The following is a 228304-nucleotide window of genomic DNA, read 5'->3' on the forward strand; positions in this document are numbered from 1 at the left end:
CCGCCATTGGGGCTATGCCCACGGGCAATCGGCTCAAGCGTGGTGCTGGTCAAGGAATGATGATAGGTATGCCCGCGCAGGTTGCCTTCCGGCAGATCCACCGATTGCAGCGCGAGGGCCGCCAAGCGTTTTTGCATCTGCGCATCGCCGCTCAACATACCCACCAGTTCGGCGCGCGTGCCGTCGACGTCGGTGAGTGAATCAAGCAGATATAGCATGCCGCCGCATTCGGCGAGCAAGGGTTTATCGGATGCATGGTGGGCGCGGATCGCCGCCAGCATGGGCGCGTTTTGCGCCAGGGCAACGTGGTGCAGCTCGGGATATCCACCGGGTAGATAGAGGCTGTCCGCCTCGGGTAATTGGGTGTCGTGGATCGGCGAAAAGAAACTCAACTGCGCGCCCATGGCTTGCAGCAGATCGAGGCTGGCGCCATAAGTAAAGGCAAATGCCTCATCACGGGCCACGGCGATGCGGACGCCGTCGAGCCACCGCTCAACGGCCGTCAGTTCCGGCGCCGCGAACTCCACCGAAGGCGGCAATGCCACTTCACAACTGCCCGCCAGCGCCTCGGCGGCGGCATCGAGACGCACGTCCAGGTCATTCAATTCGCTGGCCTGCACCAGGCCAAGATGGCGGCTCGGCAGCTCGATGCCGGTTTCCCGCGAAAGCGCGCCGTACCAGCGCAAGCCTTCAGTCAGGCTCCCTTCGAGCAATTGCGCGTGGCGCAAGGTGCCGACCCGATTGGCCAAGACCCCGGCGAAGGGCAAATCCGGCTGATACCGTGCCAGGCCCAAGGCCAAGGCACCGAATGTCTGGGCCATGGCCGTGCCATCGATAACCGCCAGCACCGGCACGCCGAAATGCCGGGCCAGGTCGGCGCTAGACGGTGTGCCGTCGAACAGCCCCATCACGCCTTCAATCAAAATCAGGTCCGCTTCTGCGGCGGCTTCCCACAACAACCGGCGACTTTCCTGCTCTCCGACCATCCACATGTCCAACTGATAGACCGGCGCGCCACTGGCTCGCTCAAGGATCATTGGATCGAGGAAGTCGGGACCACACTTGAACACGCGCACCTTGCGCCCCTGGTTGCGGTGCAACCGGGCCAGAGCCGCGGTGACGGTGGTCTTGCCCTGGCCTGAAGCCGGGGCGGCAATCAAGACCGCCGGGCAATGGCGGCTGGCGGTCGACACTCGGCTCACAGTTCGACGCCTTTCTGCGCCTTTATCCCGGCCTGGAAAGCGTGCTTGATCATGCCCATTTCGGTCACGGTGTCGGCCAGCTCGATCATCTCGGGCTTGGCGCCGCGGCCTGTCACGATCACATGTTGCATGGGCGGACGAGCCTGCAGATCACTCAAGACCTGATCCAGGTCGAGGTAACCGTGCTTGAGGGCGATGTTCAGTTCGTCGAGCACCACCAGCCCAATGGACGGGTCGCTGAGCAACTCACGGGACACCGCCCACGCGGCTTCGGCGGCGGCAATGTCGCGCTGGCGATCCTGGGTTTCCCAGGTAAAGCCCTCTCCCATGACATGGAAGCGCACCTGCTCCGGGAAGCGGCGGAAAAACAGCTCCTCGCCGGTGCTGTTGCGACCCTTGATGAATTGCACCACGCCACATTGCATGCCGTGCCCCATGGCCCGGGCCAGCATGCCGAACGCAGAACTGCTCTTGCCCTTGCCGTTGCCGGTCAGCACCAGCAGAAGGCCGCACTCGTTGGGCGAATTGGCGATGCGCTCGTCAATCACGGCTTTCTTGCGCAGCATGCGCGCCAGGTGGCGTTCGTCGCGATCGGGCGTGTCGGTCATGGGGGAGCTCTCCGTTGGGACTGGATAACGGCGGGCGGGCATAAAAAAGGACGGCAACGAGCCTGGCATCGCCCACCGTGATGCCGTTGGATGAATCAGGCCGGTCTCCGGGCTCATGAGCGGCGTAACGCCTGGCTGTGCGCCTTCCCATGTCATGCGACACAGTGGCCTATACGCAGCCTTGACTCATTTACCGTTGCGGGGGCAGCGCCGGGTTTGTGTGCACGCACCGGCTTCCCTGTTTCACCCTATCGGCCATTGCCATAGAGCACCTGAAACAAGCCGCGAAGGTTAGAGGGTTGGGGGTTGAGCGTCAATTAAAGCCGCGATGGGCAGCGCAATGGATATTGGCCGGAATCAATAAGCTGACGTCAATCTTGTGTGATCCTGCGGCAAGTGATATCAAAGAGATACTACGACCCGATATCACAAGAACAAGAGGGCAAATGCGATGCAAGGCATGATCATCAGCAATCCGAAACTGGAATTCCTGCGCCCGGTGCTGGAACGCTGGTTCGATTGTATCGACCGCTACAACGCCGTGCGCGGCGATAACGACACACCCTATTGGCACAATGAAAAAGCCAATCTCGGTCTGCTGTCGGCCGCAGCCTGGATGGCGGAGATGGTCACGCTGCAGGACGCAGCGACTCGCAAGCAGAATGAAGAAGGCGAACGTAATGTCAGCGCCGATCTGTTGATTGCCAGCAGCGATGAACGCGCCTACATCCAGAGCACGCAGCGCTGGCCGAAGGTCAACAACCTGAACCTGACCCAACCGTTGCTGGAAGCCACCAGCGACGCCAAGCGGATCAGCTACGCCAGCGACCTGAAACTGGGTTGCCTGTTCATCGCCCCGCAAAAAGCCCAGCAAAGCGCGACGCCAGAAGAGTTGCAGGACATGATCGATGACCTGCAAAAGGAAAACACCTGCGCCGTGGCCTGGTACTTCCCTTATGCCTACCGCAAGTTGCGCAACGAGGCCGGACACTATCACCCAGGGGTCGCGGTGCTGTTCAAGCAGGCTCATGGTTGATTGTGGCAGCGAGCCTGCTCGCTAGACGGGGGAACAATCCGCATCTCACTGCCAGGTTGACCTGCTTTCGCGAGCAGGCTCGCTCCCACAGGAAAATCGTTTGCCAGGCGGGCGGCCCCACCGTTGAACCATCCCACGTCTACGCTTCTCTATGAGTAATCACATGCACTCATAGGGAAGTCCGCATGCTCAAGCCAAATCACCTGTTGATCGCCGCCCTTGCTACAGGGCTTGTCGCTTGCGGCGAGTCGTCGACATTGCAGGTTTCCGACGGCATCGGCCCGTCACCGAAACTGCCCGAGCCGAACAAGACCCTGATGCCCACGGTGAACATCGCTGAAGCCATCGGATGGCCGGACGGCGCCAAGCCAACCCCGGCCCCAGGCCTGAAGGTGGTTGCCTTTGCCGAAGGCCTGGATCATCCGCGCTGGCTTTACGTGCTACCCAACGGCGATGTATTGGTGGCCGAAACCAACGCTCCCCCCAAGCCCGACGATACCCAAGGCATTCGTGGCTGGGTCATGAAGAAAGTCATGGACCGCGCCGGCGCTGGCGTCCCCAGCCCCAATCGCATCACCCTGCTGCGGGACGCCAATCACGACGGCGTCGCCGAAACCCGGACGATTTTCCTGGAAAACCTCAACTCCCCGTTCGGCATGACGCTGGTGGGCAATGACCTCTATGTGGCCGACACCGACCGGTTGATCCGTTTCCCTTACAAGGAAGGCGATACGCAAATAAAGGCGCAACCCACCAAGGTTGTCGATTTGCCCGGCGGCCCCCTCAACCACCACTGGACCAAGAACGTCATTGCCAGCCGGGACGGTAGCAAGTTGTACGTCACGACCGGCTCCAACAGCAACGTCGCGGAAAATGGCATGGACGCGGAAGAAGGCCGCGCGGCCATCTGGGAGGTGGATCGGGCCACCGGCAGTCACCGCATCTTCGCCTCAGGGCTGCGCAACCCCAACGGCCTGGCCTGGGAGCCTCGCAGCGGCGCCCTGTGGACGGCGGTCAACGAACGGGATGAGATCGGCAGCGACTTGGTGCCGGACTACATCACCTCGGTGAAGGACGGCGGCTTTTATGGCTGGCCGTACAGCTACTACGGGCAGAACATCGACGTGCGCGTCGAGCCGCAAAATCCCGAACTTGTGGCCAAGGCCATTGCTCCCGACTATGCCGTCGGCCCTCATACGGCTTCATTGGGCCTGACCTTCGCCGAAGGCGGCACATTGCCCGCGCCGTTTACAGAAGGCGCCTTCATCGGGCAACACGGCTCCTGGAACCGCAAGCCCCACAGTGGCTACAAAGTAATCTTCGTCCCGTTCAATGCCGGCAAACCCGTGGGCCAGCCCGTGGACGTGCTGACCGGTTTCCTCAACGCAGACGAAAAAGCCCAGGGGCGGCCGGTGGGCGTGGTGATCGATAAACAAGGTGGGTTGTTGGTGGCTGATGACGTAGGGAACAAGATCTGGCGGGTATCGAAAAATTAACGCTCAAACCGATCCCCGTGGCGAGGGAGCAAGCTCCTCGCCACAAGAGCGATCCAGCGTCGCAAAAAATCAATCGTCAGGGTCAGGGATTACGCGCCAGATGTTCCGGTTGCAACACCCGCTTGGCACCGAGGTAGGCCTTCTGCCAATAGGCCTTGGACAGACTGTCGAGCTTTACCGTGCCGCCAGTGGCCGGTGCGTGGACGAAACGTCCCTCCCCTACATAAATCCCGGCATGGCTGACCTGGGATCCACCATTGGTGGCGAAGAACACCAGGTCGCCCGTCTGCAACGCATCTTTGCCGACCTCTGGCGCGCGCATGCTGATCATTTCGCGGGTGGAACGCGGCAAAGAGATCCCGGCAGCGTCACGGTACACATAGCCGATCAAACCGCTGCAATCGAAACCTGAGTCCGGCGTGTTGCCACCCCAACGATAGGGCGTCCCCACCAAGCCCAGCGCACGGAAAAGCACGTCTTCAGCGGCGGGAGAAAAAGTCTGGGAGGGCGCGAATACCACTGGAGCCCGCACTGGCGCGGGCGGTGGGGTGCGACTGGCGCAGGCGCTGAGCAGCGCGGCAAGAACAATCAGAACGAGGCGGGCCGACGTCGACATATGCGGAACAATCCTGATCTGGATGCGGCTTTTCTGCCGTGGAGATGGAAACAAATCCGCCCGCGTAGTACGCAGGCGGATTGCCATCAATCAATGATCTAGGATTCTAGCGGCTATGGGACAAACTTCAAGTAAGACTTTAAGTTTGCCCTACAAACTGTGCGCTTACTTGCGAGCCGTGACCACGGTCGGTGCCATGGCAAGGGCACGCTTGGCTTCGATGAAGGTCTTGCTCCAGTAGCTGTCGCCCAGGCTGTCGATTCGCACCCCACCGCTGCGGCGGCTGCTGGAGTGGATGAACTGGTTGTCGCCCAGGTAGATACCGGCGTGACTGACCCGACCGCGACGACCATTGGTGCTGAAAAACAGCAGGTCGCCGGGCTCAAGCTGGTTGCGAGCAACCAGCGGGGCATTCACGTTGATCATTTCGCGGGTGGAACGGGGCAGGTTCATGCCCGCCTCTTCACGAAACAGGTAACCGATGAAGCCACTGCAATCGAAGCCGGCCTCGGAGGTACCGCCAAAACGGTAACGAGTGCCAATCAAGGACATGCCGCGTTCCAGGATGCTGTCCGCCAGCACCGGAAGCTGATAAGGCTTGCTGCCGGCGAAGTCTGCCAGCTCTTTATCGGAGGCCACTTCTTCCTGGAACGCAACGGAGGAAGATTGGGCAGTTACAGAACTCTTGACTTGGGGTTGCTGCGCTTGCTGGGACACTGGAGAGTGGGCAGCGCAACCGAACAACAGGGTAACGAGTGCGAGAGGCACGAGGGGTGCGAAGCGACTGAGCATGGGCACGACCGTGGCTGAAGTAGTAAAGATGGCGAGACTATGCCTTCTATCAACCTCATTTGCAAATTCAATCGATGCAAATGTGACTTCTCGGTTTTTCGTTTACATCTAAGCGCTTAAGCCCATTTTGAACGGTGCCGAGGGAGCTTGCTCCCGCTGGGCCGGTCCGACGCCTCGGGCGCAGCGGCCCCTTTTGTGAGCGCTTCGCTCAAGCGGAAGCAAGCTCCCTCGCCACAAAAGATCTCGTCCAAGAAATTTTCACCACCCCAAGGTTTCTTTCAAAAAAGGAATCGTCAGCTTGCGCTGGGCCTGGAGCGATGCCTGGTCGAGGCGTTCGAGCAATTCGAACAATGCGCTCATGCTGCGCGTGCCGCGGGTGAGGATGAAATGACCAACCTCGTCGGTCAGGTGCAGGCCACGTCGCGAAGCACGCAGTTGTAATGCCCGTAGCTTGTCCTCATCGGAAAGCGCACGCATCTGGAAAATCAGCGCCAGGGTCAGGCGCGATTTCAGGTCCGCCAGCTTCACCGGCAATTCCCGTGGCGAGGTCGATGCGGCGATCAACAGGCGTCGGCCGCTGTCGCGCAGTCGGTTGAACAAATGAAACAGCGCCTCTTCCCAGTCCGCCTTGCCGGCCACGGCCTGCAGGTCATCCAGGCAGACCAGTTCGTACTGCTCGAGGTTGTCGAGGATTTCAACGCCGCGATCCATCAGTTCCGCCAACGGCAGGTAGACAGCCGGCTCGCCCAACTGCTCGAACCGCAAGCAGGCGGCCTGCAAAAGGTGCGTGCGCCCTACTCCGTCCTTGCCCCACAGGTAGATCAGGCTTTCGGTCCAGCCAGCGTCGGCTTCGCAAAGCCGCTCGACATAGCCGAGTGCAGCGGCATTGGCGCCTGGGTAGTAGTTGATAAAGGTGGCGTCATCACGCAGACGCACACCAAGGGGCAGCTGAATCGGTTTCATGCTGACTGAACGGCTCCAAAGGAACCATTAGTGGCCTCTGTGTAAAGTTTGCAAAGTTTATACCCGTGACGCAGACCGCACAATGCGCCGGACCACGAGCAAAATCAAAGGTTTGCAGCGACAAGGGAGCGAAGCGTCAGTTTCCCTGACGTCCCGCCCTGGATTAAACCTACAGTTCGGGGTCTTCAACGCCGCTGTAGATGTCCGAATCCTTGTACAGATCGTGCATATGCCGCACCAGCACCATGATCACCGCCGCCACCGGCAGCGCCAGCAGGATCCCGGTAAAGCCGAACAGCTCGCCCCCCGCCAGGATCGCAAAGATCACCGCCACTGGATGCAAGCCAATGCGATCACCCACCAGCAACGGCGTCAGCACCATGCCTTCCAGGGCCTGCCCGACCATGAACACCGCCACGATACCAACCATGGGATACAGGTCCCCGCCAAACTGGAAGAGTCCGGCGATCAACGCCGCGCCAATTCCAATGACGAAGCCCATGTAGGGCACGATGGCCGCCAATCCGGCGATCATGCCAATCAGCAACCCCAGTTCCAGCCCTACCAGCATCAACCCCGCCGCATAAATAAAGCCCAGCGCGACCATGACCAGCAGTTGCCCGCGCACGAACGCCCCCAACACTTCATGGCATTCGCCGGTGAGCGTCATGATGCGTTCTTCACGGTGACGCGGCAGCAGGCTGCGGATCTTGGCCATCATCAGGTCCCAGTCGCGCAGCAGATAGAACGCTACCACCGGAATGAGCACCAGATTCGCCAGCCAGCCGATCAACGCCAGGCTCGAAGCCGTGGCCTGGCTCAACACCACACCGACAATATCGGTGGTCTGTCCCATATGTTCGCTGATGGCCGCCTTGACCTTGTCGAACTTCCAGAAGCCATCGGCCAGCCCCAATTTCGACTGCACCCAAGGCACCGCGGTGTGTTGCAGCCAATCAAGCATCTGCGGCGCCAGCTCATACAGGCGCAACAGTTGCTTGGCGAGCATGGGGATCAATATCAGCAACAGGGCACTGACGATCAAGGTGAACAGCGCGAACACCGCCACCACGCCCCACGTCCTGGACAAGCCGAGTTTTTCCAGGCGATCCACCACCGGATCGAACAGATAGGCCAACAGCAGCGCAACCAGGAACGGCGTGAGAATCGGGTGCAGCAAGTAGATAAACGCAATCAGCAGGGCGACCCCACCCAACCAGAACCAACGCCGCGTATCGCCCATGAACCACTCCTGACTCTATAAAGGAAGAAATCCTACCAGCGAAACCGCAGGTTCGGGGTCGGCGCCGGTGTTGGCTGCGCGGGCGAGATTGTTCCATCGGCAGCAGGCTGAGCCACGGGCGGCGGCGCGACAACCTCACCGGCGGGTACTTCCTGGAGTTTCGCCAAGGCCAGTTGTGCCTTCAACTGCTCGGCGCTGCCATTGACCTTGTAGACGATCACGTCGCCTTCGACCCGCTGCAACTGCCCACCGAACGGTTCGAGCAACCGCCCTAGCGCCGCGTAACGTTCGAGGTTCATGCCCTGCACTTCGAGCAATTGTTCCGTCGCCACCCCCGGCTTGGCCACGAAGCGCGGCGCCAAGCGCTGGCTCACCGCCAACATCACGGCGTCGGCCAGTGCGGCAGAATCGCCGCCCTGGGCACTGCCCTGCTCGCGCTGGTCGCCCAGCCACAGGCGCCACGTCGCTTGCCACTGCCCACCCTCTTCCTTGGCGTGGACCGCCAGCAACGCGTCGGAACCATAACGCTCCGACACCTCGCGCAACGGCGCCGGGTCGTTGCCTTCAAGGTTCGGCGCAGTGGCGACAATCTGCTCGCTCAAGTCCGCCAGCGGCAGGTGCAGCGGCAAGCCCCGGTACTGGGCAGCGCGGCGCAACGGCGTGGCGCTGGCCTGTCCATCCCCCACCAGGCTGGAACCTTCTACCGAGTCGTTGAGCCACCAGCCCAGGATCGAGGGGCGATTCGCGCCCCACAGCGACAACCCCGCCGAACGCAACGCCCGGTCGGTGCTGGCGGGATCGAAATCCACCTGCAGACTTTCCGGCGGGCCGGCGTCGTAGCCATATTGAAGAATGATTTGTTGCGGGTCCTTGCGGATCGCCGCCAGGCCAGGGTTCTGCGCGGCCTTGGTGTCGCCGGTCAGGCGCAGCACCAGGGTATCCAGCGCTCGCAAGGTTGCCTGGTTACGCTCGTCCGGTGCCTGGCTGCTGACCGGTTCACGTACCTGATAAAGGTTGTTGAGGGTTTCGGCATGGCTCGCCAGGCTGATCAGCGACAGGCAGCCAACAGACAAGAGTTTGAACAAACGCATGGAAAATTCCCGGACAAAACGGCTGGCACCGGCCGTGTGGAGAAGACTGAGCATGGCTGTGACACGGCGCCCGGCAAAACATTCAGCCGCCCGAGGCAAGTTTCGACACCGTCACAACCACAGTCGCTTACCGCTACACCTTATACAGACGCGCCGTGCAGTACCAACAGAAGAAATATCGGTTTTTTTGGCGGATATGACCCTGCCCGTCGGCGCGAGGATGGCCGCTGCCCCACAAGCCTGATAAAATCGCGCGCCTTCGCAGACCGGCAATGGCTGGGCATCCGGAATTATCGTACATCGGTTATCCAAGGGCCCCGGCGATCGGTCGTTACCCAGAATTCCCCCCTTTAAAGGCCTGGATCATGAGCAAGCAACCTTCCCTGAGCTACAAGGACGCCGGTGTGGACATCGACGCCGGTGAAGCATTGGTCGAACGCATCAAGAGCGTCGCCAAGCGCACTGCGCGCCCGGAAGTCATGGGCGGCCTGGGCGGTTTCGGCGCCCTCTGCGAGATCCCGGCCGGCTACAAGCAACCGGTACTGGTCTCGGGCACCGACGGCGTCGGCACCAAGCTGCGCCTGGCCCTGAACCTGAACAAGCACGACAGCATCGGCATCGACCTGGTGGCCATGTGCGTGAACGACCTGGTGGTCTGCGGCGCCGAGCCGCTGTTTTTCCTCGATTACTACGCCACCGGCAAACTGAACGTCGACACCGCTGCCCAGGTCGTGACCGGCATCGGCGCCGGCTGTGAGCTGTCCGGCTGCTCCCTGGTGGGCGGCGAAACCGCTGAAATGCCTGGCATGTATGAAGGCGAAGACTACGACCTGGCCGGTTTCTGCGTAGGCGTCGTGGAAAAAGCCGAAATCATCGACGGCTCGAAAGTTGCCGCCGGCGATGCCCTGCTTGCCTTGCCTTCCTCCGGCCCGCACTCCAACGGCTACTCGCTGATCCGCAAGATCATCGAAGTCTCGGGCGCGGACATCGAGAACACCCAGCTCGACGGCAAGCCGCTGGCCGACCTGCTGATGGCCCCGACCCGCATCTACGTCAAGCCGCTGCTCAAGCTGATCAAGGACACCGGCGCCGTCAAGGCCATGGCCCACATCACCGGTGGTGGCCTGTTGGACAACATCCCGCGCGTGCTGCCAAAAGGCGCCCAGGCCGTGGTCGACGTGGCGAGCTGGACCCGCCCGGCGGTATTCGACTGGCTGCAGGAAAAAGGCAACGTCGACGAAACCGAAATGCACCGCGTGTTGAACTGCGGCGTGGGCATGGTCATCTGCGTGGCCCAGGAGCACGTCGAGACTGCCCTGAACGTGCTGCGTGACGCAGGCGAACAGCCTTGGGTCATCGGCCAGATCGCCACCGCGGCCGAAGGCGCTGCGCAAGTCGAGCTGCAAAACCTTAAGGCACACTGATGTCCGCAACCTGTGACGTGGTGGTGCTGCTGTCCGGCACCGGCAGTAACTTGCAGGCCCTGATCGACAGCACGCGGACCGGCGACAGCCCGGTCCGTATCCGCGCGGTGATTTCCAACCGCGCTGATGCCTACGGCCTGCAACGTGCCACGGACGCAGGGATCGATACCCGCGTCCTGGATCACAAGGCATACGAAGGCCGCGAAGCCTTCGATGCCGCGTTGATCGAACAGATCGACGCCTTCAATCCGCAACTGGTGGTATTGGCCGGTTTCATGCGCATCCTCAGCGCCGGCTTCGTGCGTCATTACCAAGGCCGCCTGTTCAATATCCATCCTTCGCTGCTGCCCAAATACAAAGGGTTACACACTCACCAGCGGGCGCTGGAGGCCGGAGACACGGAGCATGGCTGCTCGGTGCACTTCGTCACCGAGGAACTCGATGGCGGACCACTGGTCGTACAGGCAGTAATACCGGTAGAGTTGCACGACACGCCGCAAAGCCTGGCGCAACGGGTCCATGCCCGCGAGCACCAGATCTACCCGATGGCTGTGCGTTGGTTTGCCGAAGGCCGGCTGGCCCTCGATGATCGGGGAGCCTCACTGGACGGCCAGTTGCTCGCCGCCAGCGGCCATTTGATTCGATACTAGGAGATTTTATGCGTCGCGCCCTGCTCTTCGCTTGCGCTCTGCTTGCCCTGCCCCTGGCACAAGCGGCAGACCTTCAACCGTTCTCCGCCAGCTACACCGCCGACTGGAAGCAGTTGCCCATGAGCGGCACCGCCGAACGCAGCCTGACCAAAGAGGCCAACGGCATCTGGAAGCTGAGCTTCAAGGCTTCGATGATGATCGCCAGCCTGACCGAAGAAAGCACCCTGACCCTGGACAAGGACACTCTCCTGCCACAGTCCTACCACTTCGAGCGCGGTGGTCTGGGCAAGGCAAAGAAGGCTGATCTGGACTTCGACTGGAACACCAAGATGGTCACCGGCACCGATCGCGGTGACGCGGTCAAGATCCCGCTGAACCGGGGCATGGTCGACAAATCCACTTATCAGCTCGCCCTTCAGCATGACGTCGCGGCCGGCAAGAAAAGCATGAGCTACCAGGTCGTTGATGATGGCGAAGTCGATACCTATGACTTCCGCGTGCTGGGCTCGGAGAAAGTCGACACCAAGGCCGGCCAGATCGACGCGATCAAGGTCGAGCGCGTGCGCGACCCGACACAGAGCAAGCGCATCACCGTGCTTTGGTTCGCCAAGGATTGGGACTATCTGCTGGTACGCCTGCAACAGGTCGAGACCGACGGCAAGGAGTACAACATCATGCTCCAGGACGGCACGGTCAACGGCAAGGCTGTGAAAGGCAGCTGATCCACATCAACAACACGAAGCCCCGCATACGCGGGGCTTTTTTTTGTTCGCTATTCCAAGCCCACCACCTGCCCCTGTGGGAGCGAGCCTGCTTGACGACATGAAAACTTCTTCATGAAAAACCACCTGCGACCGAATGCCGCGCACCGCCTGGCCTCCAGGATCGTTGCACTTTCCATGAAAACTTCTTAACGAACCGAGGGATTTACCTAGCACGCTATCAAAATCTATAACAAAACCCTGCACACGCCTTGCTGCAGATAACAGAGATTGGAGCTTGCAAGATGACTGTGAAAGTGACTGAACGCGACGACGCCCACATGTCCCACGAAGGCATTGCCGCCGGCATCCGGATCTGGGATGTGCATCAACAGGATTTGCTGGTGGGGATGTTCCACTCCGAAACGGACGCACACAGCTATAAGGCCGAGCTGGAGCGAGAGGAACTGCAGCGCTTGCGTGAGACCGCGCAATCCTGAAAAACAACATATACCCTAATGTGGGAGCGAGCCTGCTCGCGAAAGCAGTGTGTCAGCCAATACTGTTTGACTGATGTACCGCTTTCGCGAGCAGGCTCGCTCCCACAGGTCGTCCACAGGTCTTGCGATCAGTTCATTCTCACCACATCAAATCATCAGGAATCTGATAAGCCGCGTACGGATCATCGGCATCGACTTCTTCAGTCTGGGTGTTGAGCTGGACGATGCGCTTGGGATCGCGCTCCTGGATTTTAAGCGCCGCTTCACGCGGGATCACTTCATAGCCGCCGGCGTGGTGGACGATCGCCAGGGAGCCGCTGCTCAGCTTGTTGCGCATCAGCGCGTTGACCGAAATGCGCTTGACCTTCTTGTCATCGACAAAGTTGTAGTAGTCGTCAGTGGTCAGCTTTGGCAGGCGCGAGACTTCAATCAATTGCTTGATCTGCGCCGCACGGGCTTTCTGCTCGGCCTTTTCCTGCTGCTGACGGTTGAGCTCCTGGTCGCGCTTGACCTTTTCGGCCATGGCTTCCTGAGCCGCCCGCTGCTGGGAATCATCCAGTTCGACCTGGCCTTTGTGGGCCAGGCGCTGCTGTTTCTGTTTCTCTTTGCCGACCTGCTTGGCCTGCTTTTGGTTGACCAGCCCTGCTTTGAGTAACTGGTCGCGAAGGGAAAGGCTCATGGTGCTTACTCACTTAGGCAACGGCCTCAGCCGCAGCTGGGCAAATTCTTTTCCTGACGTTTGGCTTCGCCCCACAAGGCGTCCAACTCTTCGAGGGTGCAATCTTCCATGGGACGACGGGTGTCGCGCAATGCCTGTTCGATAAATCGGAACCGTCGCTCGAACTTTGCGTTGGCGCCACGCAGGGCAGTCTCGGGATCGACCTTGAGGTGTCGCGCCAGGTTGACCACGCTGAACAACAGGTCACCCACCTCGTCATTGATGGCAGCCGGATCATTGTCCGCCATGGCTTCGAGCACTTCGTCCAGCTCCTCGCGAACCTTGTCCAGTACCGGCAACGGCCCCGGCCAGTCGAACCCCACCTGTGCGGCACGCTTCTGCAACTTTGCCGAACGGGACAAGGCCGGCAGCGCCGCTGGCACATCGTCGAGCAGCGACAATTGCTCGGGCGCCGACGTCTTTTCAGCTCGCTCCTGTGCCTTGATTTCCTCCCAGCGCTGCTTCACCTGCTCTTCGCTCAGGCGCGGAATATCCACGGGCGCATACAACTCACCGGTGGGAAACACGTGGGGATGGCGACGGATCAGCTTGCGGGTGATGCTGTCGACCACGCCGGCGAATTCGAAACGGTTCTCCTCCCGGGCCAACTGGCTGTAATACACCACTTGGAACAGCAGGTCGCCCAACTCACCCTGCAAATGATCAAGATCGCCACGCTCGATCGCGTCAGCCACTTCATACGCTTCTTCCAGGGTATGGGGAACGATGGTGGCGTATGTTTGCTTGATGTCCCAGGGGCAACCGTACTGCGGGTCCCGCAGGCGGTTCATCAGGTGGAGCAGGTCTTCGAGGCTGTACATCAATCCGTCCCGTCACAAAAAAACATGTGGGAGCGAGCTCCCACATCAACCAAGACAACCAGCGATCAGCCCGGCGTCCGATTACGCCGGGTCTCGATGATGTTCGGCAACTGAGAAATCCGCCCCAGCAACCGCCCCAACGCGTCCAACCCCGGAATCTCGATGGTCAGGGACATCAGCGCGGTGTTGTCTTCCTTGTTCGAGCGGGTATTCACCGCGAGCACGTTGATGCGCTCGTTGAGCAATACCTGGGACACGTCACGCAGCAAGCCGGAACGGTCGTAGGCGCGGATGACGATGTCCACCGGATAAGTGAGCACCGGCACCGGGCCCCAGCTGACCTGGATGATCCGTTCCGGTTCGCGACCCGCCAATTGCAGCACTGACGCACAGTCCTGGCGGTGGATACTCACGCCGCGACCCTGGGTGATGTAGCCGACGATCGCATCCCCCGGCAGCGGCTGGCAGCAACCGGCCATCTGGGTCATCAGGTTGCCGACGCCCTGGATCTGGATGTCGCCGCGTTTGCCCGGCTTGTAGCCGGTGGCCTTGCGCGGAATCAGCTCCAGTTGCTCGTTGCCCCGCTCCGGCTCCACCAGCTGCTGGGCCAGGTTGACCAGTTGCGCAAGGCGCAGGTCGCCGGCACCAAGGGCGGCGAACATGTCCTCGGCGGTCTTCATGTTGGCCTTTTCGGCCAGCTTGTCGAAGTCCACCTGCGGCAGGCCCAGGCGACTCAGCTCGCGCTCGAGCAAGGTCTTGCCGGCGGCGACGTTCTGGTCGCGGGCTTGCAACTTGAACCAATGGACGATTTTCGCCCGTGCCCGCGAGGTGGTGATGTAGCCCAGGTTCGGGTTCAACCAGTCGCGGCTCGGCGTGCCGTGCTTGCTGGTAATGATCTCGACCTGCTCACCGGTTTGCAGGCTGTAGTTGAGCGGCACGATCCGCCCGTTGATCTTGGCGCCACGGCAGTTGTGGCCGATCTCGGTGTGCACCCGGTAGGCGAAATCCAGCGGCGTCGCGCCTTTGGGCAAGTCGATGGCATGGCCGTCAGGCGTGAAGATGTAGACCCGGTCCGGTTCGATATCGACCCGCAATTGCTCGGCGAGGCCGCCGATGTCGCCCAGTTCCTCGTGCCATTCCAGCACTTGGCGCAGCCAGGAGATTTTTTCTTCGTAATGGTTGGAGCCGGACTTGACGTCGGTGCCCTTGTATTTCCAGTGGGCACAGACCCCCAGCTCTGCTTCCTCGTGCATGGCGTGGGTGCGGATCTGCACTTCCAGCACCTTGCCCTCCGGGCCGATCACGGCGGTGTGCAACGAGCGGTAGCCGTTTTCCTTGGGGTTGGCGATGTAGTCGTCGAATTCCTTCGGGATGTGCCGCCACAACGTGTGGACGATACCCAGCGCGGTGTAGCAGTCGCGCATTTCAGGGACCAGCACGCGAACGGCGCGAACGTCGTAGATCTGGCTGAATTCCAGGCCCTTGCGCTGCATCTTTCGCCAAATGGAATAGATATGCTTGGCCCGGCCGCTGATATCGGCTTCCACGCCGGTGGCCTGCAGCTCTTCGCGCAACTGGGTCATGACGTCGGTGATGAAGCGTTCGCGATCCAGGCGTCGCTCGTGCAGCAACTTGGCGATCTGCTTGTACTGGTCGGGCTCCAGGTAGCGGAAGGACAAATCCTCCAGCTCCCACTTGATGTGACCGATACCCAGGCGATGAGCCAGCGGCGCGTAGATGTCGAATACTTCCCGGGCAACGCGATTGCGCTTCTCGTCGTCGGCGGATTTCACGGCGCGGATCGCGCAGGTACGCTCGGCGAGCTTGATCAGCGCGACACGCACGTCGTCGACCATGGCAACGAGCATCTTGCGCAGGTTTTCCACCTGGCCCTGGGTGCCCAGCACCATGGACTGCCGCGGGCTGAGGCTGGCGCTGATTGCCGCCATGCGCAGCACACCGTCGATCAGCTTGGCGACCACGGTGCCGAAGCGCTGGCTGACGACCGGCAGTTGGATCTGCCCTTCGCGCACGCCGCGGTACAGCACCGCGGCGACCAGCGAATCCTGGTCCAGCTTGAGGTCGGCGAGGATCTCGGCGATCTCCAGGCCCGTCTGGAAACTCGAGGTGCCTTCGGACCACAGGTTCTTCGCCGCATTGTGTTGCTGCTCCGCCTCGCGAGCGAACTCGCAAGCGGCCTTCAAGGCTTCGCGATCCAGTGCCGTGTCGATACTGACCGCGTGATCGAGCCAAGCCTCGAGATTGATACTGCCGTCAGTGTTGATCGGCTGGTGTGCTCTCACCTGTACCATCTTTACTTACCTTCCCTACGACGCAGATTCAATGCGTCAACATCGCTGACCTTCGTTGCCCGTGTTTCCGCCCAGGGCCGTGGCGGAGTGCACGAACGGGTCAGTCGGACAAGCCATCCTGGCTCGCTTCAAATAACGCCATGGCCTCGACATGCGCCGTCTGAGGAAACATATCGAGAATCCCGGCACGTTTTAACCGGTAGCCCTGCTTGATCAATTCGACCGTGTCCCGCGCCAAAGTTGCCGGGTTGCACGATACATAAACCAACCGTCTGGCACCCAGGGATGCCAGCTTGCGCACCACCTCGAAAGCACCGTCACGGGGTGGGTCCAAGAGTACCGCAGAAAAGCCTTCGCCGATCCATTCGGCACCCGCCAACGGCTGGGATAAATCGGCCTGAAAAAAAGCAGTGTTATGCAAATTGTTGCTGACGGCGTTGGCCGCGGCACGGTCGACCATGGTTTGCACGCCTTCCACCGCCACCACCTCGCGCACGCTTTTGGCCAGTGGCAAGGCAAAGTTGCCCAGGCCGCAGAACAGGTCCAGCACCCGCTCTTCGGAGCGAGGCGCTAGCCATTGCAAGGCCTGGGCGACCATCGCTTCGTTGACGGCGGCGTTTACCTGGATGAAATCCCCTGGCCGGTAAGCCAGGTCCAGGTCCCAGGTTTCCAGGCAATAGCCCAGGGAGCGTCCCGGATCGACCGGTTGCGGCTCGCCTTCGCCATGCAGCCACAGTTGGGCTTCGTGGAACGCACAAAAATCCTTGAGGATCGTCAGGTCGGCTTCCGACAGTGGCGCCATATGCCGCAACAGCAGCGCGAGGGACGAGCCGGCGAACAATTCCACATGGCCCAGCGCCTGGGGCTTGCCCAGGCGACGAAGCATCTGGGGCAAGCGGCTCATGATCGGTTGCAAGGGCTGTACCAGCACCGGACATTGGTCGATGGCGACAATGTCCTGGCTGCCGACGGCACGCAAACCCACTTCGAGCTTCTTCGCTTTCTGATCCCAACGCACTGCCACGCGGGCTCGACGCCGGTAGCCAAACTCCGGCCCGCTCAAGGGCTCGGCCCATTCTTGCGGCTCAACGCCCGCCACCCGTGACAGCTGCTCGGCGAGCATGCGCTGTTTAAGGGCGAGTTGTTCGTTGTGGGGCAGATGCTGCACGCTGCATCCACCGCAGCGACCGGCATGGACACACGGCGCGGCACGACGCAGCTCGCTGGGCGAAAACACCCGTTCAGTGCGGGCCTCGACCACCTTGCCGTGGGCACCGAGCACCCGCGCCTCGACTTCTTCACCGGCCAGGGCGCCGATGACAAACCAGGTGCGCCCGTCGACAAACGCAATGCCCCGGCCATCGTTGGCCAGGCGTTCGATGGTCAAGCGCTGCTTTTTACCGGTGGGCACTTGCGGGGCCCGGCTTCCGCCGCTGGGCTGGAAGCGCAAGCCTCTTTCTTGCTTGGCCATCAGTTGGGCGCGTCGAAAATGCCGGTCGACAGGTAACGGTCGCCACGGTCGCAGATGATCGCGACGATCACCGCATTCTCAACTTCCCGGGACAGGCGCAGCATGCCCGCCACGGCACCGCCCGAAGACACGCCGCAGAAGATGCCTTCTTCTCGCGCCAGGCGCCGGGTCACGTCCTCGGCTTCGCTCTGGGCCATGTCGATGATGCGGTCCACGCGGTCGGCCTGGTAGATCTTCGGCAGATACTCTTCGGGCCAGCGGCGGATGCCGGGGATGGCCGAGCCTTCCATTGGTTGCAGGCCAACGATCTGTACGTTCGGGTTCTGTTCTTTCAAATAGCGCGACGTGCCCATGATGGTGCCGGTGGTGCCCATCGAGCTGACGAAATGGGTGATCGTGCCGTCGGTCTGGCGCCAGATCTCAGGGCCGGTGGTGGTGTAGTGGGCTTCTGGATTGTCGCCGTTGGCGAACTGATCCAACACTTTGCCACGCCCCTCGGCCTGCATGCGTTCGGCCAAGTCCCGGGCGCCCTCCATGCCTTCTTCCTGGGTTACCAGGATCAATTCGGCGCCATAGGCTGTCATCGCGGCCTTACGCTCGGCGCTGGAATTGTCGGGCATGATCAGGATCATCTTGTAGCCCTTGATCGCCGCCGCCATCGCCAGGGCGATGCCGGTATTGCCGGACGTCGCCTCGATCAGCGTATCGCCGGGCTGGATCTGGCCCCGCAATTCGCCGCGGGTGATCATCGACAGCGCCGGTCGGTCCTTGACCGAACCCGCCGGGTTATTCCCTTCGAGCTTGAGCAAAAGCGTATTGCTGGTCGCGCCAGGCAGGCGCTGCAGGCGAACCAGCGGAGTGTTGCCGACGCAATCGGCGATGGTTGGGTACTGCAAAGTCATGGCGTATTCGCAATCCGGGCTGCGGGGGCGCCTATCATACCGGCAAACCGGGCGAGGCCATATCACGCAAAGTGAGGGGGTTATGGCTTATGGGAATAAGCCTTTAGGAATCGGTGCAGTCCCGTGGCGAGGGAGCTTGCTCCCGCTGAGTGGCAAAGCCGCCCCAATCGGGACTTCGCGGTATTTCAGACCGTTTGTAAGGGGCCACTTCGCGCCCCAGCGGGAACAAGCTCTCTCGCCACGTCGGCGGTGTGCGGCTCAACGGCCAGCAGCCGCAGATTCAAGCGCAACCCTTTCACGCCATTGTGCGCCCACACCCGCCCGCCTTGGCGCTCCACCGCGTTGCGAGCGATGCTCAACCCCAATCCAAACCCGCCGTTCCCTGGCCGGGAGCCATCCAGGCGGATGAACGGATCAAAGATGCGGTTGAGATCCTGCTCGGCCACGCCGCCGCCTTCATCTTCCAGCCACAGCAGCCAGAACCCATCCTCACGCCGACCATCCAGGCGCACAATGCCGCCGGGCGGTGAATGGCGAATAGCGTTACGCAGGATGTTTTCCAAGGCCTGAGCCAAAGTATTGAGGTTGCCTTGCACCCAGCAGCTGGCGTCGACGGCGCATTGCAACTGGCTCGCCGGCCAGCCGGTTTCGTAGCAGGCGTTTTCGGTGAGCATTTCCCACAGCGCCTGGACCTGGATCGCCTCGGCGGGCAACGGCGCCCGGTCGGTATCGAGCCAGGCCAGTTGCAAGGTGTCTTCGACCAGCCCCTGCATGCAGTCGACTTCCCGGGCGACGCGCTCGCGCAGGCGAATCAGGTCCTGCTCACTGTCGCCCGCCACCTGCAAGCGACTCAAGGGCGTGCGCAATTCATGGGACAGGTCTCGCAGCAGTTGCTGTTGCAGGGCGACGGTGGATTGGAGGCGTTCGGACATTTGATCGAAAGCGCGGCCCAGTTCGCCCAGTTCGTCGGCGCGATCGGTGGTACGGGCAGGCAGGCGCACGTTCAACTGATCGGCGCGCCAGGCATTGGCCTGTTCGCGCAGCTGATTGAGCGGCACCACCAGCAAGCGATACAGCCCGACACACAGCAGCAGGGTAAACAGCCCAGGAATGACACCGTTGGTGATCACGCGCCAGAACACTCGATAACGTCCCGGCAGGAAACGCTCGGGCAGTTCGATCACCAGGCTGCCGATGGATGGATTCTCTGGGAAAGGCACCCGCAACCACGGCCGTCCCTTTTTGTGGATGGGCCAATCGAGGCCGCGCAGAAAGGTGAGGCGCTCGATTTCCCTGTCCGTGAGCGGGTGTTCGCTCAGTGACTGCAAGTCACCGCCAATGACCCCTACCCAGCTCGCTTCACGATATTGCATAGCGTAGACCCATTGATCGACGCCCGCGCTTCCATCGGTCAGCCACGCCTGCTCAGCTTCGGCGGCGTAACGCGTGAGGGTGCCGCGGGCTTCGTCCGACAGGAACTGATTGCGCACTTCCATGTAGCGCCCCCAGGACCAGCTCAGCCAGATCATCAGCAAGCAGAACGCTACCAGCAGGCATGCCAGCTTCCAGAACAGCGAGTGCCTGCCGGGCAGGTCAGACCATTTCATCGACAACACTCAAGACATAGCCTTTGCCCCACACCGTGCGCAATTCGCGCTGGGTATAGCCGATGGCCTTGAGCTTGCGGCGTATCTGGCTGACATGCATGTCCAGGCTGCGATCGTGGGGGGCGTAACCGCGCTGTAACACGTGCTGGTACAGGAAGGCCTTGCTCAACACTTCTTCGCCGCTGCGGTGCAGCACGTCCAGCAAGCGATATTCGCTGCGCGTCAACCCCGCCCATTGTCCCTGGACCTGCACATCGCTGCGCTCTTCGTCGAAACCCAGATCCTGGCTCTGGCGCAGGATCGCCACCTGGGCCGGACGTCGGTCCAGCGCGACTCGCCGCAGGATGGCCTCGATGCGCACCCGTAGCTCCACCATGCTGAAGGGCTTGGGCAAGTAGTCGTCAGCACCAAGGCGAAAGCCACTGATGCGATCCGCTTCGGCGCCCAGCGCGGACATCAGCAACACCGGCGTCGCCTGGCGCTTGCGCAAATGCGTCAACACCGCGAGACCGTCCAGGCCGGGCAGCAGGATGTCCATCAACACGACGTCAAAAGCCTGCCGGCAGGCGATATCCAGGCCTTCCTGGCCGTTCTGGCACCAAGTGACGTCGAACCCGCTGCGGCCCAGATGCTCATGAACATAAGCACCCAGTACGGGGTCGTCTTCTATGGAAAGGATACGGGGCGGCACGGCGGCGTGGGGGCTCATCAGTTTCTGCAAATAATTCTCAGTTGAGCAATTATTCAAGATCGCTTCCCTACAGGCAACCGCCGCGTATCGCCCCGCTCAATCCTGGCAGCGACGCGGATGCACGGCGACATGAATTTTACGGAGAAGGCTCGCCTGCAAATCGCTACACTGCGCAGGTGTTGCGTGCCGGATGCGCGCAAAGCTCAATCAGACCGCTGGATGCAGGAGACAAGGTGTGCTCAAGAAACTGGGAATCAAAGGCCGTGTGCTGTTGCTGACCCTGTTGCCAACCAGCCTGATGGCGCTGGTTCTGGGCGGCTATTTCACCTGGATGCAGCAATCGGACCTGCATGCCCAACTGCTGCAAAGGGGCGAAATGATCGCCGAACAGCTGGCGCCGCTGGTCGCCCCCGCCCTTAGCCGCCAAGACACCGAACTGCTGGAGCGCATCGCCACCCAGTCCCTCGAGCAAGCCGATGTCCGGGCCGTGACCTTCCTGGCCCCCGACCGCGCTCCGCTGGCCCACGCCGGCCCGACCATGCTCAACCGGGCACCGGAAGGCAACAGCAGTCAACTGCTGCAACGCACCGGCAACGACGCCACCCGCTACCTGCTGCCGGTGTTCGGCAAGCACCGCAACCTGGCCGGCGAACTGATCCCCGAAGAGGCCGACCGCCTGCTGGGCTGGGTCGAGCTGGAGTTGTCCCACAGCGGCATGTTGCTGCGCGGTTACCGCAGCCTGTTCGCCAGCCTGCTTCTGATCGCCGCCGGGCTGGGATGCACCGGGCTATTGGCCTTGCGCATGGGCCGCACCATCAACCGTCCGCTGAGCCAGATCAAGCAGGCCGTGGCGCAGCTCAAGGATGGGCACCTGGAAACCCGCCTGCCACCGCTGGGCAGTCAAGAGCTGGATGAATTGGCGTCGGGCATCAATCGCATGGCCGGGACCTTGCAGAACGCCCAGGAGGAATTGCAACACAGCATCGACCAGGCCACCGAAGACGTGCGCCAGAACCTGGAAACCATCGAGATCCAGAACATCGAGCTGGACCTGGCCCGCAAGGAAGCCCTGGAAGCGAGCCGGATCAAATCCGAGTTCCTGGCGAACATGAGCCATGAGATTCGCACGCCGCTCAACGGCATCCTGGGTTTCACCCATCTATTGCAGAAAAGCGAACTGACCCCGCGCCAGCTCGACTACCTGGGCACCATCGAAAAATCCGCCGACAGCCTGCTGGGCATCATCAACGAAATCCTCGACTTCTCGAAGATCGAGGCCGGCAAGCTGGTGCTCGACAGCATCCCGTTCAACTTGCGGGACCTGTTGCAGGACACCCTGACCATCCTCGCCCCCGCCGCCCATGCCAAGCAATTGGAATTGGTGAGCCTGGTCTACCGGGACACGCCGCTGTCGCTGGTGGGCGACCCGCTGCGTCTCAAGCAGATCCTCACCAACCTGGTGAGCAACGCCATCAAGTTCACCCGGGAAGGCACCATCGTCGCCCGCGCGATGCTCGAAGACGAGCACGAAGACAGCGTGCAGCTGCGCATCAGCATCCAGGACACCGGTATCGGCCTGTCCAGCCAGGACGTTCGCGCGTTGTTCCAGGCGTTCAGCCAGGCCGACAACTCCTTGTCCCGGCAACCCGGCGGCACCGGGCTGGGCCTGGTGATTTCCAAGCGGCTGGTGGAACAGATGGGCGGCGAGATCGGCGTGGACAGCACGCCAGGCGAAGGCTCGGAGTTCTGGATCAGCCTGCGCCTGCCCAAGACCCGCGATGACGCCGAGGATCTCCCCGGCCCGCCGTTGCTGGGCCGGCGGGTGGCCGTCCTGGAAAATCACGAGTTGGCGCGCCAGGCTTTGCAGCACCAGCTCGAAGACTGTGGCCTGCAAGTCACGCCGTTCAACACGCTGGAGAACCTGACCAACGGAGTCACGGTTGCTCACCAGACCGAACAGGCCATCGACCTGGCGGTGCTCGGCATCACCAGCAACGACATGCCACCCGAGCGCTTGAACCAGCACATCTGGGACTTGGAACACCTGGGCTGCAAAGTCCTCGTGCTGTGCCCTACCACCGAACAAACGCTGTACCACCTCTCCGTCCCGAACCCCCACAGCCAATTGCAGGCCAAGCCGGCCTGCACGCGTAAGTTGCGGCGGTCGCTTTCCGACCTGGTCAACCCCCGCCCAACGCGCAACGAACCCAATGAACCGGTGGCCAGCCGAGCGCCAAAAGTGCTGTGCGTGGACGACAACCCGGCGAACCTGCTGTTGGTGCAAACCCTGCTGGAGGACCTGGGCGCCCGGGTGCTGGCGGTGGAAAGCGGGTACGCCGCGGTCGAGGCGGTGCAACAGGAAACCTTCGACCTGGTCCTGATGGATGTGCAGATGCCCGGCATGGACGGTCGCCAGAGCACCGAGGCGATCCGCCAATGGGAAAGTGAGCGGCATTGCACACCGCTGCCGATCGTTGCCCTCACTGCCCACGCCATGGCCAACGAAAAACGCGCCCTGCTGCAAAGCGGCATGGATGACTACCTGACCAAGCCCATCAGCGAGCGGCAGCTGGCCCAGGTCGTGCTCAAATGGACCGGCCTGGCCTTGCGCAACCAGGTGCCGGACCGGGGCGCGGACGCCCATCGCAGCGGTGAGCTGCTGGTGCTCGATCATGAAGAAGGCCTGCGCCTGGCCGCCGGCAAGGCCGACTTGGCGGCGGATATGCTGGCGATGCTGCTGGCATCCCTCGAAGCCGACCGGGAGGCGATTCGCCAGGCCAGCGAAGCCAACGATCACAATGCCCTGATCGAGCGGGTCCACCGCCTGCACGGTGCCACGCGCTACTGCGGCGTACCGCAACTGCGCGCGGCCTGCCAGCGCAGCGAAACCCTGCTCAAGCAGAAGGATCCGAAGGCCGCGGCGGCCCTGGAAGACCTGGAGCTGGCCATCAATCGCCTGGCCAGCGAGGCTCGCATCAGTGCCTGACCCACGAAGCGTTGGCCGCCATCGCCACGACCACACTGGATAACATCGCAGCCTGGGCCGCCGGCGCGCCGCAAAACCTGATAGATAGCTGACTCGCTCCCAGAGTGAATGGAGTTTCGTCGGCCAACCTTTCATCGAGTCCATGCCCCAGCCATGCCCCGTGCTAGCATGTCGCGCCTATTTGGAGGACCCATGGCCGAACACGATTTTCGCTACACCCTGATGAACCCGCAGCACACCTTGACCGAGGTCCGCGCCCTGGCGCCAGGCCGTTACCAGGTCACTGGCAATGGCGGTTCGATCCAGGCCAACGACGTATTGCTCGTGACCCTCAAGGGCAGCAAGGACCTGTCCATGCGCCTGACCGTGGACACCGTTCGCCATCTGCTCAAGCCAATGGGCCAGTGGACCGCCATGACTACCGGCCCGGTATTCGGCGAACTGGCGATCCACACCTGGCAGGTCAATTGCGACCGCTGCACCAAGGAACTGAGCTTCGAATTCGCCGTCGATGCCAAGCTCGGCACCAAGGCCCAGAAACCGGCCGCCACCGCGCGCATTGCCGAGTTGGGCTGGCAGACGGTCGGCGAGAAGCATCTGTGCCCCCAATGCCAGGAAGCCGCTTGATGAAACGCCTGTTCCTGGCCACGCTGGTCGGCGCTGGCCTGATGGGTTGCGCCGCCGATCCGGTGCAGCTGCAGCAAAACCGCAGCTATATTCTTGAATGGATCGGTGAGCGGCCATTGATGGACTACAGCCACCTGACCATCACCCTCGGCGATGATGGCCGGGCCTATGGCAATGCCGGCTGCAACCATTGGTTTGCGCCCTACACCCTGGAAGGCGACCGGCTGAGTTTCGGCAAGATCGGCAGCACCCGCAAACTCTGCCCCCCGGCAGTGATGGAGCAGGAGACGCGATTCTTGCAGGCGCTACAGAAAGTCGAACGCTGGGATGTTTCCCCCATCGAACAGATGCGTTTCTGGCCCGCCCAGGGCAAGCCGCTGCGCTGGTGGTTGGAGGAAGGCTGAGGCCTTGCCTGACCAGGCACTGGCGAGGGACTTGCTCCCTCGCCACTGAACCCCGCTATTTCAGCGCCTGCAACGCCTCCAGCTTCGCCATCACCGCCGCCGCCGTCTGCTCCCCAAGCAATTGCTCACGCACCTTGCCCTGGTTATCGATGATGTAGGTCACCGGCAATCCTTCGCTGCGAGGGATATCGAAGAATTCGGCCGGGTCCTGGGCCAATACGCTGAAGCGAATCCCCATTTTTTCGCTGGCGCTCCTGAGCTCTTCACCCTGTACCTGATCGAAGTTGACACCGAACACGCCCACGTTTCGACCCTTGAGCTGCTCGGCGAGCGCGTTGAATTCCGGAATTTCAGTGCGGCAGGGTGCGCACCATTCGGCCCAGTAATTGAGCACCACCCATTGTTTGTCCAACCGCTTCGAAGCGATCGGCTGGCCGTTCTGGTCCACCCCATAATCGTTTCCACAGCCGGCGAGCAATAGAATGCCGAAAAAAGCCAGTGCCGCCGCCAATCGCCTTGTCATGTGCCAATCCTTGTCTGAAATGTGAACGCTGGCCGCCCATCACGTGCTAGGCGCCGCGCTGCACAGTAGAATAGCCGCCACCTTACGCAAGATGCGACCTGCTCATGACTGATCTGACGCTTTATCACAACCCGCGCTGCTCCAAATCCCGCGGTGCGCTGGAACTGTTGGAGGCCCGCGGCCTGACGCCCACCGTCATCCGTTATCTGGAAACCCCGCTCGACGCCGCGCAGCTCAAGGGCTTGCTGGGCAAGCTTGGCATCAGCGCGCGGCAATTGCTGCGCACCGGCGAGGACGAGTACAAGGCGCTGGACCTGGCCAACGAGAACCTGCGCGAGAACGATCTGATCGCTGCCATCGTCGCCCATCCAAAGCTCATGGAACGGCCGATCCTCGAAGCCGGCGACAAAGCCGTGATCGGCCGTCCGCCGGAAAAGATTCTGGAGATCCTGCCGTGAGCGCGCCGTACATCCTGGTGTTGTATTACAGCCGCAGCGGCTCTACCAACGAAATGGCCCGGCAGATTGCCCGGGGCGTCGAGCAGGCCGGCCTGGAAGCGAGGTTGCGTACGGTGCCGGCGATCTCCGCCGAGTGCGAGGCGGTGTCGCCGGACATTCCGGAACAAGGCCCGCTGTACGCCACGCTCGATGACCTGAAAAATTGCGCCGGCCTGGCCCTCGGCAGCCCGACCCGTTTCGGCAACATGGCCGCGCCGCTGAAATACTTCCTCGACGGCACCAGCAACCTTTGGCTCACCGGAGCCCTCGTCGGCAAGCCGGCCGGCGTGTTTACCTCCACCGCGAGCCTGCATGGCGGCCAGGAAACCACCTTGTTATCGATGATGCTGCCACTGCTGCATCACGGCATGCTGATCACCGGCCTGCCTTACAGCGAGTCGGCCTTGATCGATACCCAGGGCGGCGGTACGCCCTACGGGCCGAGCCACCATGCTGGCGCCGATGGCAAAAGCGGCTTGAACGAACACGAAGTTGCCTTGTGCCGCGCCTTGGGGTTGCGCCTGGCGAAAACCGCCCTGTTGCTGGAGAACGGCCGTGGCTAAGAAGCCGAAAATCCTGCCGCCCATCCAATGGCTGGAGCCACGCGTACGCATCGCCCGCGCCGTCAGCCTGCTGTGCTTTTTCGGCTTGGTGGGGTTGCTCAGCGCGTATTACTTGCTCATTGCCGACCTGCACGGCGCGCGCCCGTGGGTGATCTTGCTGATCGAATTGGTGCCCCTGCTGATCCTCGCGCCGGGCATGCTCAGCGGCAGCGCCCGCGGGCATTCCTGGATGTGTTTCGTGGTCAATCTGTATTTCATCAAGGGCGCCCTGGCCGCCTACGATCCGAACCGGCATGTGTTCGGCTTGCTGGAAATGGCAGCGAGCGTGGCGGTGTTCTGCTCGGCGTTGCTGTACGTACGCTGGCGGTTTCAGTTGAACCGGCGGTTGGCTGGCGAAGGCGATATCGCCGTCGCCTGATACGCCGCCTTCGCGAGCAGGGCTCGCTCCCACAGTGGACTTGTAAACGCTGAAAATCCCCTGTGAAAGCGAGCTTGCTCCGGGCGGCGATCCGACGATGGCCGCAACCCGGTCTCAATGATTCACGGTATAAGCCAGCATCATCGAAATCTGCGACATCGGCCGCCCGCCACTCTCTTCATGCCACTGATTGAAAGCTGCCTGCACCGTCGCAAGATCCCGCAGGCTCGTGGGGGCTTTGTCGATGATGTCTTGGGCATTGAGCGCCGCTACCACGTCATAACTGGGCACGAATGTGTCCTTGCCCATCATCCGCAGGAAACGCGGTGCCGACAGGCCGCCCAGTTGATGGCCGTGTTTCTTCAGATAAGTCCACAGGCCCACGACATCAGTCACAGGCCAGTCGGCGACCAGCGCCCCAAAGCTGCCCTTTTCGTGGGCCACGTCCAGGATCAACTGCGCGTTGCGCGGCACGCTCTTGAGCTTGCCCAGGTGGCGAATGATCCGCGCGTCCTGCATCAGCCGCTCCAGGTGCTCGGCGCCCATCAGCACGACTTTCTCCGGATCAAATTTGAAGAACACCTCTTCAAACGCCGGCCACTTGGCGTCCACCAGGCTGTGCTTGAGCCCGGCGCGAAACACCCGCAGGGCCATGGTCGAGAGGTAGCGGTCGTCGCTGATCTTGCGCAGTTGCGCCGGGGTCTTGGGTACAGGCAGGTGGGCTTCCAGTTCAGCCGCCGAACCGAAGCGGTTCAGACAATACTCGTGCAGCCACTTGTAATCGCGCATGCCCTCTCCTGGTATTGAAAAAGAAACGGCGCTCGCAAGCGCCGTGGATAAAACCGGTTGGCAACCTTACAGGTTCACCACATTGACGAACCGCGGCGTGGCGTTTTCGTCGATGCGCAGGTTGGTGAAGTCGAACAGGTTGCGGTCCGCCAGTTGCGACGGGATGACGTTCTGCAAGCCGCGGAAAATGCTCTCGGTACGGCCCGGAGTCTTGCGCTCCCATTCCTGGAGCATTTCCTTGACCACCTGGCGCTGCAGGTTTTCCTGGGAGCCGCACAGGTTGCACGGGATGATCGGGAATTGCTTGAAATCCGAATAGGCCTGGATGTCCTTCTCGTTGCAATACGCCAACGGGCGAATCACCACGTTGCGCCCATCGTCGGCCCGCAGCTTGGGTGGCATGGCCTTGAGCGAGCCGTTGTAGAACATGTTGAGGAAAAAGGTCTCGACGATGTCGTCGCGGTGGTGACCCAGGGCCATTTTGGTCGCGCCAATCTCGTCGGCGAAGGTGTAGAGCGTTCCGCGGCGCAAGCGTGAGCACAGCGAACAAGTGGTCTTGCCTTCGGGAATCAGTTCCTTGACCACCGAATAGGTGTCTTTCTCGACGATGTGGTACTCGACGCCCAGCGACTCGAGGTAGGCCGGCAGCACATGTTCCGGGAACCCAGGCTGCTTCTGGTCCATGTTGACCGCGACGATGTCGAACTTGATCGGTGCAACCTTCTGTAAATGCATCAGCACGTCGAGCAAGGTGTAGCTGTCCTTGCCGCCGGACAGGCAGACCATGACCTTGTCGCCGTCCTCGATCATGTTGTAGTCGGCGACCGCCTCACCGGCCAGGCGGCGCAGGCGCTTTTGCAGTTTGTTCTGGTTGACCGTAAGAGTGCCCATGACGCGAAATCCGTGAGGTGTGACGAAAGGCCGGCATTTTACGCAAAAAACTGGCTGTCGGCGAAGGCTGACGACAGGTGCCTTTATGGCGAGGGGATTTATCCCCGTCGGGTTGCGCAACCCTGCGCACAGACCTAACGGCGATTAGCGTTCCCGGCTACAGCGCGATTTGCTCTAAGCGCCCCATCCCCTTGAGGGCCACTCCTTCCTATACTGCGGCATAAGGTCGCACACACTTACAGACCTTTACTTACCTGGCCAATTGGCCCGTAGGCGCTCCGTTGGGGGGCGATGGCAATAACAAAGGAGTGACTGACTATGATCCATCATGTCGTGGGGCTCTTTACCCACCCTGATCAAGAATGGAAGGAAATCCGTGGCGATCAGGAGGAAAGCATCAGCCACATGTACCTCACCCACACGCTGATCCTGGCGGCCATCCCGGCGGTATCGGCGTTCATCGGTACCACGCAGGTAGGATGGGTCATCGGCAATCGTCCACCGGTCATGCTCACCCAGGAAAGCGCCCTGTGGATGACCATCATGTCTTACCTGGCCATGTTGGGCGGCGTGGCGGTGATGGGAGCGTTCATCCACTGGATGGCTCGCACCTATGACGCCAACCCGAGCCTGGCTCGCTGCGTCGCGTTCGCCACCTATACCGCGACACCGCTGTTCATCGGCGGCCTGGCGGCGCTCTATCCCCACATGTGGCTGGGGATGATCGTCGGGACCGCGGCGATCTGCTACACGGTCTACCTGTTGTACGTAGGGCTGCCGACCTTCATGAACATCCCTCAGGACGAAGGTTTCCTGTTTTCCAGTTCGGTGCTGGCCGTGGGTTTGGTGGTGCTGGTGGCAATCATGGCGTTCACGGTGATTGTCTGGGGGCTGGGCGTGGGCCCGGTCTATACCAATTGAAGGATTATTGAAGGATTAAGGCTCTCCAACCAAAATCGATCTGCCACCACAGGCCGCCGCAAGGCGGCCTTCCTCTGTGCGTGGTTCTGCCTGGGGACGACCGCTGGGCGCCTCAACGATTCGCAACGGCCAACGCTTGCGGCATACTCGGCTTTCTGGAGACCCGTAAAGCATGCTCGAGCAACTCAATACCCGCGTCGAAGAGTGTTATCAACAAGCTGAATCCTTTTTCAAACGTCCTTTCAAACGTCCGGTGGTCAGCCTCAAGTTGCGCGGCCAAAAGGCCGGTGTCGCGCACCTTCATGAAAATCTGCTGCGCTTCAATCCACAGCTGTACCAGGAGAACGCCGAGGATTTCCTCAAGCAGACGGTGGCCCATGAGGTCGCGCACCTGATCGCCCACCAACTGTTTGGCGACCGTATCCAGGCCCATGGAGAGGAATGGCAACTGATCATGCGTGGGGTCTACGAACTGCCACCCAACCGTTGCCACACCTACGAGATCAAACGCCGTACCGCAACCCGGTACATCTACAAATGCCCTTGCGACGGCAGCGACTTCCCATTCACAGCGCAACGCCACCGCCTGGTGCGCCAGGGGCGGCGGTACTTGTGCCGTAGCTGCCGCAATACTTTGGTGTTCAGTGGGGAGACGCGGGTCGAGTAGCTGTTTTTTGTAGTGTCCAGGCTGACGCCTTCGCGAGCAGGCTCGCTCCCACGCTGGATTTTCGGCGTCCACAAGTGGGAGCGAGCCTGCTCGCGATGAGGCCAGAAAGGACGCTACACAACGACCCTGTCATCACGCAGCCGGGCAATCCGCTCCTCACTGAACCCCAACTCCCCCAACACCTGGTCCGTGTGCGCTCCCAGCCTCGCGCCGATATGCCGAGGCTCGGGCAGTCCTTCGGAAAACTTCAACGGACAGGCCATCTGCGCCTGAGTCGAACCATCCTCTCGGGGCACCTGCTTGACCAATTCCCGAGCCTGCAATTGCGCATGCCCCACGGCCTCCTCCAGGCTCAGCACCGGCTCGACGCAGGCGTCGACCCTCGCGAACAAGCGGCACAGCTCGTCGAAGTCGTGTTTCTCGAACTCGGCTTGCAGTGCCAGTTTGAGGGCCTGTTGCTGTTCAAGCTTGGGCGATAGCCCCTGGACCGCCAGTTCCGGCCGCCCCAGCGTCTCGCAAAGGGCCTGCATGAAGACCGGCTCCAGGCTGCCCACCGACATCCATCGCCCGTCGCGTGTACGGTAATAGTCATAGAAGCTGCCGCCGTTGAGCACATGATTCTCCCACCCAGGCGTCACATCGCAGGCCAGGTAACCGGCGCCAGCCAGTGCGTTCAGGCTGAAGACGCAATCGGTCATGCTCACGTCCAAGTGTTGCCCCTGCCCGGTCTGCTGACGTGCAATCACCGCGGCCAACAGCCCGATCACCCCGTGCAAAGAGCCGCCGGCGATGTCGGCCACTTGCATCCCCATCGGCAACGGCCCGCTGCCGACACGCCCGGTGTGGCTCGCCAGACCCGCCAATGCCAGGTAGTTGATGTCATGACCGGCACGCGCCTGATAGGGGCCGGTCTGGCCGTAGCCGGTAATCGACACATAGATCAGCCGCGGATTGATCGCCTTCAGGGCTTCATACCCCAACCCCAATCGCTCCATCACGCCGGGACGGAACTGCTCGATCAGGATGTCATGGTCGTCCAACAGTCGCTTGATGATTTCCAGCGCCGCCGGTTGCTTGAGGTCCAGGGCCAGGCTGCGCTTGTTGCGGTTGAGGTAGGCATGGCTGGCCGAGACGTCCTGGTCATGGGGCGGCAGAATCCGCAACAGATCCGGACGGTCCGGCGACTCGATCCGCAGCACCTCGGCGCCCATGTCTGCCAGCAACAGCGAGGCGAACGGCCCCGGCAGCAGGGTCGAGAAATCCAGTACCTTGAGCGATGCCAGTGGGCCTTGCATGGAAAATCTCCGCTTCGGATGTGCATCCAAGACTAGGCAGGGGCTTGCGTTGAGGCAATTACCAAGCGTGTCGTTTAGGCTGACAAATCCGCTCAATCCAGAGGGCCGTCGTGGCGAGGGAGCTTGCTCCCGCTGGGCTGCGCAGCAGCCCCTTGCGTATTACACGAAGCCCCTCAGTGGCAGGTACATCCTGGGGTCGCTCCGCAACCCAGCGGGAGCAAGCTCCCTCGCCACAAAAAGCACTTCACCCGGAAAGCACGGCCCAACAAAAAACCCGCCGAAGCGGGTTTCTTGTTACGGGCTGAAGCTTACTTGGTTGGCAGCGCGGTTTCGGCCGTTGCAACCGCGTCGTCGTCTTCACGCACGTCGGAGATACCGCGACCACCGGAGGCCAGTTCGGTCTGCAACTGGTCTTCGTCCAGCTCCTTGACCCACTTGGCGACCACGATCGTGGCAACGGCGTTGCCCACCAGGTTGGTCAGGGCACGGGCTTCGGACATGAAGCGGTCGATACCCAGGATCAGCGCCAGGCCAGCCACAGGCAGATGGCCCACGGCCGACAGGGTTGCCGCCAGCACGATGAAACCACTACCGGTCACGCCGGCAGCGCCTTTGGACGACAGCAGCAGGACCAGCAACAGAGTGATCTGATGCGTGATGTCCATTGGAGTGTCGGTGGCCTGGGCGATGAACACCGCGGCCATGGTCAGGTAGATCGAAGTACCGTCGAGGTTGAACGAGTAGCCAGTCGGGATCACCAGACCCACCACGGATTTCTTGGCACCCAGGCGCTCCATCTTGATCAGCATGCGCGGCAGGGCCGATTCCGAGGAGGAGGTACCCAGCACGATCAGCAGTTCTTCACGGATGTAGCGAATCAGCTTGACCACGCTGAAGCCGTGGGCGCGGCAGATGGCGCCCAGCACCACCAGCACGAAGACCACGCAGGTGATGTAGAAGCAGATCATCAGCTGGCCCAGTTGCACCAGCGAACCGACACCGTAGGCGCCGATGGTGAAGGCCATGGCGCCGAACGCACCGATCGGGGCCAGCTTCATGATCATGTTGATGATGATGAACATCACGTGGGCGAAACGGTCGATGAAGTCCAGCACCGGCTTGCCATAAGAACCCAGGCGATGCAGGGCGAAACCGAAGAGCACCGAGAACATCAGCACTTGCAGGATGTCACCGTTGGCGAACGCGCCGACGATAGTGTTAGGGATCACGTTGAGAATGAAGGCAACGATGCTCTGGTCTTTACCGGCATTGATGAAGCCGGCGATCTTGCTGGTGTCCAGGGTCGTTACGTCGATGTGCATGCCGTTGCCCGGTTGCACGACGTTGACCACGACCAGGCCGATCAGCAGGGCAATGGTAGAGACGATTTCAAAATACAGCAGCGCGTAGCCGCCGGTCTTGCCGACCGACTTCATGTTCTGCATGCCGCCGATACCACTGACGACGGTACAGAAGATGATCGGGGCGATGACCATCTTGATCAACTTGATGAACCCGTCACCGAACGGCTTGAGGGCAACGCCCGTCTGCGGATAGAAGTGGCCGAGCAAAATGCCGATGGCAATGGCTACGATCACCTGGAAATACAGGGATTTGTACAAGGGCTGACGAGTCGTCATGGCAAACCTTCCTCAAGAGTCCCGTATGACAACATCCACCTGTTGTCCACGACACCTCAATTGCGAACCCTCCTGCACTGGAGGGATTTGTTTTGTCGGCTGCACGGGGCAGACCTGCACAGGACATCGCAAGGCCCGTGCCATTTTTAAGAAATGCCCTACAACCCGCGTCCCATAACGTTTTTGTTTATTCATCGTCGATTAAACAGGTGGTGAAGGATGGCGGATTCCCGCCAAGACTCGATTTCTCACTCCTGGATTTGGCGGATATCCGCCTTGTCCAGCGCAGACGCCCTGCTACCATCGCTCGCCTAACGGACGGATCTATGCCTCATGCGCCAACGCACAATTGCCAGCCATTTCGCCCGCGCAGCCCTGGGTGGCGCGCGCCGGCAAGGCTTTGACTATTCGTCGCTGCTGCAACAGCTGGGCATCAGCCCGGAGTTGCTCGACGAGCCGCGGGCACGCATCGCGCCCGAGCAGTTCGCCCGCCTGTTGCAGGCGCTGTGGGTGGCGTTGGGGGACGAATACCTGGGATTCGGCAGCGCCCCGAGTAAACCGGGGACGTTTGCCATGATGTGTCACACGTTGATCCACTGTCGGACCCTGGGCAAAGCCCTGCAACGCGGCCTGTTGTTCTACAGCCTGTTTCCCGATGCGCCGAGCCTGATCCTGGAGAGCGAAGGCGACCGGGTACGGTTGACCCTGGACGAGTCGACGCTACGCGACCCTGATCACTTCCTGGCGGAAAGCCTGCTGGTCATCTGGCATCGCCTCGGCAGTTGGCTGATCGGCCAACGGATCGGCCTGGAACAGGCCACCTTCAGCTACGCCAAGCCCAGCCACGGCGCAGAATACGACCTGCTGTTCCCTTGCCCGCTGGTCTTCGAGGCCCGACGCAGCAGCTTGTTGTTCCATGGTCGCTACCTGGAAATGCCCTTGCTGCAGGACGAGCGAACCCTCAAGCATTTTCTCGAACGCTCCCCCGCCGACCTGCTGTCGCGCCCAGACGACGGCCACAGCCTGACCAGCCAACTGCGCCGCCTCCTCAGCCGCGACACGGCGCGCTGGCCCGACCTGGACACCGTCGCCGCACACCTGCACATCAGCGCCCAGACGCTGCGCCGGCACCTTCGCGAAGAAGGCACCAGCTTTCAGGAGCTCAAGGATCAGTTGCGGCGGGATATCGCCATCTACCATTTGGGCCGGGCGGATCTGTCGTTGCAGCAGATTGCCGAACAGTTGGGATTCTCCGAGCCGTCGGCGTTTCATCGGGCGTTCAAGAAGTGGACCGGGGTGACGCCGGGGGCTTATCGGGAGTTGGAAAACTGATGGGGGATATCCCACTTCTGTGGTGTGCTGCCCTGTGGCGAGGGGATTTATCCCCGCTGGGCTGCGAAGCGGCCCCCTGCATTCTGTCTGACACACCACCGCCACCCATTTGGGGCTACTGCGTAGCCCAGCGGGGATAAATCCCCTCGCCACAGGGGCTCGCGACACACTGAAACGCCACTCAAACCACCGGAAAAAGAATCCGAAACGCCGCGCCGCCTAACTCCGAATCCCCCAGGGTCAATCGCGCGCCGTAGCTTTCGATGATGTCCTTGACCACCGCCAACCCGATTCCCTGCCCCGGATGCTGGCGATCCAATCGCTCGCCCCGTTGGAGAATCCGCGCACGCTGGTCCGGTGGCACACCCGGGCCGTCGTCCTCGACGCTCAACTCCGTACCGCCGAGGGTCTGGTGCATGCTGACCCGAACCTCCCCCAGGCATAGCCGATAAGCGTTCTCCAAAAGGTTGCCGAGCATCTCCAGGAGGGCGCCCTGTTCGATCGGCACCTGGCCCTGCTCAGGCAGATCGAAATCGACCCGAACGCGCTTGTCGCGATAGACCTTGTCGAGGGTGTCGCACAGGCTTTGCAGCACTGGACGCAAGGGCACCTGGTGCCGCACCAGACCGCTTTTACGCAGGCTGGCGCGCTGCAACTGATAGCCGATCTGCTGGCTCATGCGTTCGATCTGGGTTTGCAGCACCCACGCCTGTCCACGGTCCTGGGGGCGCCGGGCCATGTCTTCGCTGACACCTTGCAACACCGCCAGCGGGGTCTTCAGGCTGTGAGCCAGGTCATCGAGGGAGTCCCGATAACGGCTGCGCTGCTCGCGCTCGCTGTGCAACAGGCGGTTGAGGGAGCCGGTCAGGCGCAACAGTTCGCGGGGGTGGGCGGAGCTGAGGCTTTCGCGGGTGCCTGCTTCGATTTCATCCAGCTCCTGGCTCAGGCGCCGCAAGGCGCGCAACCCCCAGGTCAGGCCGATCCACAACAGCGCCAGCAATACCGCCAGGGCAGCGCCAAACCCCAGATAAAGATTGTCCCGCAGTCCTTGCAAGGTGACCTCATAGTCGCGCACCGGCTGCAGGGTAACGATACTGAACGCCGCGCTCTGGCCGCCCAACAACTTGACCTCGACGTCATAGACGAAGAACTCCTGGCCGTTATCCTCGCGGATACGCGCGAACTGGTTGCCCTGCCCGTCGTAGCGCGGCACGTAATTGATGCGCTCTTCCTGGGTCGCCTTCGAACGCCAGACCAGGCGTCCGTCGCGATCATAGATGTAGCCCAACAGCCGGGCATCGGCGAGGTTGTAGCGTTCGTCGGGCAATTGCGCCGGCATCTTCAGTCGATTGTTTTCCACCCGGGCGGCGGAAATCAGCGTGGTCACATCCGACGCCAGGCGTTGCTCGATGGATTCCTGCAACGCCAGACTGAACGCGCCTTGCATCGCCAGCAGCAACGCCAGCATGAACAACACCGCCAGGGTCATGGCGGCCAGCATCAAGCGCAGCCGCAGAGAACGAATCACTGGCAGCGCTCGTTGAACAGGTAACCCAGGCCCCGCACGGTGTCGATCGGCTTGAAGCCGGCCGGGGCTTCCAGTTTGCGGCGCAAGCGGCCCACCAACACTTCGATGACATTGGGATCGCGCTCGTCGTCATCCGGGTACAGCTGCTCCATCAAGCGGTCCTTGGCGACGACCTGCTGGTGATGGCGCATCAGGTATTCGAGGATGCGGTATTCGTAGGCCGTCAGCGCCAGCGGTTCTTCATCGAGGGACGCCTGCTTGCGGTTGAGGTCGAGCAGCAATGGCCCGGCGACGATGGTCGACTGGGTGAAACCGCTGGAGCGGCGCAGCAGGGCGTTGAGCCGGGCCTCCAGCTCTTCGAACTGGAACGGCTTGACCACATAGTCGTCGGCCCCGGCGGCGAGGCCTTCGACCTTGTCCTGCCAGTTGCCGCGGGCGGTCAGGATCAGGATCGGGAAGGACTTGTCCTGGGAACGCAGGCGGCGAATCAGTTCCAGGCCGCTGATACCCGGCAGGCCCAGGTCGATCACCGCCAGGTCATGATTGAACTCGCGGACCTGATACAAGGCCTCTTCGGCATTGGCCACGGCCTGCACCACATGGCCGCTGTCGGTGAGACGGGTTTGCAGGTGATGACGCAACAGCGCTTCGTCTTCGACAACCAATAGTTTCATGGGCCTCTCCCAGGCGATTCAAGACAGCAGGTATCGAACAAGGCGCCGGGTCGTCTTGGGCCGACCCGGCTGCACGTCTCCATTGCCTGCCGCCTAGAACGTGTAGTTCGCGGACAGGTAAGTCTGGGCGCTGCTGGTCAGGTCCAGGGAGCCGACCTTCGCGCCCCCGTGCGGGCTCATCTCAGTGCTGGCATTGCTGCGCAGGTAACGGTACCCCAGTTCCACCGAGGTGTTTTGCGAAATTTGTTGCAGGACGCCGCCCTGCAAGCCAACGGCGTAGCCGATGTCGGTGTCGCGGCTGAAGCCCGGGGAGTCCTGGGTCAACTTGGTCAGCCCCGCCGTGCCACCGCCGAACAATTTGGTGCTGCTGGTCACTGGATAAAACACATCGTAGCTACCCAGCAGGTTTTCCTGGCGCAGCTTGATGCCGTTGTGGCTGCCCGACACGTTGTCATAGGTGGCGTAGTAGCGGCCTTGATCGTTCTGCCGGCCCAGGCGCAGGCCGTAGGTGGTGTCCTTGCCAATGACGCCATCGGCGTTCGGATTGCCCAGGTTCCGGTCCAGCGCGTTGGATTTCTTGACCTTGTCACTGGTCTGGCCGAGGGTCAGGCTGGCGAAATTGTCATCGGCAGGGGCCATGGCGGTGGCACCCAATACAGTGAATGCAAGCAGCAGTTTTTTCATATGAGTCATGATCAGTTCCTTTTGAAGCAAGGGTTGTGTGAAGTCGCCGCCACGATAGCCATTGCTCCCTGAACCCTCCTTGAACGTTCTCTGAACCTGGGCTGAATGAATCGGCTAGTCTGTGTGCACCCACTTTTTTAAGGAGATCGATCATGCGCAGATTGCTTGCCGTTGTACTTCTGGCCTTGAGCAGCGCCAGCCACGCCGCCATCCAGACCCAGGAGATTCCCTACACCAGTGCCGACGGCACGAAGCTGATCGGCTATTACGCCTACGACGACGCGGTCAAGGGCCCGCGCCCGGGCGTGGTGGTGGTGCATGAATGGTGGGGACTGAATGATTACGCCAAGCGCCGCGCCCGCGACCTTGCCGGCCTGGGCTACAGCGCCCTGGCGATCGACATGTACGGTGACGGCAAGAATACCGAGCACCCCAAGGACGCCCTGGCCTTCATGCAGGCCGCGCTCAAGGACGGCAAGGCGGCCAGCGCGCGGTTCCAGGCCGGGCTCGACCTGCTGAAGAAACAACCTCAGACCGATCCGGACAAACTTGCCGCCATCGGCTATTGCTTCGGTGGCAAGGTGGTGCTGGACGCCGCTCGCCAGGGCGTCCCATTGGCTGGCGTGGTGAGTTTCCATGGCGCCCTCGTCACCCAAACCCCGGCCACCCCAGGCAGTGTCAAAGCCAAGATCCTGGTGGAGCACGGCGCGCTGGACAGCATGGTCACCGAAGACAACGTGACCGCGTTCAAGAGCGAGATGGACAAGGCCGGCGCCGACTATAAGTTCGTCAGCCTCGACGGCGCCAAGCACGGCTTCAGCAACCCCGACGCCGACCGTCTGAGCCACGGCGAACATGGCGGGCCGGACATCGGCTACAACAAGGAAGCCGATGAGAAGTCATGGGCGGACATGCAGAAGTTCTTCAAGAAGATTTTCTGACACATACCGTTCTTGTGGCGAGGGAGCTTGCTCCCGCTCGACTGCGTAGCGGTCGCCTACAATCTTGGGGCCGCTTCGCAGCCCAGCGGGAGCAAGCTCCCTCGCCACAAGAGCATCCGGCTCTCAGCCTCTCCCACTACCCAGCCTCAAGCCAACCCGGCAAAATGCCGGGCATGAACCCACTCCCCGCCCTGCCCGCCTGCTGCTCGCCTCTGGATGAACAGTGGCTGCTGCCCGATGCCCTGGCCGATACGGTGCTGCTCAGTACGCGTTTCGATCCGCTGCTGCTCGTCGCCGCCGATTTCCCCAACAGCGCTATCGAGCCGCCAGCGAGCATCCAGCGCTCGGTGGCCAAGCGCCAGGCGGAGTTCCTCGCCGGGCGAGTCTGCGCCCGGGCGGCCTTGCATCGGCTTGATGGAATCGCCTGTATTCCCGCCATCGGCGAAGACCGCGCGCCGGTGTGGCCCGCCCATGTCAGCGGTTCGATCACCCACAGTACCGGCCGGGCGGCCGCCATTGTCGCGCAGAAGCAGCGTTGGCACGGGCTGGGCATGGACCTGGAAAACCTGCTCGACCCCGAACGCGCCGAGCGCCTGGCGGGCGAGATCCTCACGCCTGCGGAACTGCTGCGCATGGCGACCGTCTCGCGCGATGATCGTGCGCTGCTGGTTACGCTGACCTTCTCGGTCAAGGAAAGCCTGTTCAAGGCGCTGTACCCGATCGTTGGGCAACGTTTCTATTTCGAACATGCCGAGGTGCTGGAGTGGTCCCATGATGGGCAGGTGCGGCTGCGACTACTGACCGATCTTTCGCCCGAGTGGCGCCATGGCAGTGAGTTGCAAGGGCAGTTCGGGGTGAAGGATGGGCAGTTGTTGAGCCTGGTGGGGATCGAGGCCTGAGACCTCCAGTGCCTGCTCGCGAAGGGGCGGCATAGGCGCCGCACCTTTCAGGACCGATCCTGATGCCTCGGCCAACTCAAGCTGAAACACGCCCCGCCCAGGCTTTTGCTCTTGTTGATCAAGGCCCGGCCGTCATGCCAATGAATGATCCGGCGCACGATCGACAGCCCCAATCCATGGCCACCCGAGGCGCGGGCCCGGCTGTCGTCCAGGCGCAGGAACGGCTTGAATACCCGTTCCCACGCGGCCTCCGGCACCCCCGGCCCGTCATCCTCGACGTCGACCCGGCAGCGCAACTGGCCCACCTGGTAACTCACTGTCACCCGTGATCGGGCATGGCGCATGGCGTTGCCCACCAGATTCTGCAGGGCGCGATGCAGGAAGCGCGGCTCAGCCTCGACCCAGGCGTCGTCGCAATCGGCGGCCGACAGGCACAGGCCACGCTCCACCGTGATCCCGGCGCGTAAAGGTCCCAGTTCTTCTATGACCTGATTGACCAGCGCATCCAGATCCACCCGCTGGAAGTTCAACGCCGGCGACCCCTGCTCCAGGCGCGCATACGTCAGCATTTCATCCACCAACCGATCCAGGTCTTCGATGTCGTGGTCCATGCCCGCCAGGTATTTGTCCCGGGCCTCGGGCGTGCTGGCGCTGCCGAGCATTTCCAGGCCGAAGCGCAGGCGCGCCACAGGCGTGCGCAATTCGTGGGACACCGCGCGCACCAGCTCCCGCTGGATCGCCAACAACTGCTGCAAGTGCTCGGCCATTGCATTGAACGCAGCGGCCAGACGCCCCACCGAGTCAGCGTCCCTGGCCGGCACGCGGGTCTCCAGGCTGCCCTGGGCAATCTGGGTGGCGGCCGATTCCAGGCCGCGCAGCCGTCGCTCCAACTGGCGTACCAGCAGGTAGACGATCAAACCGATCAGGCTCAAGCCCAGCGCCGCGATCAGCACCAGCCATTCGGGCGGGTACGGATTCATCTGGTACAAGGGGCCGATTTCCAGGACCCACGGCGTGCCAACCATCCCGGCGAATACCCGGATCGAGTCGCCGCCCTTGCCCAGGGCCATCACCGTATCGCCCTCGGACACCCGACGACGCTGGTCTTCGTCCATGTCCGCCTGGTCGACGGTCATCAGGCGCAGGTCGAAACCGAAGCCCTTTTCCTGTTTGAGTTGTGCAAGCCGCTCGGGCTGCTCGGCCACCGGGTAACGCACCAGTTCGTCGGCCAGTAAATAGATTGTCGCCCGGGCCAATTGCTCACTGATCTGGCGAACCTCCCCTACCAATGTCAACTGCTCGCCGTCGCTGACCAGCCGATAGACCTTCGCCGCGTGGGGGCCGGTCTGTTCCACCAGGACCTGCCCGCGCAGCACGCGGGTGCGCTGGCCCAGGTCGAGGTCGGCCTGGCTGAGCGCCTGCAGTTCCAGCGGGATGCCCAGCAGGCGCGCCCACACCGCCAGGGCACGACGGCGCTCCGTGCCGTTCATCGGCCGCAGATTATCGGCCATCAAGGAAAACGTGCCATGGGCCAGGCGCTCGCGGTACTGCTCGGCACGCGTCTGGTTGAGCTGATGCAGCGCCAGTACGCCAAGTACCGCGACCAACACCAGGGCCGCGCACATGCCGCCATAGATGCGCAGGAAGATCGAGTTCACGGAGCGGCGTCTACGCAAGCTTCGGGAACGAACAGGTAGCCTTTGCTGCGAATGGTCTTGATCAACCGTGGATGGTCGGGGTCGTCACCGATCTTGGGGCGGATGCGCGAGATGCGCACGTCGATGGAGCGGTCCTGGCCGTCATAGCCGATCCCGCGCAGGGCAGTGAAGATTTCCTCGCGAGACAGGATGCGCCCGGCATTGGACACCAGCAGCCACAGCAGGTCGAATTCGGCGCTGGTCAGCTCGATCCCCTTGTCCTGCAACCAGGCCTCGCGCAAGGCGTCGTCGACCACCAGCGGCCCGAACTCCAGGCGGCGCGGTTTCTGCGGCACGGACGGCTCCGGCTCGCTGCGCCGCAACAGGGCCTGGATGCGCGCCAGCAACAGGCGTGGCCGCACTGGCTTGCAGACATAGTCATCAGCCCCAAGGTCCAGGCCCTGGATCTGGTCGGTGTCGTCGGTACGCGCCGTCAGCATGAGGATCGGGCCGTCGTAGTGCTCGCGCACTTTGCGGCAGATGCTCAGGCCGTCTTCGCCGGGCAGCATCAGGTCGAGGATCACCAGGTCCGGCTGCTCGTCGATGATCCGCTGCGCCGCGACGGCGCCGTTGCCCTCGATGGCGACGCGAAGGCCATTGCTTTCCAGGTATTCGCGGGTCAGCTCGGCCAGACGCTGGTCATCCTCGACGATCAATATCTGCCAGGCTTCTTGTTCCACTGGGGGGCCTCTTATTGTTGTGGGGGCACATGGAACTCTGTGGGAGCGAGCTTGCTCGCGATGGCGGTGGGTCAGCCAGCATCACCGTTACCGGTCCGACGCTATCGCGAGCAAGCTCGCTCCCACAATGCCCACCGCCCCTCCATCGTTTGTCATGTTAAAGGAGGATAAACACGCCCATGCACCGGCCGATTGTATAAACGCGGCTTGCGCAGAAAACAAGCGGACAAATGCGTTCGGTCGGGCTGGATTTGTGTGGTAACGTCCGCGCCCGCAAAAAACTCCGGCCGGTTTTCGAGTCGTCAGAATCGTTGAAAAAAGGCTCGCTCCAGCTAGGTCGCGGCCTACAGAGGAGTTCCTCGTTTCGCACACAAATTACGCACAGGCTTATCCACAGGCAGCACGTTGATTCATGTCCGAAAACGCATTATCTTGTAGCCCGCCGCGTAAAAAACCCTACATGTAGGGTTTTCGGCCAAAAACCAAACACAAGTCGGATAGAGAATTCAAGCGCTTTTCTCGCCTCTGTCCTTCTGCAACACCGCTGTTTCACAAGTCCAGACCGCCCCTGCGGATGGCAACCGTTTCCAAGGTCGAAAACGACCGGAACGGTACGGGTGTTGCAGTCCTTTGCTGCCACCTTGATAAACCAGGTTCCGAGCCCAGGCTCGCGATCCAAGAACTTCGGATGGACGCGACGCCGCAGGCCCGCGCCCTACTGTCCCGAAGTTGTTATACCCGGCGCCAGTCGGTTGTAGTGCTTCAGGACGGAACGGTGGGCACCGTGATGGTGCCCAAATAAACATAGAGAACGTGGAGACACCCATGCACACCGACACAACTCGCGAGAACCCGCAGGGCACCGCGCCGCTGGCCGCCGATTCGAGCCCGGATCTGTCCGCCACCGCGCCGGGCCAACTGCGCGTGATCAAGCGTAACGGCACTGTCGTTCCCTACACCGATGACAAGATCACCGTCGCCATCACCAAAGCGTTCCTCGCAGTTGAGGGCGGCACCGCTGCCGCCTCGTCGCGAATCCACGACACCGTCGCCCGCCTGACCGAACAGGTCACCGCGACCTTCAAGCGTCGCATGCCTTCGGGCGGCACCATCCACATCGAAGAAATCCAGGACCAGGTCGAACTGGCACTGATGCGTGCCGGCGAGCAGAAAGTGGCTCGCGACTACGTGATCTACCGTGACTCCCGCGCCAAGGAGCGCGCCACCCGCGCGCCGGCCGACGCGCCGGTCCAGGCTCACCCTTCGATCCGCATCGCACGCGCCGACGGCAGCCTCGCGCCGCTGGACATGGGCCGCCTGAACACCATCGTCACCGAGGCCTGCGAAGGTCTGGAAGAAGTCGATGGCGACCTGATCCAGCGCGAAACCCTGAAGAACCTCTATGACGGCGTCGCCCTCAAGGACGTCAACACCGCCCTGGTGATGACCGCGCGGACCCTGGTGGAACGCGAGCCGAACTACTCGTTCGTGACCGCGCGCCTGCTGATGGACACCCTGCGCGCCGAAGGCCTGAGCTTCCTGGAAGTCGCCGAGAGCGCGACCCACCACGAAATGGCCGACCTGTACGCCAAGGCCCTGCCGGCCTATGTCGCCAAGGGTATCGAGTACGAGTTGCTGAACCCTGTCCTGGCCGAATTCGACCTGGAAAAACTCGGCAAGGCGATCAACCACGAGCGTGACCAGCAATTCACCTACCTGGGCCTGCAAACCCTTTACGACCGTTACTTCATCCACAAGGATGGCGTGCGCTTCGAACTGCCGCAGGTCTTCTTCATGCGTGTGGCCATGGGCCTGGCGATCGAAGAGAAGCAGCGTGAAGACCGTGCGATCGAGTTCTACAACCTGTTGTCGTCCTTCGACTACATGGCCTCGACCCCGACCCTGTTCAACGCCGGCACCCTGCGTCCACAGCTGTCGAGTTGCTACCTGACCACCGTGCCGGACGACCTGTCGGGCATCTACGGCGCAATCCACGACAACGCCATGCTGTCCAAATTCGCCGGTGGCCTGGGCAACGACTGGACCCCCGTCCGCGCATTGGGCTCGTACATCAAGGGCACCAACGGCAAATCCCAGGGCGTCGTGCCGTTTCTCAAAGTGGTCAACGACACCGCCGTTGCGGTCAACCAGGGCGGCAAGCGCAAGGGCGCGGTCTGTGCCTACCTGGAAACCTGGCACATGGACATCGAAGAGTTCATCGAGCTGCGCAAGAACACAGGTGATGATCGTCGTCGTACCCACGACATGAACACCGCCAACTGGATCCCTGACCTGTTCATGAAGCGCGTCTTCGATGACGGCAAGTGGACCCTGTTCTCGCCGTCCGAAGTGCCGGACCTGCATGACCTGACCGGCAAGGCCTTCGAAGAGCGCTACGAGTACTACGAAGCCCTGACCGAGTACAACAAGATCAAGCTGTTCAAAGTCGTCCAGGCCAAAGACCTGTGGCGCAAGATGCTCTCGATGCTGTTCGAAACCGGCCACCCATGGCTGACCTTCAAGGACCCGTGCAACCTGCGCAGCCCGCAGCAGCACGTGGGCGTGGTCCACAGCTCGAACCTGTGCACCGAGATCACCCTGAACACCAACAAGGACGAGATCGCGGTCTGCAACCTGGGCTCGATCAACCTGCCGAACCACATCGTCGACGGCAAGCTGGACACCGCCAAGCTGCAACGCACCGTGAACACCGCCGTGCGCATGCTCGACAACGTGATCGACATCAACTACTACTCGGTGCCGCAAGCGAAGAACTCCAACTTCAAGCACCGTCCGGTCGGCCTGGGCATCATGGGCTTCCAGGACGCGCTGTACCTGCAGCACATCCCGTACGGTTCGGACGCTGCGGTCGAGTTCGCCGACAAGTCCATGGAAGCGGTCAGCTACTACGCGATCCAGGCTTCCTGCGACCTGGCCGACGAGCGCGGTTCGTACGAGACGTTCCAGGGTTCGCTGTGGTCCCAGGGCATCCTGCCGCTGGACTCGCAACAGATCCTGATCGCCCAGCGCGGCGAGAAGTACATCGACGTGGATCTGAAGGAAACCCTGGACTGGGCACCGGTTCGCGCCCGTGTGCAGAAAGGCATCCGTAACTCCAACATCATGGCCATCGCACCGACCGCCACCATCGCCAACATCACTGGCGTGTCGCAGTCGATCGAACCGACCTACCAGAACCTGTACGTGAAATCGAACCTGTCGGGCGAATTCACCGTGATCAACCCGTACCTGGTTCGCGACCTCAAGGCCCGCGGCCTGTGGGACTCGGTCATGATCAACGACTTGAAGTACTACGACGGTTCGGTGCAGCAGATCGAGCGCATCCCGCAAGAGCTCAAAGCGCTCTATGCGACCGCGTTCGAAGTGGACACCAAGTGGATCGTAGACGCCGCCAGCCGTCGCCAGAAGTGGATCGACCAGGCTCAGTCGCTGAACCTGTACATCGCCGGCGCCTCGGGCAAGAAGCTGGACGTGACCTACCGCATGGCTTGGTACCGTGGCCTGAAAACGACTTACTACCTCCGTGCCTTGGCCGCCACCAGCACCGAGAAGTCGACCATCAACACCGGCAAGCTGAACGCGGTTTCCGCTGGCGGCAACCACGGTGATGACTCAGTCCTGGCTGCTCCAGCAGGACCTGCGCCAGTGCCAAAAGCCTGCGCGATCGACGAGCCGGATTGCGAAGCTTGCCAATAAGCTGAGCGGGTGGGCGCGTAAAGGCGCCCGCTGAAAGAAGCCCCCGATAGACCGCTGGTTTATCGGGGGTTTTCTTTTGCCTGGCGAAAAGTAGGCGCCTGGGCCTGCCTCTTCGCGAGCCTGCTCGCGAAGAGGCAGGCCCAAACAATACAAAACTGAAGCTCATGAAAAAGCCCCTCTTTCGAGGGGCTCCTTGTGCAGCTTTCAAGCGACCTTCGGCATCAAGCCATCTGAATGATGGTCTGCATGATGGTGCTCTGGGTAGAGATGGTCTTGGCGTTCGCCTGGTAGTTGCTCTGCGCCTTGATCAGCTCGACCAGTTCGTTGGTCAGGTTGACGTTGGACTCCTCCAGGGAGTTGGAGACGATCGACCCCAGGGTGCCGGTCTGTGGAGCATCGTAGCCCGGGATACCCGAGGCGAACGTTTCCTTCCAGCTGGTGCCGCCTACTGGCTGCAGGCCTTGCTCGTTGGTGAAGCTGGCAAGGGCGATCTGGCCGATCGGCTTGGTCTGGTTGTTGCTGAAGTTGGCGAGCATCACACCGCTGCCATCGATGGTCAGGTTGGTGATCTGGCCGGTGGCGTAGCCGTTCTGGGCAGGAATCGAACGAGCGGTGTCGGCGTTGAACTGAGTGGTGTTGCCCATCGAAATCGTGATGGTCGGTGCGCTGGCGGCGCCGTTGGCGGTCCAGGTTCCGTTGGTCACGGTGCCCGGAACCCAGCCGGTCAACACCAGATCGCTGTTAACGGTCGCTGGCGGAGTGGTGACCGTGGTCAACTTGCCGCTCGAATCGAAGTTCATGGTCGAAGGAACAGGCGCGGTCGCACCGGTCGTGGTCGGCAAGCTGCCATCGAGGTTACGACCATCGATCAAGGTATAGACGTTCCAGGTATTGGAGCCTGTCTTGACCATGTATTGGTCCATCGAGTGCTGGTTACCCTGGGTGTCGTAGATCGGGGTGGTGAACTGCTTGGTAAAGGTCGCCGTGTCAGCCGGGTTGAACGCGGCAGTGATCGGCGTCGCCGTCGAGTTCAGGTTGATGGTCGACGAAACCAGGCTGGTGGCTTGCGGCGGCAGGTTCGAGGTGTCGATGCGCAGGTCGGTCAGGATACCGTTGAGGATCTTGCCGTTGGCATCCACGCCATAGCCCTGCAAACGAGCCGTGCCATCGCTGTTGGTGACGTAGCCTTCCTTGTCGGTCTTGAAAGTACCGGCACGGGTGTAGCTCAGGGAGCCGTCGTTGCTCAGGACAAAGAAGCCCTGGCCCTGGATCCCCATGTCCAGCACGTTGCCGGTGTTGTTCACGTCACCCTGGCCGAACTGCTGAGAAACGTTGGCCAGGCGCACGCCGTTGCCGACGGTCTTGCTGCCCGAACCCAGCTTGGTGGCCGAGTAGACGTCTTCGAATTCCGCGCGGGACGATTTGAAACCGGTGGTCGCCACGTTGGCGATGTTGTTGCCGGTCACGTCCAGCTGTTTGTTGGCTGCATAGAGACCGCTAAGGCCGATGTTGAAAGACATGTTGACTCCTTTTGCCGGTTAGTCGGCTCTACATACCAATAGTTTGTACTTTGGACAGGGCGATGCTGCCCAGCCCGGCCAGGTTGAGCATCAGCTCACCGCCCGTCTGGCTGATCGTCACGCTGCTGACCGTGGCCGGCAGGTTGGTGATCAGCGACGTGGCCTTGCCATCGATGGTGGTCGAGGCCGCGAAGGTGTACGTGCCCGACTCTACCGTCGTGCCCGCGTCGTTCTTGCCGTCCCAGATGAAGGCAGAGTTGCCCGACTTCTGGCTGCCCAAATCGATGGTGCGGACGGTCTTGCCATCCTTGTCCATGATCTTGACGGTGAGGGAGGACACCGCCGCCGGAACCACCACGGTGCCGTTGAGGCTCTTGGAGGTGTCGACCACGGCCTTGTCACCCGGAGCGATCACCGAGCGGCCGACCAGGGACGAAGCCTGCAACGCTTGTGACGAGTTGTAGTTGCCGGCAATGCCGCTCACGGTTTCGTTGAGCGTGGTGATGCCTTCCAGGCTGCTGAATTGCGCCAGTTGGGCCACGAACTCACCGTTGTCCTGGGGTTCCAGCGGGTTCTGGTTTTTCAGCTGGGTCACGAGCAGTTGCAGGAACGCATCCTTGCCCAATTCCTGGTTGCCACTCGCCGCATTGGTCGCCGCACCCAGGCCATCGGCCTTGGTATTGGTCTTGACCGAGGAGTTGGCCAGAATCTCGTTGAGGCTCAAACCGCCTGTTGTATTGGTGACGCTCATATGAATCGCCCCTTATCACTGACCGAGGGTCAGGACCTTCTGCATCATGGTTTTGGCGGTGTTCATCATTTCGACGTTGGTCTGGAACGAACGACTGGCGGAAATCATGTCGGCCATTTCTTCGACGACGTTGACGTTCGGGTAATAGACATAACCCTTGGCGTCCGCGGCCGGATGGTTTGGCTCGTAACGTGCTTCGAGGTTGCTCTGGTCTTCAACGACGCCCAGCACCTGTACGCCCTGCCCCGCCGCGTCCTGGTCCTGGAACAGCGAATCGCTGCCGCCGGATTGGCCACCCTGGAACATGGTGGCGAACACCGGGTGACGGGCGCGGTAGGTCTGGTCGATGCTTGACGAAACGGTCTCGGCGTTGGCGATGTTACTGGCGACGGTGTTCAGGCGAGTGGTCTGGGCACTCATGGCACTGCCGGCGATGTTGAAAACGCTCGCGATCGACATGACTTACTCTCCACGCAGGGCCGATACCAGCCCTTTGAATTTACTGTTGAGCAGGGTGAAGCTGGCCTGGAAGTTCACGGAGTTTTCCGCGTAGTTGGACTGTTCCAGTTGAGCGTCCACGGTGTTCTGGTCGACCGAGGGCTGCATCGGCGTGCGATACATCAACGATTCGTCGCCGCTGCCTACGCCTTCGGCTTCGATATGACGGCTGTTGGTCATGTTCAAGGCGAAGTGGCCGTTCTTGGTCTTCTCGTTCTGCTCGGCGAGTACCTTGGAAAAGTCCAGGTCACGGGCCTTGTAGTTCGGCGTGTCGGCGTTGGCGATGTTGTTGGCCAGGACTTCGGCACGCTGGGCGCGGAAGCTCAGGGCCTGTTCGTGGATACCGAGCGCTTTATCGAAGCTGATGCTCATGTCGGAAACCTTTGGGTGACCAGAATGTACGTACGAAGGCTTTAGCAAGCGCCGTGCCACTTTCCGAAACCCCGTAAACCGGGGCTTTGCGGGCAACGGCAAAGCGGCAATGCCAGAAAAGCGGCAATCGGTTTCCGCCGCATGCCGCTTTTCTGCCGCTTTCGCAAGATGAATGCATTCCATTGTGGGAGCGAGCCTGCTCGCGAAAGCGGTGTGTCAGTCCGCATCGACATCGCCTGGAATATTGCTTTCGCGAGCAGGCTCGCTCCCACAGGGGCAGCAGCGACCGATAAAAAAAGGGAGCCCCGTGGGGCTCCCTTTTTTTTAACCCAAACCAATCACTTCGCCTGGTAAATGATCCCCGGGCTGCACTGGACCATCTGGTAATGGTCCGGCAAGCCGTTCAACGCCTCGGACGCACCCAGGAACAGATAACCACCCGGTTTCAGGGTGCTGTGGATGCGCGTCAGGATGTCCTTCTTCACCTCAGCGGAGAAGTAGATCAACACGTTGCGGCAGAACACGATGTCGAACTTGCCCAGGCTGGCGTAACTGTCCAGCAAGTTGAACGAGCGAAACTCCACGCGGCTCTTGATGGGCGCCTTGACCACCCATTTGCCCGGTCCCTTGGCGTCGAAATAACGTTGCAGGCGATCGGGCGACAGGCCGCGGCCGATGGCCAGGCTGTCGTACTCGCCGGTCTTGCAGTTGTTGAGCATGGTCCCGGACAGGTCGGTGGCGACGATCTGCACGCCGCCTTTCAACTGGCCAATGTTGGTGCGCTCGAACTCATCAATGGACATCGACAAGGAATACGGTTCCTGCCCCGACGAACAGGCCGCCGACCAGATCCGCAGGCGCTGGCCCGGGCTGGCCTTGATGGCCGCCGGCAATACCTTGTTCTTCAATACCTCAAAGGGATAGGTGTCACGAAACCACAGGGTTTCGTTGGTGGTCATGGCGTCCACGACCATCTCGCGCAAGCCACTGCGCGGCTGGGTCTGGATACGCTGAACCAACTCGCCCAATGACTTGATGCCCTGTTGTTCCATCAACTTATTGAGACGGCTCGACACCAGGTACTGCTTGTTTTCACCAAGCAAGATGCCACAGGCTTTTTCCAGGAAGACCCGGAACTGTTCGAAATCCAAATTACCCGTAGACAAAATACCGCCTCTTTTCACTGTATTGACTTGCCGGGCGCACAACGCGCCCGACCTTTAGCCTGCTGACTTGATTCGCTCGACGACTCGGGAAGCGAGGTCATCGGGCCGGAACTTGGCCAGGAAGTCATCGGCGCCGACCTTCTTGACCATTGCCTGGTTGAACACCCCAGACAACGAAGTATGCAAGATGATGTGCAGCTTTTGCATGCGCGGGTCGCTGCGGATTTCCGATGTCAGCGTGTAGCCGTCCATCTCCGGCATCTCGATGTCGGAGATCATCATCAGGAACTCCTCTTCCGGCTTCTTGCCTTCGTCGACCAGATTGCGCAGGTAATCCAGCGCTTGCCGCCCATCGTTCAGCGCAATCACTTCGACGCCGACCGTTTGCAGGCAACGCGTGACCTGCTTACGGGCCACCGAGGAATCGTCGACGGTCAGCACCCGCAGGGAAACCGCCTTGTGCTGGGTCTCGGCATCTATCACGCCAACGGAAATCGTTTCCGGGGTCGGCGCCACTTCGGCGAGGATTTTCTCGACGTCGATGATTTCCACCAACTGGTTATCGACCCGGGTCACCGCCGTGAGGTAGTGGTCGCGGCCTGTCCCTTTGGGTGGTGGATGGATCTCTTCCCAGTTCATGTTGACGATGCGCTCCACCGATCGCACCAGGAACCCTTGGGTCTTGGTGTTGTACTCGGTGATGATCACAAACGGATTGCTCTGGTCCAGCAGTCGGCCGGAACCGGTCGCCATCGCCAGGTCGAGAATCGGGATGGTCGCTCCCCGGATATTCGCCACACCGCACACGACGGGACTGGATTTCGGCATCAGGGTCAGCTTGGGGCATTGCAGCACCTCGCGAACCTTGAACACGTTGATCCCATACAATTGTCGGCCGTCGAGACGGAACAACAACAGCTCCAGGCGATTCTGACCCACCAGCTGTGTGCGCTGGTTTACCGAATCCATCACTCCCGCCATGCCCTGACTCCTACCTAACGCTAATGTGTCCGACGCGCATTCATCACTAAACGGCACGGGGCTTGCTATTGAACCGGCATGAACGCACAAACGACATTTTCTCGACGCCTGACCACTCACTGCCGCCACTGGCTCGGTGCACTGCTGGCTGCCTGCCTGCTCGCTTCGGGCGGTCCTGCCCTTGGTGCCGCTGCGGTAACCTTGCCTGATCTCCTTATCGGCGTCACTCAGGGCTTTCTTGAGTTCACCGTAGAAGACTATCTGGCAACCAGTCAAACCGAAGGTCGCTACGAGATTGAAGTCAACCAGCTCGACCCGCGCCTGCGGATGCCGATGTGCGACAAGGAATTGACTGCCTCGCTGGAGAGCCCGGCCAGGCCCCTGGGCCGCGTCACGGTGAAGGTTCGTTGCGATAGCGCCGCGCCCTGGACGGTGTTCGTGCCCGCTCAAGTGCGCCTGTACCGGGAAATTGTCACCACCACTCGCCCACTCAAGCGGGCCGGGATCGTCGAGCCGCAGGACGTGGTCCTGCGTGAGCGCGACGTCAGCCAGATCAGCCAGGGTTTCCTGACCTCCGTCGATGAGGCCATTGGGCAGAAACTTGTCCGACCAATGGTCGCCGACCAGGTAGTGACCCAGGTGCATCTGGAACAGGCCGAGGTGGTTCGCAAGGGCGATCAGGTGGTCATCACCGCTCGCAGCGGCACCCTGGCCGTGCGGATGCCCGGCGAGGCCCTGGCCAACGGTGGCATGCGCGAACAGATTCGGGTGAAAAACCTCAATTCCCAACGGGTCATCAAGGCACAGGTGATAGCGCCTGGCCAGGTGGAAGTGGCTATGTAAGAGGCTGTAAGGAGGGTAGACAGGCTGGCGCTTGACCTTGGTGTTCCCTAGACTGTGCCTTGTACGAAGGCAAGCGCGGACGTGCGCTCGTTCATTTGAAAAATGAGCCTAAAGTTTTTTTGGGGATGGCCGAAAACATGGCAAGCGTCCAAATACCCAGAGGTTTTTTACCATGGTCATCGATTTCAATCGTTTAAACAGCTCCTCGCCCCTGACAGGCACTGCGCGCACCAGCGCCAGCAAGGAAACCGTCGAAACCGACAAATCCAAGCCAGCCGACCAGGCCGCCACTGTCAGCAACGGGGAATCGGTACACCTCAGCAATGAGGCTCAACAGTTGCAGAAGGTCACTGACAAGCTGCGCGATCAACCTGTCGTCGACAACGCCCGCGTGGCCGCGTTGAAAGCAGCAATCGCCGATGGCAGCTATCAAGTCGACAGCAACCGTGTAGCCAGCAAGCTGCTCAACTTCGAAGCCCAGCGCTAGGCCCCCGCCTGCGCCAGGCTTTTGGACGCTTAAGACCCAAGGCCAGCCATGCACGACACTCATTTATTGCAACTGATCATCGACGACTTTGCTCCAGCGCAACAATTGTTGGAGCTGTTGCAGACCGAAGCCCTGGCATTGCACGGGCGGGACATGCCCCTGCTGGAAAATATTCTGGCGCAAAAGCAGGCATTGATCATTTTGCTCGACCAGCATGGCCGCAAGCGCAGCGAAATCCTCGCCAGCCTCAACCTGCCCGCCAATAACAGTGGCCTTGAGCAATTGGCCAGCCAATCGTCGATCGGCGATCAGCTGTTGTCGCAAAGCGCCGTGCTCAACGACCTGCTCAACCAGTGTCAGGCCGCCAATGCTCGAAACGGCCAGTCTATCCTGATGCAACAGGCCGCCACCGCCAATCAGTTGCGTATTCTCAATGGCGGCGAAATCCCGACGCTCTATGACGCTCGCGGCTCGACCGCGAAAATGGTCAAGCACCGCCCGCTTAGCCAGGCATGAAGCGAACGATGCCGGAGCACTATCAACGCGCGATACATGCTGGCAAAATGCTGGCTCTTTGTAGTCGTATTTTGCCTGGAGATTGACCCACCGTGTTCAATGCCTCAAACGCGGATGATGCTCCGCAGCCGCCCAAGGTCCTCGCCACCCCTCTGGAAATCTCCGGCAATCTGCGGATGCTGCAAGACAGTCACGACCCGCTGATCATCACCTTCCACGAGCGCAGCCAGCGGTTCCAGAGTTACCTGGTGGATGTCGATCGCGAAACCAACACCATCGCCCTGGACGAAATGATTCCTCGGGACGGTGAACGTTTCCTACTGGCCGGCGAGCCGTTTCGCGTCGAGGGTTTCCATGACGGCGTGCGCATCGCGTGGGAGGGCAACGGCCCATTGACCATTCAGGAATCGAGCGATGGCCGCTGCTATCGCGGCGCCTTGCCTGAAGAAGTGGTTTATCACCAGCGCCGCAACGCCTTCCGGGCCGCATTGAAACTGGCGCAACTGGTGAACGTGGAGTTGGGTGGCGACAAGCTCAAATCACCGGTGAATGGCAAGCTGCTGGATATTTCCGCAACCGGCTGCAAGCTGCGCTTCGATGGCGATATCACTGAACGGCTGCAGCTGGGCCAGGTTTACGAGCGCTTCATCGCCGCCCTACCGTTTGGCAGCATGACCGCGCCGGTGGAACTACGGTACCTGCATTTCGAAGAGCGGATCAACACCACGTTCGCAGGCGTGCGCTTCCATAACATCAGCGGCCTGGTACAACGCCAGGTGGAACGCTTCGTGTATCAATTGCAGCGTGAAGCCCGTCGGTTCGATAAAGACGACTTCTGATTTCCGGCGCGCTATAAAAAAACGGGCAATCCCTTTGCAAGGATTGCCCGTTTTTTTTATGCCGGTCTCAGGGCCTGGCCTGAGTGAAATCGGACGGTGGCAGTTCGTCGTCGGCGCCTTCGGTGACCGGCTCCAATTCAGGTTGAGGCTCGGGCTCGACGTCCGGATTGGGCGAGGCCTGCATCTGCTCCTGCACCACTTGCTCGTCGACCCGCGGATCGAGGCACGCCACCAAGGGTGAACTGGTCATGTTGTCCGGCATGGCCACGTGATGCAGCGGCGCGTCGTCGACCTGGTGCAGGTTGGTGACCGCTTTCGGCCGGATCCGCCATACCAGCAGCAACGCAAACAGGGCGAAAAAGCCATAGAGCATCTGGCTGCCGTACAGCTTCATCAGCACCCCGGCCACCAACGGGCCGATGCTGGCGCCCACGCCGTAGGTCACTAACAGCATCGCGGTGAGCGACACCCGGCGATCACCCTCGACGTGGTCATTGGAAAACGCGACCGCCAGCGGGTACAGGCAAAACTGCACCAACGAACAGCAGAAACCAGCGATGAACAATACTTCCAGCGGCGCCTTCGACAGGATGGCCAGCGGCAAGGCACACACCACCAGGGCCAGTGCGAAGCAGCGGATCAACAGGGCCCGATCGTAACGATCCGACAGCCAACCCAGCGGCCATTGCACCAGCAGGCCGGCAAAGATGCAGCAGCCCATGAACAAGCCGACCTGCTCGGTACTCAGGCCCTGCTGGGAGGCGTACAGCGGTGCCAGCCCGTAGAAGGAGCCGACGATCAGCCCGGAGCCCAACACCGTGGTCAACGATTGCGGTACGCGCTTGATAAAGAAGCGCGGCTCCATCGGCGCCGGATGCAACGGCGCCGGGTGAATCCGCCGGGTCAATGCCACTGGCACCAGGCACAGGGCGAAACACAACGCCACCAACATCAGCAATTCAAGGCCCAGGGCCGGATGCATGACCAGGATCAGTTGGCCCAGCACCAGCCCCAGGTAGGAAGCAATCATATAGCCGCTGAACACTACCCCGCGTTGCTTGGCATCGGCCTGCTCGTTGAGCCAGCTTTCGATAACCATGTACTGGCACATCATGCCCAGGCCGACAATCATCCGCAGCACGATCCAGGCCGGCAGCCAGTTCACCAGGCCATGGCCCAATACCGCCGCACCGACGATCCCGGCGCAAGCCGAATAGGCGCGAATATGCCCGACGCGGCCAATCAGCCGGTGGCCGATCTTGCCGCCCAGCACCAGGCCGAAATAGTTCGCCGCCATCAGCGCACCGACCCACAGGCTGTCCACGTTGTCGGCGGCCAGGCGCAGGGCCAGGTAAGTACTCAGAAGGCCTGAGCCGATGAGCATCATCAGCGAGGCGAAATAAAGCGCTCGAAAAGGTTTCCAGATTTGGCGCATCGGCGTTCCGAGCGGCTCCTTGAGGTAAGTAAGGGCTATCTTTGGAAGATAGCCCGAATGCGACGGTTCGTTATGCCTGGGCCGCCAAAACGCGCCGCTCCCAGGGCGTGATTTCGTCAAAGAAACTGGTCAGTTCCAGGGTTTTGGAGGCAACGTAACCTTCGATGAACTCGCTACCGAACAGTTCCTTCGCCAAGTGGCTACGCTTGAGACGTTCAAGCGCTGCATGCAAGGTACATGGCAAAGACAGATTCTCCGGCACCTCGAACTCGCCCTGGATCGCGGCAGCCGGTTCCAGGCGATTCTCGATGCCATGGAGCCCCGCCGCCAGACTGGCGGCAATCGCCAGGTAAGGGTTGGCATCGGCTCCCGGCAAGCGGTTCTCGACCCGCCGGGCTACCGGCGCACTCGCAGGAATGCGCAGCCCGGCCGAACGATTGTCATGGGACCAACAGGCATTGTTTGGCGACGCGAATGGATGGCAGAGGCGGTGGTAGGAATTCACGTTTGGCGCGAACAGCGCGGTGAAATCCGCCATGCCGGCCTGCTGCCCGCCAATGAAGTGCCGGAACGTCGCGGTCGGCTCGCCCGCATCGTCGCTGAATACATTGCGACCGCTGCCCAACTCGACGATGCTCTGGTGAATGTGCATCGAACTGCCCGGCGTTCGCGCCAGCGGCTTGGCCATGCAGACCACCGTCAGGCCATGCTTGAGGGCCACCTCCTTGAGCAAATGCTTGAACAGGAACGTCTGGTCGGCCAACAGCAGAGCATCGCCGTGGAGCAGATTGATTTCAAACTGGCTGACGCCCATTTCATGCATGAACGTGTCGCGCGGCAGGCCTAGCGCCGCCATGCATTCATAGACTTCGGTGAAGAACGGTCGCAGGCCGTTGTTGGAACTGATACTGAACGCCGATTGGCCATCTTCGCGACGACCATCCAGGCCCATCGGCGGCAGGAATGGCTGGGAAGGATCCGGGTTGGGCGCGAACACAAAAAACTCCAGCTCCGTCGCCACTACCGGCGCTAGCCCGAGCGCCGCATATCGAGCGATCACGGCCTTGAGCTGACCACGCGTCGACAGAGGTGAGCTTTCGCCGCTGAGCTCATCGGCGTCGCAGATCGCCAAGGCGCGCGGCGGATGGCTCCACGGCAGCCGGTGGATCTGCTGTGGATCGGCCACCAACGCCAGGTCGCCGTCGTCACTGCCGTAAAAGCGCGCTGGCGGATATCCGCCCATGATGCATTGCAGCAGCACACCGCGCGCCATCTGCAACCGCCGGCCTTCAAGGAAGCCCTCGGCGCTCATTACCTTGCCCCTGGGTACGCCATTCAAATCCGGCGTGACACATTCAATCTCATCAATGCCCGTCAATCGCTGTGCGAGTGAACACTGGCCATCGGTCGTCATGACGCAATCCTTGTTATGTGCGAGCCGCGAACGGCAACCCGTACAAAATAGGCTCCGGCTGTTCGGAATATCAAGCATCCCGAGACAATAAACATCTGACGGGGATATGGACAGCTCAGGGCAGGTAAAGCCTGAACACCCCACCGCCCAGCACACCGCCATTGGCAATCTCGGTATGCCCGCTCAAGCCGCCACGCTGATGCAACCCGGCGATCCTGGCGGCGAAATACAGGCCAAGGCCGGTGCTGCCGCTGCTGTGGTTGATGCCCTGCACATACTCGGCCTGGCGCTCAATCATTTCGGCCGGGTAGCCTTCGCCGTCGTCATTGATGGTCAGCACCAATTGCCCAGCCTCGTCGCTCACGCTGATCAACAACGCCTGGCGCGCGTGGCGAATGGCATTGTTGATCATGTTGTCGAGCACCGACGCGATCAGCTCACGGTCGAAGAAACCCAGCGGGCTCAGCGGATCGACCTCATAGGTGGCCATGATCCCGCGACTGCGGAACACGTCCTGATGGCCGGCCAACTGCGCTTCGATGAAGTCATCCAGTTCGTGGTAGGCCGGATGCAGCGGCAATTGATTCACGCCCAGCTTGTACAACCCGAGCAACTGCACCAGCAGCCCATTGAGATGGGCAAACTCGAACTCCATCACGCCCTGCTCCGAGGTCTGCCGCGCAGGTCCCGGCAGGCGCTCGAGCCATTGCGTATGAGCCTGCATGAGCAGGGTCAGGGAGTTTTTCATGTCATGCACGGTAGACGCGATCACCGTGGAGAAATCGAGAGCTTGTTCGCTGTCATTCATCGCCAAATGCCTTGCTTCGCAGTTTCTGATAACGCGCAAAACGCGCATCGGTGTCGGGCATCATGCCCACCAGTTTCAGGCAGGCACGGCATTCCTGCAGCAGCTGCGATTCAACACTGGTATCGGTGCCGTGCAGCAGGGATTGCGCCATGTTCAGGGCAATACTGATGTTCTTCGGCTGCAGCTTCAGTGCACGCCGGAACAATTCCCGCGCCTCAGGCAACGCGCCGGTCTTGTAGACACGCACGCCTTCGCGATTCAGCTCGGCGGCGGCGTTGCCCTGGTTAAGGATATTCGGGTCGTCGGTGAGCTTGGCAATGCCCTGCATCACGGTCGGATCATCGCCATAGATCTCCGCGCAGTTCTTGAGCATCGATTCGCCGGCGCTGGTCTGGCCGAGCATCTGTAGCTGCTTGGCCACCAGCAGCGCGGCTTCGGCACTCATGAACTGTTCCATGCCGTCGAGACGCTGCAAGGCTTGCTCGGTGAGCTTTTCGGCGGTTTCGGCATCATTGAGCAACAGGCTCGTTGCTTTCATCAGCCGCGCCCGGACCTGCAGGCCCGGATCGCTGGGGTTATCTTTCGCCACCGCGCTAAGCGTGGTGTTGATTTCCAGCCTCGTCCGGGTGTCCAGGCCCTTCTCGCTGCCCTTGCTGATCAAGGCATGGGCCAGGCCAAGGTTGCTCTCCGGATCCTTGAATCGCGATTGCGCCCCCTGCCCGACCGCCTGGCGATAGGCTTTTGACGCGGTCTCGTAATCCTCGTTGGTCATCGCCAGCTTGCCCAGCAGCGACTGCCGACGCACCGCCAACGGCGACAACCGCACCGCTTCCTCCAATACGTTCTGGGCCTGCTTCGTGTCGCCTTCAGCCACCAACACGTCGGCCATGCCGTCGTACAGGGCCGGCATCATCGGAAAGACTTTCAGGGCTTTTTCATAGACAGCCTTGGCTTCGCCTATCTGCCCGCGCTTGAACAACAACTTTCCCAACCCCGCGTACGCCCACGGCAACGGGCGATCCGCGATGATGGAGTTGTACAACCGCTCAAGGGCCTCGTTCTGATTCAGGTCGCGCAGCGCATCGGCCCGATAACGCAGGCACAGTGGGCCGTAGCGCGGGTCCTGCTTGCACAGGGCGATGCAAGCATTGAGCACTTCCATCGGCTTGCCACGATCGAGCGCCTGCAGGATCGGTTTGAGCAACGTTTTGCGCTGCTCCAGGCGCTCCAACCGCTGGGCCAGGCCGGAGCGATTGAATGGTTTGGTCAGGTACGCATCCGGCTCATGTTCCAGGGCGCTGAGCACCATGGCCTGGCTGGTCTCGGCGGTCACCATGAGAAACACGCTCTCATGGCTGATCAACTTCTCGACCATCAGGTCTTCCAGCACCTGCTGGCCGTTCTTGCGCCCGTCGCCCAGGTGATAATCCTGCAAGATGAAGTCATAACGCTTCTGCGAACACATGCGCAGCGCCACTTCACCGGTATCGGCGGTGTCCACGTCCTTGACGCCCAACTCCCGCAACATCGACCGGACGGAGCTGCGGAAATCCGAGAAATCATCGACGATCAGAAAACTTTTTTGGTGGTACGCCAGCATCGAGGATGTCCAGGCAAATAAGAAAATGAACTCAATGGCAAAACAAACGAAACACCGCCTCACGGCCGGCAAAGCGCGCAGATGATAGACAGCCGCGACGCATACCGCGAGCCGTTCCAGGACGCCGGGACGTCAGGAAAGGAGACTCATCGGGTTATCGGCCGCAAACGGGGTTCCGTTAGAAGATCGTGGGGACTTGCAGGGCTGCGGGATAATAATGGTGTCCCAGGGCAGGTTCGAACTGCCAACCTTCCCCTTAGGAGGGGGATGCTCTATCCAATTGAGCTACTGAGACACGGGTCGACCACGAGAAACGCGGTGCGTTGGACGGCGAGCATGTTAACGGCCACTCTCGCGTTTGTCATGTCGTCGCTGCCTATTAAGTGTAGGCAAATAGTACGACCCTTACGCCACGCCAAGGGAAGGCCGCCCAAATATGGCGCCATTCATCTATCCACAGCCCCCGGGCCTAGTAAATCGGCCTTTTGCCACTATCCTATACGTAACTAGAAAGGCAGACGTTTAGTTGCGTATCGGTTATCCGCCCAACGGTATGGCACAACGACACGATGCAGTGGTCACAAAATGCGGAACCTGTGTGTTTTTCAAACCAGTCCGCATTTTTTGAGAAGAGTACTGGCATAACGCCTTTACCCGGATCAGAATTTGTCACAGAATTGGCGCCAATGATCTGGCAATTTTGAGGCATGATGCGGCCTCTTAACATTCAGGTTGAACATTTGGCAACGGGCCTTGTCCTATCGACATCCTGCGGCCAATCCCCAGAACCGCTCCCCTGAACTAACCGGTTAAATAAATATGCGCCCATTGAAACAGGCAATTTATTCCAGCCGTACGGCTGACAAGTTCGTCGTGCGTCTGCCAGACGGAATGCGGGAACGCATTGCCGAGGTGGCTCGTAATCATCACCGCAGCATGAACTCTGAAATCATCGCGCGCCTTGAGCAAAGCCTGATTCAGGAAGGTGCGTTGGGTGAAGAATTGAGCATGCGCCTGGACAGCCCGGAGCTGTCGCTGCATGAGCGCGAGTTGCTTCAACGCTTCCGACAACTCTCCCATCGCCAGCAGAACGCCCTCGTTTCGCTGATTGCTCATGATGCCGAAATGGCCGCTGACGCGTCCTGATCGTGTCCAGGGTAATAAAGCCAGCTTAACGCTGGCTTTTTTTTCGCCCGGCGTTTGGCGACCAGGGGAGGCGGGGAAACCATCGCCCAGAAAAAAACCCGCCAGCCAGGCGGGCTTCTTGATAAGCCACTCAGAGCAGGAAAATCGTCGCCAAGCCCAGGAAGATGAAAAACCCGCCGCTGTCCGTCATGGCGGTGATCATCACGCTCGCACCCATTGCTGGGTCGCGCCCCAGGCGCGCCAGGGTCATGGGGATCAAGACGCCCATCAGCGCGGCCAACAGCAGATTGAGCGTCATCGCCGCAGTCATGACCACGCCCAGCGACCAGCTGCCATACAGCAAGTACGCCACGACCCCGATCACCCCTCCCCAGATGACGCCATTGATCAACGCAACGGCCAGTTCCTTGCGCATCAAACGCGATGTATTGCCGGTACTGACCTGGTCCAATGCCATGGCGCGGACAATCATGGTGATGGTCTGGTTGCCGGAGTTACCTCCGATACCGGCAACGATGGGCATCAACGCCGCCAGTGCGACCAGCTTTTCGATGGAGCCTTCGAACAGGCCGATGACGCGGGACGCGACAAAAGCCGTGATCAGATTGATCGCCAGCCAGGCCCAACGGTTACGCAAGGACTTCCAGACCGAGGCGAAAATGTCCTCCTCTTCCCGCAGACCCGCCATGCTGAGGACTTCGCTTTCGCTTTCCTCACGGATCAAGTCCACCATTTCGTCGATGGTGAGACGGCCGATCAGCTTGCCGTTCTTGTCCACCACCGGCGCAGAAATCAGGTCGTAACGTTCGAATGCCTGGGCCGCATCGTAGGCGTTTTCGTCAGGATGGAAGCTCACAGGGTCGCTGGCCATCACCTCGGCCACTTGCTTCTCCGGATCGTTGACCAAAAGACGCTTGATAGGCAGAACGCCTTTGAGCACGCCGTCATAATCGACCACGAAGAGTTTGTCGGTATGGCCCGGCAATTCCTTGAGTCGCCGCAGATAGCGCAAAACCACTTCAAGGCTGACGTCCTCGCGGATCGTCACCATCTCGAAGTCCATCAGCGCACCGACCTGCTCCTCGTCATAGGACAATGCCGAACGCACACGCTCGCGCTGTTGACCATCAAGAGCTTCCATCAGCTCATGGACAACGTCGCGTGGCAATTCGGGAGCAAGGTCGGCGAGCTCGTCGGCGTCCATCTCCTTGGCCGCTGCGAGAAGCTCATGGTCATCCATGTCTGCGATCAGGGTTTCACGAACCGAGTCGGACACTTCGAGCAGGATGTCGCCGTCGCGATCGGCCTGGACCAATTGCCAGACGGTCAGACGCTCTTCCAGCGGCAAGGCTTCAAGGATGTAGGCAACGTCGGCCGAGTGCAGATCATCGAGCTTACGTTGCAACTCGACGAGATTCTGCCGATGTACCAGGTTCTCGACCCGATCGGAATGCGGACCTTCCTGGCGATGCGTGAGGTCTTCCACGACGCGCTGGCGATGCAACAGCTCAACGACTTGAGCGAGGCGATCCTGAAGACTTTCCTGCGTTTTTTTTACTTCTATTTCAGTCATAGGCGAACTCCACTCCCAGCAGTGGAGCACGCCGGAAGGATCAATCAGTTAATTCATGATTGGCAAAAAGAGATATTGAGTAACTACTGGGTAAGTCCATGAAGATATTCCAAAGCCCCGGCGGGGCTGACGGGCGCAATCATACACCGCTTGGCGCCGTAACACGTTAAAAAATCATGGCAAGAACAAGTGCTTGCGAGACAAACCTGAACACAGGCTGAACGTCTGTTTCTACGACGACTTATCCTGAAAAGAAAACACAGCCCCAGGGAGAAATGTCACAGCTATCCTTTTTTATTTACCGTCAAGGAGGACGGCAGCATGCCCGTAAGCCGCTATCTGTTTCTGCTCGCCACCCTGCCCTGCCTGCCTCTCTGGGCTGCCGATCACGTTGTGCACCGCTGCGAAAACAGTGCTGGGAAAATCACGTTCACAACCCTCAGTTGCGAGCCGGGAGAAACCCTGACAATGCAGCAGGTTCATACATACAGCCCGCCCCCTATCGAGCCGATGCTGCCCGAAGCCGAAGGTCGGCAAACATCCAGCAACAAAACCAGACGCAAGGAACCGACCATTGTTGGCCAACTCGAGGACAGCTGTGGAAACCAGATCAACACCAACCAGCGCCGCGAAGCCATCCTGAAGCGACGAATCGTTGTAGGCATGAGCGAACAAGACGTCGTCAGCGCGCTTGGCAAACCGGATACGATCAAGGTTCGAAATTCGAGCACTCGGTACACCTACAAGACACAGAAAGGTCGGAGCGCAGAGGTCGTGTTCGACGAGAAGGGATGCGTGAAAGGCAAATCGTAGACAGCAAAAAGCCCGCGTTAAACGCGGGCTTCTTGGTGTATGGTGCACTCGACAGGATTCGAACCTGTGACCGCTCGGTTCGTAGCCGAGTACTCTATCCAGCTGAGCTACGAGTGCAAGTTGTGGTTTTATACCAGATCACAACTGGTTGAAGCCAAGTTATTTGCATTGCTGCAAGCAACTCTTAAATGGTGCACTCGACAGGATTCGAACCTGTGACCGCTCGGTTCGTAGCCGAGTACTCTATCCAGCTGAGCTACGAGTGCATTTGTTGCCGCGCATTATAGGTCGCCGAATCTTTTTGTAAAGCGCTTTTTTCAGTAATTTCAATCACTTACCGATCAAGCAAGATAACAGCGCACTAAACGAATAATGGCGGAGAACGGGGGATTCGAACCCCCGACACCCTTTTGAGGTGTACTCCCTTAGCAGGGGAGCGCCTTCGGCCACTCGGCCAGCTCTCCGCAACACGGGGCGTATATTAACCACCTTCATCCCCGTTTGCAAACATAAAAATCGATAAAAATTAATGGCTTGGTTCGTCGTCCTTCTCTTTCTTGATACGCAGGTAGATTTCCTCCCGGTGCACAGCGACCTCCTTCGGCGCATTGACGCCGATACGCACTTGGTTTCCTTTGACGCCGAGCACGGTCACGGTGATTTCGCCATCGCCAATAATCAGGCTCTCTGCGCACCGACGGGTCAGAATCAGCATACGTTTCTCCTCACGCGATTCAGTTCAGGAACAACAGTCTGCAAAAAAAGGGCATGGGTCCTACAACCGAAACGCTCGCGGCCCACAGGCCTAGTATTGACCAGCGGGTGCAAAAGAACAGTTTTGGAACATGCCATTCAGAAAAACAAAGGGCGCGGTCGAAGCCGCGCCCTCAGGCAACGCCTTACTCGCCCTGTCGGGCTGCGGCGTCGAGTTCAAAAGCCGTGTGCAGGGCGCGCACGGCGAGTTCCAGGTACTTCTCCTCGATCACCACGGAAACCTTGATTTCCGAGGTGGAGATCATCTGGATATTGATGCTTTCCTTGGCCAGGGACTCGAACATGCGACTCGCCACGCCCGCGTGGGAGCGCATGCCAACACCAACGATCGAGACCTTGGCAATCTTGGTATCGCCCACCACTTCCCGGGCGCCAATCTCGTCGGCCGTCTTCTTCAGCACGGCTTCGGCGGACTGGTAGTCGTTGCGGTGCACGGTAAAGGTGAAGTCGGTGGTGTTATCGTGCGCAACGTTCTGCACGATCATGTCGACTTCAATGTTGGCGGCACTGATCGGCCCCAGAATCTTGAAGGCCACGCCGGGAGTGTCTGGCACGCCACGGATGGTCAGCTTGGCTTCATCGCGGTTGAAAGCGATGCCGGAAATGATCGGCTGTTCCATGGATTCCTCTTCATCAATAGTAATGAGGGTGCCCGGACCCTCCTTGAAGCTGTGCAGGACGCGCAGCGGAACGTTGTACTTGCCGGCGAATTCAACCGCGCGGATCTGCAATACCTTGGAACCGAGGCTGGCCATTTCCAGCATCTCTTCGAAGGTAATCTTGTCCAGGCGCTGAGCCACGGGCACAACCCGTGGGTCGGTGGTATAGACGCCATCCACATCGGTGTAGATCTGGCACTCGTCAGCCTTGAGGGCTGCTGCCAGCGCGACACCAGTGGTATCGGAACCGCCACGACCAAGGGTGGTGATGTTGCCGTGCTCATCCACGCCCTGGAAACCGGCGACAACCACGACACGACCGGCCTTCAGGTCACCACGAATTTTCTGATCGTCGATCTGCAGGATACGCGCTTTGTTATGCGCGCTGTCCGTCAGGATACGGACTTGGTTACCGGTGTAGGACACCGCCGGCACGCCACGCTTGATCAGCGCCATGGCCAGCAAGGCGATGGTCACCTGCTCACCAGTGGAAACGATCACATCCAGCTCGCGGGGGACCGGTTGCTGGTCGCCGCTGATTTGCTTGGCCAGATCGATCAGACGGTTGGTCTCGCCGCTCATTGCCGACAGCACGACCACCAGGTCATCGCCAGCGTCACGGAATTTCTTAACCTTGTCGGCGACTTGTTCGATTCTCTCGACGGTGCCGACCGAGGTGCCTCCAAATTTCTGTACGATCAAAGCCATTTCAAAGCCGCCTCTGCCCGTGAAGGGCGCCCAAATAATCACTCAACAGCGGCCGGGTCCGCCTTGGCGAACCCGGGGCGCCGCCTTAAATACCCTGCTCTACAAATGCAACGGTCTGGGCCAATGCCGCGTCCAGGGCGCCGGCATCGGTACCGCCGCCTTGCGCCATGTCTGGACGACCTCCGCCCTTCCCGCCCACTGCCGCAGCGGCCTGCTTCATCAAATCACCGGCTTTGAGTTGGCCAGTCAGGTCTTTGGTCACGCCTGCGACGAGAACCACCTTTTCCTCATGGACACCGCCGAGCAGGATCACTGCGCGGCCGAGTTTGTTTTTCAGTTGATCGACCAGCGCCAACAAGGCCTTGCCGTCTTGGCCGTCGAGACGCGCGGCCAGCACTTTCACGCCCTTGACGTCCACGGCCTGGGCCGACAGATCGTCGCCCGCGGCGCTGGCGGCCTTGGCCTGCAACTGCTCGAGTTGCTTTTCCAGCGCGCGGTTGCGCTCCAGCACGGCCGACAGCTTGTCGATCAGGTTGTCGCGGCTGCCCTTGATCAGGCTGGCCGCTTCCTTGAGTTGTTCTTCCGCCGCGTTGAGGTACGCCAGCGCCGCTGCGCCAGTGACGGCCTCGATACGTCGCACGCCGGAGGCCACGCCGCCTTCGCTGATGATCTTCAGCAGGCCGATGTCGCCGGTGCGATTGGCATGGATGCCACCGCACAGCTCAACGGAGAAGTCGCCCATGCTCAGTACACGGACACTGTCGCCATACTTCTCGCCGAACAGCGCCATCGCGCCCTTGCGCTTGGCGGTCTCGATATCGGTTTCTTCGGTTTCTACCGGTGAGTTCTTGCGGATCTGCGCGTTGACAATGTCTTCCAGCGCCTTGATCTGCTCAGGCTTGATGGCTTCGAAGTGGCTGAAGTCGAAGCGCAGGCGCTGGCTGTCCACCAAGGAGCCTTTCTGCTGGACATGCTCGCCCAGCACCTGGCGCAACGCTGCGTGCAGCAAGTGCGTGGCGGAGTGGTTCAGGGAAGTCGCGTGGCGAACCTCGGCATCGACATGAGCGGCCACTGGGGCGGCGATCATCAGGCTGCCGGAAGCCAGCACGCCGTGGTGCAGGAAGGCACCGCCGGTCTTGGTGGTATCGCGTACATCGAAGCGCGAGTTGCCCGCCTGCAGGTAACCGCTGTCGCCGATCTGGCCGCCGGATTCGGCGTAGAACGGTGTCTTGTCCAGCACGATCACGCCTTCCTGGCCTTCGCTCAGGATGTCGACCGACTGCCCATCCTTATAGATGGCGACGATCTTGGCCGAACCGGTGGTCGCGGCGTAGCCGGTGAACTCCGTCGCCACGTCAACCTTGACCACGCTGTTGTAGTCCATGCCGAAGGAGCTCGCGGAGCGCGCACGCACACGCTGGGCTTCCATCTCGCGCTCGAAACCTTCCTCGTCGAGGGTAAGGTTGCGTTCGCGGGCGATGTCGCCAGTCAGGTCCATCGGGAAGCCGTAGGTGTCGTACAGTTTGAACACCACATCGCCCGGGACCACGTTGCCCTTGAGTTCGGCCAGGTCCTGCTCGAGGATCTTCAGGCCTTGCTCCAGGGTCTTGGCGAACTGCTCTTCTTCGCCCTTTAGCACGCGCTCGATATGCGCCTGTTGGGTCTTGAGTTCCGGGAAGGCTTCGCCCATCTCGGCCACCAGCGCCCCGACGATCTGATAGAAAAAACTGCCCTTGGCGCCCAGCTTGTTGCCGTGGCGGCAGGCGCGGCGGATGATCCGGCGCAGCACATAACCGCGGCCTTCGTTGGAAGGCAGTACACCGTCGGCAATCAGGAAGCCGCAGGAACGGATGTGGTCAGCGACTACTTTCAGCGAAGCCTGGTTGTCGTTGGTGCAGCCGATGGCCTTGGCCGACGCGCTCAGCAGGCTCTGGAACAGGTCGATTTCGTAGTTGGAGTGAACGTGCTGCAGCACCGCGCTGATCCGCTCCAGGCCCATGCCGGTGTCCACCGACGGTGCTGGCAGCGGATGCAACACGCCATCGGCGGTGCGGTTGAACTGCATGAAGACGTTGTTCCAGATTTCGATATAGCGGTCACCGTCTTCTTCCGGCGAGCCCGGTGGGCCACCCCAGATGTCGGCGCCGTGATCGTAGAAGATCTCGGTGCAAGGGCCGCATGGGCCGGTGTCACCCATGGTCCAGAAGTTATCCGACGCGTAGGGCGCACCCTTGTTGTCGCCGATGCGCACCATGCGCTCAGCCGGGACACCGACGTCCTTGGTCCAGATGTCATAGGCTTCGTCGTCGGTGGCATAGACCGTTACCCAAAGTTTTTCCTTGGGCAGGTTCAGCCATTTGTCAGACGTGAGGAACGTCCAGGCAAAAGTAATGGCGTCACGCTTGAAATAATCACCGAAGCTGAAGTTGCCCAGCATCTCGAAGAACGTGTGGTGACGAGCGGTATAGCCGACGTTTTCCAGGTCGTTGTGCTTGCCGCCGGCGCGCACGCACTTCTGGCTGCTCACCGCACGGGTGTAGGCACGTTTTTCCTGGCCCAGGAAGCAGTCCTTGAACTGGTTCATCCCCGCGTTGGTGAACAGCAGGGTCGGGTCGTTGCCCGGAATCAAAGAGCTGGAGGCTACTCGGGTGTGGCCTTGCTCTTCGAAGAAGCGAAGGAAGGCTTCACGGATTTCTGCGCTTTTCATTAGGTTCTTCCACGGAGGCTGCGGCCAAAGGCCTGTGCAAAACGTCAACAGACGGAGCAACGGCAAAGGGCCGCATTATATCGGCCCTTCGCGTGGGGTACAGCGTGTTTATGCGATAGAAACTATCAATTACCCCGGTTCCCGGGTCATTGGCGGGAAAATTCGACGAAAGTGGTGATCACGTGATCGATTTGCGCCGCACTCACGTCCATGTGCGTCACCATTCGCAGCCGTGAAGCCGCGCTGAGCTTGACGCCCCGCTCATCGGCAAACGCCTTGATCGCCTCGGCCCGCTCACCCATTTGCACGTAGACCATGTTGGTATGCACCGGCTCGACCTCGTAGCCCGCCGCGCGTATGCCTTCGGCGAGCCTCTGAGCATTGGCGTGGTCATCAGCCAGGCGCTGGACGTTATGGTCCAGGGCATACAGCCCCGCCGCAGCGAGGATTCCGGCCTGGCGCATCCCCCCGCCAACCATTTTGCGCAGCCGGCGGGCCTTGCCGATCAACTCGACCGTGCCACACAGGACCGAGCCCACCGGAGCACCCAGCCCCTTGGACAGGCACACCGACACCGAATCGAAATGTTGGGTGATTTCCCGGGCATCGACATTCAGCTTGACGGCGGCGTTGTACAACCGTGCCCCGTCCAGATGAAGGGCAAGCCCATGCTCCTGGGTAAAGCGCCGGGCTCGGGCCAGGTAATCCAGCGGCAGCACCTTGCCCTGCATGGTGTTTTCCAGGGCTAGCAGTCGTGTGCGGGCAAAGTGGAAATCGTCGGGCTTGATCGCCGCCGCGACGTGCGCCAGGTCTAACGAGCCATCCGCCTGCACTTCGAGAGGTTGCGGCTGGATCGAACCAAGCACCGCCGCGCCGCCGCCCTCGTATTTGTAGGTGTGGGCTTGCTGGCCGACGATATATTCGTCGCCGCGCTCGCAATGGGCCATCAACCCCAGCAGATTGCTCATGGTGCCTGAGGGCACGAACAGTGCCGCGGCAAAACCCAAGCGCTCGGCGAGCTCGGCTTCGAGACGGTTGACAGTCGGGTCTTCGCCATACACATCGTCGCCGGTCGGCGCGCTGGCCATGGCATCCAGCATGCCGGCGGAGGGTTGGGTGACCGTGTCGCTGCGAAGATCGATAACACTCATGAATCTGGCCTCGGGTTCTGGTGGGGAAAATTCCCTTTCTAAGGGCAATTACTGCGGGCATGGCGCGGAATAATCAAGCCCAGGACCACACGAACCATCCAAATCACCTGTGGTAGCGAGCTTGCTCGCGATGGCGGCAGTACGTCCACATCGATGCAAGCTGAACCACCGCTATCGCGAGCAAGCTCGCTCCCACAGGGGCTTATGTGTTAAAAATCCTCCGCCATCACAAAATGTGTCGGCAAAACGTTCTCAGGGCGGGGTGCAATTCCCCACCGGCGGTAATTGCGCGCAATGCGCATAGCCCGCGAGCGCTTGGCACTACACGGCTTTCGCGGTGCAGCGGCAAGGTCAGCAGACCCGGTGTGATCCCGGGGCCGACGGTTATAGTCCGGATGAAGAGAGAACGGGATCGACACCCAAGGGCCGACTGCGACTCTGCGCGCGGCGTACCCTCGAATCCCCTTCGATTCATGACGCCCTGTTTTTTACACAAACAGGAACCAGAACATGCAACCCACCGCAATCGACAGCAAGACCAAAACCCATCCGGGCGAGCGCGTCGCGTTCATCCAGGCCTGCTGGCACAAGGAAATCGTCGACCAGAGCCGCAAAGGCTTCGTCGCCGAAATGATCAGCCAGGGCTACCAGGAAAGCGACATCGACTTCTTCGAAGTCGGCGGTGCCTTTGAAATCCCACTCCACGCCAAGTTGCTGGCCAAATCCGGCCGTTACGCCGGTATCGTCGCTGCCGGCCTGGTGGTGGATGGCGGGATCTACCGCCACGAGTTTGTCGCCCAATCGGTCATCAGCGGCCTGATGCAGGTCCAGCTGGAAACCGAGGTACCGGTGTTCTCGGTCGTGTTGACGCCGCATCACTTCCATGCAGGCGAAGAACACCAGAAGTTTTTCTTCGAGCACTTCGTACACAAGGGTCAGGAAGCGGCGAAGACGTGTGCCGATACGCTGCATAAGACTCGGGCGTTGCGTCGCAGTGAGCAGCGGGCGGTAGCGGTTTAAAAGCCGCTAAAAAACCTGTGGGAGCGAGCTTGCTCGCGATAGCGGTGCTCCAGCCGACATCCTTGTGGCTGACACTCAGCTATCGCGAGCAAGCTCGCTCCCACAGGGGTTCAGCGGCGTGCGTGAGATTTGGGTCAGACCAAACCTTCATCCGTCGCTGGCACGATCAGGATGCCGGCCCGCAAACCATTCTTCACCTTGGGGTTCGGGAAGATGATCCGGGCGCCCTCTTCTTCGATCACCCAGCGGGTCTGGGCGATGTCTTCGGCCAGCACATAGCCTTTATCCAGCTCCGAGAAATTCTCGATGTCCGCGGGCAGATTCAGGCGGAAGCTGTCGCTGTGCTTGATGATTTCCCGCGCCACGCTGAACAGTTGCAGGCCGTCCAGGCTGTCCTCCAGCTCGGGCTCATTGCCTTCGATGATCTGCTGCAGACGGGTTTCCAGCAAGTTGACGTTGACGCCGTCGTTTTGCCCGAACGGCCGGGCCTTGCCCAGTTCCAGGGTGAAGGACTCGGCACCGAGCTGGTCGTAGGTGTAGGCGCTGAATACGATGGAGGGCTTGTTCTGCAGCAACACCGCTTCCATGCCCGCCGCGCGCAGGCGCGCCAGCTCACGGCGTGAGTGCTGGCGGCCTTCTTTCCAGGGGTACAGGGCGAACTGCTCGATCTTCGAGCCGCGAATGGCGGTGTGCAGGTCGTAGTGCAGACGGCTGCGGTCCGGCACGCTGAAAAAACTTGCGGCCAGGCGCTCCAGCTCACAGGCGCGCAACGCCTCGGGCCCGCCACTCAACTCATGGCGACCATTGAACAGCCGGTTGACGTCCTGCTCGACAAAGCGCTCGCCGCGACGGATTGCCTCGGGATTTCCGAACAGGAACAGAATGCGCGCCCGGGGCTTCAGGTCGCCACGGGCAATGTCATGCAACAGCCGGTCAAGCAATTCGATCGGCGCGGTTTCGTTGCCGTGGATACCCGCCGACAGCAGCAGGTCCAGGCCATTATCCCGGGCTTCGGGCGGCTTGACCTCCAGCGCGCCCTCGCTCAGCCAGCGCATCCGTACGCCTTCGACAGTCAGTTGAGTCTTCTCCGCCGGTTCACGGCCGGCGAGGGTCAGTTCAAGCAGTTTGCCGAGGGCGAGCATAATGCGGTTTCCTTAATGGTCGTGGCCGCAATCCGGGCCATGGACATGGTCATCGTCGCCGACGTCCGCCGGTTCCATTTCCAGTTGCAGGCTGACCAGGTTGGTCGCCAACGGACGCAACAGCAGGTTGGCGTATTCCTCGTCTCCTTCCTCCACGTCGACGCCGATCAGCAACTGACCACGGCCGTCCTGCTGGATCCACAGTTCCTTGCCCTGCCACATCACCGCGACGCGGGTGCAGGAGGTTTCCAGTTGCGTGCCGTCGGTGTCTTCAAGAATCAGCTGCAGGGTATCGCTCATGTTTTTACATTCTCGTCTGGGGATAAGGCAACGCGCCCTGCTTTGACTGTAGTCAGGTCGCGCGCGCTTTCAATTGATCTGGAAAGGATAGACCGAGCCAAGTTTAAGGATTTGTGTCAGCTCATCCAGGGCCGACCGGCATTCAAGCAGCAACTGCGGGTCCGCCAGGTCGTTTTCGGCCATGCGGTCGCGGTAGTGGCGCTCGACCCACTGGGTCAGCGAATCGTACAGCGGCGCGGTCATGATAACCCCTGGGTTGACGGCGGCCAGCTCGGTTTCGTTCAACGCCACGCGCAACCGCAGGCACGCCGGGCCGCCACCGTTCTGCATGCTTTGCTTGAGGTCGAAGACCTTCACTTCCCGGATGACCCCGCCAGAACCCGTCAGGCCTTGCAGGTACTGCCAGACGCGTTCGTTGCTGCGGCACTCTTCCGGCACGATCAACAGCATCGAGCCATCGGGACGCGAAAGCAATTGGCTGTTGAATAAGTAGGAACGCACCGCGTCATCCACGGTGACCGCCGAACGCGGTACACACACCGACTGAAATTTCCCACCAACCTTGGCGAGTTTGTTGCTCAGCTCGGCCAGCATCTTGTCGGTCTCGAGGAACGCATCCTCGTGATAGAACAACACCTCGCCATTGCCCACTGCGATCACGTCGTTGTGGAAAACCCCCTGGTCGATCACCGCCGGGTTCTGCTGGGCGTAGACCACGCCCTCTTCGCTCAAGCCGTGCAGGCGGGCGACGGCGCGGGACGCTTCGAGGGTCTGGCGCGCCGGGTATTTCTGTGGCGAAGGGAAACGGCTGTCGAATGCACTGCGACCGAACACGAAGAACTCGACACCGGCTTCGCCATAGGCGCGACAGAAACGCGTGTGGTTGGCCGCGCCTTCGTCGCCGAACTGTGCCACCGCCGGCAATGCGGCGTGGTGGGCGAAGTGTTGCGCGTTGGCAAACATCGCCCCCAGCACACGACTGGTGGTCGGGTGTTCGATGCTGCGGTGGTATTTGCAGTTGAGGTTGGCGGCGGTGAAATGCACGCGACCGTCAGCCGTGTCGGCGCTCGGGCTGACGGTGGCGGCATTGGCTACCCACATGCTCGAGGCCGAGCAACTGGCAACGAGCAGCGGCATGGCTTCTTTGGCTGCCTGCTGGATGACCTGGGCATCGCTGCCGGCAAAGCCCAGCCGGCGCAAAGCCGCTACGTCCGGGCGCTCCTGCGGCGCCAGCACCCCTTGCTGGAACCCCATGTCCATCAGCGCTTTCATTTTCGCCAGGCCTTGCAATGCCGCTTCCTTGGGGTTGGAAGATTGCTGGCTGTTGCTCTGGGAGGCGACGTTGCCGTAGGAAAGCCCGCCGTAGTTATGGGTCGGCCCCACCAGACCGTCAAAGTTGACTTCATAGGATTTCATCAGCGAGGCTCCACGAGAATCTGTTTTTATAGGCATCAGTAAAGACCGCAGTGCGGGCTTCGTCGGATCGCCGCCCGGAGCAGGCTCGCTCCCACAATGGATTGTGCAAATCCCTGTGAGAGCGAGCCTGCTCGCGAAACGGACTACACCATTTTTACGCCAGGCGTCAGGCTCGCCGGCATGACCAGGCTCGGCGTTTCCAGGGAAGCCACCGGATACGCGCAATAATCCGCCGCGTAATAAGCGCTGGCGCGGTGGTTGCCCGAGGCACCAACGCCGCCGAACGGCGCGCTGCTGGCGGCGCCGGTCAGTTGTTTGTTCCAGTTGACGATACCGGCGCGGCTTTGCAGCCAGAACTGCTCGTAGCGTTCCTGGGAATCCGAAAGCAAGCCGGCGGCCAGGCCATATTGAGTATTGTTGGCTTCGCTGATCGCGCCCGCGAAATCCTTGTAGCGAATGACCTGCAGCAACGGCCCGAACAATTCCTCGTCGGGGCGCTCGGCCACGGCAGTGACATCGAGGATCCCTGGCGTCAACAACGCAGCCTGGGGTTGCGGCTGGGTCATGGCCAACAGCGGCACGGCGCCCTTGCCCAGTAAATGGTTTTGCGCATCCATCAGAGCCTTCGCGGCGGCAAGGGAAACCACCGAGCCCATGAACGGCGCCGGTTGCTGGTCGAAGGCCCCGACGTCGAGGGTCGAGCTGACCTGCACCAGGCGCGCCAGCAAGGCATCGCCCCAGGCGCCTTCCGGCACCAGCAAGCGGCGCGCGCAGGTGCAGCGCTGGCCGGCGGAAATGAATGCGGACTGGATGATGGTGTACACCGCCGCATCGACGTCGGCCACCTCATCGACCACCAACGGATTGTTGCCACCCATTTCCAGGGCGAGGATCTTGTCCGGGCGACCGGAGAATTGTTGGTGCAGAAGATTGCCGGTACGGCTGGACCCGGTGAAGAACAGCCCGTCGATCCCTGGTTCCGCCGCCAGGGCAATACCGGTTTCCCGCGCGCCTTGCAGCAGGTTCAACACGCCTGCTGGCAGGCCCGCCTCCTCCCAGCACTTGACCGTCAGCTCGGCGACTTTCGGCGTCAGCTCACTGGGCTTGAACAACACGCAATTGCCCGCCAACAGCGCAGGCACAATGTGCCCGTTGGGCAAGTGACCAGGGAAGTTGTAAGGACCGAACACCGCCACCACACCGTGGGGCTTGTGGCGCAGCACGGCGGTAGCGTCGCCCAGAGGGCCGCTTTTCTCGCCGGTGCGCTCGCGGTAGCTCTGCACTGAGATGGCGACTTTGTTGATCATGCTGGTGACTTCGGTGGCGGCTTCCCACAAGGGCTTGCCGGTTTCCTCACCAATGCAACGGGCCAATTCGTCAGCGTGCGTCTTCAGGGTGTCGGCGAACGCTTCCAACACCTGGATGCGCTCATCCAGCGAGCGTCGCGCCCAGTCCGGGAATGCCTGGCGCGCCGCCTGCACGGCGGACTCCACCTGCGCCGCCGTCGCGCCTTTTCCAGACCACAGCACTTGCTGGGTCACCGGGTTCAACGACTCAAAGACGTCGCCCTGGCCTTCCAGCCAACTTCCAGCGATGTACAACGATTTCATTATTTCGACTCCCGAGCGGCAGACAACGCCACGGCACGCACCTGGTCGCCAGCGTTGAGTTGAAGACGTTTGGCGGTCAGTGGATCGACCACCAGGGTGCCCGCGGCGAAACGCGCCGGCGCCGCCGTGATGCGGCAGTCCTGGCATTTGCGGTTATGAATGAGAAATGGCGTGGCGTCATCGCCGGGCGTGCCAACGGCCAGAACCAGCGCCTGGCTGTCGCGGATCGCGCGGATCTTGCCGGTCTCGCACTCGATGGCCGGGCCAGCGTCGAAGATGTCGACGTAGCCCTGGTAACTGAATCCTTCGCTCTTGAGCATCGACAGCGCCGGCTCGGTGTCGGGATGGACCTGGCCGATCACGGCCCGGGCGTCCTCGGACAAGAAGCAGGTGTACAGCGGGAACTTGGGCATCAGCTCGGCGATGAACGCTTTGTTACCGACCCCGGTCAGGTAGTCGGCCTGGCTGAACTCCATCTTGAAGAAGTGCCGGCCCAGGCTTTCCCAGAACGGCGAGCGCCCGTTGTCGTCGGACATGCCGCGCATCTCGGCAATGATCTTGTTGCCGAACAGCTGTGGGAATTCGGCGATGAACAGCAGCCGCGCCTTCGCCAGCATCCGGCCATTGAGGCCATTGCGGTAGTCCGCGTGGAGGAACAGCGAGCACAGCTCGGAATTGCCTGTCAGGTCGTTGGCCAGGAACAACGTCGGGATCTCCCGATAGATGTTCAGCTCTTGGGAAGCACTGACTGTCAGGCCAACCCGGAAGTTGTACCAAGGCTCACGCAACCCCACGGCGCCTGCGATGGCGGAAATACCCACCACGCGACCGTCATCGTCTTCGAGCACGAACAGGTAGTCCGCGTCGCCACGCCCAGCTTCGCCGCGAAAGGTCTTTTCGGCCCAGCCAACCCGATGGGCCAGACGCTCTTCATTGGCCGGCAAGGTGGTCAGGCCGGTGCCGGTACTGCGGGCCAGGGCGATCAGAGCGGGTAAATCGCTGCTGCGTACGGGACGAACGATCATGCTATCTCCTCGAACGGGCCGCTCATGCCACCCGCGAAAACTGCTGTTTAAACCGCTACCAGGCGCACGCTGGCGCCTTCGCCAACACCCAGGGCTTCGGCTGCTTCCATGTCCAGCGTCACAGGTTTGCCTGGCGCGTAGTCGAGGTCGAGCAACACGGCGCGGTAATCCTGGAGTTGGGCATTGGCCACCAGGTACTGCCGACCGGCGCCCTTGACGGTTTCGCCGATCTTCACCGGCACCACGCGGCTCTGGGCGATCGAGCGGATCCCCGAGACGCGAGCGTGCAGGGTCGGGCCGCCGTCAAAAATGTCGATGTAGTGATCGGTCTCGAAACCCTCGCGCATCAGGATGTCGAAGGTGATCTGCGCGCGCGGGTGGACCTGGCCCATGGCTTCCTGGGCGGCATCCGGCAACAGCGGCACGTAGATCGGGTAATGCGGCATCAGCTCGGCGAGGAAGGTCCGGCTTTTCAACCCGCACAGGCGCTCGGCTGCGGCATAGTTGAGGTCGAAGAAGTTGCGACCGATGGCGTCCCAGAATGGCGAGTCGCCGTTTTCGTCGCTATAGCCGACGATCTCGGTCACCACCGAATCGGCGAAACGCTCCGGGTGGCTGGCGACAAACAGCAGACGCCCGCGCGAGTTCAGCTCCGACCACGGCGAACCCACCAGTTCCGGGACCACGTAGAAGCTGGTCAGCAAGCTATTGCCGGTCAGGTCGTGGCACTGGGAGAGTACGTGGATCTTGTTGTGGATCTTCAGCTCACGGGAAGCGTGGACGAAGGTCTCGTTGCGGAAGCTGTAGAACGGTTCGGAATAACCCGCCGAAGCGACAATGGCCGAACAGCCGGCCAATCTGCCGGTGGCAGTGTCTTCGAGAACGAAGAAATAACTTTCTTCACCATTGAAGCTGACTTCGGCGGCAAACGAGGCCTCGCTTGCGGCGATCTTGTCGCTCAAGCGTTCCACGTCATCCGGCAAGGAAGTGACACCGATCGGGCTGTCCGCAGCCAGACGCTGTACCTCGCCCAGATCAGCCATTTGCGCGGGGCGCATCACCAGCATGGTGTCACTCCTTAACTTGAAATAAAGGGTTCGACCGTAAGATCGATACACAGAAAAAAACTAAACGAATACCCTGGCCCATGACTACATTTGCGGCGGTCTTCGATTTTTCAGCCACTGCAAGACTCCTGTGGGAGCGAGCTTGCTCGCGATAGCGGTGTGTCAGTCACTTTGATACTGGCTCATCCGCCGCCATCGCGAGCAAGCTCGCTCCCACAAGGGATCCAGTCCAGCTTCAGCCTTGGGTCAACTTCACCGCGGCCCGCTCGAAGCGGTCCAGGCCGGCGTCGATGTCGGCGTCTTCCACCACCAGGCTCGGAGCGAAGCGGATCACGTCCGGGCCGGCTTGCAGGATCATCAGGCCTTCCTGTTCGGCGGCGTTGAAGATGTCCTTGGCCTTGCCCTTCCAGGCGTCGTTCAGCACGCAACCGATCAGCAGACCCAGGCCACGCACTTGGGTGAACAGGCCGTACTTCTCGCCGATCTGCAACAGCCGGGTCTTGAATTTGTCGTGCTTGGCCTTGACGCCATTGAGCACTTCAGGGGTATTGACCACATCGATTACCGCTTCGGCCACCGCGCAGGCCAGCGGGTTGCCGCCGTAGGTGGTGCCGTGGGTGCCGACGACAAGGTGCTTGGCCAGCGCTTCGGTGGTGAGCATCGCCGCGATCGGGAAACCGCCGCCCAGGCTCTTGGCGCTGGTGAGGATGTCCGGGACCACGCCGTAATGCATGTAGGCGAACAGCTCGCCGCTACGGCCCATGCCGGTCTGCACTTCGTCGAAAACCAGCAGTGCGTTGTGTGCATCGCACAGTTCACGGGCGCCCTGCAGGTAGGCCAACTCGGCCGGCAACACACCGCCCTCGCCTTGGATGGGTTCCAGCACCACAGCGCAGGTCTTGTCCGAGACCGCCGCTTTCAGAGCCGCCAGGTCGTTGTAAGGAACGTGGGTGATGCCCGTGATTTTAGGGCCGAAACCATCGGAGTACTTCGACTGTCCGCCTACGTTGACGGTGAACAGCGTCCGGCCGTGGAAACTGTTGAGCGCGGCGATGATTTCATATTTTTCGCTGCCGAACCGATCGAACCCGACCCGGCGGGCCAGCTTGAAAGCGGCCTCGTTGGCTTCGGCGCCGGAGTTGCAGAAGAATGCGCGCTCGGCGAAGGTCGCATCGACCAGTTTATGCGCCAGGCGCAGGGCTGGCTCGTTGGTGAACACGTTCGATACGTGCCACAGCTTATTGGCCTGCTCGGTCAGTGCACCGACCAGCGCCGGGTGGGCATGGCCCAGTACGTTGACCGCGATACCGCCCGCAAAGTCGATCAGCTCGCGACCGGACTGGTCCCACACGCGCGAACCGGCACCACGCACAGGAATGAAGGCTGCAGGTGCATAGTTGGGAACCATCACCTGGTCGAAATCGGCGCGTTGTACCGCGGCTTGCTCAACGGACATCGGAGTCTCCTGAAGAGGAACACCCGCCTGGAACTGGCGAGCTTGGTAAGGATTGTAAGGACAGTTTTCAGCCCGGCCTTGCCGCCAAGCGACAACTTCTTATAGCGCCAACCCACGTTTTGCGCGGGTTTACGGCAATGCGACAAATAGCGTCGCAATGGCGCAGTTTAAACGTTGCCGGTGTATTTGAGGCACCTGCATCCACATTTCCGCTGCCAGGCACAAAACACCTGTGGGAGCGATCTTGCTCGCGATGGCGCAGTGTCAGTCACCTTCAGCATTGACTGACACTCCGTCATCGCGAGCAAGCTCGCTCCCACAGGTTTTGTGTTGACCGCTCTATCCGCAGTCTTACCATTTAGCCGCGCTCGGACGGCACCGAGGACAATTCGAACGGGCTGCTGCTACGCCGCTGGTTGCGATCTTCCCGCGGCGTCGCGCCGAAGAAGTTGCGGTAGGCGCTGGAGAAGTGTGGCCCCGAGGAGAAACCACAGGACAGGCCGATCTGGATGATGGATTTGCTGGTCTGCATCAACATCTGCCGAGCCTTGTTCAGGCGCAGCTCCAGGTAATACTGGCTCGGCACGCGATTGAGGTACTGCTTGAAGATCCGCTCCAGCTGCCGGCGGGACACGCACACATGTTGGGCGATCTCGTCGGTGGTCAACGGCTCTTCGATGTTGGCTTCCATCAACAGCACGGCCTGGGTGAGCTTCGGATGACTGGAACCCAAGCGGTTCTGCAACGGAATACGCTGGCGCTCGCCGCCTTCACGGATGCGCTCGACCACCAGTTCTTCCGACACCGCGCCAGCCAGTTCGGCGCCGTGGTCCCGGGCCAGCACCGCCAACAGCAGATCAAGCACCGACATGCCGCCGCAAGCGCTCAGGCGATCGCGGTCCCAATCAAACAAATGGCTGGTGGCGATGACCTTGGGGAAGCGCTCGGAGAAGTCATCTTGCCAGCGCCAGTGAACGGCAGCTCGATAGCCATCGAGCAAACCCAACTGCGCCAGCGGATAGACGCCAGCGGACAAACCGCCGATGACGCAACCCGCGCGCACCAATTGCTTGAGGGCGCTGCTCAGCGGCGAGGCCAGCGTCGTTGGTGGCTCGTCGGCCACCAGAAACAGTTTCTGAAGACCTTCGAGCTTGCCGACCCAGGATTCACCGGGTAACTGCCAAGCGCCCTCGGCCGGTGGCTCGGCTTGCAGGAACGACAATTCGTAGACCACGTCCGGATGCACGCGCTGGGCGACACGCAAGGCCTCCTCGGCCAGCGCCAGCGTCAAGGCTTTAGTGCTGGGCCAAATCAGGAAACCTATTCGATGGGCAGTCATGGCGGGCAATCCGAAGCGAAAACAGTGTTAAAGCCGAAAGCGGCTGCAACCAAACTAGACCATCTGGCGCATGGCGCGCAGCATGATCCAATCCGGTGCGTAACGGGAGCGATTACTTGAGGCTGCCCGACAGAAATTGTTGCAGGCGCTCCGATTGCGGGTTGACCAGCACTTCCCGTGGGTTGCCGCTTTCTTCAACGATGCCTTTGTGCAGGAATACCAACTGGTTCGACACTTCGCGGGCAAAGCCCATTTCATGAGTCACCACCACCATGGTCCGGCCTTCCTGCGCCAACGCCTGCATCACTTTGAGCACGTCGCCCACCAATTCAGGGTCGAGGGCCGAAGTCGGTTCATCGAACAGCATCACCTCCGGCTCCATCGCCAGGGCCCGGGCGATCGCCACGCGCTGCTGCTCGCCGCCGGACATGTGGCCTGGGTAGGCGTCCTTGCGATGGGCCACGCCGACCTTGTTCAGGTAGTGCTCGGCCTTCTCCCGCGCTTCGGCCTTGGCCACGCCCAATACATGCACCGGCGCTTCCATGATGTTTTCCAGGGCGGTCATGTGGGACCACAAGTTGAAGTGCTGGAACACCATCGACAACCGCGAACGCATGCGCTGCAGTTGCTTTGGGTCCGCGGCCTTCATGGCGCCGTCCTTGCCTGCTACGAGCTTCAACTCTTCGTTGTTGAGCAATATCTTGCCGGCATGGGGTTGCTCAAGCAGGTTGATGCAACGCAGGAAGGTACTCTTGCCGGAGCCACTGGAGCCGATGATGCTGATCACATCGCCGGCGGCGGCTTTCAAGGACACGCCCTTGAGCACTTCGTGACTGCCATAGCGTTTATGCAGGTCTTGGACTTCAAGCTTGTACATGCGGTCGGTTCTCACAAAACGTCAATCGTTGAGCAGTCGATCGGATCGATGCGTTATCAGTGCTTGCGCGGGGCCAGGTAACCCAGCCAGCGGCGCTCGGCCAGCTTGAACAGGCGCACCAGGATGAAGGTCAGGCACAGGTAGAACACGCCGGCCGTGATGTAGGCCTCGAACGGCAAGTAGTACTGCGCATTCACCGTGCGCGCGGCACCAGTGATGTCGATCAAGGTGACGATGGACGCGAGACTGGTGGTCTGCAGCATCATGATCACTTCGTTGCTGTATTGCGGCAGCGCCCGGCGCAGGGCCGAGGGCAGCAGGATCCGGCGATACAGCTTGTAGCGCGACATACCCATCGCCTTGGCCGCCTCGATCTCACCGTTGGGCGTGGCCCGCAGGCTGCCGGCGATGATTTCGGCGGTGTAGGCGCTGGTATTGATGGCGAACGCCAGGCACGCACAGAACGTCGCGCTGGACAGCCACGGCCAGAGGAAGCTTTCGCGCACGACGGCGAACTGCGCCAGCCCGTAATAGATCAGGAACAACTGCACCAGCATCGGCGTGCCGCGAATCACATAGGTGTAGAGCCACGCCGTCATGTTGACGACCGGCTGCTTGGACACCCGCATCAGCCCCAGGGGCAGCGCCGCCAACAGGCCGAAGAACAGCGACAAGGCCAACAGCTTCAGGGTGGTCAGCAAGCCGTTGAAGTACAGCGGCAAGGCTTCAATGATGACGTTGTAGTCGAAGATCATAGATCAGCCGCCCTTACGCCTACCGAGTAGCGCTTCTCAAGGTGACGCAATGCCAGCAACGAAACGCTGGTGATCACCAGGTACATCGCCGCCACTGCGAGGAAGAAGGTGAAAGGCTCGCGGGTGGCATCCGCCGCCTGCTTGGCCTTGAACATCATGTCTTGCAGGCCCACCACGGAAATCAGCGCGGTGGCCTTGGTCAGTACCAACCAGTTGTTGGTGAAGCCCGGGATCGCCAGTCGGATCATCTGCGGCACCATCACCCGGAAAAACACCTGGAACCCACTCATGCCGTACGCCATGCCCGCCTCCGCCTGACCCTTGGGGATGGCCATGAACGCGCCGCGGAAGGTTTCCGACAGGTACGCGCCGAAGATGAAACCCAGGGTGCCGATACCGGCCGCCAGCGGATTCAGGTCGATGTAGTCGTCATAGCCAAGCATCGGCGCCACACGGTTGAGCAAGTCCTGGCCGCCGTAGAAAATCAGCAGGATCAACACCAGGTCCGGAATGCCGCGGATTACCGTCGAATACAGGTCGCCCAGCCACGCCAGCCAACGGACCGGCGAGAGGCGCAGCGCGACACCAATCAACCCCAGGACGATGGCCAGGGCCATGGACGACAAGGCGAGCTGAAGCGTCAACCATGCGCCATCGAGGATGACAGCCCCGTAGCCTTTCAACATGATTCAGGTCCTCGAAAGTGGGATGAAAAAATGGCGCAAACCGCAGAAATCCTGTTGCTTGCGCCATTTCGCCGCAGTGGCGGGACGTGTTACTTGCCGTAGATGTCGAAGGCGAAGTATTTATCCTGGATCTGCTTGTACTTGCCGTTCTCGCGAATGGCAGCGATTGCAGTGTTGATCTTGTCTTTCAACGCGTCACCCTTGCGAACCGCGATACCCACGCCGTCACCGAAGTATTTGACATCGGTGAAGGCCGGGCCAACAAACGCAAAGCCTTTGCCCGCGTCAGTCTTCAGGAAACCGTCATCCAACAGCGTGGCGTCGGCCACGGTGCCGTCGAGGCGACCAGCGGAGACGTCCAGGTAGATCTCGTTCTGCGAACCGTACGGCTTGATCTCGGCACCCAGCGGGGCCAGGACTTCACGTGCGAAACGCTCGTGAATCGAACCGCGCTGCACGCCAATATTCTTGCCCTTGAGCTCGGCCAGGCCGTCGCTGACCTGGGTGCCGGCCTTCATCACCAGACGGGCCGGGGTGTTGTAGTACTTGTTGGTGAAATCAACGGATTTCTTGCGATCTTCAGTGATCGACATCGACGACAGGATCGCGTCGATCTTGCGTACCTTGAGCGCCGGAATCAGGCCGTCGAACTCTTGCTCGACCCACACGCACTTGACCTTCATCTCTTCACACAGCGCATTGCCGATGTCGTAGTCGAAGCCGACGATGCTGCCGTCCGGAGCCTTGGAGGCAAACGGAGGGTAAGCGGCTTCGATACCGATTTTCAGGGGCTTCTCATCAGCGAAGGTCGGCAGGGACAGCACGGACAGTGCCAGGGCGCCAAGCAGCACAAGTTTCTTCATCTTGGGACTCCATCGGTAAAGGGCGAAAACGGCAGAGTGAGCAACAGCCCAATATGCGAATGGGTGGAACGAACTTTGGTGCTGCGTCCGACAAGCGCGCATTTTATTCAACGCAGGCCACGACGAGCGAGTGATCGGCATTCTAACGACAGGCCCGAAGCCGATATTTCTTCAATGCGACAACAAATTACAGAAGCACCGAGAAAGCTGTTCGAGCACATTGACAGCCCCGCAAATACATGCAAGAGCAAAGGAAAGGGAACCGATCCATGCTGCAAATAGCGGGCCCATTATTGGCAAACCCTTCTAATCCGGCAAGCACAGCGTGTCGGCTTGTTTTTCGAGATGCGTGAAAACGCCCTGCAACGGGGCTTGGCGTTTCACATCGCCCCGTTGTGGCGCCTTTGGTTACACATTTCGAAACGTCGGTAACGTTCCGACGCTTCTTACATTGAACGCCGATATTTATTCATCCACCAAACCCGTGGCGAGGGAGCTTGCTCCCGCTGGGCTGCGCAGCAGCCCCAAAAGCCAGGCACCGCGTTTGTTCAGGCATACCGCATTGACCGGTTTACGACTGCTGCGCAGCCGAGCGGGAGCAAGCTCCCTCGCCACAAAGGCACCACACTTCAAGCCCACCCTGCGCGCCCATAAAAAAACCCCGCCCGGCAAATACCGGGCGGGGCTCTTGGGTACTACATGCGACCGTCAGGCGACGTTCATGGTCTTGTGCGTCTCGATCAGGTGCGCCACCACACCCGGATCGGCCAGGGTGGAAATATCACCCAAACCGTCGTATTCCGCCGTGGCAATCTTGCGCAGAATGCGACGCATGATCTTGCCGGAACGGGTCTTCGGTAGGCCCGGCGCCCACTGAATGACATCCGGCGAGGCAATCGGACCGATCTCCTTGCGCACCCAGTTCTTCAGTTCCAGGCGCAGGGCCTCGCTGGTCTCTTCGCCGGCATTGAGGGTGACGTAGACATAAATGCCCTGCCCCTTGATGTCATGCGGCACACCCACGACCGCCGCTTCGGCGACTTTCGGGTGGGCGACCATTGCGCTCTCGATCTCGGCGGTGCCCATGCGGTGACCCGACACGTTGAGTACGTCATCCACCCGGCCGGTGATCCAGTAGTAGCCGTCCTCGTCGCGACGCGCACCGTCGCCGGTGAAATACATGCCGCTGAAGGTCTTGAAATAGGTATCGACAAAACGGTCATGGTCGCCGTACAGGGTACGCGCCTGGCCTGGCCACGAATCGAGGATCACCAGGTTGCCTTCGGCAGCGCCTTCGACCAGGTTGCCGAGGTTGTCCACCAGTGCCGGCACCACACCGAAGAACGGCCGAGTCGCGGAACCTGGCTTCAGCGCCGTAGCGCCTGGCAACGGGCTGATCAGCACACCGCCCGTTTCGGTCTGCCACCATGTATCGACGATCGGGCAACGCTCCTTGCCGACATTCTTGTGGTACCAATCCCACGCTTCCGGGTTGATTGGCTCGCCCACCGAACCCAGCAGACGCAGGCTGCTGCCATCGGCGCCTTCGACGGCGGCGGTGCCAGAGGCCATCATCGCGCGAATGGCGGTAGGCGCGGTGTAGAGAATATTGACCTTGTGCTTGTCGATCACCTTGGCCACCCGGGTGATGTCCGGGTAGTTCGGCACGCCTTCGAACAGCACCGTGGTCGCGCCGTTGGCCAGCGGGCCATAGACGATGTAGCTGTGGCCGGTGACCCAGCCCACGTCGGCGGTGCACCAGTAGATCTCGCCTGGCTTGTAGTCGAACACCCGCTCATGGGTCAGCGCGGCGTACAACAAGTAGCCAGCCGTGGTGTGCTGCACGCCCTTGGGCTTGCCGGTGGAACCGGAGGTGTAGAGGATGAACAGGGCCTCTTCGGCGCCCATTTCCTTCGGCGCGCATACGGTGCCGGCGACCTTCATCAGGTCCTCGTACCAGATGTCGCGGTGCTGGTTCCACTTGATGTTGCCCGCCGTGCGCTTGCACACGATGACTTTCTGGATGCTGCTGGTTTCCGGGTTGGTCAGCGCATCGTCGACGTTCGCCTTGAGCGGGATTTTCTTGCCAGCACGAATGCCTTCGTCGGCGGTGATCACCACTTTGGATTTGCAGTCGATGATCCGGCCGGCCAGTGCTTCAGGAGAGAAGCCGCCGAACACCACCGAGTGAATCGCACCGATGCGGGTACAGGCCAGCATCGCGACCACGGCCTCGGGGATCATCGGCATGTAGATGGTCACCACGTCGCCACGATGCACGTCCTGCCCGCGCAAGGCGTTGGCGAACTTGCAGACTTCTTCGTGCAGCTCGCGATAGGTGATATTGCGGCTCTCGGAAGGATCGTCGCCTTCCCAGATGATCGCGACTTGATCGCCGCGCTCGGCCAGGTGTCGGTCGAGGCAGTTATAGGAAACGTTCAAGGTGCCATCGGCAAACCACTTGATGTCGACATGGTGGTCGTCGAAAGAAGTCTGCTTCACCGTGGTGAAAGGCTTGATCCAATCGAGGCGCTTGGCCTGCTCGCGCCAGAAGCCGTCCGGGTTGACGACCGACTGCTGGTACATGGCCTTGTAGGTCGCCTCGTCAGTCAGCGTATTGGCCGCTACCTCGGGACGAACGGGATACACAGAAGCCGCACTCATCTTTCTTACCTCGGTGACAATAGTTGTTTTTGTATGATCCCGTTGTAGCCCGGGGCGGGCCTATAGAACCATTCGACGATGGTAGTAACAAGTCCCTACAAAATGTCGGTACTAACTGGCAAACGCACTTGAAGATATCTTCATGTGGCGAGCAAGCCTGCTCGCGAAGGCGCTGGGTCAGCCATCATCGATCCAACGAAAAGTCAGCCGATTGTTACCAGATCAACCAACAGTGTTTATCAAAACCGAGTCTGTTTGCCCCCGCCCCCAACTTCTAAAATCCACCTCGCCAACCGGCAAACACGATTGACGCAACACAGCCCCCACGAAGGCCGTTGATCCAACTTCCAAAACTCGCTCCACACGCAGCCCCAAAAAGGCTGCGTGCCCCCACTCGACCTCAACAAAGGTGAAATACAGATGAAAGCTTTATGGGTTCTGGTCCTCGGCAGCCTCTGCACCACCGCGATGGCTGACGAAACCCCGACCGATCTCGCGCAGCAAAAACCGGCTATCGAGGAGTACACCTACTCCAGCCACTTGGACATTGCCAAGGTCCTTTCCATGAGCACGATCCCGAACGTTTGCGAAGTGGTCCCGGCAACAATGGAATACGAAGACTCCAAGGGCCAACGCCACATCCTGCGCTACCGCGTCCTGGGCAACGGTTGTTCCGACAGCTGATCACAACCAGCAATCCCACGGCCCGATACCGATCGGGCCTGGTTGTGTCTGGAGCCACCAAAAAGCGCCAGAAAACACAACATGTAGTGCAAAACGGCAAAAATCGATCATTTTGTGATCAAAAAAAGTCGTCGCCCTATCCATGCGAAAAAAAACTTCAGCGGCCAAAGCCTTGTAAACCCGCGCTCCCATGCGGATACGCCCCTCACCACCCCTCCCGTGAGCTATTTCGCCGCACCACGTAGGCAAAAAAGTCCTTATAATGCCGCCTTAAACGGGCCTGCAATATTCCCTTACAGGGATCACGCCAGCCTGGAGCCAACGCAGGGGGCAATCGCCTTCCCGCTCTACCGCCGCTCCGGAATGACCCGTACATTTTTCTGTTTATTGCCTGCGTCAGCTGCTGCAACAAACGATTTTTCAAGATCCACCGCGGCCAGTAGGCCTTATCGGGCATCTGGCCCTCACGCAGGAGACGACACGTCATGCTGAGCTGGGACGAATTCGACAAAGAAGACGGCGAAGTTGCCGTAAAAGGCGCCAACGCCGGCCACGCTTCTGAAGCCAACATGGACCGCCTCGACAGCGCCGGCGGTGCCGCCGCCCTCGAAGCCCGCGCCGTGACGGCCAGCGACTCGGCCGCGATCATTCGCGCCAAGGCGGCCCTCGACAAACTCGACGTCGCCGAAGGCCTCGCCGAACTCGAAGGCGCCTCCGCCCGTGTCGCCGTCGATGAAAAGCGCATGATCAACTGCCGCGCCGACCTCAACCAGCTCGTGCCATTCAAATACGACTGGGCCTGGCAGAAGTACCTGGACGGCTGCGCAAACCACTGGATGCCGCAAGAAGTCAACATGACCGCCGACATCGCCCTCTGGAAAAACCCGGAAGGCCTGACCGACGACGAACGCCGCATCGTAATGCGCAACCTGGGCTTCTTCTCCACCGCCGACTCCCTGGTTGCCAACAACCTGGTCCTGGCCGTGTACCGCCTGATCACCAACCCGGAATGCCGCCAGTACATCCTGCGCCAGGCGTTTGAAGAGGCGATCCACACCCACGCCTACCAGTACTGCATCGAATCGCTGGCCATGGATGAAGGCGAAATCTTCAACATGTACCACGAGATCCCATCGGTCGCGAAGAAAGCCGCCTGGGGCCTGAAATACACCCGTTCGATCTCCGATCCGAAGTTCGAAACCGGCACCCCGGAAACCGACAAAGAGCTGCTGCGCAACCTGATCGCCTACTACTGCGTTCTGGAAGGCATCTTCTTCTATTGCGGCTTCACCCAGATCCTGTCCATGGGCCGCCGCAACAAAATGACCGGCGTCGCCGAGCAGTTCCAGTACATCCTGCGCGACGAATCCATGCACCTGAACTTCGGCATCGACGTGATCAACCAGATCAAAATCGAAAACCCACACCTGTGGGACGCCGAGATGAAGGAAGAAGCGACCCAGATGATCCTGCAAGGGACCCAACTGGAAATCGAATACGCCCGCGACACCATGCCTCGCGGCGTGCTGGGCATGAACGCGGCGATGATGGAGGACTACCTCAAGTTCATCGCTAACCGTCGTCTGTCGCAGATTGGCTTGAAGGAAGAGTATCCAGGAACGACCAACCCGTTCCCTTGGATGAGCGAGATCATGGACTTGAAGAAAGAGAAGAACTTCTTTGAGACGCGCGTGATTGAGTATCAAACGGGTGGGGCTTTGAGCTGGGATTGATTCGAAAGGAAAATCCTAGGCTGCATGCGTCACTGAAAACCCCGTGAAAGCGGGGTTTTTTACATTCAAAACCAGGCTTGGTTCAGCGCCTCCGATTTGGGGCGCTTGATGAGCAAGCACCTCGATGAGCGCATGACCCGAAAGCTTGATCCTGTCCAGCGCCGGATCATGCTCGTGCATGTCCACGGCTTGACCGAAGAGCATCTGATGCTGAGCGAGTCGGGCGTCTAGCGTTACTGGTTTATCACTAGTGCCCTGAGTATCGATTGCTGCGTGAGTGGATCACGCATCAGGTGGTGCCTACCCTGCGGGATGAACGCTACTCCCATAAGGTGGAACGGCCTAAATTGAGCGTGTTGGATTGGCCGAGGATGTCGCTCTGCATGCTGCACTGGCAGGATGAGCCATGGATTCGCTTGCGGGATATGCCGGCGGTGCTGGTGGATGATCCGTTTAGTCAGCATGAATCCTGGTGGCGGAAAGCTTCTCGGATTTTGCGAGGGTTTTGAGTATTCAATCATTAGCTGACGTCCGTGTTCGGGCGGCGGTTTTTTTGTTGGGAATATTGAATTGGGGCTGCTGCGCAGCCCAGCGGGAGCAAGCTCCCTCGCCACGGGTGTAGGCTCTGAGAGCTTCAGCGTCTGTTGATAGAAAAGAATTGATGGGGATATGTAATGACGAAAAAGATAAGAAGTGAGGCCTTCGAGTCGATTCACAGCTCGGCCGAAGCGCTGCTGAAAATCGGCGCTATCAACGAGGTCACCATGCGAGAGTTCGACGAGGCGTGCATGGCTGAGGTATCTGCTGAAATCTCAGATCAAGAGGATTTACCTACAGTCAGAGCCGGCACTCAAAACCCTTGAGGATGTCCTCAGGGGTGCGGTCGAAATCCGCCGGCATCCGAATCTACCCCTTTAACCGCCCAGGCTTGCGCGCCTGCGGTGTATCGACATGAGGCAGCAGATCCAGATAAGGCTTGCCGGCCTTGGTGATCACCACTCTGTCGCCCTGCCATGCACGCGCACCCAGCTGTAAGAGCTGGGACCTCGCTTCGTGCAGGGTTACTTGAACCTGTTCGCTCATACACCGTCTTCGCTCATTCGCCTGGGCCATTCTCGCCACCCTTTACCTTTTTAGTGGCTCTGAGAGTAGCAACTCTACCGGGCTGCTCTTTGGACTTTCGTTTAGGGTTGGCGCCGCGAGCGGGCGCTTTGGGGTCCGGTTTTTGCGGTCGGGGTGGCGGCGTGTAAAGAGGTACAGCAGCCATCACCCCCAAGCGCAGTCCAAACTTTCTCAGGATCGCGTCGAGGGTGCTGATGCTCGGATTACCCTTGTCCTTTTCGATCTGGTAGAGAGCCTTTGTCGACATCTTGCACATAACTGCGAAGGTCTCTTGGTCGAGACCAGTAACCTCAAGTCTCAGCCGGCGAATAGAGGTTCCCAGGGGTTGGGTCCCTGTCACATGTTGCATGACGATGTCGTCAATGATCGCCCTGCGTCGTTCACCCGTGTTTTCTTTCATCGCAATTCTATTTGTTGTTTCGGCAATATAATGCCGGTTATCCGGAAGGTCAGGCCATAACCGGTATTATGATACCGATTACGTCAATCTGGGACCGGAAAAGGGGCCGCTTCGCAGCCCAGCGGGAGCATGCTCCCTCGCCACGGGTTGATGTCAGGGCACAGGTGGGCGGCAGGCTTGATGGTTGGGTTGGGTTTGGGAATCGCGAGCAGGCTCGCTCCCACAGGAGTTCTTTGGTGGGTTGAAACTTTGGGTGCAGCCCGCCACGTCCTTCGGTATTAATACACTTCCTCTCACGGACCCGAGCCCCGATGAAATTCGATACCGCCTATTGCCTCAGCCTCGATGCCAAGCTTTCGATCTATGACGTTCGGGATCTGAATTTCGACGAGACCATGGCATTCGACTCGGCCAAGGAGCGCTTTCAGTGCCCCAACGAGGCCTGTCGGGCGGCGTTTGATGAGGGGAATCGACTAACGACGTTCAACGCCAAGAACGTCAATTTCATCCGCACGCCGCATTTCAAGAACCAGCCCGCTACCCGGCATATCGAAGGCTGCCCTTATGTCAGTCCGAAAATGCCAGGGCAGGAGGCGGAAAGCGTTGAGGCAGATGACGACCGCGAGGAGCATTTTCCGTCGGAGTTGTTACTGACTCGGCGTCAGTACGTGCGCAAGCCGTCCGCCCCGTCTGACAACGTTGAAGCGAATCGGCCTACGGTCTCATCCGTATCTTCCCACGGTGATAACGATCATTCCGCGCAGGATTCAACACCGGACAAAACCAGTGTCTTCGCCCACCCGGTGGAATGTTTCGTTTCGAATTTCGATAACAAGGACCTGCTCAAGCGCATGCCGTTGAAGATTGGCGAGCACACGGCGCCCTACGGATCGTTCTTCAAGAAGATCGAGTATTTGCAGGACAATAAGGGCTTGATTTACTGGGGCAAGATCAAGGAGATAAAGGATTACACCCTGAGCTTTCGCATCGACTTCGAAGCAAAGGTCTGGTTCAAGCAGCCGGACGAGGCGAAGAAGAAGCCTTACTCGGTCAACGTTTACCTGAGCAAGAAGCTGATCGACAACTACCGCAAGCGCAAGGCGTTCCTGGCAGAGATCAAGCACGCCATCGACAGTGATGCGCCGTTGTATTGCTTCTTTTATGGCGTCACGCCCGAGTTGAGGCAGGTGCCGAGCAAGAAGAACCCCGAAGAAACGTTCGGGGTGTTCAGTGCCAATATCGACAACCTGGATCACTTCATTATTCGGGAAGCGCCGGGGTTGGCTGAAGACTGATCCGGCTGAAGGCCCGTACGAGCCTGCGTAAACCCATTGCCCTGGACCTGGGCTATGACAGCCCAGCGGCGTTTTCCACCATGTTTCGCCGGACGCTCGGCCATGCTCCGAGCACCTGGCTGGAGATGACCGCCGGTCATTGATCAAAAAAATGAGATTGATCGGGACTCAAAACAACTGTACAAAAACACAGTATTTTCGAATCCCATAGCTTTGGAGCACCCCATGGCCTCTCTCGCAATCAAAACCACCCTGGAACGCATCGCTGTCTATCAATTCACCCCCGCCCACAGTGCGCAGGCCCGAGCCATGCTGGGCTGGAGTGTCGAGGAGCTGTCCCGGCAATCCGGTGTATCGGTCCAGGCTATCAGCCGCTTCGAGGCTGGTGGCGAGTTGCTCGATGTGACCCGCTTGGCCCTGGCCTTTCGCCTGGAGGCCGAAGGCCTGGTGTTCTTCCCCGGCTTCGCACCGGGGCGCGGCATGAACATCAAGGGTGCGACGCCGGACCCGATGGGGCGGCCTGATTACGCGATGATCGAATAACACCGTTTGTGCAAGTGCTAGGCGATACCCGCTTGGTCCTGGTACGCCGAGGGTTCCACATCCAGCCACCAGGCACGGCCACGTTGCGGTTGCGTCAGGGTGAAGGCTTCGCCCATTTGCGGCGTGGTGATACAAACGTTGCGTTCCCCGGCCAGGGCCAGGATGCGATTGAAAGGCTCGTACCAGGCATGCATCGCCAGGTCGAATGTGCCGTTGTGGATTGGCAGTAGCCAACGACCCTTGAGATCGATATGGGCCTGCAAGGTCTGCTCCGGCTGCATATGGACATGGGGCCAATCCACGTTATAGGCGCCGGTTTCCATCAGCGTCAGGTCAAAAGGGCCGTATTGCTCGCCGATGCGCTTGAAACCTTCGAAGTAACCGGTGTCGCCGCTAAAGAAGATTCGCGTGTCGCCATCGATTATTACCCATGAGGCCCACAAGGTGCTGTTGCTGTCGAACAGGCCTCGACCGGAAAAATGTTGGGAAGGCGTGGCGATGAAATCGATACCGTCCACCTCGGTGCCCTGCCACCAGTCCAACTGGCGCACCTTGCCGGCTTCGACGCCCCATTTGACCAGAGTGTCGCCCACGCCCAGGGGCGCCAGGAAATGACGGGTCTTGGCCGCCAGCTTGAGAATGGCTTGATGGTCGAGGTGGTCGTAATGATCGTGGGACAGGATCACCGCTTCGATCGGCGGCAATTCTTCCAGGCTGATGGGCGGTTGATGAAAACGCTTCGGGCCGGCCCATTGCACGGGTGAAGCACGCTCGGAGAACACCGGGTCGGTCAGCCAGAACTTGTCCCGCAGCTTGAGCAGCACCGTGGAATGACCGAGGCGGAAGGCGCTGTGATTCGGCGCGGCCAGCAGCGCGGCTCGACTCAACGGTTGTACATCGATGGCGCCCGCAGGACGGGTGGAGCGGGGCTTGTGGAAAATCATGTTCCAGATGATGCGCAGGGTCGTGCCAAATCCTTCACGCGGCGTGAAGGCATGGTTGCGATATTTGCCCTGGTCTTGCCGCGAGGACTCATGGGCAGGAGGATGGTTGGTCGAACAAGAGGGATGGGGCATGGTGCGATAACTCCAAGGGCGTCCGCACGTATGCGCTTCGCCGTTGCGGGACGCTGAATGGCCGTTGCATGTACGCTCAGCCGCCTTATTCAAAACTACACCACTCGGTGTAGTTTCCAGATTGCATGAATCGAAAGAGCAAGTAAACTACCGAGTGTAATTTTCCTTTGCCGACGAACTGCCCATGACCGCACCGCAGCGCCTTACCGAGCGAAAACGCGAAGCCATTCTCCAGGCCGCGATTGCTGAATTCCGCAACAGCGGTTTCGAAATCACCAGCATGGACAAGATCGCGGCGACGGCAGGCGTGTCGAAGCGCACGGTGTACAACCACTTTCCAAGCAAGGAAGAACTGTTTGCCGAAATCCTGAATCGGTTATGGAACAGCATCACCGCAGAACAGGACATGCCCTACAGCCCGCAAACGCCGCTACGGGAGCAGCTTCAAACGTTGCTGCAAGCCAAACTGCAATTGCTGGCGAACGAGAATTTTCTCGACCTGGCGCGCATCGCCATCGCCGCAACCATTCATTCCCCGGAGCGAGCCCAGGACATGGTGTCGCGCATGGGGCAGCGCGAGGAAGGCCTGGCTGCCTGGATTCGCCAAGCCCAGGCCGATGGCCGCTTGAAACCCGTGGAGCCGGCATTTGCCGCCCAACAGATGCACGGGTTGCTCAAGACGTTTGCGTTCTGGCCACAGGTGTCGATGGGGCAACCGAGCCTGACCCAGGAGGAACAAACCCACGTGATCGAATCGGCCCTCGACATGTTCCTGAATCGGTACCAAGCCTGAACCTCAGCCCCACCGCAAATTGCGCCCCAATTCATCGAACAAGGTCACCACCGAGCGCAGGGCCCGGCAGTCCGGTCGGGTCAGGAGCCACAAAGCCGTGTCATAGCCCTTCAACGGTTCGCCAAGTGGGATCAGTCCTTTATCTTCATTGATCAGAAAGTCAGGCAGTGCCGCAATCCCCAGACCTGCCCTCACCAGTTCGGTGACCGACAGCATGCTGTTGCAGCGATAGGCAGGCACTACGCCGGGTAGATGCTGGCGCCGCCAGGCCACCGTGGGGTGGTCGGGGAGGAAATCATCCGGCGCGATCCAGGTCATGGCGGCCAGGTCATCTGCATTCGCCGCGCGAAGATACGTAGCGCCGGCGCATACCCGGTAAGCCACATGGCCCAGGTTGCGACCGACCAGGTGTTCCGGCGGTGTACGGGTCAGTCGCAACGCAATGTCGGCATCGCGGCGGCTGAGGTTGGCGAAGTCGTTCGAAGTGCTCAACTCAAGACTCAACGCCGGATAAGCGGGCATGAAACGCGCCAGCGCCGGCAGCAACAACGTTTGCAGGACTGAGTCGCTGCAGGTCAGGCGTACCGTCCCGCTGATCACCTCACCGCCCTGCTCCACGCCCACTCGCGCCGCCTCCAACGCCTGCTCGGCGCGCTCGGCTTGTTCGGCCAACGCCTGGGCCAGGCTCGTGGGCAAATATCCAGAGCGGCTTTTTTCAAACAAGGGCAGGCCCAAGGCCGCCTCCAGCCGACGTACCGAACGAAACACCGTGGACACGTCCACCTGCAGGAGGCGAGCGGCCCGGGACAGCGAGCCGCCACGGACCAGCGCGAGGATCAGGGATAGATCGGGGTAGTCCAGACGATAGTGCGCCGCTGCATTGATCACTTGGGTAAACGCCAATATTGATTGCGTGAACGCCAATCTATAGTGGCCACCAGGAATCAACAAGCGGCGAGCCTCCCATGGATAAACAACGTCCTTTAAACATCGCCCTGATCGGCGATCACGACCCTCAAATCACCGCTCACCGGGCGATCCCCCTCGCACTCGAGCTCGCGGGCAAGCAAACCAGCCATGAAATCCGGTTTCAATGGCTGGGAACGTCGCACATCACCAACACCGCCGTGCTGGAGGATTTCGACGGTGTCTGGTGCGTACCCGGCAGCCCGTACCAACATGAAGAAGGGGCCTTACGGGCCATTCGTTTTGCCCGCGAACAGCATCGGCCTTTCCTCGGCACCTGCGGCGGTTTTCAACATGCGGTGCTGGACTACGCCCGCAACGTGATGGGCTGGGCCGACGCCGTCCACGGCGAAACTTCTCCCGAAGCTGAACGGGCACTGTTGACGCCGCTGAGCTGTGCGCTGGTGGAAACCTTCGACAGCCTTCAACTCGATGCGGAGTCGTTGATTGCCAAGGCTTACGGCCGCCGGACGGTATCGGAGGGCTACCATTGCCGTTTCGGCGTCAACCCGGATTTGGAAAAGGATTTGTTGAATCAGCGGCTGCACGCCGTTGCCCGGGATTCGGACGGCGGCCTGCGAGCGGTTGAACTTCAAGGCCATCCGTTTTTTGTCGCGACGCTGTTCCAGCCTGAACGCGCAGCATTGGAAGGCCGCGTGCCTCCGCTGGTAAGCGCGTTTGTCGAAGCCTGCGCGGAGCAAACGCCATGAGCGCCCATTATTACGCCGTGATTTTCACTTCCCTGCGTACCGTCGCAGACCAAGGCTACGCCGAAGCCGCCGAGCACATGTTGAACCTTGTCCAGGAGCAACCCGGATTTCTCGGCATCGAATCAGCCCGTGGCGACGACGGCCTGGGAATTACCGTGTCCTATTGGCGCGATGAAGCTGCAATCCTGGCGTGGAAGCAGCATCCCGAACACAGCGCGATCCGTGAGCGAGGCCGCGCGACCTGGTATGCCCATTGCCAGACGAGGGTGTGCAAAGTCGAACGGGACTATGCCTTCCAACGCCAGACTTGATATCGGCCTCAAAACCAGTGGGGGCGAGCTTGCGATGGCGGTGTGTCAGTCACGATGATGCTGGCTGATCCACCGCTATCGCGAGCAGGCTCGCTCCCACACTATTCCCCGGGGTGCACGCAGTCATTGGTCAGTACCAATTCCTAGTGGGAGCGAGCTTGCTCGCGATGGCGGTGTGTCAGTCACGATGATGCTGGCTGGTCCACCGCTATCGCGAGCAAGCTCGCTCCCACACACTATTCCCGGTGGTCACACCTTCGTTGTTGAGCACCAATTCCTAGTGGGAGCGAGCTTGCTCGCGATGGCGGTGTGTCAGTCACGATGATGCTGGCTGATCCACCGCTATCGCGAGCAGGCTCGCTCCCACACACTATTCCCGGTGGTCACACCTTCGTTGTTGAGCACCAATTCCTAGTGGGAGCGAGCTTGCTCGCGATGGCGGTGTGTCAGTCACGATGATGCTGGCTGATCCATCGCTATCGCGAGCAGGCTCGCTCCCACACTATTCCCCGGGGTGCACGCAGTCATTGGTCAGTACCAATTCCTAGTGGGAGCGAGCCTGCTCGCGATGGCGGTGTGCCGGGTCACGATGATGCTGGCTGATCCATCGCTATCGCGAGCAGGCTCGCTCCCACACCATTCCCCGGGGTGCACGCAGTCATTGGTCAGTACCAATTCCTAGTGGGAGCGAGCTTGCTCGCGATGGCGGCGTGCCGGGTCATGATGATGCTGGCTGGTCCACCGCTATCGCGAGCAAGCTCGCTCCCACACTATTCCCCGGTGGTCACACCTTCGTTGTTGAGCACCAATTCCTTGTGGGAGCGAGCCTGCTCGCGATGGCGGCGTGCCGGTCACGATGATGCTGGCAGATCCACCGCTATTGTGAGCTAGTGGCGTGGGAAAAATCTGCTTTACGCAGGTCAATGTCGGTATGGCGATAGCGTCCGCAGCGTTCAGTTGTTAAAAGAGAGGTTTACAGAAACCTGCGAAAGGATCTCGAGCATGCCCCTCACCTTTACTCGTAGCGCCCTGATGTTGAGCCTGTTGCTCGGACTCGGTCCGACACATGCCGCCGAGGCGCCGCAACCCAAAGCCCTGGCGAACCGTCAGGGCATTCCACATCCAGCAGTCATCGCCCATCGCGGCGCATCGTTCGACGCACCGGAATCCACCGCCGCCGCCTACAAGTTGGCCCGCGACCTGGGTGCCGACTACCTTGAGCTCGACCTGCAACGCAGCAAGGACGGCGTTCTGTTCGTCTTGCACGACGACAGCCTGCTGCGCACCACCGATGTCGCGACCAAGTTTCCAGAACGCAAGGACAGCACCGCCAACGCCTTCACCATGGCCGAACTCAAGACGCTGGACGCCGGCAGCTGGTTCAACGCGGCCTACCCGGACCGTGCGCGGCCTTCCTTCGTGGGCTTGAAAATCCTTACGCTGGACGAAGTCATCAACATCGCCGAGGGCAACCCTCAGCAAAAGCCAGGGCTGTACATCGAGACCAAGGAGCCCAAGCTGTTTCCCGGCATCGAGCGCGACCTGAAGGATAAATTGCAGGACCGAGGCTGGCTGAGCCCATCCGGCTCCAAGCTGGCCAAGCGCGCCCTCGGCGTGGGCCAGGGCAAAGGCAAAGTGGTCTTGCAGACCTTCGAGAAAAGCAGCCTGGAACTGCTGCACAAGGAAATGCCGAAGGTTCCGAAAATCCTGCTGCTGTGGGTGGGCGAAGGCAACATCGAGCCTAAATCCAAAATGACGTTCGGCGAGTCCGGTGAAACCGACAAAGCCGTGTACTACGCCAAGCAAGAGCCCAAGGACAAGGCCGAGTTCGAGCAATGGGTCCAGTACGCCAAGACCCACGGCGCCATCGGCACCGGCCCTTCGGCGGCGTTGACCCATGGCGGCAGCCAGAGCTATGCGGACCTGGTGAAACCGTGGATGAACCAGTACACCCACGACCAGGGTTTGCTGGTACATGTCTACACCGTGGATGAGCCGGTGGACTTCAAGAAAGTGATGGATGCCGGCGTGGATGGCATTTTCACCAATCGGGCCAGTGAGTTGCTCAAGTACTTCAAGCGTCCCGAAACAGGAACCGTGGCGCAACTACTGAAGAAGAACGGTTACTGAGCGAGTGCTGGATCAGGGCATTTAACAAAGTTTTTCGAATTAAGGATGAATTAAGTTGCCAGAGATAATCTGAACCCACTTAAACGACTCACCCTTTGACGACACCAAGGAAATACAACATGAAAACTTTGACTGCCCTGTTCACCGCTGCTGCCCTGACCCTCACCGCTGGCCTTGCCCAGGCTGATGTTCGCGTCGACCAGATTCCTCAATTGGTAAAGGAAGGCAAGATCAAATCCCTGGAATCGATGAATGCCGAAGCCCTGAAGTTGCACCCGGGCGCGACCATCACCGATACCGATTTGGATAATCACTTCAACGGCTACGAATATGAAGTGGAACTGCGCGACGCCAAAGGTCAAGAATGGGATGTAGACTTTGACGCCACCACTGGTAAAGTTCTGAGCAACAAGCAAGATAATTAATCAGCCGCGAAAAGAGCCGCCCAACTTTCAAGTTGCGCGGCTTTTTCACGTACGTATGTAAAGCTGTGCCAGGCCGGGACGCCACAGCCCAACCGTCACAAAACCTTCAAAAATCCCTGCAATGATGCCGCTCAAGTGAACCTGTCGCCGCGACGGGCACTCCCCGTCAGCGAGCCTCAATGAACCACAGCATCGACCAAAGCCATCGCGACCCGGATCTGTTCGGCCTGCTCTACGGATTCAGCTTCCGCCCCGGCGAGCGCGGGCGAGAGATCGGTTCGGCCCAGGCCCTGCAAAGCCTGCAGCAACCCCAGGATCCTGATGAATTCCTCTGGTTGCACTTGAACCTTGCCCACGCCGCGTGCGAGCGCTGGATGAAAAATCACCTGGCCTTGCCCCAAGAGTTCTTCGAAGCCTTGCACGAAGGCTCGCGCTCGACCCGCATCGAGCACGTGGATTCGGCCTTGCTCGCGGTGGTGAACGACGTCATATTCAACCTCAGCAACATGGTGTCTTCGGATGTGTCCACGTTATGGGTTTGCGTGAGCAGTCGGCTGATCGTCAGCGCACGGTTGCAGCCCTTGCACTCGGTCGACAAGCTGCGCTCATCGGTAAAGGCCGGGGAAAGCTTTCGCTCGCCACTGGAATTGCTCGTGCATTTGCTGCGCGACCAGGGCGAGGTACTGACCCAGATCGTGCGCAAGACCAGCCTCAGCGTCGACCAGATCGAGGACCAGTTGCTGTCTTCGCGGGTCTCGACCAACCGCGCCGAACTGGGCAGCCAACGCCGGGTGCTGGTGCGCCTGCAACGCCTGTTGGCGCTGGAACCGGGGTCGTTGCTGCGGCTGCTCAATCGCCCGCCGCAATGGTTGCAGAAAGAAGACGTCAAGGAGCTGCGCAAATCCACCGAGGAGTTCGCCCTGATCATCAACGACCTCACCGCGTTGGGCGAGCGGATCAAGCTGTTGCAGGAAGAAATCGCCGCCAACCTCAACGAACAAAGCAACCGCACACTGTTCACCCTGACGGTGGTCACGGTGCTGGCACTGCCGATCAACATCATCGCCGGTTTCTTCGGCATGAATGTCGGTGGCGTGCCGCTGGCGAGCGACCCCGAGGGTTTCTGGATCCTGGTGGCGCTGGTCGTCACCTTCACACTGTTCGCCGGCCGCTGGGCGTTTCGCAAGCGGCGCGATTATTGAACCTGGTCCTCTGCGCCCCGTATTAATTTGTGGCGAGGGAGCTTGCTCCCGCTCGGCTGCGCAGCAGTCGTAAAAGCTGTCGCACCGCGCTGAATGGCTTTGGGGCAGCTGCGCAGCCCAGCGGGAGCAAGCTCCCTCGCCACGGGTGTTACCAAGCCCTATTCAAAACAGATCAATGCCATCAGGCACTCAACCGCGCCGTCACTTCGTTCAGTTGGCCCGACAACCCTTGCAAATCCCGACTGGCCGCTTCGGTACGCTGGACGTTATCCAGGTTGGTGCTGGCGATACAGGTGATTTCAGTCAGGTTGCGCGAGATGTCCTCAGCCACGGAGGTCTGCTCTTCGGCCGCCGTGGCAATCTGGCGGTTCATGTCGCGAATCGCTTCGACGGCCTGGGTAATGCGTTCGAGCATTTCGCCGGCCTGGGTCACTTGCTCGACACTTTCCTCGCTGCGCGACTGCCCGCTTTCAATGGCCTGGGCCGCGTCCACCGCACCGGTTTGGACCGTCTGGATGATCTGGTTGATCTCGATGATGGACGCCGCCGTACGCTGGGCCAGGCTGCGCACCTCATCGGCCACCACCGCAAAACCGCGCCCGGCTTCACCGGCCCGGGCCGCTTCGATGGCGGCGTTGAGGGCCAGCAGGTTGGTCTGTTCGGCGATCCCGCGAATCACTTCCAGCACCTTGCCGATGCGCCCGCTGTCGGTTTCCAGGCGACGGATCACCGTGGCGGTGTTCGCAATCTCGCCGCGCATCTGGGTGATGGTGTGGATGGTGCCGTGCATGACCTTCTCGCCCAACTGTGCCGAGTGATCGGCATCATCGGCCGCCCGCGCCGCGTCGGCGGCATGGCGGGCGACTTCCTGGGCGGTAGCGGACATTTCATTCATCGCGGTCGCCACTTGATCGGTGCGTTCGAATTGCTCGCTGGTGCCCTGGCTCATCAGGCTGGCGATGGCGTTGAGCTCGCCGCTGGCGCTGTCCAGCTCCGTGGCGCTGCGTTGCAGGCGGTTGAAGGTTTCAGCGAGGAAGTCACGCAGCGTATTTGCCGCGAGGGCCAGGTCGCCCAGTTCATCTTGACGCGTGCTCGACACACGCTCGGCGAAACGCCCACGGCTCAGTTGAGTCACGTATTCGATGAGGTTACGGATTGGCTGCACCAGGTTGCGGTTGACCAGCCAGAGACTCAGCATGCCGACCAGCAAAGCCGAGACCAGCATGATCACGGTGCCCAGCAGGATCGTGCGATCAGCACCGGCACTGATCAGCGCCGATTGCTCATTGCCCAATTTATGCAGCTCCACCACCAACTCGCTCATCTGGTCACTGGCGGCACGGTCGAAGCCCTTGACCGCCGCATCCCCCGCCGCGGCGTCTGCGCCAGAGGCGACAAACGCATCACGGCCTTTTTGATAGGCGGCGCCCAGTTGTGCGTGCTCGCTTTGCAGACGTTCGATGCGTGTCCTGATCGGTGCCGGAACACCGTCATGCTTGATCAACTCACCCAAAAGGTTCTGGACATCGCGCTGGCGATCGTCGAACTCCTTCCAGTATTTTTCCAACTCTGCCGGCTGCTTGCCGCGCAACAGAACGTTTTTCCACTCCTGGACCTGCACCTTGAATTGCAGGTTGGCCTCGTCGATCAACTGCGAGGCGCGCAAAGGGCCATCGATGAGGTTTCGATAATTGTGGATGCCATCGGAAAGGAAGTGAAAGGACGCCAGGGCGATCAACAGCATCGCCAGCAGGCTGCCGCTCAGGAGAGCCAGAATCTGGGCTCTCAGGGATTTTTGTACAAACATGGAATCGATCTCTTCGAATAAAAGGACGTCCATGTCCTGGGTCTGCTCTCGCAACTGCATGTGCAGAATTCCTAGACGAGATCGGCTTGAATGCCTTGTTCTTGAGCCTCGCCGACCACCGGTAGCAAGCTTGCTTTCGCTGGCTGGACATGACCTGTCCAGACAAGCCCATCGGTCGCTCCATCTGAATTTAAAAGTCTTTTTGTCATTTCCACTGGGGTATCCTGCCCAGGCTTTTTAAAAGCGCGGATCTACCAGATCTATCCAACAGACTTTGCGAGGAGCGCGATATGCACGAGATTCCTAATCTCCCCTTCCCTAGCCTGCACGAACCTGAGCAGACGACCCCGCTACAAGCCGGAGGGCAACCCGCCTCCCAGCAAACCGAGCCGCAGCAAGCCACTGAACGCCGTCAGGCCGACAGCGAAGACTGATCCACCCGCACCACCAGACTGTGTGGAAAGCGCTAAGATGCGCTTTCCACACCGCCTGAACCCGAGCCCCACCATGACCGACGAAACTTCCTCCTTCAGCCCGGCCCAGGCCAGCGTGTTGATCGGCACCGCCGAAAAAATGGTCGAGATCTGGACCCGCCTCTCTCCCGAGAAACAGGCCGCCCTGCTGGCGCGGTTCGGCACGCAGGAAAATGCCTTGGCGGCACTTGTCACCACGCACCTGGTCGCTGGCAAGACCACACCTGAATCTCCGTCCGGCAAATAGTTTTACTTTTCCACGCTCCATCCTGTCGGTCGCCGTTATCATAAGCAGCCTATCTATCCTGCTGCCCCGTGGACCTTCCCCCATGCCAGATTCCCAGCGCCCCATGGCGGTCACGCTGCAAGTCGTTTCCATTGTCCTGTTTACCTTCATCGGCTATCTGAACATCGGCATTCCGTTGGCCGTGTTGCCCGGATTCGTCCACGGTGAGCTGGGATTCGGCGCGGTGATCGCCGGGCTGGTGATCAGCGTCCAGTATTTGGCTACTCTGCTCAGCCGTCCTTATGCGGGACGCATCATCGACAACCTCGGCAGCAAGCGCGCTGTCATGTTCGGCCTGGCCGGGTGTGGTTTGAGCGGCGTGTTCATGCTGGTTTCTGCCTGGACCGCCGGCATGCCGGTCCTGAGCCTGACCAGCCTGTTGATCGGTCGCCTGGTGCTGGGCAGCGCGGAAAGCCTGGTGGGCTCGGGCTCGATTGGCTGGGGCATCGGCCGGGTCGGCGCGGCGAATACCGCCAAGGTCATCTCGTGGAACGGCATCGCCAGCTACGGCGCGCTGGCGATCGGCGCGCCGTTGGGGGTTTGGCTGGTGAAATCCCTGGGGCTTTGGAGCATGGGCGTCAGCATCCTCCTGTTGGCCGTGCTCGGGCTGGCGTTGGCCTGGCCAAAAACCGCGGCCCCCATCGTCGTCGGCGAACGCCTTCCGTTCATGCATGTGCTGGGGCGAGTATTGCCCCACGGCTGCGGCCTGGCCCTGGGCTCCATCGGTTTCGGCACCATCGCCACCTTCATTACCCTGTATTACGCCACGCAGCATTGGGACAACGCGGTGCTGTGCCTGAGCCTGTTCGGTGCCTGCTTCATTGGTGCGCGCCTGCTGTTCGGCAATTTGATCAACCGCCTCGGCGGGTTCAGGGTCGCGATCGCCTGCCTGTCGGTGGAAACCCTGGGCTTGTTGCTGTTGTGGCTGGCGCCGGATGCGCAGTGGGCCCTGGCAGGCGCGGCGTTGAGCGGTTTCGGCTTTTCCCTGGTGTTCCCGGCGTTGGGCGTGGAAGCGGTCAATCTGGTGCCGGCCTCGAGCCGTGGAGCCGCGGTGGGGGCTTATTCGCTGTTCATCGATTTGTCGCTGGGCATCACCGGACCACTGGCCGGGGCAATCGCCGCCGGTTTCGGCTTTGCCTCGATTTTCCTGTTCGCTGCGCTGGCGGCCCTGGGTGGGCTGGGCCTGAGCGTCTACCTGTACCGGCAGGCCCCTCGCTACCGCGAAGAGCGGGAGAAGAACTAGAAATCCACCTTGCCGCGTCCGGCCTTGATCGAGCCGCGTTTGGTCTTGGATTCGAGGCGACGCTTTTTCGAGCCCAGGGTCGGTTTGGTCGGACGGCGTTTCTTTTCGATCTTGGTAGCGCTGAGGATCAGTTCGACAAGGCGCTCCAGTGCGTCCGCCCGGTTCTGTTCCTGCGTGCGGTACTGCTGGGCCTTGATGATCAACACCCCGTCGCTGGTAATGCGACTGTCGCGCAGGGCCAGCAGCCGTTCCTTGTAGAACTCGGGCAACGACGAGGCCGGAATATCGAACCGCAGGTGCACGGCGCTGGAAACCTTGTTGACGTTCTGCCCACCGGCGCCCTGGGCGCGAATGGCCGTCAGCTCGATCTCGGCGTCCGGGATGTGCACGGTATTGGAGATGACAAGCATGGAAAGTGTCCGGTGTCAGGGCCCACAGGATACCGCGAATTCCCAAGGCAACACCTGATCCCTGCCAGATACAACAAACCCGGCACTCGGCCGGGTTTGTCTTCTTTCAGCAGTGCTTACTTGGCGGCAGCCGCCACAGCGAGCTCATGCCGAGCCTCGCGCTTGTTCTTGATCACATAGCACACCCACATGAACACCACCCACACCGGAATCGCGTAGACCGAGATCTGAATGCCAGGGATGAGCAACATCACGCCGAGGATGAACACCACGAAAGCCAGGCAGACGTAGTTGCCATACGGATACCACAACGCCTTGAACAAAGGCGCCTGGCCAGTCTGGTTCATGTGCTGGCGGAACTTGAAGTGCGAGTAGCTGATCATTGCCCAGTTGATCACCAGCGTGGCGACCACCAACGACATCAACAACTCCAGCGCATGCTGCGGGATCAGGTAGTTCAGCAGAACCGCCACCAGCGTGATCGCCGCCGAAGCCAGGATCGAACGCACCGGCACGCCCCGCTTGTCGATTTTCGCCAGCGCCTTGGGCGCATCGCCCTGCTCGGCCATGCCCAGCAACATGCGGCTGTTGCAGTAGGTGCCGCTGTTGTACACCGACAGTGCAGCGGTCAGCACTACGAAGTTGAGGATGTGCGCCGCGGTGTCGCTGCCCAGCATCGAGAACACCTGCACGAACGGGCTGCCGCTGTAGGCGTCGCCCGAGGCGTTGAGCGTGGTCAGCAGGCTGTCCCATGGCGTCAGGGACAACAGCACCACCAAGGCACCGATGTAGAAGATCAGGATCCGGTAGATCACCTGGTTGATGGCCTTGGGGATCACGGTTCTCGGCTTGTCGGCTTCAGCCGCGGTGAACCCGAGCATCTCCAGGCCGCCGAAGGAGAACATGATGATCGCCATCGCCATGACCAGCCCGCTCACGCCATTGGGGAAGAACCCTCCGTGGGACCAGAGGTTGGTCACCGACGCTTGCGGGCCGCCGTGACCGCTCACCAGCAGATAGCTACCCAGGGCAATCATGCCGACAATCGCCACGACCTTGATGATCGCGAACCAGAACTCGGCCTCGCCGAAGACCTTGACGTTGGCCAGGTTGATCGCATTGATCAGGATGAAAAACGCCGCCGCCGACGCCCAGGTCGGGATATCCGGGGCCCAATAATGGATGTACTTGCCGACCGCGGTCAGCTCGGACATGCCCACCAGGATATACAGAATCCAGCAATTCCAACCCGACAGGAACCCGGCGAAACCGCCCCAGTATTTGTGGGCGAAATGGCTGAAGGAGCCGGCCACCGGCTCTTCGACGATCATTTCGCCCAACTGGCGCATGATCATGAAGGCGATGAAGCCGCAGATGGCATAGCCGAGGATCATCGACGGGCCGGCTGATTTCAGCACCCCCGCCGAGCCGAGGAACAAGCCGGTGCCGATCGCGCCACCAAGGGCGATCAGTTGAATGTGGCGATTTTTCAGGCCGCGTTTCAGCTCGCCCGAATGCGAGTTTTGTCCACTCATGAAAAGGGTCTCACGCAAGGTTTGATGATGTTCGTTAGACGTTGCCGCTCGAATCGGATCTCAAGCAGCGCCGATCAAACCCCAGCGCAGGCACCAGGAATTCAGCGTTTTCACAACGGTCATGCGTCACCTGTTTGTTTTTATCTGTGACGAAATCGAACCCGACACGCTTGTGGCGTGGCGGAATGAACAAGGCGGATAACCTTGAAAATGCGTGGGTACGCGAAGGGTCACAGTAAAACGCGGCGCATTGTACACCGCTGACCCCCTGCTGCCAGACATCACCGGATCAGCGTGTCGTTTGCCGGGATCGCACGGGGCCGCCTCGAACGTGTCGGGCGGCTGCGAAAAGATGTCCGGGCTCTTGCGAGCCGTTGATGTGAGCGATGCAAAAAGCGTCACCACAGAAGAATGGAAACGGAGCTACGGCGTTCATTGCGCCTCCTTTTTGTTATTCGCCTGCACGACAGGCATGGGACGCATCTCACCCTTGAATCGCCCGTGAAACAAGCGGCCCGGCGCCTTTCGAAATAGGAACGACAAGCCGACGCGGAAGTTTTTTCTTACAGCTGGGAGAAGCCCCGGGCATTGCCAGCGAGACGGGCAATACCCGTAAGCATTTCTTTACAAGCCGTAACGCAAACCTTCCGTTCAGGAGGTTTTCAGAAGCTGACTGCAAATTGACGGTAGATAGCTACCTAACCAAAAAAGAATGCCAGTCGGCTGTTTTGCAAGGGGTAAACCGGGTCGCAGAAAATGGAACAAAAAGTTCAAACGAAAAAAATAAAATAATTTTTTGCATTCCAAAAAACCGTCGACTAGGTTTTCAGCCACTTGCCAAGGCATCTTGCCGGCGAGTTTTTGCGGTGCCGATTCCGCCGGGCATGGCTCGCCGGATCGGCCCGCGTTTTCCGCAAAAGTCATCTAGGAGATTCACTATGCAAGCACTGGACAAAGACTTGGAAACCGAACTGCAACTGGACGAATGGTTCGAGGCACCGACCCATGAAGCCGCCGTTGAAATGATGCAAGCCGACGCCGTCGTTCCGTTCGGCACGGCGATGTGGCCTCTGTAAGCGATACCCGGCGGAGCTGATCCGGCCGGTCGGCTCCGCCACTTGCTGTCAGGACGCCAAATCAATCGTCAGGGAAGAATAAGCATGGACACACAACGAGCCATCTCACATTTCCTTTACTACCTCGAACATCATCCCGCCCTGGCCGGTATCCAGTCCGCCAAGGTCTTGCTCGGCCACACCGCAGACTACGAAGCGCTGGTCGCCAGCATTTCCGAACAGGCCGGCGCCTCGCCGTTCCGGTTCAGCACCATGCGCCTGGATCTTGAAACCACCGAGCGGCTGTCCCAAGCCATTGCCGACAGCGATCTGTACATTTTCTTCTACGACTCATCCACCCTTCCCAACCCGCGCCCCGATGGCCCGGACTTCGTCCGCGCATTGCAGGGCGTGATGGCGGATAACTGGAAGAAATCGCTGCTGTTCAAGGACTACGGCGAGTACTTCCATGACACCTTCAGCGTTATTCCCCAGCGCATCGCCGGGCTCAACAGCCACCTGATCCGCCGCATGTCCCAGGCCACCACGTTGAGCTTCGAGGACCACCATGGATCGTATTTCGACACCCCACTGAACAGTGTCAAGAAGTGGACGGACATCAACGGCGTCGGCAACTACGACCTTGCGCCTGGTGAAATCGCCACCCACAGCGACACCATCAATGGCCGTGTGAAGTTCGTCGGGACCTTCCTCAGCACGATCCCATTCGCCCGCAAATACGGCGTGCTGCAATCGCCATTGGAGCTGTGGATCGAAGATTCCACGATCCAGAAAATCGCCACCGATGTCCCAGGCCTGGAACACGATTTCAACCGGTACCTGGACGCCAATCCTTCCAACCGGCGCATCGAGGAACTGGGGATCGGCACCAACGAAGGGGTCAAGAGCCTGTACGCCCGCAATGCCGGTTTCGAGGAGCGCCATTGCGGCTTGCACCTGGGCCTCGGTGGCGGGGCCAAGGGTAGCCATCATCTGGATCTGATTTTCGAAGGCGGTGTGCTGGCGCTGGATAACGAGCCGATGTTCGACGGGCGGTTTGTGCTTTAGGCTGAAATTGATCGTGGGGGCTGCTGGCGCCATCGCGAGCAAGCTTGCTGCCGCAGTTGATCATCAGTGAACCATGGGGCTGTGCTCGACGCGGTCCTTGTGGGAGCGAGCCTGCTCGGAAAGGCTGACTCAAAGGCATCACATCACTAAAAGCCAGGCAAAAAAAACGCCAACCCAACGGTTGGCGTTTTTCCTTGCAGCTAAAAGCCAGAAGCCCGCAGCTGTTTTACTCCGGCTTACGACGCCCAAACCCCGGACGCTGTCCCGAACCCGCCGGCGCACCACGACGCTTGCCCGACGGTGCATCGCGATCGGCCAGGATGATGCCCGGACGCTTTTTCGGCGCAGGCTTGGCCGGACGCTTGGTGTCGGCCGGGCGATCCGCGACGGGCGTACCACGGCCAGCCGGGGCGCGGCCTTCGCCACGCTCGGTACGACCGTTGGCCGGACGCGGTGCGCGAGGACCACGCTCGCCGTCCTGGCGAGGTGCTGGCTTGCGCGCCGGGCGCTCGCCTTCGATCTGCGGCTCGCGGGAAGGACGCGGGCCGGTCGCTACGCCGTCGGCCGCCGGGCGCAGCGTACGCACGCGCTCGGTCTTGCCCATCGGACGCGAGGATTTGCGCTGCATCCGCTCCAGCTTATCCTTGCTCTTGGCGGTCATCTGCGGCATCGCCACAGGCTTGAGTCCCACTTCGGCCGCCAGGATGTCGACTTCCTGTTGGGTCATTTCACGCCAGCGACCCATCGGCAGGTCGGAGTTGAGGAACACCGGGCCGAAACGCACGCGCTTCAGGCGGCTGACCACCAGTCCCTGGGATTCCCACAGCCGCCGCACCTCACGGTTGCGACCTTCCATCACCACGCAGTGGTACCAATGGTTGAAACCTTCACCGCCCGGCGCCTGCTTGATGTCGGTGAAACGCGCGGGACCGTCTTCCAGCACGACGCCGGCCTTGAGGCGCTCGATCATCTCGTCGTCGACTTCGCCACGCACACGCACGGCGTATTCGCGGTCCATTTCGTAGGAAGGGTGCATCAGACGGTTCGCCAGCTCACCGTCAGTAGTGAACATCAGCAAACCGGTGGTGTTGATGTCCAGGCGGCCGATGTTGATCCAGCGGCCTTCCTTGGGGCGGGGCATCTTGTCGAACACGGTCGGACGGCCTTCCGGGTCGTCACGGGTGCAGATTTCGCCGTCGGGTTTGTTGTACATGATCACGCGGCGCACCGTTTCGGCGGCCTCTTCACGCTTGATCACCTTGCCATCGATGGTGATGGCGTCGTGCATGTCGACGCGCAGGCCCAAGGTGGCGTCTTTGCCATTGACCTTGATGCGGCCCTGGGTGATCCACGCTTCCACGTCACGGCGCGAACCGACGCCGATGCGGGCAAGGACCTTCTGCAGCTTTTCGCCTGCTGGGCCGATTTCCTGACTGTCGTTCTGGTCTAGGTCGTTCATTTCTGGGCACCTCCCGGTGTGGTCGAGCCAGGCTTGGCCTGGCACTTGAAAACAGGTCGTTCGGCGAAGGGATCGCCAAAGGGTCGCGAATCATACGCTCGTTGAGGTGATTGCGCATCAGAGACTAGCTGATCTGAATGCACGCAGCGTTTTTTCCGCTGATCGGTGGTGTGCAGGTTGGTGGAGTCTCATCGCTCCCACAGGGTGACAGCGGTGTGTCAGTCGATAGATTCAATCCTCAAACTGACGCCGTTCGTTTTCGATCGCTTCAGCCAGGGCGCGGGCTTCGGCCTCCTCCTCGCTCAGTTCGGGTTCCGGCGGCGCAAGGGCGGCGACGGCGGCCAGCAGTTTTTCCCGGGCCTCGGCAACGCCGAGAATGTCCCCTTGAGGTTCTGGCTGCGGCGCGTGCTCGGTTTCACTCAACAGCGGCGTCGGTTCATCCGTCTCCTCTTCAGGGGCCGGACCTTCACGCAGCAGGTCATCGAAGTCGGTCTTCAGGCCCTCCTCCATGCTGTCCAGTTCCAGGAGCAACGAATGGAAACTGGTCTCTTCCTTCGGTTCCTCCGGCTCGGCACTGGCATCGGCCAATTCCTGCAGGCCCTGGGGCACTGGAGCATCGTCGAATTCCAGCATCGGCTCGGGTTCCAGCTCACGCAATTCGGCCAGCGGCGGCAAGTCGTCGAGGTTCTTCAGGTTGAAATGATCGAGAAAAGCCTTGGTGGTGGCGAACATTGCCGGCTTGCCCGGCACGTCGCGATAGCCGACGACGCGGATCCACTCGCGCTCCAGCAACGTCTTGACGATGTTGCTGTTAACCGCCACGCCGCGCACGTCCTCGATCTCGCCGCGCGTGATCGGTTGGCGATAGGCGATCAGCGCCATGGTTTCTAGCAGCGCCCGGGAATAACGCTGAGGCCGCTCTTCCCACAGGCGCCCTACCCACGGGGCAAATTTCTCACGGATTTGCAGGCGGTACCCGGACGCCACCTCCTTAAGCTCGAAAGCCCGACCCTCGCAGGATTTGCCCAACAGCGTCAGGGCTTTTTTGAACACGGCGGGCTCGGGCCGCTCGCCTTCTTCGAAGAGTTCGAACAGCCGCTCCATCGATTGCGGCTTTCCAGAGGCCAACAGGAAAGCTTCAAGCAACGGCGCCAGCTCGCGGGGTTCAGTCAGGTTCATTGATTTGCTCGTTATTCGGCTCGGGCTCGCACATGGATCGCTGCGAACGGCTCATTCTGCACCAGCTCGACCAAGGATTCCTTGACCAATTCCAGGACCGCCATAAACGTTACCACCACGCCCAGCCGCCCCTCTTCGGCGGTGAACAGCTCGACGAAGGGCACAAAACCGCCGCCCTTGAGCCGCTCCAGCACATCGCTCATGCGCTCGCGGGTGGACAGCGCCTCGCGGCTGACCTGGTGACTTTCAAACATATCGCCCCGGCGCAGAACCTCGGCCATGGACATCAACAACTCTTCGAGGCTGACGTCGGGCAACAACTTGCGCGCCCGCGCCTCGGGGGCATCGAGCTTGGGCACCACCACATCGCGCCCCACCCGGCTCAAGCCGTCGATGCCTTCGGCGGCCGCCTTGAAGCGTTCGTATTCCTGCAAGCGGCGGATCAGCTCGGCCCGGGGATCGTCTTCTTCCTCTTCGACCTCGGCCGAGCGCGGCAGCAGCATGCGTGACTTGATCTCGGCCAGCATCGCCGCCATCACCAGGTATTCCGCCGCCAGCTCCAGACGCACCGATTGCATCAACTCGACGTAACCCATGTACTGGCGGGTGATTTCCGCCACGGGAATGTCGAGGATATTGATGTTCTGTTTGCGGATCAGGTACAGCAGCAGGTCGAGCGGGCCTTCGAAGGCTTCAAGGAAAACCTCCAGCGCATCCGGCGGAATGTACAGGTCCAACGGCATTTCCATGACCGCCTGGCCGTAGACCATGGCGAACGGCAACTCCTGCTGCGCGCCGGCCTGGCTGTCTACGCTGTCGACAACCGTTTCCACCACCGACATTCAGGCCTCGACCATGAACGGCGTCGGATCACCGCAACCGACGCGCACCACTTGCGGCTCGCCGTCAGCCAGATTGATCACGGTGGACGCTTTCATGCCACCGGAACCGCCGTCGATGATCAGGTCGACCTGGTGTTCGAGCAACTGGCGAATCTCGTAGGGGTCGGTCAACGGATCGGTCTCGCCGGGCATGATCAGTGTCACGCTCATCAAGGGCTCACCCAGCTCCGCCAACAGCGCCAGGGCAATGGGATGGCTTGGCACCCGAAGGCCGATGGTGCGCTTTTTCGGGTGCAGCAGCAGCCGCGGGACTTCCCGCGTGGCATTGAGAATGAAGGTGTACGGTCCCGGTAAATGGGCCTTGAGCAAGCGGAAGGTGCCGGTATCGATCTTGGCGAACAACCCCAACTGTGAAAGATCGCTGCAGATGAGCGCGAAGTTGTGCTTGTCATCCAACTGACGCAGGCGTCTTACCCGCTCGACGGCGTTTTTATCGCCGATCTGGCAACCAATGGCGTAGGACGAGTCGGTGGGATAAACCACTACGCCACCGCTACGGATGATTTCCACCGCCTGTTTGATCAGGCGCGCTTGCGGGTTTTCCGGATGAATCTGGAAAAATTGACTCACGTGTTCTACCTGTTCAGACGTCAGCGATAACGGGATCATGTTTGAATCTACACCATAGTGGTGGCAGATCTTCCGGCAAGGGGCGGTATTCGCCAATCTCGGACCAGCCCCCCGGGCCATGGAAATCGCTGCCGGCGCTCACCAGCAGTCCAAACTCCCGGGCGAGGATCGCCAGGCTGCCGACCTGTTCGGCCGGCTGATGGCCATTGACCACTTCGATGGCATGGCCCCCTGCTTGAATATAGTCGGCTATCAGGCGCCGGCGTTTGCTGCGGGTGAAATCGTAGTGCCAGGGATGCGCCAGGCTGATCCAGGCTCCGGCGGCCCGCAGCGTCCCGACCGTTTCCTCGAGCGTCGGCCAATGCTGCTTGACGTCCCCCAGCTTGCCGGCCCCCAGCCATTTGCGAAAGGCTTCGGCGCGGTCCTTGACGAAACCTTCGCGCACCATCCAGTCGGCAAAATGTGGCCGGGCCGGCGCGTTGCCGCTATCGCCCAGCTCCTGCTGGATCTGCCGGGCGCCTTCCAGCGCACCGGGCATGCCCTTGAGGGCAAGCTTGCGGCTGATTTCTTCGGAACGCAGCCAACGACCGTCGCGCAGCTCGGCAATGGCCTGGACCAGGGACGGTGCGGTGACATCAAAACCGTAGCCCAGCACGTGGATGGTCGCCCCGCCCCAGGTACAGGACAATTCGACCCCGTTGACCAACTGCATGCCCAAGGCGGTCGCGGCGCTACGCGCCTCATCGAGGCCTTCCAGGGTATCGTGATCGGTCAGGGCCAGGACTCGCACGCCGTGCTCGTACGCCCGCGCCACCAGAACCGCAGGCGCCAGGGCGCCATCGGAGGCCGTGCTATGGCAGTGCAAATCAACATTCACGAGACTTTGTTACCTCAAATCAGCTGGCCCTATCGCGGCCAAGGATGTTTGTTATTATGCCGCCACATCCTGCTCCTGGCTGCCACTGTGAAACAATTCATCGATTTCATCCCGCTCCTGCTGTTTTTCATCGTCTACAAGCTTGATCCCCGAACCGTCGACATTGCCGGTCACTCCTTGACTGTAGGCGGTATCTACAGCGCCACCGCGGTGTTGATCATCAGCTCCCTGGTGGTCTACGGCGCGCTGTTCATCTCCCAGCGCAAGCTGGAGAAAAGCCAGTGGCTGACCCTGATTGCCTGCCTTGTATTCGGCAGCCTGACCTTGGCCTTCCACAGTGAGACCTTCCTTAAATGGAAAGCCCCGGTGGTCAACTGGCTGTTTGCCCTGGCCTTCATCGGCAGTCACTTCATCGGTGATCGCCTGTTGATCAAGCGCATCATGGGGCACGCCATCAACCTGCCAGAAGTGATCTGGACCCGCTTGAACATCGCCTGGATCGCATTCTTCCTGTTCTGCGGCGCCGCCAATCTGTTCGTTGCGTTCACGTTCCAGGCGTACTGGGTCGACTTCAAGGTCTTCGGCAGCCTGGGCATGACGTTGCTGTTCCTGATCGGCCAGGGGATCTACCTGTCCCGCCATCTGCACGATGCCGACCCCACCACGCCAAAAACCGAGGACTGACATGCTCTACGCAATCATTGCCACCGACGTTGCCGATTCCCTGGAAAAACGCCTGGCCGCCCGCCCCGAGCACCTGGAGCGCCTGCAAAAGCTCAAGGCCGAAGGTCGCGTCGTGCTGGCCGGGCCGCACCCTGCGGTGGACAGCAACGACCCAGGCGCCGCCGGTTTCACTGGCAGCCTGATCGTGGCGGAGTTCGACTCGCTGGCCGCCGCGCAAGCCTGGGCCGAGGCCGACCCGTTCGTGACGGCCGGCGTCTATGCCAATGTCATGGTCAAGCCGTTCAAGCAAGTCCTGCCGTAACCCTCCGGGCGCGATGAGCCGTCCTGGCTCATTGCGCTCATTTGCTCATTTGCTCATTGTTCTCGTCGGCCTGCCGACAACCTGTCTAATCAGCCTAATCTCGATTGGAATTCAGGAGTTGCAATGCGCAAAGGTCCGTTGTGCCTGTTGTTGGTCACGTTAGCGATCGGGGCGCCCGCCCACGGCGAGGAAAGCACGGAGGCCGCTCATTCGGCGCCCTTGTCCTTGAGCGCGGGTGGCCATATCACCGAACTGCAGCAACGCTTGAAAGACAGCGAGCGCATGCGTGAAGAACTGACTCAACAACTGCAGAACGCCAACGGCGAGCGCGAAACCGCGCTGGTGGGACGGCTGCGCCAGGAAAACCAGCGCCTGAGGCTGCAACTCAAGGAAGCCCAGGCCAACCCCCTGCCACGTCTGCTGACTGACCAACAGCAATGGTTCGTCATTGGCGCCGGGGTAGCGCTATTGGCCCTGCTCTGCGGTATCTTTGCCAGCGGTGGACGTAGACAACGTCGGCAATGGCTAAATTGAGTGAGTCATGAGCGAGCTGTTACTGATAGATGATGACCAGGAGCTGTGTGAGCTCCTTGGCAGTTGGCTGGGCCAGGAAGGTTTCCAGGTCCGTGCTTGCCACGATGGCCTGAGCGCCCGCAAGGCCCTGGCCGAAACCGCCCCGTCGGCGGTGGTGCTGGATGTAATGCTGCCCGACGGCAGCGGCCTGGAACTGCTCAAGCAACTGCGCAACGATCACCCGGAGCTGCCGGTGCTGATGCTCTCGGCCCGTGGCGAGCCGCTGGACCGCATCCTCGGCCTGGAGCTGGGCGCTGACGATTACCTGGCCAAGCCCTGCGACCCACGGGAATTGACCGCCCGCCTGCGGGCCGTGCTGCGCCGCAGCCATCCGGCGGCGGTTTCCAGCCAGATTGAACTGGGTGACCTGACCTTCAGCCCTGTGCGGGGGGTGGTCAACATCGATGAACAGGAACAAACCCTCACCGTATCTGAAAGCCGCCTGCTCGAAGCGTTGCTCAAGCAGCCGGGCGAGCCCCTGGACAAGCAGGAGCTGGCGCAGATCGCCCTGGGCCGCAAGCTGACCCTATACGACCGCAGCCTCGACATGCACGTAAGCAACCTGCGCAAGAAAATCGGCCCCCACCCCGACGGCAGGCCGCGCATCGTGGCCCTGCGTAGCCGGGGGTATTACTACAGCCTTTGAACACGGCTTGGACCAAGAGACATAGCTAACCCTGTGGCGAGGGAGCTTGCTCCCGCTCGGTTGCGCAGCAACCGCAAGATCTTTGGGGCCGCTTCGCCCGAAGCGTCGGACCGGCCCAGCGGGAGCAAGCTCCCTCGCCACGGGGATTGTGTTCAGACTCCGAGATTTGTCAGGTCTGCACAAAAACGTCTTTACCCAAGCTTTACCCACCCCTGACCGCCGCTGACCTTGATCTCCGTAATCTGCACATATCCGGAACTGACCGGGAATGAGACAAGGAGAGACACCATGCGCAAGACCCTTACCGCCCTGCTGTTCGCCGCTGCCCTGCCGACCGTCGCCATGGCCATGCCCGAAGGTCCAGGCCCGATGGGCCCGATGGATGGCCCGCGCCACGGCGGCCAGATGCACGATAAAGGCCCGTACAGCCAACTGGACCTGAGCCGTGAACAACGCCAGCAGATCCGCCAGATCATGGGCGAGCAACGCCACGAACAACGGGAACTGGTGGACAAATACCTGGCCAAGCTCTCGCCAGCCGACCAGAAAGCCATGAAAGATGAAATGGACGCTCGGCATCAGAAAGTCGATGCGCAGATCCGCGGTCTGTTGAAACCCGAGCAGCAAAAGGCGTTTGATGCGATCCAGAAAAAACGCGCCGAACGTCGGGCCGAATGGGCCGAATTCAAGGCCTGGAAAGCGCAACAGCCGCAAAAAGCGCAATAATGCACTGAAGCACCATCAGCCCAACGGCACATCGCCGTTGGGCTTTCTTTGTTTTCGAGGATAACTCCGTGCGTTCATTGTTCTGGCGCGTCCTGGCCAGCTTCTGGTTGGCCATCGCTCTGGTGGCGGGACTTTCGATTCTCTTGGGCCATATGTTGAACCAGGACGCCTGGATCCTCAGCCGCCATCCGGGCCTCAACACCCTGGCCGAAGAGTGGACGCAGACTTACGAAAGCCAGGGCGAAGATGCCGCCCAGGACATCCTCAAACAACGCAAGCGCGAGTATCACGTCGATGTCCAGGTGCTCAACGAAAGCGGCGACCCGGTGGTGCGCGGCACGTTCCCACATCGGGCCGCGGCCTTCGAGGCGCGACAGAACAACGACGAACGCCGCCTGCCCTGGCGGCGCCTGACCGACGAATTCACCAGCGCCAAGACCGGCGACACCTATCTGTTCATCTATCGCATTCCCCACCCCGAATTGGACGCCTGGCATCGCGACAGCCTGCTCTGGCCCCTCAGCGCCTTGGCGATTGCGCTGGTGGTGCTGACCCTGTTCAGCCTGCTGGTGACGCTTTCCATCACCCGGCCATTGAGCCGGCTGCGCGGCGCGGTGCACGATCTGGGACAAGCGACCTACCAGCAGAACAGCCTCGCCAAGCTGGCCAACCGACGGGACGAGTTCGGCGTGTTGGCCACCGATTTCAACCGCATGGGTGCGCGCCTGCAGAGCCTGATCGCCAGCCAGCGCCAATTGCTGCGCGACGTGTCCCATGAACTGCGCTCGCCCTTGGCCCGACTGCGCATCGCCCTGGCGCTGGCGGAGCGGGCCAGCCCCGAAGAGCGCGAAAAACTCTGGCCGCGCCTGACCCGCGAATGTGATCGCCTGGAAGCGCTGATCAGTGAAATCCTGGTTCTGGCGCGGGTCGATGCCGACAACGCCAGCGCCGAAGAAATTGATCTCAACGGTCTGCTGATCAACCTGCAAAAAGACGCCCAGATGGCTTCACCGGAGCAGATCGTGCAGCTGGAAACGGAACAGGGTCTGACCCTCAAGGGCTGGCCGACCATGATCGAGCGGGCCGTGGACAACCTGTTGCGCAATGCACAGCGCTTCAGTCCCAACGGGCAGCCCGTTGAAATGCGCGCGGTGCGCCAGGGGGAACGAATTCTTATCAGCGTGCGCGATCACGGGCCTGGCGTGGAGGCGGAGCATCTGGGCCAGTTGGGCGAACCGTTCTACCGCGCCCCCGGCCAGACCGCCGCCGGCCACGGCCTGGGCCTGGCGATCGCCCGCCGCGCCGCCGAACGCCATGGCGGCACGTTGGGACTGGCCAACCATCCCGAGGGCGGATTCATTGCGACGCTGGAATTGCCGTTGGTGCCAGGGGCGGTGGTCTCCCCTACAGAACAACAGTGAACCCGTGGCGAGGGAGCTTGCTCCCGCTCGGCTGCGCAGCAGTCGCAAACCGGTTGGCTGGATTTACCTGTTGCACCGCGGCGCCTGGTTTTGGGGCTGCTTCGCACCCCAGCGGGAGCAAGCTCCCTCGCCACAGGAAATCAAGTGCCCCCCGATCAAACCAAACGATAATTCCTCTTATTCAAACTGCCCCGCCCTGTTAGACTTTGCGCCCGCGTTTCACTCGTCCCGCAGGATTTCCGATGTTGTCGTTGCCTCTTCGCTTATGCGCTCTGTTCCTGGCCCTGGGCCTGAGTGCCTGCGATGACGCCCCGCGTTTCACCCAGGCCGAACCCGGCGAAGCCAAGTCCGGCGGCGGCGCGACGGTGCGCAAGGCTGATCAGAACGCGTTCTCCCTGCCTTCGGCCAACCTGCCCCCCTCGCGACGCGTGGATTTCAGCGTCGGTAACAGTTTCTTCCGCAGCCCGTGGGTGATTGCGCCCTCGACCACGACCGCCCGCGACGGCCTCGGACCGCTATTCAATACCAACGCCTGCCAGAATTGCCATATCAAGGATGGACGCGGCCATCCACCGGCAGCCGATGCGAGCAGCGCGGTATCGATGCTGGTGCGCCTGTCGATTCCTGACGCGCCCCCCTACGCCAAGGTCATCGAGCAGCTCGGCGTCGTGCCGGAGCCGGTCTATGGCGCGCAATTGCAAGACATGTCGGTTCCTGGCGTCGCGCCGGAGGGCAAGGTACGAGTCGACTACACCCCGGTGCCGGTGCGTTTTGCCGACGGCACCGTCGTGGAGCTGCGCAAGCCGGCCTTGCAGATCACTCGATTGGGTTATGGCCCGATGCACCCCGACACGCGTTTTTCGGCTCGCGTCGCCCCGCCCATGATCGGCCTGGGTTTGCTCGAGGCCATCCCTGAAGACGCCATCCTGGCGAATGCCCAGGCTCAGGCGCGGGAGAAAAACGGTATCGCCGGCCGTCCGAACATGGTCTGGGACGATGTCCAGCAAAAGGCCGTGCCGGGGAGGTTCGGCTGGAAGGCCGGCCAGCCGAACCTCAATCAACAGAACGTTCATGCGTTTTCCGGGGACATGGGCCTGACAACCAGTTTGCGGCCGTTCGACGATTGCACCGAGGCCCAGGCCGATTGCAAGCGCGCGCCCAACGGCAACGGCCCACAGGGCGAGCCGGAAGTCAGCGATAACATCCTGCGCCTGGTGTTGTTCTACAGTCGCAACCTCGCGGTGCCGGCCCGCCGCGATGTGGATTCGCCCCAGGTGCTGGCGGGCAAGAATCTGTTTTTCCAGGCGGGCTGCCAATCCTGCCACACCCCCAAATACACTACGTCCGCCAATGCTGCCGAACCGGAGCTGGCGAACCAGGTCATCCGCCCCTACACCGACCTGCTGCTGCACGACATGGGCGAAGGCCTGGCTGACAACCGCAGCGAGTTCAAGGCCAGCGGTCGTGACTGGCGGACCCCGCCGCTCTGGGGCATCGGCCTGACCGAGACCGTCAACGGCCATACCCAGTTCCTGCATGATGGTCGCGCCCGCAACCTGCTCGAAGCCGTGCTGTGGCATGGCGGCGAAGCCCAGGCGGCGCAGCGACAGGTTCTAGCATTCAATGCCGAGCAGCGCGCTGCGTTGTTGGCTTTCCTGAATTCTCTTTAAACTTGATTTCCGAAACGGGAGCCCGACATGTTCCGTCCCAAGCTGTTATTCACCAGTCTCGCCGCCATCGCCCTCGGCGCTTGCTCGCCCCAGGACCCGCAGGCGGTCACGTCGGCCGCCATTGCCAAGCAGGTGATCCTGCCGACCTACAGCCGCTGGGTCGAAGCTGACCGGCAGTTGGCGACCAGCGCCCTGGCGTTCTGCCAAGGCAAGGAAAACCTGGAAACCGCGCGCGCCGATTTCCTCAAGGCGCAAAAAGCCTGGGCAGAGCTGCAACCGCTGCTGATCGGTCCGCTGGCCGAGGGCAACCGCGCCTGGCAGGTGCAATTCTGGCCCGACAAGAAGAACCTGGTCGGTCGCCAGGTCGAGCAATTGGTCAACAGCCAGCCGCAGATCGACGCCGCCGGCCTGGCCAAGTCCAGCGTGGTCGTGCAAGGGCTTTCGGCCTATGAATACCTGTTGTTCGACGCGAAAATCGACATGGCCGACAGCGCTCAGAAAGCCAAGTACTGCCCGCTGCTTACCGCCATCGGCGAACGTCAGAAGCAACTGGCCGAAGAAATCCTGTCGGGCTGGAACAGCAACGACGGCATGCTCGCCCAGATGAGCAAGTTTCCCAACCAACGCTACGCCGATTCCCACGAAGCGATCGCCGATCTGCTACGGGTCCAGGTCACTGCGCTGGACACCCTGAAGAAAAAACTCGGTACGCCGATGGGCCGCCAGAGCAAGGGCGTGCCGCAACCATTCCAGGCCGACGCCTGGCGCAGCCAGTCTTCGTTGCAAGGGCTGGAAGCCAGCCTGAAAGCCGCCAGGACCGTGTGGGCCGGCGTCGACAACAAAGGCCTGCGCGGCCTGCTGCCAAGCGACCAGAAACCGCTGGCCGACAAAATCGACGCTGCCTACGACGCGTCGCTGAAGCTTTTCGCCGGCAGCCAACGTTCGCTGACCGAAATGCTTGGCGACGACGCCGGGCGCCAGCAACTCAACGAGTTGTACGACAGCCTCAACGTCGTCCACCGCCTGCATGAAGGCGAATTGGCCAAGGCGCTGGGCATTCAACTGGGCTTCAACGCCAACGACGGTGACTGATCATGTTTCGACGTCAGGCTCTGGCGCTCGGCAGCTTGCTGCTGGGCGCGGTTACCCTGGGCGGCTGGACGCTGTTCAAGCAAAAGGACAAGAGTCCGCTGCTGCTTTCGGCACGGGACGATGGTGAAGGCAATCACTTCGCCGTCGGCTATCGATTGGACGGCACCCGGGTGTTCGCCACCCAGGTCGGCCAGCGCTGCCATGACATCATCAATCACCCGACGCTGCCGATCGCGTTTTTCGTTGCCCGCCGTCCAGGCACCGAAAGCTATCTGATCGACCTGCGCGACGGCAGGCTGCTACAAACCATCGCCTCGCGGCCGAACCGGCATTTCTACGGCCATGCGGTGATCCACAAGGATGGCGAATGGTTGTACACCACGGAGAACGACACTCGCGATCCGGGCCGCGGCCTGCTGGGCATGTACCGCTTCGAAGGAGAGCGGCTGGTGCACAGCGGCGAAATTCCAACCCATGGCATCGGTCCTCATCAGGTGTCGTGGATGCCCGACGGCGAGACGCTGGTGGTGGCCAACGGCGGCATCCGCACCGAGGCCGAGAGCCGGGTCGAGATGAATCTCGATGCCATGGAACCCAGCCTGGTGCTGATGCAGCGCGACGGCACGTTGTTGAGCAAGGAAACCCTCCCTCAGCAAATGAACAGCGTGCGCCATTTGGGCATTGCCAGCGACGGGACCATCGTCTCCGGCCAGCAATTCATGGGGGCGGCCCACGAGCCGTCGGAACTGCTGGCGATCAAGCGCCCGGGCCAACCCTTCAAGGCGTTCCCGGTGCCCGAATACCAATTGCAAGCCATGGGGCACTACACCGCCAGCGTCGCCGTGCACAGCGAACTGCGCCTGGTGGCCCTGACGGCTCCACGGGGCAACCGCTTTTTCATTTGGGACCTGGACAGCGGCGAGGTTCGCCTGGACGCGCCTTTGCCGGATTGCGCCGGAGTCGGCGCGGTGGCCGACGGCTTCGTCGTGACGTCGGGCCAAGGGCGCTGCCGCTACTACGATTGCCGTCAATCACAACTGGTTGCAAAACCGCTGGACCTGCCGGCAGGGCTCTGGGACAACCATTTGCACCTGGCCTGAGCGAGGGAGCGAAGGGCGTCGGTGCAAGGCGCCCTGATTTTTCAGAACAATCCTACACCCCACCGACCCTAGAGCATCTGGAATACCCCGCGCACTCAGAGTAATGTGCCCGCCTATCTGTATTTTCTCTCAGCTCTTTTCCAAGGAAGTGGAACATGCTGCGACGCCGCATGCTGATCATGTTGGGTGTTGTCCTGCTGGTGGTGCTGTTGCTGGCAGGCTACAAGGCCTTCTCCATCTACCAGCAGATCCAGATGTTTTCTGCCCCGAAACCACCAGTCAGCGTTGCGGTGGCCAAGGCCACCGAGCAGCCCTGGCAGTCTCGCCTGCCCACCGTCGGCAGCCTCAAGGCCTCGCAAGGCGTTGACCTGAGCCTGGAAATTGCCGGGACGGTACAAAAGCTTCAGTTCGAATCGGGGCAGAAGGTCAAGGCCGGCCAACCGCTCCTGCAACTGGACACCGAAGTCGAAAGCGCCCTGCTGGAAACCGCCCAGGCGGACCTTGGCCTGTCGCAGCTGGATTTCGGCCGGGGCCGGCAACTGGTAGGCAGCCAGGCGATTTCCAAGGGTGAGTTCGACCGGCTCTCAGCCCAGTTGAAGAAAAACCAGGCCACGGTCAACCAGCTCAAGGCCTCGCTGGCAAAGAAACACATCGTCGCGCCGTTCAGCGGCACCATCGGCATTCGCCAGGTGGACATCGGCGATTACCTGGCCAGCGGCACGGTGATCGCCACCCTGCAGGACCTCAGCAGCCTGTATGTGGATTTCTATGTCCCGGAACAGTCGGTGCCTCGACTCGCCGTGGCCCAACCCGTCAATGTCAATGTCTCGGCCTACCCAGGCCAGACGTTCGTTGGCACCATCAGCGCCATCAATCCCAAGGTCGAGGACAGCACCCGCAACGTGCTGGTGCGCGCGACCCTCGCCAACCCCGACGGCAAGCTGCTGCCCGGCATGTTCGCCGACCTGCAGGTGATCCTGCCGGACGTGGCTGCCGGGATCGTCGTACCGGAAAGCGCCGTGACCTACACCCTCTACGGCAACTCCATGTACGTAGTGACTCAGAAGAAAGCCGCCGACGGCAATGTCGAGAAAGATGACAAGGGCCAGCCGGTCCTGATTGCCGAGCGCCGCTTCGTCGAAACGGGAGAGCGCCGGGACGGGCAAGTCCTGGTGACCAAGGGCCTGCAAAGTGGCGAGGAAGTGGTCATCGGCGGCCAGATCAAGCTGGACAACGGTACGCCCGTCGCCATCAGTGACGACAAGACCCTGACCGAACAGAACAGCTCGCCGCGCGCGGACTGATCAAGGAACCCCCATGGCTTTTACCGATCCGTTCATCCGCCGCCCGGTGCTCGCCACCGTGGTCAGCCTGTTGATCGTGCTGCTGGGCTTCCAGGCCTGGAGCAAACTGCCCCTGCGTCAGTATCCACAAATGGAAAACGCGCTGATCACGGTGACCACCGCCTATCCCGGCGCCAACGCCGAGACCATCCAGGGCTACATCACCCAGCCGATGCAACAGAGCCTGGCCAGTGCCGAGGGCATCGACTACATGACCTCGGTCAGTCGGCAGAATTTCTCGGTGATCTCGGTCTATGCCCGCATTGGCTCCAACAGCGACCGGCTCTTCACCGAACTGCTGGCCAAGGCCAACGAAGTCAAGAACCAGTTGCCCCAGGATGCCGAGGACCCGGTGCTCAGCCGTGAGGCTGCCGATGCCTCGGCGCTGATGTACATCAGTTTCTTCAGCAAGGAACTGAACAACCCGCAGATTACCGACTACCTGTCGCGGGTGATCCAGCCGAAGCTGGCGACACTGCCCGGCATGGCTGAAGCAGAGATCCTCGGCAACCAGGTCTTTGCCATGCGCTTGTGGCTGGACCCGGTCAAGCTCGCGGGCTTTGGCCTGACCGCCGCCGACGTGACCAACGCCGTGCGCCAGCACAACTTCGTCTCCGCCGCCGGCGAGGTGAAAGGCGAATACGTCGTCACCAGCATCAACGCCAACACCGAACTCAAGTCCGCCGAAGCCTTCGCAGGCATACCCCTCAAGACCGACGGTGACAGCCGCGTCTTGCTACAGGACGTGGCGCGGGTGGAGATGGGCGCCGAAAATTACGACACCATCAGTTCCTTTGGCGGCACGCCCTCGGTGTACATCGGCATCAAGGCCACGCCCGGCGCCAACCCGCTGGATGTGATCAAGGAAGTTCGCAAGATCATGCCGGAGATGGAAGCCCAGCTTCCGACCAACCTCAAGGCCGAGATCGCCTACGACGCCACGCTCTTCATCCAGGCCTCCATCGACGAGGTGGTAAAAACCCTGTTCGAGGCGGTCCTGATCGTCATTGTCGTGGTGTTCCTGTTCCTCGGCGCCTTGCGTTCGGTGCTCATCCCGGTGGTGACCATTCCCCTGTCGATGATCGGGGTCATGTTCTTCATGCAGTTGATGGGCTATTCCATGAACCTGCTGACACTGCTGGCCATGGTGTTGGCGATCGGCCTGGTGGTGGATGATGCCATCGTGGTGGTGGAGAACATCCATCGACATATGGAGGAAGGCAAGACCCCGTTCGACGCTGCCATAGAAGGCGCCCGGGAAATCGCCATGCCGGTGGTTTCGATGACCATTACGCTGGCGGCGGTTTACGCGCCTATCGGCCTGCTCGAAGGCCTGACGGGCGCGCTGTTCAAGGAGTTCGCCCTGACCTTGGCCGGGGCGGTGGTGATATCCGGCATCGTCGCCCTGACCCTGTCGCCGATGATGTGCGCGATGCTGCTGCGCCATGACCAGAATTCCTCGGGGCTGGCCCATCGGCTGGATGTAATCTTCGAACGCCTGAAGAACCGTTACCAGCGCATGCTTCATGCCACGCTCGAAACCAGGCCCGTGGTGCTGGTGTTTGCGGTGATCGTGCTGCTGTTGATCCCGGTATTGATCATGTTCACCAAATCCGAGCTGGCGCCAGACGAAGACCAGGGCATCATATTCATGATGGCCAATGCGCCAAAGACGACCAACCTCGATTACCTGAACGCCTATACCGATCACTTCATCACGATCTTCAAGGAATTCCCTGAGTACTATTCTTCCTTCCAGATCAACGGCTATAACGGCGTGCAGTCGGGCATTGGTGGCTTCCTGCTCAAGCCCTGGAATGAACGCAACCGCACCCAGATGGAGATCTTGCCGGAGGTCCAGGCCAAGCTGGAAAGCATCCCGGGCCTGCAGATCTTTGGCTTCAACCTGCCCTCGCTGCCGGGCACGGGCGAAGGGTTGCCCTTCGAGTTCGTCATCAATTCGCCGAAGGACTACACGACGCTTCTGCAAATTGCCGAGCGAGTCAAGAAACGGGCGCTGGAGTCCGGCAAGTTCGCATTCATGGACATTGATCTGGCTTTCGACAAGCCCGAGGTCGTGGTGGATATCGATCGGGCCAAGGCTGCCCAGATGGGTGTTTCCATGCAGGACCTGGGCGGAACCCTGGCGACGTTGCTGGGTGAGTCGGAGATCAACCGCTTTACCCTGGAAGGACGCAGCTACAAGGTAATAGCCCAGGTCGAACGACCGTTCCGGGACAATCCGGACTGGCTGAACAACTACTACGTCAAGAATGCCCAGGGTGAATCGCTCCCGCTCTCGACACTGATCAAGGTCAGCGACCAGGCACGACCGCGGCAACTGAACCAGTTCCAGCAGCTCAACGCCGTGACGATCTCGGGTTTCCCCACGGTGAGCATGGGCGAGGCCATCGAGACGGTCCGCCAGATCGCTCGCGAGGAAGCACCGGTGGGGTTCGCCTTCGACTACGCAGGGGCTTCACGCCAATTCGTACAAGAAGGCAGCGCGTTGTGGGGAACCTTCGCCCTGGCCCTGGCGATCATTTTCCTGGTGCTGGCGGCGCAGTTCGAAAGCTTCCGGGATCCGCTGGTAATCCTGGTGACGGTGCCCTTGTCAATCTGCGGCGCATTGATCCCGCTGTTCCTCGGCTGGTCGAGCATGAACATCTATACCCAGGTAGGCCTGGTGACGTTGATCGGGCTTATCAGCAAGCACGGCATCCTGATCGTCGAGTTCGCTAACCAGCTACGCAAGGAACAAGGGCTGAGCCCGCGCGAGGCCGTGGAACAAGCCGCATCGATTCGTCTGCGGCCAGTGTTGATGACCACTGCGGCGATGGTATTCGGCATGGTGCCGTTGATCCTGGCCACCGGTGCCGGGGCGGTGAGCCGCTTCGACATCGGCACAGTGATCGCCACGGGAATGTCGGTGGGTACCTTGTTCACACTGTTCGTATTGCCTTGCGTCTACACCTTGCTGGCAAAACCGCAGAAGCGGTAACACAGGCTGCCGGAACAATGCTGAGCTAAAAAAACAAAGGCCTCGCAAATGCGAGGCCTTTGTTTTAAGTCATGAAACTCAACTCTGCGGCTTCATGCCTTGAGACAGGCCAAACATGAACAACAGTAGATCGTTGTCCGGTTGGATCGCCTCGCTGGCCTTGGCAATCCGAGGCACAGGGCAATGGGCGCCCACCGTGGAGGCACTGAGAATCTGCGAGCGCGGCTGTTCCCATACCGCCACCGCCATTGACGTAACTGCCAGGGCTCCGATCAAGAACAAACCTCTAGCAATTTCTACTTTCATCGCTATAAACCTTTGATAGCGCTGCCAAACGCCGTTGTATAAAAGTAGACGAGTTTTTTCCAGTCGCCATCGTGGAACGACGAATGGCGCCGCAGCTGCCTCATGTCATGGGCGGCCGCGCTGCGGGCAGTCAGGCGTTGACGGCATTTTTCCAGGTCCAGCAGTGCGATTTCAGCCTTGGCCGACTCGCCCTCCCCGGTTACACGCACGAATACGTGCTTGATATAAAGACAGCCATGCTGCCATCGCCCTTTGTGCATGCGAGCCAGGTTTTCGGCCAACGCCTGGAGGATACGGTCATGCACCGCCTCGCCATGACGGTCGCGCCCACCCGCGGCGTACCATTGTTCGATTTCCTCGAAACCGTCCAACGCTTGGGTAACCAACAGCGCGCGCCATTTATGTACCGGGTCCCTCTGCGCACCGCAGAAAACCACCTGAGGCACCGTGACATTGAGTTCTGTCAGGGCCACCAAGGCTCGCTCTTCGCGCAAGACAGTCGGACGGCCGAAGGGGTGCAACAAGCTGCGGTAGATATGGCCGGTCTGGCGCTTGGAATAGAGCAATCCGTCGCCGTCGTTGATCCGTTGCACACCGCTTTCACCGCCCCGCCGCGTGTTGGGTTCCTCTACCCAGTCACCCCTTTGATTCCAAAAATGATCAAAGCAACTGCGAGAAGCCGCCGGGGCTTCTACTGCTTGTACAACCATGCCCATTACCCCTTGCGTAATACATAAACTCGCCACATGGCATAGAGCGGTAGGAAATCCAGTTGTTCCTGGATGCGGAAGCCAGCTTGTCGAAATTCGGCCTCCACTGTAGCAACCGGTAACACAAATCGGTTCTGGTAGTCTTTCTGCCCACGGGTTCGCTCAAGACGCTTGCGTTTCCAAGCCTTGAAATTGCCATCGACCCACAATGAAACGATGACGCTGTCGCGGCTGACACGCCCGAATTCACGCAGGATTGCCAGGCGATGCGCGGGTTCACCGATGTGGTGCAACAAACGCATGCAGAAAATGCTGTCAACGGCGTTATCAGGCAAGGCGATGTCGAACGCAGAAGTGTGCAAAGGTTGTACCCGTTTTACGACATCGGCGGGTTGGACGCTCATTGCGGTTTGCAGCATGGCTGCGGAATTGTCCGCGCCGATGATGACCCGGTTCGATTTCTCGGCCAACAAGGGCCAGAAACGTCCGGCGCCACAGGGAAGGTCCAGTACCAGGCCAGGGTCACCGGCCAGGGCCAAGGCGCGGCGCGCCAGTTGCTGGTCGCGCCGATTGGAGAGGCGGCGGCTGAACCCGCTGCGGTGTTTGTGGAAATATTGCCTGGCGTGTTGCTCGTCGTACTTTTCGGAAAAATCCAGCTTGATGGCTTTGGACATGGGGGCCCCTCCGTTATTGATGGGCCCAGCCTATGAACAGATGTGTCATCGCCTCGTGAAAAAACCGTCATGGATCTGAGCGAATCATTTCAAGGCTTTTCCGGGACGCACTTCAACCCTTTGGATTCAGCTCCACCTCGAAACGGCAACCGTTGGGCTCCATCGTACTGAGGCTCACTGTCCAGCCCTGGTCCTCGCAGATTCGCTGTACCAGCGAAAGGCCCAGCCCCAAGCCCTCGCCACGCTTTTCATTACCTCGCACGAATGGCTCGAACATCGCCTCGCGCTTCTCTTCGGGGATGCCCACGCCGCTGTCCTCGACCATGAACCCAGTGACCGTCAGGGAGACGCGGATAAACCCCTGGTCGGTGTAATGCAAGGCATTACGCAGCAAGTTGCCCATGACGGCGGTCAGGAATGTGGCGTTGTACAGCGTATCGGCCGTTTGCCCGGGCTCGAAGATCAACGTCAAACCTTTGGACTCGATTGGCGCGCGCCAGACACCGAGCAGGTTGTCCGCTACCTGTCCAAGGGTCGACCGAGGGGAGATTCCATTGTCTTCGCGCTGGGCCCGGGCAAGCATGAGGAAGGTCTGCACCAACTCACGCATCTCCTCACTGGCCCGGTTGATGCGTTCAACCTGGGTACGCCCCCGCTGGTCAAGCGCCGGGTTTTCCAACAGCAATTCGCAAGACGTGGCCAGGACCATCAACGGCGTGCGCAATTCATGGCTGACGTCGCTGGTGAACAAACGTTCACGGGTCAAGGCTTGGCGCAATCGGCCCAACGTAGCGTCGAACGCCACGGCCAGCTCGCCCACTTCGTCGGCGGCATAGTCCGGCGCGAGCGGCGGGGCAAGTCCAAGGAGCTGGTCGCGATGCCGCACTTGGCGGGCCAGACGCACCACAGGTGCCATCACTCGACGTGCCAGCACCCATCCGAGGAATACCGCCAGCGCCAGGCTGAGCACGAAGCCCACCAACACCACGGCGAACAGTACCCGTTCGCGTTCCTCGAAATCGCTCTGGTCTTGCAACAATACGTAATGGCGACCGTCAACGATTTCCACCATCGCGTGGTAGGACAGTTGCTCACGAAACACTTCATGAAACCCCCGATCCAGGTGACGCAGGTCCTTGGGCAACTCGAAGTCACCCGGACCGCCGCTGAAATAGAACAACTGATCGGGTTCAGGCCGATGGCTCCAGTCGGAGACGCTGTCCATCAGCAGCAGACGTTGCAGGTCACCGCCAAGGCCGGCGGAAATCAGTTTTTCCTCCACCAGGTGAACGGTTGCCACGATGCCCAGGGCAAATGCGCCCGCCACCAACGCGCTCATCAAGGCGAACGCGATGATGATCCGTTGGGCAAGGCTCTGCTTAAACTCCATCCCGGCCCTCGGCCAAGCGGTAACCGACGCCATGCACCGTGTGCAGCAGTGGTTTCTCGAACGGTTTGTCGATCACCTGGCGCAGTTGGTGGACGTGGCTGCGCAGGCTGTCGCTGTCCGGGCAATCATCGCCCCACAGGGCTTCTTCGAGGATTTCCCGGCGCAGCACGTGGGGGCTTTTCTGCATCAGTACCGCGAGCAACTTGAGGCCAACGGGGTTGAGCTTGAGCAACCGGCCCTCACGGGTCACTTCCAACGTGTCGAGGTCGTAGCTCAGGTCGCCGACCTGCAACGCGCGACGCCCGCCACCCTGGGCCCGACGCATCACCGCTTCGATCCGCGCGGCCAGCTCCGACAACGCAAAAGGCTTGACCAGGTAATCGTCAGCCCCGGACTTGAATCCCTGCAGGCGGTCGTCCAGTTGGTCCCGCGCGGTGAGCATGATCACCGGCGTATCACGCCGGGCGTCTTCACGCAGGCGCTTGCACAAGGTGTAGCCATCGATGCCTGGCAGCATGATGTCGAGCACGATCAGGTCGTAGTGCTCGGTCGCGGCCAGGTGCAAACCCGACAAACCATCCTGGGCACAATCGACGGTATAACCCTTGAGTCCCAGGTAATCGGCCAGGTTGGCCAGGATGTCGCGGTTGTCTTCGACCAATAGAATTCGCATGGGCATCTCTCCTGCACACGTAGGCAATCGTCGTGGCCCGCGCAGCTTAAGGCCAAGCGTGTTCCGCGGCTAGGGTTGTCTCGGCGGGGGTTGGGGCATTGACGAGTTTTTCACCCCGCATTCACGCCTGCCCAACGCGACGCGGACGAGACTGGGCGCAACCTGCTGCTCAAGAACATCCACAAAAGGTACTGTCCATGGTTTGCGCTAGCCTTCGCCCTGTTTCAAGGCCATTGAATTTCGGAATCGCGCTGGGGGTGCCTGTAGTTGTTGCGCTGATCCTGGTGGTGCTGGAACTGACTACGCTTGACATGGACCTTGCCAGGCTTTTTTACAGTGCGGCCGAGGGCGGATTCATCGGACGGCATAGTTTTTTTCTCGAAGACATCCTGCACGACCGGGCCAAGCAGATGGTCATCGTCTTCTGCATCCTGGCGGTCGCGGGGTTCATCGCTTCGTTTTTTGTCGATCGCCTCACACCGTTCAAGCGTGAACTCGGTTGCCTGGTCTTATCGCTAGCGCTGGCAACGGCGTTTGTCACGCCGCTGAAGGCCGTGACGGCGGTGCAGTGCCCTTGGAGCCTGAAGGAGTTTGGCGGCAAGGAAACCTACAGTGAATTGCTGAGCCCGCGCCCGGCCACTGACAAGCCCGGCCGTTGCTGGCCCGGCGGACATGCCGCAACGGGGTTCACGCTGTTTGCGCTGTTCTTCGTATTACGCGACCGCCGTCCCCGCCTGGCCCGTCAATCACTGGTATTTGCCTTCGCACTGGGCACCGTTTTCTCCGTGGGTCGGATGATGCAAGGGGCGCATTTTTTCTCCCATAACGTGTGGACAGCGGTGTTCTGTTGGCTGATCTGCCTGGGGTGTTACTACTTCGTGCTGTATCGACCGGCTGCCATGGCTGATCGCGCAGCGCTGAACCAACCCGCTAACGCCTGAGCATGGAATAACCCTGTGGGAGATTCTATGGTGCATGGCTAGCCCTTAGATGCCTTTTGGTAAGTATTCGCTCTGGTTCTTCAACAGAGCGAATACCACTCGGGCAAGCTTGCGGGCCAGTGCCACTAATGCTTCGGTTGTGCTTAGCCCTCGAGCCCGCAGAGCCCCATAAAAACCCTTCCACGCCGCTGTGCGGCTCGCCGACATCGCGGCGTTGTGCATCAATCGGCGCGCCTCCGGGTCACCTCGCTTAGACAGGCAGCGGCGTCCCTTCTTTTTTCCCGAGTCCGATATGCGCAGGTCCAGCCCTAGAAAAGCGATGAAGGCATCGGCATTTCTGAAATCTCCACGCTGAAACGACGTAAGTAAACGCGCACCGCTCAACAGCCCGATTCCTTCGACTTTCATGCAGCGCTTGAGCTGACTGCCCAGACCGGCTGCATCCAATTGCGTCTGGATTGTTTTCTCAAGCAAGATTTCCAGTCGCTGCATGGCCTTTATCTGGTTCTCAAAGGCCGTTTTGAGCAACGGTTCGTTCGACCAACTTTGCTTGAGGCTGACACGCGCCTGAACCAAGGCTGCCCGGCGCCGGAAAAGGCTTATAAGCCGGCAATACAGGGGCGATGGCGGGGTCCACGGGTGCAACTGGTGGCCTTCGTTGTTCAAGTAGCGAGCCAACAACCGAGCATCCAGCGCATCGGTTTTGGCGCGAACTTTCACACCTTTGCGGTAATGGCTGAGTTCGTAGCCGCCGATCATGTAGATCACACAGCCCTGCGCATAAGCCAGGTCGGCGAAGTCCTGGTGATAGATATTGGTGGCCTCGATGGCGACATCCACTGGCGCAGGCAATTCCTTGAGCCACTTCTTGATCGCAGCTTTGGTGTTGGGGATCGCTTCCAGTCGATCTGTTTCTGCGTGATAAATCACCAACTCATCTTTGGCGACATCAACCCCCACGATCGGCTTTGCGACAGAAACCGGCATTGCCATTGAAAATCCTCCGCGCTAAGGTTTGAACACTTGAAGGGTTCACCCAGAGGCGCAGGCTTGTTCCTATCGTCGGTCTAGGCCAGATGCATTCTTTATCGGCGCTTGGGTGAAAGGAGGAGGGGTGAAATCTCCCACGGTCTGTACTGCGCGAACAGTCAGAATCGAGCCTTGTCCCTCCTCCTCCCTTCAAGCCCTACCATACAAGCGAGCTTGCTCGCGATTGCGGTGTGTCAGTTTCCATATCTGGCACTGATGTACCGTCATCGCGAGCAAGCTCGCTCCCACAGGTCCCCCCAAGGAAAAATGCGCCCCCGCGCCAAAATCCAAGGCAATAAAAAACCCCGCTTGCTTTCGCAGGCGGGGTTTTTCGCTACAGGGGTAAGGCTGGCTTACATCATGCCGCCCATGCCACCCATGCCGCCCATGTCTGGCATGCCGCCGCCAGCTGGAGCGTCTTCCTTGATTTCAGCGATCATCGCCTCGGTGGTGATCATCAGGCTGGCAATCGACGAAGCCGCTTGCAGAGCCGAACGAGTCACTTTGGCTGGGTCCAGGATACCCATTTCGATCATGTCGCCATATTCGCCGGTAGCAGCGTTGTAACCGTAGTTACCCGAACCCTGCTTGACCTTGTCGACCACTACGCTTGGCTCGTCGCCGGAGTTCGCAACGATCTGACGCAGAGGTGCTTCGACAGCGCGACGCAGCAGTTGGATACCGACGTTCTGGTCGTCGTTGTCGCCTTTCAGCTCGCTGATGGCTTGCAGAGCACGAACCAGTGCCACGCCGCCGCCAGGTACCACGCCTTCTTCAACGGCTGCGCGGGTTGCGTGCAGGGCGTCTTCAACGCGGGCTTTCTTCTCTTTCATTTCAACTTCGGAACCGGCGCCAACCTTGATCACCGCAACGCCGCCGGACAGTTTGGCCAGACGCTCTTGCAGTTTTTCACGGTCGTAGTCGGACGAGGTCTCGGCCACTTGTGCACGGATCTGGGTCACACGAGCCTGGATGTCGGCATCGTTGCCAGCACCGTCGATCACGGTGGTGTTTTCCTTGGACAGGATCACGCGCTTGGCGTTACCCAGGTGCTCAAGGGTGGTGCTTTCCAGGCTCAGGCCGATCTCTTCGGAGATAACGGTACCGCCGGTCAGAACGGCGATGTCCTGCAGCATGGCCTTGCGACGGTCGCCGAAGCCTGGAGCCTTGACGGCTGCAACCTTGACGATGCCACGCATGTTGTTCACAACCAGAGTCGCCAGGGCTTCGCCTTCGACGTCTTCAGCCACGATCAGCAGTGGGCGGCCGGCTTTGGCAACGGCTTCCAGCACTGGCAGCATTTCGCGGATGTTGGAGATCTTCTTGTCGACCAGCAGGATCAGCGGGCTGTCCAGCTCGGCAACCATGGTATCTGGCTTGTTGACGAAGTACGGGGACAGGTAGCCACGGTCGAACTGCATGCCTTCTACAACCGACAGTTCGTTTTCCAGGCCCGAGCCTTCTTCAACGGTGATCACGCCTTCCTTGCCGACTTTTTCCATGGCTTCGGCAATGATGTCGCCGATGGAGTTGTCGGAGTTGGCGGAAATGGTACCAACCTGGGCGATCGCCTTGGAGTCAGCGCAAGGCTTGGCCAGACCCTTCAGTTCCTTGACGATGGCGATGGTCGCCTTGTCGATGCCGCGCTTGAGGTCCATCGGGTTCATGCCGGCAGCGACGGCTTTCAGGCCTTCGTTGACGATCGACTGGGCCAGTACGGTCGCGGTGGTGGTACCGTCACCAGCGTCATCGTTGGCACGGGAGGCAACGTCTTTGACCAGTTGCGCGCCCATGTTTTCGAAGCGGTCCTTGAGCTCGATTTCCTTGGCTACGGAAACGCCGTCCTTGGTGATGGTCGGAGCGCCGAAGCTCTTCTCGATGATCACGTTACGGCCTTTCGGGCCCAGGGTCGCTTTTACTGCGTCAGCCAGGACGTTGACACCGGCGAGCATTTTCTTGCGGGCGGAATCGCCGAATTTAACTTCTTTAGCAGCCATGATCGATATTCCTTAAATACTTTGTAGTAGCGGGAAAATGAGCGGGGAAATCAGCCTTCGAGAACAGCGAGGATTTCGTTCTCGCTCATGACCAACAGGTCTTCGCCGTCGACTTTCACAGTGTTGCTGCCGGAGTAAGGGCCAAACACAACCTTGTCACCCACTTTCACGGCCGGCGCACGTACTTCACCGTTTTCCAGTGCCTTGCCTGGACCTACAGCGAGAACTTCACCGTGGTTGGCTTTTTCAGCAGCCGAACCTGGCAGGACGATACCGCCAGCGGTTTTCTTCTCTTCTTCGCTGCGACGGATGACGACGCGGTCATGCAGAGGACGAAGCTTCATTGTCGATCTCTCCTAATTTTGGTTTTCATCGGCCGGTGTAGTCCCGGCGGGTTTAACAAAAGCCGGCGGAGCCGGGGTGCGGTTCGTCAAGCGAACCGCGGAAGTCTGTCCAGTGTCGCCACCGGAAACCTTGCGGTGACCCATACATAAGGGCGTGCAAGTCGATTACAAGGGGCGGCAATGAAAATTTTTGCTTTACGAAGGCTCAAACGGACACGGCACCCGAAGGTGCCGTGCTGCTCGATAGTTGCTTGGGAAAGTTGATTGAAGGGTCACTTGGGATCGCGATGTTCGAATTCGCCTTCGATCACGTTCGGCTCGCGACCTACGGGCTCCCTGGGGGCCGGGCCGCCCCGGGACTGAAGATCATCGGCGAACGCTCGCTGGCGCATCGCCTGCTCTTCGGCACGCTGGCGCATCTTGTTGGCGAGCAAGCGGCGGGTGAACGGCAACAACATGACCAGGCCCAGCACGTCGCTGATAAAACCAGGCAGGATCAACAGGCCGCCACCCAAGGCCAGCATCAGTCCTTCGAGCATGGTCTGCGCAGGCAGCTCGCCACGGTTCAGGCTTTCACGGGCACGCAACGCCGTGGCGAGGCCGGCGATGCGCAACACGAAGACCCCGAGCATCGAGCCGAGAATGACCAGCAACAGCGCCGGGAAAAACCCGATCGCACCGCTGACCTTGACGAATACGAACAGCTCCAACACCGGGAACAGCAGAAAGAGCAATAAAAATGGGCGCATCAAAGGGTTCCTCAACGCAAGAAGACCTTGCTATGAAAACCTAAATGACGTCGCCCTTTCGTGAATTCAAGCATCGACCTCGGCATTTTTTGGCCATTGCTCGGCGTGAGCCAGATAAACCAAGGCTTCGCGCACTTGTGTCGGCGTGTTGCAAGGGTTCGGAAACGCCAGCCAATACAGTCCTTGTCCGATGCGCAGGTGCATACCTTCGCTGTCGATGCCGACCAAACGCGCCGGTTCGTTTTTCGGCAGGCCGCTCAACTCCACGTAATGGGCGATGGCCTTGGCGTGATCAGCGTTCATATGGTCGATCATGCTGGTTTCAGCCTTGCCGGCGAACGGGTTGGAGAGGGTTACCTGATCGATCCAGTGAATGGCGCCGAAACCCCCGATGTAGCGATGGCGCACCGGATCGAGCACCCAGAAGTCGAAGTCATGGGCCTTGTGATAGTTCTGCGACTCGGGAAAGTAGCGGTAATAACGCTCGGCGGCGGCATCGATGGCAACGCTATCTGCGAGTTTACGGGCCTCGGCCAGGTAGGTCAGGCGCCCCACGGCCTGTACATCCTCAGCGCCCCGCTCGCCCACCAGCATGGAACACTTGGGGTCTTTTTGCAGGTTGTGAGTGTGCTGGGCGATACGGCTGATCAAGACCAGCGGCCGGCCCTGGTCGTCCAGGCAATAGGGGACCACGGAGCCGAACGGAAAGCCGGGCATGGATTTGGAATGGGTGGAAAGCACTCCACGGTACTCCTTGAGCAACAGTTCCCGGGCATGCTTGGCTGCTTCGACGCTCAATTTATGACTCCTTTAATGAAATCCGTCTAGAAAACGATCAGGCGAGTGGAGTAATGTTCCGACACCTCTGGACTGTCTCGCTTGCAGCCGGGCCAAACCCGCAAATCGAGCGCTACCTAAACAGTCCCTCCACCGCTGCGCCATCTGGACATGAGAATGCAACTCACTGACAAAGTAATCATTATCACTGGCGGTTGCCAGGGCCTGGGGCGTTCCATGGCCGAGTATTTCGCCGGCAAGGGCGCGAAGCTGGCGCTGGTCGACCTCAATCAGGAGAAACTCGACCAAGCGGTCGCCGCCTGCGCCGCCAAGGGCGTCGAGGCTCGCGCCTACTTGTGCAACGTCGCCAATGAAGACCAGGTGATCGACATGGTGGCCCGCGTTGCGCAGGACTTCGGCGCGATCCATGGGCTGATCAATAACGCTGGCATCCTGCGCGATGGCCTGTTGCTCAAGGTCAAGGACGGCGAAATGACCAAGATGAGCCTGGCCCAGTGGCAGGCCGTGATCGACGTGAACCTTACAGGTGTGTTCCTGTGCACCCGTGAAGTGGCGGCCAAGATGGTCGAGCTGAAGAACAGCGGCGCGATCATCAATATCTCGTCGATCTCCCGCGCCGGCAACATCGGCCAGACCAACTACTCGGCCGCCAAGGCCGGCGTGGCCGCTGCCACCGTGACCTGGGCCAAGGAACTGGCGCGCTACGGCATCCGTGTGGCGGGCATCGCACCGGGGTTCATCGAAACCGAAATGACCCTGGGCATGAAACCAGAGGCCTTGGAACGAATGACTTCGGTGATCCCGCTCAAGCGCATGGGCAAGCCTGAGGAGATCGCGCATTCGGCGGCCTACATCTTCGAAAACGACTACTACACCGGTCGGATCCTGGAGATGGATGGTGGAATGCGGATCTAAACCCACCGCCTAGCAAAATGTGGGAGCGAGCTTGCTCGCGATGGCGCCGGGTCAGCTTGCATCAATGTTGGATGTCAGACCGCTATCGCGAGCAGGCTCGCTCCCACAGTGGATAGGGTTTCACTCTATCAATCGTCGCTGACGGTGATGTTCGGCATCACAGGCGACGCGGCTTCCTGCAATACGATCCGCGCGCCGACGTGGCGAGCCAGCTCCTGGTAGACCATGGCGATCTGGCTGTCCGGTTCGGCGATGACGGTTGGCTTGCCACCGTCTGCCTGTTCGCGGATCACCATCGACAACGGCAGCGAGGCCAGCAGTTCGACGCCGTACTGGGTTGCCAGTTTTTCCCCACCGCCTTCACCGAACAGATGCTCGGCGTGCCCGCAGTTCGAGCAAATGTGCACGGCCATGTTCTCCACCACGCCCAGCACCGGGATGTTCACCTTGCGGAACATCTCCACGCCTTTTCGCGCATCCAGCAAGGCCAGGTCCTGGGGCGTGGTGACGATCACCGCGCCGGCCACCGGGACTTTCTGTGCCAGGGTCAGCTGAATATCGCCGGTGCCTGGCGGCATGTCGATGACCAGGTAATCCAGGTCGCCCCAGGCGGTTTGCGTGACCAACTGCAACAAGGCGCCGGACACCATCGGCCCGCGCCAGACCATGGGGGTGTTGTCATCGGTCAGGAACGCCATGGACATGACTTCCACGCCGTGTGACTGGATCGGCACGAACCATTTCTGATCTTTTATCTGTGGGCGAGTACCCTCGGCGATGCCAAACATGATGCCCTGGCTCGGACCATAGATATCCGCATCGAGAATCCCGACCTTCGCACCTTCACGGGCAAGCGCCAGCGCCAGGTTGGCGGCAGTGGTGGACTTGCCCACGCCGCCCTTGCCCGAGGCGACCGCGATGACATTCTTGACGTTCGCAAGTCCAGGCACTTGGGCCTGGGCCTTGTGAGCGGCAATGACGCTGGTCACTTCGACCTTGGCGGCCGTGACACCGTCCAGGCCCTCGATGGCCATTTGCAGCATTTGCGCCCAACCCTTCTTGAACAGATCGGCGGCGTAGCCGATTTCCAAATGGACAGTGACGCGATCGCCCTGGATATCGAGGGCCCGCACGCATCCGGCGCTGACCGGGTCCTGGTTCAGGTAAGGGTCGGTGTACTGGCGAAGGACGGCTTCCACCGCTGCGCGATTGACGGCGCTCATGGGCAACTCCGATAGCAAGACTTGAAAACAGGCCGCTATCCTACGCCGCACATGCTTTTGTGGCGACCCGATTACCATTCGAACGCTGACCTTCTTTGGCGAGGGGATTTATCCCCTCGCCAAAGGTTGGGCCTGTGCTCTCCAGCAATGCATCTGGAAACAGGCCCGTGGGGTGAAATATATTTCCCGGCGCTTTATAGTGGCCGACCTCCGTTTCATCAAGTAGCCGAGCCCCATGTCCGAGCCACGCAAGATCCTCGTCACCAGCGCCCTGCCCTACGCCAATGGTTCGATCCACCTTGGCCACATGCTGGAATACATCCAGACCGATATGTGGACGCGCTTCCAGAAACATCGCGGCAACCAATGCATTTATGTCTGCGCCGACGACGCCCACGGCTCGGCCATCATGTTGCGCGCGGAAAAAGAAGGCATCACCCCGGAACAACTGATCGCCAACGTCCAGGCTGAACACAGCGCCGACTTTGCCGAGTTCCTGGTGGACTTCGACAACTTCCACTCCACCCACGCCGAAGAAAACCGTGAGCTGTCGAGCCAGATCTACCTGAAGCTGCGTGACGCCGGGCATATTTCCACCCGGTCGGTGACCCAATATTTCGACCCGGAAAAGAAAATGTTCCTGGCCGACCGCTTCATCAAGGGCACCTGCCCGAAATGCGGCACCGAGGACCAGTACGGCGACAACTGCGAAAAATGCGGTGCCACCTACGCCCCGACCGACCTGAAAGACCCGAAATCGGCGATTTCCGGTGCAACTCCGGTGCTCAGGGACTCCCAGCATTTCTTCTTCAAGCTGCCGGATTTCCAGCAGATGCTGCAGACCTGGACCCGCAGCGGCACGCTGCAGGACGCGGTTGCCAACAAGCTCGCCGAGTGGCTCGACTCGGGCCTGCAGGAGTGGGACATTTCCCGCGATGCGCCGTACTTCGGCTTCGAGATCCCTGGCGAGCCAGGCAAGTATTTCTATGTGTGGCTGGACGCGCCCATTGGCTACATGGCGAGTTTCAAGAACCTCTGCGACCGCACCCCGGGGCTGGACTTCGACGCCTTCTGGGCCAAGGATTCCACCGCCGAGGTGTATCACTTCATCGGCAAGGACATCGTCAACTTCCACGCGCTGTTCTGGCCCGCCATGCTCGAAGGCGCCGGTTTCCGCAAACCGACCGGCATCAACGTCCACGGCTACCTGACCGTCAACGGCCAGAAGATGTCCAAGTCCCGCGGCACGTTCATCAAGGCGCGGACCTACCTGGACCACCTGTCGCCGGAATACCTGCGTTACTACTACGCCGCCAAGCTCGGCCGTGGCGTCGACGACCTGGACCTGAATCTCGAAGACTTCGTGCAGAAGGTCAACTCCGACCTGGTGGGCAAGGTCGTCAACATTGCCAGCCGTTGCGCCGGTTTCATCCACAAAGGCAACGCTGGCGTGCTGGTTGCCGGTAACGCCGCGCCGGAACTGACCGACGCCTTCCTCGCCGCCGCGCCAAGCATCGCTGATGCCTATGAGAGCCGCGACTTTGCACGCGCCATGCGCGAGATCATGGCCCTGGCCGACCGCGCCAACGCGTGGATCGCCGACAAGGCACCCTGGTCGTTGGCCAAGCAGGACGGCAAGCAGGATGAAGTCCAGGCGATCTGCGCCCTGGGCATCAACCTGTTCCGCCAACTGGTGATTTTCCTCAAGCCGGTGCTGCCGCTGCTGGCCGCCGATGCCGAAGCGTTCCTCAACGTCGCGCCCCTGTCCTGGAACGACCACCAGACCCTGCTGAGCGATCATCAGCTGAACGAGTTCAAGCCGCTGATGACCCGCATCGACGCGACCAAGGTGCAAGCGATGATCGACGCCTCCAAGGAAGACCTGGCCGCCAGCCAGACCGACACCGGCGGCCCGAGCGGCAACGGCGAACTGGCCAAGGACCCGCTGTCGCCTGAAATCGACTTCGACGCTTTCGCGGCGATCGACCTGCGCGTGGCGCTGATCGTCAAGGCTGAAGCGGTCGAAGGGGCCGACAAGCTGTTGCGCCTGACCTTGGACATCGGTGACGAGCAGCGCAACGTGTTCTCCGGCATCAAGAGCGCCTACCCTGACCCAGCCAAGCTTGAAGGCCGGCTGACGATGATGATCGCCAACCTCAAGCCACGCAAAATGCGTTTCGGTATTTCCGAGGGCATGGTGATGGCAGCGGGCCCCGGCGGCGAAGAGATTTACCTGCTGAGCCCCGATAGCGGCGCCAAGCCGGGCCAGCGGATCAAGTAACGCGACTGCACGCGGCACCGATCCCACAGTCGCTAACGAGTGACTGTGGGATTTTTCATATCTGGCTCGCCGTCACGGTGTGCCGGATAATGCCCATCCTGTCACAGGCCCTATCGCCCCATAGCCATGACCGAAATCCTCTTATCCCTGTTGAGCGCGGCCCTGATCAACAACCTGGTGTTGCATTGGCCGCTGGGCGTCGATCCGTTGCTGGCAGCCAAGGGTGGAAGCCAGGTGCATGCCCTGGGCCTGGCGACGGCGTGCCTGATGCTCTGTGTCGGGAGCGTGGGCTATCTGATCGACCAATGGTTGCTGGTCCCGGCCGGCCTGGCGTCAATGCGGCTCTTGCTATGGCTGCCCCTGAGTGTCTTGCTGATCAGGCCGGTGCTGGGGCTGCTGAGGCACTGGCTGCCCATGCTGCCGCTTGCTGGCTTGTGGCCGCTGCTACTCGGCAATGTCGGCATATTGGGCGTCACGCTGCTCAATAGCCGGGAGGCCACCGGCCTGGGCCACGCCATGTCCTTGAGCCTGGGTGGTGGACTGGGTTTCTGGCTGGTATTGAGCCTGTTCGAAGACTTGCGACAGCGAATCCACGACAACGATATTCCCATGCCCTTGCGGGGGCTGCCGATCCAACTGATCAGCGCCGGCCTGATGGCAGTGGCGTTTCTCGGATTGCGCGGGCTGGTCAAGACATGAACCTGATTCAACACATCGATGCCCTGCTTCCGCAAACTCAATGCGGCAAGTGCGGTCACCCCGGGTGCAAGCCCTATGCCGAAGGGATCGCCCAGGGTGAGCCGATCAACAAATGTCCGCCTGGCGGACGGGAAACCATCGCAGCCTTGGCCGAACTGATGCGGGTGCCGGCCTTGGAGCTGGACGCCAGTCGCGGCGCGGCACCGGCGCAAATCGCGTTTATCCGGGAAGCCGAATGCATCGGCTGCACCAAGTGCATCCAGGCCTGCCCGGTGGATGCGATTGTCGGCGCGGCAAAGCTGATGCACACCGTTCTCATCGACGAATGCACCGGCTGTGATCTTTGCGTGGCGCCTTGCCCGGTGGATTGCATCGAGATGCGGCCATTGCCGGTGGCGACGGTAACGCCGATCGTGGGAGGACTCGCCTCCAGCGACGAGGAGCGGCAAGCGCGAGCCGCCAAGCGCAATCACGCTCGTCAGCGTTTCGAGCAACGCAACGCGCGCTTGCGTCGTGAAGACGAGGCGCGCCAAGCCGAGCGCCTGGCCAGAATCCAGCGGAACGCCCAACCGGCCCGGGCGCAGCCACTCGATCCCGTGCAGGCAGCATTGGAGCGAGTGCGCGCGCAGAAAGCCGCCACTGCGGATGCCGCCCTGAAGAAAGCCAAGGTCGATTTGGCCATGAGTCGGGCACAGTTGCACAAGTCCTTGAGAGCGTTCGGCCATCCGCCGACCTACGAGCAACAGTCACGGCTGATCGTGCTGCAACGCCAGTTCGAAGCGGCAGAACAGGCATTGGCCCAACTGGAAAGCGCTGCGTCGCCCGCCACGCCGGCACCGGCACCGGTGCCGGCAAATGACGCCGAACTGAAGCGGGCCAAGATTCAGCTGGCGATGCGTCGCGCCGAACTCAGCAAGGCCCGGGCGACCGCTGCCTCTGCGGAGCAGCTTCAAGCATTGGAGCAAGCCGTCAAGGACGCCGAGCGGCAGGTGGATGTCCATGCCGCTCGCTGATCCGCTGGACGAACGGCTGCGCCAGGCGATGCGGCGTGTACTGCTGGCGACGTTGCCCGGCGTACTGGCCTCGATGTGGTTCTTTGGTTGGGGTGTGTTGCTGAACCTGTTGTTGTCCGGGCTGACCGCGCTGGCGGTCGAGGCGCTGATATTGCGTTTGCGGCGACGACCCATCAAGCCAGACCTGGGCGACGGCAGCGCATTGGTCAGTGCCACCTTGCTGGCCCTGGCCTTGCCAGCGTATTGCCCTTGGTGGCTGACCGTCACGGCGGTCGCCTGCGCCTTGTTGTTTGGCAAGCACCTTTGGGGTGGGGTCGGCAGCAATCCGTTCAATCCAGCAATGCTCGGGTATGCCCTGGTATTGATGGCGTTCCCCCAATACATGAGCCAATGGCCAACGACCCATGGCCTGGGCCTGATGGACGGTTTGCGCCTGGTCGCCGACATGGGCCAGCCCCCCGATGGCTGGGCCGGCGCCACCGCGTTGGACAGTTTGCGGGTCAACACCAGCCTGACCATCGACGAGCTGTTTGCCAGCGACCCGGCGTTCGGCCGCTGGGGCGGACACGGTGTGGAGTGGATCAACCTGGGGTTCCTTGCCGGCGGCCTGTTCCTGCTGCAACAACGGATTTTCACGTGGCACGCCCCAGTGGGCATGCTGGCCAGCCTGTTCACCGTCAGCCTGTTGTTCTGGAACGGTTCGGGCTCGGATTCCCACGGTTCGCCACTGTTTCATCTGCTGACCGGCGCAACCATGCTCGGCGCGTTTTTCATCGTGACCGAACCCGTGTCGGGCGCCAAAGCCCCGTTTGCCCGACTGTTGTTCGGCGTAGGCGCGGGGGTGCTGGTCTACGTGATCCGCACCTGGGGTGGGTTGCCGGACGGCATAGCGTTTGCGGTGTTGTTGATGAATCTCGGCGTGCCGGCCCTGGAGCGCTTCGTCGAGGCACGACAAAGGCGCCCGCTGACATGAAAAAAATCGCCAGCGTTGCGATCCTTGTGTCGCTTGGCGGCCTTGCCATCGGCGCCACGTACCTGGTGCAAACCGGTACCGCGGGGCGCATCGAGGCGCAGCGCCAAGCCATCGCCAACCGGACCTTGCTCGACATACTGCCGCCCGACCGTTACGACAATCAGCCGATGGCGCAACCGCTCATCGCGGCTCCGGTGGCGCTGCCCCGCAGCACATTGCTGGGCGCTTACCTGGCAACTCGCGACGCAGTGCCCAGCGCCGTGTTGCTAAGCAGCCAGGTACAGGGCTACGAGGGCAGCATCGAGCTACTGATCGCCGTGGATCCGACAGGACGCGTGTTGGGCGTAAAAACCCTGCGCCAGTCGGAAACTCCCGGCCTCGGCGCGGCGATAGCCGGCTGGCCGAATGCCTGGCTTCAAACCTTCGAGGGCAAGTCGAGCCAGGTGCCCGCCGATGAGAGTTGGGCGTTGAAAAAGGATCACGGCCAGTTCGACCAGTTGGCTGGCGCGACGGTCACATCCAGGGCGGTGCTCCAGGCTGTCCACGATGCGTTGCGTTACTTCGACGGGCATAAGACGCAGCTGACGGGAGCAATCAGTCATGAATAACTCCGTACCCTGGTCCCGCGGCCTCGTGCTCGTTCCTCTGGTGGGAGCCAGCGACTCGCTGGTGAATGCGCTGGTCCTGTGGCTCGCCTGGGTCTTGATCAGCCTCGCCCACGGCTCGACACTGGCATTGCTGGGGCCGCGCCTCACGGACCGCCAGCGACTCATCGCATCCTGCGTCGTGGCCGCCGCCATGACCGCCTGCGCCGACCTCCTCGTCCAGGCCTGGATGTTGGAGCGCCATGGCGCGCTGAGCATGTACACCGCATGGATCGCACTGAGCTGCGTGACCCTGGAACAATCCGCTGTCGTCGAGCGCCGCTGGATTGCTCACCTCAGGTTGGCGGCGCAGTTCGGCCTCTTGATCGTCAGCCTGGGCGCTTTGCGCGAGCTGATCGGCAGAGGCGTGCCAATGGCCCTGCTCGCTCCCGGCGGATTCATTCTGCTCGGTCTGCTGCTCGCCGCCTATCAAGCCTGGACAGGCACCAAACCCCGTTCGACCCAAGAGGAAACGCCGCGCCCATGAACGCCGCAAAACGTCTGGAAATCTTTCGTCGTTTTCATGAAGACAACCCCGAGCCAAAGACCGAACTGGCCTACTCTTCCCCTTTCGAGTTGCTGATCGCGGTGATTCTATCGGCCCAATCCACCGACGTCGGTGTCAACAAAGCCACGGCCAAGCTTTTTCCCGTAGCCAATACACCGCAGGCGATCCTTGCCTTGGGCGTCGAAGGGCTGTCCGAGTACATCAAGACGATCGGGCTTTTCAACAGCAAGGCGAAAAACGTGATCGAGACCTGTCGCCTGCTGATCGAGCGTCACGGCGGTGAGATTCCCCAGTCCCGCGAAGCGCTGGAAGCTCTTCCAGGTGTCGGTCGCAAGACCGCCAATGTGGTTCTCAATACCGCATTCCGTCAGTTGACGATGGCCGTCGACACCCACATTTTCCGCGTCAGTAACCGGACTGGGCTGGCGCCGGGCAAGAACGTGGTGGAAGTGGAAAAGAAGCTCATGAAATTCGTCCCCAAGGATTACCTTCTGGATTCACACCACTGGCTGATCCTGCATGGGCGTTACGTCTGCCTGGCCCGCAAGCCCCGTTGCGGGAGCTGCCGGATCGAAGACCTATGTGAATATAAGCACAAGACATCGGACGATTGATGCGCTATTGCTTTTACGCATCCGCCGATTGAAAAAATCTTTTTTACCCGCCGGTTGTTTATCGATATAAGGAGCGCCAATGGCAGTCTTAGCCTGGAGTCGACCCCATGAGTACTGGCAAAGAACAACTGGATGTAGTGGAAGACGATTTCGTCGCCGTTGAAGGTGACGATGCGGAACCTGTTGTCGTGGAAGTGGCAAAAACCAACCTGAGTAAACGCCGCACCATCGACAACCTGTTGGAAGAGCGTCGTCTCCAAAAGCAACTCGCCGATTACGATTTTGATCTCTGACACGTAAAAGCCTCCCAGATGGAGGCTTTTTACTGTACGCGTGCCCGATTCAGACCAGTCCATTTCGTTGTGCCAGTTCAATCAGGTCCACCAGCGAACGGGCATTGAGCTTCAACAACAAGCGGGTTTTGTAGGTGCTGACGGTCTTGTTGCTCAGGAACATCCCATCCGCGATCTCTTTGTTGGTCTTACCGCGAGCCAGTTGCTGCAGCACCATCATCTCTCGCCCGGACAAACGTTCCACCATATCCGACTCGCTGGCATTGCCAAGGCTTGAACGCACCGTGTGCAATGCCTGGTTGGGAAAATAGCTATAGCCCGACAGCACCGCTTTTATCGCACTCAACAGTTCGGTCAGGTCTTGCTGTTTGCATACATAGCCGGCGGCCCCCGTTTGCATGCAGCGCATCGAAAAATGTCCAGGGGCCTGGGAAGTCAGCACCAGCACTTTCAATGGCGAAGGATTGATGGTCAGGCGAGCGATAACCTCCAATCCATCCAACTTCGGAATTCCAATATCCAGAATAACGATGTCGGGCATTTGTTCCCGGGCAATCTGCAATGCATCGACGCCGTTATCCGTTTCGGCAATAACTTCATACCCATGACGCTCCATCAGCAAACGTACAGCAAGACGAATGACGGGATGATCATCCACGATCAGCACTTTATTCATGGGCAAATCCAACTTCGCTGTTCGAATTTTTAGAGCACGCACAATAGCCTAGTCATTTCTTCCTTGGCATGTCGTCCCCCCTTACCGCTCGCAGCGAAAGACGCAACCTACAAGCAACGCAGAAAAATCCTACAAATAACCTTCGAAATAATGTGCCATGAATTTTCCCGAGGGGTGCGAACGGCAATTCTCACGCGTCGAACACCCTATGAATAATGCGCCTTCTCGTCAAAAACCTGATTACCTGCCACCCACGGAAAAGCATTTCCCTCATAAAAAGTTACCGATTTATTTATAGACAAACCGCAAAAGTTTAGCTCGGAAGATTCAGTTTTCTGTATAAAAAAGACTCCACTTACCAGCACACGAAAGAGAACGCTGTCCGATCGCAGGATTATTCTAGCGGCCCGGCAATTTCATTTATTCGATCAACTCAAACAATCGAGCACACTATTACTTATGAGCACTCACCATGAAAAGATCATTAAGAACCATCGCCAACCCCCTGACACTGATCGCTGTATTCGCAACGATCTCCGAAACTTCCGCAGCTATTTCCTTGCCGTTTCTGGATGATGAAGAGCGAGAGTACTATGTATGGTTCCTCATCAGCTTCCCGTTTTACCTGTTATTTCTTTTCTTTATCACACTCAACTTCAACTACCGTTCCTTGTACTCGCCCTCGGATTTCCACAAAACCAAGCACTTCATAAGGGGTGCGGCTGAGTCATCCTGTCGCCGTAGACGTAGATCACGCCAAGGAAGCAAGGCTGATTTCCTGTCGCAGTCTTATCGATGGAATAAGTGCACGGCTCTGGACGATGCGTTCAAGCACACTTCATCCCACCCGTCGGTCGACATGTATTGGGCTAAGGATTCGGGACGGCGTCTTGAGGGCAAGACCATCATCGTCTTCGTTGTTTACAACGGGAACGGCGCAGGGACACTGCCGGATAAACAGGCGGGGTGAGCCATAAGGGAAACGGCTGCAGCGACACACGGGATGGGGAAATAACAGAAGACGGCCTGCCATGCGGCAGGCCGTTTTCGGATTGCATCAGAACAGCTTGCGACCCTTGTTCGCCGCGATGCGCATGCGCAGGGCGTTGAGCTTGATGAAGCCGGCCGCGTCGGCCTGGTTGTAGGCACCACCGTCTTCTTCAAAAGTGGCGATGTTGGCATCGAACAGCGAGTCGTCGGACTTGCGCCCGGTCACGATCACGTTGCCCTTGTACAGCTTCAGGCGCACGACACCGTTCACGTTGACCTGGGAGGCATCGATCATCTGTTGCAGCATCAGACGCTCAGGGCTCCACCAGTAGCCGGTGTAGATGAGGCTGGCGTACTTGGGCATCAACTCATCCTTCAAGTGAGCCACTTCGCGATCCAGGGTGATCGATTCGATCGCCCGGTGGGCGCGCAGCATGATGGTGCCGCCTGGGGTTTCGTAGCAACCACGGGACTTCATACCGACATAGCGGTTCTCGACGATGTCGAGGCGACCGATGCCGTGTTCGCCACCGATGCGGTTCAGGGTCGCCAGCACAGTGGCCGGGCTCATTTCCACGCCATCGAGCGCAACGATGTCGCCATTGCGATAGGTCAGTTCCAGGTATTGCGGGGTATCGGGAGCCTTCTCGGGGGAGACGGTCCAACGCCACATGTCTTCTTCGTGCTCGGTCCAGGTGTCTTCCAGCACGCCGCCTTCATAGGAGATGTGCAACAGGTTGGCATCCATCGAGTACGGAGATTTTTTCTTGCCATGACGCTCGATCGGGATCGCGTGCTTCTCGGCGTAGTCCATCAGCTTTTCACGGGACAGCAAGTCCCACTCGCGCCATGGAGCAATGACCTTCACGCCCGGCTTGAGGGCATAGGCACCCAGCTCGAAACGTACCTGGTCGTTGCCCTTGCCGGTCGCCCCATGGGAAATGGCATCGGCACCGGTTTCGTTGGCGATTTCGATCAAGCGCTTGGCAATCAGCGGACGGGCGATGGACGTGCCCAGCAGGTATTCGCCTTCGTAAACAGTGTTGGCGCGGAACATCGGGAAGACGAAGTCGCGGACGAATTCTTCGCGCAGGTCATCGATATAGATCTCTTTGACGCCCATGGCCTGGGCCTTGGCGCGTGCAGGCTCGACTTCCTCGCCCTGTCCCAGGTCAGCGGTGAAGGTCACCACTTCGCAGTTATATGTGTCCTGCAGCCACTTGAGGATCACCGAAGTGTCCAGGCCGCCGGAATACGCCAGAACGACCTTGTTTACGTCCGCCATGCCATCACTCCACGGGTTGTACGGAAAGCCGGCAAGTCTAACGTCCACCGCGGATAATTTACAGAGGCGCGACAGCTTATGACGACGAAGCGACAGATTATGTCAGCTGCGCGACGATCAGGGCGCGATCAGGAAGTGCGCGCAGTAGCCGCAGCAGGCGTAGCCGCCTTGGCCGGGGCCACTGGCGTCGCCGGCTTGCCCGGCGCGGCAGCGGGCGCCACGGCAGGCACCGCAGGCATTGTCGCAGGGGTTGGCGGCTGTGGGGCCGAGGCCGGTGCGGCGCCCCGCTCCAGTTTTACCAGCACACGACGGTTCTTGGCCCGATTGGCGGCGTTGGTATTGGGCACCAGCGGATAACGCTCGCCATGGAAGCGAACGGTAAACTGAGACTCCTGGAAGCCGTTGGCCTTGAAGAAGTCCTGGACGGCCAGGGCCCGGCGGCGCGACAGCTCGCGGTTGGTCAGGCGGTTGCCACTGTTGTCGGAGTGGCCGTCGAGTTCGACATGATTGACGCTCGGGTCAGCCTTGATGAAGTCGAGCATGACCTGCAACTGAGCCTTGGCCTGGGCGTCGAGCTCGATGCCTTCGCCGGGAAAACCGATCTGGGTTTGCTTGATCTGTTCGAAGTTCTTCGGCAACAGCTTCGCGACACAGCCCTGGTAATCGCTGAACGCCTTGTTGAAGCGCACGGGCAACAACCGGACTTCCGACACCCGCCCATCGTCGGTGTTACGCCGCACCACGGGGCTGCGACCTTCCATCAGCCCGCTGATCAAGCGGCCCGCCTGCACCTGGGAGCTGTTGAACAGCACATCGCCGCTACCGATCCTGACCGAGCCCAGGTTGATATCGCCTCGTCCTGGCTGCCAGGGCGCCGCCGCCGCCAGCAACGTCGCGGAGCCGCCACCGAGCATCGGGTTATAGGCCTTGAGCCGGAACGTGGCCTGCTCGCCCGCCTTGCGCACGAATTCGCCGCTGCCAAAATCGGTGATCGGCTGACTCAGCCGACACTCGAACTTATCGCCTTCGACCGTCCACTCAATGCTCTCCAGACGGGTCTGGAAAGTGAGCGCCATCGCAGGAAGGCTGGCAAACACACTGAGCAAGGCTAGATAACGCTGGCGCACGGGAGGCTCCACTGGCTTTTATACGGAAATCGAAAAACGCTGGGCATGCCGCTTGGCCTAGACACTGCACGCAATCGTGGCACACCTGAAGGGGCTATCGGTAACTTGCGGCAAAACTTGATAGCGGGTGCCCGGATCGGTCTTTTCCGGTAGCATTCGCCAGAGATTTACCCGCCTGGAAGCCCCCCATGTCCGACCGCCTGACCCTGCTGCGTCCCGACGACTGGCATATTCATCTTCGCGATGGTGCTGTGTTGACCCATACCGTCGCCGATGTCGCGCGCACTTTTGGCCGCGCCATCATCATGCCTAACCTGGTTCCGCCCGTGCGTAACGCTGCCGAGGCCGATGGCTATCGCCAGCGCATCCTGGCTGCACGCCCGGCTGGCAGCCGCTTCGAACCGCTGATGGTGCTTTACCTCACCGACCGCACCCAGCCCGAAGAAATACGCGAGGCCAAGGCCAGTGGTTTCGTCCACGCGGCCAAGTTGTACCCCGCCGGCGCCACCACCAACTCGGATTCCGGTGTCACCAGCATCGACAAGATCTTCCCTGCGCTGGAGGTCATGGCCGAAGTCGGCATGCCATTGTTGATCCATGGCGAGGTCACCCGGGGCGACGTCGATGTGTTCGACCGCGAGAAGATCTTCATCGACGAACACATGCGTCGCGTCGTCGAACGCTTCCCGACGCTAAAGGTGGTGTTCGAGCACATCACCACCGGCGATGCCGTGCAATTCGTCAACGAGGCCTCGGCCAACGTCGGCGCGACCATTACCGCACACCACCTGCTGTACAACCGCAACCACATGCTGGTGGGCGGGATCCGGCCGCATTTCTACTGCCTGCCGATCCTCAAGCGCAACACCCATCAGGAAGCCTTGCTGGACGCCGCCACCAGCGGCAGCGCCAAGTTCTTCCTGGGCACCGACTCGGCGCCCCACGCCCGTCACGCCAAGGAAGCCGCCTGCGGTTGCGCCGGCTGTTACACCGCCTACGCCGCCATCGAGATGTATGCCGAGGCATTCGAGCAGCGCAACGCCCTGGACAAGCTCGAAGGTTTCGCCAGCCTGCATGGCCCCCGCTTCTATGGCCTGCCGGTGAACACCGATCGTATTACCCTGGTTCGCGATGAGTGGACCGCCCCTGCCAGCCTGCCGTTTGGCGAGCAGACTGTCATCCCGCTGCGCGCCGGTGAAAAACTGCGCTGGCGCCTGCTGGAGGAAAACGCGTGAGTGAAGATCATTTCGATGACGAACTGGACGGCAACGGCGGCTCAGGCGGCCCGCGCCATCCAATGGCGGCTCGCTTCCGGGGTTATCTGCCGGTCGTGGTCGATGTAGAAACCGGCGGTTTCAACTCGGCCACCGATGCGCTGCTGGAAATCGCCGCGACGACCATCGGCATGGACGAGAAAGGCTTCGTCTTCCCCGACCACACCTATTTCTTCCGGGTCGAACCGTTCGAAGGCGCCAACATCGAAGCGGCTGCCCTGGAGTTCACCGGGATCAAGCTCGATCATCCGCTGCGCATGGCCGTCAGCGAAGAGACTGCGCTGACCGACATCTTCCGTGGTGTGCGCAAGGCGCTGAAGGCCAACGGTTGCAAGCGAGCGATCCTGGTTGGCCACAACAGCAGCTTCGACCTGGGCTTCCTCAATGCCGCCGTGGCGCGCCTGGACATGAAGCGCAACCCTTTCCATCCGTTCTCCAGCTTCGACACGGCCACCCTTGCGGGCCTGGCGTATGGCCAGACCGTGTTGGCCAAGGCGTGCCAGGCAGCCGACATCGATTTCGATGGCCGTGAAGCCCATTCGGCCCGCTACGACACCGAGAAAACCGCCGAGCTGTTTTGCGGCATCGTCAACCGGTGGAAGGAAATGGGTGGCTGGCAGGATTTCGACGACTGACATCAGCCTGGCTCTTTGTGGCGAGGGATCTGTGCTGCGCCAAGAAACGTCCATAAAAAAACCGGCCCATCGAGGGCCGGTTTTTTTTATGCATGGGTGCGCTTACAGCTTGTCGCTGTGCTCGCCCAGGTAGGCAGCTACGCCTTCAGGCGATGCGGTCATGCCCTTGTCGCCTTTTTTCCAGTTGGCCGGGCAGACTTCGCCATGCTCTTCGTGGAACTGCAGGGCGTCAACCAGACGGATCAGCTCTTCCATGTTACGTCCCAGCGGCAGGTCGTTGATGATCTGCGAACGGACCACGCCTTTGTCGTCGATCAGGAACGCGCCACGGAAGGCCACGCCGCCTTCGGACTCAACGTCGTAGGCCTTGGCGATTTCGTGCTTCATGTCGGCAGCCATGGTGTATTTCACCGGGCCAATGCCACCGGCATTGATGGCGGTGTTGCGCCAGGCGTTGTGGGTGAAGTGCGAGTCGATCGAAACGGCGACCACTTCAACGTTGCGCGCCTTGAAGTCGTCCATGCGGTGATCCAGTGCGATCAGCTCGGACGGGCAAACGAAAGTGAAGTCCAGCGGGTAGAAGAACACCAGGCCGTATTTGCCTTTGATGGCCGAGGACAGGGTGAAGCTGTCGACGATTTCGCCATTGCCGAGGACGGCGGGAACGGTGAAGTCAGGGGCTTGTTTGCCTACGAGTACGCTCATTGGATATCTCCTGGTGTAGTAACGTGAAAACAAGGTCCGCGCCAGCCTGCCACCCTCAGGCGACAGCCCTGTGACACGAACCCGCTTTGCAAGGACCGACCATCATACACCGCACGTTTGGCCTGTCCTCAACGGTTTTTTGGCGGCCCAGGAAATCCGATGCCCGCTTGATGGCAGGCGCTCGACACCGTTCGTCAACCAGCGCAGGAAACCACTTTGACAATCATTCTCGTTAACATTAAGATCCGTCTCAATTGAGTCACAACCAGCGACGGTTCTCACTTATGTATGTATGCCTCTGCACTGGCGTCACCGACGGACAAATCCGCGAAGCGATCTATGAGGGTTGCTGCAGCTACCGGGAAGTCCGCCAGGCCACCGGCGTAGCCAGCCAATGCGGCAAATGCGCCTGCCTCGCCAAGGAAGTGGTGCGTGAAACCCTCGCCAAAGTTCAGACCGCGCAAGCCTCGATCCCTTATCCGGCAGAATTTACGGCCGCATAAATCCAGATATTCAAAGAACCGGACTCAATGTCCGGTTTTTTTATGCCCGAAAATCAAATGCTTAGCTTCCAGACGCGGAACACAAACATTCTTATTCCGATTAATTTTCATTTATTATTCAATAACTTAGGTTTGACACTCGTAATAGCTCGGCTCAAACTCCGCCTTAATACACAGTTATCAGGGCAGGCCCTCATCATGAAAGGCGACATTACAGTCATCCAGCATCTCAACAAGATCCTTGCCAATGAGCTGGTCGCGATCAATCAGTACTTCTTGCATGCACGCATGTACGAGGATTGGGGCCTGAACAAGCTGGGCAAGCACGAGTACCACGAATCCATCGATGAAATGAAACATGCGGACAAGCTGATCAAGCGAATCCTCTTTCTCGAAGGCCTGCCGAACGTCCAGGACCTGGGCAAGCTGCACATCGGCGAACATACTCGTGAAATGCTCGAATGCGACCTGCGCATCGAGCGCACCGGCCACGCCGACCTGAAAGCCGCCATTGCCCATTGCGAAAGCGTTGGCGACTTCGGTAGCCGCGAACTGCTGGAAGACATCCTCGAATCCGAGGAAGAGCACATCGACTGGCTCGAAACCCAGCTGGGCCTGATCGACAAGATCGGTCTGGAAAATTACCTGCAATCGCAGATGGGCGAAGAATAAGCGCCCTCGAAAGCAAGCCATTAAAAAGCCCCGCCCTCTTTCGAGGCGCGGGGCTTTTTATTGCCTGGATGGCCAGGCTCCTACAGTACTGCGGTCGATCAGGCTTCGGACTTGTTAGCCGCCGCTGCTTCCACAGCTGCCTTGATCGTGGACTGCAACGAACCGTCGGCGGCCATCTCGGTCATGATGTCACTGCCGCCGATCAGCTCACCGCCAACCCACAACTGTGGGAAGGTTGGCCAGTTGGCATACTTGGGCAGGTTGGCGCGGATTTCCGGGTTCTGCAGGATGTCCACGTAGGCGAACTTCTCGCCACACGCCATCACCGCCTGAGCAGCCTTGGCCGAGAAGCCGCACTGTGGGGCGTTCGGCGAGCCTTTCATGTAGAGCAGGATGGTGTTGTTGGCAATCTGTTCTTTGATCGTTTCGATGATATCCACGGAGCACCTCGGCTTGAACTTTTGCGACTACAGATGTCGACACGGTGGCGCATTGTAACGGAAAGCCGAGCACCTTGCTCGGTCCGCCCCGGGGACAATTTTACGCAGCCGCCACCTTCACCGGAACACCGTTCAGCGCCGCGTTGCCGGATAACTCATCGAGCTGGCGCTCATCGGTCAGGTCGTTGGCGCTGGACCCAGGCTGTCCGCTGGCGATGGTCATCTGCACGCCAGGACGAGCATGCCCCCAACCGTGAGGAAGGCTGACCACGCCTTTCATCATGTCCGGGCTGCTCTGGACCTCCACTTCAATCACGCCGACCCGGGAGCTGACCTTCACGCGCTGCCCATCGACCAGCCCCCGGCTGGCAAGGTCTTGCGGATGCATCAGCAATTGATGACGCGGCTTGCCTTTCACCAGCCGGTGGAAATTATGCATCCATGAGTTATTGCTGCGCACATGGCGCCGGCCAATCATCAGCAACTCGTCCGCTGCCGGCGCTCGCAACGCGGCAAAGCGCGCCAGGTCGGCGAGGATGACGGCGGGCGCAGCCTGCACGCGGCCATTTTCGGTTTTCAACCGGGCCGTCAGATTGGGCTTGAGCGCTCCGAGATCGATACCGTGGGGATGATCGAACAGCGTTGCCAAGGACAACCTGTAGGGCGAAGCATCGCCATACATCCCGGCTCGCAGGCCGAAATCGATCATCTGCGCCGGCGGCATCGTCGGCTTGAGCTCCTTGCCGGTCCGGGCGGCAAAAGCCTTGGCCAGGCCGACAAAAATTTCCCAATCGTGCAGCGCTCCCTCGGGCTTGGGCAGGATGGCCCGGTTGAAGCGGCTGACGTTACGCACGGCGAACAGGTTGAACGTGGTGTCGTAATGATCATTTTCCAGGGCCGAGGTCGACGGCAGGATCAAGTCGGCGTAGCGCGTGGTTTCGTTGATGTACAAGTCGATGCTGACCATGAACTCAAGCCCATCCAGCGCTTGCTCGAGCTGCCGTCCGTTAGGCGTGGACAGCACGGGGTTGCCGGCCACGGTGACCAGCGCACGGATCTGCCCTTCGCCCTCGGTGAGCATTTCTTCAGCGAGGGTCGATACAGGCAACTCGCCCGCATATTCGGGACGCCCGGATACACGGCTTTGCCAGCGATTGAAATGCCCGCCCGAAGTGGTCGCCACCAAATCCACCGCTGGCTCGGTGCACAGTGCCCCGCCCACTCGATCGAGATTGCCGGTCACCAGGTTGATCACTTGGATCAGCCAGTGGCACAGCGTGCCGAAAGCCTGGGTCGAAACACCCATCCTGCCATAGCACACGGCCGACGGCGCGGCAGCGAAATCACGGGCCAATTGGCGGATCTGCGGGGCAGGCACCCCACAAAGCGGGCTCATGGCCTCTGCGGTGAAAGGTGCAACGGCCTGTCGGACCTCTTCGAGGCCGTCCACCGGCAAATGACTGTCACGCGTCAGTCCTTCGCTGAACAAGGTGCCAAGCAAGCCAAACAGCAGCGCGGCATCGCCGCCGGGGCGTACGAATACATGCTGGTCGGCGATGGCCGCCGTCTCGCTGCGCCGCGGATCAACCACCACCACCCGGCCGCCCCGGGACTGGATTGCCTTCAGCCGTTTCTCCACATCCGGCACGGTCATGATGCTGCCATTGGAAGCCAGCGGGTTACCCCCCAGGATCAGCATGAAATCGGTGTGATCGATGTCCGGTATCGGCAGCAGCAAGCCGTGACCGTACATCAAGTGACTGGTCAGGTGATGGGGCAATTGATCAACCGAAGTCGCCGAAAAGCGGCTGCGGGTTTTCAACAAGCCGAGGAAATAGTTGCTGTGAGTCATCAATCCATAGTTGTGCACGCTGGGGTTGCCCTGATAGACCCCCACCGCGTTCTGGCCGTGGCGCTCCTGGATCGCCGCAAGGCGTTCGGCCACCAAGGCAAAGGCGTCGTCCCAGGCGATGGGCTGCCACTCGCCGCCGACTCGTTGCATGGGCTGGCGCAGACGGTCCGGATCGTTCTGGATATCCTGCAACGCCACGGCCTTGGGGCAGATGTGCCCACGACTGAAACTGTCCAGCGGATCACCCTTGATCGAGGTGATCGCCAGGCCTTGGCCTTCGGTTTCGGTGGTTTCGAGAGTCAGGCCACAGATGGCCTCGCACAGATGGCACGCACGGTGATGGAGGGTCTTGGTCATGGCCAGCCTCTGTTTTATTCGTAGCGGGCACTTTGGGCCGCGGGAACAAAACTATGGCGCGGGATGCCCGGTAGCGCCAGCGACGTTCGTCCTGTGAATCGCCAGGCATCAGGCCCGCCGATGCGTCGCTGTCAAGGCTGCTCGGGAGGAGGCGCCAGCAGTTGGATCTCCTCGATGGTCTGCACTTCCTCCTGGGCCATGGGCACCCCGGTCAACTCGCCAATCAAGCGCCAGTGCTCATCGAGACCACCGCTGATCGTGGCCATCCGATCGATCATGCGGCGCCCCGCCGCCTTGGTCACTTCGTCATCGCTGCGCAGCAATTCGAATGACATGGACGTCACCGAAGCGGTCAGGTGGGTCAGGGTGCGTGCCGTCAGCCCCAACAGTTCCATCAGTCGTTGCTCTTTCGAATCCATTTCGGGGCTCCTGCGGCTAGGGGTTCATTTATAACCCAGGGTCCTGCATTAGGAAATATTTCACATTGGGCAACAGACCGACGACCCGGGCCAGCGGGTCAAAAACCGACCGCCAACCACCCGATGCCCGCCCTGCTCGATTGCCAAGCGACGCAACGCCAGTGTACAAATGAACCCGCTGCTGTCAGGAAACCGGCCTCAACCACGCCAATGCAACTCTGCATTGGCCTCGCTGAAATCCCTCATAACCGTAGCCCTATTGGTAAGACGCGACATTTAATGTCAATATCGCGCCTTTCCCCTATTTCGTCGCCCCGTGCGGCTTTTGCCGCAGGTCTCGCCCGTTTTTCCATGAAACAAGGCTCTGAGCATCTGCGGTTCGTTACAAAAAGGTAGTCAATCATGAGCGCAAGGCACTTTCTCTCCCTGATGGATTTCACGCCCGATGAGTTGCTCGCCGTGATCCGTCGAGGCGTTGAGCTCAAGGACCTGCGTAAACGCGGCGTACTGTTCGAGCCCTTGAAAAACCGTGTGCTGGGGATGATTTTCGAGAAGTCATCCACGCGCACGCGCATCTCTTTCGAAGCCGGCATGATCCAGCTTGGCGGCCAGGCGATTTTCCTGTCGCCCCGCGACACTCAACTGGGACGTGGCGAGCCGATCAGCGATTGCGCCATCGTCATGTCGAGCATGCTCGACGCCGTGATGATCCGTACCTTTGCCCACAGCACCCTCACCGAATTCGCCGCCTATTCCCGCGTGCCGGTGATCAACGGCCTATCCGACGATCTGCACCCTTGCCAGCTGTTGGCCGACATGCAGACCTTCCTCGAGCACCGCGGCTCGATCCAGGGCAAAACCGTTGCCTGGGTCGGCGATGGCAACAACATGTGCAACAGCTATATAGAAGCGTCGATGCAATTCGACTTCCAGCTACGGATCGCTTGCCCTGAAGGCTATGACCCGGATGCAGAACTGCTCGCCAAGGCCGGGGACCGGGTGTCGCTGGTCCGTGATCCGAAGCTGGCCGTGGCCGGCGCGCACCTGGTGAGCACCGACGTCTGGACCTCCATGGGCCAGGAAGAGGAAGCCGCCAAGCGCGTCAAGCTGTTCGCGCCGTTGCAGGTCACACGGGCCCTGCTCGACCTGGCGGACGCCGAGGTGCTGTTCATGCATTGCCTGCCCGCCCATCGCGGCGAGGAAATCAGCCTCGACCTGCTGGAAGACCCGCGATCCGTCGCTTGGGACCAGGCAGAAAACCGTCTCCACGCACAGAAGGCCCTGCTCGAATTCCTCGTCGAGCCGGCGTATCACCACGCATGAGTCACTCCTTGTTACTGAATCTGCATAACCTGGCCTGCGGGTACCAGGACCAGCGAGTCGTCCAGAACCTCAACCTGCACCTCAATGCGGGCGACATCGGCTGCTTGCTGGGCTCGTCCGGGTGCGGCAAGACCACGACCCTGCGGGCCATCGCCGGTTTCGAACCGGTACACGAAGGCGAGATCCAGTTGGCCGGGGAAATCATTTCCCGCGCGGGTTTCACCTTGGCCCCGGAAAAACGTCGCATCGGCATGGTATTCCAGGACTATGCACTGTTCCCGCACCTCAGCGTCGCCGAGAACATGGCATTCGGCATTCGTAAACACCCTGGCAAGAACCGTGTGGTCGAAGAGCTGCTGGAACTGGTCAACCTGAAGAACCTCGGTAAACGTTTTCCCCATGAGCTCTCCGGAGGCCAGCAACAACGCGTGGCGCTCGCCAGGGCATTGGCGCCCGAGCCGCAATTGCTGCTGCTCGACGAGCCCTTCTCCAACCTCGATGGCGAGCTGCGACGCAAGCTCAGCCATGAGGTGCGGGACATCCTCAAGGCTCGCGGCACCAGCGCGATTCTGGTGACCCATGACCAGGAAGAAGCCTTCGCCGTGAGTGATCATGTCGGCGTATTCCGGGAGGGTCGGCTGGAACAGTGGGATACGCCCTACAACCTTTACCACGAACCCCTGACGCCTTATGTCGCCAGCTTTATCGGCCAGGGCTATTTCATCCGAGGCCGGCTCGACAGCCCGGAATCAGTGCAGACCGAATTGGGGACGCTACGGGGAAACCGGGCCTATACCTGGCCCATCGGCAGCGCCGTGGATGTGCTGCTGCGCCCGGACGATATCGTCTACGCGCCTGACAGTCCGCTCACGGCTACCATCGTCGGTAAGACTTTTCTGGGCGCTTCGACCTTGTATCGCCTGCAATTGCCGACGGGTGCGCAACTGGAATCGATTTTCCCAAGCCACGCCGACCATCAGGTCGGGGCGACTATCGGTATTCGCGTGGCCGCCGAACACCTGGTGCTGTTCCAGGCCTCGGGCAGTACGGCAGCGCATTTGCCGTCGATCGACAGCGGCGTGCGACGGCATAGCGTCGCCAATTGACGCTACACCCTGTGGGAGCGAGCAAGCGCCCCCACAGAACCTCATTGACTTCAACCGACTGATAGAGTCCCGCTGGCCACCAACGTGGCATGCCCACCGATCTTCACCCGGTCACCTTCCAGCCGGCAGAACAATGCCCCTCCCCTGGCCGAGCATTGATACGCCGTCAGCCCGAGCTTGTTCAGCCGCTTGGACCAGTAGGGAATAAGGCTGCAATGAGTCGACCCGGTGACCGGATCCTCATTGATACCAATCGCCGGAGCAAAATAGCGCGAGACGAAATCGTGCTTGCTCCCCGGCGCGGTCACGATCGCGCCAGGCCATGGCAGTTTCGCCAGGGCCGCCATGTCCGGCTTGCATTCGAGCACCGCCTGCTCCGACTCCAATACCACGAACAATTCGTTGGAACTCAGCACATCCACCGCCTCGACACCCAAGGCACTCTGGACCGCCAGGGACGCGCCCAATTCAGCCGGCACGATGGCAGGGAAATCCAACCACAGCCGTTCGCCCTCGCGCGTGACGCTCAGCGCTCCGGATTTGCAGATGAAGTCCAGCCGCTCCACGGTTTCGTGATAGACCTCGAACAACACATAAGCGCTGGCCAACGTGGCATGACCACACAAGGGCACCTCGGTGGTCGGGGTGAACCAGCGGATATGCCAGTGCTGGTTTTCGCGCACCAAAAACGCGGTTTCAGCCAGGTTATGTTCGGCGGCAATCTTTTGCATCAGGTCATCGGCAAGCCAGGCATCGAGCCGATAGACCATCGCCGGGTTACCGCCAAAGGGCCGGTCACTGAACGCATCGACCTGATGAAACGCAAGCTGCATGGCACATCTCCTTTTTTATGATGCGTGAGCATGAGCTGCGCAGGCACCGTTTATCCAGTGACAGATCGACACAATTTTCGCCTTACACATTGAAGGGTTGGACGCCTGGACGGTTGGAAAGATTCATCCTGGCAGAGGCGCTTGCTCCTCACCCGCGGCCAATATCCGCAAACGCCGCTCCGGTATGCTCCGCCAGCAACGCGGGCGCCAACTCCACCTCCAGGCCTCGTCTTCCCGCGCTGACGAACACAGTGGGGAACGGCTGTGCGGATGAGTCGATAAACGTGCGCAGGCGCTTCTTCTGTCCCAGCGGACTGATGCCCCCCAGCAAATAACCTGTCGAACGCTGCGCGGCGGCTGGATCGGCCATCTCGACTTTCTTTACCCCGGCCGCATGGGCCAGCGCTTTGAGGTCCAGACTCCCGGCGACCGGCACCACCGCCACCAGCAATTCACCTTTCTCGCTCGCGGCCAACAGCGTCTTGAACACTCGCGCCGGTTCCAGAGCCAGTTTCTCTGCGGCTTCCAGACCATAGGACGCGGCCTTGGGGTCATGTTCGTAACTGTGAATACGATGTTCGGCACGCACTTTTTTCAGCAGATCCAATGCGGGGGTCATGACCGCTCCTGACAGGGAAACAACATAAAGAGTGGCGAGAATTCTAAGCGATCCCCAGGCAAAAGGCTGCGCAGACCGCCGATGTCGACGCCGCGCCACGCCGAAAAAATTCATTCATGGAACGAATAATCCCAATATGACCGACGGTTCACTTTCGACCTTTGACAGCGGCGTTTCTTGTCTATATTTTTTCGAAACTGAAAGCAGAAACGCGTGTCTCAAGCAACACCCCGAGCGCAGGATGGGGATCCGGCACTCGGCGAAAAGGCGACGACGGGTTGTTTTCCGCCGCGCAGGACAACAAAAAGAACCGAGGTTTGAATGACGACTGCTTTACAACAACCTTCGCTCTCCAGCCAATGCCTGGCGGAGTTCCTGGGTACGGCCCTGTTGATTTTTTTCGGCACCGGTTGCGTTGCAGCGCTCAAGGTCGCGGGCGCCAGTTTCGGCTTGTGGGAAATCAGCATCATCTGGGGCGTCGGTGTCAGCATGGCGATTTATCTCAGCGCGGGCATTTCCGGCGCACACCTGAACCCCGCCGTCAGCATCGCCCTGTGCATTTTCACTGACTTCGAAAAACGCAAACTGCCTTTCTATATCGTTTGCCAAGTGACCGGCGCGTTCTGCGGCGCACTGCTGGTCTACACGCTGTACAGCAATTTGTTCTTCGATTTCGAACAGTCCCGCCACATGATCCGGGGCACCGTGGCCAGCCTCGAACTGGCGTCGGTGTTCTCCACCTACCCCCACCCGGCACTGTCCACCGGCCAAGCTTTCCTGGTCGAGATGATCATCACCGCCATCCTGATGGGCGTGGTCATGTCCTTGACCGATGATAACAACGGCCTACCGCGCGGCCCGCTGGCGCCGCTGCTGATCGGCTTGCTGATCGCCGTGATCGGCAGTTCGATGGGGCCACTGACAGGTTTCGCGATGAACCCGGCGCGGGATTTCGGTCCGAAATTGATGACTTTCTTCGCTGGCTGGGGTGAAATTTCACTCACCGGGGCGCGTGACATTCCATACTTCCTCGTACCGATTTTTGCGCCGATCCTTGGCGCATGCCTGGGTGCTGCTGCTTATCGCGGGCTCATCGCTCGCCACCTGCCCAGCGCCGTGGTTGCTGCAAAGGAGCCAGAGCCGGCCATTGATGGCAAGCCCAGAACGTCCTGAAACAGTCGGCGCGGGCGCCTGTCATTCGAGCCCCCGCCCTGGCCTCTTCCTTAATTACGTTACCTAAGTCCCAAGGCAATCGACATGACCGACATTGAGAATAAGAACTACATCATTGCCCTCGACCAGGGCACGACCAGCTCACGTGCCATTATTTTCGACCGTGACGCCAACGTGGTCTGCACGGCCCAACGAGAATTCGTCCAGCATTACCCACAGCCAGGCTGGGTCGAACACGACCCGATGGAGATCTTCGCCACCCAGAGCGCGGTCATGGTCGAAGCGCTTGCCCAGGCCGGGCTGCATCACGACCAGGTCGCCGCCATCGGCATCACCAACCAGCGCGAAACCACGGTGGTCTGGGACAAGTCGACCGGCAGGCCGATCTACAACGCCATTGTCTGGCAATGTCGGCGCAGCACTGAAATCTGCCAGCAGCTCAAGCGTGACGGCCATGAGCAATACATCAGCGAAGCCACTGGCCTGGTCACCGATCCGTATTTCTCCGGCACCAAGCTCAAGTGGATCCTGGATAACGTCGAAGGGAGCCGCGAGCGCGCACGCAACGGCGAGTTGCTGTTCGGCACCGTGGACAGCTGGCTGATCTGGAAATTTACCGGCGGCAAGGTCCATGTCACCGACTACACCAACGCCTCGCGCACCATGCTTTTCAACATCCATACGCTTGAGTGGGACGCGAAGATGCTCGACATCCTCAACATCCCTCGGGAAATGCTGCCGGAGGTCAAATCGTCCTCACAAATCTACGGCCGCACCAAGAGCGGCATCGCCATCGGCGGTATCGCCGGTGACCAGCAGGCCGCCCTGTTCGGCCAGATGTGCGTGGAACCGGGCCAGGCGAAAAACACCTACGGCACCGGCTGTTTCCTGCTGATGAATACCGGTGACAAAGCGGTCAAATCCAATCACGGCATGCTCACCACCATCGCCTGCGGCCCTCGCGGTGAAGTGGCCTATGCCCTGGAAGGCGCAGTGTTCAATGGCGGGTCTACCGTTCAGTGGCTGCGCGATGAACTGAAGATCATCAACGATGCGCTCGACACCGAGTACTTCGCCAACAAGGTCAAGGACAGCAATGGGGTGTATCTGGTCCCGGCGTTCACTGGCCTGGGCGCGCCTTACTGGGACCCTTATGCCCGTGGCGCGCTGTTCGGCCTGACCCGTGGCGTGCGGGTCGACCATATTATCCGGGCCACGCTCGAATCCATCGCCTACCAGACCCGCGATCTGCTCGACGCCATGCAGCAAGACTCCGGCGAGCGCCTCAAGTCCTTGCGCGTAGACGGCGGCGCGGTGGCTAACAACTTCCTCATGCAATTCCAGGCGGATATCCTTGGCACCCAGGTCGAACGCCCAAAAATGCGCGAAACCACTGCCCTCGGTGCAGCGTACCTGGCCGGCCTGGCGTGCGGTTTCTGGAGCAGCCTGGAAGAACTGCGCGGCAAAGCGGTAATCGAGCGTGAGTTCGAACCGCAACTGGACGAGCAAGCCAAGGGAAAACTCTACGCCGGCTGGAAAAAAGCCGTCAGCCGCACCCGCGATTGGGAGCCCCACGAAGACGCCGAATAAGGCCCGCTAAAGTTCTGAAACTGGTCGGGAGGGGATTCCTGCGGCATCATGGGCAAATTTTGAATGGCAGCCCAAAGGAAGCCCCATGAATCTGCCTCCCCGCCAGCAACAAATCCTCGAACTGGTCCGCGAACGCGGCTATGTCAGCATCGAGGAAATGGCGCAATTATTCGTCGTCACCCCACAGACCATCCGCCGCGACATCAATCAATTGGCGGAAGCGAATCTGTTGCGCCGCTATCACGGCGGCGCGGCTTACGATTCAAGCGTGGAAAACACCGCCTACGCCATGCGCGCGGACCAGATGCGCGATGAGAAGCAACGCATCGCCGAAGCCATCGCCGCCCAGATTCCCGATCACGCGTCGCTGTTCATCAACATCGGCACCACCACCGAATCCATCGCCCGGGCGCTGCTCAATCACAACCACCTCAAAGTCATCACCAACAACCTGCACGTGGCGTCGATCCTCAGCGCAAAGGATGATTTCGAAGTCCTGATCGCCGGCGGCAATGTGCGACGCGACGGCGGCGTGGTTGGCCAGGCCAGTGTCGACTTCATCAGCCAGTTCAAGGTCGACTTCGCCCTGGTGGGCATCAGCGGCATCGATGAGGACGGAAGCCTGCTGGACTTCGATTACCAGGAAGTGCGGGTGTCCCAAGCCATCATCGCCAACGCTCGGCAGGTGCTGTTGGCAGCAGATTCCAGCAAATTCGGGCGCAACGCCATGGTCCGCCTGGGCCCGATCAGCCTGATCGATTGCCTGGTAACCGACCAGCAGCCCGTGCCAGCCCTGGCGCATCTGCTGACCCAGCACAAGATTCGATTGGAAGTGGTCTAGCTCCGCGCCCCATGCCCAGAACCCTGGTGGCGAGGGGGTCTATCCCCTCGCCACAGAAGCATTCCGCAATTCTCTTTTTGTTCGAAAATTTTCCTTTCGGCGGCACTCGATCAGTATTTTCAATCGAATCCAACTGGCCGTTGCCGTTTTTATGGGCTAGTATTTTTCGCAAATGAACATTAATGTTCGATTTCAAATATTTCGAAAAGAGCCCGAGGCCAGCCGATGCCCACTACCACCTTGCCTACGCCCCCTCTCGCAGAGATCTATGACATCGCCGTTATAGGCGGCGGCATCAATGGCGTGGGGATCGCTGCGGACGCGGCCGGTCGCGGCCTTTCGGTGTTCCTTTGCGAAAAGGACGACCTCGCCAGCCATACTTCTTCAGCCAGCAGCAAGCTGATACATGGCGGCCTGCGCTATCTCGAACATTATGAATTCCGCCTGGTGCGCGAAGCGCTGGCCGAGCGCGAAGTCCTCCTGGCCAAAGCCCCACACATCGTCAAGCAGATGCGCTTCGTGCTGCCCCATCGGCCGCACCTTCGCCCCGCCTGGATGATCCGCGCCGGCCTGTTCCTTTACGATCACCTGGGCAAGCGCGAGCAGCTCGCCGGCTCCAGGAGTTTGAAATTTGGCGCTGACAGCGTACTGAAAAGCGAAATCACCAAGGGCTTCGAATACTCGGACTGCTGGGTTGACGACGCCCGGCTGGTGGTACTCAACGCCATGGCGGCACGGGAAAAAGGCGCCCACGTCCATACCCGCACCCGCTGCGTCAGCGCCCGTCGCAGCAAGGGCCTGTGGCAGTTGCATCTGGAGCGTGCCGACGGCAGCCTGTTTTCGATCCAGGCCAAGGCCCTGGTGAACGCCGCCGGCCCGTGGGTGGCCAAGTTCATTCGTGACGACCTGAAGATGGAATCGCCTTACGGTATCCGCCTGATTCAGGGCAGCCACTTGATCGTTCCGAAACTCTACGAAGGCGAGCATGCGCATATACTCCAGAACGAGGACCAGCGCATTGTCTTCACTATCCCCTACCTGAACCAGTTCACCCTGATCGGCACGACAGATCGCGAATACACCGGCGATCCGGCGAAGGTCGCGATTACCGAAGGCGAAACCGATTACCTACTGAAAGTGGTCAACGCCCACTTCAAGAAACAGGTCAGCCGCGACGACATCCTGCACAGTTATTCCGGCGTCCGGCCGTTGTGCAACGACGAGTCCGACAACCCTTCCGCCGTAACCCGGGATTACACGCTGGCGCTTTCTGCCGCAGGTCAAGAGGCGCCACTGCTTTCGGTATTCGGTGGCAAGCTGACCACTTACCGCAAGCTGGCCGAATCGGCGATGGCGCAACTGGCGCCATACTTTACGCAGATGCGTCCAAGCTGGACCGCCCTGGCAACCTTGCCGGGGGGCGAAAACATGACGACCCCGCAGGCGCTGTGCTCGGCGATTCGCGACAAGTTCGACTGGCTGCCGACCGACATCGCCCGCCGCTGGGCCACCACGTACGGCAGCCGCACCTGGCGCATGCTCGAAGGCGTACACAACCTCGTCGACCTGGGCGAGCACATCGGCGCAGGCCTCTACACCCGAGAAGTCGATTACCTGTGCAGCGACGAGTGGGCCATCGATGCCCAGGACATCCTCTGGCGCCGCAGCAAGCTGGGCTTGTTTACCACCGCCGCCGAGCAGGACAAGCTCCAGCAGTATCTGCAAAAGGTCGAGCACAATCGGCGCAAGATTGAAGCGGCGTGACAGTACCCGCAAGACCAAAAGCCCCTGAATCTACGATCCAGGGGCTTTTTGCATTTTGGAACACACCGCCTATCCCACGGATTAGTGGGGCTCAAGCCATTCGGTTTTCCGAACACGACCCAGCGGTCAGTTCGGCAAACCGGATAAACAAAAGACCAAAAAGCTGAAACAAAACCTTAATTTCCTTTAAAAACAACATGATAGTGATAGGCCACTGGCCTGGCACGAGTCATGCTCTACACTCGTGGAGACGAACGCCTGTTACGCCAACACAACAGGAGCTTTCAGGCATTCGAAGCACTCAGGGCCGGTGAACCGGCCGAATACAAAAAAAACAATGTCGAGGAAACATCGATGCGCATCGTTCCCCATCTCCTGGGCGCAGCCGTTGCTGCCGCTCTGATCAGCACTCCGGTTTTCGCAGCCGAACTGACCGGCACGCTGAAAAAGATCAAAGAGTCCGGCGTCATCACGCTCGGCCACCGCGACGCCTCCATTCCGTTTTCCTATATCGCGGACGCTTCCGGCAAGCCCGTCGGCTACTCCCATGACATCCAGCTGCAAGTCGTCGAAGCCCTGAAAAAAGAGCTGGACGTGCCGAACCTGCAGGTCAAGTACAACCTGGTCACCTCGCAGACCCGCATCCCACTGGTGCAGAACGGCACCGTGGACCTGGAGTGCGGCTCCACCACCAACAACGTCGAGCGTCAGCAACAAGTCGCCTTCTCGGTTGGCATCTTCGAGATCGGCACCCGGCTGCTCTCCAAGAAAGATTCCAAATACAAGGATTTCGACGATCTCAAGGGCAAGAACGTCGTGACCACCGCCGGCACCACGTCCGAGCGCATCCTCAAGGCGATGAATGCCGACAAGCAAATGGGCATGAACGTCATCTCCGCCAAGGACCACGGCGAATCCTTCCAGATGCTGGAATCGGGCCGTGCCGTTGCGTTCATGATGGATGACGCCCTGCTGGCCGGCGAAGCCGCCAAGGCCAAGAGGGCGACCGACTGGGAAGTAACCGGTACTCCCCAATCCTACGAAATCTATGGCTGCATGATGCGTAAGGGCGACGAGCCGTTCAAAAAGGTTGTCGATGACGCCATTGTCGCCAGCTACAAGTCTGGCGAGATCAACAAGATCTACGACAAATGGTTCACCCAGCCTATCCCGCCTAAAAATCTGAACCTGAACTTCCCGATGAGCGACGAGCTCAAGGCTTTGATCGCCAACCCGACCGATAAAGCGGCTGACGATAAGAAATCCTGATTTCTGACTAACCTTACCTCCTGGAAGGGCTCGGCCCTTTCCAGGAGTGTGTCATTCCCTGCTGGAACCAAAGGAAACACTCGCAACGGTAAGTCGAGCCGTGAGTGTGTGCCCGATCCTCAAGATTGGGCGGGAAAGGATTTCCCCCTGCAGATACTTGTACATCGAACGATCTGAGGGGAGACCCTAATGAATTACAACTGGGACTGGGGCGTGTTCTTCAAGTCCACCGGCGTGGGCAGCGAGATTTATCTCGACTGGTACGTGGCCGGCCTGGGCTGGACCATCGCCATCGCCGTCGTCGCCTGGATCATTGCCCTGCTGCTGGGCTCGATCCTCGGTGTGATGCGTACCGTGCCGAACCGGCTGGTATCGGGCATCGCGACTTGCTACGTGGAACTCTTTCGTAACGTGCCACTGCTGGTTCAACTGTTCATCTGGTACTTCCTGGTGCCGGACCTGCTGCCCGCCGACATGCAGGAATGGTACAAGCAGGACCTGAACCCGACCACCTCGGCCTACCTGAGCGTTGTCGTGTGCCTGGGCCTGTTCACCGCCGCGCGGGTCTGCGAACAGGTGCGCACCGGCATCCAGGCGCTGCCGCGCGGCCAGGAATCCGCTGCCCGGGCCATGGGCTTCAAACTGCCGCAGATCTATTGGAACGTGCTGCTGCCCCAGGCTTACCGGATCATCATTCCGCCGCTCACCTCGGAATTCCTCAACGTCTTCAAGAACTCCTCCGTGGCGTCGTTGATCGGCCTGATGGAGCTGCTCGCGCAGACCAAGCAGACCGCCGAATTCTCGGCCAACCTGTTCGAAGCCTTTACCCTGGCGACGCTGATCTACTTCACGTTGAACATGAGCCTGATGCTGCTCATGCGCATGGTCGAGAAGAAAGTCGCGGTGCCCGGCCTGATCTCCGTGGGGGGTAAATAATGGAATTCGACTTCACAGGCATCATCCCGGCCATTCCCGGCTTGTGGAACGGCATGGTGATGACCCTCAAGCTGATGGCCCTGGGTGTCGTCGGTGGGATTATCCTGGGGACGATCCTGGCGCTGATGCGCCTGTCCCACAACAAGCTGATCTCCAACATCGCTGGCGCCTACGTCAACTATTTCCGCTCGATCCCGCTGCTGCTGGTCATCACCTGGTTCTACCTGGCGGTCCCGTTCGTGCTGCGCTGGATCACTGGCGAAGACACGCCGATCGGCGCGTTCGGCTCCTGCGTCGTGGCGTTCATGATGTTCGAGGCGGCGTACTTCTGCGAAATCGTCCGGGCCGGCGTGCAGTCGATCCCCAAGGGCCAGATGGGCGCGGCACAGGCACTGGGCATGAATTATGGCCAGGTCATGCGCCTGATCATCCTGCCCCAGGCGTTCCGCAAGATGACCCCGCTGTTGCTGCAACAGAGCATCATCCTGTTTCAGGACACCTCGCTGGTCTACACGGTCGGTCTGGTGGACTTCCTCAATGCTTCGCGAGCCAATGGCGACATCATCGGCCGCTCCAATGAGTTCCTGATCATCGCAGGTCTCGTGTACTTCACAATCAGCTTTGCCGCCTCGCTGCTGGTCAAGCGTCTGCAAAAAAGGTTCGCCGTATGATCTCTATCAAAAACATCAACAAGTGGTATGGGGACTTCCAGGTACTGACCAATTGCAGCACCGAGGTCAGCAAAGGCGAGGTTGTGGTGGTGTGCGGGCCGTCGGGTTCGGGCAAATCCACGCTGATCAAGTGCGTGAACGCCCTTGAGCCCTTCCAGAAAGGCGACATCGTGGTCGATGGCACGTCCATCGCCGACCCGAAGACCAACCTGCCGAAACTGCGTTCGCGGGTGGGCATGGTGTTCCAGCACTTCGAACTGTTCCCGCACCTGACCATCACCGAAAACCTGACCATCGCGCAGATCAAGGTGCTGGGCCGCAGCAAGGAAGAAGCCACCAAGAAAGGCCTGCAACTGCTAGAGCGCGTCGGTCTGTCGGCCCACGCCCACAAGCACCCGGGCCAGCTCTCCGGCGGCCAGCAGCAGCGCGTGGCGATCGCCCGTGCGCTGGCGATGGACCCGGTGGTAATGCTGTTCGACGAACCGACCTCGGCGCTTGACCCGGAAATGGTCAACGAAGTGCTCGACGTGATGGTGCAACTGGCCCACGAAGGCATGACCATGATGTGCGTGACCCACGAAATGGGCTTCGCCCGCAAAGTGGCGAACCGGGTGATCTTCATGGATCAGGGCCAGATCATCGAAGACTGCCCGAAAGAAGAGTTCTTCGGCGACATCAGCGCCCGCTCCGAACGTGCACAGCATTTCCTTGAGAAGATTCTGCAGCACTAAACAACACGCAATTCCCTGTGGGAGCGAGCTTGCTCGCGATAGCGGACTGTCAGTCAACATCATTGTCGACGGGTCAGCAGTCATCGCGAGCAAGCTCGCTCCCACAGGGTCCAGTGTTGGCTTGTCGATTTGTGTTGTGGTTGACCCAAGGCTTCTGTGATGAAATGCGACCCCACTCTTTATCGCGCCGCGCCGCCATCACTCGCCGTGAAACCCCGCCTGATCCGCCATCTGTTCCTGCCGCCGCTGGTCATTGCGTTGATGATCGGCCTGGGTTACCTCGGCTTCTGGATCAGCGAGCACTATGGCATTCGCGGCCTCGCCGAGAATGGCGAGCGTCAGTTGGAGCTGCACGCCCGCGCGGTGGAGAGCGAAATCAGCAAATACACCTATTTGCCCAGCCTGCTGGAACTTGAATCCAGCGTCTCGAAATTGCTCGACGACCCGACGCCCGAGCATCGCAAGACCGTCAACGAATACCTTGAGGGCCTGAACCGGCGCAGTCGCAGCCGGGCCATCTACGTCATGGACACCACCGGCCGCGTCATGGCCACCAGCAACTGGCGCGACGTCGACAGCTACCTGGGGGAAGACTTGTCTTTCCGCGCCTATTTCCAGAACGCCGTGCGCGGCCAGCCGGGGCGCTTCTATGGCATCGGCAGCACCAGCGGCGAACCCGGTTATTACCTGGCCCATGGCCTGGAGCAACAAGGCAAGATCATCGGCGTGGCCGTGGTCAAGGTCCGCCTCGAAGCCATGGAGGAGCGCTGGCAGCGGGCCCGCCTGGAAGCCTTCGTCAGCGATGAGAACGGCATCATCATCCTCTCCAGCGATCCGGCGCGGCGGCTCAAATCGGTGCGTCCGCTGAGCGACGAAACCAAGGAGCGCCTGGCCCGCAGCCTGCAGTATTACTGGTTCCCGCTCAACGAGCTGATCCCTCTGGCGCGGGAACGGCTGGCCGAGGGCATGGAGAAGCTGACTTTCCCCGCCAACACTGAAATCGCGGCTGACCAGCGCGCCACCAGCTACCTTTCCCAGACCCGGCCGCTGAGCGACACACCGTGGAATTTCACATTGCTGACCCCGCTCGAAGACCTGCGCCGCCAAGCGATCAACCAAGGCATCCTGGTGGCCGTGGCGTTTGCCCTGGTGGCTTTCCTGCTGATCGCCTGGAACGAACGTCGCAAAGTCATCGCCACCCGCCTCGCCGCTCGCGAAGCGTTGCAAGAGGCCAACAATCAGCTCGAACGTCGGATTACCGAACGCACCACCGACCTGCGGGCCAGCAACGAACGGCTCAAGGGCCAGATCCGCGAACGACGGCAGGCCGAAGAGACCTTGCGGCGCGCCCAGGACGAACTGGTGCAAGCCGGCAAGCTGGCGGCCATCGGCCAGATGTCCACCAGCATCGCCCATGAACTCAACCAGCCTTTGGCCGCCCTGCGCACCCTGTCGGGCAATACCGTGCGCTTTTTGGAAAGGGGCCAGCTGGATATCGCCAGCGCCAACCTCAGGACCATCAACGACCTGATCGATCGCATGGGTCGGATCACCGCCAGCCTGCGCGCCTTCGCCCGGCGCGGCGACGACAAGGGCCGGGCGAGCCTGGGCAAGGCTGTCGGGGCCGCGCTGCAATTGCTGGGCGCGCGCCTTGAAAAACTCGACATCCAGATCCACACGGCATTCGAAGACGTTCAGGTCCAGATCGACCAGACGCGCCTGGAACAGATCCTGGTGAACCTGATCGGCAATGCCCTTGACGCGATGCAGCTGCAACCCGCGCCGAAGCTGTGGCTCGAAGGCCAAGGCAGCGATGGCAAGTATCGCCTGCGGGTGCGGGATAATGGCCACGGCATCGACCCGGAGGCTCGCAAGCATCTGTTCGAACCGTTCTTCACCACCAAACCCGGCGAACAAGGCCTGGGCCTTGGCTTGACGCTTTCGGCAAGCCTGTGTGCCGCCGCCGGCGGACATTTGGGAGTCGAGCATCCGGAGGATGGTGGCACCACGTTTATCCTCAGTTTACCGTTGGTAAGCCTTTTACCTGCCGAGCCGCTATGAACAACGACCTGAGCGTATTGATCGTCGAAGACGACCCCCACGTCCTGCTGGGCTGCCAGCAGGCCTTGAGCCTGGAAGATATTCCCTGCATTGGCGTGGGCAGCGCCGAAGAGGCCCTTGAGCGGGTCGGCGATGATTTTGCCGGCATCGTCATCAGCGACATCCGCCTGCCGGGCATCGACGGCCTGGAACTGCTGACCCGCCTCAAAGCCCGGGACCGCAGCCTGCCGGTGGTGTTGATCACCGGCCACGGCGATATTTCCATGGCCGTAGGCGCGATGCAGAAAGGCGCCTACGATTTCATGGAAAAACCGTTCTCCCCCGAGCGCCTGGTGGACGTTGCACGCCGCGCCCTGGAACAGCGCAGCCTGGCCCGGGAAGTTTCTTCGCTGCGCAGGCAACTGGCCGAGCGTGATTCCCTGGAAGGCCGCATCATCGGCCGCTCGCCGGCCATGCAGCACCTGCGCGAGCTGATCGCCAACGTCGCCGACACCTCGGCCAACGTGTTGATCGAAGGCGAAACCGGCACCGGCAAGGAATTGGTCGCCCGTTGCCTGCATGATTTCAGCCGGCGTCACGACAAGCAGTTCGTCGCGCTGAACTGCGGTGGCCTGCCGGAGAACCTGTTCGAAAGCGAGATTTTCGGCCACGAGGCCAACGCTTTCACTGGCGCGGGTAAGCGCCGGATCGGCAAGATCGAGCACGCCGATGGCGGCACGCTGTTTCTCGATGAAGTAGAGAGCATGCCCCTGCCCTTGCAGATCAAGCTATTGCGCGTGTTGCAGGAACGCACCCTCGAACGCCTGGGGTCGAACCAGAGCGTGTCCGTGGATTGTCGGGTGATTGCCGCCACCAAGTCCGACCTGGACGAAATGGGTCGGACCGGGCAGTTCCGCAGCGACCTGTATTACCGCCTCAATGTGGTGACGCTGGAGCTGCCGCCCCTGCGGGAGCGGCGCGAAGACATCCTGCAACTGTTCGAACATTTTCTCCAGCAATCGTCCCTGCGCTTCGACCGTACCGTGCCGGAGCTGGACAACCACACTCTGTCGAACCTGATGAGCCACGATTGGCCGGGCAACGTGCGCGAGCTGCGCAACGTCGCCGAACGTTACGCCCTGGGCTTGCCGGCGTTCAAGAAAGCCGGCACCAGCACCGGCAGCCAAGGCCTGGCCTTCGCCGAAGCGGTTGAAGCCTTCGAGCGCAACCTGCTGGTGGATGCGTTGCAACGCAGCGGCGGCAACCTGACCCAGGCCAGCCAGGAACTGGGCATGGCCAAGACCACGCTCTTCGACAAAGTCAAAAAATATGGCTTGAGCCACTGACCTGGGACATGAACCTGTGGATCTTATTTTCAAGGCCGCGCTCGGCGCAGCCGTTGTCGTCATCCTGGCGATGCTCGCCAAGACCAAGAACTATTACATTGCCGGGCTGGTGCCGCTGTTTCCGACCTTTGCGCTGATTGCCCACTACATCGTCGGCAAGGGCCGCTCGGTGGATGACCTGAAGACCACCATCGTGTTCGGCATGTGGTCGATCATTCCGTATTTCGTCTATCTCGCGACGCTGTACGTGATGGTCGACCGGATGCGCCTCGAAGCGTCATTGGCCGTGGCTGCCGTCGCCTGGTTGATGGCGGCGACGGTGCTGGTCAGTGTCTGGGTGAGGATCCACGGGTGATTCGCTGCACGGATCGATGGCTCAATAGCCGACAGTGAACCGCGTCCGCGAAAACTGCGGCGCCTGGACCTCATCGATCATCGCAATGGCGTAGTCGGCGAAGCCGATCCAACTGCGCCCGGCGTTATCGAACAGCAAGTGATCCTTGCCGACGCGGAACTGGCCGGTGCGTTCGGTTTCGACGAACTCCGCCGAGGGCGAAAGGAAGGTCCAATCGAGGTCCTGCTCCTTTCCCAGCACGTCCAGGAACAACGCTCCGGCCGTGGCTTCGGCCAGGTATTCCTCCGGGAAGCCATTGCTGTCGATCACGCGGCTGTTATCCGGCAACAACAACGAACCGGCACCGCCCACAACCAGCAGGCGCTTGACTCCGGCGGCCTTCACCGGTGCGACAACCTTGTCGGCCGGAACCGTGGCGAAATGCGCGGCACTGATGACCACGTCGTGGCCTGCTACCGCTGCGGTCAGTGCCTCGCTGTCCAGTACGTCCAACTGCTTGCTGACCACTCCCGCCCGTGTGCCGATTTTTCCGGTGTTGCGGGCAATGGCCGTCACGCTGTGACCACGGCGCAAGGCTTCTTCCAGCAGTTGGCTGCCGGCCCGGCCTGTAGCGCCGATGATTGCGATGGTGCTCATGGGATTCTCCTATGGCTATTCGTAGTGATTACTTCAACGCGTTCTAGAACCATGAACACGTTCGTGGCGAGGGAGCTTGCTCCCGCTGGGCTGCGCAGCAGACCCAGTATTTTTGCGACTGCTTCGCAGCCGAGCGGGAGCAAGCTCCCTCGCCACAAAAGCGTCCAGATCAAAGTTCGGGTTTCACCACCTCATTTCGCCCTTCGCCACCTTGGCGCTCAGCTCCAGGGAACTGTCCTCCCCCAGCTGTGGATAGCGTAGTTTCATGGCGGCGATCAGTGCGGCGGAATTCTTGGCCTTGGCGGTTTCTTCGTCGAAGGCCTTGATGTAGTCGGCGGTGAAGCGCACTGGCGCCAGGGAACGAGCGCTTTGGCCCAGGTAATGGCCAGGGATGACAGTGGTCGGTTGCAGCTTTTGGATGTTATCCAGCGTCGCCAGCCAATCCTGGTGGGATTGCGGCGTCTGGGTATCGGCCATCCAGACGTGAATGTTCTCCGCCACCACCACACCTCCCACCACCGCCTTGATCGACGGAATCCACACGAAACTGCGGTCCGGCTGAGGGCCGTCAAGGCCGACGACCTGCAAGCGCTTGCCTTCCAGCGTCAAGCTGTCGCCCTTGAGCACTTGGGGCACCAGGGTCTTGGACGGCGCGTCGGTCTTCAGGATCGGCCCCCAATATTTCAACTTGCCATCGGCAGTGGCCTTGATGTGCTCCACGGTTGGCGCGGATGCGAGGACTTTGGCTTCCGGGAAAGCGGCTACCAGGGTTTGCAGGCCAAAATAGTAGTCGGGGTCGCCGTGGCTGATGTAGATCGTGGTCAACCGCTTGCCACTGGCGCGGATTTTTTCCACGACCTGCTCGGCCTGGGTTTTGCCAAATTGGGCGTCCACCAGGATCGCCTCGTGTTCACCGCTGACCAATACCGACGTCACCGGGAAAATCGCCGCCGCGCCGGGGTTGTAGACGTCGAGCGTCAAGTCGGCGGCCCAGGCCTGGGCCGTGATGGCCAGCGCTGCGGTCGCCAGCGACAAGCGTTTTAGAAGAGTGAAACCGGTCATGAGGTGCTCCGTTGTGCAATGGCCCGCAAGGGAATGAACGGAGCTTAGTTGCCAGACTCAGTACAAAAAATGCGATGCTGGGACATAGTTTGTTTCTAAAATCGGGCAGATCATGGATCGTCTACAAGCAATGCGAGTGTTCGTCACCGTGGTGGACCTGGGCAGCCAGTCGGCGGCGGCCGAGCACCTGGACCTGTCGCGGCCGGTGGTATCGCGCTATCTGGCGGAGCTGGAAGATTGGGTCGGTGCCCGGCTGATGCACCGCACCACGCGCAAGCTGAGCCTGACGGCCGCAGGCACGGAGACCCTGCCCCGCTGCCGGCAGATGCTGGAGCTGTGCGGCGACATGCAAGCGGCCGTCAGCACGCCCGAAGACGCGCCACGGGGCATGCTGCGCATCAGCGCCAGCCCCTCGTTCGGCCAGTCGCAATTGGCGAGTGCGATGGCCGAATACGTCCAGCGCTACCCGGGCGTGAGCGTTGACCTGCAAATGCTCGATCGCACCGTCAACCTGGTGGACGAACGCATCGACCTGGCGATCCGCATGAGCAACGATCTCGATCCGAACCTGATCGCCCGGCGTCTCACGGTCTGCCGTTCGGTCATCTGCGCCTCCCCCCGCTACCTGCGCGAACATTCGACACCGCAACGGGTGGAAGACCTGAGCCAGCACAACTGCCTGACCCATTCCTACGTAGGCAAAAGCCTCTGGCATTTCGAGCAGGACGGCGAACAGCTGTCGGTGCCGGTACAGGGCAACATCAGCGCCAACGAAGCCAGCACCTTGCTCCAGGCAACGATAGCCGGCGCCGGTGTGGCGATGCTGCCCAGCTACCAGGCCGGCCCTCATATCCAGAACGGCGAACTGGTGCGCCTGCTGCCCCACGCCGAACCGCGCCGGATGAACATGTATGCGGTGTATGCCTCACGCAAGCACATGCCCTCGGCGTTGCGCAGCCTGCTGGATTTTCTGGTGCTCAGGTTTCCCGAAACACCGGAGTGGGATGTGGGGTTGTAGCTACCTCTGCGGGAACCTTTGTGGGAGCGAGCTTGCTCGCGATAGCGGTGTAGTCAATAAAAGGGTGGCTGACACTCAGCCATCGCGAGCAAGCTCGCTCCCACAAGGGATCTCTGTACAGCCTTAAGCCTTGCGCCAGGATTTCACCATTAGCCCGCCCCAAGGCATACTTGCCACCCTCCGCATTCCAGAACCCAAAGCCGCCCCATGCGTATCCACGTCAGTTTCATCGACCGCGTCGGCATCACCCAGGAAGTCCTGGCCTTGCTTGGTGGGCGCAATCTCAACCTGGATGCGGTGGAAATGGTCCCGCCCAACGTCTACATCGACGCCCCGACTCTCAGCCCACAGGTGCTGGATGAGTTGCGCGAGGCGCTGTTCAGCGTGCGCGGCGTGCAGGCGGTCACGGTGGTGGACATCCTGCCGGGCCAGCGCCGGCACTTGCAGCTCGATGCCTTGCTCGCCGCCATGACCGACCCGGTGCTGGCCCTGGACAGCGCCGGCAAGGTGTTGCTCGCCAACCCGGCGCTGATCGCCCTGTACGGTCGCGAACCGGCCGGGGAAAGCGTCGCGGAGCTGTTCGATGACGCGGCGCTGCTGGACGCGCTGTTGGAAAACGGTTTTCGCTTGCCGCTGCGGGAAATCACCGTCAACGGCCAGACGCTGCTCCTCGACGCCACGCCCATCACCGATGCCGGGGCGCTGCTGACGCTCTACCAGCCCAACCGTATCGGCGAACGCCTGTCGGCGCTGCACCACGATCACGCCGAAGGCTTCGACGCGCTGCTGGGCGAATCCCCGGCGATACGCACCCTCAAGGCCCGCGCCCAACGGGTCGCGGCCCTGGATGCACCGCTGCTGATCCAAGGCGAGACGGGCACCGGCAAGGAACTGGTGGCCCGCGCCTGCCACGCCATCAGTGCCCGACACAGCGCACCGTTCCTGGCCCTCAACTGTGCGGCACTGCCAGAAAACCTGGCCGAAAGTGAACTGTTCGGCTACGCCCCGGGCGCCTTCACTGGCGCGCAACGGGGCGGCAAGCCCGGGCTGATGGAGCTGGCGAACCAGGGCACGGTATTCCTCGATGAAATCGGCGAAATGTCGCCGTACTTGCAAGCCAAGCTGCTGCGTTTCCTGAACGATGGCAGCTTCCGCCGGGTCGGCGGCGACCGGGAAATCAAGGTCAACGTGCGGATTCTCAGCGCGACCCACCGTAACCTGGAGAAAATGGTCAACGAAGGCTCTTTCCGCGAAGACTTGTTCTATCGCTTGAACGTGCTCAATGTCGAAGTCCCGCCGCTGCGTGAACGCGGCCAGGACATCCTGCTGCTGGCGCGGTATTTCATGCAGCAGGCCTGCGCGCAGATCCAGCGCCCGGTCTGCCGCCTGGCCCCTGGCACTTACCCGGCCTTGCTGGGCAACCGCTGGCCGGGCAACGTGCGGCAATTGCAGAACGTGATCTTCCGCGCCGCCGCCATCTGCGAAAGCAGCCTCGTGGATATCGGCGACCTGGACATCGCCGGCACCTCCGTGGCGCGTCAGGGCGACGTCGAAGTCGAAAGCCTGGAGCAGGCGGTGGAAAGCTTCGAGAAGCACCTGCTCGAAAGCCTCTACGCCAATTACCCTTCTACTCGCCAGCTCGCCAGCCGACTGCAGACCTCCCATACCGCAATTGCCCATCGGTTGCGCAAGTACGGGATTTCCGGGAAGCCGTAGCTTTACTCGGCTACCTGTGGGAGCGAGCCTGCTCGCGAAAGCGGTATATCAGCCAACATCATTATTGACTGAAAAACTGCTTTCGCGAGCAGGCTCGCTCCCACATTGGTCTGAGGCGTATTTGAAAGTTAGTCAAAAACGACCTCCATCTGTACTGAAAGCGCTACAGCGGAACGATATCGCTACACCCCGCGCTGACCGGCTCTGCGCAAGGCTTTGATCCCGCAACGATTTTTTCCAGGCGCCTAGCTGTAGCGTTTTCGCTACAGCTTGTAATAGCGAGCGCGCTGGAAAACCATCCAATGCATTGATAAACAAAGACTTTTAAACATTGGCCACGTTCTTGCTAAGGGTTTAACCATTCGGCCGGGCCAAGCCCCGCGCCTTTCTTCGCGTCCACCAGACGAGTCTGGCCCCAGGAGTTTCCATGAGCGAGTTGCGTTTCACTGAAGATCACGAATGGCTGCGCGCCGAAACCGACGGCAGCGTCACCGTAGGCATTACCGCTTTCGCGCAGAACGCGTTGGGCGACGTGGTTTTTGTGCAACTGCCTGAATTGCAGGCCTACGCCAAAGGCGACGAGGCCTCCACCGTTGAGTCCGTCAAGGCCGCCAGCGGCGTGTACATGCCACTGGACGGTGAAGTGCTGGAAGTGAATGAAGCACTCGGCGACAGCCCGGAGCTGGTCAACGAAGATCCGATGGGCGAAGGCTGGTTCTTCCGTTTTAAACCGACCGACGCCGATGCAGTGGCTAAGCTGTTGGATCAAGACGCCTACGACCGCCTGATCAAAGCCAACGCCGAAGCCTGAGGAGCGCACCATGACCGTTAATCTCGGCACCGCCAACGAATTCATCGCCCGCCACATCGGCCCGCGTGCAGGCGACGAGCAAGCCATGCTCGAACGCCTGGGCTACGACTCCCTGGAAGCCCTGAGCGCCAGCGTGATCCCGGAAAGCATCAAGGGCACCAGCGTCCTGGACATGGACGACGGCCAGAGCGAAGCCGATGCACTGGCCTCGATCAAGGCCATCGCCGGCAAGAACCAACTGTTCAAGACCTACATCGGCCAGGGCTACTACAACTGCCATACGCCGGCACCGATCCTGCGCAACCTGCTGGAAAATCCGGCCTGGTACACCGCCTACACCCCTTACCAGCCGGAAATCTCCCAGGGCCGTCTCGAAGCACTGCTGAACTTCCAGACCTTGATCAGCGACCTCACCGGCCTGCCGATCGCCAACGCCTCCCTGCTGGACGAAGCCACCGCCGCCGCCGAAGCCATGACCTTCTGCAAGCGCTTGAGCAAGAACAAGGGCAGCAATGCGTTCTTCGCCTCCGTGCACAGCCACCCGCAGACCCTCGACGTGCTGCGCACCCGTGCCGAGCCCCTGGGCATCGACGTGGTCGTGGGCGACGAGCGCGAACTGAGCGACGTCAGCAGCTTCTTCGGCGCACTCTTGCAGTACCCGGCCAGCAATGGCGACCTGTTCGACTACCGCGGGCTGACCGAACGCTTCCACGCCGCCAATGCCCTGGTGGCCGTGGCCGCCGACCTGCTGGCCCTGACCCTGCTGACCCCTCCGGGTGAGTTCGGTGCCGACGTTGCCATCGGCAGCGCCCAGCGCTTCGGCGTTCCCCTGGGTTTCGGCGGTCCGCACGCGGCCTTTTTCTCCACCAAGGATGCGTTCAAGCGCGACATGCCGGGCCGGCTGGTCGGCGTTTCCGTGGACCGTTTCGGCAAGCCGGCCTTGCGCCTGGCGATGCAGACCCGCGAGCAACACATCCGCCGCGAGAAAGCCACCAGCAACATCTGCACCGCCCAGGTTCTGCTCGCCAACATCGCCAGCATGTACGCTGTGTACCACGGTCCCAAGGGCCTGGTGCAAATTGCCAACCGCATCCATCACCTGACCGCGATCCTTGCCAAGGGGCTGGGCGCGCTGGGTCTGAAGGTCGAGCAAGAAAGCTTCTTCGACACCCTGACGCTCCACACTGGCGCGCAAACCGCCACGCTGCACGACAAGGCCCGCGCCCAGCGCATCAACCTGCGTGCAGTGGACGCCGAACGCCTGGGCCTGTCCCTGGACGAAACCACCAACCAGGCTGACATCGAAGCACTGTGGAGCCTGTTGGCCGACGGCAAGCCTCTGCCGGACTTCACCGCACTGGCTACCAGCATGCAAAGCCGCATCCCGGCCGAGCTGGTGCGCCAATCGGCGATCCTTAGCCACCCGGTGTTCAACCGCTACCACTCCGAAACCGAGCTGATGCGCTACCTGCGCAAGCTCGCCGACAAGGACCTGGCGCTGGATCGCACCATGATCCCGCTGGGTTCCTGCACCATGAAACTCAACGCCGCCAGCGAAATGATCCCGGTGACCTGGGCAGAGTTCGGCGCCCTGCACCCGTTCGCCCCGGCCGAGCAAAGCGCCGGCTATCAGCAACTGACCGACGAGCTCGAAGCCATGCTCTGCGCCGCCACCGGCTATGACGCGGTGTCGCTGCAACCCAACGCCGGTTCCCAGGGTGAATACGCCGGCCTGCTGGCGATCCGCGCCTATCACCAGAGCCGTGGCGAAGACCGTCGCGACATCTGCCTGATCCCGTCTTCGGCCCACGGCACCAACCCGGCCACCGCCAACATGGCCGGCATGCGCGTGGTCGTGACCGCCTGCGATGCCCGTGGCAACGTCGACATCGAAGACCTGCGGGCCAAGGCCATCGAGCACCGCGAGCACCTCGCCGCGCTGATGATCACCTACCCGTCCACCCACGGCGTGTTCGAGGAAGGCATCCGCGAGATTTGCGGCATCATTCATGACAACGGCGGCCAGGTGTACATCGACGGCGCCAACATGAACGCGATGGTCGGCCTCTGCGCCCCAGGCAAATTCGGCGGCGACGTCTCGCACCTGAACCTGCACAAGACCTTCTGCATTCCCCACGGCGGTGGCGGCCCGGGCGTCGGCCCGATTGGCGTCAAGTCGCACCTGGCGCCGTTCCTGCCAGGCCACGCCAACATGGAACGCAAGGAAGGCGCGGTGTGCGCGGCGCCGTTCGGCAGTGCGAGCATCCTGCCGATCACCTGGATGTACATCCGCATGATGGGCGGCGCGGGCCTCAAGCGCGCTTCACAGCTGGCGATTCTCAACGCCAACTACATCGCCCGTCGCCTGGAAGAGCATTATCCGGTGCTCTACTCCGGCAGCAACGGCCTGGTGGCCCACGAATGCATCCTCGACCTGCGCCCGCTCAAGGACAGCAGCGGCATCAGTGTCGATGACGTGGCCAAGCGCCTGATCGACTTCGGTTTCCACGCCCCGACCATGTCGTTCCCGGTGGCCGGCACGTTGATGATCGAGCCGACCGAAAGCGAATCCAAGGAAGAGCTGGACCGCTTCTGCGACGCCATGATCTGCATCCGCGAAGAAATCCGCGCGGTGGAAAACGGCAGCCTCGACAAAGACGACAACCCGCTGAAGAACGCCCCGCACACCGCGGCGGAACTCGTCGGCGACTGGACTCACCCCTACAGCCGCGAGCAGGCGGTGTACCCGGTGGCGTCGTTGATCGAAGGCAAATACTGGCCGCCAGTCGGTCGGGTCGACAACGTGTTCGGCGACCGCAACCTGGTCTGCGCCTGCCCGTCGATCGAAAGCTACGCTTGAGGTAAGTGGAGGGCGGTCCATCCGCCCTCCGAATCTTCCCCTGTGGGAGCGAGCTTGCTCGCGATAGCGTACTGTCAGTCGTCACTTGAGTGACTGTCACACCGCTATCGCGAGCAAGCTCGCTCCCACTAGGGCCTGAGTCACATCTTCAAAGTCGATCCCATAAAAAGAAACCGGAGAAACACCATGTCGTTAAGCGTGTTCGACCTGTTCAAGATCGGCATCGGTCCTTCCAGCTCCCACACGGTCGGTCCGATGCGTGCCGCGGCCCGTTTCGTCGAAGGGTTGCGTCGTGATGAGTTGCTCAATACCACTGCCAGCGTCAAAGTCGAGCTGTACGGCTCGCTCGGTGCCACCGGCAAGGGCCACGGCAGTGACAAGGCCGTGCTGCTGGGCCTGGAAGGCGAGCACCCGGACACCGTGGACACCGAAACAGTGACCGCCCGGCTCCAGGAGATCCGCAGCAGCGGTCGCCTGAACCTGCTCGGCGAACACACCATCGAATTCAATGAAAAACTGCACCTGGCGATGATCCGCAAACCGTTGGCCTACCACCCCAACGGTATGATCTTCCGCGCCTTCGACGCCGCCGGCCTGCAAGTGCGCAGCCGCGAGTACTACTCGGTGGGCGGCGGCTTCGTCGTGGATGAAGACGCCGCCGGCGCCGACCGTATCGTCGAAGATGCCACGCCCCTGACCTTCCCGTTCAAGAGCGCAAAAGATCTGCTGGCCCACTGCACCACCTACGGTCTGTCCATCAGCCAGGTCATGCTGACCAACGAAAGCGCCTGGCGCCCCGAAGCCGAGACCCGCGCCGGCCTGCTGAAGATCTGGCAGGTCATGCAGGATTGCGTGGCGGCGGGCTGTCGCAACGAGGGGATCTTGCCGGGCGGCCTCAAGGTCAAGCGCCGGGCTGCGGCGTTGCATCGCCAGTTGTGCAAGAACCCTGAAGCGGCCTTGCGCGATCCGCTGTCCGTGCTGGACTGGGTCAACCTGTATGCCCTGGCCGTCAACGAAGAAAACGCCTTCGGCGGCCGTGTCGTCACCGCGCCCACCAACGGTGCGGCGGGCATCATTCCGGCCGTGCTCCACTACTACATGCGCTTCATTCCCGGGGCCAACGAAGACGGCGTGGTGCGCTTCCTGCTGACCGCCGCCGCCATCGGCATCCTCTACAAGGAAAACGCCTCCATCTCCGGTGCTGAAGTCGGCTGCCAGGGTGAAGTTGGCGTGGCCTGCTCCATGGCCGCCGGTGCGCTTTGCGAAGTGCTGGGCGGTACCGTGCAACAAGTGGAAAACGCCGCCGAAATCGGCATGGAACACAACCTCGGGCTCACCTGCGACCCCATCGGTGGCCTCGTCCAGGTGCCCTGCATCGAACGCAATGCCATGGGCTCGGTAAAGGCCATCAATGCGGTGCGCATGGCCATGCGCGGCGATGGTCATCACTTCGTCTCCCTCGACAAAGTCATCCGCACCATGCGCCAGACCGGCGCCGACATGAAAAGCAAATACAAGGAGACCGCCCGCGGCGGTCTGGCGGTCAACATCATCGAATGCTGATGCGTGCCCCTTTCATTTTCCAGGAGCTGATATGTCCACCGAACAACTGTTGAAAACCCCGCTGCACGCGCTGCACCTCGAACTCGGCGCCCGCATGGTGCCATTCGCCGGCTACGACATGCCGGTGCAATACCCCTTGGGCGTGATGAAAGAACACCAGCACACCCGGGATCAGGCCGGGCTGTTCGATGTGTCCCACATGGGCCAGATCCGCCTGACCGGCGCGGGTGCGGCCAAGGCACTGGAGACGCTGGTGCCGGTGGACATCATCGACTTGCCCGTGGGCATGCAGCGCTACGCCATGTTCACCAACGACAACGGCGGCATCCTCGACGATTTGATGGTCGCGAACCTGGGCAATGATGAGCTGTTTTTGGTGGTCAACGCGGCGTGCAAGGATCAGGACCTGGCCCACCTGCAAGCGAACATCGGCGGTCAGTGCAGCATCGAGCCGCTGTTCGAAGCCCGCGCCCTGCTCGCGCTGCAAGGCCCAGCGGCCGTGACCGTGCTCGCGCGTCTGGCGCCGGAAGTGGCGAAGATGACCTTCATGCAGTTCCAGCGCGTCACTCTGCTGGGCGTGGATTGCTTTGTCAGCCGTTCGGGCTACACCGGTGAAGACGGTTTCGAGATTTCCGTGCCGGCCGCCGATGCGGAGAAACTCGCCCGCGCCCTGCTGGCCGAACCGGAAGTCGCCGCCATCGGCCTTGGCGCCCGTGATTCCCTGCGCCTGGAAGCGGGCCTGTGCCTCTACGGCCACGATATGAACACCGAGACCACACCCATTGAAGCCAGCCTGCTGTGGGCGATATCCAAGGTCCGCCGCGCCGATGGCGCGCGCGCCGGGGGCTTCCCCGGAGCGGAAACTGTTTTTGCCCAGCAACAGCAAGGCGTGAAGCGCAAACGTGTCGGCCTGCTGCCCCAAGAACGCACACCGGTGCGTGAAGGCGCGGAGATCGTCAACGAAGCCGGCGAGATCATCGGCACGGTTTGCAGCGGCGGGTTCGGGCCGACATTGGGCGGTCCATTGGCGATGGGTTATCTGGACAGCGCCTTCGTCGCCTTGGACACGCCGGTCTGGGCCATTGTGCGTGGGAAAAAAGTGCCTTTGCTTGTAAGCAAAATGCCATTCGTTCCGCAGCGCTACTACCGTGGTTGATTGGTTGTTTCTATAAGTAACGCGGTTTCGTTATACGTGCACTAATGTGTAACGCAACCGCCATAAAAAGGTGCATGTAGTGATATTCAACCGGGCTTATAACGCTAGGGAACTATCGGACTAGCCTTTTGAATAAGCCCCCTCCCGCAAAACATCTAAAACGCCAGCAAGCTGAGCAAATCCGGGGCCTTCAGGGGGGTTGTTTTTTCCTTGGAAGTTGGCGTAGAGTTTCGTCACTGTGTTTGCATGGGTCGCTTGGATCGTGACCTGGGCAGTAGCCTAAGAAGTTAGCTACAACCCGTTCGACGTCATCTTACTTTCCTGCAACCCAGCCCCAGTACTCTTTCGTCTGGAAAGAGGCTGTCATTAATTTAGCGTCAAGGAAATAAGAAAATGGCTGAACGTCAGAGCGGTACCGTCAAGTGGTTCAACGACGAAAAAGGTTTTGGTTTCATCACTCCTGAAAGCGGTCCGGATCTGTTCGTGCACTTCCGCGCCATCCAGGGCAACGGCTTCAAGAGCCTGAAAGAAGGCCAGAAAGTCACTTTCGTTGCCGTGCAAGGCCAGAAAGGCATGCAGGCTGACGAGGTTCAAGCCGAAGGCTAAGCTTTCGCAAACTAAAAAGCCCCTGATTGATATCAGGGGCTTTTTTATGGGCGTAAATCCGTAAAATGGCTTCTTTTTGGTTCGAGGCCGTCATGTCGAAACACGTGCTCACCCCACAGGGTGACTTCCCTCCCGCCGGCCTTGGCCGTCGCCTGGCTGCGATGTTCTATGATTTTTTGCTGTGCACGGCGCTGCTGATCGTCACCGGTGGCGTGTACAAGATGATCCAGATGATGATCATCGGCGAAGAAAAGATGCGTGCCCTTACCGACGCCGGCGCGCTGGATGGCGATCCGCTGCTGTCCACGGTGTTGCTGTTCGTGCTGTTCGGCTTCTTCGCCAAGTTCTGGACCCACAACGGCCAGACCCTGGGCATGCAGGTCTGGTGCATCCGCGTGCAGAACGCCGATGGCACGGCCATTAGCTTGTGGCAGGCGTTGTTGCGATTCGTGGTGTCGATTGCGTCATTGCTGCTGGTGGGGCTGGGCTTCATCTGGGCGCTGTTCGACAAGCGCAAGCGGGGCTGGCATGACATCTATTCGGATACGCAGTTGGTGCGGGTCCCGAAGAAGAGCAAATAGGAACGTACACAACCCCCGTGGCGAGGGAGCTTGCTCCCGCTCGGCTGCGCAGCAGTCGTAATCCAGCCAATGCGGTATGACTGAATAACCCCGCAGTGTCTCGTTTGGGGCTGCTTCGCAGCCCAGCGGGAGCAAGCTCCCTCGCCACAAAAAGCCTGGCAGGCCTCAAATCTGTTCAGCGTCAGGCATTACCCGCCAACTTCATTCGCGCCGCCTGGGTGAAGTCCAGCATGCGCTTGAGCGGGCGAATCGCCTGGGGGATCAATGCCGGGTCGACGAATATTTCGTTGCTGCCTTCCTTGAGCGCCTGGAGCGTGCGTTCCAGCGTGTTCATCGCCATCCATGGGCAGTGCGCGCAACTGCGGCATGCCGCGCCGTTGCCGGCGGTAGGGGCTTCGATGAAGACCTTGTCCGGGCACAGCTGCTGCATTTTGTAGAAAATGCCGCGGTCGGTGGCGACGATCAGCGTCTTGTTCGGCAAGCTCTGGGCGGCGGCAATCAACTGGCTGGTGGAACCCACGGCATCCGCCAGTTCGATCACCGACGTCGGTGACTCCGGGTGCACCAGGATGGCGGCGTCCGGGTACAGCGCCTTCATATCTTCCAACTGCTTGGACTTGAACTCTTCGTGGACGATGCAGGCGCCGTCCCAGAGCAACATGTCGGCGCCGGTCTTGCGCTGGATGTAAGTGCCCAAGTGCTTGTCCGGACCCCAGATGATCGTCTCACCGTTGTCCATCAGGCTCTCGACGATTTCCAGGGCACAGCTGGACGTCACCACCCAGTCCGCACGGGCCTTCACGGCCGCCGAAGTGTTGGCATACACCACCACGGTGCGCTCCGGATGCTGGTCGCAGAACGCCGAGAATTCATCCACTGGGCAACCCAGATCGAGGGAGCAAGTGGCTTCCAGAGTCGGCATCAGCACGCGTTTTTCTGGGTTGAGGATCTTGGCGGTCTCGCCCATGAACTTGACCCCGGCCACCACCACGGTCTTGGCCGGATGGGCGTTGCCAAAGCGGGCCATTTCCAGGGAGTCGGAGACACAGCCCCCAGTCTCCTCGGCCAGGGCCTGAATGACCGGGTCACAGTAGAAATGCGCAACCAGCACTGCGTCCTGAGCCTTGAGCTCGGCGGCAATGGCGGCGCGGTACCAGGCCTCTTGCTCGGCGGACAGCGGCTTGGGCTGCTTGGCATCGAGGTGAGCCTGGACCAGAAGGCGTTCGGAAATCTGCGTCATATTCGCAAGACCTATAGGCGCGTTTAGCGCGAAAGTCGAGTATACACCCGGCTCCGGACCACTCGGGTACCGCCGGGAAAGTGAGTGTCATCAGGCACGGGACAGCGTGAAGCCGGCAAGGCTACAGAATATCCCGCCGTTGCAAAAGATCATTTTGACCTGTGCCCCGGCAGACGACTTTGCGCCTGCGCCCGTGGTTCTGAGCGTGACGTATTTGATTATTCAATTCCTCCAGCCAGTTTTCAGTTTGCCGAGCCCAACGCGGCCGGGCCTAAATGGCGCTTTCTTCCCCGCCAAGGCCTTGTCATGGAAAACGTTCAAGCCTCAAATACCCGCGTATTCTGGCTGATGAGCAGCATCGTATGCGTGGCGCTGAATCTGCGCCCTTCGATGGCGGCGGTCGGGCCTTTGCTATCCGCCATTCGGGGCGAAGTGCCCCTGACGTTCAGCATGGCATCGTTGCTGACGATGTTGCCGGTCATGGCCATGGGCTTGGCAATGTTCCTGGGCGTGCGAGTCGCCCTGCGCATTGGCGAACACCGCACCATTGCCCTGTCGCTGGTAGTCATCGGCCTTGCCACGGTCTCGCGCCTGTACCTGGATAGCGCCGAAGCGCTGATCATCAGCGCCGTTTTGGCCGGCATCGGCATCGCCCTGATCCAGGCGGTGCTGCCAGCCCTGATCAAGTCGCGGCTTGGCGATAACGTCTCGTTGTTCATGGGGCTGTACGTCACGTCGATCATGGGTGGCGCGGCCATCGCGGCGTCATTTTCCCCGTTCGTCCTGGCGCAGACGGGCAGCTGGCGCATCGGCCTGGCGATCTGGGCATTGCTGGTGCTGGTCGCGCTGGGCTGCTGGCACGCTCAACGCTCGGTCGTCATGCCATTACCCAGAGCACCGGGACGACAACAGGGCTCGTTCTTTGCCAACCGCCGGGCTTGGCTGCTGGCCCTGTTCTTCGGCCTGGGCACCGCGTCCTATACGTGCGTACTGGCCTGGCTGGCGCCGTATTACCTGGAAAAAGGCTGGAGCGAACAGCAGGCCGGCCTGGTCTTGGGGTTCCTCACAGCGATGGAAGTGTTGTCCGGCCTGGTCACCCCGGCAATCGCCAACCGCAGCCAAGACAAACGCCCGATACTGACGGTACTGCTGACATTGATCATGGCTGGCTTCTGCGGCTTGATCCTCAGCCCGGATCGCTTCAGCCTGCTGTGGCCATGCTTGCTGGGGCTCGGTATCGGCGGTCTGTTCCCGATGAGCCTGATCGTCTCCCTCGACCACCTGGACGACCCGCGCCGGGCCGGCGCGTTGACGGCATTCGTGCAAGGCATCGGTTACCTGATCGCCGGCCTGTCGCCATTGATTGCCGGAGTGATCCGTGACCAATCGGGCAGTTTCGAATGGGCGTGGTGGTCGCTTGCGGTGGTGATGGGGCTGATGATCCTGATGGTGTTGCGCTTCAACCCCAGGCAATACGCGCGGCATATTGGCTAGTCGTCGCTGTCCTAGCAAAACATCTACCCTGCCGAAAGATAAACGGCCAAGGCTCCTGTATAAAGGAGGCCTTCGTGGGAACAGGAAGTTACGCAAGGATGGCGCCGAGACTAGCTGATGCTCATTAGTAACCTGCTTCGAAAGCTGGATATGCAAGACCTGATGGTGTTCGTCGCCGTGTTCGAACAGCGCAGCGTCGCCCAGGTTTCCGAAGCCCTGTGTGTCAGCCAGTCGACCGTCAGCTATTGCCTGAAAAAACTGCGCACCAGCTTCGAAGACGAACTGTTCACCGTGACACGCGCAGGCATGAGCCCCACTCAGAAGGCCATCGTCATGTATGGCCAGGTGCTGGGGGTGCTCAACACGATCAACCAATGCCACTCCGGCATCCAGCCATTCGATCCACGTCAGGAAGAGATCACATTCAACCTCTGCGCGCCGGAATACTTCGAACTCCTGATCCTTCCGAAGCTGGTCAAGCGCTTCATCGGCAACCGTGTTCCGGTGGTGATCAACACCACGAAGTTCCAGCGCGATATTCCGGTCGACGCGCTGAGGGACGATCGCTTCGATCTTGCAGTGGGTTTCGGCCCGCATTTCCATGGCGATGCCAACGGCCTGCAATCACGGGTACTGCTGACGGATGAGCTGGTGTGCGTGGTGGATAAACATTTCCCGGGCCCTGGGCAAGCGTTCAGCCTCGACGCATTTGTCGCGGGGCAGCATGTATTTCCGACCCCTTGGACATCCGACACCAACATGATCGATGGCTGGCTCGCTCGCCAGGGCTCCAGGCGACAGATCGTCGCGCGCGCCAACAGCTACGTGACAGCCTTGGCCCTGGTCACCGGAACCGACTATATCCTGACCCTGCCCAAACGCATCCAGGCATTGCTTTGCGACGACCAACGATTCGGCGAGCGCCAGCCGCCACCGGGGCTGCCGGGCTTTACGCTTGAGATGATGTGGAGCGAAAAAGCGAGCCAGGACAACCGGAACACCTGGCTGCGCCAGCAGGTCATGGACGTTTGCGCCGAGGTCGGCCAGCGCTGACCACCGCATCGATCCGACTTTCTCGCGGGCAAAAAAAAATCCGGAAATCCTCACTTTCGTGGGCCTTCCAGACTTTTAAAACTACAGAAAATGGTGGGTCGTGTGGGATTCGAACCTACGACCAATTGGTTAAAAGCCAACTGCTCTACCAACTGAGCTAACGACCCTCTGTGTGGTGGCGCGTATAATACTGATTTTTAAGGACTATTCAACACCTAATTTCAAAAAAATCAAAAATAAGGTGTTGGATCGCTCACACCCGCCGCAGCGAAGCCTTCGGCACGCAGCCGGCAGCTGTCGCACTTGCCGCAAGCGCGCCCTTGATCGTCGGCCTGATAGCACGAAACGGTAAGCCCATAGTCGACGCCAAGGCTCACGCCCGCCTTGACGATTTCGGCCTTGCTGAGGTTTTGCAGCGGCGCCAGGATGCGGAAACCCTGCCCCTCTACACCGGCCTTCGTCGCCAGGTTGGCCATGCGCTCGAACGCCTCGACGAACTCCGGTCGACAATCCGGATAACCGGAATAGTCCACCGCATTGACGCCGATGAAAATATCCCGCGCCTCCAGCACCTCGGCCCAGCCCAGCGCGAGGGACAGAAACACGGTGTTGCGCGCCGGCACGTACGTCACCGGGATACCTTCGCTCGGCGCTTCGGGAACGTCGATGGCGCTGTCGGTCAGGGCCGAACCGCCAATGCCGTTGAGGTTCAGGCCGATGACTTTGTGCTCGACCACGCCCAGATCCCGGGCGACCCGTTCAGCAGCCTGCAATTCTGCACGGTGGCGCTGGCCGTAATCGAAACTCATGGTGTAGCAGCGATAACCTTCGGCACGAGCCATGGCCACGACGGTTGCCGAGTCCAGGCCGCCCGACAGCAGGATGACCGCGCGTTTTTCAGCAGTGGTTGAATGTTCAGTCATGTCAGCGCCCCGGCTCGTCGTTCCAAAGATATTTATGCAACTGCAATTGCAGGCGCACCGGCAAATTGTCCGCCACCACCCAATCCGCCAGATCCCGCGCATTGAGGTCGTGATGACTTGGCGAAAACAGCACCTCGCCGGCTCGCTGGTCGAGTCCATGCTGGATCAGCTTGGACACCGCCCAGTCATAGTCTTCCCGGGAGCAGATGACAAACTTGACCTGGTCGTTGCGGGTCAACAGTTCAATGTTCTCGTAGCGGTTGCGATGGGCTTCCTTGGAACCAGGCGTCTTGAGGTCCACGACGCGACTGACGCGGGGATCGACCGCCGAGATATCCAGCGCACCGCTTGTTTCCAGGGAGACCTCATAGCCAGCGTCGCACAACTGCTTGAGCAAAGGGATGGCATTGGGCTGCGCCAATGGCTCGCCCCCAGTGACGCAAACATAGCGCGGACGGAAGCCGGCCACTTGTTCGAGAAGATCGTCGAGGGTTCGCATTGTGCCGCCGCTGAAGGCATAGGCGCTGTCGCAGTACTGGCAACGCAACGGGCAGCCGGTGAGGCGCACAAAAACAGTGGGCAGCCCGGCCGTTCGCGTTTCACCCTGCAAAGAGTAAAAAACTTCGGTAATTCTCAATGTGTCTTGCATAGTCGCCACGGGCGTAACAGCTAAACAGGCTGTCCGCCTCCGTCAGGCACTTCGAGGAACCCCGCCAACGCGTAGATCCCAGGAAGCGTGTTTCATAAAAAGGGCGTGAATTCTAACGAAAAAACCCGCGACAGGCGCGGGTTTCTTCAAAGTAGGTCAAACAGCCTTACATGCGTTGCAGATCACGCTGGGCCAACTGGGCGGCGGAAGTCCCCGGATACTGGGCCACCACCTGCTGCAGAATGCCCTTGACCTTGTCGGTGTGACCGAGGCGGCGTTCTACGTCAGCGAGCTTGTACAGCGAATCCGGCACCTTGGCGTGCTTGGGATACAGCTGCGAAACCTTGGCGAACGCCTGGCCGGCGCCTTGCAGGTCGCCCTTGGCCAGGTTCACTTCGCCCAGCCAGTATTGGGCGTTACCCGAATATTGACTGTTGGGGTATTTGCGCAGGAAAGCGGTAAAGGCCTGGCTGGCCTTGTCGAAATCCTTGGCCTTGATCAGGTCGAAGGCAGCATCGTAATAGAGCTTTTCCTTCGCCGGATCTGCCGGTTCGCCACCGGCTGCTGGTGCTGCTGGAGCGCTAGCCCCAGCGCCTGCGGCTGCACCGGGGGCGTTCAAGTCGCCACCGGCTGGAGAATTCTCAGGAGTCGCGGCAGGTGCAACGCCGCTTCCTATGCGCCGATCAAGATCCTGGTATCGCTCCAGGCTTTCCTGCTTCATGCGCGACACTTCATTTTGCAGAACTTCAATCGCGCCTTGTTGGCGTGACAGTTGATCCTGCATTTGCTGCAGTTGGTTGAACAGCTCGCCCTGTGCCGAGACAGGGGCCGAAACCCCTCCCCCGGCATAGGCGCCGTTCGTACCGTAACCCGCAGGCGGATAGCTGCTCCCGCTATTGTTATAGCCGGAGTCGTTATCGACCACAGGAACCGCAGCCCACGCCGCAAGCGGCGCGAGGCTGAGAGCCAGGACAGTTACAGCACGACGGCACGTTCGCATGACGAATTACTTACGCAGTTCGACGCGACGGTTTTGAGCCCAGGACTGCTCGTCGTTGCCGGTAGCAACTGGACGCTCTTCGCCGTAGGAAACCAGTTCCAGCTGAGCTGGGGAAACACCTTGCAGAACCAGGTAGCGTTGAACGGCTTTCGCACGACGCTCGCCCAGTGCCATGTTGTACTCACGAGTACCACGTTCGTCGGTGTTGCCTTCCAGAACAACGCGAGCGCCGTTACCTTTCAGGTCTTTGGCGTGAACGTCCAGAGCGCGCATGGCTTCTGGCTTCAGGTCCGAGCTGTCGTATTCGAAGTAGAAGGTGGTGATTGCGCGCAGAGCAGCTTCTTCGCTCAGGGAGCCGTCAACTGCACCAGTGTTAGCGCCGTAACCAGCGTTTGGATCAACAGCGCCTTCACCGGCGTTGTCGCCGCCTTTGGACGAGCAACCTACAGCTACAGCCATGGCCAGAGCCAGCGCAGCAAATTTACCAAACTTCAGCATTTCCATCGTGAAACTCCTAATGAACCCCAGTGTGTTAAGTAAAACGTATTGCGCCGCGTCAGTTCAGGTAAGGGGACCAGGACGGTTCTCTGACTTCGCCTTGAGCGGTAGGAAGCGGGAGCCTCACGCGTCCATTAATGGACACGAGCATCAAGACTCCCCGGCCCTGCTGGCGGGTGGCGTAGATTACCATGGTGCCGTTGGGCGCAACAGTAGGTGACTCGTCCAGAGTGCTATCAGTTAGGATTTTTACGCTACCGCGCTGCAAATCCTGGGCCGCCACCTTGAAATTGGTGAAACCGTCCTGGCGATGGATCATCACCAGAGTCTTTTCGTCCGCCGACAATTTAGGGTTGGCGTTGTAGTTGCCTACGAAAGTCACGCGCTCGGCACCACCGCCACCGGCGCTGGTCTTGTAGATCTGTGGCTTGCCACCGCGGTCGGAGGTGAAGTAGATGGTCGAACCATCCTTGCCCCAGAACGGTTCGGTGTTGATGCCAGGGCCATTGGTCACGCGCGAGATCGAGCGCGAAGCCAGGTTCATCACGTAGACGTCCGGGTTGCCGTCCTTGGACAGTACGAATGCCAGGCGCGAACCGTCCGGCGACCAGGCTGGCGCGCCGTTCAGGCCTTCGAAGTTGGTGATCTGCTCACGGCGACCGGTGTCGATGTGTTGCACGAAGATACGCGGACGCTTCTGCTCGAACGATACGTAGGCGATGCGCTTGCCATCGGGGGCAAAACGCGGCGACAGGATCGGCTCGCGCGATTGCAGCAAGGTCACCGCGCGCGCGCCGTCATAGTCGGAGCGTTGCAGGGTGTAGCGGGTGTTGTTCTCGGAGAAGCGCTCGGCCGTCACGTAAAGCATGCGGGTAGAGAACGCGCCCTTGATGCCGGTGAGTTTTTCGAACGACTGGTCGGAGATGTAGTGGGCCATGTCGCGCAGTTGGTCGACACTGCCCGATACGCTGCCGGTCAGCACTTGCTGCTCGGTGGCGACGTTGAACAAGGCGTACTGCACCTGCAGGCGACCGCCCGCCGGAACGATGCTGCCGACCATGATGTACTGGGCGCCCAGCGCCTTCCAGTCACGGTAGATGACTTCGCTGGCCTGGGTCGGCAGGCTGATCATGTTCTGCTTCGGAATCGGCGCGTAGTAACCGGAGTTACGCAGGTCGTTGCCGATGATCTCAGCCATGTCATCCGGCAAGACACTGCCGCCCTGCCAACCGAACGGAACGACGGCGATCGGCGTCGCCCGGTCGCTGCCGCTGGTGACCAGGATGTTCTTTTCCTCTGCTACCGCTATCCCTGCCAAGCAGCAGATAACGACGAGCATTGATCGAAGAAGGTTTCTCACAAGGCTAGATCCTCAGGTGTGAATGTCATCTTGAACGAACGATACGGAGCAAAATCGCTCGGCTTCATCCCTTGCATTTCCGTCAACCGCCCAATGTTCTTGACCGCCGCGACCGCCGAAGCGTCGAACGGACCATCGCCACTGGACTTGGCTACGCTGACCGAGGTAACCGTACCGTCGGGCAACATGCCGATTTGCAATACAACTGTCATGCCTTTGCGCGCCGAAGGTGGACGAGCCCAGCCTTCCGCCGCCCGGGCGCGAATCAGATCGTCGAAGCTACCGGCGACTTCATCGCCCTGCTCGTCGGCCAATGCCTGCTCGCGTTCCGGCGTGTCGGAAAGCAAATCTGCCAGGGCCTGGGCCTTTTTCTCTTCGGCGGATTTACGCGCTGCGTCCTGGGCCTTTTTCTTGGCGGCGTCGGCGGCGGCTTTCTTCTTCGCGTCTTCGGCGACTTTCTTCTTCGCCTCTTCAGCTTCAGCTTTCTTCTTGGCGTCCTCGGCCGCTTTTTTCTTCGCGTCCTCGACAATCTTTTTCTTCGCTTCTTCAGCGGCCGCTTTCTTGGCCTCTTCTTCAGCGGCTTTCTTGGCTTCTTCTTCGGCTTTCTTCTTGGCTATATCAGCCAATTGTTTCTCTTCTGCCTTCTTGGCCTCGGCGGCTTTCTTCGCGTCATCGGCTTTCTTGGCTTCGTCTGCCTTTTTAGCCTCGTCCGCTTTTTTTGCCTCATCGGCCTTTTTCGCTTCTTCGGCCTTTTGAGCAGCTTCCTCTTTCTTTTGTTCCGCTGCCCTTACGGCTTCCTGCTCGACCTTTTTCTGCTCCATCTGCTCGACTTCGGTCTGGCGCGCAGCGGATTTCTTCGCCTCGCCGGCAAGCTTCTGGTTGGTCTGCGTGGTGGCCTGGCTTTTTGACTTGAGCTGGTACAGGGTCGCCTGCACGATCGGCTTGGCCGGCGGCAGCTCCGGGGTCATGGCAAAGCTGACAAACAGCATGCCGAACACCAGCACATGCAGGCCGATTGCCAGAACACTGGGCCAGAAGTAGCTTTCCGAGGCGGACGGCTCTCGCTGTTGCTGCATCAGGGGGCCTCGGTGATCAAGCCAACATTACCGACCCCGGCTTTCTGCAGGCCGCCCATGGCGCCCATCACGGCGCCGTAGTCGACGGTCTTGTCGCCACGAATGAACACCTGCGTACGCTTGCCATTGCTGTTGCCGGCATTGATGATCTTGGTCACCGCGTCGGTCATCTGCGGCAAGGTCATGGCCCGGTCCTGCTGCTTCTCGGTGTCCACTTCACTGCCAAGATTCCAGTAGTAGGTCTTGTCAGCCTTGATCGAAATGGTCAGTACCTGGGTGTTGTTGTCCTGCGGCAAGGCTTCGCTGGAAACCTTGGGCAGATCGACCTTCACGCCCTGATTGAGCATGGGCGCGGTCACCATGAAGATGACCAGCAGCACCAGCATCACGTCGATGTAGGGCACCACGTTCATCTCGGCAACCGGCTTGCGCTTGTTTCGGGCTCGAGCGATTAAAGCCATCGGGAAATACCTGCTTATTCTTCGCTGGTGTGCACTTTGCGGTGCAGGATCGCCTGGAATTCATCGGCGAAGGTGTAGTAGCGGCTGGTCAGCGTTTCGCTGCGGGCAGCGAAACGGTTGTAGGCGATAACGGCCGGGATCGCCGCGAACAGGCCGATGGCGGTGGCGATCAGTGCCTCGGCGATGCCCGGGGCCACGGTGGCCAGGGTCGCTTGCTGGGCGGATGCCAGGCCACGGAAGGAGTTCATGATCCCCCAGACGGTACCGAACAGGCCGATATACGGGCTGACCGAACCGACGGTCGCCAGGAACGGCAAACCTTGTTCGAGCTTTTCTTCTTCGCGGGAGATGGCCACGCGCATCGCACGGGCCACGCCTTCCATCACCGCTTCAGGGTCGACGCCCGGTTGCTGGCGCAGACGGGAGAACTCCTTGAAGCCGGCGCGGAAGATCTGCTCGACGCCCGAATCCGGGTCCGGGTTGCTGCCGGCCTGGCGGTACAGCTTGGACAGGTCGATACCGGACCAGAAGCGCTCTTCGAAGCTCTCCAGGGCACGGCGACCGGCGCGCAGCATGTTGCTGCGCTGAAAAATCATGATCCATGAGGTCACCGATGCGGCTACCAGGGTCAGCATTACCAGTTGCACCACGACGCTGGCATTGCTGACCAGGCTCCACATGGAGGAATGGTCGACGACGTTAGCTTCCACGCTTTATCTCCTGCTCTGAGTGTGTACCCGCGCCGCTCACGCCGGCAAAGGCCGCGCGTAGAGCTTCGGGAATGGCCCGGGGTTTCAAACTATGGGTGCGCACACAGGCCACCAAAAACTGCCCTTCGCAGAGCAGCACATTATCCGCAGCGCGCCTGACCTGCTGCTTGAAGCGCAGGCTGACGCGGTTCAATTCGATGACATCGGCAGTCACCACAAGCTCGTCGTCCAGTCGCGCCGGCGCGTGGTAGCGCGCTTCGCTGGAATGCACGACGAATAACAGGTCCTCCCCTGCCAGCGCGGATTGGGCGAAACCCAGTTCCCGCAGCCGTTCGGTTCGAGCCCGTTCCATAAACTTGAGGTAATTGACGTAGTAAACGATGCCGCCGGCATCGGTGTCCTCGTAATAAACGCGACAGCGATGTACGAACGACTCCAGCCCGTTTTGCGCGCGCATACTCTAGTGCTTACTCCTCAGGTTGCCAATCCGGCCAGGCAACTGTTTTTTCATTCTCGAACGCATTGACGCTCCAGGCGTGGTCTGGGACAGCACGAACTGAAAAAAAGTCGTCGTACAGCGCGCGCTCAATCGTCTACCGCATCGAGGAACTCGTCTACCACCGGCATCTCCCCCATTCGTGTCGGGATGTTTAAGCCGAAGTGCAGATAAGCATGACGCGTCACCACGCGCCCGCGTGGGGTGCGCATGATATAGCCTTGTTGGATCAGGTAGGGTTCCAGCACGTCTTCAATGGTGTGACGCTCTTCGCTGATGGCGGCCGCCAGGCTGTCCACGCCCACTGGGCCACCGTCGAATTTCTCGATCATGGTCAACAGCAGGCGCCGGTCCTGATGATCGAAACCGCGCTCGTCGATGTCCAGCAGGTTCAAGGCTAGGTCCGCGATCGGCTTGGTGATGTGGCCCTTGGCCCGGACTTCGGCAAAGTCCCGGACCCGACGCAGCAGGCGGTTGGCGATACGCGGTGTACCCCGGGCGCGCCGGGCGACTTCGTACGCACCGTCCGGGTCCAGCGGTAACCCGAGGATGCCAGCCGAGCGGCTGACAATCGTTGCCAGGTCGGCGTTGCTGTAGAACTCCAGGCGCTGGACGATGCCGAAACGGTCCCGCAACGGATTGGTCAGCATGCCGGCGCGGGTGGTGGCGCCCACCAGGGTAAAAGGTGGCAAGTCGAGCTTGATGGAGCGCGCCGCAGGCCCCTCGCCGATCATGATGTCGAGCTGAAAATCTTCCATGGCCGGGTACAGCACTTCCTCGACGATCGGCGACAGCCGGTGGATTTCGTCGATGAACAGCACGTCATGGGGCTCCAGATTGGTCAGCAGCGCCGCAAGGTCGCCTGGCCGCTCGAGCACCGGCCCGGACGTGCTCTTGATCGACACGCCCATCTCCTGGGCAATGATATTGGCCAGGGTGGTCTTGCCCAGGCCCGGCGGGCCGAAGATCAGGGTGTGGTCCAGCGATTCGCTGCGCCCACGGGCTGCCTGGATGAACAGCTCCATCTGCTCGCGCACGGTCGGCTGGCCGATATAGTCGGCCAGGCTGACGGGGCGAATCGCGCGGTCCTGGACTTCCTCGCGGTCTCGGGGCGCGCCCGTGGCGGCAATCAGACGATCGGCTTCAATCACTTAAATCATTCCCTTCAGGGCGCGGCGAATCATGTCTTCGGTACTCAAGCCTTTTTCCTTGATCGCGGAGATCGCCTTGCTGGCTTCTTGAGGCTTGTAGCCCAGGGATATCAGCGCGGTGACCGCATCGTTTTCAGCACTGGCTGCCGGTGCGGGCGCATCCGGCTGGTTCGGAACGAGCGCGAACATTGCCGGCACCGCCTCCCAGGCCTTGAAGCGGTCCTTGAGCTCCACCAACAGGCGCTCGGCGGTTTTCTTGCCGACCCCTGGCACCTTGGTCAAGGCCGAGGTGTCCTGGGACTGCACGCAACGAATCAGCTCGTCGACTTCCAGGCTCGACATCAAGGCCAGGGCCAGTTTCGGGCCAACACCATTGAGACGGATCAACTCGCGGAAGAAATCGCGCTCGCGTTTGCCGACGAAGCCATAGAGTAACTGCGCATCCTCGCGCACGACCAGATGAGTGTGCAGCGTCAGCGGCTCACCGACCGACGGCAAGCGATACAGCGTGGTCATCGGCACCTCGAGCTCATAGCCCAGGCCGTTTACATCCAGAATCAGGTGCGGCGGCTGTTTTTCAGCCAGGGTGCCGCGCAAGCGTCCAATCACGTTTCAGATCCTTGGGCGTTGGCCAGCCACTGGCTGGCGAATAACAACACGAGCAGAAGGCCGACGACACAGGCGCAATTCGCTCGGGCTCATGAATGAAGCGCTGATGCTATCAGAGACGCAGGCGCCCGCCACGACTGCGTGCGGTTCCCAGGCCATGGGGCAACAGGCTGGAACGGGTGTGGGCATGGCAAATGGCAATGGCCAGGGCGTCAGAGGCGTCTATCTGCGGCTTGCTGACCAGTTTCAACAAGTGCATCACCATCATCTGCACCTGCTCCTTGTTCGCCGCGCCAGTGCCGACGACCGCCTGCTTGACCTGGGTCGCCGTGTATTCGGCAATCTCCAGGCTTTCCTCGGCGCCCGCCACAATGGCCGCCCCCCGGGCCTGCCCCAACTTCAGGGCGGAGTCGGCATTGCGGGCCATGAAAACCTTTTCGATGCCCATCGTCACCGGACCGTAGGTCTGGATGACTTCGCGCACGCCGCGATAAACAATCTGCAAGCGCTCGTGCAGCTCGCCCGCGCCGGTGCGGATGCAACCAGAGGCGACGTACACGCAGCCGCGACCGGTGTCGCGAACCACGCCATAGCCGGTGATGCGCGAACCAGGGTCGATACCAAGGATTAAAGTCATAACGCCTGCGGTTTGAAGGGGGTTACCTGGGCCTGTGGGAGCGAGCTTGCTCGCGATGGCGTCGGGTCAGCAAACATAGCGTTGGGTGATCTACCGCTATCGCGAGCAAGCTCGCTCCCACATTGACGATCGTGCAGTTACAACGAACCTATCAGCCGAGTTGTTCAGCCACCGACTCAGGAATATCAGCGTTGGAATAAACGTTCTGCACGTCATCCAGGTCTTCCAGCATGTCGATCAGCTTGAGCACTTTCTCGGCGCCTTCCAGGTCGAGTTCGGCGCTGGTGGTCGGTTGCATCACGATTTCCGCGTCGGCAGGCTTGAAACCGGCCGCCTCAAGGGCGTTGCGCACGGCATAGAAGCTGGCGAACGACGTGAACACGTCGAACGAACCGTCCTCGTGACCGACCACATCATCGGCATCGGCCTCCAAGGCCGCTTCGGTCAGGGCATCCTCATCAATACCCGGCGCGAAGCTGATCTGCCCCTTGCGCTCGAACAGATAAGCCACCGAACCGTCAGTGCCCAGGTTGCCGCCGCATTTGCTGAATGCGTGGCGCACGGCCGCGGCGGTGCGGTTGCGGTTGTCGGTCATGCATTCGACCATCACCGCCACGCCGCCCGGGCCGTAGCCTTCATAAGTCAGCTCCTCGACATTGTCGGCCTCGGTCGCACCGGCGCCACGGGCGATCGCTCGGTCGATGATGTCGCGACTCATGTTCGCGCCCAAGGCCTTGTCCAATGCCAGGCGCAAGCGCGGGTTGGAGCCCGGATCGCCGCCACCCTGGCGGGCCGCGACTGTCAATTCACGGATCCACTTGGTGAAGATCTTGCCTCTCTTGGCATCCTGACGTTCTTTGCGGTGCTTGATGTTCGCCCACTTGGAATGACCTGCCATAACTCGCTCCGGTTTTTCTCTGGAACATTGCCCGCCCCCGCGCATGCGCGGTAGCCGACAAGCAAAAATATCGACCCCAATGAAAAGGCGCATCCGAAGATGCGCCCTCTCAAGAGCCAGCCTTACTCAGCCTTTGGCTGTTCACGCAGACGAATGTGCAACTCGCGCAATGCCTTGGCATCCACGACGCCAGGCGCCTGGGTCATGACATCCGCCGCGCTCTGGGTTTTCGGGAACGCGATGACTTCGCGGATCGACTGGGCGCCGGTCATCAGCATCACCAGGCGATCCAGACCGAAGGCCAGGCCACCATGAGGCGGCGCGCCGTACTTCAAGGCGTCCAGCAGGAAGCCGAACTTCTCTTCCTGTTCCGCTTCATCGATACCCAACAGGCGGAACACGGCCTGCTGCATTTCCTTGCGGTGGATACGGATCGAACCGCCACCCAGCTCGGTGCCGTTAAGGACCATGTCGTAGGCACGCGACAGGGCGGTGGCCGGGTTGGCCTCCAGCTCTTGTGGCGAGCACTTCGGCGCGGTGAACGGGTGGTGCAGCGCGGAGAAGCTGCCGTCGTCGTTTTCTTCGAACATCGGGAAATCAACGACCCACAGCGGAGCCCACTCGCAGGTCAGCAGCTTCAGGTCGTGACCCAGCTTGATGCGCAATGCGCCCAAGGCTTCGCTGACGATCTTGGCCTTGTCGGCGCCGAAGAACACGATGTCGCCATCGACCGCGCCCACGCGATCGAGGATCACGTTGAGGTTGTCCTGCGGGATATTTTTCACGATCGGCGATTGCAGGCCATCGACACCCGCCGCGCGCTCGTTGACCTTGATGTAGGCCAGGCCCTTGGCACCGTAGATGCCGACGAACTTGGTGTAGTCGTCGATCTGCTTGCGCGGCATGCTCGCGCCACCGGGAACGCGCAGGGCAGCGATACGGCATTTCGGATCGTTGGCCGGGCCGCTGAATACCTTGAACTCCACTTCCTTGAGCTGATCGGCCACGTCCACCAGCTCCAGCGGGATACGCAGGTCTGGCTTGTCGGAACCGTAGCGGCGCATGGCTTCTTCGAAGGTCATGTGCGGGAAATCGCCGAATTCCAGGTCCAGCACTTCCTTGAACAGGTTGCGGATCATGCCTTCGGTCAGGCCCATGATGTCTTTTTCATCGAGAAAGCTGGTCTCGATGTCGATCTGGGTGAACTCAGGCTGACGGTCGGCACGCAGGTCTTCGTCGCGGAAGCACTTGGCGATCTGGTAGTAGCGATCGAACCCGGCCACCATCAGCAGTTGCTTGAACAGCTGTGGCGATTGCGGCAAGGCGAAGAAGCTGCCGGGGTGGGTACGGCTCGGCACCAGGTAATCGCGGGCGCCTTCCGGCGTGGCGCGGGTCAGGATCGGCGTCTCGACGTCGAGGAAGCCGTTCTCGTCCAGGTAACGACGGATGCTGGTGGTCATGCGCGAACGCAGGCGCAGCTTCTCGGCCATTTCCGGACGACGCAGGTCGATGAAACGATAGCGCAGGCGGGTTTCCTCGCCTACGTCGGAATATTCGTTTAGCGGGAACGGCGGGGTTTCCGCCTCGTTGAGCACTTCCAGCTCGTAGCCCAGCACTTCGATCATGCCGGACGCCATGTTGGCGTTGCCAGCGCCAGCCGGGCGCAGGCGCACCTTGCCGGTGATCTTGACGACGTATTCGCTGCGCACGCGGTCGGCGGTGGCGAAGGTTTCGGCGCGGTCAGGATCGAACACTACCTGGGCCAGGCCTTCACGATCACGGATATCGAGGAAAATCACCCCGCCATGGTCACGGCGACGATGGACCCATCCGCAAAGAGTAACTTCCTGACCTTCCAGGCTTTCGTTCAGTTGGCCGCAATAATGGCTGCGCATCATGGTAGTGGTTTCACTTCTCGTAATTCGAAATTCGGTTGGAGGCCCTGCCCGTGCAAGAACCCGCGCGTGTTCAACTCAGTCAGCCTTGTCGCCACCGGCCAGGTTCTTCTTGGCGCCGGTCTTGAAGTCGGTTTCATACCAGCCCGTGCCGCCGAGGCGGAAACCAGGCATGGACAGCATCTTTTTCAGCTCCGGCGCCTGGCAGGCGGGGCAATCGACCAGCGGTGCCGCGCTGATTTTTTGAATGGCTTCCATCTGATGACCACAGGAAGCACATTGATAGTCGTACATCGGCATGGGGGTTGTCTCGGCGATCAGGTTATTCACGCAAAGCCCGGCTTTGCGGCAAAGAGCGGGATTATATCCATTAAATGCGGCCTGTGCAGCCGTAAGACCGCACAGTCATTGCCGATAATATCGTTCAGCCAAGACCTGGATCACTCCCGTGCATTTCCTTCAGGCTGTGAACCACGCAGACAACGCGCACCAGCCCGCTGAAATTACGCACGCCGCCATGACGCAGGTGGACCTCCCTGTCCACATGGGACAGCAAGGTGCTGACGGAGCAGCTGTTGAGCTGCGCCAGGTCACCGAGAATATCCCAATAGACCTGCTCCAGCCGCAGGCAGGTGGCGAATCCGTTGAGTCGGATGGAGCGGGCCAGCGGCCGCGCCAGTTGCATGTCAAAACCACTGACGAACGGGTCGATCTTCACGGACTGCGGTCGTCCGCGCACACTTTCCCTGGGGTCTTTTCCTTGGATCATACCGTTGACACTCCTTTGCCATACGAACCTCAGTCGGAACAACCGATCTGTGGTGCTATGGAAGCTCAACTGGATCGCCAGTTCCAGATGACTTTTTGACCATCAACGTAGGACAAGCCAACAGGGCGCTGGCGATGAATCATGCGTTCCTACACGCAGTGGCGGGCGATGACGCCAACGGCAGCACCATCGCCGGCCCGGGGCTTAGCGATCTTCCAGCAACGAACGCAACATCCACGCGGTTTTTTCGTGAACCTGCATACGCTGCGTCAACAGGTCGGCGGTGGGCTCGTCGCTGACCTTGTCCAATAAAGGAAAGATACCGCGAGCGGTGCGCGTCACCGCTTCCTGCCCCTCGACCAATTGCCGGATCATATCCTCTGCCGCCGGTACGCCCTCTTCCTCCTTGATGGAAGACAAACGCGCATACACCGAATAAGCGCCAGGCGCCGGGAAGCCGAGCGCACGGATTCGCTCGGCGATCGAATCCACCGCCAGCGCCAGCTCGTTGTATTGTTCTTCGAACATCAGGTGCAAGGTGCGGAACATCGGCCCGGTAACGTTCCAGTGGAAGTTGTGGGTCTTGAGGTACAGCACGTAGGTGTCCGACAGCAGCCGCGAAAGTCCGTCGACGATGGACTTGCGATCTTCTTCGCTGATACCGATATCAATTGCCATGGTTGATCTCCTGACGATGGTGAATTCACTCTAGCGGGTGTCGCCGTCGATAGCCTGCGACAAATCGCCAGCCATCCTGAACCGACAAGCCGGGACGTCGGACGGTTCCGGCAAGACGGTGAAAATTCAACATCCATTGCCCGTCGCCGGCAAGCGTCCCTCCCATGCCCCTGGCCGACGAACAGCGTGCCGCGCCTCTGTAACACGTTTGAGAAGGCCCCGGCTTTGCTGTTAAATAGGCAGTGTGTCGCTACGCCTATTTTTCCGGGCGTCGCGCATAGGCTGATCCGGGTGCGTGTTCCTACGCCTCTCATTTCTGGAGCGAACCGCCCCCGACCAGCTCTTCCTTGTGATCTGTCTTAACCGTGAGCCAATCAAAATGTTGAAAATCGTCCACTTGCTAATGGGCGCAGCTGCCCTGCTGCTGTCCTTCATCCCTAGCCTGGGTTCCGAAGCCACACCTTACCTGCAACATCCCGACGCGCTGTACCTGGCCTTTTTCGGCCTGCTCAACCTGACCCTGGCACCCGTCATCCCTTACTGGAACAAAGGTCCACGTCATCAACTGCAAAACCTTGTCAGCGGCTTGCTGGTACTGGCTGTTGCCTTGCAAACCCTGTCCTTGCTGGCGCCCATGCCGGAAATCGGTGGCCAACCCGCCATCCTGTCCAGCCTGGCCGCGGCATTGCTCGCTGTCTTGCTGCACCTGGCCGTCAGCTTCTACAAGAAGTCGTCGCCAGCGGCCGCATCACAGAACTACGACATGTCCAACCGCGATACCGGCACCGTGAAGTGGTTCAACACTTCCAAGGGGTTCGGCTTCATTTCCCGCGACTCCGGCGATGACATTTTTGTGCATTTCCGGGCCATTCGTGGCGAAGGCCACCGCGTTCTGGTCGAAGGCCAACGCGTGGAGTTCTCGGTGATGCATCGCGACAAGGGCCTACAGGCCGAAGACGTGATCGCCGCGCTGCCGCGCCGCTGATCCGGGCGTAAAAAAACCGCGACGCAGCCTGGCTGCTCGCGGTTTTTTATCGACTGCCGTTCGGACCGATCAGTAATGCGGCGGTGGCGCGTCTTCCTCGAAGGATTCGAACTGCCCGGCCATTTCCTCCTGGCGCTTGAGTAGCGCCGCCATCTGCAGCTGCAAACGCTCAACGACTCGTTGCTGCTCCACCAGCACGTCATTCAATGCCTGGATAGTGTCATCCTGAAACGCCAGGCGGCTTTCCAGGTCTGTTACGCGCTCTTCAAGATTCATGGTCTCAGCCCTCCAGAAACTTGAAATCATCGGTCAACACCGCTCGCAACCGTTCGCGGATGGCCGCTACCTGCCCGGCATCATAAGGCTGGGCCGGGTGCTTGCCCCAGACCGGCGCCGGCCAGGCGGCATCCTCTCGCTTGCGTACGATCACATGCATGTGCAATTGACTGACGACGTTACCCAAGGTTGCAACATTCAGCTTGTCGGCATCGAACGAGTCCTTGAGCGTTTCAGCCAGTGCCGTGGTTTCTTTCCACAACTGCGATTGATCAGCGTCATCCAATTGAAACAATTCACTGATATTTTCCCGTCGCGGCACGAGGATGAACCACGGGTAGTTCGAGTCATTGGACAAGAGCAAGCGGCACAGCGGGAAATCGCCGATGGGCAATGTGTCTTGTTGCAATCGTGGATCTAAGGCAAACACCGGCGTACTCCTCGCTCGTTGATCGATGGCCCGATGCGACGCCCTTCGGGCTGCCACCGGACGCAGGCCGCCAGCATACCTGTGAACGGCGCAACGTTCACTGCGCACCAATACCGGGCGCCCGGAATCGTAAAAGCGCATTTTGCAGCTAGCTGGCACAAGCGCTGTTCTCTTTTCGTCCAGCGTTGAGAATTTTTGCACCAAAACAGCACAATGCGTCTACGCTTTGTGATCGTGGCATCCGTGTTTTACCCACTGACGGGGTGAACCGGTAACGTTTTTGGTTGTCCCGCGAGGTTTATCGGCTTCAAACATGTCAGCTGCCCAGCAGTCAACCCCATTTAAAACAAGGCCTTTGGAGCCCGGTTTCATGAGGTTTCGCCGCAACCGCAGCTAAAATGTGAAAAAAATGTGAACGAAAACCGGGTTTGTGCATGCTTGTTGCATTCATGCCCATATCGCCTACAGGGCATCGCCGGACGCGAAACCTGCAGGCATGAGAATTAAAGTGGCAAGGCTGCCCTCAGGAGCTTCAAGCGTTGTACTTATGGACTCTTTACGCCGATGGTGGAAAAAAGAGCAACTTGAAGTTGTCTTCCACCTACCTCGGAGCAGCTGAATTACGACATGGATCGAGCCATTGGCGACATGGTCGTAAAGAAGCTGAAAGGTTGAATGGGCAAGTATCGCCAAAGAATGTCGGCGTGATATAAGTTTGCGCCGACACAAAAAGAAAGAGCCGCCCAGATAATAAAACAGGTGGGACGGCAGTACTCTTAAAACCAAAGGAGCAAATCACGATGCGCGTGATGAAGTGGAGCATGATCGCACTGGCCGTTGCTGCAGCAGCCAGTACTCAAATGGCTACGGCCGCACCTTTCGTAAGTGACCAGTCTGAAGCCAAAGGCTTTGTCGAAGACGCAAAGTTCGACTTGCTGCTGCGCAACTATTACTTCAACCGTGATAACAAAAACGGTGGCAACGACCAGAAAGACTGGACCCAGGGTATCTGGGGCAACCTCAGCTCCGGCTACACCCAAGGTACTGTTGGCGTCGGCGTCGATGCATTCGGTTACCTGGCGTTGAAACTGGACGGTGGCGACGGCACCGGCGGCACCGGCAACATGAGCCGCGACGCCGATGGCGATGTAAACGACAGCCAGGGCAAGGCCGGCGCAGCGATCAAATTCCGCGTCTCCAAGACCGAGCTGAAAGTCGGTGACATGCAGCCAAGCACTGCTCCAGTGTTTGCCGTTGGCGGTTCCCGTATCCTTCCTCAAACTGCCAGCGGTTTCCAACTGCAGAGCAGCGAAGTCAAAGACCTTGACCTCGAAGCCGGTCACTTCTACTCGGGTACCAGCCAGGATCGTAACTCCCGCAATGGCGGCCTGTACGCAACCTACGCTGGCGTCGAAGCCAACACCATCGACTACCTGGGCGGCAAATACGCGATCAGCGACAACCTGAGCGCATCGCTGTACGGCGCCAAGCTGGAAGACATCTGGAACCAGTACTACGCCAACCTGAACTACACCATCCCAATGGGTGGCGATCAGTCGTTGAACCTGGACGGTAACATCTACCGCACCACCGATGCCGGCAGCGCCGAAGCCGGTGACATCAGCAACACGACGTTCTCCCTGGCAGCTGCTTTCTCGTTCCTGAAAGCACACACCATCACCGTGGCCTTCCAGAAGGTCAACGGCGACACGCCGTTCGACTACATCGGCGTGGGCAAGAACAACCGCGGCGGCGACTCGATCTTCCTCGCCAACTCCATCCAGTACTCCGACTTCAACGCGCCTAACGAGAAATCTGCCCAGATCCGTTATGACCTGAAAATGGCTGAGTACGGCGTTCCTGGTCTGAGCTTCATGACCCGCTACGTTAAGGGTTGGGACATTGATGGTACCGATCTGCCTGCTAACAGCGTATACCGCGACGAGGACGGCAACCCTCTGTACGGCAATAACGGCAAGCACAACGAAACCAACTTCGAAGCCAAGTACGTTGTCCAGTCTGGCCCAGCGAAAGACCTCTCCTTCCGCATTCGTCAAGCTTGGCACTACGCTAACGAAGACGAAGGCGAAGGCGACGTGAAAGAGTTCCGCCTGATCGTCGACTACCCGATTTCGGTTCTGTAATTGCCGAAAGTCAGTTTGCGGTAATCAAAAAAAGGCCCATCTTCGGATGGGCCTTTTTTATGCTCGCTACTTTTGGATGCCTGGTCGGGTCCGACAAGCGAAGCGGTTACGCCGACGTGGATTCATGAACCATCCGAATCACCCGCTGCGGAAACGGAATATCAATGCCCGCCTCCTTCAAGCGGTCCCGCGCCTGTTCGTTAAGCATGAACATCACGTTCCAGTAATCCGCGGTCTTGACCCAGATACGCAGGGAAACCGTGATCGAGCTATCGCCCAAGGTCGAAATCACCGCTTCTGGCGCAGGATCAGCCAATACGCGCTCGTCCTTGGCCAACTCCAGCAATACTTCCCGAGCCTTTTGCAGGTCGGCCTGATAATCCACGCCCACGTCGAACACGACTTTGCGGGTGGGCTGGCGATTGGTGTTGGTGATGATGCCGTTCGACAGGTTGCCGTTCGGCACGATAACTGTCTTGTTGTCACCGGTACGCAGCACCGTGTGGAATATCTGGATACTGTCGACCGTGCCGGCCACGCCTTGGGCTTCGATCCAATCGCCAATGCGGAACGGACGGAACAGCAAAATCAGCACGCCGCCGGCGAAGTTCGCCAGGCTGCCCTGCAAGGCCAGGCCAATCGCCAGGCCTGCCGCACCAATGGCCGCTACGAACGACGTGGTTTCCACGCCAATCATCGACGCGACGCTGACGATCAGCAATATCTTGAGGATGATGTTTGCCAGAGTACCGATGAACCCTTGCAAGGCGAGGTCGGCGTTGCGCAAAGCCAAAAGCGCCCCGAGTTTCTGCGTAACCTTGTTGATCAGCCACCAACCGATGGCCAGGGTAACGATTGCCAGCAGTACACGACTGCCGTACTCCATGATCATCGGTATCCAAGCCTGGGAAGCCTTGACCAGGTGGTCCACTTCAGCGTTCAAGTCCATCGTGTTCTCCTTTTTCCCGTTGCACGCAACACCCGTGCAAACACTGTGTGGCCAAACATCGCCTCCGCTGGTTACCCAGCAGCGCCTTTTTGATGGGTCGCTGCCTTACCGGCGGGAGCAGCATCTGGCCACTGTCATTGCGAACAGCCTGGTGTCAGTCGCGGAAGTTATTGAACTGTAGCGGCATGCCGAACTCCTTGCCGCGCAGCGCGGCGATGGCTTCCTGCAAGTCGTCACGCTTCTTGCCGGTCACCCGCACCTGCTCGCCCTGGATGGCGGCCTGGACCTTGAGCTTGGCGTCCTTGATGTGGGCAACGATCTTCTTTGCCAGTTCCTTGTCGATGCCTTCCTTGAGCACGGCTTCCTGCTTCATCAGCTTGCCCGACGCGTAGGCGTCCTTGACTTCAAGGCACTGCACATCGATCTTGCGCTTGACCAGCGCCAGCTTGAGGATTTCGATCATCGCCTCGAGCTGGAAGTCGGCCTCGGCGGTCAGGTTGACAGTCAGATCCTTTTCCTTGAACTCGAAGCTGCCCTTGCCCTTGAGGTCATACCGACGGTCGAGTTCCTTGACGGCGTTTTCAACGGCGTTGGTGACTTCGTGCTTGTCCAGTTCGGATACCACGTCGAATGACGGCATGTAGTGTTCTCCAAATAAAAAGGCGCGCTCATGACAAAGGCGCGCACTTGGCTTGTGGTTAAAATCGGGCTCATTATAACGGGTCTTTTCCCGCCGTTACCGCGAGCCCTTCAGATGCCTGCGCCAAACCGAGTAAAAAACTGATGTCCACCACCTGGCATGTCCTGGGAGCCGGCAGCCTCGGCACGTTATGGGCGACGCGCCTGGCCCGGGCCGGCCTGCCGGTGCGGCTGGTGCTGCGCAATGAAAAGCGGTTGCAGGCTTACCGCGAGGCCGGCGGCCTGACCTTGGTGGAACAAGGCCAGGCGCAGTGTTACCCGGTGCCCGGCGAAACCGCGCAAGGCACCGAGCCTATTCAGCGGCTGCTCCTGGCGTGCAAGGCCTACGACGCGGAAGCAGCCGTGGCTTCGATTGCCCATCGACTGGGCGCCGAGGCGGAACTGATCCTGTTGCAGAACGGCCTCGGCAGCCAGGACGCCGTGGCGAACCGCGTGCCCCAGGCCCGCTGCATCAGCGCTTCCAGCACCGAAGGCGCGTTTCGCGATGGCGATTGGCGCGTGGTGTTCGCCGGCCACGGCTTCACCTGGCTGGGCGATCCGGCCCAGCCGGTGGCACCGGTCTGGCTGGATGACTTGGCCGCCGCCGGCATCCCCCATGAATGGAGCGCCGATATCCTCACCCGCCTTTGGCGCAAACTGGCCCTCAACTGTGCGATCAACCCACTCACGGTACTGCACCATTGCAAGAACGGTGGCCTGCAGGACCACCGCTGCGAAGTGGCGACCCTTTGCGCCGAACTCACCGACCTGCTTGAACGCTGCGGCCAGCCTGCAGCGGCCGAAGACTTGCAGACGGAAGTCGAACGGGTGATCCAGGCCACCGCCGCCAATTATTCCTCGATGTACCAGGACGTCGCCAACCAGCGGCGCACCGAAATCAGCTACCTGCTCGGCCATGCCTGCGCGGTCGCCCAGCGGCATGGCGTGGCGGTGCCGCATCTCGGACAAATGCGCGAGCGACTGATCGCCCACCTGCACAACCTTGGATTGCCCAGCGACTGAGCAGCGGCTACGCTGGCCCTCGTGTTCCTTGTTAGCGACGAGTCCGATGCCATTGCGCCAGCGCCTTGAAAATCTACCGGTCGGCCAGAAACTGCTGGCGGCCCTGTTGGTGTTGTTGACCACCGTTTTGCTGGTGGCCAACCTGACCTTCATCAGCGCGGCCTATTACATTTCCCAGGAAAGCATGGCCCCCCAGGCGTTGCAGACCATTGGCCGGCTGGTGGCCAACCCGAGCCTGATCGCCGACGCGCTGCAATCGCCGCAAAGCGCCCAACGCCTGCTTGATGAGCTCAACAGCTACGCCCCGCTGCGAGCAGCGGCACTCTACGATGGACAAGGCGAACGGCTGGCCCAGCTGCAACAGGGCGAAAAACTCAGGCTGCCGGAACATTTCCGCCACATGCAAACCTGGCAGGCCGGCGAGTTCCGCAGCAACCAGGTCATTACCCTGCCCCGTCCCGGCACCACGCCGGGCCATCTCTTGTTGGTCGCCAGCAGCGAATTGCCCACCGCGTTCTACACCGGCACGTTGACCGCCAGCCTCGGCATCCTCATCTTCAGCGTGCTGCTGTGGCTGGTCATTGCCCAGCAGATCAAGCGGCTGATCACCCAACCGATCCACCAGCTCGAAGAGTTGTCGCGCCAGGTGACCCGCGAGGAAAACTATTCCCTGCGCGCCGCCCGGGGCAACCACGACGAAATCGGCAGCCTGGCCGAGGCGTTCAACACCATGCTGTCGCGCATCGAAGCCCGCGAACAGCAACTCAAGCGAGCCCGTGACGATTCCCAGGCCGCCTATGACCAGGCCCAGGGGCTGGCGGAGGAAACCCGCCACACCAACCGCAAGCTGGAACTGGAAGTCCAGGTGCGCAGCAAGATCGAGAAAAAACTCACCGGCTTCCAGAACTACCTCAACAGCATCATCGACTCCATGCCGTCGGCCCTGATCGCCCTCGACGAACAGCTCTACGTCACCCAATGGAACCAGGAAGCCAGCGCGCTCTCCGGCACACGATTGGACGAAGCGCTGAACCAGCCGATCTTCCTCGCCTTCGAACCGCTCAAGCCCTATCTGCCACAGCTCAAGCAGACGGTCGAACAGCACACGGTGGCCAAGATCGAACGTGTCACCTGGACCAAGGACGACGAAGCCCGGCACTACGCCCTCACGTTCTATCCGTTGATGGGCGGTGCCGGGCGGGGCGTGGTGATCCGTATCGATGACATTACCCAGCGCTTGTCGCTGGAAGAAATGATGGTGCAATCGGAGAAGATGCTCTCGGTCGGTGGCCTCGCGGCGGGCATGGCCCATGAGATCAATAATCCGCTTGGAGCGATCCTGCACAACGTGCAGAACATCCGCCGACGCCTGTCGGCGGAACTGCCGAAGAACCTCGAACAGGCCGAGCAGTTGGGCATCGAGTTGCCGGTGATCTACCGTTACCTGGAGAGCCGGGAAATCCCGCAACTGCTCGACGGCATCCAGCAGGCCGGTGCCCGGGCCGCGAAGATCGTCACCCACATGCTCAGCTTCAGTCGACGCAGCACCCGGCAGATGGCCCCCTGCGACTTGCCCGCTTTGATCGACCAGGCCGTCGAGATTGCCGGCAACGATTTCGACCTGGCGATCGGTTTCGACTTCAAGGGCCAGGCCATCATCCGTCAGTTCGACCCGAACCTGGGGCCGGTGCCCGGCACCGCCAACGAACTGGAACAGGTGTTGCTCAACCTGCTGAAAAACGCTGCCCAGGCCATCCATCAGCGCCAGGACGACGGCGAGCCCGGCCGTATTATCCTGCGTACCCGGCTGAATCCACCGTGGGCGGAAATCCAGGTCGAGGACAATGGCATCGGCATGAGCGAGAACGTGCGCAAACGCACCTTCGAACCGTTCTTTACCACCAAGGAAATCGGCCAGGGCACGGGCCTCGGGCTGTCGGTCTCGTATTTCATCATCACCAACAACCACAAGGGCCAGATGGAAGTGCAATCCGCGCCAGGCCAGGGCACTTGCTTCACCCTGCGCCTGCCGCTGGCGGGCACTTCGATCGTGGCCCAGGAACACAAGCAAGTGGAGCGCTGAACAATGGGTTTTCGCCTGTCGAAGATTTACACCCGCACCGGTGACAAAGGTGAAACCGGGCTGGGGGATGGTCGCCGCGTGGCGAAGGACCACCCGCGGGTCGAGGCGATCGGCGAAGTGGATACGTTGAACAGCCAGTTGGGCCTGTTGCTGGCCGGTCTGGCCGAGGAAACGGCCCGGCATCCCGCGCTGGAAGACGTCATCACGGTGTTGGCGCCATGTCAGCACCGCTTGTTCGACCTGGGCGGTGAATTGGCGATGCCCGCCTATCAAGCGCTTAACGTGGCGGAAGTCGAACGGCTGGAAGCGGCGATTGACAGATGGAACGAGGAATTGGGTCCGCTGGAGAACTTCATCCTACCCGGCGGCTCGACGCTGATCGCCCAAGCCCACGTCTGCCGAAGCATGGCCCGCAGCGCCGAGCGTCGTTGCCAGCAATTGAACGCAGTGGAGCCGCTGGCCGGGCCGGGGCTGGCCTACATCAATCGGTTGTCGGATCTGTTGTTCGTGGCCGCGCGGCTCATTGCCCGGCGCCAAGGGGTGGCTGAGGTACTTTGGGAGGCGGCGGCCAAGCCTGGAAGCTGATCTGTCAGTCTGCCATCGCGAGCAAGCTCGCTCCCACAGGGGTTTTGTGACCGCCAAAAATCCAATGTGGGAGCAAGCTTGCTCGCGATGGCGTCAGTTGTTGCACCACACTCTCACGCCTCAGGCCAAAACGCCCGAATCCCCGCCACGCCCTGAGCCCCGGCGTCCCATGCCTTTTGCCGCTCATCCGGCCCTACTCCGCCCAACAGGTAGACCGGCCTGTCGAAGCCCTCGATCAACCGCGCCGCTTCGTCCCATCCCAGCGGCTTGGCATCGGGATGGGTCTGGGTCGGCTGCACCGGCGAGAGCGTCACGAAATCCACGTCCATCTGCTGCGCCAGGGACAGCTCTTCTGCGTTATGGCACGAGGCTGCCAGCCAGCGATCCTTGCCGAACGGTCGACCGGCCGCCGCATGCTTGCGCAGTTGTGCGGCGGTGATGTGCCAGCCGGCCGACGGGAAATCCCCCAGCCATTCGAACGGCCCCTTGAGCATCAGCTGGGCCTTGCCGGCACACAGCCCCACCGCGTCCACCGCCAGATCACGGTATTGCGGATCGTAGCCGTTGGGCGCGCGCAGTTGGACCAGCTTGATCCCACCCCCGATCGCCTTCTGCAAGCCGCGCAGCAAGGCCGGCGTTTCGAGGCCTTCGGGCGTAATCAGGTACTCGCCGGGCAAACGGGCCGCCGCGACGATCGGCTGATTGGCCGCCGGAAATTCATAATTCGTCAACTCACGAGCCGTCACCCAGGCCAACGGCTGGCCTTCGGCACCGTGGGGCTCGCCACTGAACGCCGAGACTTCCCAGACGTCCAGCAACACCTGCTTATCCGGGTAGTCATGACGCACCTTGATCAGCGGCCGAGCGGCGCCGACAACGATGCCCAATTCTTCATGAAGCTCCCGTGCCAGGGCGATCTCGACGGATTCATCCGCCTCGACCTTGCCGCCAGGAAACTCCCACAGGCCACCTTGGTGCTGGGTATCGGCCCGCCGGGCGATCAGGATTCTGCTGGCGGCATCGCGAATGACCGCCGCCGCTACGTGGATTCGTTTCACCGCGCTATTCCTCAGCGTTGATGGAGTCGGTTCCGGCCCATCGCGAGCAAGCTCGCTCCCACACGAACGACACTGTTGCCCTGTGGGAGCGAGCTTGCTCGCGATAGGAGCGCCTCGGTATTAAGTCCGATACTCAGCGTTGATCTTTACGTACTCGTGGGACAGGTCAGTGGTCCAGATGGTTTCGCTGCAATCACCCCGTCCCAGCTCGATGCGGATAGTGATCTCTTCCTGCTGCATCACGGCCGCGCCCTGGGCTTCGGTGTAGGTTGCGGCGCGGGCGCCCTGGCTGGCGATGCACACTTCGCCAAGGAACACGTCGATCTTGCTCACGTCCAGCTCAGGCACGCCGGCACGGCCGACAGCGGCGAGGATACGGCCCCAGTTCGGGTCGGAGGCGAACAATGCGGTCTTGATCAGTGGCGAGTGCGCCACGGTGTAGCCGACGTCCAGACATTCCTGGTGATTGCCCCCGCCGTTGACCTGCACGGTCACGAACTTGGTCGCGCCTTCGCCGTCACGGACGATGGCCTGGGCCACTTCCATGCACACTTCGAACACCGCCTGCTTGAGGGCCATGAACAGCGGGCCGCTGGCCTCGGTGATCTGCGGCAGGTTGGCCTTGCCAGTGGCGATCAGCATGCAGCAGTCATTGGTAGACGTGTCGCCGTCGATGGTGATGCGGTTGAACGACTTGTTGGCGCCGTCGAGCATCAGGTCTTGCAGCACCTGGCGCGAAACCTTGGCGTCGGTGGCGATGTAGCCGAGCATGGTCGCCATGTTCGGGCGGATCATGCCGGCGCCTTTGCTGATGCCGGTGACCGTGACGGTGACGCCGTCGTGCTGGAACTGGCGGCTCGCGCCCTTGGGCAGGGTGTCAGTGGTCATGATGCCGGTGGCGGCGGCGGCCCAGTTGTTTTCCGAGAGGTCATCAAGGGCGGCTTGCAACGCGCCTTCGATTTTCTCCACCGGCAGTGGTTCGCCGATTACACCGGTGGAGTAAGGCAGTACCTGGTTGGCGTCGACGCCCGTCAGTTCAGCCAGCTTGGCGCAGGTGCGCTCGGCAGCGGCCAGGCCTGACGCGCCGGTGCCGGCATTGGCGTTACCGGTGTTGGTCAGCAGGTAACGCACCGGTCCCTGCACGCGTTGCTTGGCCAGGATCACCGGCGCGGCGCAGAACGCATTGAGGGTAAACACGCCCGCGACCGTCGAACCCTCGGCGCAACGCATCACCACCACATCCTTGCGCCCGGGGCGCTTGATGCCCGCCGAGGCGATACCGAGTTCAAAACCGGCAACCGGGTGCAACGTTGGCAACGGACCAAGACCAACAGCCATGAATGCGCTCCTTAATAGATAAATCGACGCCGTCTTCATCGAAACGGCGAATCAAATGGCAAAACGCCGCGACAGGGGTTACCTGTCGCGGCGCGGGTCGTTCAGCGTTGAAACGGGATTATTGAATCTGCCCGTGGCAATGCTTGTATTTCTTGCCCGAGCCGCAATAGCACAGCTCGTTACGGCCTAGCTTCTGCTCGTTGCGCACCGGCGTGGTGGCCAGTGCAACATCCACGTCGACTCCTTCTTCCATCGCCTGGGCCACTTCCAGCCCTGGCGCTTCGGCGTGTTCGAACTGCATGCGGGCAGCCAAGGCTTCGGCTTCCTGGCGCAGGCGAGCTTCTTCTTCAACCGGGTCTTCGCGGCGAACCTGAACGTGGGACAGCACACGAATCGAGTCGCGCTTGATGGAATCCAGCAGCTCGGAAAACAGCGTGAAGGACTCGCGCTTGTATTCCTGCTTCGGGTTCTTCTGGGCGTAGCCGCGCAAGTGAATACCGTGGCGCAGGTGATCCATGGTCGACAAGTGGTCTTTCCACAGGTCGTCCAGCACGCGCAGCACGATCTGCTTCTCGAAAGAACGCAGCGCCTCGGCGCCGGCCTGGTCTTCTTTTTCGTTGTACGCGGCGATCAGTTCGGCCAGCAGCTTCTCGCGCAGGGTTTCCTCGTACAGGTGGTCGTCTTCGTCGAGCCACTGCTGGATCGGCAACGACACGCCAAAATCGCTGCGCAGGGAGGCTTCCAACCCAGCGACGTCCCACTGTTCCGGCAACGATTGCGGCGGGATGTGGGCGCTGATGGTCGCGTCGAGTACTTCACGACGGAAATCGGCGATGGTTTCGCCAATGTCGTCGGCGGCCAACAAGCTGTTGCGCATGTGATAGATCACTTTACGCTGCTCGTTGTTGACGTCGTCGAACTCCAGCAATTGCTTGCGGATATCGAAGTTGCGGCCTTCGACCTTGCGCTGGGCCTTTTCGATGGCGTTGGTCACCATGCGGTGCTCGATCGCCTCGCCTGGCTGCATGCCCAGGGCCTTCATGAAGTTCTTCACCCGGTCAGAGGCGAAGATGCGCATCAGGCTGTCTTCCAACGACAGGTAGAAGCGGCTGGAGCCTGCGTCACCCTGGCGACCGGCACGGCCACGCAGCTGGTTGTCGATACGGCGGGATTCGTGACGCTCGGAAGCGATCACCTGCAAGCCGCCGGATTCGAGCACTTGCTGGTGACGCTTCTGCCAGTCGGCCTTGATCTGCGCGATCTGCTCGGGGGTCGGGTTTTCCAGGGAAGCGACTTCCACTTCCCAGTTGCCGCCCAGCAGGATGTCGGTACCACGGCCGGCCATGTTGGTGGCGATGGTCAACGCACCCGGGCGACCGGCCTGGGCGATGATCTCGGCTTCCTTCTCGTGGAACTTGGCGTTCAGGACCTTGTGCTCGATGCCTTCCTTGGTGAGCAGGTTGGACATGTGCTCGGAGGTCTCGATGGTGGCGGTGCCCACCAGGATAGGACGGCCCTGGGCCATGCCTTCCTTGATGTCATTGATGATCGCCGCGTATTTCTCTTCGGCGGTCAGAAACACCAGGTCGTTGTAGTCTTTGCGCGCCAGCGGCTTGTTCGGCGGAATCACCACCACTTGCAGGCCGTAGATCTGGTGGAATTCGAACGCTTCGGTGTCAGCGGTACCGGTCATGCCGGACAGCTTGTTGTACAGGCGGAAGTAGTTCTGGAAGGTGGTCGAGGCCAGGGTCTGGCTCTCGGCCTGGATGTTCAGGCCCTCCTTGGCTTCGATGGCCTGGTGCAGGCCTTCGGACAAGCGACGGCCCGGCATGGTGCGGCCGGTGTGTTCGTCCACCAGCACGACCTGGCCGTCCTGCACGATGTATTCGACATTGCGGTGGAAAAGCTTGTGGGCGCGCAAGCCGGCATAGACGTGGGTCAGCAGGCCCAGGTTATGGGCCGAGTACAGGCTTTCGCCTTCTGCCAGCAGGCCGACGCGGGTCAGCATCTCTTCGATGAACTGGTGGCCGGATTCGTTGAGCTCGACCTGGCGGGTCTTCTCGTCGACGGTGTAGTGACCGGCCTGAGTGACTTCGCCCTCGACTTCTTCCACGTGCAGCTTGAGCTGTGGGATCAACTTGTTGATCTCGATGTACAGCTTGGAGCTGTCCTCGGCCTGACCGGAAATGATCAGCGGGGTACGGGCTTCGTCGATGAGGATGGAGTCGACTTCGTCGATGACGGCAAAGTTGAGTTCACGCTGGAATTTTTCTTCCATGCTGAACGCCATGTTGTCGCGCAGGTAATCGAAGCCGAATTCGTTGTTGGTGCCGTAGGTGATGTCCGAGGCGTAGGCGGCGCGTTTCTCTTCCGGCGGCTGGAACGGCGTGACGACGCCGACGGTCAGGCCGAGGAACTCGTAGAGCGGGCGCATCCAGTTGGCGTCGCGGCGGGCCAGGTAATCGTTGACCGTGACCACGTGTACGCCCTTGCCGGACAATGCATTGAGATACACCGCCAGGGTCGCCACGAGGGTCTTGCCCTCACCGGTACGCATTTCGGCGATCTTGCCTTCGTGCAAGGTCATGCCGCCGATCAACTGGACGTCGAAGTGACGCATGCCCATGACCCGCTTGCCGGCTTCGCGGCAGACCGCAAAGGCTTCGGGCAGGATCTGGTCAAGGGTCTCACCCTTGGCGATGCGGTCCTTGAATTCGGCGGTCTTGGCGCGTAACTGATCGTCCGAAAGGGCCACCATTTGCTCTTCGAAGGCATTGACGATCTGTACCGTCTTGAGCATGCGCTTGACTTCACGCTCATTCTTGCTTCCAAAAAGTTTCTTTAACAAAGGCGCAAACATATCGGCAGGATCTTCCACACTAAAGGGATGGAGGGCGGCCCCGTGAGTCGCCCGTGCAGCCCTCATGGCCGCATGCGAACGAGCATTCTACCCGGAAACGATGGTGAGGAAAGTGGCGTTATTCCACGATGCTGGCACAGCGCTGTGACGGGGCCTCCCTAAAATAAGGGCTTTTGCGCGAACTTCAACCCACAAAGCGCATAAGTTACTTATTGATTGTGTGGGATAAAAGCCGCTGGGCGACAGGGCGGCGGGGCGACCGGTGCTTCTGCTACCATGGCGCCTCTGTCATTTTGCGGTATTCAACCATGGCCTTCCGCCCTCTTCCAGCCAAGGCGCCCGCCGTTCTGCTGCGCGAAGCCAAGCCGCTGAAAGCCATTTTCGGCCACGCCAGGCGCCTCGGTCATCTGCAACGGCTGGTGGACAGCCAGTTGCAGCCCGCCGCGCGTGAGCATTGCCACGTAGCGTCCTGGCGCGAAGGCAGCTTGTTGCTGATCGTCACTGACGGCCATTGGGCCACGCGCCTGCGCTACCAACAGAAGCGCCTGCTGCGTCAATTGCAGGCATTCGATGAATTCGCCAACCTGACGCGGATCCTGTTCAAGGTCCAGCCGCCGACCGTACAGGCCGGCGCCAAGGGACATACCCTGGACCTGTCCACCGACGCGGCCGCGACCATCCAGGCCACCGCCGAGGGCATCAGCGACCCTAACCTGAAGGCGGCGCTGGAGCGGTTGGCGGCACATGCGCGGCCCAAGGATTGAGATTTCTGGCGCCTGTTAGATAGCTATCGCGAGCAAGCTCGCTCCCACAGGGGATCTAGGCGAACACAAATTTTGTATCTGGCAGAAACCTACTGTGGGAGCGAGCTTGCTCGCGATGGGGCGACTCGGTCTCGACTACCGCCGCTTGCTGCCCCCAAGCAGCGACCCCATCAACCCCCGCACCAACTGCCGGCCCAGTTGATTGGCCGCTTGGCGCATCGCTGATTTCAAGGCCTGGCCCGCCGCGGTGCCAAGGAACTCCCCGGCCTTTTCGGTAAAGCTTGGCTCTTCAGCGGTGGGCTTGCCCGGTGTCGCTTCGGCTTGTGGTTCCAGCCCCTTGCGGCCCATCAGCACTTCATAGGCCGACTCGCGATCAATAGGCTTGTCGTAACGTCCCTGCAACGGTGAACCGGCAATCAACCCGGCCCGCTCGGCCTCGCTCAGCGGCCCGATACGCGACTGCGGCGGCGCCACCAGCACGCGTTGGACGATTTCCGGCGTGCCTTTTTCTTGCAGAGTGCCGACCAGGGCTTCACCGATGCCCAGTTCGGTGAGTACCGCCAAGGCATCGAATTGCGGGTTCGGTCGGAAACCCTCCGCCACCGCCCGCAAGGACTTTTGTTCCTTGGCGGTAAAAGCCCTCAGGCCGTGCTGGATGCGCAATCCCAACTGTGCCAGCACATCGTCCGGCAGATCCCCCGGCGACTGGGTCACGAAATACACCCCGACGCCCTTGGAGCGGATCAGTCGCACCACTTGTTCCAGGCGATCCTGCAGCGCCTTGGGCGTGCCGGCAAACAACAGGTGCGCCTCGTCGAAGAACAGCGCGAGCAAGGGTTTGTCCGCGTCGCCGCGCTCGGGCAGTTGTTCGAACAGCTCGGCCAGCAGCCACAGCAGGAATGTCGCGTAGACCTTAGGGGCTTCATGGACCAGTCGGCTGGCGTCCAGCAGATGAATACGGCCGCGACCATCGCTGGCCGGTTGCAGAATGTCCTCCAACTGCAACGCCGGCTCACCGAACAAGGCGTCGGCCCCTTGCTGTTCCAGCGTGGACAAGCGTCGCATCAGCGCCTGGCTGGAACCCGTGGTCATCAAGGCGGCATCGTCCCCTAGCAATTCGGGGTTGTCCTTGAGGTGGTTGAGCAGCGCCTTCAAGTCCTTGAGGTCCAGCAGCAACAGGCCTTCCCGATCAGCGACCTTGAACGCCGCGTACAACGCCGATTGCTGGCTGTCCGTCAGTTCCAAAAGGCTGCCGAGCAACAACGGGCCCATTTCACTCAAGGTAGTGCGCAGCGGATGGCCCGATTGGCCGTGAATGTCCCACAGCGTCACCGGATAAGCCTGGGGCTTGTGGCCAAGCCAAGGCATGCCGGCGATACGCTCGGCGATCTTGCCCTGGGGAGCGCCGGCAGCACCGAGGCCGCACAAGTCGCCCTTGATGTCTGCCGCGAAGACGGCCACGCCGGCATCGCTGAACATCTCGGCCAGGCGCTGCAAAGTAACGGTCTTGCCCGTGCCGGTGGCACCCGCCACCAGTCCATGGCGGTTCGCCAGGCGCATGGCCTGGGCGACAGGTTGGCCGGCAAGGTCGGCCCCGATGATCAGTTGCGATGAGTCAGGCATTTCGTCACCCGTGGTGTTTGCGATATGACGCCATTTTGCGCGCTTATATAAAAGCATGCCTGGGCATTAAGGCGTTGGCAGCAGGAATAATAGCTGCGAATCAGGGCGGGCCCTATCGCGAGCAAGCTCGCACAGGGTTGTGGTACGCACAGGTCCCATGTGGCAGCGAGCTTGCTCGCGATGAGGCCCTGTCAAACCCAGCAATACTCCACTGACAACCCGCCCTCACAACCCCAACCGAACATCTATTCTTACTAAAGGTCAACACAGGAGAACACAGACCGGAGGGACGTTCATCGTGCATATAGCGGACATAACCATGTTCTACGCCCCCGCCAGCGGTGGCGTGCGCACTTATCTGGATGCCAAGCACCGGCGCCTGGGCAATCGGCCCGGTATCCGCCATAGCCTCTTGATTCCTGGCGCTCACCTGAGTGAGCAGGACGGAATCTATAAAGTTCCAGCCCCTCCGCTCCCCTTTGGCAAGGGTTATCGCTTCCCGCTTCGCCTGGCGCCCTGGCGTAATGTCCTGCGCGACTTGCAGCCTGATCTCATTGAAGTAGGCGATCCCTATCTCACCGCCTGGGCGGCCCTTGATGCCCGGCGCCAGCTCGATGTGCCTGTCATCGGTTTTTATCACTCAGACTTGCCGCTGCTGGTCAGCAACCGCATGGGAAGCTGGTTCACGCCCAACATCGAGGCCTACGTCAGCAAGTTGTACGGCAACTTCGACCGAGTCCTGGCCCCCAGCCAGGTCATGGCCGACAAACTGACCGGGCTGGGCGTCAAGAACGTCTATGTACAGCCCTTGGGCGTAGACCTCCAGACCTTCAACCCCGCCGCCCGCGACCCCGAATTGCGGGCGGAGCTGGGCATCGCCGAAGACGCGCGATTGCTGATCTTCGCCGGTCGCGGCTCCAAGGAAAAAAACCTGCCGGTGCTGCTCAAGTGCATGAAACGCCTGGGCGAGCGCTACCACTTGTTGTTGGTCGGTTCTTCGATGCCCGCCCTGGTGCCGGACAATGTCACCGTCATCGACGAATTCTGCCCGGCGCCCCAGGTCGCCCGGCTGATGGCCAGCGCCGACGCGTTGCTACATGCTGGCGACCAGGAAACCTTTGGCCTGGTGATCCTCGAAGCGATGGCCAGCGGCATCCCGGTGGTAGCGGTCGCCGCAGGCGCGTTCAGCGAAATCGTCCAGGAGGACTGCGGTCTGCTGTGCACACCTGACAATCCGCAGGCCATGGCTAATGCCGTTCGACAGCTGTTCGCCGAAGGTTGCGAGCAACGTGGCGCCAGGGCTCGGCGACACGTAGAGCGTCATTACGCCTGGGACACGGTGGTCAATAGCCTGTTGGGCCATTACTACAGTGTGCTCGGCGCAGAGATGCCGCTGCTGGCCAATGGTTGAGGCGACGTCGATGGCAATGAATCCCACCCCCAGCCTGCTGTTGGTGCTCCATGACGTCGCGCCCCAGACCTGGCCCGACTACCAGCCCTTCGTTGAAGCCGTCGACGCCCTTGGCCAGGTGCCGATGACCTGGCTGGTGGTGCCGGATTTCCATCATGCCAATGCGCTGGACGATCACCCCGGCTTCAGGCGCTTGCTGGACGGCCGGGTCGAGCGCGGCGATGAATTGGTCTTGCACGGTTACTACCATTGCGACGACGGCCCGCCCGCCCTTCATCCCAAGGACTTTTTCATGCGGCGGGTCTACACCCACGAAGGCGAGTTCTATGGATTGTCCGAAGAGGCCGCCCTCGCTCGCCTACGAGCCGGTATCGAAATCTTCCAGCGGTACCAATGGCCGCTCCAAGGTTTCGTCGCGCCCGCCTGGCTGATGAGCGAAGGCACCCGGCAAGCCTTGCGCCAGCTGCCTCTGAGCTACACCAGCGATACCCAACACCTTTACCGTTTGCCCGAGTTCACCCAGATCGATGCGCCGGGCCTGGTCTGGAGCGCGCGCAGCGCCTGGCGCCGGGGCCTGTCGAAAATCATCAGCGACCAGCGCGAACAGCGCTGGCGCCAGGCACCTGTGATTCGCCTGGGGCTGCACCCGGTGGACATGCGCCACGGTTTTTCCCGGGATTATTGGCTACGCACCCTGCAGCGCCTGCTTGAGGACGGACGTGTGCCGATGACCAAGGCCGGCTGGCTGGCAACCCAGGGCCTGCGGGTCAGTAACGCCGCATGAAGCGATTGATCTGGCTGGTCGCCGCCCTGCTCATCGCGCTTGTGGTGCCGATGCTGGTGGGCGGTGGGGAAATGTGGTCGCGGGTGCAGCGCTTTCCGTTGTCGCTGCTGTTGGTCATGCTCGGCATGATTGTGCTGTGCTGGGCGCTGAACTCGATGCGCCTGCGTTTGCTGCTGGGCGAGCACCGTGGGCGCATCGGCGCGGTCAAAAGCATGGGCGTGGTGATGTCCACCGAGTTCGCCATGTGCGCGACGCCCGGCGGCAGCGGCGGCCCCTTGACGCTGATGGCCCTGCTGGCGCGCAACGGCGTGCGCCCGGCCCATGGCAGCGCCGTATTCGCGATGGATCAGTTGAGCGATCTGCTGTTTTTCCTGTGTGCCTTGCTGGGCATCCTGTTCTACGCGCTGTTCCAGAACCTCAGCCAGCGCATGGAATGGATGCTGGCGTTGAGCGCGATTTCGATGTTCGGCGGCCTGGCCTGCTGCGCCCTGGTCGCGCGCTACCATCGCCGGCTGATTCTGCTGGGTGCCCGAGTGCTGCGCCACCTACGGGTGAAAACCAGCACTCGCCGGCGTTGGGGACGCAAGATCCTCAATTTCCTGGCGGCGTTCACCGATACGTTGAAGTTGCCCCGAATGACACTTTTCCAAGTGTTCGGCCTGACCTGCCTGCACTGGGTGCTGCGCTACAGCGTGCTTTATCTGGCATTGAAAGGGCTGGGGGCGGATTTGCAATGGGCGTGGAGTTTCCTGATCCAGATGCTCTCTCTGAGCGCGGGGCAGTTCAGCCTGCTGCCGGGCGGCGCCGGAGCGGCGGAGTTGACCTCGGCGGCGCTACTGGCGCCCATGGTAGGAAAATCCACCGCGGCGGCGGCGATTCTGATCTGGCGAGCGGTGACCTATTACTTCTATCTGCTGGCCGGAGGGCCAGTGTTTGTCCTGATGGTCGGGCGACCATTGATCAAGAAGCTGATCAGGCTCAGGCAGGCCTGACCCTTTATTGATTGGGTTCGGAGTCGCCCTGAGGCTTGTCGTTCAGCTCGTCCCAGAGCTTCGCGGCGTCGGGAAACTCAGTGCCGTCCTCGGGGCTCAACGCGTCGGGATCGTAGCGGCTCAGGCAGCCCTCGCCCACGGTGGGCGGAGCTTTGGCGGTGGCTTTGTCCAAGGGATCGGTCATGGTCCACGCCCTCTCAAGGCTAATCGCGGCGAGGGAGCTTGCTCCCTCACCGGGTTCTGCGTTGGATCAGAATACGACGGTCTTGTTGCCGTGTACCAACACGCGGTCTTCCAGGTGATAACGCAAGCCGCGCGCCAGCACCATCTTCTCCACGTCGCGACCGAATCGCACCATGTCTTCAATGCTGTCGCTGTGGCTGACACGCACCACGTCCTGCTCGATGATCGGGCCGGCGTCCAGCTCTTCGGTCACGTAGTGGCACGTTGCGCCGATCAGTTTCACGCCGCGCATCGATGCCTGGTGGTACGGCTTCGCGCCGACGAAAGACGGCAGGAAGCTGTGGTGGATATTGATGACCTTGTGCGCGTATTCGCTGCACAGCGATGGCGGCAGGATTTGCATGTAGCGGGCCAGCACCACCACTTCAGCGTCATGCTGCTTGACCAGCCGCGAGACTTCAGCGAACGCCGGCTGCTTGTCCTGCGGATTGACGGGGACGTGGTAATAAGGAATGCCGTGCCACTCCACCATGCTGCGCAAGTCGTCATGGTTGGAAATGACGCACGCGATGTCGCAATCCAGCTCATCGCTGTGCCAGCGGTGCAGCAAGTCAGCCAGGCAATGAGACTCGCGGCTGGCCATCAGCACCACGCGCTTTTTCTGCGCGGTATCGGTGATACGCCAATCCATCGAGAACTCTTCAGCAATCGGGGCGAATGCCTCGCGAAAGGCTTCGAGGCCAAAGGGCAGCGAGTCGGCGCGGATCTCGTGGCGCATGAAGAACCAGCCACTTTGGTTGTCCGAGTGATGGCTCGCTTCAGTGATCCAGCCATTATGGGACGCCAGAAAGTTACTGACTTTAGCAACGATACCGACGCGGTCCGGGCAAGCGATCACCAGCCGAAAAGTGCGCATGAGGGGAACTCCAGAACTTCGCAAAAAGGCGGCCATTCTAGCCATTGCGTAGCAAAACTGCAGTATCGATCGCACACCCTGCCCGCCCGGGACCACCGAGGCTGCGCGCGACGTGGCCTGTGGCTGCGCCGCAATTGTGTGAACGGATATGAAGACAGCATCGAGTATTTATTTGCGATGCCCATTTCCATGGCACCCGCACTATTTAACTAAATAAACACGGCTTAAATGTTTACTTGATGAAACTGTCTGATTACTATTGCTTCACTGTCTCCTTGTCACCAGCGTCCTACATAAGGTAGTCCCCATGTCTCTGATCACCGAATACAACGCCACAAAACAAGCTATTGAAGAATTGCAACAACGTCTGGCCGACCTCTCCAAAGACGACAAACTGCAAAAAGAATTGGAATTCGAAGGCAAACTGCGCACGCTGATGGGCGAATATTCCAAGTCCCTGCGCGATATCATTGCCCTGCTGGATCCAGAAGCCAAGTCGGGTAAAGCACCCCGCGGCGCGGTAAAAACGACCGGCACCAAACGTGCTCGTAAAGTTAAGCAATACAAAAACCCGCACAATGGCGAAGTCATCGAAACAAAAGGTGGCAACCACAAGACGTTGAAAGAGTGGAAAGCCAAGTGGGGCGGTGACGTGGTAGAAGGCTGGGCAACCCTGCTGGGCTAAGCCTCGCCAGCGGCGCCGCGCGTTAAGAGGTGGAGCCTACAAGCAGAAACGCCAGCGATTGCTGGCGTTTTTTTATGCCTGGGTTTTTACCCTGGCTTTCAATAGCTGCGTGGCAGTTTAGAGGCTAAAACGTTTGCGCAATTGTTGGCTGTAGCCCTGCCATTGCATCAGCACATCGCGCTGCAACGGCGAAGATAGGTCCATCCATTCTGTCATCGCCTCATCAAAATTGCTCAGCGTATTCGGCGCGCCCCATTCAGGCAAAGACAGGCGTTGCTGGCAAAAAAGTGTCCAACGCTGTTGTTCCGCTGGATCCAAGGTCTCTGGAAAGTTGCGCGCACGATATCGAAACAATAATTCCGGCAGGCGTTCATCATCGAATGGCCACTGCTGTTGGGCCAAATCAGACGGATCCGCCATGCGAACTTGTTCACATAAACGGCGATCACGATCACCGAGAAACCCTGCATATAATTGCTGCTCGGGATCTTCGCTGGCAGTGAAGTCTTCTTGCCCGTAAATAGCCTGGAGTTTGTCTTGCCAGACGTGTTGTGCGTCACTTAGCCGCAGCGCCCGCTGATGCACGCCCTCCATGTCCAGCTGCAGCCGTAGTTGGTCCTCGGCGCGCAAGACAGCCAGCGGCGCAACCACCGGGCATTTGTTGATGTGGATGAGTTTAAGGGGGACCGGCAGCTCACCGTCGAGCAAGTCTTCGCGGCGGGTGTACAACCGCTGGCGCAAAAGCTGCGCGTCATGGTCAAGCAAGCCCTGGGGGTCCAGGTGTAAGTCACAAACGATCAAGGCGTTGCGGTTCTTCGGGTGCCAGGCCAGCGGCAGCACCACGCCAATGTAGTTTCGCGCCGCCGAGAAGCGCCCGGATATATGCACCATCGGCTGCAACAGGCGGATCTGGTCCATCACCTTCTGCTTGCCGCGCAACTGGAACAACCAGTCGTAGAGCCGGGGTTGTTTTTCGCGGATCAACCGGGCCAGGGCGATGGTCGCGCGCACGTCCGACAGCGCGTCATGGGCCTGGCCATGGTCGATGCCGTTGGCGGCCGTCAGGCGTTCGAGCTTGAGGGTGACGCGGCCATCCTCCTGCGGCCAGACGATGCCCTCGGGGCGCAGCGCATAGGCGGCGCGCACCAGGTCGATGAGGTCCCAGCGGCTATTGCCGCCCTGCCATTCCCGAGCGTACGGATCGAAGAAATTGCGATACAGGCTGTAGCGAGTCATTTCGTCGTCGAAGCGCAAGGTGTTGTAGCCGGCACCACAGGTCCCAGGCGCAGCCAATTGCGCATGGACGCGTGTCATGAAGTCGGCTTCGCTCAAGCCCTTTTCCGCCAGGCACGCGGGCGTAATGCCGGTGATGGCGCAGGCCGCCGGGTGGGGCAGGATGTCATCGCTGGGCCGGCAATACAGGTTCACCGGCTCGGCGATTTCGTTGAGGTCGAAATCGGTACGTATTCCCGCCACCTGCAAGGGGCGGTCGCACCGTGGGTTGATGCCGGTGGTTTCGTAGTCGTACCAGAAGATGGAAGTCACGGGGTGTTCCTGGGCTGAGGACTGGCGAAGTCTAGGCGTTCGTACCCTGCGCCCGCCAGCCTTCGCGCCTTTAATCCTGTTGCAGGCCATGAAATGACATACACGGCCATATCGTGCGCCCGCCCGAAGACTGATAGGCTCTGTACGAAATGTATCCGCACTCGCCCATACTGCGTTGAAACGGGGCTCGGAATGCTCATGTACTCCAGTACATTCCACTTCCTCGCCCCGTTTCGCCTTGTCTGGCCTTCGCGCGAACACATTCATACAGACCCTAGCATCTGCGCCGAGATCGAACGTTCGAACGGCCATCACAGGTTGCCCATGCTCGAGACACCAGCACTGCAAAGGAACGCGCCGCTGTCGCCGCCACTGGACACGCGTTACCAGGTCGAAACGCCCGAAGGCATCGACCTGCCACTGCGCCCGGCGGGGCTGATGCCTCGTGCGCTGGCCTTCGCCATCGACCTGGTGATACGCGGGCTGGTGCTCGGCCTGTTCTTTGTCGTCCTGGCGTTCTTCGGCGAACTGGGGATCGGCCTGGGCTCGATCCTGCTGTTCATCGTCAGCTGGTGGTACATGGTGTTGTTCGAGGTGCTGAACCAGGGCCGCTCCCCCGGCAAGCAGATCATGGGGTTGCGCGTGGTGCAGGATGATGGTCGGCCGATCGGCTGGTCTGCCTCGTTGATCCGCAACCTGCTGCGCTTCGTCGACATGCTGCCGTTCGGCTACACCTTTGGAGCGCTCTGCTGCCTGCAACACCCGACCTTCAAGCGCTTGGGCGACCTGGCCGCTGGCACGCTGGTGGTTTATCGCGAGCAACCGGTCAAGCGTCCCGAATTGCCAATGGCCCGGCCGCTACGCCCGCCCTTTGCCCTGGCACTGGTGGAACAACGCGCCGTGCTGGGTTTCGCCGAGCGCCAGGCACAATTGTCCGACGCCAGGGTCACCGAACTGGCGGCAATCCTGGCCGCGCCATTGAAGGTGCACCCCACCGGGGCCGTGGCTGAACTCAATGGCATCGCCCGCGGCCTGTTGGGGCCGACATGAAGCAAAGCCTGTTCGAAAGCCGCCACCAAGGGGAATGGGAACACCTGTCCCGCCTGCTCGACCAACTGGAGCGCCGCCGCAACGTCCCCCAGAGCAGCGACTTTCCCCACGCCTATCGACAGCTCTGCCAACACCTGGCGCTGGCCCAGGCCCGGGGCTACAGCAGCTTGCTGGTGGACGCCTTGCAGCAACTGGCGCTGCGCGGACACCAGCAACTCTACCGGGACCGCAGCCACCCCTCGACCGGCCTGGCGACTTTTATCCTGGCCGGCTTCCCCCGCCTGGTGCGCGAACAATGGCGATTCGTCCTGGCGGCGGGCCTGATGTTCATCGGCAGCCTCGTCGGCGTCGGCTTGCTGGTGTACCTGTTCCCCGAGCTGGTCTACAGCCTGCTGAGCGTCGAGGAAGTCAGCCAGATCCGCGGTATGTACGACCCGGCGGCGGGGCACCTGGGGCGCTCGATCGAGCGGGCCGCCAGCGAGGATTGGGTGATGTTCGGCTACTACATCATGCACAACATCGGGATTGCCTTTCAGACATTCGCCAGTGGTTTGCTGTTCGGCCTGGGCAGCGCGTTCTTCCTGTTCTTCAATGGCCTGACCATTGGCGCGGTGGCCGGGCACCTGACCCAGATCGGCTCGGGCGGGACGTTCTGGTCGTTCGTCATTGGCCATGGCGCTTTCGAGTTGACTGCCATCACCCTGGCCGGTGCCGCGGGCCTGCAACTGGGCTGGGCGCTGATCGCGCCGGGACGCCTCACGCGGGGCGAAGCCTTGCGACTGGCCGCCGGCAAAAGCGTGCTGATCATCGCCGGGGTGATCCTCTTCCTGCTCATTGCAGCGTTCGTCGAGGCCTATTGGTCCTCCAGCGCCGCGACACCCTCCACCAAATACACCATCGGCGCGCTACTGTGGCTGCTGGTGATCGGTTACCTGCTGTTCGCCGGGCGAGGCCAGCATGCGCCTGAGTGACGTCACGGTAGCGATCCGCCCACGCACCACCTGGGAAGCCATGGACCTCGGCGTACTGATGACCCAGCAGCACCGGCGGTTGCTGATGGCCAGCTGGGCCATCGTCACACTGCCGGTGTATGCGCTACTGACCTTGTTGCTGTGGGACTCGCCCTCCTTGGTGGTGTTTATATTCTGGTGGCTGAAACCGGCCTTCGAACGCCTGCCCCTGTACATCTTGTCCAAGGCGCTGTTTGGCGAGACGCCGACCTTGAAACAGGCCTTGCGCCAATGGCCGACGCTGCTCAAGCCACAATTGCTGGCCAGCCTGACCTGGCGCCGGCTGAGCCTGAGCCGCAGCTTCCTGATGCCCGTCGTGCAACTCGAAGGGCTCGCCGGCGAGGCACGAGAGCAGCGCTTGCGCGTGCTGCTGCAACGCAACGGCGGCGCCGCGCAATGGTTGACCATCCTCGGCGTGCACCTGGAGACCGTCTTGTGGTTCGGCCTGATGGCCCTGTTCTATCTATTCGTGCCGCAACAAGTCGAACTGGAATGGGACTGGCAAACCCTGATCGCCGTCGCCGAACACGATTGGCTGTGGCTCGAACACCTGCTCAATGTCCTCTATCCGCTGCTGCTGATTGTCTGGGAGCCGATCTACGTCGCCTGCGGCTTCAGCCTCTACCTGAATCGACGCACCCTGCTGGAAGCCTGGGACATCGAGCTGGTGTTCCGCCGCCTGCGCCAACGCCTGGGCACCGTAGCGCCTGCCCTGGCGCTGCTCGCCCTGACCCTCCTGCCGCTGGCGCCACCCGCATGGGCCGATGACAACAGCAACGCACCCCAGAGCCCTCGCCTGCTCAACCAACCCGTCACCAGCCAAGCCTCTCGCGAGCGCATCAAGGCGATCCTCGACGCACCCCCTTTCAAGAATCCGGAAACCGTGACGCGCTATCGATTCGGCAAAGAAGCCACCGAATCGGCCGAAACCGATGAAGCCCCCGGCTGGCTGAAATCGATGTTCAACTGGAGCGCCAAACGCTTCGAAACGATCGCTGCGCTGATCCAGGCGCTGCTCTGGGCCACGCTGGTGGGCGCGATCGTCTGGCTGGCCTGGCACTATCGTGAACGGCTCAAGGCGCTCGCCAACTACCGGCCAACGAAACGCCTGCCGGCGGAGCGCCCCGCGCCGGCACGCATGTTTGGCCTGGATATCCGCGAAGAGAGCTTGCCGAACGATGTCGCGGCCAGCGCCGAGCAGTTGTGGTCCGACGCGCCACGCGAGGCGTTGGGCCTGTTGTACCGAGCGCTGCTCAGCCGTTTGCACCATGAGTTCAACATGCCCCTCAAGCCGGCCGACACCGAAGGCCAGGTGTTGCAACGGGTTGAACAGCTCCAGCACGAACCGCTGATGGCCTTCAGCAGGCACCTGACCCTGCATTGGCAGAACATTGCCTATGGACACCGCCCTCCGCCCGCCCATCTGCAACAGCAGTTGTGCAATGGCTGGCGCGAATTGTTCGGCCCCGGAGCGTCCCGATGAGCCAGCGCACGGGGTGGGTGATCGGCGCAGTCGGTGCCGCGTTGACCTGTGCGTTGGCGGTGTACCTGTACCTCAAGGCCGTGCCCTATCAGGAAACCATCGAGCACGGCCCCTCCCCCGAAGCCCAGGCCAACCCGTACCTGGCCGCCGAACGATTCTTACGCCAGCAAGGCATCAATGTTGAACACGCCAACAGCCTGGACGTGCTGCCCACGCTCGAACCGCACCAACGCAGCCTGTTGCTGTTGGGCGAACGCAGCAACATGACGCCACGGGAAGTCGACCAGTTGATGAACTGGACCCGCGCCGGCGGGCGCCTGCTGTTCGTCGCCGAGGCCTTGTGGGACGACAGCACGAACAGCAGCGGCGACCTGCTGCTGGACCGCGTGCGCCTGCGCCAACTTTTGAGCAAGGACCTCAAGGCACCGGAGCCGGAGCTGATCAAGGATCCCTACCCCGAATTGACCAAACTGTACCTGGAAGACGAAGAGGCGCCGGCCTACATCGGCTTCGACACCGACTTTCACCTCGAAGACCCGCTGAACCTCGCCCAGGCCTGGGCCAACAGCGCGGCGGCGACTCACCTGATGCAACTGAGTCACGGTCTGGGCACGATCACCGTGCTGACCGACGCCGAGCTGTGGAAGAACGACCAGATCGACCAGTACGACAACGCCTGGCTGCTCTGGTACCTGAGCGCCGATAACGACGTCACGCTGCTGTTCAATACCGACCACGACAACCTGCTGACCCTGCTGCTGCGCTACTTCCCTCAGGCCATCGTGGCGCTGCTGGCCTTGATCGCCCTTTGGCTGTGGCGGTCGGCGGTGCGCCATGGCCCGCTGCAACAACCGGCGCCCAAGGCGCGACGCCAACTGCAAGAACACCTGCAAGCCAGCGCCGCCTTCCAGTTGCGCCACAACGGCCAGCAACACCTGTTGCACAGCCTGCAACAGGACGTGCTGCGCCGGGCGCGCCAGCTTCATCCGGGTTTCGAACAACTGGTGGTCGCCGAACAATGGCAAGTGCTAGCTCGTCTGACGCGCCAACCCACGCGAACCATCAGCCAGGCCCTCAGCCCCCGGCCGAAACAACGCCTGTCCAGCGCCGACTTCTGCCGTCAGGTCGGCCTTTTGCAAACCCTCAGGAATGCCTTATAAACCGTTAGGAGAACGCCAGAATTGACGACTGAACAGAACGAGCCCTCAGACAACCAGGCCCACGCCGCCCAGCAACGCCAGCGCGCCAGTCAACTGGCCCAGGCGATCCGCACCGAGCTGCACAAGGCCGTGGTCGGCCAGGCAGCCGTGATCGATGATGTGCTCACGGCGCTGATCGCCGGCGGTCATGTCCTGCTCGAAGGCGTTCCCGGGCTGGGCAAGACGTTGCTGGTGCGCGCCCTGGCCCGCTGTTTTGGCGGGGAGTTCGCGCGTATCCAGTTCACCCCGGACTTGATGCCCAGCGACGTCACCGGCCATGCGGTGTACGACCTGCAGAGCGAGCAGTTCAAGTTGCGCAAGGGGCCGGTGTTCACCCACCTGCTGCTCGCCGACGAGATCAACCGCGCGCCGGCCAAGACCCAGGCGGCGTTGCTCGAAGCCATGCAGGAGCGCCAGGTCACCCTCGAAGGCCGCGCGCTGCCGATCGCCCAGCCATTCATGGTGCTCGCGACCCAGAACCCGATCGAACAGGAAGGCACCTACCCGTTGCCGGAGGCCGAGCTCGACCGTTTCATGCTCAAGGTGCGCATGGACTACCCCGACGCCGATCAGGAATTGAACATGGTGCGCCAGGTCAGCCGCTCGACCCGCGCCGACATGCTCGACGTCCAGCCGTTGCGCACGGTGTTGCAAGCCAAGGACGTGCAAGCGCTGCAACGCATCGCCAGCGAGCTGCCGATGGACGACCAGGTGCTCGACTACGCCGTGCGCCTGGCCCGCGCCACCCGCACCTGGCCTGGCCTGACCCTGGGGGCCGGGCCTCGGGCTTCGATTGCCCTGGTGCGTTGCGCCCGCGCGCGCGCGATGTTGCGCGGCGGCGAATTCGTGGTGCCGGACGACATCAAGGGCTGCGCCCTGGCCGTGCTGCGCCACCGCGTACGGCTGGCGCCGGAGCTGGACATCGAAGGGCTTTCGGTGGACCAGGTGCTGAGGCAGTTGCTCGATCAAGTGTCGGCGCCAAGGTTGTGAATTTGTCTCGGACCGAAGTGCTCTGCGTGGCGAGGGAGCTTGCTCCCGCTGGAGGCGCAGCCTCCCCTTGCGGTGTGTCCGTCAAATCCAGGGGGCCGCTTCGCAGCCCAGCGGGAGCAAGCTCCCTCGCCACGGGAAAGTCGCGACCATGAAACCCTCCCGCCTGCTGCTCGCCTGGCTCGCGATCCTGCTGACCGTCGGCATTGTGCTGGGCGCATTGCGCGCGCTGGGCATCGCGGTGCCCTCGACTTTGCTGTCGATCCACTGGGGCTTGCTGTTAGCGCTGCTGGCCCTGTCGATACTCGACGCGGTGCGCGTCCGGCGCCTGCCCTCGCCCGG

Annotated in this window: 222 protein-coding genes, 5 tRNA genes, 4 pseudogenes and 2 riboswitches (2 of these 233 only partly in view); of the genes and pseudogenes, 109 read left to right on the forward strand and 122 right to left on the reverse strand. The window is 60.7% G+C overall.

Features of this window, described 5'->3' with window-relative positions; genetic code table 11:
* Together M1D68_RS18715 and cobO are read right to left on the reverse strand one after the other, a co-directional pair.
* Positions 1–1202, reverse strand: partial view of a cobyrinate a,c-diamide synthase gene (locus M1D68_RS18715; protein WP_457968018.1) — the 5' portion only. Its footprint begins 211 nt before the window's first position; the window shows 1202 of its 1413 coding nt (coding positions 1–1202); its start codon is at positions 1200–1202; its stop codon lies beyond the left edge, outside the window.
* Positions 1199–1810, reverse strand: coding sequence for a cob(I)yrinic acid a,c-diamide adenosyltransferase (cobO, locus tag M1D68_RS18720; protein ID WP_420767442.1), 612 nt, complete (start codon positions 1808–1810; stop codon positions 1199–1201). The genes M1D68_RS18715 and cobO overlap by 4 nt, the downstream gene beginning before the upstream one ends.
* An 81-nt stretch (positions 1811–1891) precedes the next feature.
* A riboswitch (cobalamin riboswitch) is annotated at positions 1892–2101 on the reverse strand.
* A 160-nt stretch (positions 2102–2261) separates the two neighbouring features.
* On the opposite strand from cobO, the gene M1D68_RS18725 reads away from it, so the two are divergent.
* Complete coding sequence (locus M1D68_RS18725; RefSeq protein ID WP_434560187.1) at positions 2262–2846, forward strand: hypothetical protein; 585 nt, start codon at positions 2262–2264, stop codon at positions 2844–2846.
* Between the two features lie 185 nt (positions 2847–3031).
* On the forward strand, positions 3032–4342 hold the full coding sequence (locus M1D68_RS18730; RefSeq protein WP_434675996.1) for a PQQ-dependent sugar dehydrogenase: 1311 nt from the start codon (positions 3032–3034) through the stop codon (positions 4340–4342).
* 82 nt (positions 4343–4424) lie between these two features.
* Here M1D68_RS18730 and M1D68_RS18735 read toward each other — a convergent pair whose 3' ends face one another.
* From M1D68_RS18735 to M1D68_RS18755, 5 genes are all read right to left on the reverse strand, one after another.
* The gene (locus M1D68_RS18735; protein WP_420767445.1) at positions 4425–4958 is read right to left on the reverse strand and encodes a C40 family peptidase; all 534 of its coding nucleotides are present in this window, start codon (positions 4956–4958) and stop codon (positions 4425–4427) included.
* Positions 4959–5123: 165 nt separating this feature from the next.
* A complete protein-coding gene (locus M1D68_RS18740) occupies positions 5124–5750 on the reverse strand; it encodes a C40 family peptidase (RefSeq protein WP_420767446.1) in 627 nt (208 codons plus the stop codon).
* 258 nt (positions 5751–6008) lie between these two features.
* Entirely contained in the window at positions 6009–6713 is a 705-nt protein-coding gene (gene hda / locus M1D68_RS18745; protein ID WP_420767447.1) for a DnaA regulatory inactivator Hda, read from the reverse strand.
* A gap of 169 nt (positions 6714–6882) precedes the next feature.
* A complete protein-coding gene (locus M1D68_RS18750) occupies positions 6883–7956 on the reverse strand; it encodes an AI-2E family transporter (RefSeq protein WP_457968019.1) in 1074 nt (357 codons plus the stop codon).
* A gap of 32 nt (positions 7957–7988) precedes the next feature.
* Positions 7989–9047 (reverse strand): DUF2066 domain-containing protein, encoded by a 1059-nt coding sequence (locus tag M1D68_RS18755; RefSeq protein ID WP_457968020.1) that lies wholly within the window; start codon positions 9045–9047, stop codon positions 7989–7991.
* A gap of 365 nt (positions 9048–9412) precedes the next feature.
* Between M1D68_RS18755 and purM the strand changes: the two genes are divergently transcribed.
* From purM to M1D68_RS18775, 4 genes are all read left to right on the forward strand, one after another.
* Entirely contained in the window at positions 9413–10471 is a 1059-nt protein-coding gene (purM, locus tag M1D68_RS18760) for a phosphoribosylformylglycinamidine cyclo-ligase (protein WP_420767450.1), read from the forward strand.
* Positions 10471–11121, forward strand: a complete 651-nt coding sequence (gene purN / locus M1D68_RS18765) for a phosphoribosylglycinamide formyltransferase (RefSeq protein ID WP_434560195.1) — start codon at positions 10471–10473, stop codon at positions 11119–11121. The genes purM and purN overlap by 1 nt, the downstream gene beginning before the upstream one ends.
* Positions 11122–11129: 8 nt before the next feature.
* Complete coding sequence (locus M1D68_RS18770; protein WP_420767452.1) at positions 11130–11843, forward strand: DUF3108 domain-containing protein; 714 nt, start codon at positions 11130–11132, stop codon at positions 11841–11843.
* A gap of 284 nt (positions 11844–12127) precedes the next feature.
* On the forward strand, positions 12128–12322 hold the full coding sequence (locus tag M1D68_RS18775) for a hypothetical protein (protein ID WP_420767453.1): 195 nt from the start codon (positions 12128–12130) through the stop codon (positions 12320–12322).
* A 139-nt stretch (positions 12323–12461) separates the two neighbouring features.
* On the opposite strand, the gene M1D68_RS18780 is transcribed toward M1D68_RS18775, so the two are convergent.
* The 7 genes from M1D68_RS18780 to M1D68_RS18810 all read right to left on the reverse strand — a co-directional run bounded on the left by M1D68_RS18780 (position 12462) and on the right by M1D68_RS18810 (position 20862).
* Positions 12462–13001 (reverse strand): DUF2058 domain-containing protein, encoded by a 540-nt coding sequence (locus tag M1D68_RS18780; protein ID WP_420767454.1) that lies wholly within the window; start codon positions 12999–13001, stop codon positions 12462–12464.
* 26 nt (positions 13002–13027) lie between these two features.
* The gene (gene mazG / locus M1D68_RS18785; protein ID WP_420767455.1) at positions 13028–13861 is read right to left on the reverse strand and encodes a nucleoside triphosphate pyrophosphohydrolase; all 834 of its coding nucleotides are present in this window, start codon (positions 13859–13861) and stop codon (positions 13028–13030) included.
* Positions 13862–13926: 65 nt separating this feature from the next.
* Positions 13927–16173: a GTP diphosphokinase gene (relA, locus tag M1D68_RS18790; protein WP_030142406.1), complete on the reverse strand. Its 2247-nt coding sequence runs from the start codon at positions 16171–16173 to the stop codon at positions 13927–13929.
* Between the two features lie 100 nt (positions 16174–16273).
* Positions 16274–17644, reverse strand: a complete 1371-nt coding sequence (gene rlmD, locus M1D68_RS18795) for a 23S rRNA (uracil(1939)-C(5))-methyltransferase RlmD (RefSeq protein ID WP_457968021.1) — start codon at positions 17642–17644, stop codon at positions 16274–16276.
* Positions 17644–18546, reverse strand: coding sequence for a cysteine synthase CysM (cysM, locus tag M1D68_RS18800; protein WP_420767457.1), 903 nt, complete (start codon positions 18544–18546; stop codon positions 17644–17646). The genes rlmD and cysM overlap by 1 nt, the downstream gene beginning before the upstream one ends.
* Before the next feature lie 185 nt (positions 18547–18731).
* Positions 18732–20153, reverse strand: coding sequence for a histidine kinase sensor domain-containing protein (locus tag M1D68_RS18805; protein ID WP_457968022.1), 1422 nt, complete (start codon positions 20151–20153; stop codon positions 18732–18734).
* Positions 20140–20862 carry a response regulator transcription factor gene (locus tag M1D68_RS18810; protein ID WP_434564136.1) on the reverse strand — a complete coding sequence of 241 codons (723 nt, stop codon included), beginning with the start codon at positions 20860–20862 and terminating at the stop codon, positions 20140–20142. Before M1D68_RS18810 ends, M1D68_RS18805 begins: the two co-directional genes overlap by 14 nt.
* Positions 20863–21079: 217 nt before the next feature.
* Between M1D68_RS18810 and M1D68_RS18815 the strand changes: the two genes are divergently transcribed.
* From M1D68_RS18815 to M1D68_RS18830, 4 genes and pseudogenes are all read left to right on the forward strand, one after another.
* Positions 21080–23830, forward strand: coding sequence for a response regulator (locus M1D68_RS18815; RefSeq protein ID WP_434560203.1), 2751 nt, complete (start codon positions 21080–21082; stop codon positions 23828–23830).
* Positions 23815–23922, forward strand: a pseudogene (locus M1D68_RS18820) (2-hydroxyacid dehydrogenase); the annotation flags it as partial. The gene M1D68_RS18815 and the pseudogene M1D68_RS18820, both read left to right, overlap by 16 nt.
* Positions 23923–24022: 100 nt before the next feature.
* Positions 24023–24457: a hypothetical protein gene (locus M1D68_RS18825; protein ID WP_420767460.1), complete on the forward strand. Its 435-nt coding sequence runs from the start codon at positions 24023–24025 to the stop codon at positions 24455–24457.
* Positions 24457–24861 (forward strand): META domain-containing protein, encoded by a 405-nt coding sequence (locus M1D68_RS18830; RefSeq protein ID WP_420767461.1) that lies wholly within the window; start codon positions 24457–24459, stop codon positions 24859–24861. Before M1D68_RS18825 ends, M1D68_RS18830 begins: the two co-directional genes overlap by 1 nt.
* Positions 24862–24916: 55 nt before the next feature.
* On the opposite strand, the gene M1D68_RS18835 is transcribed toward M1D68_RS18830, so the two are convergent.
* Positions 24917–25384 (reverse strand): TlpA family protein disulfide reductase, encoded by a 468-nt coding sequence (locus tag M1D68_RS18835; RefSeq protein ID WP_434560205.1) that lies wholly within the window; start codon positions 25382–25384, stop codon positions 24917–24919.
* A gap of 104 nt (positions 25385–25488) precedes the next feature.
* Between M1D68_RS18835 and arsC the strand changes: the two genes are divergently transcribed.
* Genes arsC through M1D68_RS18850 form a run of 3 tightly spaced genes read left to right on the forward strand, consistent with a single transcriptional unit; the run spans position 25489 to position 26862 of the window.
* Complete coding sequence (gene arsC / locus M1D68_RS18840; protein WP_457968023.1) at positions 25489–25842, forward strand: arsenate reductase (glutaredoxin); 354 nt, start codon at positions 25489–25491, stop codon at positions 25840–25842.
* Positions 25839–26444 carry an NAD(P)H:quinone oxidoreductase gene (gene wrbA, locus M1D68_RS18845; protein ID WP_434560207.1) on the forward strand — a complete coding sequence of 202 codons (606 nt, stop codon included), beginning with the start codon at positions 25839–25841 and terminating at the stop codon, positions 26442–26444. Before arsC ends, wrbA begins: the two co-directional genes overlap by 4 nt.
* Entirely contained in the window at positions 26437–26862 is a 426-nt protein-coding gene (locus M1D68_RS18850; RefSeq protein WP_434560209.1) for a DUF2069 domain-containing protein, read from the forward strand. Before wrbA ends, M1D68_RS18850 begins: the two co-directional genes overlap by 8 nt.
* Positions 26863–26976: 114 nt before the next feature.
* Here M1D68_RS18850 and M1D68_RS18855 read toward each other — a convergent pair whose 3' ends face one another.
* Positions 26977–27651 carry a DNA-3-methyladenine glycosylase I gene (locus M1D68_RS18855; protein WP_457968024.1) on the reverse strand — a complete coding sequence of 225 codons (675 nt, stop codon included), beginning with the start codon at positions 27649–27651 and terminating at the stop codon, positions 26977–26979.
* Positions 27652–27717: 66 nt separating this feature from the next.
* Positions 27718–28542: a tRNA 2-thiocytidine(32) synthetase TtcA gene (gene ttcA, locus M1D68_RS18860; protein ID WP_030142418.1), complete on the reverse strand. Its 825-nt coding sequence runs from the start codon at positions 28540–28542 to the stop codon at positions 27718–27720.
* Between the two features lie 318 nt (positions 28543–28860).
* Here ttcA and M1D68_RS18865 point away from each other — a divergent pair, with 318 nt between their 5' ends.
* Together M1D68_RS18865 and M1D68_RS18870 are read left to right on the forward strand one after the other, a co-directional pair.
* Positions 28861–29463, forward strand: coding sequence for a Yip1 family protein (locus tag M1D68_RS18865; protein WP_039591896.1), 603 nt, complete (start codon positions 28861–28863; stop codon positions 29461–29463).
* Positions 29464–29635: 172 nt separating this feature from the next.
* Positions 29636–30130 carry a SprT family zinc-dependent metalloprotease gene (locus M1D68_RS18870; protein ID WP_030142420.1) on the forward strand — a complete coding sequence of 165 codons (495 nt, stop codon included), beginning with the start codon at positions 29636–29638 and terminating at the stop codon, positions 30128–30130.
* 113 nt (positions 30131–30243) lie between these two features.
* Here M1D68_RS18870 and M1D68_RS18875 read toward each other — a convergent pair whose 3' ends face one another.
* Together M1D68_RS18875 and M1D68_RS18880 are read right to left on the reverse strand one after the other, a co-directional pair.
* Entirely contained in the window at positions 30244–31425 is a 1182-nt protein-coding gene (locus tag M1D68_RS18875; protein WP_457968025.1) for a CaiB/BaiF CoA transferase family protein, read from the reverse strand.
* Positions 31426–31733: 308 nt separating this feature from the next.
* Positions 31734–33065, reverse strand: a complete 1332-nt coding sequence (locus M1D68_RS18880) for a dicarboxylate/amino acid:cation symporter (protein ID WP_420767470.1) — start codon at positions 33063–33065, stop codon at positions 31734–31736.
* Positions 33066–33398: 333 nt separating this feature from the next.
* On the opposite strand from M1D68_RS18880, the gene M1D68_RS18885 reads away from it, so the two are divergent.
* Complete coding sequence (locus M1D68_RS18885; protein WP_420767471.1) at positions 33399–34397, forward strand: AraC family transcriptional regulator; 999 nt, start codon at positions 33399–33401, stop codon at positions 34395–34397.
* Positions 34398–34578: 181 nt separating this feature from the next.
* Here the strand turns inward: M1D68_RS18885 and M1D68_RS18890 are convergent, their stop codons facing one another.
* The 3 genes from M1D68_RS18890 to M1D68_RS18900 form a co-directional block, all read right to left on the reverse strand.
* Positions 34579–35925 (reverse strand): ATP-binding protein, encoded by a 1347-nt coding sequence (locus M1D68_RS18890; RefSeq protein WP_457968026.1) that lies wholly within the window; start codon positions 35923–35925, stop codon positions 34579–34581.
* Positions 35922–36599 (reverse strand): response regulator, encoded by a 678-nt coding sequence (locus M1D68_RS18895; protein WP_434560215.1) that lies wholly within the window; start codon positions 36597–36599, stop codon positions 35922–35924. The genes M1D68_RS18890 and M1D68_RS18895 overlap by 4 nt, the downstream gene beginning before the upstream one ends.
* 93 nt (positions 36600–36692) lie before the next feature.
* On the reverse strand, positions 36693–37292 hold the full coding sequence (locus M1D68_RS18900) for a hypothetical protein (protein ID WP_457968027.1): 600 nt from the start codon (positions 37290–37292) through the stop codon (positions 36693–36695).
* Between the two features lie 143 nt (positions 37293–37435).
* Here M1D68_RS18900 and M1D68_RS18905 point away from each other — a divergent pair, with 143 nt between their 5' ends.
* Entirely contained in the window at positions 37436–38224 is a 789-nt protein-coding gene (locus M1D68_RS18905; protein ID WP_457968028.1) for a dienelactone hydrolase family protein, read from the forward strand.
* Between the two features lie 173 nt (positions 38225–38397).
* Positions 38398–39123, forward strand: a complete 726-nt coding sequence (locus tag M1D68_RS18910; RefSeq protein WP_457968029.1) for a 4'-phosphopantetheinyl transferase family protein — start codon at positions 38398–38400, stop codon at positions 39121–39123.
* Between the two features lie 47 nt (positions 39124–39170).
* On the opposite strand, the gene M1D68_RS18915 is transcribed toward M1D68_RS18910, so the two are convergent.
* Both M1D68_RS18915 and M1D68_RS18920 read right to left on the reverse strand, forming a co-directional pair.
* Positions 39171–40781, reverse strand: a complete 1611-nt coding sequence (locus tag M1D68_RS18915) for an ATP-binding protein (RefSeq protein WP_457968030.1) — start codon at positions 40779–40781, stop codon at positions 39171–39173.
* Positions 40778–41500 (reverse strand): response regulator, encoded by a 723-nt coding sequence (locus tag M1D68_RS18920; protein ID WP_420767478.1) that lies wholly within the window; start codon positions 41498–41500, stop codon positions 40778–40780. The genes M1D68_RS18915 and M1D68_RS18920 overlap by 4 nt, the downstream gene beginning before the upstream one ends.
* A gap of 825 nt (positions 41501–42325) precedes the next feature.
* Between M1D68_RS18920 and M1D68_RS18925 the strand changes: the two genes are divergently transcribed.
* Positions 42326–45217 carry a ribonucleoside-diphosphate reductase subunit alpha gene (locus tag M1D68_RS18925; RefSeq protein ID WP_420767479.1) on the forward strand — a complete coding sequence of 964 codons (2892 nt, stop codon included), beginning with the start codon at positions 42326–42328 and terminating at the stop codon, positions 45215–45217.
* A gap of 221 nt (positions 45218–45438) precedes the next feature.
* Here the strand turns inward: M1D68_RS18925 and flgE are convergent, their stop codons facing one another.
* The 6 genes from flgE to M1D68_RS18955 all read right to left on the reverse strand — a co-directional run bounded on the left by flgE (position 45439) and on the right by M1D68_RS18955 (position 50505).
* Entirely contained in the window at positions 45439–46737 is a 1299-nt protein-coding gene (gene flgE, locus M1D68_RS18930; protein ID WP_420767480.1) for a flagellar hook protein FlgE, read from the reverse strand.
* 28 nt (positions 46738–46765) lie between these two features.
* Entirely contained in the window at positions 46766–47488 is a 723-nt protein-coding gene (gene flgD / locus M1D68_RS18935) for a flagellar hook assembly protein FlgD (protein ID WP_420767481.1), read from the reverse strand.
* Between the two features lie 15 nt (positions 47489–47503).
* Positions 47504–47947, reverse strand: coding sequence for a flagellar basal body rod protein FlgC (gene flgC, locus M1D68_RS18940; protein WP_039591882.1), 444 nt, complete (start codon positions 47945–47947; stop codon positions 47504–47506).
* A gap of 3 nt (positions 47948–47950) precedes the next feature.
* A complete protein-coding gene (gene flgB / locus M1D68_RS18945; RefSeq protein WP_420767482.1) occupies positions 47951–48358 on the reverse strand; it encodes a flagellar basal body rod protein FlgB in 408 nt (135 codons plus the stop codon).
* Between the two features lie 338 nt (positions 48359–48696).
* Positions 48697–49524 (reverse strand): protein-glutamate O-methyltransferase CheR, encoded by an 828-nt coding sequence (cheR, locus tag M1D68_RS18950; protein WP_434607332.1) that lies wholly within the window; start codon positions 49522–49524, stop codon positions 48697–48699.
* Between the two features lie 54 nt (positions 49525–49578).
* The gene (locus tag M1D68_RS18955; RefSeq protein WP_420767484.1) at positions 49579–50505 is read right to left on the reverse strand and encodes a chemotaxis protein CheV; all 927 of its coding nucleotides are present in this window, start codon (positions 50503–50505) and stop codon (positions 49579–49581) included.
* Positions 50506–50583: 78 nt separating this feature from the next.
* Here M1D68_RS18955 and flgA point away from each other — a divergent pair, with 78 nt between their 5' ends.
* The 4 genes from flgA (at position 50584) to M1D68_RS18975 (ending at position 53190) form a co-directional block, all read left to right on the forward strand.
* The gene (gene flgA, locus M1D68_RS18960) at positions 50584–51348 is read left to right on the forward strand and encodes a flagellar basal body P-ring formation chaperone FlgA (RefSeq protein WP_420767485.1); all 765 of its coding nucleotides are present in this window, start codon (positions 50584–50586) and stop codon (positions 51346–51348) included.
* A 172-nt stretch (positions 51349–51520) separates the two neighbouring features.
* Positions 51521–51835, forward strand: coding sequence for a flagellar biosynthesis anti-sigma factor FlgM (gene flgM / locus M1D68_RS18965; protein ID WP_420767486.1), 315 nt, complete (start codon positions 51521–51523; stop codon positions 51833–51835).
* A gap of 48 nt (positions 51836–51883) precedes the next feature.
* A complete protein-coding gene (locus tag M1D68_RS18970) occupies positions 51884–52351 on the forward strand; it encodes a flagella synthesis protein FlgN (protein WP_457968031.1) in 468 nt (155 codons plus the stop codon).
* 92 nt (positions 52352–52443) lie between these two features.
* The gene (locus M1D68_RS18975; protein ID WP_420767488.1) at positions 52444–53190 is read left to right on the forward strand and encodes a flagellar brake protein; all 747 of its coding nucleotides are present in this window, start codon (positions 52444–52446) and stop codon (positions 53188–53190) included.
* 67 nt (positions 53191–53257) lie between these two features.
* Here M1D68_RS18975 and M1D68_RS18980 read toward each other — a convergent pair whose 3' ends face one another.
* The 5 genes from M1D68_RS18980 to M1D68_RS19000 all read right to left on the reverse strand — a co-directional run bounded on the left by M1D68_RS18980 (position 53258) and on the right by M1D68_RS19000 (position 58742).
* A complete protein-coding gene (locus tag M1D68_RS18980; RefSeq protein ID WP_420767489.1) occupies positions 53258–54625 on the reverse strand; it encodes an MFS transporter in 1368 nt (455 codons plus the stop codon).
* A gap of 70 nt (positions 54626–54695) precedes the next feature.
* On the reverse strand, positions 54696–55937 hold the full coding sequence (locus M1D68_RS18985) for a glutamine synthetase family protein (protein ID WP_457970764.1): 1242 nt from the start codon (positions 55935–55937) through the stop codon (positions 54696–54698).
* A 217-nt stretch (positions 55938–56154) separates the two neighbouring features.
* Complete coding sequence (locus M1D68_RS18990; RefSeq protein ID WP_457968032.1) at positions 56155–56847, reverse strand: sensor histidine kinase; 693 nt, start codon at positions 56845–56847, stop codon at positions 56155–56157.
* Positions 56840–58447 carry a response regulator gene (locus tag M1D68_RS18995; RefSeq protein WP_420767491.1) on the reverse strand — a complete coding sequence of 536 codons (1608 nt, stop codon included), beginning with the start codon at positions 58445–58447 and terminating at the stop codon, positions 56840–56842. Before M1D68_RS18995 ends, M1D68_RS18990 begins: the two co-directional genes overlap by 8 nt.
* 218 nt (positions 58448–58665) lie before the next feature.
* A tRNA-Arg gene (locus tag M1D68_RS19000) sits at positions 58666–58742 on the reverse strand.
* A 524-nt stretch (positions 58743–59266) separates the two neighbouring features.
* Here M1D68_RS19000 and M1D68_RS19005 point away from each other — a divergent pair.
* On the forward strand, positions 59267–59593 hold the full coding sequence (locus M1D68_RS19005) for an Arc family DNA-binding protein (RefSeq protein ID WP_003178899.1): 327 nt from the start codon (positions 59267–59269) through the stop codon (positions 59591–59593).
* Positions 59594–59723: 130 nt separating this feature from the next.
* On the opposite strand, the gene mgtE is transcribed toward M1D68_RS19005, so the two are convergent.
* A complete protein-coding gene (mgtE, locus tag M1D68_RS19010; protein WP_420767492.1) occupies positions 59724–61166 on the reverse strand; it encodes a magnesium transporter in 1443 nt (480 codons plus the stop codon).
* A gap of 321 nt (positions 61167–61487) precedes the next feature.
* Between mgtE and M1D68_RS19015 the strand changes: the two genes are divergently transcribed.
* Positions 61488–61979 (forward strand): cell envelope protein SmpA, encoded by a 492-nt coding sequence (locus tag M1D68_RS19015; protein ID WP_434560227.1) that lies wholly within the window; start codon positions 61488–61490, stop codon positions 61977–61979.
* A gap of 40 nt (positions 61980–62019) precedes the next feature.
* Here the strand turns inward: M1D68_RS19015 and M1D68_RS19020 are convergent.
* The 7 genes from M1D68_RS19020 to ltaE form a co-directional block, all read right to left on the reverse strand.
* A tRNA-Arg gene (locus M1D68_RS19020) sits at positions 62020–62096 on the reverse strand.
* Positions 62097–62168: 72 nt separating this feature from the next.
* Positions 62169–62245, reverse strand: a tRNA-Arg gene (locus M1D68_RS19025).
* Between the two features lie 107 nt (positions 62246–62352).
* A tRNA-Ser gene (locus M1D68_RS19030) sits at positions 62353–62443 on the reverse strand.
* Between the two features lie 62 nt (positions 62444–62505).
* The gene (gene csrA / locus M1D68_RS19035; protein WP_003178872.1) at positions 62506–62694 is read right to left on the reverse strand and encodes a carbon storage regulator CsrA; all 189 of its coding nucleotides are present in this window, start codon (positions 62692–62694) and stop codon (positions 62506–62508) included.
* A gap of 184 nt (positions 62695–62878) precedes the next feature.
* The gene (locus M1D68_RS19040; protein WP_039591870.1) at positions 62879–64120 is read right to left on the reverse strand and encodes an aspartate kinase; all 1242 of its coding nucleotides are present in this window, start codon (positions 64118–64120) and stop codon (positions 62879–62881) included.
* An 85-nt stretch (positions 64121–64205) separates the two neighbouring features.
* On the reverse strand, positions 64206–66827 hold the full coding sequence (alaS, locus tag M1D68_RS19045) for an alanine--tRNA ligase (RefSeq protein WP_445570785.1): 2622 nt from the start codon (positions 66825–66827) through the stop codon (positions 64206–64208).
* A gap of 146 nt (positions 66828–66973) precedes the next feature.
* Positions 66974–67978 carry a low-specificity L-threonine aldolase gene (gene ltaE / locus M1D68_RS19050; RefSeq protein WP_457968033.1) on the reverse strand — a complete coding sequence of 335 codons (1005 nt, stop codon included), beginning with the start codon at positions 67976–67978 and terminating at the stop codon, positions 66974–66976.
* A 244-nt stretch (positions 67979–68222) separates the two neighbouring features.
* Positions 68223–68390, forward strand: a riboswitch (FMN riboswitch).
* 98 nt (positions 68391–68488) lie between these two features.
* Here ltaE and M1D68_RS19055 point away from each other — a divergent pair.
* Positions 68489–68998 carry a 6,7-dimethyl-8-ribityllumazine synthase gene (locus M1D68_RS19055; protein WP_420767496.1) on the forward strand — a complete coding sequence of 170 codons (510 nt, stop codon included), beginning with the start codon at positions 68489–68491 and terminating at the stop codon, positions 68996–68998.
* 134 nt (positions 68999–69132) lie between these two features.
* Here the strand turns inward: M1D68_RS19055 and astE are convergent, their stop codons facing one another.
* The 13 genes from astE to acs form a co-directional block, all read right to left on the reverse strand.
* Positions 69133–70140, reverse strand: a complete 1008-nt coding sequence (astE, locus tag M1D68_RS19060) for a succinylglutamate desuccinylase (RefSeq protein WP_457968034.1) — start codon at positions 70138–70140, stop codon at positions 69133–69135.
* A gap of 12 nt (positions 70141–70152) precedes the next feature.
* Positions 70153–70440 carry a hypothetical protein gene (locus M1D68_RS19065; protein ID WP_003178862.1) on the reverse strand — a complete coding sequence of 96 codons (288 nt, stop codon included), beginning with the start codon at positions 70438–70440 and terminating at the stop codon, positions 70153–70155.
* A gap of 69 nt (positions 70441–70509) precedes the next feature.
* Entirely contained in the window at positions 70510–71856 is a 1347-nt protein-coding gene (gene astB, locus M1D68_RS19070) for an N-succinylarginine dihydrolase (protein WP_434560235.1), read from the reverse strand.
* 143 nt (positions 71857–71999) lie between these two features.
* The gene (gene astD / locus M1D68_RS19075) at positions 72000–73469 is read right to left on the reverse strand and encodes a succinylglutamate-semialdehyde dehydrogenase (protein WP_434564138.1); all 1470 of its coding nucleotides are present in this window, start codon (positions 73467–73469) and stop codon (positions 72000–72002) included.
* Positions 73466–74491: an arginine N-succinyltransferase gene (astA, locus tag M1D68_RS19080; RefSeq protein ID WP_420767500.1), complete on the reverse strand. Its 1026-nt coding sequence runs from the start codon at positions 74489–74491 to the stop codon at positions 73466–73468. The genes astD and astA overlap by 4 nt, the downstream gene beginning before the upstream one ends.
* 47 nt (positions 74492–74538) lie before the next feature.
* Positions 74539–75558: an arginine/ornithine succinyltransferase subunit alpha gene (gene aruF, locus M1D68_RS19085; RefSeq protein ID WP_420767501.1), complete on the reverse strand. Its 1020-nt coding sequence runs from the start codon at positions 75556–75558 to the stop codon at positions 74539–74541.
* Between the two features lie 235 nt (positions 75559–75793).
* Positions 75794–77014 carry an aspartate aminotransferase family protein gene (locus tag M1D68_RS19090; RefSeq protein ID WP_420767502.1) on the reverse strand — a complete coding sequence of 407 codons (1221 nt, stop codon included), beginning with the start codon at positions 77012–77014 and terminating at the stop codon, positions 75794–75796.
* A 358-nt stretch (positions 77015–77372) separates the two neighbouring features.
* Positions 77373–78353 (reverse strand): transcriptional regulator ArgR, encoded by a 981-nt coding sequence (gene argR / locus M1D68_RS19095; RefSeq protein ID WP_420767503.1) that lies wholly within the window; start codon positions 78351–78353, stop codon positions 77373–77375.
* 112 nt (positions 78354–78465) lie between these two features.
* Positions 78466–79230: an ABC transporter ATP-binding protein gene (locus M1D68_RS19100; protein WP_434560239.1), complete on the reverse strand. Its 765-nt coding sequence runs from the start codon at positions 79228–79230 to the stop codon at positions 78466–78468.
* A 56-nt stretch (positions 79231–79286) separates the two neighbouring features.
* Positions 79287–79985: an ABC transporter permease gene (locus M1D68_RS19105; RefSeq protein WP_420767505.1), complete on the reverse strand. Its 699-nt coding sequence runs from the start codon at positions 79983–79985 to the stop codon at positions 79287–79289.
* Positions 79982–80671 (reverse strand): ABC transporter permease, encoded by a 690-nt coding sequence (locus tag M1D68_RS19110; protein ID WP_420767506.1) that lies wholly within the window; start codon positions 80669–80671, stop codon positions 79982–79984. Before M1D68_RS19110 ends, M1D68_RS19105 begins: the two co-directional genes overlap by 4 nt.
* Before the next feature lie 89 nt (positions 80672–80760).
* Positions 80761–81534 carry an ABC transporter substrate-binding protein gene (locus tag M1D68_RS19115; RefSeq protein WP_420767507.1) on the reverse strand — a complete coding sequence of 258 codons (774 nt, stop codon included), beginning with the start codon at positions 81532–81534 and terminating at the stop codon, positions 80761–80763.
* A gap of 708 nt (positions 81535–82242) precedes the next feature.
* Complete coding sequence (gene acs / locus M1D68_RS19120) at positions 82243–84198, reverse strand: acetate--CoA ligase (RefSeq protein WP_420767508.1); 1956 nt, start codon at positions 84196–84198, stop codon at positions 82243–82245.
* A 420-nt stretch (positions 84199–84618) separates the two neighbouring features.
* On the opposite strand from acs, the gene M1D68_RS19125 reads away from it, so the two are divergent.
* From M1D68_RS19125 to M1D68_RS19140, 4 genes and pseudogenes are all read left to right on the forward strand, one after another.
* Complete coding sequence (locus tag M1D68_RS19125) at positions 84619–84882, forward strand: DUF2790 domain-containing protein (RefSeq protein ID WP_420767509.1); 264 nt, start codon at positions 84619–84621, stop codon at positions 84880–84882.
* 485 nt (positions 84883–85367) lie between these two features.
* Positions 85368–86615 (forward strand): ribonucleotide-diphosphate reductase subunit beta, encoded by a 1248-nt coding sequence (locus M1D68_RS19130; RefSeq protein WP_024776511.1) that lies wholly within the window; start codon positions 85368–85370, stop codon positions 86613–86615.
* Between the two features lie 63 nt (positions 86616–86678).
* Positions 86679–87124, forward strand: a pseudogene (locus M1D68_RS19135) (BRO family protein); the annotation flags it as partial.
* A 165-nt stretch (positions 87125–87289) separates the two neighbouring features.
* Positions 87290–87478 (forward strand): DNA-binding protein, encoded by a 189-nt coding sequence (locus tag M1D68_RS19140; protein WP_445570790.1) that lies wholly within the window; start codon positions 87290–87292, stop codon positions 87476–87478.
* A gap of 43 nt (positions 87479–87521) precedes the next feature.
* Here the strand turns inward: M1D68_RS19140 and M1D68_RS19145 are convergent, their stop codons facing one another.
* A complete protein-coding gene (locus M1D68_RS19145; protein WP_457968035.1) occupies positions 87522–87698 on the reverse strand; it encodes a type II toxin-antitoxin system Phd/YefM family antitoxin in 177 nt (58 codons plus the stop codon).
* Between the two features lie 13 nt (positions 87699–87711).
* Complete coding sequence (locus M1D68_RS19150; protein WP_457968036.1) at positions 87712–88137, reverse strand: helix-turn-helix transcriptional regulator; 426 nt, start codon at positions 88135–88137, stop codon at positions 87712–87714.
* Positions 88138–88448: 311 nt separating this feature from the next.
* On the opposite strand from M1D68_RS19150, the gene M1D68_RS19155 reads away from it, so the two are divergent.
* From M1D68_RS19155 to M1D68_RS19165, 3 genes and pseudogenes are all read left to right on the forward strand, one after another.
* Positions 88449–89432, forward strand: a complete 984-nt coding sequence (locus tag M1D68_RS19155; RefSeq protein ID WP_457968037.1) for a hypothetical protein — start codon at positions 88449–88451, stop codon at positions 89430–89432.
* A 35-nt stretch (positions 89433–89467) separates the two neighbouring features.
* Positions 89468–89575: pseudogene (locus M1D68_RS19160) on the forward strand (AraC family transcriptional regulator); the annotation flags it as partial.
* A gap of 82 nt (positions 89576–89657) precedes the next feature.
* Positions 89658–89975, forward strand: coding sequence for a helix-turn-helix domain-containing protein (locus M1D68_RS19165; protein WP_457968038.1), 318 nt, complete (start codon positions 89658–89660; stop codon positions 89973–89975).
* 17 nt (positions 89976–89992) lie between these two features.
* Here M1D68_RS19165 and M1D68_RS19170 read toward each other — a convergent pair whose 3' ends face one another.
* The gene (locus tag M1D68_RS19170) at positions 89993–91051 is read right to left on the reverse strand and encodes an MBL fold metallo-hydrolase (RefSeq protein WP_457968039.1); all 1059 of its coding nucleotides are present in this window, start codon (positions 91049–91051) and stop codon (positions 89993–89995) included.
* 184 nt (positions 91052–91235) lie between these two features.
* Here M1D68_RS19170 and M1D68_RS19175 point away from each other — a divergent pair, with 184 nt between their 5' ends.
* Positions 91236–91844: a TetR/AcrR family transcriptional regulator gene (locus M1D68_RS19175; RefSeq protein ID WP_420767515.1), complete on the forward strand. Its 609-nt coding sequence runs from the start codon at positions 91236–91238 to the stop codon at positions 91842–91844.
* Between the two features lie 3 nt (positions 91845–91847).
* Here the strand turns inward: M1D68_RS19175 and M1D68_RS19180 are convergent, their stop codons facing one another.
* The gene (locus M1D68_RS19180) at positions 91848–92795 is read right to left on the reverse strand and encodes a LysR family transcriptional regulator (protein ID WP_457968040.1); all 948 of its coding nucleotides are present in this window, start codon (positions 92793–92795) and stop codon (positions 91848–91850) included.
* A gap of 14 nt (positions 92796–92809) precedes the next feature.
* Between M1D68_RS19180 and M1D68_RS19185 the strand changes: the two genes are divergently transcribed.
* The 5 genes from M1D68_RS19185 (at position 92810) to M1D68_RS19205 (ending at position 97588) form a co-directional block, all read left to right on the forward strand.
* A complete protein-coding gene (locus tag M1D68_RS19185; RefSeq protein WP_457968041.1) occupies positions 92810–93520 on the forward strand; it encodes a CTP synthase C-terminal region-related (seleno)protein in 711 nt (236 codons plus the stop codon).
* The gene (locus M1D68_RS19190) at positions 93517–93831 is read left to right on the forward strand and encodes an antibiotic biosynthesis monooxygenase family protein (protein WP_457968042.1); all 315 of its coding nucleotides are present in this window, start codon (positions 93517–93519) and stop codon (positions 93829–93831) included. The genes M1D68_RS19185 and M1D68_RS19190 overlap by 4 nt, the downstream gene beginning before the upstream one ends.
* A gap of 1002 nt (positions 93832–94833) precedes the next feature.
* Entirely contained in the window at positions 94834–95961 is a 1128-nt protein-coding gene (locus M1D68_RS19195; protein ID WP_457968043.1) for a glycerophosphodiester phosphodiesterase, read from the forward strand.
* Between the two features lie 119 nt (positions 95962–96080).
* Positions 96081–96386, forward strand: coding sequence for a PepSY domain-containing protein (locus tag M1D68_RS19200; RefSeq protein WP_420765179.1), 306 nt, complete (start codon positions 96081–96083; stop codon positions 96384–96386).
* 179 nt (positions 96387–96565) lie between these two features.
* Positions 96566–97588 (forward strand): transporter, encoded by a 1023-nt coding sequence (locus M1D68_RS19205; protein ID WP_457968044.1) that lies wholly within the window; start codon positions 96566–96568, stop codon positions 97586–97588.
* 181 nt (positions 97589–97769) lie between these two features.
* Here the strand turns inward: M1D68_RS19205 and M1D68_RS19210 are convergent, their stop codons facing one another.
* Positions 97770–98537, reverse strand: a complete 768-nt coding sequence (locus tag M1D68_RS19210; RefSeq protein ID WP_420765413.1) for a methyl-accepting chemotaxis protein — start codon at positions 98535–98537, stop codon at positions 97770–97772.
* A 165-nt stretch (positions 98538–98702) separates the two neighbouring features.
* Positions 98703–99455, reverse strand: a pseudogene (locus M1D68_RS19215) (methyl-accepting chemotaxis protein); the annotation flags it as partial.
* A gap of 230 nt (positions 99456–99685) precedes the next feature.
* Between M1D68_RS19215 and M1D68_RS19220 the strand changes: the two are divergent.
* From M1D68_RS19220 to M1D68_RS19230, 3 genes are all read left to right on the forward strand, one after another.
* Complete coding sequence (locus M1D68_RS19220) at positions 99686–99829, forward strand: hypothetical protein (RefSeq protein WP_420765181.1); 144 nt, start codon at positions 99686–99688, stop codon at positions 99827–99829.
* A 37-nt stretch (positions 99830–99866) separates the two neighbouring features.
* Positions 99867–100115, forward strand: a complete 249-nt coding sequence (locus tag M1D68_RS19225; RefSeq protein ID WP_434560259.1) for a hypothetical protein — start codon at positions 99867–99869, stop codon at positions 100113–100115.
* 82 nt (positions 100116–100197) lie between these two features.
* Positions 100198–101397 (forward strand): MFS transporter, encoded by a 1200-nt coding sequence (locus tag M1D68_RS19230; protein ID WP_434560261.1) that lies wholly within the window; start codon positions 100198–100200, stop codon positions 101395–101397.
* On the opposite strand, the gene arfB is transcribed toward M1D68_RS19230, so the two are convergent.
* From arfB to M1D68_RS19245, 3 genes are all read right to left on the reverse strand, one after another.
* Complete coding sequence (arfB, locus tag M1D68_RS19235; protein ID WP_420765184.1) at positions 101394–101807, reverse strand: alternative ribosome rescue aminoacyl-tRNA hydrolase ArfB; 414 nt, start codon at positions 101805–101807, stop codon at positions 101394–101396. The genes M1D68_RS19230 and arfB overlap by 4 nt on opposite strands.
* A gap of 116 nt (positions 101808–101923) precedes the next feature.
* Entirely contained in the window at positions 101924–103342 is a 1419-nt protein-coding gene (locus M1D68_RS19240; RefSeq protein WP_457968045.1) for an amino acid permease, read from the reverse strand.
* Between the two features lie 651 nt (positions 103343–103993).
* A complete protein-coding gene (locus M1D68_RS19245; RefSeq protein WP_420765186.1) occupies positions 103994–104266 on the reverse strand; it encodes a hypothetical protein in 273 nt (90 codons plus the stop codon).
* A 14-nt stretch (positions 104267–104280) separates the two neighbouring features.
* Between M1D68_RS19245 and M1D68_RS19250 the strand changes: the two genes are divergently transcribed.
* Both M1D68_RS19250 and M1D68_RS19255 read left to right on the forward strand, forming a co-directional pair.
* Positions 104281–104418, forward strand: a complete 138-nt coding sequence (locus M1D68_RS19250) for a hypothetical protein (RefSeq protein WP_003178782.1) — start codon at positions 104281–104283, stop codon at positions 104416–104418.
* An 84-nt stretch (positions 104419–104502) separates the two neighbouring features.
* The gene (locus M1D68_RS19255; RefSeq protein ID WP_434607375.1) at positions 104503–105465 is read left to right on the forward strand and encodes a M29 family metallopeptidase; all 963 of its coding nucleotides are present in this window, start codon (positions 104503–104505) and stop codon (positions 105463–105465) included.
* Between the two features lie 226 nt (positions 105466–105691).
* On the opposite strand, the gene rluB is transcribed toward M1D68_RS19255, so the two are convergent.
* From rluB to M1D68_RS19280, 5 genes are all read right to left on the reverse strand, one after another.
* Positions 105692–106924: a 23S rRNA pseudouridine(2605) synthase RluB gene (gene rluB / locus M1D68_RS19260; protein ID WP_457968046.1), complete on the reverse strand. Its 1233-nt coding sequence runs from the start codon at positions 106922–106924 to the stop codon at positions 105692–105694.
* Between the two features lie 231 nt (positions 106925–107155).
* Complete coding sequence (gene scpB, locus M1D68_RS19265; RefSeq protein ID WP_420765189.1) at positions 107156–108103, reverse strand: SMC-Scp complex subunit ScpB; 948 nt, start codon at positions 108101–108103, stop codon at positions 107156–107158.
* 11 nt (positions 108104–108114) lie between these two features.
* Positions 108115–108813, reverse strand: a complete 699-nt coding sequence (locus M1D68_RS19270) for a segregation and condensation protein A (RefSeq protein WP_186706403.1) — start codon at positions 108811–108813, stop codon at positions 108115–108117.
* A 132-nt stretch (positions 108814–108945) separates the two neighbouring features.
* Positions 108946–109575: an L-threonylcarbamoyladenylate synthase gene (locus tag M1D68_RS19275; protein WP_039591791.1), complete on the reverse strand. Its 630-nt coding sequence runs from the start codon at positions 109573–109575 to the stop codon at positions 108946–108948.
* 13 nt (positions 109576–109588) lie between these two features.
* Positions 109589–110452 (reverse strand): PHP domain-containing protein, encoded by an 864-nt coding sequence (locus tag M1D68_RS19280; RefSeq protein ID WP_457968047.1) that lies wholly within the window; start codon positions 110450–110452, stop codon positions 109589–109591.
* Between the two features lie 87 nt (positions 110453–110539).
* On the opposite strand from M1D68_RS19280, the gene M1D68_RS19285 reads away from it, so the two are divergent.
* The 11 genes from M1D68_RS19285 to M1D68_RS19335 all read left to right on the forward strand — a co-directional run bounded on the left by M1D68_RS19285 (position 110540) and on the right by M1D68_RS19335 (position 123009).
* Positions 110540–111136 carry a septation protein A gene (locus M1D68_RS19285; RefSeq protein ID WP_420765191.1) on the forward strand — a complete coding sequence of 199 codons (597 nt, stop codon included), beginning with the start codon at positions 110540–110542 and terminating at the stop codon, positions 111134–111136.
* 1 nt (position 111137) lies between these two features.
* Positions 111138–111437, forward strand: a complete 300-nt coding sequence (locus tag M1D68_RS19290) for a YciI family protein (RefSeq protein WP_420765192.1) — start codon at positions 111138–111140, stop codon at positions 111435–111437.
* 123 nt (positions 111438–111560) lie between these two features.
* Positions 111561–111971 carry a translation initiation factor 2 gene (locus M1D68_RS19295; RefSeq protein ID WP_420765193.1) on the forward strand — a complete coding sequence of 137 codons (411 nt, stop codon included), beginning with the start codon at positions 111561–111563 and terminating at the stop codon, positions 111969–111971.
* A 7-nt stretch (positions 111972–111978) separates the two neighbouring features.
* A complete protein-coding gene (locus M1D68_RS19300) occupies positions 111979–112656 on the forward strand; it encodes a response regulator transcription factor (protein WP_434560269.1) in 678 nt (225 codons plus the stop codon).
* A gap of 288 nt (positions 112657–112944) precedes the next feature.
* Positions 112945–113382 (forward strand): Spy/CpxP family protein refolding chaperone, encoded by a 438-nt coding sequence (locus M1D68_RS19305; protein ID WP_457968048.1) that lies wholly within the window; start codon positions 112945–112947, stop codon positions 113380–113382.
* Between the two features lie 68 nt (positions 113383–113450).
* Positions 113451–114803: a sensor histidine kinase gene (locus M1D68_RS19310; protein WP_457968049.1), complete on the forward strand. Its 1353-nt coding sequence runs from the start codon at positions 113451–113453 to the stop codon at positions 114801–114803.
* Positions 114804–115045: 242 nt separating this feature from the next.
* Positions 115046–116473 (forward strand): di-heme oxidoreductase family protein, encoded by a 1428-nt coding sequence (locus tag M1D68_RS19315; RefSeq protein WP_457968050.1) that lies wholly within the window; start codon positions 115046–115048, stop codon positions 116471–116473.
* Between the two features lie 27 nt (positions 116474–116500).
* Positions 116501–117565 carry an imelysin family protein gene (locus tag M1D68_RS19320; protein WP_420765198.1) on the forward strand — a complete coding sequence of 355 codons (1065 nt, stop codon included), beginning with the start codon at positions 116501–116503 and terminating at the stop codon, positions 117563–117565.
* A gap of 2 nt (positions 117566–117567) precedes the next feature.
* On the forward strand, positions 117568–118665 hold the full coding sequence (locus M1D68_RS19325; protein ID WP_457968051.1) for a DUF1513 domain-containing protein: 1098 nt from the start codon (positions 117568–117570) through the stop codon (positions 118663–118665).
* Positions 118666–118820: 155 nt separating this feature from the next.
* A complete protein-coding gene (locus M1D68_RS19330) occupies positions 118821–119969 on the forward strand; it encodes an efflux RND transporter periplasmic adaptor subunit (RefSeq protein ID WP_420765200.1) in 1149 nt (382 codons plus the stop codon).
* 13 nt (positions 119970–119982) lie between these two features.
* Positions 119983–123009, forward strand: coding sequence for a multidrug efflux RND transporter permease subunit (locus M1D68_RS19335; protein WP_420765201.1), 3027 nt, complete (start codon positions 119983–119985; stop codon positions 123007–123009).
* A 78-nt stretch (positions 123010–123087) separates the two neighbouring features.
* Here the strand turns inward: M1D68_RS19335 and M1D68_RS19340 are convergent, their stop codons facing one another.
* The 5 genes from M1D68_RS19340 to colR form a co-directional block, all read right to left on the reverse strand.
* A complete protein-coding gene (locus tag M1D68_RS19340; protein ID WP_420765202.1) occupies positions 123088–123315 on the reverse strand; it encodes a hypothetical protein in 228 nt (75 codons plus the stop codon).
* A 2-nt stretch (positions 123316–123317) separates the two neighbouring features.
* Positions 123318–124025, reverse strand: coding sequence for a lipopolysaccharide kinase InaA family protein (locus M1D68_RS19345; protein ID WP_457968052.1), 708 nt, complete (start codon positions 124023–124025; stop codon positions 123318–123320).
* A 5-nt stretch (positions 124026–124030) separates the two neighbouring features.
* A complete protein-coding gene (locus M1D68_RS19350) occupies positions 124031–124699 on the reverse strand; it encodes a class I SAM-dependent methyltransferase (RefSeq protein ID WP_420765204.1) in 669 nt (222 codons plus the stop codon).
* A gap of 112 nt (positions 124700–124811) precedes the next feature.
* The gene (locus M1D68_RS19355; RefSeq protein ID WP_420765205.1) at positions 124812–126089 is read right to left on the reverse strand and encodes a sensor histidine kinase; all 1278 of its coding nucleotides are present in this window, start codon (positions 126087–126089) and stop codon (positions 124812–124814) included.
* Complete coding sequence (gene colR, locus M1D68_RS19360; protein ID WP_039591775.1) at positions 126079–126762, reverse strand: two-component system response regulator ColR; 684 nt, start codon at positions 126760–126762, stop codon at positions 126079–126081. Before colR ends, M1D68_RS19355 begins: the two co-directional genes overlap by 11 nt.
* A 197-nt stretch (positions 126763–126959) precedes the next feature.
* Between colR and M1D68_RS19365 the strand changes: the two genes are divergently transcribed.
* Complete coding sequence (locus M1D68_RS19365; RefSeq protein WP_434607391.1) at positions 126960–127703, forward strand: phosphatase PAP2 family protein; 744 nt, start codon at positions 126960–126962, stop codon at positions 127701–127703.
* Between the two features lie 45 nt (positions 127704–127748).
* Here the strand turns inward: M1D68_RS19365 and M1D68_RS19370 are convergent, their stop codons facing one another.
* The 5 genes from M1D68_RS19370 to M1D68_RS19390 form a co-directional block, all read right to left on the reverse strand.
* A complete protein-coding gene (locus tag M1D68_RS19370; protein ID WP_445570990.1) occupies positions 127749–128696 on the reverse strand; it encodes an IS110 family transposase in 948 nt (315 codons plus the stop codon).
* 389 nt (positions 128697–129085) lie between these two features.
* Entirely contained in the window at positions 129086–130729 is a 1644-nt protein-coding gene (groL, locus tag M1D68_RS19375; RefSeq protein ID WP_030142514.1) for a chaperonin GroEL, read from the reverse strand.
* Positions 130730–130779: 50 nt separating this feature from the next.
* Entirely contained in the window at positions 130780–131073 is a 294-nt protein-coding gene (locus tag M1D68_RS19380) for a co-chaperone GroES (RefSeq protein WP_039591772.1), read from the reverse strand.
* Positions 131074–131345: 272 nt separating this feature from the next.
* A complete protein-coding gene (locus M1D68_RS19385) occupies positions 131346–131822 on the reverse strand; it encodes an FxsA family protein (protein ID WP_420765208.1) in 477 nt (158 codons plus the stop codon).
* A 66-nt stretch (positions 131823–131888) separates the two neighbouring features.
* Entirely contained in the window at positions 131889–132620 is a 732-nt protein-coding gene (locus M1D68_RS19390; protein WP_457968053.1) for a HugZ family pyridoxamine 5'-phosphate oxidase, read from the reverse strand.
* Positions 132621–132776: 156 nt separating this feature from the next.
* Between M1D68_RS19390 and M1D68_RS19395 the strand changes: the two genes are divergently transcribed.
* Positions 132777–133535 carry an SDR family oxidoreductase gene (locus M1D68_RS19395; protein WP_434560281.1) on the forward strand — a complete coding sequence of 253 codons (759 nt, stop codon included), beginning with the start codon at positions 132777–132779 and terminating at the stop codon, positions 133533–133535.
* A gap of 128 nt (positions 133536–133663) precedes the next feature.
* Here the strand turns inward: M1D68_RS19395 and apbC are convergent, their stop codons facing one another.
* Positions 133664–134758 carry an iron-sulfur cluster carrier protein ApbC gene (gene apbC, locus M1D68_RS19400; protein WP_420765211.1) on the reverse strand — a complete coding sequence of 365 codons (1095 nt, stop codon included), beginning with the start codon at positions 134756–134758 and terminating at the stop codon, positions 133664–133666.
* Between the two features lie 235 nt (positions 134759–134993).
* On the opposite strand from apbC, the gene metG reads away from it, so the two are divergent.
* The 8 genes from metG (at position 134994) to M1D68_RS19440 (ending at position 141783) form a co-directional block, all read left to right on the forward strand.
* Positions 134994–137039: a methionine--tRNA ligase gene (gene metG, locus M1D68_RS19405; protein WP_420765212.1), complete on the forward strand. Its 2046-nt coding sequence runs from the start codon at positions 134994–134996 to the stop codon at positions 137037–137039.
* A 126-nt stretch (positions 137040–137165) separates the two neighbouring features.
* Positions 137166–137738 (forward strand): Rnf-Nqr domain containing protein, encoded by a 573-nt coding sequence (locus tag M1D68_RS19410; RefSeq protein WP_457968054.1) that lies wholly within the window; start codon positions 137166–137168, stop codon positions 137736–137738.
* Positions 137735–138751: an electron transport complex subunit RsxB gene (rsxB, locus tag M1D68_RS19415; RefSeq protein WP_457968055.1), complete on the forward strand. Its 1017-nt coding sequence runs from the start codon at positions 137735–137737 to the stop codon at positions 138749–138751. The genes M1D68_RS19410 and rsxB overlap by 4 nt, the downstream gene beginning before the upstream one ends.
* On the forward strand, positions 138738–139724 hold the full coding sequence (locus M1D68_RS19420; RefSeq protein ID WP_457968056.1) for an RnfABCDGE type electron transport complex subunit D: 987 nt from the start codon (positions 138738–138740) through the stop codon (positions 139722–139724). Before rsxB ends, M1D68_RS19420 begins: the two co-directional genes overlap by 14 nt.
* Positions 139721–140332, forward strand: coding sequence for an RnfABCDGE type electron transport complex subunit G (locus M1D68_RS19425; RefSeq protein ID WP_457968057.1), 612 nt, complete (start codon positions 139721–139723; stop codon positions 140330–140332). The genes M1D68_RS19420 and M1D68_RS19425 overlap by 4 nt, the downstream gene beginning before the upstream one ends.
* The gene (locus M1D68_RS19430; protein ID WP_434675969.1) at positions 140325–140855 is read left to right on the forward strand and encodes an Rnf-Nqr domain containing protein; all 531 of its coding nucleotides are present in this window, start codon (positions 140325–140327) and stop codon (positions 140853–140855) included. The genes M1D68_RS19425 and M1D68_RS19430 overlap by 8 nt, the downstream gene beginning before the upstream one ends.
* Positions 140852–141490, forward strand: coding sequence for an endonuclease III (gene nth, locus M1D68_RS19435; RefSeq protein ID WP_420765218.1), 639 nt, complete (start codon positions 140852–140854; stop codon positions 141488–141490). The genes M1D68_RS19430 and nth overlap by 4 nt, the downstream gene beginning before the upstream one ends.
* Positions 141491–141597: 107 nt before the next feature.
* Entirely contained in the window at positions 141598–141783 is a 186-nt protein-coding gene (locus M1D68_RS19440) for a PA3496 family putative envelope integrity protein (RefSeq protein ID WP_420765219.1), read from the forward strand.
* A gap of 49 nt (positions 141784–141832) precedes the next feature.
* On the opposite strand, the gene M1D68_RS19445 is transcribed toward M1D68_RS19440, so the two are convergent.
* The gene (locus M1D68_RS19445) at positions 141833–142459 is read right to left on the reverse strand and encodes a response regulator (RefSeq protein ID WP_420765220.1); all 627 of its coding nucleotides are present in this window, start codon (positions 142457–142459) and stop codon (positions 141833–141835) included.
* A gap of 472 nt (positions 142460–142931) precedes the next feature.
* Between M1D68_RS19445 and M1D68_RS19450 the strand changes: the two genes are divergently transcribed.
* Complete coding sequence (locus M1D68_RS19450) at positions 142932–143429, forward strand: hypothetical protein (protein WP_434560293.1); 498 nt, start codon at positions 142932–142934, stop codon at positions 143427–143429.
* A gap of 87 nt (positions 143430–143516) precedes the next feature.
* On the opposite strand, the gene M1D68_RS19455 is transcribed toward M1D68_RS19450, so the two are convergent.
* Positions 143517–144734 (reverse strand): argininosuccinate synthase, encoded by a 1218-nt coding sequence (locus tag M1D68_RS19455; RefSeq protein ID WP_024779511.1) that lies wholly within the window; start codon positions 144732–144734, stop codon positions 143517–143519.
* 128 nt (positions 144735–144862) lie between these two features.
* Positions 144863–145861 (reverse strand): flagellar protein MotY, encoded by a 999-nt coding sequence (locus tag M1D68_RS19460; RefSeq protein ID WP_457968058.1) that lies wholly within the window; start codon positions 145859–145861, stop codon positions 144863–144865.
* Positions 145862–146049: 188 nt separating this feature from the next.
* On the opposite strand from M1D68_RS19460, the gene pyrC reads away from it, so the two are divergent.
* Positions 146050–147096, forward strand: a complete 1047-nt coding sequence (pyrC, locus tag M1D68_RS19465; protein WP_420765223.1) for a dihydroorotase — start codon at positions 146050–146052, stop codon at positions 147094–147096.
* Entirely contained in the window at positions 147093–147770 is a 678-nt protein-coding gene (gene rnt, locus M1D68_RS19470; protein WP_420765224.1) for a ribonuclease T, read from the forward strand. The genes pyrC and rnt overlap by 4 nt, the downstream gene beginning before the upstream one ends.
* Positions 147771–147872: 102 nt before the next feature.
* Here rnt and M1D68_RS19475 read toward each other — a convergent pair whose 3' ends face one another.
* On the reverse strand, positions 147873–148475 hold the full coding sequence (locus tag M1D68_RS19475) for a peroxiredoxin (protein WP_039591751.1): 603 nt from the start codon (positions 148473–148475) through the stop codon (positions 147873–147875).
* 284 nt (positions 148476–148759) lie between these two features.
* On the opposite strand from M1D68_RS19475, the gene M1D68_RS19480 reads away from it, so the two are divergent.
* Together M1D68_RS19480 and bfr are read left to right on the forward strand one after the other, a co-directional pair.
* Complete coding sequence (locus M1D68_RS19480; protein WP_039591750.1) at positions 148760–148978, forward strand: bacterioferritin-associated ferredoxin; 219 nt, start codon at positions 148760–148762, stop codon at positions 148976–148978.
* Positions 148979–149176: 198 nt separating this feature from the next.
* Positions 149177–149650 (forward strand): bacterioferritin, encoded by a 474-nt coding sequence (gene bfr, locus M1D68_RS19485; RefSeq protein WP_053124544.1) that lies wholly within the window; start codon positions 149177–149179, stop codon positions 149648–149650.
* 98 nt (positions 149651–149748) lie between these two features.
* Here the strand turns inward: bfr and grxD are convergent, their stop codons facing one another.
* From grxD to M1D68_RS19500, 3 genes are all read right to left on the reverse strand, one after another.
* Complete coding sequence (grxD, locus tag M1D68_RS19490) at positions 149749–150090, reverse strand: Grx4 family monothiol glutaredoxin (protein WP_186569763.1); 342 nt, start codon at positions 150088–150090, stop codon at positions 149749–149751.
* 100 nt (positions 150091–150190) lie between these two features.
* Positions 150191–152299, reverse strand: coding sequence for a molybdopterin oxidoreductase family protein (locus M1D68_RS19495; RefSeq protein ID WP_434607413.1), 2109 nt, complete (start codon positions 152297–152299; stop codon positions 150191–150193).
* A gap of 131 nt (positions 152300–152430) precedes the next feature.
* On the reverse strand, positions 152431–152718 hold the full coding sequence (locus M1D68_RS19500) for a hypothetical protein (protein WP_420765227.1): 288 nt from the start codon (positions 152716–152718) through the stop codon (positions 152431–152433).
* A 402-nt stretch (positions 152719–153120) separates the two neighbouring features.
* Here M1D68_RS19500 and argF point away from each other — a divergent pair, with 402 nt between their 5' ends.
* Together argF and M1D68_RS19510 are read left to right on the forward strand one after the other, a co-directional pair.
* Positions 153121–154041, forward strand: a complete 921-nt coding sequence (gene argF, locus M1D68_RS19505; protein ID WP_434560299.1) for an ornithine carbamoyltransferase — start codon at positions 153121–153123, stop codon at positions 154039–154041.
* Positions 154038–155147, forward strand: coding sequence for an ABC transporter ATP-binding protein (locus M1D68_RS19510; protein WP_457968059.1), 1110 nt, complete (start codon positions 154038–154040; stop codon positions 155145–155147). The genes argF and M1D68_RS19510 overlap by 4 nt, the downstream gene beginning before the upstream one ends.
* 50 nt (positions 155148–155197) lie before the next feature.
* On the opposite strand, the gene M1D68_RS19515 is transcribed toward M1D68_RS19510, so the two are convergent.
* A complete protein-coding gene (locus tag M1D68_RS19515) occupies positions 155198–155980 on the reverse strand; it encodes a PhzF family phenazine biosynthesis protein (RefSeq protein ID WP_420765230.1) in 783 nt (260 codons plus the stop codon).
* 148 nt (positions 155981–156128) lie between these two features.
* Positions 156129–156599, reverse strand: a complete 471-nt coding sequence (ybaK, locus tag M1D68_RS19520; RefSeq protein WP_420765231.1) for a Cys-tRNA(Pro) deacylase — start codon at positions 156597–156599, stop codon at positions 156129–156131.
* A 321-nt stretch (positions 156600–156920) separates the two neighbouring features.
* Between ybaK and M1D68_RS19525 the strand changes: the two genes are divergently transcribed.
* From M1D68_RS19525 to M1D68_RS19575, 11 genes are all read left to right on the forward strand, one after another.
* Positions 156921–157772 (forward strand): MIP/aquaporin family protein, encoded by an 852-nt coding sequence (locus M1D68_RS19525; protein ID WP_457968060.1) that lies wholly within the window; start codon positions 156921–156923, stop codon positions 157770–157772.
* 84 nt (positions 157773–157856) lie between these two features.
* Positions 157857–159362, forward strand: coding sequence for a glycerol kinase GlpK (gene glpK / locus M1D68_RS19530; RefSeq protein WP_457968061.1), 1506 nt, complete (start codon positions 157857–157859; stop codon positions 159360–159362).
* A gap of 85 nt (positions 159363–159447) precedes the next feature.
* Entirely contained in the window at positions 159448–160203 is a 756-nt protein-coding gene (locus tag M1D68_RS19535; protein ID WP_420765235.1) for a DeoR/GlpR family transcriptional regulator, read from the forward strand.
* Positions 160204–160428: 225 nt separating this feature from the next.
* Positions 160429–161967, forward strand: a complete 1539-nt coding sequence (gene glpD / locus M1D68_RS19540) for a glycerol-3-phosphate dehydrogenase (RefSeq protein WP_420765236.1) — start codon at positions 160429–160431, stop codon at positions 161965–161967.
* Between the two features lie 354 nt (positions 161968–162321).
* The gene (locus tag M1D68_RS19545; RefSeq protein WP_420765237.1) at positions 162322–163236 is read left to right on the forward strand and encodes a glutamate/aspartate ABC transporter substrate-binding protein; all 915 of its coding nucleotides are present in this window, start codon (positions 162322–162324) and stop codon (positions 163234–163236) included.
* Between the two features lie 189 nt (positions 163237–163425).
* Positions 163426–164172 carry an amino acid ABC transporter permease gene (locus tag M1D68_RS19550; protein WP_053124568.1) on the forward strand — a complete coding sequence of 249 codons (747 nt, stop codon included), beginning with the start codon at positions 163426–163428 and terminating at the stop codon, positions 164170–164172.
* Entirely contained in the window at positions 164172–164843 is a 672-nt protein-coding gene (locus M1D68_RS19555; protein ID WP_030140772.1) for an amino acid ABC transporter permease, read from the forward strand. The genes M1D68_RS19550 and M1D68_RS19555 overlap by 1 nt, the downstream gene beginning before the upstream one ends.
* On the forward strand, positions 164840–165574 hold the full coding sequence (locus tag M1D68_RS19560) for an amino acid ABC transporter ATP-binding protein (protein ID WP_018614195.1): 735 nt from the start codon (positions 164840–164842) through the stop codon (positions 165572–165574). Before M1D68_RS19555 ends, M1D68_RS19560 begins: the two co-directional genes overlap by 4 nt.
* A gap of 159 nt (positions 165575–165733) precedes the next feature.
* Positions 165734–167635 carry a two-component sensor histidine kinase AauS gene (gene aauS / locus M1D68_RS19565; RefSeq protein WP_434560307.1) on the forward strand — a complete coding sequence of 634 codons (1902 nt, stop codon included), beginning with the start codon at positions 165734–165736 and terminating at the stop codon, positions 167633–167635.
* Positions 167636–167679: 44 nt separating this feature from the next.
* On the forward strand, positions 167680–168960 hold the full coding sequence (aauR, locus tag M1D68_RS19570) for a two-component response regulator AauR (RefSeq protein ID WP_434628593.1): 1281 nt from the start codon (positions 167680–167682) through the stop codon (positions 168958–168960).
* A gap of 25 nt (positions 168961–168985) precedes the next feature.
* On the forward strand, positions 168986–169315 hold the full coding sequence (locus M1D68_RS19575) for a GlpM family protein (protein ID WP_212800569.1): 330 nt from the start codon (positions 168986–168988) through the stop codon (positions 169313–169315).
* A 21-nt stretch (positions 169316–169336) separates the two neighbouring features.
* On the opposite strand, the gene M1D68_RS19580 is transcribed toward M1D68_RS19575, so the two are convergent.
* Positions 169337–169951 carry an NAD(P)-dependent oxidoreductase gene (locus M1D68_RS19580; RefSeq protein WP_457968062.1) on the reverse strand — a complete coding sequence of 205 codons (615 nt, stop codon included), beginning with the start codon at positions 169949–169951 and terminating at the stop codon, positions 169337–169339.
* Between the two features lie 183 nt (positions 169952–170134).
* Entirely contained in the window at positions 170135–171013 is an 879-nt protein-coding gene (locus M1D68_RS19585; protein ID WP_457968063.1) for an MBL fold metallo-hydrolase, read from the reverse strand.
* A 112-nt stretch (positions 171014–171125) separates the two neighbouring features.
* Between M1D68_RS19585 and M1D68_RS19590 the strand changes: the two genes are divergently transcribed.
* The 8 genes from M1D68_RS19590 (at position 171126) to M1D68_RS19625 (ending at position 181324) form a co-directional block, all read left to right on the forward strand.
* The gene (locus M1D68_RS19590; RefSeq protein WP_457968064.1) at positions 171126–172031 is read left to right on the forward strand and encodes a LysR family transcriptional regulator; all 906 of its coding nucleotides are present in this window, start codon (positions 171126–171128) and stop codon (positions 172029–172031) included.
* A 207-nt stretch (positions 172032–172238) separates the two neighbouring features.
* Positions 172239–173747 (forward strand): sigma-54-dependent transcriptional regulator, encoded by a 1509-nt coding sequence (locus tag M1D68_RS19595; RefSeq protein WP_420765243.1) that lies wholly within the window; start codon positions 172239–172241, stop codon positions 173745–173747.
* Between the two features lie 427 nt (positions 173748–174174).
* Positions 174175–174558: a glycine cleavage system protein GcvH gene (gcvH, locus tag M1D68_RS19600; protein WP_420765244.1), complete on the forward strand. Its 384-nt coding sequence runs from the start codon at positions 174175–174177 to the stop codon at positions 174556–174558.
* Positions 174559–174568: 10 nt separating this feature from the next.
* Positions 174569–177418: an aminomethyl-transferring glycine dehydrogenase gene (gene gcvP, locus M1D68_RS19605; RefSeq protein WP_457968065.1), complete on the forward strand. Its 2850-nt coding sequence runs from the start codon at positions 174569–174571 to the stop codon at positions 177416–177418.
* Positions 177419–177604: 186 nt separating this feature from the next.
* Positions 177605–178981, forward strand: coding sequence for an L-serine ammonia-lyase (locus M1D68_RS19610; RefSeq protein WP_434560317.1), 1377 nt, complete (start codon positions 177605–177607; stop codon positions 178979–178981).
* Positions 178982–179012: 31 nt separating this feature from the next.
* A complete protein-coding gene (gene gcvT, locus M1D68_RS19615) occupies positions 179013–180137 on the forward strand; it encodes a glycine cleavage system aminomethyltransferase GcvT (RefSeq protein WP_434607432.1) in 1125 nt (374 codons plus the stop codon).
* A gap of 393 nt (positions 180138–180530) precedes the next feature.
* Positions 180531–180743 (forward strand): cold-shock protein, encoded by a 213-nt coding sequence (locus M1D68_RS19620; RefSeq protein ID WP_003365337.1) that lies wholly within the window; start codon positions 180531–180533, stop codon positions 180741–180743.
* A 92-nt stretch (positions 180744–180835) separates the two neighbouring features.
* Positions 180836–181324: an RDD family protein gene (locus M1D68_RS19625; RefSeq protein ID WP_457968066.1), complete on the forward strand. Its 489-nt coding sequence runs from the start codon at positions 180836–180838 to the stop codon at positions 181322–181324.
* A gap of 181 nt (positions 181325–181505) precedes the next feature.
* Here the strand turns inward: M1D68_RS19625 and nadA are convergent, their stop codons facing one another.
* The gene (gene nadA, locus M1D68_RS19630; RefSeq protein WP_420765249.1) at positions 181506–182564 is read right to left on the reverse strand and encodes a quinolinate synthase NadA; all 1059 of its coding nucleotides are present in this window, start codon (positions 182562–182564) and stop codon (positions 181506–181508) included.
* Positions 182565–182870: 306 nt separating this feature from the next.
* Between nadA and M1D68_RS19635 the strand changes: the two genes are divergently transcribed.
* Both M1D68_RS19635 and M1D68_RS19640 read left to right on the forward strand, forming a co-directional pair.
* Positions 182871–184058 carry a cyanate transporter gene (locus M1D68_RS19635; RefSeq protein WP_457968067.1) on the forward strand — a complete coding sequence of 396 codons (1188 nt, stop codon included), beginning with the start codon at positions 182871–182873 and terminating at the stop codon, positions 184056–184058.
* A 117-nt stretch (positions 184059–184175) separates the two neighbouring features.
* Positions 184176–185111, forward strand: coding sequence for a LysR family transcriptional regulator (locus M1D68_RS19640; protein ID WP_457968068.1), 936 nt, complete (start codon positions 184176–184178; stop codon positions 185109–185111).
* Positions 185112–185202: 91 nt separating this feature from the next.
* On the opposite strand, the gene M1D68_RS19645 is transcribed toward M1D68_RS19640, so the two are convergent.
* The 18 genes from M1D68_RS19645 to M1D68_RS19730 all read right to left on the reverse strand — a co-directional run bounded on the left by M1D68_RS19645 (position 185203) and on the right by M1D68_RS19730 (position 198921).
* Positions 185203–185278: transfer RNA gene (locus M1D68_RS19645), tRNA-Lys, on the reverse strand.
* A gap of 63 nt (positions 185279–185341) precedes the next feature.
* Positions 185342–186034: a 7-cyano-7-deazaguanine synthase QueC gene (queC, locus tag M1D68_RS19650; protein WP_420765252.1), complete on the reverse strand. Its 693-nt coding sequence runs from the start codon at positions 186032–186034 to the stop codon at positions 185342–185344.
* 1 nt (position 186035) lies between these two features.
* The gene (queE, locus tag M1D68_RS19655) at positions 186036–186683 is read right to left on the reverse strand and encodes a 7-carboxy-7-deazaguanine synthase QueE (protein WP_420765253.1); all 648 of its coding nucleotides are present in this window, start codon (positions 186681–186683) and stop codon (positions 186036–186038) included.
* Positions 186684–186849: 166 nt separating this feature from the next.
* Positions 186850–187683, reverse strand: a complete 834-nt coding sequence (gene ybgF, locus M1D68_RS19660) for a tol-pal system protein YbgF (protein ID WP_457968069.1) — start codon at positions 187681–187683, stop codon at positions 186850–186852.
* Between the two features lie 6 nt (positions 187684–187689).
* On the reverse strand, positions 187690–188187 hold the full coding sequence (gene pal / locus M1D68_RS19665) for a peptidoglycan-associated lipoprotein Pal (protein ID WP_042121796.1): 498 nt from the start codon (positions 188185–188187) through the stop codon (positions 187690–187692).
* Positions 188188–188239: 52 nt separating this feature from the next.
* On the reverse strand, positions 188240–189541 hold the full coding sequence (tolB, locus tag M1D68_RS19670; protein WP_039591701.1) for a Tol-Pal system beta propeller repeat protein TolB: 1302 nt from the start codon (positions 189539–189541) through the stop codon (positions 188240–188242).
* Positions 189538–190617 (reverse strand): cell envelope integrity protein TolA, encoded by a 1080-nt coding sequence (tolA, locus tag M1D68_RS19675; protein ID WP_045156747.1) that lies wholly within the window; start codon positions 190615–190617, stop codon positions 189538–189540. The genes tolB and tolA overlap by 4 nt, the downstream gene beginning before the upstream one ends.
* Complete coding sequence (tolR, locus tag M1D68_RS19680) at positions 190617–191069, reverse strand: protein TolR (RefSeq protein ID WP_162254906.1); 453 nt, start codon at positions 191067–191069, stop codon at positions 190617–190619. Before tolR ends, tolA begins: the two co-directional genes overlap by 1 nt.
* A gap of 23 nt (positions 191070–191092) precedes the next feature.
* Positions 191093–191788 (reverse strand): protein TolQ, encoded by a 696-nt coding sequence (tolQ, locus tag M1D68_RS19685; RefSeq protein WP_030140798.1) that lies wholly within the window; start codon positions 191786–191788, stop codon positions 191093–191095.
* On the reverse strand, positions 191778–192245 hold the full coding sequence (gene ybgC, locus M1D68_RS19690; protein WP_457968070.1) for a tol-pal system-associated acyl-CoA thioesterase: 468 nt from the start codon (positions 192243–192245) through the stop codon (positions 191778–191780). Before ybgC ends, tolQ begins: the two co-directional genes overlap by 11 nt.
* Positions 192246–192373: 128 nt before the next feature.
* Positions 192374–193435, reverse strand: coding sequence for a Holliday junction branch migration DNA helicase RuvB (gene ruvB, locus M1D68_RS19695; protein ID WP_175363048.1), 1062 nt, complete (start codon positions 193433–193435; stop codon positions 192374–192376).
* On the reverse strand, positions 193436–194044 hold the full coding sequence (gene ruvA, locus M1D68_RS19700) for a Holliday junction branch migration protein RuvA (protein WP_039591695.1): 609 nt from the start codon (positions 194042–194044) through the stop codon (positions 193436–193438).
* 112 nt (positions 194045–194156) lie between these two features.
* Positions 194157–194681: a crossover junction endodeoxyribonuclease RuvC gene (gene ruvC / locus M1D68_RS19705; RefSeq protein ID WP_024776477.1), complete on the reverse strand. Its 525-nt coding sequence runs from the start codon at positions 194679–194681 to the stop codon at positions 194157–194159.
* A 151-nt stretch (positions 194682–194832) separates the two neighbouring features.
* The gene (locus tag M1D68_RS19710) at positions 194833–195579 is read right to left on the reverse strand and encodes a YebC/PmpR family DNA-binding transcriptional regulator (protein ID WP_434560327.1); all 747 of its coding nucleotides are present in this window, start codon (positions 195577–195579) and stop codon (positions 194833–194835) included.
* A 122-nt stretch (positions 195580–195701) separates the two neighbouring features.
* The gene (gene aspS / locus M1D68_RS19715) at positions 195702–197477 is read right to left on the reverse strand and encodes an aspartate--tRNA ligase (RefSeq protein ID WP_420765257.1); all 1776 of its coding nucleotides are present in this window, start codon (positions 197475–197477) and stop codon (positions 195702–195704) included.
* Positions 197478–197552: 75 nt separating this feature from the next.
* Positions 197553–197774 carry an FmdB family zinc ribbon protein gene (locus M1D68_RS19720; RefSeq protein WP_003178589.1) on the reverse strand — a complete coding sequence of 74 codons (222 nt, stop codon included), beginning with the start codon at positions 197772–197774 and terminating at the stop codon, positions 197553–197555.
* A 124-nt stretch (positions 197775–197898) separates the two neighbouring features.
* On the reverse strand, positions 197899–198243 hold the full coding sequence (locus M1D68_RS19725) for a ribbon-helix-helix domain-containing protein (protein ID WP_434560329.1): 345 nt from the start codon (positions 198241–198243) through the stop codon (positions 197899–197901).
* Positions 198244–198447: 204 nt separating this feature from the next.
* The gene (locus tag M1D68_RS19730) at positions 198448–198921 is read right to left on the reverse strand and encodes a Dps family protein (protein ID WP_039591690.1); all 474 of its coding nucleotides are present in this window, start codon (positions 198919–198921) and stop codon (positions 198448–198450) included.
* Positions 198922–199300: 379 nt separating this feature from the next.
* Here M1D68_RS19730 and M1D68_RS19735 point away from each other — a divergent pair, with 379 nt between their 5' ends.
* Positions 199301–199906 carry a cold shock domain-containing protein membrane protein gene (locus tag M1D68_RS19735; RefSeq protein ID WP_420765259.1) on the forward strand — a complete coding sequence of 202 codons (606 nt, stop codon included), beginning with the start codon at positions 199301–199303 and terminating at the stop codon, positions 199904–199906.
* Between the two features lie 69 nt (positions 199907–199975).
* Here M1D68_RS19735 and M1D68_RS19740 read toward each other — a convergent pair whose 3' ends face one another.
* Positions 199976–200182, reverse strand: coding sequence for a SlyX family protein (locus tag M1D68_RS19740; protein WP_420765260.1), 207 nt, complete (start codon positions 200180–200182; stop codon positions 199976–199978).
* A 4-nt stretch (positions 200183–200186) separates the two neighbouring features.
* Entirely contained in the window at positions 200187–200612 is a 426-nt protein-coding gene (locus tag M1D68_RS19745; protein ID WP_420765261.1) for an HIT family protein, read from the reverse strand.
* An 800-nt stretch (positions 200613–201412) separates the two neighbouring features.
* Between M1D68_RS19745 and M1D68_RS19750 the strand changes: the two genes are divergently transcribed.
* Positions 201413–202756, forward strand: coding sequence for an OprD family porin (locus M1D68_RS19750; protein WP_457968071.1), 1344 nt, complete (start codon positions 201413–201415; stop codon positions 202754–202756).
* A gap of 106 nt (positions 202757–202862) precedes the next feature.
* Here the strand turns inward: M1D68_RS19750 and M1D68_RS19755 are convergent, their stop codons facing one another.
* On the reverse strand, positions 202863–203705 hold the full coding sequence (locus tag M1D68_RS19755) for a mechanosensitive ion channel family protein (RefSeq protein WP_420765263.1): 843 nt from the start codon (positions 203703–203705) through the stop codon (positions 202863–202865).
* Between the two features lie 154 nt (positions 203706–203859).
* The gene (locus M1D68_RS19760) at positions 203860–204345 is read right to left on the reverse strand and encodes a YajQ family cyclic di-GMP-binding protein (RefSeq protein WP_003205057.1); all 486 of its coding nucleotides are present in this window, start codon (positions 204343–204345) and stop codon (positions 203860–203862) included.
* A 143-nt stretch (positions 204346–204488) separates the two neighbouring features.
* Between M1D68_RS19760 and M1D68_RS19765 the strand changes: the two genes are divergently transcribed.
* The 3 genes from M1D68_RS19765 to M1D68_RS19775 are packed head-to-tail and all read left to right on the forward strand — an operon-like array spanning position 204489 to position 208074.
* Positions 204489–205406, forward strand: coding sequence for a putative 2-dehydropantoate 2-reductase (locus M1D68_RS19765; protein WP_434675952.1), 918 nt, complete (start codon positions 204489–204491; stop codon positions 205404–205406).
* Between the two features lie 46 nt (positions 205407–205452).
* Complete coding sequence (locus M1D68_RS19770) at positions 205453–207489, forward strand: sensor histidine kinase (protein WP_434648736.1); 2037 nt, start codon at positions 205453–205455, stop codon at positions 207487–207489.
* 3 nt (positions 207490–207492) lie between these two features.
* Positions 207493–208074, forward strand: coding sequence for a cob(I)yrinic acid a,c-diamide adenosyltransferase (locus M1D68_RS19775; protein WP_457968072.1), 582 nt, complete (start codon positions 207493–207495; stop codon positions 208072–208074).
* A 113-nt stretch (positions 208075–208187) separates the two neighbouring features.
* Here the strand turns inward: M1D68_RS19775 and M1D68_RS19780 are convergent, their stop codons facing one another.
* From M1D68_RS19780 to secA, 3 genes are all read right to left on the reverse strand, one after another.
* Positions 208188–209132 (reverse strand): Nudix family hydrolase, encoded by a 945-nt coding sequence (locus tag M1D68_RS19780; protein ID WP_420765267.1) that lies wholly within the window; start codon positions 209130–209132, stop codon positions 208188–208190.
* Positions 209133–209252: 120 nt separating this feature from the next.
* Positions 209253–210470, reverse strand: coding sequence for a bifunctional glutamate N-acetyltransferase/amino-acid acetyltransferase ArgJ (gene argJ / locus M1D68_RS19785; protein ID WP_457968073.1), 1218 nt, complete (start codon positions 210468–210470; stop codon positions 209253–209255).
* A gap of 118 nt (positions 210471–210588) precedes the next feature.
* Positions 210589–213330: a preprotein translocase subunit SecA gene (secA, locus tag M1D68_RS19790; protein ID WP_457968074.1), complete on the reverse strand. Its 2742-nt coding sequence runs from the start codon at positions 213328–213330 to the stop codon at positions 210589–210591.
* Between the two features lie 308 nt (positions 213331–213638).
* Between secA and M1D68_RS19795 the strand changes: the two genes are divergently transcribed.
* Positions 213639–214094 carry a DUF721 domain-containing protein gene (locus M1D68_RS19795; protein ID WP_420765270.1) on the forward strand — a complete coding sequence of 152 codons (456 nt, stop codon included), beginning with the start codon at positions 213639–213641 and terminating at the stop codon, positions 214092–214094.
* 135 nt (positions 214095–214229) lie between these two features.
* Here M1D68_RS19795 and M1D68_RS19800 read toward each other — a convergent pair whose 3' ends face one another.
* On the reverse strand, positions 214230–215717 hold the full coding sequence (locus M1D68_RS19800; protein WP_457968075.1) for a helicase HerA-like domain-containing protein: 1488 nt from the start codon (positions 215715–215717) through the stop codon (positions 214230–214232).
* 319 nt (positions 215718–216036) lie between these two features.
* Here M1D68_RS19800 and M1D68_RS19805 point away from each other — a divergent pair, with 319 nt between their 5' ends.
* From M1D68_RS19805 to M1D68_RS19815, 3 genes are read left to right on the forward strand one after another with little or no spacing between them, the layout of a single operon-like run.
* Complete coding sequence (locus tag M1D68_RS19805; protein ID WP_420765272.1) at positions 216037–217128, forward strand: glycosyltransferase family 4 protein; 1092 nt, start codon at positions 216037–216039, stop codon at positions 217126–217128.
* 10 nt (positions 217129–217138) lie between these two features.
* On the forward strand, positions 217139–217912 hold the full coding sequence (locus tag M1D68_RS19810; protein ID WP_434648744.1) for a DUF2334 domain-containing protein: 774 nt from the start codon (positions 217139–217141) through the stop codon (positions 217910–217912).
* Entirely contained in the window at positions 217909–218904 is a 996-nt protein-coding gene (locus M1D68_RS19815; protein WP_457968076.1) for a lysylphosphatidylglycerol synthase transmembrane domain-containing protein, read from the forward strand. Before M1D68_RS19810 ends, M1D68_RS19815 begins: the two co-directional genes overlap by 4 nt.
* Positions 218905–218908: 4 nt before the next feature.
* Here M1D68_RS19815 and M1D68_RS19820 read toward each other — a convergent pair whose 3' ends face one another.
* Entirely contained in the window at positions 218909–219088 is a 180-nt protein-coding gene (locus M1D68_RS19820; RefSeq protein WP_420765275.1) for a hypothetical protein, read from the reverse strand.
* Between the two features lie 66 nt (positions 219089–219154).
* The gene (purU, locus tag M1D68_RS19825) at positions 219155–220003 is read right to left on the reverse strand and encodes a formyltetrahydrofolate deformylase (RefSeq protein WP_420765276.1); all 849 of its coding nucleotides are present in this window, start codon (positions 220001–220003) and stop codon (positions 219155–219157) included.
* 307 nt (positions 220004–220310) lie between these two features.
* Between purU and mvaT the strand changes: the two genes are divergently transcribed.
* Entirely contained in the window at positions 220311–220688 is a 378-nt protein-coding gene (gene mvaT, locus M1D68_RS19830; protein ID WP_420765277.1) for a histone-like nucleoid-structuring protein MvaT, read from the forward strand.
* Between the two features lie 117 nt (positions 220689–220805).
* Here mvaT and sbcB read toward each other — a convergent pair whose 3' ends face one another.
* Positions 220806–222233, reverse strand: a complete 1428-nt coding sequence (gene sbcB, locus M1D68_RS19835) for an exodeoxyribonuclease I (protein ID WP_434675946.1) — start codon at positions 222231–222233, stop codon at positions 220806–220808.
* Positions 222234–222557: 324 nt separating this feature from the next.
* Between sbcB and M1D68_RS19840 the strand changes: the two genes are divergently transcribed.
* The 6 genes from M1D68_RS19840 to M1D68_RS19865 all read left to right on the forward strand — a co-directional run.
* Positions 222558–223283, forward strand: coding sequence for an RDD family protein (locus M1D68_RS19840; protein ID WP_457968077.1), 726 nt, complete (start codon positions 222558–222560; stop codon positions 223281–223283).
* A complete protein-coding gene (locus tag M1D68_RS19845; RefSeq protein ID WP_457968078.1) occupies positions 223280–224254 on the forward strand; it encodes a stage II sporulation protein M in 975 nt (324 codons plus the stop codon). The genes M1D68_RS19840 and M1D68_RS19845 overlap by 4 nt, the downstream gene beginning before the upstream one ends.
* Positions 224241–225776, forward strand: a complete 1536-nt coding sequence (locus tag M1D68_RS19850; protein WP_434560347.1) for a DUF4129 domain-containing protein — start codon at positions 224241–224243, stop codon at positions 225774–225776. Before M1D68_RS19845 ends, M1D68_RS19850 begins: the two co-directional genes overlap by 14 nt.
* Positions 225773–226936, forward strand: coding sequence for a DUF4350 domain-containing protein (locus tag M1D68_RS19855; RefSeq protein ID WP_457968079.1), 1164 nt, complete (start codon positions 225773–225775; stop codon positions 226934–226936). Before M1D68_RS19850 ends, M1D68_RS19855 begins: the two co-directional genes overlap by 4 nt.
* 21 nt (positions 226937–226957) lie before the next feature.
* Positions 226958–227965: an AAA family ATPase gene (locus M1D68_RS19860; RefSeq protein ID WP_457968080.1), complete on the forward strand. Its 1008-nt coding sequence runs from the start codon at positions 226958–226960 to the stop codon at positions 227963–227965.
* Between the two features lie 148 nt (positions 227966–228113).
* Positions 228114–228304, forward strand: the 5' portion of a protein-coding gene (locus tag M1D68_RS19865) for a DUF58 domain-containing protein (protein ID WP_457968081.1). 1141 nt of this gene lie beyond the right edge of the window; the window shows 191 of its 1332 coding nt (coding positions 1–191); the start codon lies at positions 228114–228116; the stop codon falls past the right edge of the window.

Source organism: Pseudomonas sp. R4-84 (genome assembly GCF_054130985.1).

Coding starts and splice junctions, on each gene's coding strand:
- cobO (WP_420767442.1), bottom strand. CDS start 1,810: ATGACCGACACGCCCGATCGCGACGAACGCCACCTGGCGCGCATGCTG.
- M1D68_RS18725 (WP_434560187.1), top strand. CDS start 2,262: ATGCAAGGCATGATCATCAGCAATCCGAAACTGGAATTCCTGCGCCCG.
- M1D68_RS18730 (WP_434675996.1), top strand. CDS start 3,032: ATGCTCAAGCCAAATCACCTGTTGATCGCCGCCCTTGCTACAGGGCTT.
- M1D68_RS18735 (WP_420767445.1), bottom strand. CDS start 4,958: ATGTCGACGTCGGCCCGCCTCGTTCTGATTGTTCTTGCCGCGCTGCTC.
- M1D68_RS18740 (WP_420767446.1), bottom strand. CDS start 5,750: ATGCTCAGTCGCTTCGCACCCCTCGTGCCTCTCGCACTCGTTACCCTG.
- hda (WP_420767447.1), bottom strand. CDS start 6,713: ATGAAACCGATTCAGCTGCCCCTTGGTGTGCGTCTGCGTGATGACGCC.
- M1D68_RS18750 (WP_457968019.1), bottom strand. CDS start 7,956: ATGGGCGATACGCGGCGTTGGTTCTGGTTGGGTGGGGTCGCCCTGCTG.
- M1D68_RS18755 (WP_457968020.1), bottom strand. CDS start 9,047: ATGCGTTTGTTCAAACTCTTGTCTGTTGGCTGCCTGTCGCTGATCAGC.
- purM (WP_420767450.1), top strand. CDS start 9,413: ATGAGCAAGCAACCTTCCCTGAGCTACAAGGACGCCGGTGTGGACATC.
- purN (WP_434560195.1), top strand. CDS start 10,471: ATGTCCGCAACCTGTGACGTGGTGGTGCTGCTGTCCGGCACCGGCAGT.
- M1D68_RS18770 (WP_420767452.1), top strand. CDS start 11,130: ATGCGTCGCGCCCTGCTCTTCGCTTGCGCTCTGCTTGCCCTGCCCCTG.
- M1D68_RS18775 (WP_420767453.1), top strand. CDS start 12,128: ATGACTGTGAAAGTGACTGAACGCGACGACGCCCACATGTCCCACGAA.
- M1D68_RS18780 (WP_420767454.1), bottom strand. CDS start 13,001: ATGAGCCTTTCCCTTCGCGACCAGTTACTCAAAGCAGGGCTGGTCAAC.
- mazG (WP_420767455.1), bottom strand. CDS start 13,861: ATGTACAGCCTCGAAGACCTGCTCCACCTGATGAACCGCCTGCGGGAC.
- relA (WP_030142406.1), bottom strand. CDS start 16,173: ATGGTACAGGTGAGAGCACACCAGCCGATCAACACTGACGGCAGTATC.
- rlmD (WP_457968021.1), bottom strand. CDS start 17,644: ATGGCCAAGCAAGAAAGAGGCTTGCGCTTCCAGCCCAGCGGCGGAAGC.
- cysM (WP_420767457.1), bottom strand. CDS start 18,546: ATGACTTTGCAGTACCCAACCATCGCCGATTGCGTCGGCAACACTCCG.
- M1D68_RS18805 (WP_457968022.1), bottom strand. CDS start 20,153: ATGAAATGGTCTGACCTGCCCGGCAGGCACTCGCTGTTCTGGAAGCTG.
- M1D68_RS18810 (WP_434564136.1), bottom strand. CDS start 20,862: ATGAGCCCCCACGCCGCCGTGCCGCCCCGTATCCTTTCCATAGAAGAC.
- M1D68_RS18825 (WP_420767460.1), top strand. CDS start 24,023: ATGGCCGAACACGATTTTCGCTACACCCTGATGAACCCGCAGCACACC.
- M1D68_RS18830 (WP_420767461.1), top strand. CDS start 24,457: ATGAAACGCCTGTTCCTGGCCACGCTGGTCGGCGCTGGCCTGATGGGT.
- M1D68_RS18835 (WP_434560205.1), bottom strand. CDS start 25,384: ATGACAAGGCGATTGGCGGCGGCACTGGCTTTTTTCGGCATTCTATTG.
- arsC (WP_457968023.1), top strand. CDS start 25,489: ATGACTGATCTGACGCTTTATCACAACCCGCGCTGCTCCAAATCCCGC.
- M1D68_RS18855 (WP_457968024.1), bottom strand. CDS start 27,651: ATGCGCGATTACAAGTGGCTGCACGAGTATTGTCTGAACCGCTTCGGT.
- ttcA (WP_030142418.1), bottom strand. CDS start 28,542: ATGGGCACTCTTACGGTCAACCAGAACAAACTGCAAAAGCGCCTGCGC.
- M1D68_RS18865 (WP_039591896.1), top strand. CDS start 28,861: ATGATCCATCATGTCGTGGGGCTCTTTACCCACCCTGATCAAGAATGG.
- M1D68_RS18870 (WP_030142420.1), top strand. CDS start 29,636: ATGCTCGAGCAACTCAATACCCGCGTCGAAGAGTGTTATCAACAAGCT.
- M1D68_RS18875 (WP_457968025.1), bottom strand. CDS start 31,425: ATGCAAGGCCCACTGGCATCGCTCAAGGTACTGGATTTCTCGACCCTG.
- M1D68_RS18880 (WP_420767470.1), bottom strand. CDS start 33,065: ATGACGACTCGTCAGCCCTTGTACAAATCCCTGTATTTCCAGGTGATC.
- M1D68_RS18885 (WP_420767471.1), top strand. CDS start 33,399: ATGCGCCAACGCACAATTGCCAGCCATTTCGCCCGCGCAGCCCTGGGT.
- M1D68_RS18895 (WP_434560215.1), bottom strand. CDS start 36,599: ATGAAACTATTGGTTGTCGAAGACGAAGCGCTGTTGCGTCATCACCTG.
- M1D68_RS18900 (WP_457968027.1), bottom strand. CDS start 37,292: ATGACTCATATGAAAAAACTGCTGCTTGCATTCACTGTATTGGGTGCC.
- M1D68_RS18905 (WP_457968028.1), top strand. CDS start 37,436: ATGCGCAGATTGCTTGCCGTTGTACTTCTGGCCTTGAGCAGCGCCAGC.
- M1D68_RS18910 (WP_457968029.1), top strand. CDS start 38,398: ATGAACCCACTCCCCGCCCTGCCCGCCTGCTGCTCGCCTCTGGATGAA.
- M1D68_RS18925 (WP_420767479.1), top strand. CDS start 42,326: ATGCACACCGACACAACTCGCGAGAACCCGCAGGGCACCGCGCCGCTG.
- flgE (WP_420767480.1), bottom strand. CDS start 46,737: ATGTCTTTCAACATCGGCCTTAGCGGTCTCTATGCAGCCAACAAACAG.
- flgD (WP_420767481.1), bottom strand. CDS start 47,488: ATGAGCGTCACCAATACAACAGGCGGTTTGAGCCTCAACGAGATTCTG.
- flgC (WP_039591882.1), bottom strand. CDS start 47,947: ATGTCGATCGCGAGCGTTTTCAACATCGCCGGCAGTGCCATGAGTGCC.
- flgB (WP_420767482.1), bottom strand. CDS start 48,358: ATGAGCATCAGCTTCGATAAAGCGCTCGGTATCCACGAACAGGCCCTG.
- M1D68_RS18955 (WP_420767484.1), bottom strand. CDS start 50,505: ATGGCGGGAGTGATGGATTCGGTAAACCAGCGCACACAGCTGGTGGGT.
- flgA (WP_420767485.1), top strand. CDS start 50,584: ATGAACGCACAAACGACATTTTCTCGACGCCTGACCACTCACTGCCGC.
- flgM (WP_420767486.1), top strand. CDS start 51,521: ATGGTCATCGATTTCAATCGTTTAAACAGCTCCTCGCCCCTGACAGGC.
- M1D68_RS18970 (WP_457968031.1), top strand. CDS start 51,884: ATGCACGACACTCATTTATTGCAACTGATCATCGACGACTTTGCTCCA.
- M1D68_RS18980 (WP_420767489.1), bottom strand. CDS start 54,625: ATGCGCCAAATCTGGAAACCTTTTCGAGCGCTTTATTTCGCCTCGCTG.
- M1D68_RS18985 (WP_457970764.1), bottom strand. CDS start 55,937: ATGAGCGCCGAGGGCTTCCTTGAAGGCCGGCGGTTGCAGATGGCGCGC.
- M1D68_RS18990 (WP_457968032.1), bottom strand. CDS start 56,847: ATGAATGACAGCGAACAAGCTCTCGATTTCTCCACGGTGATCGCGTCT.
- M1D68_RS18995 (WP_420767491.1), bottom strand. CDS start 58,447: ATGCTGGCGTACCACCAAAAAAGTTTTCTGATCGTCGATGATTTCTCG.
- M1D68_RS19005 (WP_003178899.1), top strand. CDS start 59,267: ATGCGCCCATTGAAACAGGCAATTTATTCCAGCCGTACGGCTGACAAG.
- mgtE (WP_420767492.1), bottom strand. CDS start 61,166: ATGACTGAAATAGAAGTAAAAAAAACGCAGGAAAGTCTTCAGGATCGC.
- M1D68_RS19015 (WP_434560227.1), top strand. CDS start 61,488: ATGCCCGTAAGCCGCTATCTGTTTCTGCTCGCCACCCTGCCCTGCCTG.
- csrA (WP_003178872.1), bottom strand. CDS start 62,694: ATGCTGATTCTGACCCGTCGGTGCGCAGAGAGCCTGATTATTGGCGAT.
- M1D68_RS19040 (WP_039591870.1), bottom strand. CDS start 64,120: ATGGCTTTGATCGTACAGAAATTTGGAGGCACCTCGGTCGGCACCGTC.
- alaS (WP_445570785.1), bottom strand. CDS start 66,827: ATGAAAAGCGCAGAAATCCGTGAAGCCTTCCTTCGCTTCTTCGAAGAG.
- ltaE (WP_457968033.1), bottom strand. CDS start 67,978: ATGAGTGTTATCGATCTTCGCAGCGACACGGTCACCCAACCCTCCGCC.
- M1D68_RS19055 (WP_420767496.1), top strand. CDS start 68,489: ATGCAACCCACCGCAATCGACAGCAAGACCAAAACCCATCCGGGCGAG.
- astE (WP_457968034.1), bottom strand. CDS start 70,140: ATGCTCGCCCTCGGCAAACTGCTTGAACTGACCCTCGCCGGCCGTGAA.
- M1D68_RS19065 (WP_003178862.1), bottom strand. CDS start 70,440: ATGAGCGATACCCTGCAGCTGATTCTTGAAGACACCGACGGCACGCAA.
- astB (WP_434560235.1), bottom strand. CDS start 71,856: ATGAAATCCTATGAAGTCAACTTTGACGGTCTGGTGGGGCCGACCCAT.
- astA (WP_420767500.1), bottom strand. CDS start 74,491: ATGATCGTTCGTCCCGTACGCAGCAGCGATTTACCCGCTCTGATCGCC.
- aruF (WP_420767501.1), bottom strand. CDS start 75,558: ATGCTGGTGATGCGCCCCGCGCAAATGGCTGATCTGGGCGAGGTACAG.
- M1D68_RS19090 (WP_420767502.1), bottom strand. CDS start 77,014: ATGTCCGTTGAGCAAGCCGCGGTACAACGCGCCGATTTCGACCAGGTG.
- argR (WP_420767503.1), bottom strand. CDS start 78,353: ATGACTGCCCATCGAATAGGTTTCCTGATTTGGCCCAGCACTAAAGCC.
- M1D68_RS19100 (WP_434560239.1), bottom strand. CDS start 79,230: ATGTACAAGCTTGAAGTCCAAGACCTGCATAAACGCTATGGCAGTCAC.
- M1D68_RS19105 (WP_420767505.1), bottom strand. CDS start 79,985: ATGATCTTCGACTACAACGTCATCATTGAAGCCTTGCCGCTGTACTTC.
- M1D68_RS19110 (WP_420767506.1), bottom strand. CDS start 80,671: ATGTTGAAAGGCTACGGGGCTGTCATCCTCGATGGCGCATGGTTGACG.
- M1D68_RS19115 (WP_420767507.1), bottom strand. CDS start 81,534: ATGAAGAAACTTGTGCTGCTTGGCGCCCTGGCACTGTCCGTGCTGTCC.
- acs (WP_420767508.1), bottom strand. CDS start 84,198: ATGAGTGCGGCTTCTGTGTATCCCGTTCGTCCCGAGGTAGCGGCCAAT.
- M1D68_RS19125 (WP_420767509.1), top strand. CDS start 84,619: ATGAAAGCTTTATGGGTTCTGGTCCTCGGCAGCCTCTGCACCACCGCG.
- M1D68_RS19130 (WP_024776511.1), top strand. CDS start 85,368: ATGCTGAGCTGGGACGAATTCGACAAAGAAGACGGCGAAGTTGCCGTA.
- M1D68_RS19140 (WP_445570790.1), top strand. CDS start 87,290: ATGACGAAAAAGATAAGAAGTGAGGCCTTCGAGTCGATTCACAGCTCG.
- M1D68_RS19145 (WP_457968035.1), bottom strand. CDS start 87,698: ATGAGCGAACAGGTTCAAGTAACCCTGCACGAAGCGAGGTCCCAGCTC.
- M1D68_RS19150 (WP_457968036.1), bottom strand. CDS start 88,137: ATGAAAGAAAACACGGGTGAACGACGCAGGGCGATCATTGACGACATC.
- M1D68_RS19155 (WP_457968037.1), top strand. CDS start 88,449: ATGAAATTCGATACCGCCTATTGCCTCAGCCTCGATGCCAAGCTTTCG.
- M1D68_RS19165 (WP_457968038.1), top strand. CDS start 89,658: ATGGCCTCTCTCGCAATCAAAACCACCCTGGAACGCATCGCTGTCTAT.
- M1D68_RS19170 (WP_457968039.1), bottom strand. CDS start 91,051: ATGCCCCATCCCTCTTGTTCGACCAACCATCCTCCTGCCCATGAGTCC.
- M1D68_RS19175 (WP_420767515.1), top strand. CDS start 91,236: ATGACCGCACCGCAGCGCCTTACCGAGCGAAAACGCGAAGCCATTCTC.
- M1D68_RS19185 (WP_457968041.1), top strand. CDS start 92,810: ATGGATAAACAACGTCCTTTAAACATCGCCCTGATCGGCGATCACGAC.
- M1D68_RS19190 (WP_457968042.1), top strand. CDS start 93,517: ATGAGCGCCCATTATTACGCCGTGATTTTCACTTCCCTGCGTACCGTC.
- M1D68_RS19195 (WP_457968043.1), top strand. CDS start 94,834: ATGCCCCTCACCTTTACTCGTAGCGCCCTGATGTTGAGCCTGTTGCTC.
- M1D68_RS19200 (WP_420765179.1), top strand. CDS start 96,081: ATGAAAACTTTGACTGCCCTGTTCACCGCTGCTGCCCTGACCCTCACC.
- M1D68_RS19205 (WP_457968044.1), top strand. CDS start 96,566: ATGAACCACAGCATCGACCAAAGCCATCGCGACCCGGATCTGTTCGGC.
- M1D68_RS19210 (WP_420765413.1), bottom strand. CDS start 98,537: ATGAGCCAGGGCACCAGCGAGCAATTCGAACGCACCGATCAAGTGGCG.
- M1D68_RS19220 (WP_420765181.1), top strand. CDS start 99,686: ATGCACGAGATTCCTAATCTCCCCTTCCCTAGCCTGCACGAACCTGAG.
- M1D68_RS19225 (WP_434560259.1), top strand. CDS start 99,867: ATGCGCTTTCCACACCGCCTGAACCCGAGCCCCACCATGACCGACGAA.
- M1D68_RS19230 (WP_434560261.1), top strand. CDS start 100,198: ATGCCAGATTCCCAGCGCCCCATGGCGGTCACGCTGCAAGTCGTTTCC.
- arfB (WP_420765184.1), bottom strand. CDS start 101,807: ATGCTTGTCATCTCCAATACCGTGCACATCCCGGACGCCGAGATCGAG.
- M1D68_RS19240 (WP_457968045.1), bottom strand. CDS start 103,342: ATGAGTGGACAAAACTCGCATTCGGGCGAGCTGAAACGCGGCCTGAAA.
- M1D68_RS19245 (WP_420765186.1), bottom strand. CDS start 104,266: ATGACTTTTGCGGAAAACGCGGGCCGATCCGGCGAGCCATGCCCGGCG.
- M1D68_RS19250 (WP_003178782.1), top strand. CDS start 104,281: ATGCAAGCACTGGACAAAGACTTGGAAACCGAACTGCAACTGGACGAA.
- M1D68_RS19255 (WP_434607375.1), top strand. CDS start 104,503: ATGGACACACAACGAGCCATCTCACATTTCCTTTACTACCTCGAACAT.
- rluB (WP_457968046.1), bottom strand. CDS start 106,924: ATGAACGACCTAGACCAGAACGACAGTCAGGAAATCGGCCCAGCAGGC.
- scpB (WP_420765189.1), bottom strand. CDS start 108,103: ATGAACCTGACTGAACCCCGCGAGCTGGCGCCGTTGCTTGAAGCTTTC.
- M1D68_RS19290 (WP_420765192.1), top strand. CDS start 111,138: ATGCTCTACGCAATCATTGCCACCGACGTTGCCGATTCCCTGGAAAAA.
- M1D68_RS19295 (WP_420765193.1), top strand. CDS start 111,561: ATGCGCAAAGGTCCGTTGTGCCTGTTGTTGGTCACGTTAGCGATCGGG.
- M1D68_RS19300 (WP_434560269.1), top strand. CDS start 111,979: ATGAGCGAGCTGTTACTGATAGATGATGACCAGGAGCTGTGTGAGCTC.
- M1D68_RS19305 (WP_457968048.1), top strand. CDS start 112,945: ATGCGCAAGACCCTTACCGCCCTGCTGTTCGCCGCTGCCCTGCCGACC.
- M1D68_RS19315 (WP_457968050.1), top strand. CDS start 115,046: ATGTTGTCGTTGCCTCTTCGCTTATGCGCTCTGTTCCTGGCCCTGGGC.
- M1D68_RS19320 (WP_420765198.1), top strand. CDS start 116,501: ATGTTCCGTCCCAAGCTGTTATTCACCAGTCTCGCCGCCATCGCCCTC.
- M1D68_RS19325 (WP_457968051.1), top strand. CDS start 117,568: ATGTTTCGACGTCAGGCTCTGGCGCTCGGCAGCTTGCTGCTGGGCGCG.
- M1D68_RS19330 (WP_420765200.1), top strand. CDS start 118,821: ATGCTGCGACGCCGCATGCTGATCATGTTGGGTGTTGTCCTGCTGGTG.
- M1D68_RS19335 (WP_420765201.1), top strand. CDS start 119,983: ATGGCTTTTACCGATCCGTTCATCCGCCGCCCGGTGCTCGCCACCGTG.
- M1D68_RS19340 (WP_420765202.1), bottom strand. CDS start 123,315: ATGAAAGTAGAAATTGCTAGAGGTTTGTTCTTGATCGGAGCCCTGGCA.
- M1D68_RS19345 (WP_457968052.1), bottom strand. CDS start 124,025: ATGGTTGTACAAGCAGTAGAAGCCCCGGCGGCTTCTCGCAGTTGCTTT.
- M1D68_RS19350 (WP_420765204.1), bottom strand. CDS start 124,699: ATGTCCAAAGCCATCAAGCTGGATTTTTCCGAAAAGTACGACGAGCAA.
- M1D68_RS19355 (WP_420765205.1), bottom strand. CDS start 126,089: ATGGAGTTTAAGCAGAGCCTTGCCCAACGGATCATCATCGCGTTCGCC.
- colR (WP_039591775.1), bottom strand. CDS start 126,762: ATGCGAATTCTATTGGTCGAAGACAACCGCGACATCCTGGCCAACCTG.
- M1D68_RS19365 (WP_434607391.1), top strand. CDS start 126,960: ATGGTTTGCGCTAGCCTTCGCCCTGTTTCAAGGCCATTGAATTTCGGA.
- M1D68_RS19370 (WP_445570990.1), bottom strand. CDS start 128,696: ATGGCAATGCCGGTTTCTGTCGCAAAGCCGATCGTGGGGGTTGATGTC.
- groL (WP_030142514.1), bottom strand. CDS start 130,729: ATGGCTGCTAAAGAAGTTAAATTCGGCGATTCCGCCCGCAAGAAAATG.
- M1D68_RS19380 (WP_039591772.1), bottom strand. CDS start 131,073: ATGAAGCTTCGTCCTCTGCATGACCGCGTCGTCATCCGTCGCAGCGAA.
- M1D68_RS19385 (WP_420765208.1), bottom strand. CDS start 131,822: ATGCGCCCATTTTTATTGCTCTTTCTGCTGTTCCCGGTGTTGGAGCTG.
- M1D68_RS19395 (WP_434560281.1), top strand. CDS start 132,777: ATGCAACTCACTGACAAAGTAATCATTATCACTGGCGGTTGCCAGGGC.
- apbC (WP_420765211.1), bottom strand. CDS start 134,758: ATGAGCGCCGTCAATCGCGCAGCGGTGGAAGCCGTCCTTCGCCAGTAC.
- metG (WP_420765212.1), top strand. CDS start 134,994: ATGTCCGAGCCACGCAAGATCCTCGTCACCAGCGCCCTGCCCTACGCC.
- M1D68_RS19410 (WP_457968054.1), top strand. CDS start 137,166: ATGACCGAAATCCTCTTATCCCTGTTGAGCGCGGCCCTGATCAACAAC.
- rsxB (WP_457968055.1), top strand. CDS start 137,735: ATGAACCTGATTCAACACATCGATGCCCTGCTTCCGCAAACTCAATGC.
- M1D68_RS19420 (WP_457968056.1), top strand. CDS start 138,738: ATGCCGCTCGCTGATCCGCTGGACGAACGGCTGCGCCAGGCGATGCGG.
- M1D68_RS19425 (WP_457968057.1), top strand. CDS start 139,721: ATGAAAAAAATCGCCAGCGTTGCGATCCTTGTGTCGCTTGGCGGCCTT.
- M1D68_RS19430 (WP_434675969.1), top strand. CDS start 140,325: ATGAATAACTCCGTACCCTGGTCCCGCGGCCTCGTGCTCGTTCCTCTG.
- nth (WP_420765218.1), top strand. CDS start 140,852: ATGAACGCCGCAAAACGTCTGGAAATCTTTCGTCGTTTTCATGAAGAC.
- M1D68_RS19440 (WP_420765219.1), top strand. CDS start 141,598: ATGAGTACTGGCAAAGAACAACTGGATGTAGTGGAAGACGATTTCGTC.
- M1D68_RS19445 (WP_420765220.1), bottom strand. CDS start 142,459: ATGAATAAAGTGCTGATCGTGGATGATCATCCCGTCATTCGTCTTGCT.
- M1D68_RS19450 (WP_434560293.1), top strand. CDS start 142,932: ATGAAAAGATCATTAAGAACCATCGCCAACCCCCTGACACTGATCGCT.
- M1D68_RS19455 (WP_024779511.1), bottom strand. CDS start 144,734: ATGGCGGACGTAAACAAGGTCGTTCTGGCGTATTCCGGCGGCCTGGAC.
- pyrC (WP_420765223.1), top strand. CDS start 146,050: ATGTCCGACCGCCTGACCCTGCTGCGTCCCGACGACTGGCATATTCAT.
- M1D68_RS19475 (WP_039591751.1), bottom strand. CDS start 148,475: ATGAGCGTACTCGTAGGCAAACAAGCCCCTGACTTCACCGTTCCCGCC.
- M1D68_RS19480 (WP_039591750.1), top strand. CDS start 148,760: ATGTATGTATGCCTCTGCACTGGCGTCACCGACGGACAAATCCGCGAA.
- bfr (WP_053124544.1), top strand. CDS start 149,177: ATGAAAGGCGACATTACAGTCATCCAGCATCTCAACAAGATCCTTGCC.
- M1D68_RS19495 (WP_434607413.1), bottom strand. CDS start 152,299: ATGACCAAGACCCTCCATCACCGTGCGTGCCATCTGTGCGAGGCCATC.
- M1D68_RS19500 (WP_420765227.1), bottom strand. CDS start 152,718: ATGGATTCGAAAGAGCAACGACTGATGGAACTGTTGGGGCTGACGGCA.
- argF (WP_434560299.1), top strand. CDS start 153,121: ATGAGCGCAAGGCACTTTCTCTCCCTGATGGATTTCACGCCCGATGAG.
- M1D68_RS19510 (WP_457968059.1), top strand. CDS start 154,038: ATGAGTCACTCCTTGTTACTGAATCTGCATAACCTGGCCTGCGGGTAC.
- M1D68_RS19515 (WP_420765230.1), bottom strand. CDS start 155,980: ATGCAGCTTGCGTTTCATCAGGTCGATGCGTTCAGTGACCGGCCCTTT.
- ybaK (WP_420765231.1), bottom strand. CDS start 156,599: ATGACCCCCGCATTGGATCTGCTGAAAAAAGTGCGTGCCGAACATCGT.
- M1D68_RS19525 (WP_457968060.1), top strand. CDS start 156,921: ATGACGACTGCTTTACAACAACCTTCGCTCTCCAGCCAATGCCTGGCG.
- glpK (WP_457968061.1), top strand. CDS start 157,857: ATGACCGACATTGAGAATAAGAACTACATCATTGCCCTCGACCAGGGC.
- M1D68_RS19535 (WP_420765235.1), top strand. CDS start 159,448: ATGAATCTGCCTCCCCGCCAGCAACAAATCCTCGAACTGGTCCGCGAA.
- glpD (WP_420765236.1), top strand. CDS start 160,429: ATGCCCACTACCACCTTGCCTACGCCCCCTCTCGCAGAGATCTATGAC.
- M1D68_RS19545 (WP_420765237.1), top strand. CDS start 162,322: ATGCGCATCGTTCCCCATCTCCTGGGCGCAGCCGTTGCTGCCGCTCTG.
- M1D68_RS19550 (WP_053124568.1), top strand. CDS start 163,426: ATGAATTACAACTGGGACTGGGGCGTGTTCTTCAAGTCCACCGGCGTG.
- M1D68_RS19555 (WP_030140772.1), top strand. CDS start 164,172: ATGGAATTCGACTTCACAGGCATCATCCCGGCCATTCCCGGCTTGTGG.
- M1D68_RS19560 (WP_018614195.1), top strand. CDS start 164,840: ATGATCTCTATCAAAAACATCAACAAGTGGTATGGGGACTTCCAGGTA.
- aauS (WP_434560307.1), top strand. CDS start 165,734: ATGAAATGCGACCCCACTCTTTATCGCGCCGCGCCGCCATCACTCGCC.
- M1D68_RS19580 (WP_457968062.1), bottom strand. CDS start 169,951: ATGAGCACCATCGCAATCATCGGCGCTACAGGCCGGGCCGGCAGCCAA.
- M1D68_RS19585 (WP_457968063.1), bottom strand. CDS start 171,013: ATGACCGGTTTCACTCTTCTAAAACGCTTGTCGCTGGCGACCGCAGCG.
- M1D68_RS19590 (WP_457968064.1), top strand. CDS start 171,126: ATGGATCGTCTACAAGCAATGCGAGTGTTCGTCACCGTGGTGGACCTG.
- M1D68_RS19595 (WP_420765243.1), top strand. CDS start 172,239: ATGCGTATCCACGTCAGTTTCATCGACCGCGTCGGCATCACCCAGGAA.
- gcvH (WP_420765244.1), top strand. CDS start 174,175: ATGAGCGAGTTGCGTTTCACTGAAGATCACGAATGGCTGCGCGCCGAA.
- gcvP (WP_457968065.1), top strand. CDS start 174,569: ATGACCGTTAATCTCGGCACCGCCAACGAATTCATCGCCCGCCACATC.
- M1D68_RS19610 (WP_434560317.1), top strand. CDS start 177,605: ATGTCGTTAAGCGTGTTCGACCTGTTCAAGATCGGCATCGGTCCTTCC.
- gcvT (WP_434607432.1), top strand. CDS start 179,013: ATGTCCACCGAACAACTGTTGAAAACCCCGCTGCACGCGCTGCACCTC.
- M1D68_RS19620 (WP_003365337.1), top strand. CDS start 180,531: ATGGCTGAACGTCAGAGCGGTACCGTCAAGTGGTTCAACGACGAAAAA.
- M1D68_RS19625 (WP_457968066.1), top strand. CDS start 180,836: ATGTCGAAACACGTGCTCACCCCACAGGGTGACTTCCCTCCCGCCGGC.
- nadA (WP_420765249.1), bottom strand. CDS start 182,564: ATGACGCAGATTTCCGAACGCCTTCTGGTCCAGGCTCACCTCGATGCC.
- M1D68_RS19635 (WP_457968067.1), top strand. CDS start 182,871: ATGGAAAACGTTCAAGCCTCAAATACCCGCGTATTCTGGCTGATGAGC.
- M1D68_RS19640 (WP_457968068.1), top strand. CDS start 184,176: ATGCTCATTAGTAACCTGCTTCGAAAGCTGGATATGCAAGACCTGATG.
- queC (WP_420765252.1), bottom strand. CDS start 186,034: ATGACTGAACATTCAACCACTGCTGAAAAACGCGCGGTCATCCTGCTG.
- queE (WP_420765253.1), bottom strand. CDS start 186,683: ATGCAAGACACATTGAGAATTACCGAAGTTTTTTACTCTTTGCAGGGT.
- ybgF (WP_457968069.1), bottom strand. CDS start 187,683: ATGCGAACGTGCCGTCGTGCTGTAACTGTCCTGGCTCTCAGCCTCGCG.
- pal (WP_042121796.1), bottom strand. CDS start 188,187: ATGGAAATGCTGAAGTTTGGTAAATTTGCTGCGCTGGCTCTGGCCATG.
- tolA (WP_045156747.1), bottom strand. CDS start 190,617: ATGCAGCAACAGCGAGAGCCGTCCGCCTCGGAAAGCTACTTCTGGCCC.
- ybgC (WP_457968070.1), bottom strand. CDS start 192,245: ATGCGCGCGCAAAACGGGCTGGAGTCGTTCGTACATCGCTGTCGCGTT.
- ruvC (WP_024776477.1), bottom strand. CDS start 194,681: ATGACTTTAATCCTTGGTATCGACCCTGGTTCGCGCATCACCGGCTAT.
- M1D68_RS19710 (WP_434560327.1), bottom strand. CDS start 195,579: ATGGCAGGTCATTCCAAGTGGGCGAACATCAAGCACCGCAAAGAACGT.
- aspS (WP_420765257.1), bottom strand. CDS start 197,477: ATGATGCGCAGCCATTATTGCGGCCAACTGAACGAAAGCCTGGAAGGT.
- M1D68_RS19720 (WP_003178589.1), bottom strand. CDS start 197,774: ATGCCGATGTACGACTATCAATGTGCTTCCTGTGGTCATCAGATGGAA.
- M1D68_RS19725 (WP_434560329.1), bottom strand. CDS start 198,243: ATGATCCAAGGAAAAGACCCCAGGGAAAGTGTGCGCGGACGACCGCAG.
- M1D68_RS19730 (WP_039591690.1), bottom strand. CDS start 198,921: ATGGCAATTGATATCGGTATCAGCGAAGAAGATCGCAAGTCCATCGTC.
- M1D68_RS19735 (WP_420765259.1), top strand. CDS start 199,301: ATGTTGAAAATCGTCCACTTGCTAATGGGCGCAGCTGCCCTGCTGCTG.
- M1D68_RS19740 (WP_420765260.1), bottom strand. CDS start 200,182: ATGAATCTTGAAGAGCGCGTAACAGACCTGGAAAGCCGCCTGGCGTTT.
- M1D68_RS19750 (WP_457968071.1), top strand. CDS start 201,413: ATGCGCGTGATGAAGTGGAGCATGATCGCACTGGCCGTTGCTGCAGCA.
- M1D68_RS19755 (WP_420765263.1), bottom strand. CDS start 203,705: ATGGACTTGAACGCTGAAGTGGACCACCTGGTCAAGGCTTCCCAGGCT.
- M1D68_RS19760 (WP_003205057.1), bottom strand. CDS start 204,345: ATGCCGTCATTCGACGTGGTATCCGAACTGGACAAGCACGAAGTCACC.
- M1D68_RS19765 (WP_434675952.1), top strand. CDS start 204,489: ATGTCCACCACCTGGCATGTCCTGGGAGCCGGCAGCCTCGGCACGTTA.
- M1D68_RS19770 (WP_434648736.1), top strand. CDS start 205,453: ATGCCATTGCGCCAGCGCCTTGAAAATCTACCGGTCGGCCAGAAACTG.
- M1D68_RS19775 (WP_457968072.1), top strand. CDS start 207,493: ATGGGTTTTCGCCTGTCGAAGATTTACACCCGCACCGGTGACAAAGGT.
- argJ (WP_457968073.1), bottom strand. CDS start 210,470: ATGGCTGTTGGTCTTGGTCCGTTGCCAACGTTGCACCCGGTTGCCGGT.
- secA (WP_457968074.1), bottom strand. CDS start 213,330: ATGTTTGCGCCTTTGTTAAAGAAACTTTTTGGAAGCAAGAATGAGCGT.
- M1D68_RS19795 (WP_420765270.1), top strand. CDS start 213,639: ATGGCCTTCCGCCCTCTTCCAGCCAAGGCGCCCGCCGTTCTGCTGCGC.
- M1D68_RS19800 (WP_457968075.1), bottom strand. CDS start 215,717: ATGCCTGACTCATCGCAACTGATCATCGGGGCCGACCTTGCCGGCCAA.
- M1D68_RS19805 (WP_420765272.1), top strand. CDS start 216,037: ATGTTCTACGCCCCCGCCAGCGGTGGCGTGCGCACTTATCTGGATGCC.
- M1D68_RS19810 (WP_434648744.1), top strand. CDS start 217,139: ATGGCAATGAATCCCACCCCCAGCCTGCTGTTGGTGCTCCATGACGTC.
- M1D68_RS19815 (WP_457968076.1), top strand. CDS start 217,909: ATGAAGCGATTGATCTGGCTGGTCGCCGCCCTGCTCATCGCGCTTGTG.
- M1D68_RS19820 (WP_420765275.1), bottom strand. CDS start 219,088: ATGACCGATCCCTTGGACAAAGCCACCGCCAAAGCTCCGCCCACCGTG.
- purU (WP_420765276.1), bottom strand. CDS start 220,003: ATGCGCACTTTTCGGCTGGTGATCGCTTGCCCGGACCGCGTCGGTATC.
- mvaT (WP_420765277.1), top strand. CDS start 220,311: ATGTCTCTGATCACCGAATACAACGCCACAAAACAAGCTATTGAAGAA.
- M1D68_RS19840 (WP_457968077.1), top strand. CDS start 222,558: ATGCTCGAGACACCAGCACTGCAAAGGAACGCGCCGCTGTCGCCGCCA.
- M1D68_RS19845 (WP_457968078.1), top strand. CDS start 223,280: ATGAAGCAAAGCCTGTTCGAAAGCCGCCACCAAGGGGAATGGGAACAC.
- M1D68_RS19850 (WP_434560347.1), top strand. CDS start 224,241: ATGCGCCTGAGTGACGTCACGGTAGCGATCCGCCCACGCACCACCTGG.
- M1D68_RS19855 (WP_457968079.1), top strand. CDS start 225,773: ATGAGCCAGCGCACGGGGTGGGTGATCGGCGCAGTCGGTGCCGCGTTG.